Origin of the sequence: Acinetobacter radioresistens DSM 6976 = NBRC 102413 = CIP 103788 (assembly GCF_006757745.1) — a bacterium.
GTDB classification, from domain to species: Bacteria; Pseudomonadota; Gammaproteobacteria; order Pseudomonadales; family Moraxellaceae; genus Acinetobacter; species Acinetobacter radioresistens.
In genome coordinates this window covers 1095761-1326446 of record NZ_AP019740.1, presented here as the reverse complement: position 1 = coordinate 1326446, position 230686 = coordinate 1095761, and the positions used below count along the sequence as shown (strand labels likewise).

The following is a 230686-nucleotide window of genomic DNA, read 5'->3' as shown; positions in this document are numbered from 1 at the left end:
AGCAGGACTCTTATTAACAGAACTCATAGAAGTAATATTAACTATTGAACCGTAGCCGGCTATATTCATATGCGGAACCACAAGTTGACAGAGACGCCAAGCAGCAAATACATTCAGCTGAAAGTCACGAACAAAATCATCTAGACTAATCTGATCAGGCGCTTCATGACCGCCTCCGCCTCCGCCAGCATTATTGACCAGTATATGGATATGCCCAAATGCTTCTAATGTACTTTCAACAGCTCCTACTAGCTCACTATCCTTGAGAATATTACATGCGATACTGCGTATATCACCTCCTGTCTGTTCTTTAATGTACTCAGCAGTCTGTTGAGCAGCCTCTAAATTCAGATCAGCTATCATCACATTAGCTCCTGCTTTAGCTAATAATGAAGCACAGGCCCGGCCTATGCCTGCGGCTCCGCCTGTAACTAATGCCATTTTGCCGGATAAATCTAATAGGGACTGATACATTTTCTTGTTCTTCTCCTGTAGATAAAAATATATGAAAGATTTAAAGTCTTAGCTTAAGGTTATTTTTTTTCAAGATATCTCCTGAATTTATTTAAAATTATTAATACTTACAATAAACAAATTAATCCTATAAATTTAAAAGTAAATTAAAAATTACTAAAAGTATCAAAAATTATAATCTTAATATCTTTATAAAAATTTAAATTTTATTTAACTTCAACCACCTATAAATTAAATAACAATTTAATAATATAGATATTTTAAATTTAAGCTAAATTTTTTATAAATTTATTTTAATAATGAAAGGAATAATTCATGATAAAAATTGGCAAAATTATAGTAACTGGTTTAATTTTCGTATTATCTACTCAAATATTTGCAGATACTAATGATCAAAAACTTATAAATGCAGCTATTAAAAATAAGGTAACCGTGGCTCAGGCAATTAACGCAAAAGATGAAACAGCTATTACATTGACTGGAAAAATAACTCGCCATATTAAGAGTGATCATTATGAGTTTAAAGATTTAACCGGTACCATAAATGTTGAAATTGATGATGATCTGGCGACTCCTTCCCAACTTAAACCAGGCACAAAAATACGGATAATGGGTGAAGTAGACACCCACCGCTATAAACCTACTGATATCGACGTAGCAAAAATAGAGATACTTCGTTGATTAACCCTATTTTTTGGGAATTTCTTATTTTTCAGCCATAATTAAGCTTAATTGAGGCTTAAATCTCTAGAGGGCTGGCATTTGAATAAACTGATATATTTTGCTATGCCCATCTAGATAATTTTTAGGGTGCTGGTAGACCTTTCATATACATAGAATGCCGTATAATGTATTTAAAATTAGCAGTATCAATATTTTCTCCTTAGAAATTTTGAGCAAAGACTTCAAATCTTCCTTTTATATTTTTCCAGTCTACCTTTTAGTAAAAATTTTTAAATTTTATTAATTACTTTTAAGTAAAATTAATTATTTCACTAAATCTTAATCAGTTCTATTAGATTGATTAAGCCATATAAATTAAAAAAGCTTATTCAGTAATATATCCTTTAATGATGCCCCAAATACCTCACCGTGGCTTAATTCCGGATAAATTATTAATTTGGCACTTACTCCTTGACTATGTACATAGGAAAGTAGCTCACGATTATTCATAATCATATCTTTGTTAAAATTTGGACTAACTTTTTGATTTTTTTGAGGAGTAATATCTCCTTCCATAATAAGTATAAGCTGTTTAGACTCAGCAAAAGGTTCTTTTGTACTCCTTAATTTTTTCATTATACGTTGATCCGCCCATGATAACGAAGGACTTGCCGCAAAGTAATGACTGAAATACTGTCCAGCTACTAAACTGTCCAATACAAATAATCCGCCGTATGAATGTCCCCAGAGTATTTTTCTTTTAGGGTCTAATTTGACCTGCTGTTCTGCCCACGGTGCTATTTCTTGTATAATAATTTTTCGAAATGCCTTACTTCCACCACTCAATCGTTCAGGGTTTCGAGGGTCAGCTGCCAGCTCACCTGTTTCATCTGCAGGTGTATAGTCTAGGGAACGCGCCTTAGAGTCAAAAGGCAGATTAGTCTCATAACCAATCGCAACTAAAACTGGTGCATCCTGTCCGGCCATACTTTGAAGTAGATGTTCATTCAGGCGGGACATTACGGAATTACCATCCAGCATAAAAATAGCAGTACTTCCAGTTGATAGATTCTTTTTTTGCTTAGGAATCCCTAACCAAACCTTGTAAATTCGCTTTTGATCTTTAGAGATGAATTTTTTAATTTGAAAGTTATAAACTTGTGAACCTGTATCTGCAATGTTTTTACCTAAGGGTTTGAGATCAGGTTTAGCATGAACAGTTATTGCAACCGTACTAGCCGTGCCTAAAACAAGAAATATTTCTAAGATTTTTTTGCCCAAAAAAAAGATTTTAGCCATATTTGATAAAAAGCGGATTAAAAATTATTATCCACCCTACTTTAATTAATAATCATTATCAATAAAAACCATTAAATATTTTGTGCATTAAACCTTTATAAAATTAAACTATTAGGTTGAGAATAGATATATTCTCTCTAAGAAGGGCTAAGTTATAGAAATCGGTTCACTCCACGATATTTAAGTCCTTGTCTTGTTCGCTTAGGCAATTCCGACTCTACAGAATCAATTAATACCTCTAACAAGGAAGTAATATCCTCTTGTAAAAGCTCTAAAGGCTGAAACTTTTTTTTACCACGCTTATGAAAGAAGCGTTCTATACAAGTATTTTTTTCAACATATTTCATAGACCAACTTTTAAAATTAATCTCATCTATAATAACAGTTCTATATAACTTAATTTTATGATGCCGCTTATCATCTTGTATTTTTACAAAAAGAGCCTCTACTTGAGATTTTTCTCCCTCAAGACACTGAAAGAAAAAACCATTAGCATAATAAAGAACCCCAAAGATCTGCTGTTCCTGATTAAACAGTTTTGATTTAGTTAAAATATTACTTAAATCCTCCAAAAGATCACTATTTAAGCGTTCTATTCTTTCACTTGCATAGCAAAGTTGAATAAGCATTCTATTTCCTCTACCACAATTAGTCAGATATAAACTTGATATTAAAAAATTAATCTCCCATAACCTTCCGTAGTATTTTATTAATTTAATTAAAATATAATAAAACTATATTATGTCTTGATTTATATATTATCATACTACTTTAATATCATATTAAAAATTAAATATATAAGTTATATATTTATCAAAAATTCATTCTATTTCACTAGATTCAGAACATTAAATTTCTATATAATTTAATCTTAAGATAATAAAAATTAATCTATCGTATATAGCCCTTATCTATTATTTTCTTAAATAAAAAATAATATATTTTTAATATAAATTGCATTAATATATTACTATAGTTTTTCCATAAGGTTAAACCTAGTATATTGATTGCCAAGGCAATAAAAAATGCTCCTAACATATCCAAAGGAAAATGTACTCCAAGATATATTCTAGACCAAGCAACCAGCCAAGCTAATCCAATCAGTCCTAGACCAATAATACGTTGTTTAGAGAAAAAGTATGAAAAGGCAATTGTACTAAAAATGAGCATATGATCGCTTGGAAATGAGCCATTAGGCACATGAAAGATAATTGTTCTTCCCACTTCCATTACAAAGGGGCGCGGATGATAAAAAAGCTGAGAAATAATCTGGCTGATTGCAATGGCAATACTGGTGAAAATAAAAGCTTTAAATATTTGTTTTTTATTAGCAAAATTTCCTTTAAACCATAAAACCAGAAATATTACTAGCATAATATAGAGCAAGTCATTAGCAATAAAGATGGCCACATTAATACTCAAATCAGTTGCATTCTCAGACGCATTAATTAATTTGAATAAATTTAAGTTAAAGGTTTCCAAAGACATAAGCTGGGCATATATAAAATTATTACGGTCATGATACTGACATATTTAATAAATAAAGAAAGGAGCACTAACTAGATTTATGTATAAAAATTTAAACCTCATCAGCTTGCAAGATTTAAACTAATCTAACCAAATGTGTCTCAAAACCATACATTCTCGTGCTCTAATTTAGTTATTGTTCAATTAACTCATTATTTATTAAGATTTTTTATCATATAGGTAGGCAAAAATTAAAATGGATTTTGCAGATATCTTTATACGAGATACGTCTTGGAAATTTATTTTAGAAATCATCATTCGCTGCGTAGTGATGTATCTAATTATTATTATATTCCTGCGGTTATCAGGCAAACGTGGCATACGGCAACTCTCAATCTTTGAAGTTGCAATAATCTTGTGTTTGGGTTCGGCAGCTGGTGATCCGATGTTTATGGAGGAACTGCCGATTATACAAACGTTTACAGTAGTCGTTACTATTCTACTGCTATATCGGATTACGACTTGGAGTATGGTAAAAAATAAAAAAATAGAAGCATTGCTAGAAGGCTTACCCCTTTGTGTAGTAGAAGATGGCAAACTAGTTTTTAAGGATTTGGAAAAAGAGACTTTCTCTCATGATGAATTTTTTGCCGAAATGCGCCAGCAGAATGTAGAACATTTAGGTCAGATCAGAACTGCCCTATTAGAATCAGATGGAGCATTAAGCTTACTTTTCTTTGAGAAGAAGGATATAAAATGGGGACTTCCAATTTTTCCAAAGGCTTATCAAAAAGCTACACTTCTTAAAGAAAATACTTTTTACTCTTGCATGAAATGCGGAGAAACCAGAATGTTGACCAAGATAGATCAGAGTTGTCCACGTTGTCACCATAGTGACTGGGCGGAATCTTTAAGAACGAGTCGCACGTCAGTTTAATATTTTAAAGTAAAGTTGGTTGTATAAAAAAACCCATCAAAAGATGGGTTTTTATTATTTAAGGCAGACGAGCTATTACACTAAAGTAATGTTGCTTGCTTGAGGGCCTTTTTTACCGTCAACTACAGTAAATTGCACTTGCTGGCCTTCATATAAAGTTTTGAAACCCTGGTTAGTGATTTCGCTATAGTGAGCAAATACATCTGGACCTGATTCTTGTTGAATAAAGCCAAAACCTTTAGTCTCGTTGAACCACTTCACTGTACCTTTTACGACATTAGACATAATATAATCCTGAATTTTTAAATAAATAGAGTCTTTAACTCTTAGGATAACTTGAAAATAATATATGAGACTAAAATCTGATAAAGACGAAGGATTTAATAAAAAACTGCGAGCTGAGAGATTATTGAAACAAAACTATATTTCTAGTTATGCGGCAATTATACAGGTTTCCTTTAGATTAGCAACCCATATTTTAAAAATAAAAAAACCCAATCATAGAAGACTGGGCTATAAACCTTAAATTTTTATTGGTAGCGGGAGCTGGATTTGAACCAACGACCTTCGGGTTATGAGCCCGACGAGCTACCAGACTGCTCCATCCCGCATCAATGAGTTAGCTTTATACGCCTTAAATTGGTATAGGTCAATTTATATTTTAATTATTATAAAATATCGTAGGTTTATTTGACTTTTATACTTTTTTCCACACCTTTTCTTCTTGACTCGCTGCAAGTGTAAAAGTAAAGCCATCGTCTGTACTGACTAGATAAATATCAGAAGTACGATAGACTACTTTCAGGACAGTGCCCAGCTCTAACAGTATAGGCTCGCACCCTTCCTTTTCAAGTTTTAAAGAATCCACAAGCTGAACTAATCCACTTTCCATTTTATCATCTCTTTTCAATGAAAAATCACTTAATAAGTGTATCTATAGACACCATTTTAAGCGAATTAATTTTAAATTTCTCTGTTTGACTTCATTTTTCAGTTTGGTTCTAAATAAGGATAAGGGTTAATTGCTCCCTGCCCATTTATATAAATTCCATAATGTAAATGTGGCGGTGTTCCGCGCGCATTCCCTGTATTTCCCACATAGCCAATCACTTCACCTGCTTCGATCCAATCCCCCGCAGTGATATTTTCAGCATAATTCTCTAAATGGGCATAATAATGATGAGTTAAATCAGGACCAGTTACCCAGACTACCTGTCCACCAAGATTGTTAGTACCCACCTGCCTAACTATACCTTCAGTTGTACTAAGCACAGGTGTCCCCCGTTTAGCGAATATATCGATTCCTTCATGTTTTCTACCTTCACTTCGAGCAGCTCCCCAAGTATCTTGCAGTTGTTTCCTTGTTACCCCTTCTACAGGCACAGGAAGTTGGCCAGATAACTTTTTGTTCATGAGCTGACTATAAAGAAAAGGATAACGAAAACCAGCGGACTCTCCAGAGGCAGGTGGCTGGCATCCGGAAATCAGCCCTAAACTAGCGATTAATATAAGTATACTTAAACAGGGTATATATTTTCTCATATATCTACAAAAAGTTAGTTTGTACAAGCTTTTTTTGGATGAAAATCAATATGATTCAAGATATATTTCCTTATTTTTTTATCTGTATTTAAGAGTTCTATTAAAGCTTTTTTAAACTCAATAGGCGCCTGCTCAGTGTCAAGATCAGGAATAATCGCTTGCTGTCCTCCTACGCCATCAAAACAAAAAATATTAAGCTTAGAGAGTATTCTATGATCATATTCCAAGTCTGCTTCAAAAGTGTAAATAATCTTTAGCTTGAAGCCTGTTTTTTCAAAATGACAATAACATTCTCTTACTCCATGAGGTACCAGACTCATATCAATAATGGCTTTATCACCGATATGAATACCTAAATAGATATTTTCATATTTAAAAAATTTATTGGTTTTTTTTACGCCTATCCATCCAGTACGTTCCGGATCGATCAGCAGATCAAGTATTTCTTTAAATTTCATGATATTCCCTATAAGCAGAGAAGGGATATATATTTTTGATGTTTTTATATCAACTAAGTACTCTTGTTTGGTCTACTAATCTTTAATATGAGTATAATTTGTTCTTTTCATGTTTCAGTTACTACAAATTTAAAGATTGCAGCGATGAAAATTTATATTTACCTTCTTAAAACTATTAATAATTTTTTCAGTAATAGAAGTTAAAAGGCAACATTACTGTTGCCTTATACAATTTCAATTTAATGCAATTACTTTAACAATAATAACTTGTGATTCTTCAAAATCATCAAAAATTTGTTTACGGCTGAGCTCTTTAGACTTTACACAAAAGTCATGATTCTGATAGTTAATAATTTTTGGAATCTGGTCAAAATACTGGCTCCCCACATCTAGTTCTTCTTCAAATAACGGCGTGCCTAATTGATACTCCTTACTTTTTAACACAATGTACTTTACTATTGTTTTCATAAAAGGCCTGTCTTCTTTACACACTTTATTTTTAGTTTTAACAGGTTTTCTTCCTTTAAGAAATGCATCTTTAGTAGTTAGTGCCTGTTAAAGCAACAACTAAGCTATAAAACCCAACAGAATCCTTTAAAGGTCATTAAAAAGACTTTATGATTCAAGTTCTACGACCTAAATTACTCAATTAAAGCCAGTTTCCTTTAATGTGGAATCAGGTGGTTTTTCAGATATAGTAATTAAGAATAAATAAGAACTAGAGCTATAAGCATGGTCATAATTCAAAAATGTTGCGCATTACTTGAAACACAGGCATTAAAAATCGCATTTATTGAAAGTGCCAGCTCTGGCTATCTGGCCAGTCAGTTTTCTATTTTTAAAAATAGCGGCGCAGATATCCTGTTAGGAGGATTAGTCAGTTATGACCCAAGTATCAAGATTGAAGTTTTAAAAGTTGATTCTATGCTTATTGAACAATACACAGCTGAATCGGCAGAAGTTACAGCTGCCATGGCAATCCAAGGTCATAAATTATTTAAAGGCGCCAATATAATTATTGCTTGTACAGGACTTCTAAAACCAGGCGGTAGTGCTTCATCTGAAAAACCGGTGGGTACATTTTTTATTGCAATTTCTGATCACAATCATCTTTATGAGTTTAAATACTTTCTGGAAGGTACGCCAACAGCAAAATTGAACCAACTTACCCAGCTGGTTGCTCAAGAGATCATACAAATCATTCAACGATAAAAAAGCCCCGTAATTGGGGCTCTTTATTTAAAGTTTATGGGGCAATTGGTTTAAAGGGAGGGATCACATCTGCATTTTGTGCACGATGTCTGAGATAGTGATCCATTAGCACAATAGCTAGCATTGCTTCTGCAATTGGTGTTGCACGTACGCCCACACATGGGTCATGGCGACCCTTGGTCAGCACATCGGTATCTTCACGGTTCAGATTGATCGTTTTACCTGGCGTCGTAATACTGGCGGTAGGTTTTAGTGCGATTGCTACCCGGATATGCTGGCCGCTAGAAATCCCGCCTAAAATTCCGCCTGCATGGTTTGCCAGAAATCCTTCTGTAGTCAGTTCATCACGAGTCTCGTGCCCAAACTGTCCAGCTACGGCAAAACCATCACCAATTTCAACACCTTTTACAGCATTAATACTCATCATGGCATGGGCAATATCTGCATCTAAACGGTCAAATACTGGTTCCCCCCAGCCTACCGGAACGTTCTCAGCAATAATTTCCAATTTCGCCCCACAACTGGTTCCCTGTTCACGTAAAGAGGTTACCAGCGCCTCGAAACGTGGAACTGCTTCTATGTCACCACAAAAAAACGGATTATTAGCAACTTCATTCCAGTCCAGTTTTTCAGCTTTTTCATGCCCAATCTGGGTTACATGGCCACGGATCACAATACCAAATTTTTCTGCCAAGTATTTTTTGGCAATTGCACCGGCAGCCACACGCATTGCTGTTTCGCGTGCGCTAGAACGCCCACCGCCCCGATAATCTCGAAAACCATACTTATGAGTATAAGTATAATCGGCATGACCAGGACGAAAAGTTTGAGCAATGTTGCCATAGTCTTTAGACTTCTGGTCAGTGTTACGGATCAGCAAACCAATCGATGTACCTGTTGTTTTACCCTCAAAGACGCCCGAAACAATTTCAACCTGATCAGGCTCTTTACGTTGGGTGGCAAACTTTGAAGTTCCTGGCTTACGGCGGTCGAGATCTTTTTGCAAATCTGCTTCACATAGCTCAATACCTGGAGGCACACCATCTATAATTGCCATGAGGCCAACTCCATGGGACTCACCACAGGTGGTTACACGAAAGAGTTGCCCAATACTATTACCCGCCATGCTTCATCTTCCTTATACTTCAACAGATTCTTGAAACAGTTGCTGATAGCGACGGCACTGCTCGGCAGTCAGTGCAAAAATACCTGAGCCGCCTTTTTTAAACTCGAGCCAGTGGAAATCTACCGTATTAAAATTCTGCTTCATTGCCCATTCTGAGTTCCCCACTTCAATCACAATCAGACCATCTTCAGTCAGATAATCTGCAGCCTGAGACAGCATCTTACGGACCAGGTCCAAGCCGTCCTGACCGGCAGCCAAGGCAAGCTCAGGTTCATGCAGAAACTCTTCAGGCAGATCAGCCATGTCCTCAGCATCAACATATGGCGGATTAGAAACAATCAGGTCATATTGATTTTCTGCTGGAATTTTTGAGAAAAGGTCAGATTCCATCAAGGCAACCTGATATTGCATATTATGGTGCTCAGTGTTAATGGCAGCCACTTCAAGTGCTTCTTTGGAAATATCGGTTGCATCAACCTCTGCTTCAGGGAACGCATAAGCCAGTGCGATGGCAATGCAACCAGAACCTGTGCACATATCTAAAATACGCCGCGGCGTTTGCGGATCTGAATTTACTGGAAGATTATTATGAGCTTCCCGTAACTGGCCGTGTTCATCAAGACAATATGGAGCAAAGCGGTTCTCAATCAATTCTGCAATCGGTGAACGTGGAATTAAGACCCGTTCATCAACATAAAAAGGTTTATTAAAAAAATAAGCCAGATTTAACAAGTATGAAGTAGGAATACGCTCATTAACACGACGCGCCAACAGATTTAAAAACTCTTCTTTTTCACTCGGTAAAAGTTTTGCATCCAGGATTTCAGGATTGGCTGCCCATTCTAGAGAGAGTGTTTGTAATACCAATGCTGAACTTTCTGCAAAATAATCCTCAGTCCCCTGTCCCAGATGTGCATCATATTGACGCAGGGCAGAGACACCAAAACGAATGAAATCACGAATTGTTGTTAAATTTTCAGCAGCTTCCTGTAAATGTTCAGGGCTAATGGTCGATCGCTCCACTCAGGGCTCTCCAAGTTCAACTTTTCAAAAATGGCCTTATGATACCGTTTTTTGCGGGCTTTTATAATGCTTGTCTCAGTAAAAGCGGTATTTTTGGGAGGCTATTTTTATCTGTTATAGAAGTATAGCTTAAGGAATATATCTGGTCCCATAGTAGTTAGCCTGCTCAATCACCTGCGCCAATATACAACGTGATTGTTGTAGACGACCAAACTGATTATCCATAGCTGTATAACATTGGCTTTGAACACGGCGCTCCCAAAGCTCATATTGCTGGATCACATTTGCCTGGTGCTGACCACTTACCTTGTAATAGTCACGATAACTTTTCTTTAATCGTTTTTTATGTTGCTTTAACTCCTGATCGACGCACTTCTGCAATACTTCAGTTTGTCCATACGCATGGTTTATACAGCGCGTATAAGTTTCAGAGTAACCTTGCTGAGCAATGGCAGCTGCCTGAGCTGAAATCAAGATAAGTCCTGACCCTAATATTAATCGCATCTTTGTTCCCCAAACTAAATACCAGTTGCAACGCTTAGTTTTGATTTTTCATAAAATTCTTTAAGTTCGATATAAAAATTTAAAAATATATCGGGAAATTCTGCTTTTGCAATTTATCACTCTCCATATTGAATCTTAAAGAACTGTCCTCATATTTTATTATACGTTCTTCTGTTATATTTCTACCATGAGTTACAAGCATAATAATTTACTGGCTATGCGTCAGTCCTACTGGAATGACGAGCAGTCGGTCAAAGTCCAACATGAAAAACTGTTCTTTCAGCAAGTTTTGGCTGAATATCATGTATTTACAGAGCCCAATTTAGAAGATGCACGTTATTTTTTCTTTACTTTACCCAGTATAATCATTGTAAAAGGTTATGCTTTAGGGTTTATGCATGAGAGTGTAAAAGCTTTGATCATACAGCATTTGATACGTAATAAAACTTTACTGAACCAGCGCCATCCCCTAAAAGTTCAATATCGATAATTGCTCTACTTTTGAAATAGAGTGCCAGATTTACTTTTTCATTGAATATCATTATATAAGTATATGCTTAGGCTATTTAGTGACTTAAGTATGTTTTGTTCCGCTATTAGCATTTTTTAACTCTCCGTTCCTTAAGTCCAACTGTTTTAATACGCGGATAACGGTTAATATTGGTTAAAATTGCTCATCAGGCCGACTCCTAAAGGATTTTACTTTCATGACACATCAAAACGATAAGCTTAAGAATTTAAAAACTTCCTCTATGGACCGACGCTTATCGATTGCGAAAGCCTCATTACTTGCTGGTACCCGCTGGGCAACAGCTAATGCCGGCTCCTTCTTTGCCAGTGATGAAGAAAAAGAAAAGAAACGTAAAAAAGCCATGACAGATCAGGCGAACTATCTGGTTTCTGAAATTGGCAAGCTAAAGGGATCAATTGTTAAAATTGGCCAAATGATGGCACTTTATGGTGAACACTTTTTGCCTGAAGAGATTACACAGGCTTTAAATACCTTAAATAACCAGACTGTTGCTTTAGCTTGGCCTGCTATTAAAGCCCATCTTCAAGACCAATTAGGCTCTAAATTGGATCAGCTTACGATTGACCATGAGCCTATAGGTACAGCCTCATTAGCTCAGGTGCATCGGGCAATAAGAAAATCTGATGGTCAAGAGCTGGTATTAAAAATTCAGTATCCCGGAGTGGCTGACGCGATTGACTCGGATATGAGCCTTTTTAAAAACATGCTTAAACTGACCCGGATGGTACCGCAAACCCGTGAATTTGATCAGTGGTTTGATGAAGTCCGGGACATGATGCATCGCGAAGTAAATTACAGTATAGAAGCGGCTACCACTCAGCGCTTTGCTGAGCGGCTTAAAGATGATCCACGTTATATTGTTCCTCAAATTGTAGATGAGTTTTGTGCTCCCCAAGTCCTTTGCATGACATTTGAACGTGGTGTACCCATTAACAGCCCAGTTATGCTGTCATTACCCCAAGAGCGTCGTAACAGACTGGGTGAAGCTTCGCTAGAAATTGCAGTACGTGAAATTTTTGAATGGGGCGAGATGCAGACTGATCCAAATTTTGGAAACTATCTGGTCCGTCTCGGCAATGGCGCAGATATTGCAGACAAGATTATTTTACTCGATTTTGGGGCAATTCGGCAGTTTGATGAGCACCTGCTAAGTGTAGCGCGCAATCTGATCCAGGCAGGTTATAACCATGACTCGACAGCTATGGTAGAGGCGATGACAGGTTATGAGTTTTTTGACTCTATTCCACAAAGTATCAAACCTGATATGGCAAAAGTTTTTCTGCTGGCTACAGAAGCCTTCAGCAGTACAGAAAATAATCCTGACTTACCACCAGATGTTATGGATGAGCAGGAACGTTATGACTGGAAGAAAAGCCAGCTTCATGCACGCGTAATGCAACAGGCATCAAGATCAATGGCATCACGCTATTTTAGCGTACCGCCAAAAGAGTTTATGTTTATCAGCCGTAAATTTATCGGGGCCTATACCTTTATGACTGTGATTAATGCTAAAACCAATGTGCGCAAAATGATTCGTGACCACCTTTAAATACAGCCGGCCGGATGACTTCATGTCAATCCGGTCAATTCTTTGCTTTTTTCACCATAAAATCTATAAAAATAAATAATAAATTTCAAATATTTAATTTTTAAATACTATAATCATTATACTCTAATAGAGCCAATCAACTTCTGTCATATCTGACATGGTGTTTTATCATAAGCTATGTCAGCATATCCCGCATAACGATAAAAAACTGCTGGAAAATATATGACAAAAATGATGAATAAAGCACAAGGGCTAGGCCTATCACTGATTACCCGAATTGCAGGTAGTGAAGTAATTGATCAGTTTAACTTGAGAAAGCTCATTGAAAAGTCACTTTACCAAGGCTCTAAAGCTGGTTTTAAAAGTTTAAGCCAATCACAAAAGTTTTTTAAAAGTCAGTCACTAAAAAAACAGCGCTTATCACCTCAAGGAAAAAACCTGTTTGATTTAAACTTGAGTGAAGAACAACAGATGCTCGTTGAAAGTATGCACCAATTTGCACAGGAGATACTTTACCCTCTGGCAGCCCGCGCTGATCATAATGAGACTTTTCCTCAAGAAATCTGGCAACACGCGAAAGACCTAGGACTTAATGAATATGCTTTGCCTGAAGCACTTGGAGGAGTAGCAGACCATTTAAATATTGTTAGCAATATTCTGATTACAGAACAGCTTGGTCGAGGAGATTTCAGTCTGGCTGCTGGGCTACTTTCTGGTTTTAGTGCAATTAATGCCTTGAGTCGCTGGGGTTCTGAACAGGTTCAGGCTAAATACCTGACCGCTTTTAACCACCTCAATGATCTTAAGGCTACTTTTGCAACTCAAGAAAACTCTTCGGCGTTTAACCCTTTTCAGCTAGATACTCAGGCTGTTTTTAAAGATCAGCAGTTTTATATTACTGGAGAAAAAACCTTGGTCCTCTTAGGTGAAACCGCTGATCTGCTCCTTGTGAGTGCTGACTATAATGGACAAGCTGATGTATTCGTAGCAATACGCGATAGTACGGTAAGTTATAAAAAATGTCCTGCCATGGGACTTAAAGCCTGTGAAACTGTCACATTAAAGTTTAATCAAACTCCTGCTGAGCGGCTGGGAGATGAAGACTTTGACTATAGCGCTTTTCTAGATTTAGGCCAGCTGATGTGGTGCGCACTGGCTATCGGCACTTGTGAGGCTGTAAAAAATTACTGTGTTCGTTATGCAAATGAGCGTATGGCATTTGGTGAGCCTATTTCGCATCGTCAGAGTATCGCTTTTATAATTGCAGATATGGCCATTGAGATTGAGGCAATGCGCATGATGCTCTGGAATGCCGCCAGCCTTGCAGAAGCAGGAGAACCCTTTCACCGGGAGGCTTATCTGGCAAAGCTTTTATGTGCAGAAAAATCCATGAAAATTGGTACTGATGGTGTACAGATTTTAGGAGGCCACGGTTTTACCAAGGAATATCCGGTAGAGCGCTGGTATCGGGACTTGCGAGCCACAGCGATTTTGTATTCTGGCTTACACGCTTAAATCAGCCCATTATTATAAAAAAGGTTAAAAAATGAATTTGCAGAATCCAAAAAAGTATAAGCTGATGGTACAGCAAGCTCGAGAGGTTGCTTTACATGTATTACGTCCTATTTCTCGTAAGTATGACAAAGCTGAACACAGCTACCCTAAAGAACTGGATATGATTGCCTCTCTCATCGATGGAATGAATGAAGGGGGCGAAGGACTGAATGCAGGTGCAGCAGTCGGAAAACGTGGCGCCGACATACAGGGTAATAAAAATGGTGTAAATATGTCCACAGCTCTGGGCATTATGGAAATGTGTTACGGCGATACAGGACTATTGCTCAGTATGCCTCGTCAGGGTTTGGGAAATTCTGCCATCGCAGCAGTGGCCAATGACTCACAGTTAGAACGCTTTAAAGGGATGTGGGCTGCAATGGCAATTACCGAACCGGACTGTGGTTCTGACTCTGCAGCAATCCGAACTACAGCAATTAAAGACGGAACAGATTATATACTGAACGGTGAAAAAATCTTTGTAACATCAGGCCAGCGTGCTGATTCAATTGTAGTTTGGGCTACGCTTGACCCTAAGCTCGGCCGTGCAGCAATCAAATCTTTTGTGGTACCGAAAGGTACAGCGGGTATGAAAGTAGAACGACTAGAGCATAAATTAGGAATAAAAGCTTCAGATACAGCGGCTTTCAGTTTTATTAATTGCCGTGTACCAGCTGAAAACTTACTTGGAAATCCGGATATTGATATAGCGAAAGGTTTTGCTGGAGTGATGGAAACTTTTGACAATACACGTCCGCTGGTGGCTGCTATGGCAGTAGGTTGTGCCCGGGCTTCTCTGGAACGTATCAAGGAAATTTTTAAAGAACAGCTTGACCAGAACTATGCTACACCTTATTTACAAACTTCATATCTCGCTGCACAGATTTATAGAATGGAGGCGGAGTGGGAAGCAGCACGTTTACTCACATTAAAAGCTGCCTGGATGGCAGACAACAAGAAACCGAATTCAAAAGAAGCATCAATTGCCAAAGCTAAAGCAGGTCGAATTGGTAATGAAATTACACTAAAATGTGTAGAGCTTGCAGGTAGCGTAGGTTATGGGGAAGACGAACTGTTAGAAAAATGGGCACGTGACTCAAAGATTCTGGATATTTTTGAAGGTACTCAGCAGATTCAACAGCTGATTATTGCCCGGCGCGAGTTAGGAAAAACTTCCAGCGAACTTAAATAGCAAAGATCCGCTTATAGAGAGACAGACTTACAACTAACTGATTTTTTGTTATAACAGTCTGTCTTCTTTTTAAGTTCTGACTAATTCCAATATGTTTAATTTAAGACTTATTCAATCTAAAGATAATCCATCTATTGCCCAAATTATCCGTACTGTCTCTCAGGAATTCGGCCTTGCCAGTGATGCAGGTTTTGCAGTCTCCGATCCCATCTTGGATGATCTATATCAGATTTATCAAGAACCCAACAGTCGCTATTGGATAGTAGAGAGCACACAGGGAAAAATAGTAGGAGGTGGCGGTATTGCACCGCTACAGGGAGATATTTCAATTCTGGAAATCCAGAAAATGTATTTTCTTCCTGAAACTCGAGGATACGGTTTGGCCAAACAGCTTTTACAACAATGTTTTGAATTTGCACAACAGCAAAACTTCCAGAAAATATATCTGGAAACAACTGCCACCTTATATCAAGCTGTCAAACTTTATGAACGACTAGGATTCGAACGTCTTGATCAGCCTTTAGGTAATACAGGACATAGTAATGCTTGTGAAATATGGATGGCGAAAAAACTGGCTTATTAATATAAAAAGCTGATCAATAAAAAAAAGCACCGAAGTGCTTTTTTTATTTTAAAGGCTATTTAATTTTAGCTTTAGATTTTAGATATTGGGTGTAATCTTCCAGCTCCTGCTGCCCACGTAACTGCTGATAGAGCTTACTTAGCTCCTGAAGCTGTTCCGGTGTTAAAGCATTAGAAGTGGTTTTATTAACATTTGCCACAGCAACCAATACCAGCTCATTAGGCAAGGCTGCTGTAGTTACAGACCACATACCTGCTTTTGGGGCTGCTACACTAAAAGCAGCACGTTCGACTTCGCGCTTTAAGCCTTGAGAACGGGTAAATGTACCAGCGCTCTGGAAAGCTACTTTATGTTTAGCTAAAACCTGTTGAGCTGGTTGAGTTTTAAATTCATCCAGCATAGTTTTAAGCTTCGCGGCAGCTAAACCAGCAGCCTTTTCGTCAATTATTTTAGTTTTAATTGCAGGAGTAGCTTGAGCTAGCGACTGAACTCCTTCAGGCTGATAGTCACGTACTTTAACCCAAACTGCTTCCCCTGTAGCAAGTTGCAGATTGCTAGTTACATTACGATCGCCATTTTTAACATCTTCATTAAAAATACGGGTTTTCACACTTGGGTCATTTAATACTGGATGACGAGTATTTAAACCAACATTTTTAACTGTTTCTATACGTGTACCTTTGATTTCTTGAGGCACCACATCAAGTGAATCGCTACTAACAACCATTTCATTTAAACTGTTTACCGTATCAGTAAACAGGTTTGCAACTTTAGACTTTTGAATTTCAGCAGCGAGATGGCTCTTTTCAGTTTCAAACGAAGGAATATTCTGCGCAAGTGTTTGTGCCTGAATAATATGATAACCATATTGGGTCTTTACGGGTTGAGATATCTGATTTGCTTTTAAACCCAGAACAGCTTTATCAAAAGCTTCAGAATAAACTCCTGTCTGGTAACTTTCAATCAGACCACCTTTCGTTTTAGAGTCCGTATCATCTGAATATTGTGCAGCTGCCTGTGCGAAATTCATCCCTCCTTGAATCTTTGCATAAACCTCGTTAGCGAGTTTCTGCGCTTGGGTTTCGTTTCGGGTATCAGAAGTTGCAATAAGAATATGCTTAACTTCACGCTGTGCATTCTTATTTTGAGCTTCGACAAAATTTGCATAAGCCTGCTGCAATTCAGCACCCGTAACAGGTGCTGCTTTAGCATTTACCTGTTCGGGTGACAAGACAATATAATCCACATCTACATGGGCGGTCTGCTTAAAACTGTTTTTATGCTTCTGATAATAGTTAGCAATGTCATGCTGGCTAACTTGAATATTCTTTTTATATTCATCTAGCGGAATGCTGGACAGGAATAATGTACGTTGCTCAGTCTGCAAGTTAGCAATCTGATTCATGTCAACTTTGCTGACCAGCGTATAATCTACAAATGTACTATTTAACATTTTTAAAGCATGGTCTTGTCGCAAGTTTGCAATCAGGCCCTGACTGGTTAGCCCGACAGAACGCAAGTAGTTTTCATATAATGTCTGAGAAAATTGTCCATTTTGCTGGAAGCTTGGCTGTTGGGCCAGCATCTGTTCAATTTGTGCATCACTTAAAGAAATACCCAGTTTTTCAGCCTGCTGTAAAATCAGATTCTGTGCAATCAGATGATCCAGTGCCGTTTGCTGAATAAAAGGCTGATTCAGCAAGGTCTCATCGCCATTTACAAAGTTTAAATATTGTTCTTTATAAGATTTAGTCAGTGACTCTAGTTCTTTTTTGGAGATCTCTTGCCCGTTTACTGTAGCAGCGACATTTTCTTTATTACCCCCGCTAAAATATCCTTCAATACCTACAAATGCTAAAGGGGTCAAAAACAAAATTAGCAGGACGATACCAAGCCAACCCTTTATGACTTTACGAAAAGATTCCATAAGTATTCCAATATTTTATTTCGAAGGGATTTTAACTGAAAAACACAAGTGAATGAATGTATAAAGCCAGGCTTTTCTTCATTTTAATAAAAAACGCGCCTTCTGGCGCGTTCTTGAGCCACAAAAGATTAAGCTACAGAATCTTTTAAGCCTTTACCTGCTTTAAAGCTAGGCACTTTGCTTGCTTTAATTTGTAATTCTTCACCAGTTTTAGGATTACGGCCAGTACGAGCCGCGCGTTCTTTCACGCCAAAAGTACCGAAACCCACTAGAGTTACAGTATCACCCTGTTTAAGCGCTTCTGTAATTGAAGCAATAGTCGCATCCAATGCCTTACCAGCATCAGTTTTAGACAATCCCCCTTTTTCTGCAATCGCATCAATTAATTCTGATTTATTCATGAAGATAACGTCCTCTTGATATCGTTTGTTTAAGAACCAAGGCTGTAGTTTAAAAGGCCATGACGCCTTTATAGCAATGCTTTAGGGGAAAACGCAATACTGAAAAATAAGATTTCGCAAAAATTAATGCTAAAAAAATGTTGAAAAATTAGGAAAGTTAAGATTCAGACTGCTTTTTCAACTCTTGTTCTTTCAATATCTGGTTTTCTTTTACTAAAACGTCAACCTTATGATGTAATTGTAATATTAACTGTTCCAGATGTTGAATATCTTTAGTAGTAGCCAGTCCGATCCTGCTTAATGAATTCTGAATACTGTGATCTATAGATTTTTCTACGCCATCCTTGATTTCATGAACCGGATTTCGAGAGGGTTCAGTTATTTTACTACCAGCTTCAGCAGAATCTGATGTCTTAGATTCCAGCTCTTCTCCAACCTTGACCAGTGAGTCAAATAATTTATTTCCTTCTTCTTCAGCACGAGAAAATGCACCCAAGCCAGCCAGCCAAATCTGTTTAGTATATTTTCTGAAATCCAGAGCAGACTTTCGGCCGCTTCTTGTACTGTTCTTGGTTCCAGGAATTTTTCTATTTAATGTTGTTTCTTCAACCAGATCCGTTTTGGTATTATCCATTTAAACAATCTCCTGAATATTTTATAAACATTATACTGCATTTAGCTACAAAAATAGCCCTATAATAACAACGCCCGGGCTTGATCGTTTGATTAAACTGTTCTACAAAGCACATTAAATCAGTAAATTATTAAGAGTATGCAGCAGTCTCAGTTCGGGTTAGAGACGGGACGCTCTATTAAATACTAAAGGATGAAGATATATGAGCGAGTCGCAACAAAGAACAAATCATCATTTGTTGCTCACCATTGTGATGATCGTACTGGAAACGGTTTTTTCTTTTGTGTTGAAGCATGATCGGGTCGTTCGCGTACACGCCAAAAAATTTGTTGAAAAGCAAATCGTACTTAAAATTAATAGTTATCTACCCTATTTTGATTTTTATGTACAGTTTAGTCCTCATGGTCTGCTTTTTGACAGCCGTGCTCCTGTAAAGCCAGTTGATTTAGAGATTAACTCTACCCTGCTAGATTTATTACGCATCATTATTTTCGGTAATCGTCGTAGTATTAAAGCCATGCGTATTGCAGGAGATCCTTTATTACGTGACGAGTTTCGTGATCTTATTTTACACTTTAGTGTACCAAAACTATTTGCTGACTGGCGTCAGTGGTTAAAAGAAGCCCCTCAAGAAGATGAAGTCATTGCGTCAAGAAAACGTATTGCCCCTCTACTTGAAAAAATTGACCAGCAGCGAGTACAAATTAACTCACTTTTGGTGGAAGTAAAATTGCATAAAAGCCGTATTCGACGTATTGAGCAAAAAAACAAATATTTAAAGCTATCTTTATTGGTTATAAGCCTGCTTTTTATTACTTTATTGATATATACTTTATGGCCAAAATAAAAATATTTTTACTTAGGTTTTAAAACATTACAATTAACCGTAAAAAAACTTGACTATTTTAGTCGGGATTCTTAAAATCTATATATCTAGTCTCAACATGTGTATCGAGTCATGCGCTTAACCACTCGCGGTCGCTACGCAGTGACTGCTCTACTTGATTTAGCTTTGCAGCCAACTGAACAAACGATCACGCTAGCAGAAATTGCTGCCCGCCAAACTATTTCAGTCGCTTACCTTGAGCAGTTATTTGCTAAATTGAAGCGTCATGGTTTAGTTTCCAGTGTTCGCGGTGCTAATGGCGGTTATCACCTTGCACGAACTGCAGATGAAATTACTGTGTTAGAAATTATTGAAGCTGTAAATGAAACTGTTGATGCAACACGCTGCGACCATAAAGGTAACTGTCAAAATGGTGCAATGTGCTTGACTCACGATTTATGGCAAGAACTCTCCCATCACATTGCCGATTATCTTGCGAAAATCACTCTGGCTGATCTTGTAGCCCGTGACAACGTACAGACCGTTGCTATTCGCCAAAACGCACCAGGTTTTGATTCAGCTCTTTTATCGGTTACAGGTATTTGACATGAAACGTCCAATTTATCTTGATTATGCAGCAACTACGCCAGTTGACCCACAGGTTGCTGAACGTATGATGGAATGCTTAACCTTTGATGGTACTTTTGGTAATGCAGCTTCTCGCTCACATGCATATGGCTGGCAGGCAGAAGAAAAAGTTGAATACGCTCGCGAGCAGGTGGCCAACCTGGTTAAAGCTGATCCACGTGAAATTGTCTGGACTTCGGGTGCAACAGAATCTGACAACCTTGCGCTCAAAGGTGTAGCTCAGTTCTATGCTTCCAAAGGCAAACACATTATTACCAGCAAAATTGAACATAAAGCTGTACTTGATACCTGCCGTGAGCTGGAAGAGCAAGGTTTTGAAGTTACTTATCTGGAACCACAGCCACAAACAGGTTTAATTACGCCTGAAATGGTTCAGGCAGCTCTTCGTCCGGATACTATTCTTGTATCTTTAATGATGGTTAACAACGAAATCGGCACCATTACTGATGTTGCTGCTATTGGTGAATTGACCCGTGCCAATAAAACCTTCTTCCATGTAGATGCTGCACAGGCAGCCGGTAAGGTTGAAATTGATCTTTCTACCATGAAAATTGATTTGATGAGTTTCTCAGCTCATAAAATCTATGGTCCTAAAGGTATGGGCGCACTTTATGTACGCCGCACTCCACGTGTACGTCTAAAGGCTCAGATGCATGGTGGTGGTCATGAGCGTGGCATGCGTTCTGGTACTCTGCCAACACATCAAATTGTTGGTATGGGCGAAGCATTCGAACTGGCAGGTAAAAACCTCCAGGCTGAACAGCAACGTCTGCGTGTATTGCGTGACAAGCTCTGGAATGGCCTGCAAGATCTTGAACAGGTTTTCTTAAATGGTCACCCGACTCAGAACGTTGCCAACTATTTAAATGTCAGCTTTAATTTCGTTGAGGGTGAATCCTTAATGATGGCACTTAAAGATGCTGCAGTTTCAAGTGGTTCGGCCTGTACTTCTGCAACCCTCGAACCATCATATGTACTGCGTGCACTAGGTTTGTCAGACGAACTTGCACATAGCTCTATCCGCTTCAGTTTCGGCAAATATACAACTGAAGAAGATATTGATCACGTATTGGAAATTACCAAAGCTGCTGTTGAGAAATTACGTGAACTTTCTCCGCTTTGGGATATGTATAAAGAAGGTATCGACCTTTCTTCAGTTGAATGGGCTGAACACTGATTTATTGAAATAAGTGTTTTTACCCTCATATTAATATTAAGGCTGACCCCGAGGTTTGGAGAAGCATCATGGCTTATAGCGAAAAAGTAATTGATCATTACGAAAATCCCCGTAATGTGGGCGTGTTAGATAAAAACGCAGAAAATGTAGGTACTGGCATGGTGGGTGCACCAGCATGTGGTGACGTTATGCGTCTTCAGATTCAAGTGAACGATAGCGGTGTAATTGAAGAAGCACGTTTTAAAACTTATGGTTGTGGTTCTGCTATTGCTTCAAGCTCCCTAGTTACCGAATGGTTAAAAGGCAAGACTCTTGATCAGGCGCAAGCGATCAAGAATATTGATATTGCGACTGAACTCGCATTACCGCCGGTTAAAGTTCACTGCTCTGTATTGGCAGAAGATGCGATTAAAGCAGCTATTGAAGATTATCGTAGCAAGAAATCTCAAGCCTGATTAGACGTATCCTAGATAAATTAATGGAGTTTTCATGATCCACTTAACTGAAACTGCTGCAACTCATATTCGAAATTACCTGCAGAACCGTGGTAAGGGTGAAGGCATTCGTATTGGTGTGAAAACTTCTGGTTGTTCCGGTTTGGCTTATGTTCTTGAATTTGTTGATGATATTAATGAACATGATCAAGTTTTTGACCAGGCCGGTGTAAAAGTCTTCGTAGATCCTAAAAGTCTGGTTTACCTGAATGGTTTAGAAATGGACTATGTAAAAAATGGCTTAAATGAAGGCTTTGAGTTCAACAACCCGAACCAGAAAGGTGAATGTGGTTGTGGTGAATCTTTCACAGTCTAAATTACCTTTCTCATGTATCGAAGTTAAAACAGTGCTTCTAGCACTGTTTTAACTGTATTTACTAGCCTGGAAATCATCTTTCATGAATCACTTTGAGTTGTTCAATCTTCCTGTAGCACTCGATATTGATTTGGCAATTTTAAAAAATCAGTTTTTAAAATTGCAGCAACAATATCATCCAGATAAAGCCACAGATAAAGACCAAGCACTGATCAAATCAAGTGAAATTAATCAGGCATACAAAATTTTATCACAGGTTGATAGCCGTGCAGCCTATTTGCTGGCCTTAAAAAAGCAGGACTATCATCTTGACCAATCTATTAATGATTTTGAATTCTTGCAGTCAGCTCTGGAAATTCGAGAACAGCTAGATGAAGTTACCGATACTGAGCAGCTTCAAACACTTAAAGAAGAAGTCAGACAATGGATAGATGGACTGGTCCGTGAATTCAAGATTGATTATCAGCAAGAAGACTGGGCTGAAGCACGTGATACCGTGCGTAAATTGCGTTTCTTTCAGAAAGTTTTGAATGACATTGATAAAGCTGAAGACCAGTTATTAGATGATGACAGCTTTGATTTAGATGATGACTATTAATTTTATTTTTATTACTTGTTTACAAGGGATTTAATACATGGCTCTCTTGCAAATTGCTGAACCGGGTCAATCAAGTGCGCCACATGAACACCGTATTGCAATCGGAATTGACTTAGGAACCACGCACTCGCTTGTCGCGACCGTATTATCAGGAAAAACCAAAGTACTGAATGACGAACAAGGTCGTGTATTACTCCCATCTATTGTGCATTACGGCTTAGATTCGACTCACTATGGCGAAGAGGCCAAGCCTTTTGTTACTAGTGACTCCAAAAACACCATTATTTCTGTTAAGCGCTTCATGGGACGCTCACAGACAGATATTAAATTTCAGCACCCATACACATTAGTGGGTGAAGCCAGTCAGATGCCTGCCTTTGAAACTGTACAAGGCCATAAAACTCCTGTTGAAATTTCTGCTGATATTTTAAAGCAATTAAAGAGCCGTGCCGAAGTAAGCTTACAAAATCCGGTAAATGGTGCAGTCATTACCGTACCGGCCTATTTCGATGAAGCTCAACGTCAGGCTACCCGTGATGCAGCTCAGCTTGCCGGACTTAATGTCTTACGTCTATTAAATGAGCCTACAGCAGCAGCTGTAGCTTATGGTTTAGATCAGGCAACCAATCTTGCAACTGATCGTAACTATGTGATTTATGACCTAGGTGGCGGCACTTTTGACGTTTCAATTTTACGTTTCAGTCAAGGTGTATTTGAAGTTCTGGCTACTGGAGGCCATACAGCCTTAGGTGGTGATGATCTGGATCGGTTAATTGTAAAGTGGGCAAAAAAAGAACTTAATATTGAAACATTCAATGATCAGGAATATGCACAGGTATTGTTTGCTGCACGTCGGGCAAAAGAAGCGTTAACAAATGCCGATTCGACCATGTTGACGATATTGGACCATACTTTACAGCTTGACCGCCCAACCTTTGAAAGCATTATTAAAGTTGCACTGGATAAAACGATTAGCGTCTGTAAACGTGTTTTGCGTGATGCTAAACTTGAATTATCGGATATTCAGAATGTTGTATTGGTTGGGGGATCTACTCGCTCTTATGCAGTCCAGCGTGCTGTTGCAGAAGTATTCAATCAGGAACCGCTTTGTACTATTAATCCAGATGAAGTTGTGGCAATTGGTGCAGCTATTACTGCGAACCAACTGATTGGTAATACTCAAGAAGGTTCATTATTGTTAGATGTTACACCATTATCGCTTGGTCTTGAAACCATGGGTGGACTGGTAGAACGTCTGATTGGGCGTAACACCCCCATTCCGGTAGCTCGCCGTCAAGAATTTACGACTTATCAAGATGGTCAGACTGCTATGCTGATTCATGTCGTGCAAGGTGAACGTGATCTAGTAGAACACTGCCGCAGTTTGGGACGTTTTGTATTACATGGTATTCCACCTATGACTGCCGGACAGGCCCGTATCGAGGTCACCTTTCAGGTGGATGCGGATGGTTTGCTAACAGTAAGTGCCAAAGAAACTACGTCTGGTGTAAATGCCAAAATTGATATTAAACCTTCTTATGGCCTTTCAGAAGCAGATACTGAACGTTTACTCCTTGAGGGTTTCAAATATGCTGAAGAAGATAAAGATTTACGGCACCTACAAGAAACCAAAGTAGAAGCACAACGTGAACTGGAAGCACTGGAGCAAGCATTAAAGGTTGATGCCGAGCTTTTATCCAAAGACCAGTTAACCGAACTTCAAGCTGCAAAAAATGCTTTAAAAGGCCAATTGGAGCAAAATGATATTCATTCAATTGAGCAGGCAGTTAAACAGCTCAAAGTCCATAGTGATACTTTCGCAGCCTTACGTATGAATCAGCATATTGATCATGCATTAAAAGGTACTAAACTTGATGATTGGTCAAACTCAAACTAGAAAACAGGTAATGACTTATGCCACGTATTAAAGTTCTTCCGCATGCGCAAATTTGCCCAGAAGGTGCCGAGTTTGAAGTTGAACACAATGCCAATCTCTGTGAAAGCCTATTGAAAAATGGCATCAAAATTGAACATGCCTGTGATATGTCCTGTGCCTGTACGACTTGCCATGTCATTGTACGGCAGGGGTTCGACAGCCTTAAAGAAATGAATGATGTAGAAGCAGATCTACTAGACCGTGCTTGGGGGCTAGAGCCTGACTCTCGACTTTCCTGTCAGGTAAAAGTGGTAGAGGAAGATCTGGAAATTGAGATACCTAAATACACTATTAACCACGCTTCTGAAAATCACTAAAAAAAGCCCCTTACGTAAGGGGCTTTTTTAATAGGAACATTAATAACAAGAGTTTAAAACTGATCAACCTTCATATCATTAAAATTTTTACGATTTGAGGTATTCACATGTTCTTGCTCGACCGGCTTGATTTCATCAGCCAGATTAAGCTTAGCTACGCCATGAGAATTCGTTAATTTTTGCTGGGTACGGATGCGCTCAATCATTTGCTCCAGTACTTCCACCAGCTCACTATATTCAAAGTTTTCTACTTCTTCCAGATTAAGAATCAGATGAAATCCTTTATATTCATAATCAAACCATTGCTGATGCTCAAGCCGATGTACCGAGAATTTTTCCATAACTTGCCAAGTACGGACAGGTTCCTGAAATCCCTTTAAATAAATAGGTGTTTTAGGAATACACAGAAATTCACTTCTGATCAGTTTATAAGTTTCATCCGCAATCAGGATCTCGTCAATCTCGGCGGCATATTGTAGACGTGCAGCCAAATTAGCATCTCGACCCACAATCGTATAAGCCATACGATGAGCAGCACCATAATTACCCACATGGCAATATCCTGTACTGATCCCCATACGGATATGTAACGCCGGATATCCCATTTTTTTCCAACGTTCACGTAATAACTTCATCTGCTGGCGCATAGCAATTGCCATTTCGATACAAGTTTTCGCGTCCTGCTCTACGCCTTGACTATCTGGATCACCAAAGAAAATCAGTATGGCATCACCCATAAATTTATCAACGGTAGCGCCATATTGCTTGGCGATATCTGTCATATGGCTCAGATATTCATTTAATAAAAATGCCAGATCATCAGGAATCAGAGTCTCAGAAAGTTCAGTAAATCCTTGGATATCTGAAAAAAAGATTGTCATTTTTTTTCGTTTGTATTCAATTTTAGCCTCTACTTCACCATTCATAATCTGCTGACAGAGCTGTAAAGGAGCATAGCGGCTTAACTGATTTGCAAACTCAATATAACGGTTCATTTGTTCAAAATAGTAAAGACGCTGCTGATCGAGCTTTTGAATATGCTGATTCTGATAATAATTACCTAAATTAATAAAAATGATGAGGCATAATAAACCGATGACTGTCAGTTCTGGTGAAGTAACTTCAAAGTACTGGAGAGTGCCAAAGACAAACAGGCTATGAAAATAAAAAATAATTATGCTCAGTAAGGCAGCAACCGAAGCCATCAAAAAAGAAATTTTATTATTGATTGATGTGTAAACCAGACCAAAGATAGCTAGAAAAGTAAGGGTCAAGCTCAGGTGTACAGCAGCCAATGTAGTGGCCACAACAATCACATCTAGTAAGAATAATATATTTCTTTTTATTTTATAGTCAAAGCGGTACTTCAACCAACGCTCTAGGCGCCGGCTTACTAGTAAAATCCCCAAAAAAGCAAATGGAAGATAAATTTGATAATTGGTCTCTGGAGCGGTGAAATAATAGATCACCACTGTCAAAGACAGCATGAGATAACCAATTAATCGATGTATAAACTCGAAATGTAAAGGATGCTGCTTTCCTGTTACACGGTTTAGCGACACTCCCGCTCTCCAGTGACTGCGTGAAGACCATACCGGTAGCATGGTCTTGAACAGGTGTCTACTACTAATCCATACGCCAATCAAACGGCATATCACCCTGACCACGCAGCGCCAGCATTAATGTCTGACGCATATGTGCCAGAACATCATTGGTATAAGGTACAGCAGGTGTACCCCATACAGGTTTAGGCCATGCAACATCATTCTGATAGCGAACAACATGATGGAAATGCAATTGTGGAACCATATTGCCCAAAGCAGCTACATTCATTTTATCTGCCCGGAACACACGGGCAAGCTGACTTGATAGCCAGCTTGATTCGCGTAAGAATTGTTCTTGGTCAGCTTGGCTAAGTTCGTATAATTCAGTAATGCCAGGTACACGTGGCACAAGGATAAGCCACGGGAATTGCATATCATTCATCAGACGACATGTTGAAAGCGGAAAATCGCCAACAAAAAAAGTATCTTGAGCAAGTTGTGGATGCAAACTAAACATATCTTTATAAATGATGCAATAACAATGATAGCTAATACTATCACATCCAATATGGTGTGAATATTCTGAGAACTGCCTTTCCTTACAAATAATTATTAATTTATCTCAAATTTTATAAGTCCAAGATAAATGAATAAAGGTACCTGTTGCTTTAAGTTTTTTTTATTACTTACTGATACTTAACCCGTCAAAAAGGTTTGCGAAGACTTGTTCAGTCCTCGCCTTATTTTAGCGATTTAAGTCTGCAGTTAACTGGTCAAGAAGTTTCAAAATAAACTCAATTCTTTGTTCATACTCTTCTAGCATGACCAGCACCTTTAAGCGTTGCCCACCCTCCATGCGAAAGTGAGTCGGCTGTTTTTGCATAAGCTGGATAATACTGATCGCCTGAACAGCTGTATCAGGTGAAAATTCGATACTTCCCCCGTGACTTCCAATATCCACCTTGGTAATTCCAAGTTGTTCCGCTTTCAGACGAATCTGATGCACACTGAATAACTGTTTGACTGGTTGCGGTGCAAGACCGAAACGGTCAACTAGCTCCATACGAATATTATCGAGCTTATCTTGTGTATCGGCATTACTGATACGCTTGTAAAACAAGAGCCGCTGGTGTACATCCCCTAAATATTCATCTGGAATGAGTGCTGGCATGTGCAGGTTAATCTCTGCAGTTAAGGAAAGCGGAGCATCAAAATTTGGGGTCTTGCCCTGCTGAATTGCTTTGGTCGCTTTTTCAAGCATTTCCATATATAGACTATAGCCAATAGCCTGCATAGAACCACTTTGCTGCTCACCTAACAGTTCACCTGCCCCACGGATTTCAAGATCTTCTGTAGCAAGCATAAAACCGGCGCCCAGATTAGAAGCACGTTGAATGGCATCTAAACGTTTCTCTGCATCACCTTTTAAAGCTTTAATCGAAGGTACCAGCAAGTAGGCATAAGCCTGATGATGGGAGCGCCCAACACGCCCACGTAATTGATGTAATTGTGCCAAACCTAATTTATCTGCCCGTTCAATAATAATAGTATTTGCATTAGGGACATCAATACCAGTTTCAATAATGGTCGAGCAAACCAGCACATTATACTGTTTGTGATAAAACTGTTGCATTACCTGCTCGAGTTCACGTTCACGCATTTGTCCATGTGCAACGGCAACTCGTGCTTCAGGAACAAGTGCACGGATATTCTCTGCAGTACGTTCAATACTGTCGACTTCATTATGAAGGAAATATACCTGACCACCGCGAAGTAATTCCCGCAAAATAGCCTCTTTGATAGAAGCATCAGTATGCTCCTGTACAAATGTCTTTACAGCCAGACGGCGTGCTGGTGGAGTGGCAATAATCGACAGGTCACGCATGCCTGAAAATGCCATATTTAATGTACGTGGAATCGGTGTTGCTGTCAGAGTAAGCATATCGACATCTGCACGCATTGCTTTAATACGCTCTTTATCACGCACCCCGAAACGGTGTTCTTCATCGACAATCATTAGTCCCAGATCTTTAAACTGTACATTTTCCTGTAAAAGTTTATGAGTCCCAATTACAATATCGACTTTACCGTCTGCAAGATCCTGAATATTTTTTACATGGGCCTTGTTTGAACCAAAACGAGATAGCACTTCAATACGAACCGGCCAGTCTGCAAAACGGTCTTTGAATGATTCATAGTGTTGCTGGGCTAACAGAGTTGTCGGTACCAGTACCGCGACCTGTTTATTATTCTGTACTGCTACAAAAGCGGCACGCATTGCCACTTCGGTTTTACCAAAGCCTACATCACCACAGACCAGCCGGTCCATAGGCTCAGCTTTTTGCATATCATATAATGTCGCTTCAATAGCATTTGCCTGATCCAGGGTTTCTTCATAAGCAAAACCACTGGCAAACTGCATATACAGACTCTGATCTATTTCAAAAGCAAATCCGGGCTTGGCATGACGGCGGGCCTGAATATGCAGGAGTTCTGCAGCCACATCATGAATTTGCTCAAGTGCTTTCCGTTTAGCCTTGTTCCAGGCATCACTACCAATCTTATGTAGCGGAGCCAAATCCGGGTCACCGCCACTATAACGGCTAATAAGATGCAAGTTAGTAACGGGCACGTATACTTTCGCACCTTCTGCATAATCCAGCTGCAGAAACTCATACTCCTGATCATCAATACTTAAGGTAACCAGCCCTGCATAACGTCCTACACCATGGTCAATATGTACAACAGGTGCACCAATGCTCAGTTCAGTCAGACTACGAATTAAAAATTCTTCAGAAACTTCCTGTTGACGCTTACGACGTCGCTGAACTACCCGGTGCTCATACAACTGATTTTCAGAAATAACGGTCAGCTGATCATTAATGATTAATCCACGCTCAAGTGGAGCAGTAGTAATTGCAATTTTATACTGATCATTCTGAAAAATATTGAAATTTGCAACAGTAGGAATATCACCCAGAGTCGAGCGTAAGGCATCACGTAAACTTTCGCGACGTCCTGCACTTTCAGTTACCAGTAAAACTGGATGCTGAGCGTTATCGATATATTCTTTAACCTGATGAAATGGTTTTTCATGTTTAGGATTAACCGGAAGCCGGGGCGGCTCTGAAACCGCCATATTTATCACACCCGCCTTTTCTTCAAATTGTTCAGATGATGCAATAATTCGGGGAAAATGATTGAGTAACTCAAGTAAAGCATTCGGTTTTAAGAATAAATCTTCTGGTGGCAGAATAGGCTGGTCTGCATTATGACGTCGATCTTCATAACGACGATTAACATCCTTCCAGAAGGTGATCAAACATTCATCTAAATCCCTATCTGTAATGACAATGGAATGCTGAGGTAAGTATGCCGATAGCATGCCTTGAGTTTGAATTGACTGTTTACTAAAGAATAATGGCAGATAGAAATCAATACCCGGTGATGCAATACCTTCCATGACATCCTGATAAATAGGATTCTTTTTTGGATTGGCAGTCGGAAAGCTCTCAGCATAACGGTCACGGAAGGTAGAACGTCCGTCCTTTAACGGAAACTCTTTTGCTGGTAGAACCTTGAATTGAGTTAAATTACTTGTTGTTCTCTGAGTTTCCGGATCAAAAAATTTAAGGCTATCAATTTCATCATCAAACAGATCTATACGGATGGGTGCCTCCTGACCCGAAGCATAGATATCCATAATACTACCGCGTACCGCGAACTCTCCATGATCGTAAACTGTATCTACTAAAAGATAACCAGCCTGTACCAGACGTAGTTTCTGCTGTTCAAGATCAAATTTTTGACCGACACGTATATCGAAATGCTCGCCTAATATCCAGGAAGTTGGAGCAACTCGCTGTGCCAATGTAGAGGCTGAAAGTAGTAATATGCCCTGCTGAGGCATATTAGAAAGTATAGCCAGGCGCTCCGAGACAATATCCTGATGGGGAGATAACCGGTCATAAGGCAGGATTTCCCAATCCGGGAAAATAATCGGTTTTATACCGTAGAACTCCAGCTCACTCTCGAGCTGGGCTACATGCTGGTTATTTTTAGCCACCAAGACTAATAATTGCCGTGATTGTTCAGCAATTTCTTTAAGCAATAGTGCGGCTGAAGAACCAAGTAAAGAGCCTACCCAGCGCTTTTCACCTGCCTTCAATTGTTTTAAATTAAGTTGAGAGATTTCTTTCTGGAACATGTAGATAGATTTAGGCCTAAATGTCATTGCCCATAATATCATGATGTTTTTCGACTTTTAGTTATTTTTAATAAAGACCTTGAAGAATAAAACTATCTATACTCTATCTCGCAGAAATTTTTTATAGTAGCTATTCAGCTTTTCAATAACTTTTTTCAGTTCTTTTAAATTTTGCTCATTATTTCCCAAGCGCTCAACATAACGGCCTGTGGCAATTTCCAGGTCTATTTTTTCATTAATCTGCAAACTGATTTCAAATAATTTTTTTAAATCTTGAAAATTTTCAAGCTTACGATTTGAAAAATATTCAAGACGATTATTTAAATCACTTAGCACAATCCCATCAACGATAGGCCCTTGATCTTGATCAAAGTGAATATTTTGTTCACGTAAATAGGATTGTTCTTCGGTCTCTTTAGCTGTAGTTTTGAAGAGTCGGACAAGTTTGTTAAACATATTTCTAAATCACAGATTAAAATATAAATTTTGAGTCTAAATATAAGCTGTCAAAATAAATAGATTGAATAAAAGATGATAGATTAAAAAAATTGGGCTACTCATATCAAAATAAAAAGCACTTTTATTCAAGTGCTTTTTACTGGTATTCAATGCAGTTTTTTGCGCTTTAGTTAGCCACCGTACTGCTCTTGAAGATAACGAACAATTTTTGCTGATTCAAACATCTTTGTATTAGTATTTGGATCTATCATATAAGGGACCTGAATATCTCGCCCCATCACCTGCATGACTTGCTCACGTTTCCCACCAGAAACAGGCACATACTTGCCTGGCTTAAGTCTTAATTTTGCTGGCCCCATATCTTGCCAGCGTTCCTTGGCAACATTATGCAAAATATATGGAATTTCCAGCTCACTCAGTACGCTACGAACTACGCGTGAATAAGGGCTGCCTTCAAAACTCCATAATTCTAGTAATTGCTCAGGCGCATCACCTGTATTGACCTTAGAAAAAGCACCTCTTAACCCATTAACAAGAGTTCCCACAATAGCAACATAAGGTATTTTCGGATAATTCTGATAGGCTTTAGGTACTCGCCCATTCCTGCCATAGTACTTGAATAAGTGAGCAATAATCTGCTCCGATTCATACAGTTTGTCGCCGGTGTTTTCATCAATCAGAAAAGGAAATTGCAGTTTACCGCCCTCTTTTTGGACTATGGGCCTGAAACGGGTACCATTACGTGGACAAGGGTAGATTTCCACATCCAGATTTAAAAGTGTCAATACTTCCCGTACACGACGGCAAAATGGTGAAGCTTCAAACTCATAAAGCTTGAGTGGTTTTTCGGGCTGATGAGGATGGGGCGTTCCCGATACACCTCTTCCACCTTCTGTAAAACTAGAAACCAGCGCCTGAATTACTTTAGTTTGATGATTCACCATATTTTTTCCTTATAATTATGCTTCTACAAGCTTTTCTTTCGATATGACAATACCATTATTATCGGCATAAATATAATCACCGGCATGAATAGTCACTCCACCAAAATACAAAGTTACATCAACTTCGCCAATGCCTTTACGGTTACTTTTTTGTGGAATGGCAGCCAATGCATGTACCCCCAGATCCAGCTCTGCAATTGCATCAACATCACGTATACAGCCATAAATAATTACGCCATTCCAGTGATTCTTTACAGCTGATTCAGCAATCATGTCACCCATAAGTGCACATCGCATGGAAGCACCGCCATCTACTACCAGTACTTTACCCGTTCCATCTGTAGCAAGAAGCTCTTTCACCCTTGAGTTGTCTTCGAAACATTTTACTGTAACCACTTGTCCACCAAAGGTTTTACGCAACCCGTAACTTTTAAAGTATTTACCATCAATTGATGGACACATTACTTGTAGTTCTTTATCAGGATTATTATCTAGCAGGTCACAGGTTACGAATTCTGTATTCATGTCTTATCTCCAATTACGGCATATTCTGTATAGCTAAATTATCATAAACTTTATATTTTTCAGTCTGATTTTGCGCTGCCTTGACCATAGTATGAGCTACTTGCCGAGCTGTCACAGGTTTGTATTTAAAATTACCAGGAATATATTTTTCAACTGTACGAAACAGGTTCTGGCTTAAATCCTCCAGAATACGGCTTTCCTGACGCTCTCCGAGCAATAGCGAAGGCCTTATAAATGATATCCGGTTCATATCCATGCTTTGGATATAATCTTCAAGCTCACCTTTAACCCGGTTATAAAAAAATATAGATTCAGATGCTGCACCCATTGCACTTACCAAGAGGAAATGTAGCACATCATCCTGAACCAGCTCAGCAAAATGCGCATTAATGCCGAAATCAGTATTATAAAATGCCTGTTTAGAACCTGCTTTTTTGATGGTAGTGCCAAGACAGCTAAATGCATGAGTATGGCCACTTACATCCTCATCATTTAACATAAAAAAGTCAGATACGACCAACTGCTCTACTTTAGACATTTGCTTATATTCGGCATCTTCTTGCCGCACTGCTACAGTAATGCGTTCACATTCAGCCAGTTGATGTAATTCTCGAACTAGCTCTCGTCCAACTAGCCCTGTTGCTCCAATTACGATGGCACTTTTGATATTTTCAGTCATTTTTTAGCCTATCTTCTTAAATTTCTTATAATCTAACGTTTTCTCTCATTTTTATCTTCAAGTAAAATGTTGTGAAAGCGTCGCGACACTTGACTTCGGCGTGCCATTTCATCAAAATATGGCACTTGTTTACGGGCTGGTTATGGTGTCTTCTGGTGAAGGTCAGTTTCAACTACAGCCCGCCCAGACCAATCTATTTCAAGGAGTGCAAGAGTGGCAAACTCTGCTCAGGCAAAAAAACGTGCGCGTCAAAATGTTACAGCGCGCAAACACAACGCGAGCTTGCGTTCTATGGTTCGTACCTACATCAAGCGTACTTTAAGTGCAATTGCTGCTGGTGATTATGCAGTAGCTACAGAAGCTTATAAAAAAGCTGTTCCTGTAATCGACCGTATGGCTGATAAAGGCATCATCCATAAAAATAAAGCAGCTCGTCATAAGAGCCGCTTAAACACTCAAGTTAAAGCTCTAGCTTCTAACTAAGTGATATATGTAAAAAAGCCCTATAATGGGCTTTTTTTCTGGCTAAAATTTCTCTAGCTCAATTTTTTTTGCTATTTAGAGTAGTAGATATTATTAAAAATAAGAATACTGATATTATTCTGTATGAAATTTAAAGGATTATTACTTATTATCCTCTGACTTACTGAATATTTTTTATCTATCAATTATTATAGAATTTTCTACGGAACCTGTCAGTTGTTATCCTCAGGAAATGTTTGCTTGCTGGGCCTGAAACTGCTGAATAGACAGTTCTTTTAACTCACCTCGCCAAATCCACTTCAGTTTACTATGGTCAAAATCTTCACCTTCAAACCATAGAAATAATCCCTCCATCATTTGTGGCCAGTCGGCTTGGCTAATTTGAGTATGTCCTGAAATTATGGCGACAATAGCAGCAATAATGGTGTCATGACTTACTGCCAGACTTAGACCTCGACAGTTCTGCGGATGAGTGCTGTAAATCAGCTCAAGTACATCCATTACGCCCATAATAGGATTCTTCATACCAGGTAATGTGTTATTGACAAAACTGTTGATAAAGCCCAGTGCACCCTGCTGTTTAAAATAAGGTGCAGCCTGCTGGATATCCAGTACAAAGCTTCCAGGTTCTACCAGTAGACCCTGCTCAACAATTTCAATCGAATGTGTATTTAAAGCCGGAGTTACCTGATCTGCCCCTTCAATCATCAAAGCAGCTGTATCAATACAGCGCTGAATAGGGCTCGAAATACAATGCTGAATCAAGCGATCCGTATTTTTAATGAGATAAGCACCCCATTCATGGGCTAAGTCACGGCCTTGTTCTGTTAACTGCAGGTCGTACCCAGCCAATCCCTGCCCTGCTACAATTTCTCTTAAAGAATGCCGTGTAAACAAGGTTACAGGCACTGAGGCTTCTGGTAACAGTTCCAAGGCTTTATGCATACTGGGCGGCAGTAACTTCAGCGACATAGAATTTCTTAATAACTCAATTTATCTATTACTATAGCATGAGAGTGAGCTGATGTTCAGGGTTAAAGCTTTACTTGCGCCAAAGCCTCAAGCGAGAGAGTCCGTGTTACCTGATTAGTAAATGCTATAAACCCGTTATTTAATACACTGCTACGCGCATTATAGGTAAAAGGTTCTTTCTGTAAACTCAACAGGCCACCACCGATACTTTCCAAAAGCCCCTGCCCGGCGCTTGTATCCCATTCAGAAGTCGGGTGAAAGCGCGGGTAAATATCGATCACGCCTTCTAGCATCATACAAAATTTATAAGCACTCCCCGCTTCACGTCGTACCACGGGGTACTGCTGCGCAATATGATCCATAAATTGCTGATAGCGTATATCTTTGCTGCCGTGGCTTAACCCTACCTGGATTTGCTTATAATCTGCTAGATTTTGCTGATACTGATACCATTGCCGCTGACTGAATTGATAGCGAAATGGTAAATCTTGAAGATAGCCCATGTACATGCGCTTTTCACAAGGTACAACAATGACTGAAAATATAGTTTTATGATGCCTAATCAAGCTGAGATTAATCGTAAACTCATCACGTTCATGAATGAATTCTTTAGTGCCGTCAAGAGGATCTAGCAGCCAGCAAAGCGGCCATTGATGACGTTTTGAATAATCACTTTCTTCTGATAAAACTGGTATTTCAGGTGTAAGATATGCCAACTGTTCCAGTATATAATGATTAATCTTTAAGTCAGCTTGAGTTACAGGTGACTGGTCTATTTTTTTATTAATATTAAAATCATTTCCTGCACAATAACCCTCATACTCTTCTAAAAGAGTTTGGCCAGCTTGCTCAAGCATAGGTAAAAGCTTAAGCATAAGTTCATCTGTAGGTGCTTGAGATTGAATAAACATAAATACAGAGTCCGGACTTGGATGTGTTAAGGCTACCACTAACTTTCATCATTTGCTTGTATACGAAAGTGAAATATATTTTTATCTTCTCTCAGTTTTAGTTATTAAAACATTATATTTTAATAATAGAGCTTCTATTATAAATCAGGAACGTGATACATATCACACTTATTAAGTAGAAAATTTTTATTTAAAATCCCATAGATCTATTTTTAAAGATTGAGTAAACTAAAAAATCCTATTAGAAATTCCTTTATTTTCCAATATAACTTGATGATTATCCTTCTGCATTTTTTCATAAACTTCATTTTTAGCTATAAACCCAAGTAAAATAATAAGACTTATAAGACTAATGATGAGTAACTTATTATTCATTTGTTTCTCCTTATTACTTAGCCCTTATAATTCTAAAGAAATCTAAAACTTTTCATATGACCAAAAATATTAAAACAAAAATAGTAATTTGAATAGAATACTATTTTACCCTTTATCTGAAAAATATTTAAATAATATCAATTTCAAAAACTTATATTTTAATATTAATAAAATAACCCAGATGTACTTTAATAATACTTATAATTTTAATTAGCATAAGCTTATTTATATTTTAACTTATCTATATTTAATATTTTTTATTAGAAGATAAATTCAAAAATTATATATTTTAAAATCTTAGCTAATTAAGTCAGCTTAAATAAAAATTATTTGTATTTAAGTTATAATTTTGAGGAAAAAATAACTTTATTCAGGACAACTATGCTTAAACCAATAATGTTTGATATGGACGGCACACCGTTGGATCTGGCTTTTGACGACTATATCTGGAATCAATGCTTGCCTGAGCACTATGCCCAGTTTCATGGCTACTCCTTAGAGAAAAGCCATCAATATCTACAGCAGCTTTATCTAGATCATAAACACACTTTGAGCTGGTATTCTTCTGCATTCTGGAGCCTACAAACTGGTATCAATACACTAAAAATGCAGCAAAACCATGAAAGTAAAATTTGTCTCAGAGCTGGGAGTTTAGAGCTTTTAGAGCAGCTAAAGGCTGCTGGTCATGTCTGCTGGCTAGTCACCAATGCTGACTGTAAAAGCCTAGAATTAAAACTTGAAAATATACCACTGCGCCCTCATTTTGATTTAATCATCAGCAGTGAACAGATTGGCTATCCTAAAGAAACTCTAGCATTCTGGAAGTACCTGCAGCAACAGCATTCTTTCAATCCGGAACAGGCCGTATTGATTGATGATACAGCTCAGGTCTTACACAGTGCCAAGAAATTTGGAATTAAAAACTTGTTCACTATTCTTCAACCTTCAAGTTTGCAAGCACCTCGCCTGCAAGAACAACTAGATTATCCTGCCATAGATAATTTGATTGAACTCTTTCCTTTTATTTCAGAAACTGCTTATAAGGAAATCAATGTTAAAACAGCATGAAGATGTTGCCGTTGAAAGCATGCGCGTAGACAAATGGCTATGGGCAGCGCGTTTTTTTAAAACCCGCTCAGTTGCGAAAGCAGCAATTGAAGGTGGTAAAGTCCACCATGAGGGTGAACGGGTAAAAGTCTCCAAGGAAATACGTGTAGGAATGGAGTTAACCATTCAGCAAGGATTTGACCGTAAAACCGTAACTATTAAAGCCCTGTCAAACACTCGTGGTCCTGCACCAGTTGCCCAGATGCTTTATGAAGAAACACCCGTAAGTATCGCTCGTCGTGAATTGATTGCATCGCAACGAAAATTGCATAATCTAGCACGACCAGATCATCGTCCGAGCAAAAAAGATCGTCGCGATATCAACAAGTTTAAACAAGGAAATGATCATCAGAATGACCACTCCTGGTCATATAATGATGGTTAAAATTACACGTCATATTGTGTCGCCCAGACCGGAAAACACATAGAAACGTCATTATAAATCTGTCACTATAATCTGGTGGAAACAAGTTTTTACTTTGATACATCCACTTGAGTGAATAGTGATATTACGAAAGTTTTGAGGTTGTGAGATGGATGAGAATAAAAGCAAAGCGCTCAATGCCGCGTTAAGCCAAATTGAGAAACAGTTTGGTAAAAATACGGTAATGCGCCTGGGTGATAATACCGTGCAGGCAGTAGAAGCTGTATCAACCGGTTCTTTAACATTAGATATTGCGCTGGGTATTGGCGGTTTGCCTAAGGGCCGTATTGTTGAAATTTACGGTCCTGAGTCCTCAGGTAAAACTACTATGACATTGCAGGCAATTGCGCAGTGTCAGAAGGCTGGTGGTACTTGTGCGTTTATTGATGCAGAGCATGCACTTGACCCGCAGTATGCACGTAAACTTGGCGTAGATATTGATAACCTGCTGGTTTCCCAGCCAGATAATGGTGAACAGGCATTAGAAATTGCAGACATGCTGGTACGCTCGGGAGCAATTGACCTGATCGTAGTCGACTCCGTTGCTGCCTTGACCCCACGTGCCGAGATTGAAGGCGAAATGGGTGATTCACATATGGGGCTGCAAGCTCGACTGATGAGCCAGGCACTGCGTAAGATTACCGGTAATGCTAAGCGTTCTAACTGTATGGTAATCTTCATTAACCAGATTCGTATGAAAATCGGTGTAATGTTTGGTAGTCCTGAGACCACAACTGGTGGTAATGCATTAAAATTCTATGCATCAGTCCGTCTGGATATTCGCCGTATCGGTCAGGTAAAAGAAGGCGATGAAATTATTGGCTCTGAAACCAAAGTTAAAGTCGTCAAGAATAAAATGGCGCCTCCATTTAAAGAAGCACTATTTCAGATTCTTTATGGCAAAGGGGTTAACCATCTTGGCGAGTTGATTGATTTAGCTGTTCAGCAAGAAATCATCCAGAAAGCTGGTGCATGGTACTCTTACCAAGGTAATAAAATTGGCCAAGGCAAGAATAATGTGATTCGTCATCTGGAAGAAAATCCGGAGCTGGCAGTAGAAGTTGAGCGTCTTATTCGTGAGCAGCTCTTAACTACTAATAATGCGCCGGTGGCAGAAGATGAAGCAGAAGAAGTCCCGGACTTCCTAGAAAGTTAATTGAACTGAAAGAAACGCCCCACGGGGCGTTTTTCCATCTAAGGAAGGATTGCATGTTTAAGCAAAGAAATCAGCAAACTCAACGAAAACCTTTAACCGGAACTCGTTTACGCTCTTATGCTTTTGCCCTACTAACTAAACGCGAATATTCAAAAGGCGAACTGATTGAAAAACTTTGTCTCTATGCAGAGAATCCAGATGAAGTAAGAACATTAGTTGAAGAACTGATTGAAAACTCTTATCAAAGTGATCAGCGGGTAGCTGAAGCGATGCTATCAAGTCAATTACGCAAAGGCAAAGGCCCGAATCGAATTAAACTGGCTCTTAAAACCAAGCAGCTGGATACTGAATTAATTCAAGATAATTTATCTGATATAGACTGGGCGGAGCAAGCTTATCGTCTGAAAGTGAAAAAATTTGGTTTTGAGGTTGAAAAGGAACCAAAACTCAAAGCAAAACAGATCCGCTTTTTACAGTATCGTGGTTTTGAAATGGAAGCAATTATGAAAGCAGTCAACCGAATGGCTGATGAAGAATAGTGGTGGCAACCCCACTAGCAAAACTTCGGCACATCATAGATCTGCTACCGTTGCTACCTTCCGGTCCTGGCGGGGTTCACAGAGTACAATTGCGAGGCTACCAGCGGGGCTACCATTGCAAAACCAAGTATAGAGTTTTTTAACCAAGTTGCAAGTCTCTGCTCATTATTTTCGCACCTTGAGCGTTCAATTGATTATTTCCTCAACGATCTTAAAGATTTAAACAATGAAACTCTTTTACAGGTATAACTATTAATATTATAGGTTAGCCGGAAAAGCTCATGCTCGCCAAATATGCCTGAACATTGTAAAGAGTTATTGCAATTCTTGAGCCAGCCGTTTTTAATGACTGCATACTGTAGAACTTCAGCTAGATATTTTTAGATCCTAGCTGGACAAGACAATAAAGTGATGACCAATCACTCGATATGATGGACCAAAATTATGCTCAATAAGCATTCCCTTCTTTTCATTGCCCTGCTTTGTACAACTCAACTGTACGCAGCCGTTCCAATTGAATCGAGAGGCCTCTCGCAATCCTCTAGCTACAACAATGCTTCTACTGCCACACCAACTGTAAACAGTAATCCGACTTGGGATTTGGTACAGAAAAACCAGAATCTGGAAAATGACATACGTACTTTACGTGGTCAGCTTGAAGAACAAGCAAATGAAATTGACCAGCTCAAAAAAGAGTTAACAAATCGTTATACAGATCTTGATCAGCGTATTGAACTATTACTTCAAAAAATTGACCCTGAAAGCGCTAATGCAAATGAAGAGGCAAGTAGTGAAGAAACACAGGCTCAACCAGCAGCTGCTACTTCTGTAAGCCCTATCGCATCTAATAGTACTTCTAGCAATTTGCCTCAAGGCAATAGTTCTACTCAAGCACCGAGCGACTTAGAAAAAGCAGCTTATACTGTCGCTCTGGATGCATACAAACAGGGCGGTGCCAAGAAAGCTATAGCCCCAATGCAGAATTTTATCAAGAACCATCCAAACAGTATTTATACGGGAAATGCTTACTTCTGGCTGGCTGAGTTTAATCTGGCAGTAGAGCCGCCAAATTATAAAGAAGCCAAGAAAAACTATGCCATAGTAGCAGATCAATACCCGACCTCAGCCAAAGCCTCACGAGCGTTGTATCAACTCTACAGCATTGCCAAGGATGTCGATAAAGATACTGCTTCTGCTAACCGATTTAAAAACAAACTCATTAGCACCTATCCAAAGTCTGAAGAAGCAGGCTATTTTAAATCATAGAAAATTATTTTAGCTAAACCAGCTTATAAAAAAAGACACCACTTGGCGTCTTTTTTTATAACAGCTCATGCTTAGCGCACAATACCACGCTTTGACTGTTCCAGTGAATCAATCAATAATTGTACTTCACTAATTTCAGGAAGAATTTCTGCACGAATTTTCTCAATAGCCTGCTCTGTCGTCAGACTGGCTTTATAGATCAGCTTAAAAGCTTCTCTAAGCCCTTGAATTACACTCTTTGACCAGCCTTTACGTCGCATACCTTCAACGTTCATACCGAATGCATGTGCAGGATTACCTGATACCATTACATATGCAGGCACATCTTTTAAAATAAGCGATGCGCCGCCAATCATGCTATAAGAATCAATTTTGCAGAACTGATGGATACCAGAGTTTCCACCAACAATTACAAAGTCACCGATATGAACGTGACCTGCTACTCCTACATTATTTGCAAAAATATTATGATCACCAATAACACAGTCGTGAGCAACATGGGTGTTCACCATCAACAGATTATGATCACCGATTTTAGTCAAACTTTTATCTTGAACAGTCCCCCGATGTAAACTGCAATGTTCACGAATCGAGTTATGATTCCCAATCTCAAGCCAAGTTTCTTCACCTGCATACTTCAGGTCCTGACATATTTCTCCGACACTGGCAAACTGAAATATTTCATTCTGCTCGCCAATTCGGGTAAAGCCCCCCACTACAACATGTGAGTGGAGTTTTGTACCAGCTCCAATAGTTACATTTGGGCCAATAATACAATAAGGTCCAATCTGTACATCTGGAGCAATTACTGCAGATGAGTCAATAATAGCGGTAGAATGAATGAAGTCGTTATTGCTCATGCCTGCTCTATACTTGCTGATGCGAAACCATAATTTCCGCTGTAGTTGCTACTATACCATCGACGCTGGCAGTACATTGATATTTATAAATGCCGCGTCTTTGCATTACCAACTCTGATTTTAATACGAGTTGGTCACCCGCAACCACCTGTTTTTTAAATCTTACTTTCTCAGCTCCTGCAAAAAGAAACAGAGAACCTTCTGATGGCTTTTGTTCATTCATGATAAAGCCAAGAATACCAGATACTTGAGCGAGTGCCTCTACAATCAGTACCCCCGGCATAAGTGGATAGTTAGGAAAATGTCCTTGGAGAAATTCTTCATTAATCGATACATTTTTATATCCGACAATTCCATTTTCTGTCACCTCAGTAATCCGGTCTACTAGCAGAAAAGGATAACGGTGTGGAAGATATTCGCGGATGGTTTGAATGTGCATTGGTAATTCAGGCACAGCAAATGCTGGGATTTTAGACTCGGTCATCATATTCTATTTACGCAATTTAAAAGTTGATTCAAGAGACTCAATTTGAGATTGCATATGATCAAGTCGTTTGGTCAGTTGGGTCAATGGCACATCTGCTAATTGTCTTAGCCGTACAACTGTACGTTTCCAGTGATTATTTTCAAAAATACCTGTACCTGAAGAATACGTTCCAGGCTCAGAAATATTTTTTGTGACCATTGACATTCCCGTCAGAGTCACATTATCAGTAATAGTCAGGTGTCCTACTACCCCACATGCTCCAGCCAGTATACAGTTTTTGCCAATTCGGGTACTTCCTGCAATACCACATTTGGCCGCAATTGCAGTATGTGCACCAATATGAACGTTATGTGCAATTTGCACAAGGTTATCAATAACTACACCTTCCTCTATAACTGTATCGTCAAGTGCGCCTCGATCGATACTGCAATTTGAACCGATCCGCACATCATTCCCTATATGAACTGAGCCTAGCTGTACAATTCGGTGCCATTTTCCCTGATAAGGTGCAAAGCCGAAACCTTCACTGCCAATAACAGTATTAGCATGAATTCTGACACGGTCAGCAATTTTAGATTCACCGGTAATGGTCACATGAGAGTCAATAAAACATTGCTTGCCAATTTCCACACCATCATCAATCTTTGCATGTGACCGTATAACTGTATGATCACCTATTACACAGTCCTCACCAATAACCACATAATGACCTATATAAGCTGTATCAGATATAATGGCGGAAGAGTGAATCTGAGCCGTATTTTCAATACCTACTGCTTTTGTTTTTCTCTCAAAAGCATGAGTTAAGATGGCAAAAGCCAGATAGGGATTAGGCACAATCAAGAAATTCTGATGCTCTGGAAGCTGTGCCTGTAACTCTGCAGTGGTAATCAGCACGCCCGCCTTGGAAGAACGCGCCTGCTCAAGATATTTATGCCCGTTTACAAAAGCAATCTGATTATTCTGGGCATTTTCCAGACTGGCAAGCCCTTGCAATTCGAATTGCGGTTGTCCGACCAGCTGTCCCTGTACCAGATGAGCCAGCTCTTCCAGACGATAACGTTGTTGTTTCATTGATTATTTAATTGCATTGACCTTTTGAATCATTTTATCAGTTAAATCCTGTTTAGGGTCATAGGCAAGTGCCGAGTTTTTATTCAAAACAAGATCAAGGTTATTTTCTTGGCGCAATTGTTCAGCAGCCTGTTTGACACGAGCCTCAAAGGTTCTATTCATAGTTTGAAGTGTATTCTGCACTTGTGTCTGTAAAGATTGCTGCAGTGTATTAAATTCGCCCATTTTAGCTTGATACTGCGCACTTAGTTTCTGTGCTTCAGTCTCGCTGATTTTATTATTATTTTGTGCTTTCTGGCGTAAAGCTTCAATCTCTTTACCAATCTGTTCCAGACGGGTGCTAGAAGGTTTGACTGACTGGCTCAAGCTGGCATTTTGCTGCTTCAGATAGGTACTGTTTTCAACAATACGCTCCAGATCAATCACCCCATATCCTGCCGCATGAGTAAGACCAGCCAGACTCAGGCCTAAACTTACCACCAGTGGTCTTATTATTTTCATGTAGAACATCCCTGTCATATTTAATGTAGTTAGTATCAAACCGTACTTAGAAAGTACGGCCAATTTCAAATTGTACAGCTTGGGTCTCGTCACCCTCTTTATCATTTAGAGGATATGCATAGCTGAGCGAAATAGGACCAATCATGGTAATCCAAGTAAAGCCTACACCCACACTATAACGCATTTCGCCCAAATCAAAGCCAAAGTTATCTTCACAGTATTTTTTGCTGTCTAAACTTTGCCCTTTATAGAAAATGGTTGAGTTTGAAACGTCACATTGTGTATCAAATACCTGTGCGCCTTCAGCAAAGATTACAGGCCGCACCTGGCGGGTCCAGTCGCCTTTAAATGGAAGTGGCAATGCCAGTTCAGTACCAAACTGTACTAAAGCATTACCCCCGACTTCTTCAGGAGACGGATCTTCTACTTTAGTTTCAGAATAGGTTACACCCGGATATTTAGGACCCAAAGTACTTACGTCATAACCACGGACCGAACCATAACCACCCGCATAGAAGTTTTTATAAAATGGTAAGTCATTACCATAGCCAAGCTTACCATAGGTACGTAAAGTAAAATCCTTACCTAACGGGAAGAATGCCTGGGCATCATAAGTCAATTTCTGATATTCCACATCACTGCCTGGAAGTGCAATTTCAGCATTAATACGATGCGACATACCATTGGTTGGGAATACAGGACGGTTCAAAGTATTATAAGACCAGCCTAAATTTAGGTTATAGGTCAGGAATTCACCCCCAAACTTATTTCCATAAGGATCTGAAAGTTGACCCTCAGGACAATTATAAGCCCCAGTGGCTTCATCTTTTACACGATCAACAAGACAATATTGGGTGGTATCTAAAGTTTTACCCCCATTGGCAAGCAGATAATCACGAACATAAGTAGAAACGTATGGTCCTGTAGTTACTTCTGTATTATCAATATTTAAAGAAGCACTCAGGTTCTGGTTTTCATCAATCGGATATCCAAAACTCAGGCTTCCACCATAACTATCAGTTACATAGTTATTGACGTTATAGTCATCATCAAGTTTGGTTTTACGATAATACAGGTTATAACCGCGGCTGACGCCATCAATGGTAAAGTATGGATCAGTTACGCTCAGATTATAGTAATCTTGAGTTTCCGAACGGGACAGGTCGATAGATACACGGTTACCCGTACCTAAAAAGTTAGTTTGGCTTAAACCGGCCTGGAACGTAATACCGCCACTTTGTGAATAGCCAACTGCTAGTGTACTAGTACCAGAGTGCTGTTCTTTTACATCGACATTTAAGTCAATCTGATCCGGTGCACCCGGTATACGTGCCGGCTTAATCGTAACATTCTCGAAGAATCCGGTACGTTCAAGGCGTACTTTAGAAAGGTCAATTTTTTCATTACTTGCTAATGCGCCTTCCATCTGACGCATCTCGCGACGCAGTACTTCATCTGCTGTTTTACTGTTACCGGAGAAGTTAATACGCCGTACAGTAACCTGCTGGCCTGGATTAATATAGTAGTTTAAATCTACGATACCAGTTTCATTATTAATTTGCGGTGCAACATTCACTTCGGCAAAGTAGTAACCAGCATTACCATACTTACGAAGTAATAGTTGTTTGACTGCATCTACTTTTTCTTGTGAATATGTATCGCCATCTTTATAGATTTTTAGTGCTTTGAGTTCATCAGGACTATAAAGCGCATCGCCCAAGAACTTGGTCTGGCCAAATTTAAACTGCTCGCCTTCATCTACAGAAACTTCAATAAAGATATGTTTTTTATCTTCACTCAAGTTCAGGTTAGAGTTATTGATTTTAAAATTGATATAACCACGATTCAGATATAGAGCGCGTAAAGCTTCCAAACTTGCAGCCATTTTCTCACGTGCATAACGGTCATTACGTGTAACAATTGAGCTCCAGCTGCTTTCACGTACTGCAAAAACCTGTTTGATCTCGTCTTCTTTAAAAACGGTATTACCAATGATATTGATATCAACCACTTTTGCTGCAGTGCCTTCAACGAACTCAAGTTTCAGGTCTACACGGTTATTTGGACGGGCAATAGTCTGTACACGTACATCTGCATCATAACGGCCTTGCTGGGTGTACTGCTGCTCAAGTTCAGTTTCAATTGTCTGAATTGCAGACTTCTTAAATACTTCTCCTTCAGCCACGCCCATTCTTTTTAAGCCATCTTCCAGTGCTTCTTTTGGAATCAGCTTATTACCCTGAAACTCTACTTTAGAAATAATTGGTCTCTCGACCACATTAAATACCAGTATATCATTTTCTTTGGAAGCTTTAATATCATCAAACAGGCCGGTAGCATAAAGTGCCCGTACAGCATTTGAAATCGCTGCATCATCTACCCGATCACCACTGTTAATGGGTAACATGGTAGAGACACTTGCAGGCGACAGACGTACAAGTCCCTGTATTTTTATATCACGAGCAATGAACTCGTCTGCTGCATATACTTGTTGTACTGCTGCCATAGCGCTAACAAGAGCTAGAGGCATAAATAGATGTGTGTGCCGCATAGTTAGTTTATTCCATCATCTACGTCATAAACGCATAAAATCATTAAATAATGCCAGGAGCATCATACTACCGAGCAGTACCATACCAATTTTCAAACCAAATATTTGTATTTGTTCAGAAACGGGCTTACCACGAATCGCTTCAATAAAATAATAGACTAAATGTCCGCCATCAAGCATTGGTATTGGAAGCAGATTTAAAATTCCCAAGCTTATACTCATTAAAGCCATAAAAGAAATAAAAGTTTGCCATCCCATCTCGGCACTTTGGCCTGCCACCTTGGCAATTGTAATTGGACCAGACAAATTATCCAGACCGATCAGCCCTCGAACCATTTTAGCCATCGAGTTCAAAATCATCCCGGAGATTTGACCAGTTTTATCTACTGCCATCATTAAAGCTTGTGCAGGATTATATTGAATTGTTTGTTTATATTCGTCAGGAATTGTAACTTTACCTGGCGTACTTTGTACTCCCAGCATGCCAATGACATTTCCCATATTGTCTCGTTGCCCTTGTGGCATCACATCAAGCTGCCTGATTTCGCCATTACGCAATACATCTATCTTTAGAAGCTTCTCTGGCGATGCTTGCACGATTTCAACTACATCGAACCAGTCCTTCATTTTTACGCCATCAATTGCAACAATCTTGTCACCTTCCTTTATTCCCTGACGTATCGCTGCACCATCTTCGCTCAGCTTGGTCACCACTGCCGGAATCTGTGGACGATAAGGAATAAAACCCAAAGTTTCCAAAGGAGATTTACTTTGATCTTTTAGGAAATTCTGTATTGGTAGACTAAACTGTTGTAATTGTCCCTGCCGTTCAACCTGAACCTGAATCACTCCAGTTTCACCAGCACGATCTACTATAGCGTAATTTAATTTTTCCCAAGTGCTCACTGGTGTGCCGTCTATAGCAGTAATTTTGTCACCGGTCTGCATTTGCACAGCTGCAGCGGGGGTACCGGGAAAAATCTTGCCTACACGTGTATTTAACTGCTCTTGTGAAGGCAGGAATAAAATCCAGAAAAGTACAATCGCAAATACCAGATTAATGAGCGGCCCCGCCGCAACAATAGCAATACGCTTCCAGGGAGACTGGCGGTTAAATGCCTGCGGCAAGTCTTCTTCAGCAACATTTCCTTCACGCTCATCCAGCATTTTGACGTAGCCACCAAAAGGCAAGGCTGAAAGCTGATACTGAATACCTGATTTTTTTGATTTCCACTTGATCAGGGTTGGCCCAAAGCCAATCGAATAAACCTGAACTTTTACACCCAGTTTACGTGCCACAAAATAGTGTCCAAACTCATGAATTGCAATCAGCGGTCCGAGTAAAAGTATGGCTGCGACAATCATAAACAAAGCATTCATCATCAGCTTCTCATTTTTCCAATAGAGTCAAATGCAGCTTCACGCGCTTGCGTATCAGCCTCAAGTATGGTCTCAAGCTGTTCTGCAGACCTATTGTGAACGGTATTTAAGGTCTGCTCAACTATTTCAGCAATATGAGTAAAACGGATTTGTTCTTTTAAAAAAGCTGCGACTGCCATTTCATTGGCTGCATTTAAAATTGCAGGGGCTACGCCTCCCGCTTTCATTGCTTCTCTTGCGAGCTTTAACGCAGGGAAACGTACGATATCCGGTTCCTGAAAATTCAATTGCTGCTGTGCAAACAAGTCAAGTGCAGGTACATGAGTCTGTATACGCTCAGGCCAAGCTAATGCATGAGCAATCGGTGTGCACATATCCGGATTCCCCATTTGTGCCAAAGTTGAACCATCTACATATTGCACCATGGAATGAATAATACTTTCTGGATGAACCACAACTGTCACAAAGTGCTCAGCAATTGAAAATAGATGACAGGCTTCAATTAATTCCAGCCCCTTATTCATTAGGGTAGCTGAATCAACTGAAATTTTTTGTCCCATTGACCAGTTTGGATGCTTACATGCCTGCTGTGGAGTGACTTCATGCAACTGTTGAAGACTATGCTGACGGAATGGGCCACCTGATGCAGTAAGCAAAATACGCGACACCCCTTTTACAGGTTTGCCATGCGCATCAGCATTCATATAGTCATGAGGCAAACATTGAAAAATGGCATTATGCTCAGAGTCTACCGGCAAAAGTAAAGCCTGATGATCTCGCGCTGCACGCATCATAATGTCACCAGACATAACGAGTGCTTCTTTATTAGCTAGCAGTACTCGCTTACCTGCTTTAACAGCGGATAAAGTCGGTAAAAGCCCGGCTGCTCCGACAATTGCTGCCATCACCACATCAACTTCCGGATGTTCAGCTACGGCTATCAGGCCTGCCTCACCACTCAAGATTTGAATATGGCTGAGCTGCAAATCCTTTAAATGCCGGCTAAGCTGATCCACACGGTCAGCGGGCACTACAGCTATTTTAGGCTGATATTGTCTGCATATCTGGGCAAGCTCATCTATACGGCTATAAGCACTTACTGCAAACACCGAATATTGATCTGGATGCTGCTCCAATATTTTTAAAGTACTCTGACCAATAGAGCCTGTAACACCCAATATACAAACAGATTGTGACATCTATAAATCTACACCAATAAGTTTTAACAGATACATACCCGCTGCAAATATAGGTGCAGCGGCCAGTAGAGAGTCAATACGATCGAGTACACCGCCATGTCCTGGAAGAACACGACCGGAATCTTTAATGCCTGCGCGGCGTTTAATCATGGACTCAAAAAGATCACCCAGTACTGAACCTAGTACCGTAACTACAGAAAGTATAATGAAGAGCAGATATTGAATCAGTGTAAGATCGAGATAGATCCATGCCACCACAACGATAATAATAGCGGCTACGCTTACTCCGCCGTATAGGCCTTCTACCGATTTATTTGGGCTAACCGAGGGGGCCAGTTTTTTTCGTCCAAACTTACGACCAACAAAGTAAGCACCACTGTCTGCACCCCAGACCAGCAGAAACAGATACATCAGCCACCAAGGTGAACTATGCCAGACTGCAAAAATTGCTGTAACAGCCGCACAAATAAGAATAATACCAATACCCTTAAGTGTAGCATTGTACCAGTTATCATATTCAGGGTATGACTTTACCCAGTAAATACTAAAAATCCAAGTTAAAATAGAGGCAGCCCACAGTAACAGGGCAATATCATTTAAATAGAGAACCAGAGCCGAGATGGCGGCACTGAGAACACCATAGCACCAAGCAATCGGTTTTATCACATATTTTGTAGTTCTGGGCATGAGCTTAAACCACTCATATCCTGCGACCCCCGCTGCCAACACCATAAGCCCTAACATTGGATAATCTGACTGGGTAGCAAACATGCAGCTCAGTACTACTGCTACCAACACCAATGCGGTAATTATCCGCTCTAACATTTATTAATTCTCAAGTTTCTTTTGTTGGATTTGCTCTGAAGTTTTGCCAAAGCGCCGTTCACGGCTATTAAAAATGTTGAGCGCGTGGTTGAACTCATTTACGGTAAATTCAGGCCATAGCGTCGGGGTGAAATATAGCTCGGCATAAGCAGCCTGCCAAAGCAGGAAATTCGAAAGCCGATAATCTCCGCCGGTACGAATCAGCAGATCAACAGGAGGTAAATCTCCAAGCGAGGCGTACTGTCCGAACAAATCAACATTAATATCTTCAATCTGGATTTTCTGGTTTACTGCATCTTGAGCAATCTGCTTTGCAGCTTCTGCAATATCCCACATACCACCATAACTGACAGCGATAACAAGCGTCATTGTGCTGAAATTAGCAGTCCTTTGTTCAGCTTGCAACATTAATTCACGCAAATGTGCAGGTAACCGTGAGCGATCTCCGATAAAACGCAGACAGATATCGAACTTTTCCATCCGTGGCATCTGGTCATGAATTGTCTCTTCAAGAAGAGACATGAGCAACTCGACCTCAAACTGCGGGCGATTCCAGTTTTCACTTGAAAACGCAAAAACAGTTAAAGCTTTTACACCCTGTTCTACACAGCACTCAACAATAGGATCGAGGACATTTTTACCTTCACGATGTCCTTCACCTTTTTGCATCTGATTCTTTTTAGCAAAGCGGTTGTTGCCATCCATAATGATGGCAACATGCTCAGGAAGATGTTTCTCTTCGGATGCGGTCATGAATTAGACCTTCATCAATTCAGCTTCTTTGGCGGCCAAACGTTTATCAACTTCAGCAACATATTTGTCAGTAATTTTCTGGATCTCTTCACCAGCACGGCGCTCATCATCTTCAGAAATTTCTTTTTCCTTCAATAATGCCTTGATATCACCTAGAACGTCACGTCGAATATTACGGATAGCAACTTTAGCATTCTCAGCTTCTGTACGGGCAACCTTCTGCATATCACGACGGGTTTCTTCAGTCAGTGCAGGCATTGGAACACGAATAGCATCTGCAGTAATCGGGTTCAGACCCAAATCACTTTCACGAATTGCCTTATCAATTGCAGAGACCATCGTACGTTCAAAAGGCTGAACCACCAGAGTACGGGAATCTTCAACACCAACGTTTGCAACCTGGTTTAATGGTACATCAGAACCATAGTAAGGAACCATAACGCCATTTAAGATAGACGGATGGGCACGGCCAGTACGGACTTTAGCAAAACCCTGTTCCAAAGACTCCAGGGACTTTTGCATACGCTGTTCGCTGTCTTTTTTAAGGTCGTTAATCATATGTGATTTTCCTTACTTTAATAGAATCAAAGGAGTATAAATAGCAATAGTATAAAGAGCTTTAGGTCACACGTACATTAGTTCGTAACGTGCGTACCTTCTTTTTCACCCATTACCACTGAAAGTAAAGCACCTGACTTATTCATATCAAATACTTGTAACGGTACATTGTGATCACGGCATAGACAGATTGCTGTTAAATCCATCACACCTAGCTTCTCATCCAATACCTGATCAAAAGTTAAATGATCATAACGGACCGCATCATCATATTTGCTTGGGTCTTTATTATAGACACCATCAACTTTAGTAGCTTTTAGAATCAGGTTAGCCTCAATTTCAATACCACGCAGGCAAGCCGCTGTATCAGTTGTAAAGAATGGGTTACCTGTACCTGCTACAAATACACATACTTCGTTCTGGCCCAGATGACGAATCGCATCACGACTAGAGTAAGACTCAACCACCGTACCAATCGGTAATGCTGACATTAACCGGGTTTTGATGTTACGGCGCACCAGAGCATCACGTAGGGCCAGGCCATTCATCACTGTAGCCAGCATGCCCATTTGGTCCCCTGTTACACGACCTACCAAACCATCTTTTTGCAGCTGACTTCCACGATAAAGATTGCCGCCACCTACCACAATACCTACCTGTACGCCCAGACCTACCAAGTGCGCAATAGATAAAGACATTTGATCAAGCACATTCGCATCGATACCCATGTCTTTATTACCTGACAGGGCTTCACCTGACAATTTAAGCAGGATGCGTGAATAACGCGGGCTATTACTATCTGCCATAATTTCACTCCAAATCGGTTTAAAATTAAATTCTTTTTTGTATATTAAGCTACGGTGTTTAAACCGACTTGATACGGATCAGCTTTGCAAACAGGTCATATTCATCTGCATCTGTAATTTCCACCTCAAGCAGATCGCCGGACTTGATCTGGCTCTTATCAATATCTTCTACAAATACATTACCATCAATTTCTGGCGCATCAGCATAAGAGCGGGCAACAGCAACTGGAAATTCTTCTTCCAGATTATCAACTAGCACCGTCATAGTTTGACCAATACGCTTTTGCAGTTTTGCAGCTGAAATTTCCTGCTGTACCTGCATAAAACGCTCATAACGCTCCTGCTTTACTTCTTCTGGCACATGATCTGGCAGATCATTTGCAGTTGCACCTTCTACAGGTGAATAGGTAAAGCAGCCTACACGGTCAAGCTGAGCTTCTTTGAGCCATTCCAGCAAAATTTGAAAATCTTCTTCAGTTTCACCGGGGAAACCTACTACAAATGTCGAACGAATCACGAGATCAGGACATTTTTCTCGCCATACTTTTAAGCGTTCTAGCGTATTTTCACTATGCGCGGGACGTTTCATCAACTTCAGAATACGCGGACTGGCATGTTGGAATGGGATATCCAGATAAGGTAAGATCTTACCTTGCGCCATTAAGTCAATAACAGCATCCACATGTGGGTAAGGGTAGACATAATGCAGACGCACCCAAATTCCCAGTTGCCCTAGTGCTTCACACATGTCGAAGAATTTGGTTTTTACCGGCTGTCCATTCCAGAAATCAAGCTTATACTTGGTATCGACACCATAGGCTGAAGTATCCTGAGAAATGACCAGAATTTCTCTTACACCGGCACGCTTAAGTGCAGCAGCTTCTTCAAGCACAGAACCAACCGGACGTGAAACCAGATCACCGCGCATACTTGGAATAATGCAGAATGTACAGCGATGATTACACCCTTCTGATATTTTTAAATATGCATAATGTTTAGGGGTCAGACGAACGCCCTGTTCAGGAACCAGATCAATAAAAGGATTATGCTTGGGTGGTGCCGGCACATACTGATGTACTGCAGACATAACATCTTCATACGCTGCTGCACCAGTCACTTTCAGGACATTCGGGTGCATTTGGCGAATCTTGTCTTCATCTTTTCCAAGACAACCGGTTACAATGACCCGGCCATTTTCACTCATGGCTTCGCCAATCGCATCCAAGGATTCTTGTACTGCCGATTCGATAAAACCACAGGTATTTACAACAACTAAATCAGCACCATCGTAATCTGATGCTACTTGATAACCTTCAGTTTTCAACTGAGTTAAGATTCGTTCAGAATCTACCAATGCCTTAGGACAACCTAAAGAAACAAAACCGACTTTGGGGGACTTCATGAATCCTGCGCTCCACTAGAATGCGCGTATTGTATGTCTTTTCTTGTTCCAAGCATAGGTTAAATCCCGACTCTTTATGCAATGCACCAATATACATCCAACATTATATATAAATGTTATAGTTGCACCAATTTGGTTCATAATATTTTTTACTTAAATAAGTAGACATTTTATAATTTAAGTATTTTTTATGTTTTTAAATTTAAAAATTTAATTATATATTTCAAATTATTAGTCCTTATAAACTAAAAAATTTTCAAATCTTTTAGAGTTGGCTTATATTTTGCTTAATCTTACTTAAATGAAGTCATGAAAGAGTTTTATGAAGAAAGCATTGCGCTATTTTAATACAGGAATGATCAAATAATGGAGCAATATACAGAAATTGACTATCGTTTACTTGTAGACCACTTGACTACAGCAATTTTACTTGTCGATAGCAATCTCGATATTTTCTACCTGAATTCTTCTTGTGAAGCACTGTTTGATATTAGCCTGTTACGTGCAAGTGGCCTTCCTGTTATTAATTTACTGCAAACACCGGATGATACTTTTAATACAGAAGAAGCACTGCTCAACACTTTTAAAACAGGCCAGCCTTATACCCGCCGTGAGGCAATTGTTAGCGTCAATTTTAAGGATATTCATGTAGATTATACCGTTTCAGAGCTAAATTCGGGTAAATCCTATCACCCCCTGCTCATAATTGAAATTAATCCGATTGACCGCATGCTCAAAATTTCCAAAGAAGAGAACTTTATTCAGCAGCATCAGGTCGCACGGCAATTGATCCGTGGTGTAGCACATGAAATTAAAAATCCGCTAGCAGGTATCAGAGGGGCCACCCAGCTACTGGCACGCAGCCTGAATGACCCGCAATATGCAGAATTTACCGATATTATTATTAATGAAGTAGACCGGCTTAGAAATCTGGCAGATATCATGCTGGGTTCGCGTCAGTTACCAAGCTATGAAAATGTCAATATTCATGAGCCATTAGAACGTGTACGCTCATTAATTGCCAATCAGACTAAAAATAAAATCAAGATTGTGCGGGATTATGATTTGTCCTTACCTGAAGTTCATGCTGACCGCGATCAATTAATCCAGGTTATGCTCAATATTGGTGCAAATGCAGTACAGGCAATATCAGAAAACAGGGAATTTTTTGTGCATCACCGGCCTGAACTTATTTTTAGAACACGTATACAGCGACTGGTGACAATTAATGGATTATTACATCGCTCTGCTATACGTATAGACATTGAAGATAATGGACCGGGTGTTCCAGAAGAAATACAGGAATCCGTTTTTTATCCACTTGTTACCGGACGTGCCAAAGGCACTGGACTAGGTTTAAGCATTGCACAGAACATTATGCACCAGCATAACGGCATGATTGAATGCCAGTCTGTTCCAGGACAAACCATATTCAGCTTATATTTACCTTGGGAGTTAAACCATGCCGCAAAATAAAATCTGGGTTATTGATGATGACCGCACCATGCGCTGGGTACTGGAAAAAACTTTCAAAGAAGAAGGTTTCGAGGTAACAAGCTTTGAAGAGGCCCAGTCTGCCCTGGATCAGCTTATGCTGGCACCACCAGATGTTATTTTAACCGACATACGCATGCCTGGTATTGACGGGCTCACCTTTCTAAGCAAAGTCAAACAGAGTAACCCCGATTTACCAGTCATTATTATGACTGCACATTCTGACCTTGAATCTGCAGTATCAAGTTACCAGACAGGTGCTTTTGAATATTTACCCAAACCTTTCGATATCGATGAAGCCTTGGCTCTGGTACAACGTGCAATTTTGCATATCAGTAAATTGCAGCAACAGGAATCCCGAGTTACTGCTCCTATCCAGTCAACCGAAATAATAGGTGAATCGCCGGCGATGCAGGAAGTATTCCGTGCAATTGGCCGTTTAACACAGTCTCATATTACTGTCTTAATCAATGGTGAATCCGGTACAGGCAAAGAGCTGGTAGCACATGCTTTACACAAGCATTCACCACGAAAAAACAAACCATTTATTGCCCTGAATATGGCGGCTATTCCAAAAGATCTGATTGAAACTGAACTGTTCGGTCATGAAAAGGGTGCTTTTACCGGCGCAAACAGTCAGCGTCAGGGACGTTTTGAACAGGCCAATGGCGGAACTCTTTTTCTTGATGAAATTGGAGATATGCCTTTTGAAACACAAACCCGCCTTTTACGTGTATTGGCCGATGGTGAATTTTATCGGGTGGGTGGACATATATCAGTAAAAGTTGATGTCCGTATTGTGACTGCAACTCATCAGGATTTGGAAAAACTGGTTCACGATGGCCGTTTCCGTGAAGACTTATTTCACCGTTTAAATGTTATCCGGATTCATATTCCTAAACTTGCGCACCGTAGTGAAGATATTCCAATGCTGGCTCAGCATTTCTTGGCGCGTGCAGGTAAAGAACTGGGAGTTAGCCCAAAAATACTGCGACAGGAAACCGTACAGTATATGCAGCAACTTCCTTGGCCGGGTAATGTACGTCAACTTGAAAATACCTGCCGCTGGCTAACGGTCATGATTACTGGCCGAGAAATTTATCCAGAAGATCTTCCTCCAGAACTTAAACAGATACCCATCCAGAGGGCTGAAGACGCCTCCATTTCATCTCCTAGCATACAGCGTGCCTCCAGCCAGCAGTGGGATGAACTGTTAGGTCAGTGGGCGATTCAGAAACTGCAAAATGGTGAAATGAAAATTCTGGATATTGCCACACCCCTGTTTGAGCGTACTTTGATTCAGGCAGCACTGCAACAAACTCGTGGACGTAAACGTCATGCTGCCGAGCTTTTAGGCTGGGGTCGTAACACGCTGACTCGTAAACTTAAAGAACTGGGTATGAGTACAGCCGACGATGAGATCGAAGAAGAAATTGAAGATTAACTTCTTCCTGTTATCAATAGCACTTTTTTAAAGTGCTATTGAAATTATTTACTTTTTATTGCTCATAACCAGCTTGGAATAATTAAAATAATAAGTAAAAATCTGTTTTATTGCTGATAGTCCCCATGTAAAAGTCTTCTTTAAAAATTTACCAGTTTATGGCATTTATAGCTTATGACTATCTGGTAGGACAAAAGCTATGTTAAAGCCTATTTTATTTACTATACCTTTATGTATAGCTATACCTATGATCAGTCATGCTACAGTTGGTGGTGGGCAGTATATTGAATTTTTAGGGTATGAACCTACCGACAAAAAAGTTTATTTGTTACGCCATTATGAAGATGGACGTGGCCGCCTGCCGCAACTTTATTACTATCAGTTTTATAAAGCTAATCAACCACCCAAGCTGTTTAAAGTAAATTCTTTATACATTAATCAACGCACCCGGAAGATTGATTATGACCAGTCAATTGATGTACTTCGGCCTGAACTCAATAAAATAAAACAACGACTTCAACCTTTACAGCTTATTACTCCCAAAATTTTTAATATTCATATTTTAAAAAAACAGCAAACGAATGTGCCAGCAATTTGGATAGATAAAACTCTCAAAGTACCTCAATACACTTATCAATATAAGGTGAGTTCTATATGGTTCAACAGTCAGCTACAGCAGGCTGTCAGCTATAAACCTTCACTTTCAGTCAAACAAGCATATTATATTCCCGCACAAAACCAAGTCTTGGTAACAGTACGTTATCTGGCATTTCCTGAAGAAACGGGCTATACCACTGAAGACCCGATTTCTTTAACAGTAAAAAGTAAAATATAACGCTAAATTTATACTTCATAAAAAAGCAGAGGCATTATGCCTCTGCTTTTTATATTTCAGTATTAAGCAGACTGCTTGCTACGCTCAGCAATAGGTATAACTTTACGCAGTTCATGACCGATATAATCAGCGCTTGGGCGAATAATACGGTTATCTGCACGCTGCTCCATTACATGAGCAGCCCAGCCAGTAACACGGCTCATTACAAAAATCGGTGTAAACAGCTTTGTTGGAATACCCATAAAATGATAAGCCGAGGCATGGAAGAAATCCGCATTACAGAATAGCTTTTTCTCGCGCCACATGACTTCTTCACAACGTACCGATACCGGATATAGAACAGTATCTCCGACATCATTCGCAAGACGCTCAGACCAGACTTTAATAATCCCATTACGCGGATCATTGTCTTTATAGATGGCATGACCAAAGCCCATGATTTTTTCTTTACGTTCCAGCATGCCCAGCATCTCACGCTCAGCTTCTTCTGGAGACTGCCAGTTTTCAATCATATCCATAGCGGCTTCATTGGCGCCACCATGTAACGGACCACGTAATGAACCAATTGCGCCAGTAATGCACGAATGCATATCAGATAAAGTAGAAGCGCAGACACGTGCAGTAAAAGTTGAAGCATTGAATTCATGCTCTGCATACAAAATGAGTGATACATTCATCACCTGTTCATGCAGTTCATTGGGTTTTTTACCGTGTAACAAATGCAGGAACTGTGCACCAATAGAATCATCATCAGTACTTTCTTCAATACGTACACCATCATGACTATAACGATACCAATAGCAGATAATTGCTGGTAAAGTCGCCAGGATACGGTCTGCGATATCCTGCTGCTGGTCAAATGATTTTTCTGTTTCCAGATTCCCCAGCATTGAAACACCAGTACGCATAACATCCATCGGATGTGAATCAGCCGGGATACGTTCCAGTACTTCTTTTAAAGCTTGGGGCAGTTGACGCAAAGACTTTAACTTCTCCTTGTAAGAAGCCAGCTGCTCAGCAGTCGGCAACTCACCAAAGAAAATCAGATAAGCCACTTCTTCAAACTGACAGTTTTCTGCCAGATCCTGTACGTCATAACCACGATAAGTCAGGCCTGCTCCACTTTTTCCTACAGTTGAAAGTGCAGTTTTACCAGCGACCTGTCCGCGCAGTCCAGCGCCTGTTAGTACTTTTCCTTCAGCCATTGTTTTAATTCTCCTGCTTGAAGAGTTTGTCTAAGGTATTTTCAAAAGAGTGATAATCTAAAAATTCGTAAAGTTCTTTTCGTGGTTGCATCTTATCTAAAACATGCACCTGTGTACCTTGTTCACGAACGGAGCGCATCACTTCAAGCGCTGCTTTTTGCATGGCGCGTGTTGCAGAAAGCGGATACAACACCATACGAATGCCCTGCTCAGCCAGCTCTTCTGTTGTATAATAAGGGGTATCACCAAACTCGGTTATATTGGCAAGCACTGGCACACCCACAGCATCGCATACAGTGCGGTACATGGTAATATCGGTCATGGCTTCGGCAAAAATTGCATCTGCACCTGCTTCAACACAAGCACAGGCACGGTCAATTACTGCCTGCAGGCCTTCTTTTTGCAGCGCATCGGTTCGTGCCATCAAGACAAAATTGGGGTCAATTTTTGCATCGGCTGCAGCTTTAATACGGTCAACCATTTCCTGCTGTGACACAATTTCTTTATTTGGACGGTGTCCACAACGTTTTTGGGCAACCTGATCCTCAATATGAACTGCCGCCGCACCTGCACGGATCATCTGTTTAATACTGCGGGCGATATTAAAAGCGCCGCCCCAGCCTGTATCGATATCAACCAGTAAAGGAGTATCTACACGTTCAGTAATACGGCGTACATCTTCTAGAACATTATCTAGACTGGTCATGCCCAGATCAGGTAAACCGTATGAATAGTTCGCCACACCTGCACCTGATAAATATATTGCTTTATAGCCTACCTGGGTTGCCAGCATGGCTGCATAGGCATTCACTGTGCCCATGATCTGTAGCGGTTTTTCTGCTTCCAATGCTTGTCTAAATCTTAAACCTGCAGACATTTGTTGTGTCATGATCTCTTCCACAGTTCTTTCTATCGTTATTGAATTTTCAGTATAAGGTTTAATCTTTTAAACCGGTATGGCCTTTTAGAATACAGACTCTAAAACTTTAGTCAAAGAAAAATGAATCCATTTTCATTTTTTTGTTTATTAAATTATGACTGACAATAAGCTTTTGAGACCACACAGCGTTACAGAAATTAGCGCATAGTTTTGCTATACTCTTTCAAACTTATTGTTATCTTCCTTTCTTACTGTTTCTTTGTAGGTATCATTCATTGGTCCATCTTGCATCTACTGATTGCGAAAAACCGCAAACCCGTCGAGGACAGGAACGCCGAATGGCTTTATTGCTTAGTGCGAATGAGCTGTTTCTTGATAAGGGTTATGATGCGGTATCGCTTGATGATATTGTCCAACATGCCGGTGGTTCAAAAGCATCAATTTATAAATATTTTGGCAATAAGGAAGGTTTGTTTACAGCAATTTGTGACTATCGCCGGGAATTATTTTTTAAAGATATTTGTATTCCTTTTGACTTTCATATTAGCGAGTTACGTCACTATCTTGCGCATACACTCATCAATTTCTATCAACACTTGATACAGCCTGAAAATATGGCATTCATGCGTCTGGCAATTGAACAGGCTCAGCGTAACCCTGAGCTGGCACTCTATTTACACACTCAAGGTCCACAACATATCCAGCAGTGTATTGCGGTCGCTTTAGATAAAGGCCATCAGCAAAGTAAACTGGTTTGTCCTAATCCTAATTATTCTGCGATGATGTTTTTTGGAATTTTGAGAAATTTTGAATGGCGGATCCTGATGGGCCTTGCACCTGCTGAAGATCATCAGGAAATGATGGAATATATTCATTACTGTGTAGATTTATTCTTAAAAGGCCATCAAAAGGCTTAGTTCTTTTGCATTTTGATTCTCTTATAGTATATTAATTCGTTTCCTTTCCACTAACAGCAAGCAACTAATTGTTGTTTTATACAGCAATTATTGTGGAGCAAACATGACTCTACGGCATTTTCTTACTTTACGCGACTTATCAAGTCTGGAACTCAACCGCATCCTGGAACGCGCCAGCGAACTCAAGCGCATGCAGCACAACAATGAAGTCTATCAACCCTTTGTTGGTAAAGTATTGGGAATGATCTTTGAAAAATCAAGCACCCGTACCCGTATCTCTTTTGAAGCCGGTATGAGCCAGTTTGGTGGCGATGCAATTTTTCTGTCTTCACGTGATACCCAGCTTGGCCGAGGTGAGCCTATTGAAGACTCGGCCCGTGTAATCTCAAGTATGCTCGATATTGTCATGATCCGTACTTTTGGTCATGACATTGTCGAACGGTTTGCCTCTTACTCTAAAGTTCCAGTAATTAATGGCTTAACCGATGATCATCATCCTTGCCAGTTACTAGCAGACCTGCAAACCTATATCGAGCATCGTGGTTCGATTGAAGGCAAAACTGTAGCCTGGATCGGTGATGGCAATAATATGTGTAACTCCTATATTGAAGCTGCACATATGATGGGCTTTAAACTCAAGATTGCATCTCCAGCAGGTTATGAACCTAAAGAAGAATTTCTTACCGAATTTGCACATTGTGTTGAAGTCTTTAACAATGCAGAAGATGCTGCCGTCAACGCCGATTTGATCGTAACAGATGTCTGGGCCAGCATGGGGCAGGAAGAAGAACAGAAACTCCGTGAACAGGCATTTGCACAGTTTCAAGTAAATGAAAAATTGATGGGACTTGCACATCCGGACTGCCTGTTTATGCACTGTTTACCTGCTCACCGTGGTGAAGAGATATCAGAGAACATGCTGGATCATAAAAATGCAGTAGTATGGGATGAAGCCGAAAATCGTCTGCATGCTCAAAAAGCATTGGTAGAGTTCCTGCTCAATGAAAATATGAAACAGTCTTAATAAGTATCTTTTTGTATTAAAAGCATCCTCGGATGCTTTTTTTAAGCCTTGATCTTTATATAATAAAAACCATAATATTTATATGTGATTTTATAATGCTGATTAAAACGACTCTTTTCCTTTCTACCCTTCTATCTAGTTTTACTCTATACGCACAGCCCACCAGCCTGGATCGGTACTTAATACAAGAGCGTATTATAAGCTCCGATTATAAGATTACTGATAAAAACCGTCTGAATGATGTGCTACAGGCTTTGAGTGAAGAAAATTCACGTGTTCTACCTTATCAGGTCGATGAAAATACTGTACTTGAACAGGTCATGAGCTCTGCAGATCATATAGAGGTACAGGGACTAATTGTTACACCTGATTTTAGGCAGTTTGCCCAGTCTGTAGGACAAAATAAAGTAGAACAATTATTTAGAAAAGGAGTCATCAACAACTGTTCGCACTTTTTTGAACATGAGTTTCAGCGCGTTAACCCATATGAATTAAACATGATACTTAATTCTGACTATGGACGATATCAGATTAAAATGAAAAATACCCAATGCAAGTTTTAATATAAAGACTCAAGGGGCAAATTACTATATGTGCTTTAACGTAGCCACCCTTGAGGCTGTAAAATGATAATACTTGCACCCAAAAGCACAATTGCCCCGCCTAACAGATCCCAGCGCGTCAATATGACCTGGTCAACCCAGCGTAACCATAAGAGCGCTGTGAATATGTAAATTCCGCCATAGGCTGCATAAATTCGTCCTGAGGCTGCCGGATGTAAAGTCAGCAACCATACAAAAATTGCCAGACTGATTATTGCAGGTAACCACAACCAGGCTGACTTACCGTCTTTTAATATCAGATAGGGAAAATAACAGCCAAGAATTTCAGCCAACGCTGTCATAAAGAATAAAAAGAAAGTTGTTAAAATCTTGGTAAATTGTAAGTCCATAAAATTTCCAAAAAATAACCCGTGTCGAAACACGGGTTATATCTTTAAATAGAGCTTAAGCAGGTTCAGCTGTCTGGTCTTCAAAGACTTCCAGTTTCAGCCCAACAGCCTGTCCATTTTCTTTTTTCACTGATACCGCAACGTTACCGCCATGTTCAGCCAGCTCACCAAACAGAATCATTTCTGCAAGCGGTTTTTTCAGATGTTCCTGAATCAAGCGCTGCATTGGACGTGCACCCATCAGACGGTCATAACCCTGTTCTGTTAACCATTCGCGCGCACTCTGATCCACTTCCAGCACAACTTTTTTCTCATCCAATTGTGCTTGCAGTTCTGTCAGGAACTTGTCTACTACAGATTCGATAATCGTAGTTGGTAATGGCTTAAATTGAATTACGCCATCCAGACGATTACGGAACTCTGGTGAGAACGCTTTCTTCATTGCTTCCTGATTATCATTACTGTTGTCCTGCTCTACGAAACCAATACTAGTACGCGAGATACTTTCTGCACCGATATTTGTAGTCATGACCAGGATCACATTGCGAAAATCTGATTTACGGCCATTATTGTCTGTCAGTGACCCATGATCCATCACTTGTAATAACAGGTTAAATACATCCGGATGAGCTTTTTCAATTTCATCCAGAAGCAATACACAGTGCGGATTTTTATGGATTGCATCAGTCAGCAGACCACCCTGATCATAACCAACATAACCAGGAGGAGCACCTATCAGACGTGAAACCGTATGACGCTCCATATATTCGGACATATCAAAGCGTACCAGCTCAAGCCCTAAAATTTTTGCCAGCTGTTTGGTCACTTCAGTTTTACCAACACCTGTTGGTCCTGCGAATACAAAACTGCCAACCGGCTTATCTGGCGACTTAAGGCCGGCCCGCGATAGCTTGATTGCTGAAGCCAGTGCAGTAATTGCTTCATCCTGTCCAAAAACAACACGTTTTAGATCACGCTCTAAATGACTCAGTACTGTTTTATCATCTTTAGAGACAGTTTTGGGTGGAATACGGGCAATTTTTGAAATAATATCTTCAATATTTTCAACTGTAATCAGGGTATTGTCTGCATCAGCTTTTAATCTCCGCTGTGCCCCCGCTTCATCAATTACGTCAATTGCCTTGTCTGGCAGAAAGCGGTCATTAATAAATTTGGATGATAGCTCTACCGCAGCAACCAAGGCACTATCTTCATACTCTACATGATGAAAGTCTTCGAATTTAGGTTTTAAGCCACGTAGAATATCTATACTTTCTGAAAGTGTCGGTTCGTTTACATCAATTTTCTGGAATCGACGTGATAAGGCATGATCTTTTTCAAATACTTGACGGTATTCTTGGAACGTGGTTGAACCAATACAACGTAAAGTACCATTTGCCAGCGCTGGCTTAATCAGGTTTGATGCATCCATCGTGCTGCCCATACTAGAGCCTGCACCAATAATCATATGAATTTCATCAATAAATAACACAGCTTCCGGTTTTTTCTTCAGGGCATTTAACAGCTGTTTTAAACGCTTTTCAAAGTCTCCACGGTATTTGGTGCCTGCGACTAGCGCACCAATATCCAGACTGTAAATTTCAGCATTCGCCAGTGGCTTAGGCGCCTTGTTATTGACGATCAGCCATGCAAGGCCTTCAGCAATTGAAGTTTTTCCCACACCTGGATCACCCACCAGAAGCGGATTATTTTTACGGCGACGACATAAAATTTGTGCGGCACGCTCGATTTCTTTTTCACGACCAATCAGTGGATCAGTTTTACCTTTTTGAGCTTCAATATTCAGATTTGTAGTATAGAGTTCCAGCGGCCCTGCATTGGCAGAACTGGTGGCCTCGCCTTCAATATCTTCAGCTTCTTCTTCCATATGTACTTCGTCTTTTCGAGTACCATGCGAAAGATATTGAGTCAGGGTCAAACGGTTAATCTGATGACGCTTGAGCAAATAGACTGCAAAGGAATCCCGCTCAGAGTACATTGCAACCAAAACATCGGCACCTTCTACAGTACGGTCACCGCCACTGGACTGTACATGAAAAATAGCACGTTGCAGAATCCGGTCAAAGCTTTCTGTCGGATGTGGTGCCTGGTCACTGTTTTCACCAAGTTTAGGGGTATGTTGTTCTACATATTCTTCTAGCTCTTTACGCAGTAAAACGATATCTGCACCGCATGCTTTTAACGCATTAACTGCAGAATCATTGTCCAGCAAAGCCAGCAATAGGTGTTCAACCGTTAGGAACTCATGTCTCTTTTGTCGAGCCATGCTTACAGCCAAACGTAAGGATACTTCGAGTTGACGACTGAGCATGCGACCCCCTTAATCTTTTGGCTCAATTTGGCAAAGTAATGGATGACCTTGCGACCGAGCATAATTGTTTACTTGGTTTGCCTTGGTCTCCGCAATATCTCGCGGATAGATGCCAGCAACCCCTTTTCCTTCATAATGTACTGTTAGCATTACTTGAGTTGCCTGGTCAAGATTTAATGCAAAGTATTGTTGTAAAATTTCAATTACAAAGTCCATTGGGGTGTAGTCATCATTTAGTAAAACAACGGCATACAGGGGTGGTTTTTTTAACTGCGGAGGTGCAGGTTTAACTGCAATTTCTCCATCAGCTTCATCATTTTGCGAATCGCTTAAGCGTGGATTAAGATGCCAATCAACTAGGCCGGTCTGACAAAAAGAGGCTTTCACTTCGTTTAAGGTTATTTTACGCTTAGTAGCTCGCATACAATCTTTATTTCACTTACTGTGCATTTGCTTCTGCTTGAGGAATTTCAGAAATAAATGCTGATGAATTTTCAACAGGTTTTCCACGTTGCCAGCTGAAACGCTTGATGACTGGCGTGCCTGCTCCAGTTAAACGGACCTCAATAAATTGAGGTGTAAAGCCTTTTGGCATAGTCCAGCGCCCGGTCAGACGCTCAAAGTCTTCGAAATTAAATTTATTGTCTTCAAGAGGTACAACCAGCACCTCTGTGCCCTGAATCAGGCGCAGCTCAACCGAACCTGAAGCACGACGTTTATTGGGGCTGACCTGTACCAGATCAAGCTGGTACTCATAAGCATTTTCAGAAAGCGGTTTAATTCCCAAATTTTGTATAGTCAGACTCAGGCCACCACGGTCACGTAGTACTTCACGATAGATCAGGCTCATACCCTCAACCTGAGACTGCTTGGCACGGGCTTCATTTAATGCAGGGCAGAGTAAAACTTGAAGTGCGACATAAACCACCTAATTAATTTAAAGGGTTTATGGAGTATATAAAATTGTCATACCATCATCTTAACTTTGAAGATCGTACTGCATTAATGCTTGAGTCAAGAAAAGAAGGCTTTTCAGCCAGAAAATTTGCTGAACTCATTAAAAGACATCCTAGTACGATCTATCGTGAGCTTAAAAGAAATAGCATCAATGACGTTTATCAAGCTCGATATGCTTCTGATAACACCTTCGCTAGACGTAGACGTGGTCACAGAAAACTCAAAATCGATTCAATCCTCTGGAAATTTATTGTTGAAGCGATCCGTTGTTTATGGTCTCCTCAGCAAATAGCAAAGCGTTTAAAGACATTTCCTGATTTGGATCAAACAATGAATGTAAGCCATACAACGATTTATTCAACGATACGAGCATTACCAAAGGGTGAGTTGAAAAAAGACTTATTATCCTGTCTGCGTCATGAAAATAAAAAGCGAAAAGCTAACGGTGAACCTAAAAAAGATTCTATATTACAGGATATTAAAACTATTCATGAGCGCCCAGCCGAAGTTCAAGAAAGAAAAATACCGGGTCATTGGGAAGCTGATTTAATTAAAGGTAAAGACAATAAAAGTTCGATAGCAACACTTATTGAACGAAATACACGGCTCTGTATCTTGGCAACATTACCTGATGCAAAGGCAGAATCAGTGCGCAAGGCTTTAACTGAAGCTCTGAAATATTTACCTGCAGAACTGCGTAAAACGTTGACCTATGACCGTGGACGCGAGATGGCAGAACATAAAATACTTGAAGAAGATTTAGGCATAGATGTATATTTCTGTGACCCACATTCACCCTGGCAAAAAGGCACATGCGAAAATATGAATGGTTTAATTAGGCAATATTTACCTAAAGGGATTGATTTAAATCAGGCAGATCAGCATTATTTAAATCAAGTTGCCATGTCACTGAATACTCGTCCTAGAAAAGCGTTAGATTGGCTTACACCATTAGAGAAATTTGCTCAGCTTGTTGATTATCATAAGACTTTTCAAACTGTCGCACCTCATGTTTGAATTCGCCCAGTATACAAATCGTTAGAATTGCTTACCGCCACATCGCGCTCCTGAATTGCTGCATTCAAGCTCTTGTTCAAGGCATTTAGAGCAGTTTTCTGCTTCTGGACCACTTCAACCAGTTGCTCGGCATCTGCATCATAACCGACCACTGACAAGCCTTGACGATGGCCAACTGAATATCCTAATGCCAGGCTTCCTAATGTCAGAAGTGCTCCTCCCATAACCAATGGCATATTGGTTTGCAAAAATGGCTTCTTCACTTTATGTGACGTGGTATTAGGTTCTGTGTTTTGCATCGTCATCTCTAAAATACAAAAATTTTTTCAAAGCACACATTTAAATCTAAAAATAAATATGTGTGAAGTTCAAAAGCGTTTTTTATGGTAATAAGCCAATACCGGTCAGACCAGCATTTTCAGCAAAACCAAACATTAGGTTCATATTTTGTACCGCTTGACCCGCTGCACCTTTAACAAGATTGTCCTGAACCACTAAAATAACCAGTTTTGTTGGCTGTGGCTTATACAGGGCAATACGTAACTGGTTGGCACCACGTACACTACGAGTTTCAGGTGAGCTACTGGATGGCATTACATCAACAAACTGTTCATCGGCATAAAAGATTTCATAAAGTGACTGTAGATCAGTATTTTGTCCCTGTTCAGTTAAATCAACATAAATAGTACTGAACATACCGCGAATCATCGGTACCAGATGTGGAATAAACAGAATCTGGTCAAATACACCGCTCTGGCCAGAAATGTTCTCTAACGCCTCTACTATCTCTGGATGATGACGGTGACCGGCAACACCATAAGCTTTAAAATTATCGGCATTTTCGCTGTAAATCATGCCAAGACTGGCTTTACGACCCGCCCCTGAAACGCCAGACTTAGCATCAATAATAATACTGGCTGGTTTAACCAGCTCTTGTTCAGATTTAAATAGTGGCGCCAGACCAAGTTGAACCGTAGTTGGATAACAGCCCGGATTTCCTACTACCTTAGCCTGCTTGATTTTTTCACGGTTAAGTTCGGTTAAACCGTAAACTGATTCAGTCAATATATCCGGACAGCTATGTTCCAGACCATACCATTTCTCGAACTGCTGTAAGTTCTGTAAACGGAAGTCAGCTGCCAGATCAATCACTTTGGTATTAGCAGCAACCAGCTCGGCAGCGTGCTTCATGGCAACACCGTGCGGTGTGGCAAAAAACACCACGTCACAATGTTTCAGGACATTCATATCCAAGTCTGAAAACTGGAGATCGGTATAGCCGCGCAGACTTAGGAACATGTCATCTACACGCTTGCCTGCTTCTGTACGTGAGGTGAGTACACTGACTTGAACATCGGGATGCCGTAATAAAAGACGTAGCAATTCAACGCCTGTATAACCTGTACCACCCACAATTCCGACAGAAATCACTCTTATTTCCTCAAGGTTTACCTAAACCCGGCTAGTATGGCAGTTCATCTCATTTTCTACAATGTGCAACTGCATCAGATCACAGTCTATATATACCACCAGCCAGGTAACTTATAACTCTTAAGCTGCTGGCGGTGCACCAGATAATCTGGATCATGCCGCGCCACTTCTGCCCAAAACAGAGGACTATGATTAAAATGCCGGGTATGTGCCAGTTCATGAATACACAAGTAGCACACCAGTTGCTCTGGCATTAATATCGCGCCTGCATGCAGCATAATATCATGTACACTGCTGCAACTCCCCCACCGGGTCTTGGGCTGGCGAATACTGCATGTTTTATACGGCAACCCAATTTCCTGACTTATGGATTCGAGATAATCAGGTAGCAGCTGCTTTGCCTGATCTATTACACAGGCTTTTAAGCTATGTTCAGGGTGATTCTGATTAATAAGAATCTGCTGCTCTATATTTAAAATAAAAGAGTTTTTTTGCGCACATTGCTTTATTGCAAGCTCAGCAGGGCAATTAAAAAATTTTATAGACTCTGGAATAGAAAACAGATCTGGTATCTGGCTCTGCTGTTTATGCCATGTCTCTAACAACCAGTTCTCTGCCTGAGATAAAAACTGTTCTATCTGTTTCTTAGTACAACGCAGAGGTACAGTGAGCCGCACCCCTTGTGGTTCGACACGCAAGCGCAAACGCTTTGCTGTTGCATGCCGAACAATTCTGATTTCAGGTAATTCAGCCTGCTGCATTAAATGGCTGTACGCTCTTCAATGCCATTATTGGTGGCCACAATTGCAATATCAGCTTTGTTGATCGCAAATATACCGTTGGTTACCACTCCAGGAATATTATTGATGGTTTTTTCAAGTTCGAGTGCGTTCAAGATATTCAGATTATAGATATCCAGAATCACATTACCATTATCTGTAATCACCCCTTCACGATATACCGGATCGCCACCCAGACTTACCAGTTTACGCGCTACTGCAGAACGTGCCATAGGAATGACTTCTACAGGCAAAGGAAAATCACGGCCCAGCTGTTCTACCCACTTCGAGTCATCTACAATACAAACAAATTTCTTGGCAATTGAAGCAACAATCTTTTCACGAGTCAGTGCTGCACCGCCCCCTTTAATCATATGCATATGACGGTCGATTTCATCTGCACCATCGACGTAGGCATCCAGACCGCCAACATGGTTCATGTCAACCACTTCAATGCCCAGTTTTTTCAGTCGCTCTGCTGTTGCATTAGAACTGGCCACTGCTGCTTCAAGTTGCAGCTCTGGCAATAACTCGATCAGGAAATTAACCGTGCTCCCTGTGCCTACGCCCAAAATACCGCCTCGAGGCAAATGTTTTAGCGCCGCTTTGGCAGCTGCCTGTTTTTTTTCATCTTGGGTGGTATACAGACTCATGACTTCACTCAACTATTTTTAGCAAATTGGCCAATTAAACGGCGCAAATGTACAGGGGTTTGTTACAATAAGCCCCTATTTTAAACTGTTAGATGGAAGATTAACATGCTGTCTCGTTTGGTTCGACAAATTTTACAAGCAACGGTTTATGATGTTGCAATCGAAACCCCACTCGAAGCAGCGCCACGAATTAGTGAAAAACTAAACAACAATATTCGCTTTAAACGTGAAGACTTACAGCCAGTTTTTTCATTTAAGCTGCGCGGTGCTTATAACCGCATTAGCCAATTACCCAAAACTCAGCTAGAACGTGGCGTAATTACAGCTTCAGCAGGTAACCATGCCCAAGGTGTTGCCCTGTCTGGAAAGAAACTGGGAATTCGTGCCATTATTGTTATGCCAAAAACCACACCAGATATTAAAATTCAGGCTGTAAAACGCCTTGGTGGTGAAGTGGTTCTGCACGGCGATTCTTTTGATATTGCCAACAAATATGCAATTCAACGTGCATCAGAAGAAGGTATGACTTTTATCCCGCCTTATGACGATGAACTGGTTATGGCCGGACAAGGGACCATCGCCAATGAAATTTTGCGCCAGTGGCGTGATGTAGAATATGTATTTGTTGCAGTAGGTGGCGGTGGCCTGATAGCAGGTATAGCTGCCTATTTAGGTGATGTTGCGCCACATGTAAAAGTGATTCCTGTCGAATATGATGAATCAGCCTGTTTAAAGGCAGCCCTAGAATCTGGTGAGCGTGTAATTTTGCCATCGGTAGGCCTGTTTGCAGATGGTACAGCCGTAGCACAGATTGGTGAAAAGCCTTTTGAAGTAATCCGCTTGCAGAAATCTGATAATTCGGGCCCGATTGTTGAGCCTGAGGTTGTTCTGGTAAATACAGACGAAATTTGTGCAGCAATTAAAGAAACATTTGATGAAAACCGCAGTATTGTCGAACCTTCGGGTGCAATGGCATTGGCAGGTATTAAAAAGTATATTGAACAGCATAAACTGACTGGTAAAAATATTGTGTCTATTGTTTGCGGTGCAAACATGAACTTTGACCGATTACGCTATATCGCTGAACGTACAGAACTGGGGGAACGTCGTGAAGCAATCTATGCTGTAACCATTCCTGAACAGAAAGGTGCCTTTTTACAATTTTGCCGAACCCTGCAAGGTCGTAATATTACTGAATTTAACTACCGCGCCAGTGAAAGTGACTCGGCACAGGTTTTTGTGGGCATCAGTTTAAAAGGTGGTGAAGCAGAACGCCATGAAATCCATAACCTGCTAAAAGAAAGTTACGAGGTGGATGACCTGTCCGATGATGAAGTTGCCAAGCTGCACATCCGCTATTTGATTGGTGGCCATGCCAATATTGAAAATGAGCGCCTGTTCCGGGTAGAGTTTCCGGAACGTCCAGGTGCCCTGCTGACGTTCCTTGAACGCCTTGGCCCGACTCATAATATTACCCTGTTCCACTACCGCAACCATGGCGCAGCTGAAGGACGGGTCCTGGTGGGTATGGAGGCGACAGATGCCAAGCAGAATCCGGACGGAATAATTGAAACCTTGAAAACAATCACTTATCCGTATGAGGAAATAACTCATAATATTGGCTATAAGCGTTTTCTTAAATAGTTTTTGGTAAATAGAAGCCGGCCTAGAGCCGGTTTTTTATTTTATATCATTTTATTTAAGCCTACCCGTTTGGGGTTTTAATACACTTTAAAATTTTCTTTTTTATTAAGGTAATACCCTGTATTTTTTGTAACACAGCAACCTCAAAACAATTAAAACTAAAGTGATATTATCACGCTGTATAATAGATTAAGCTTTGTACTCTTTACAGTGCAGACTTTAGAAGAAAGATAGCAGGTTTTCTGAATGGCTTTATTTACCGTAATTGGTCTGGGTAGCTTTGGAGCTACTGTCGCTACCGAACTTACCCGCCTCAAGCATGACGTGATTGGTATAGATCTGGTTAAACGTCACGTTGAAAATATTGGTGACCAGTTATCACATGCAGTGATTGCGGATGCGACTGATGAACATGTGCTCGAAGAGCTTAATATTCAGGATTGTGATGCTGTCGTAGTGGCAATTGGTGAGGATATTGAAGCCAGTATTTTATGTGTTCTACACCTGAAAAACATGGGGGTAAACAAGATCTGGGTGAAAGCCAAGACCAAGGCACATCATATGATTCTGAGTCATTTAGGCATCGACAAGATCATTCACCCTGAAGAAGATATGGGGGTCAGGGTCGCCCAAGCTTTAAATTATCCTATGGTCAGCCGTTACATGGCACTTGAGGATGATCATTTTATAGTTCGGATCAATATTGAAAATAAACTTGAAGGTGTGCATCTGTTTGGCCTGATTAACCAGGTCGCAAAAGTTCATCTGCTGCTTTTAAAGCGCGGCAAAGAAATTTTTTATGAGCCTGCTCCAGATTTCACTTTAAAGTATGGGGATATTTTAATCATAGAAGGCTCTCTGGAGCAGCTCCAAAGACTTTCAATGCGTTTTCTCTAACATGCATTTTCCTAATTTTAGACATCTCACACAACGAACTGTTAACCTGAGCCCTCCTACACTTCTGGCTTTAGGATTTTTAAGTTTCATTCTGGTTGGAACCCTGTTGTTGCGCCTGCCTATCTCTCACCACGGCCATTTGAGCTGGATGGATGCATTATTTACTGCTACATCGGCAGTCACGATTACTGGTTTATCCACCATCAGTGTTCATGACTCTCTAACAGGTTTTGGCCAGACAGTACTCTTGCTCCTTATTCAGAGCGGGGGCCTAGGTTTTATGACCTTTGCCATTCTGGCAGCACTGAGCCTTTCTCCTAAAGTACGTCTCAGACAGCAGATGATGGCACAAACTGCTACCGGACAAACCAATCTGTCCAAAGTCACTTTTGTAGCCAAAGGCGTTTTTTTCTATACTTTATTTTTTGAGCTCATCGGCACAGTTATATTAACGGTATTATTTACGCCTGAATACGGCTTTCCAACTAGCCTGCATTATGCAATTTTTTACAGTATTTCTTCATTTAACAATGCCGGTTTTTCTATTTTTGGCGATAGCCTGATGAGCTTTGAAGGGCAATATCTGGTTTACTTGGTTATTAGCCTGCTCTATATCATTGGGGGAATCGGTTTTATTGTACTCATGGATATAAAACGCTCCAAAAGCTGGAGCAAACTTAGCGCCAACAGCAAGTTGGTATTGAGTTCCATTGCCATTATCAATCTGTTGGCTTTTATAGTGATCTGGATGTTAGAAGCAACCAATTATCAGACGCTCGGTCAGCTAAATCTGGGTGAACAGGCTGTACATGCTTGGTTTCAGGCCACTGCGCCACGTTCCTCTGGCCTAAATACCATTGATACAGGTTCAATGACGAGTACTTCGACGTTAGTGGTGATGCTATTGATGTTTATTGGAGGTGGCTCTCTCAGCACGGCGGGTGGTATTAAAGTAGGTACATTTGTAGTCTTACTGCTCAGCGTAATTTCTTTCTTGCGCCGTAATGAGGAAGTCCGTGCTTTTAACCATTCAATCTCACAGGAAACCACAGTGAAGGCACTGGCCGTCGCCATGATTACCTGCATTTTAATCTTTGGAGGATTTTTCCTGATTCTTCTGCTGGAACCCCGGCAAAACTTTTTGGATCTGCTATTCGAAATTGTCTCTGCTGCATGTACTGTAGGTTTATCGCGCGGGATTACCAGTGAACTGAGTCCTGGCAGCTTAATGATCCTTATTTTCCTGATGTATGCCGGACGGCTTGGTCCTTTAACATTAGCATATCTGATTGCAACTCCAAAGAAGAGCCGGCTTAAGCACCCGCCAACCGATATCCAGATCGGTTAAATTAAAAAAACCACTCTTGAGAGTGGTTTTTTACAGTAGGGCTCTAGTACCAGTTCATGAGTGAAACACCCAGACCCACATAGGTAGCACGGTGATTATAATCAATCAAGCTCTCGCCATAACCATCAAACAATTGAAAATGTCCACGCAATTTGCCGCTAATCGGGAATGCCCAGTCAAATTGGGCAGCACCATGTGAGTCATCGCCTCCTTTTAAAGAGTGCCGCAACATCAAAGAGAAATCGTGATCTTTCCAGCGATAGAAGGCCGTTAAATCTCCACGGCCGATGTAGTCATCAATATCTGCATTGTTGTCATCACTTGCATTTTCCTCAATACGGTACCAAGGTCGCAGCATAAGAGCAAAATTTTCACGCTCAAGCCCGACATTCATAATGATACGGTTCCAGCTACGCGATAAAGGATCTGCACGGCCGTTAGACTGGTGATTAAAAGTCAAACCCAGTAACCGGCCGTTTAAACCTAGCAAATTATAATTCGTGCGGAACATCAGGCTGACTTCAGGTTCATAATTAGTTTCCCGAAACGGACGGGATTCATCTTCGTTATATACCTGCCAGCGTGACGACTGGGTATAACCTAACCATAGGTCGCCATTATCACCAAATATATTTTCTGCCGCTTTGGTTTTAAAGGAAATCTGGAACTTGGCTTCAATTGACTTAAGGTCCTGTGCATCTTCTGCAGAGACTGTATTTTCAGGATTTGGACTCGAAGGTGTTTCATTTTTATCGCTGGTCCAATAAGCTGGCAGCAAATAGACTGGCTGGTGCGCACGAATATTCCATGTACCGAGCTTGCTTTCTGGAGAAAGCTCCCAACGGCGGTCCAGCAATGAAACATTCGGATCAATTTTTGGATCTTCTACTGCTTTGCGTTGAGCCACCACTAAAGGTTTTTCTGCTTCGGGTACCACAAACAATGCATCATAACAGGCCAGACGATCTGCATTGGAAGCAAGTCCTACACATGCTTGTGCACTCGCAGGTTTAGCCGCCGCAGGATCTTCCGCATGGCTTGTAGACACCACCACCACGCCAAGTATCGCAAGGATACCCAGCTGAAGTGAGGGCCGTTCAAAGGCTTTGAACGACATTTTATTCTCCAGTTTTCAGTTTTATTTATTTGACTTGTTTAATTTCAAAACCGAGTTGTACTAATTCATCACGCTTTGCAAATGGTGCAACCACCGCTCTAACCGGTTTCTGACCGGTCAGATAAATATTTACAACCCGTTTCAGATCATCAAAAGTAGTCTGTAATATACGCTGACGCAAGATTTTTCTAAAGGCTGGCGTACGTTCATGCAGTAATGCATAACATGCTGTAATAGCTTCACCCGCTGGAGAACCCGGCTTATCCATACTGGCAACCAAACCAAGAATAGCCTCTTCTAACTGGTGTGGTTTTTGTTCAGCATTAAATAACCAGTTCAAGCTTGAATCAAAGTCGTTGAAAGTTTCTGCGAGACGTGGATCGCGATAACTATAGAAACGGAAACTGCAAGCATTACCATCATAGCTGGCTCCTCCACCATAAGCCCCACCTTTTTCACGAATAGCGCTATGCAAAAAGCCGTTACGCAAGTATGCAGCCAATACCATTAGCGGTGCAGCATCTGGGTGGGAGACTTCAACAGCCTGATAAGCTGAGGCACAGAACTGAACATTAGACTGGATTAACCAGGCTTCATCCGCGTTATTATCTTCGAATTTAACCTGAGTCAGCTCAGCTTGAGTTTGATCTACAGCCAGTTTATTCCATACGTCCTGGATTTCTTCCAACAAGCGTTCAGTCTGGTGTTCTTCACACACCAGCAAAAACTGTTTAGGAGCCTGTAACAGTTTGCGATGAATTAACTTCAACTCATCAATAAGGCGATGATACTCTGCCTCATCTTTTTCAATCTTGCTGACCAGATCTGTCATCCAGTTGAGCGCACCCAGTCCTGTCGTATGGTAATCACGACGAGCCAGTGCACTCATGTTACGTGACGCTGTTTGCATCGCATAACTATGTCCTGAGCCGGAAATCCGTGAATGCCAACGGGTTTTACGCTGTTGCAGAAGTTCTATGATACGGCTTTTTTCATCAAAACGAAGCTGCTCAAAAGCTAGCTTAAGTAGATGGATCGCATCAAATTTATTAACCAGTGACTTAGTGGTTAATGTCAGCCAGGCACTTATACGACCTTTATCATTAACTTTGCTGCGTAATGAAGCACCCATGCCTAACCCACCACTCACTGCAGTTTGCAGCTGTTGCAGTTCAAGATAGCCATACTCTCCTGCACCCACCTCACCCATCAGGACTGACAGCAAGTTAAAGTAAGGTGAATTTATTATCTCGTCAGGAATCTGGATCAGCACCTGCTGATAATAAATACCATTTGTTCCAGCATGGTAAAGATTTAAAGGGGTATCCAGATTATTACAGATAATTTCACGCAGCTGACCCTGTACAATGTGCAGCTCTTCAGGCACATCCTCCAAACCTACTTTAGGTAACAGGTCCAGATCATCTTCCATATTCTGACGTTGCTTCAATGCTTCTGTATTTTCCAGAATCTGTTTACGGTCTGCTTCAGACAATGTCTCAGCGAGTTTAGCCAGACGAGCTTTTTCAGCCTGCTCATCCTTTAGAGACTTTTCAGCATCAGGAACCAGCGTCAGTTGAACACGATGCGGGTTATCAAGCAGATAAGTCTGGATCAGGCTAGACAGCCACATTGGATCTTTTAGTTCTTCTCTTACCTGTTCAATCGCGCTGTCGACATCCCATACATGAATTGGGTCATTGTGATGAATAGCACTACTCAAACCATTCAAGATTAGACTGAGGCCATAAGGTGTACCATCACCACCAATTTCACGCTGATGCAGTTCGATCTGATGCAAAATTGCTTCAATCAGTTTTGACTCTACAGGTTTTGATGCCACTTCCTGCAAGATATTAAGTACGCCTTCTTTAAATGTCTGTGCATGCTCCGGATTAGAACCTTGCACTGCACAATAAAAAGTCATCTCAAAGTTGCTGTCATCTACTCCCATAAACGGGCCTGTAGACTGTGCATATCCACAGGTTTCCAGATAATGCCGTAAGGGTGAAGCCGAGTCTTCCAGTAATATGCCTTCAACCAGACGCATACCTAAACGCAATTTGATGTCACTAGCCTGAGGTAACAACCAGCCCAATACGTGATAAGTTTTATCTGTTAGCTCATCGCCATCTACTGCATAAGTTTCAGTAACCTCTATAGGGGCTGACAGGCGTTTTTCCGGAGTAGAATAGAGTGTTTTTCCAGGTTTAAACTTGTTTAAAGCCAGTGTTTCAAACTGTTCCTGCAACTCATACGCCGAAAGATTACCAAAAGTCATAAAGACTGCATTACTTGGATGATAATGCGACTTATAAAAATCGACTAGCTGCTCATAAGTCAGATCAGGAATGTCTTTAGGATCACCACCTGAATTATAATGATAAGTGGTTTGTGGGAATAAATGTTCTGCCAGCTGATGATACAACTGATCTGAAGGTGAACTCATCGCCCCCTTCATTTCATTAAAAACCACGCCTTTATAGACAGGCTGGTCATCTTCGAGCTCTACCCGAATACCTTCCTGAGCAAAATCCAGAGGATTTAGGTTTGCAGTAAAGGCTGCATCGAGATAAACAGATAACAGGTTCTGAAAATCTTTCTTGTTTTGGGTCGCAAACGGATAGGCTGTCCAGTCTGCCGCTGTAAAAGCATTCATGAAAGTATTTAATGAACGGCGGATCATTAAAAAGAATGGATCACGGACCGGAAATTTTTCTGAGCCACATAAAGCAGTATGCTCCAAAATATGAGCAGTACCTTTTGAATCCATGGGCTGGGTACGAAAAGCTACCAAGAATACGTTTTCATCATAGTCAGTGGCTAGATGGTAATGCACCGCCCCTGTAATCTTGTGTTTGTATTCAGACACTAAAATGTCTAGGGCCTCGACATGGTGTTGACGTACCAACTGAAACGCAGGATGAACAGTTTGATTAATGGTTTCAGTGACATCGACAGTCATGTGATCTCCTCATACTTTTAAAATATTCAATAAATTGCATTATACCTATAGTTTTAGTCACAATTCACGTTTTAAACCTGACTAAAACAATAGATTTTTAATGATGGCATGATCGGTTTTTTCAACCTTGTCTCAAATAAACAGTAGGTTTCAAGATGGCTAGATTCAGTATGGTCCTAATTCCGGTTCAGCTAAAGTAAAATAGTTGCTAACCCTCTATTTCAATAGGGAGGAATTAAAAACGTACCCCCTCTTTCAATAAACATATTGAATTTTATTCATTAATCTATAAGAAACATAAGCATTAAGGTAAACTTGTTTTTTTATATGATAAATGGCGAGAAACATGGCGACTGTTGACCTTTTTGCAATTGGCAATGCATTAATTGACCAAGAATTTAGAGTTACTGATGAATTCCTCACTCAGCAGAATCTGCAAAAAGGTACCATGCAACTGGCCGAAGGTGATGTTCAGTCAGCCTTATATGAGAATCTGAAAGCAACCCAAGTTTATAAAGGTCAGGCAAGCGGTGGCTCAGCAGCCAATACAACGGTGGCATTTAGCGCCCTAGGCGGTAAAGCATTTTATGCCTGTCGTGTAGGTAATGATGAGCTTGGCCTAGTTTATCTTAACGGTTTAAATGCAGCCGATGTAAAAACCAGTGCCAAGTCAATTAGTGATGGTGTAACTGGTACCTGCATGGTACTCATCAGTGAAGATTCTGAACGTACCATGCAAACCTATCTTGGGATTACTGCTGAACTCTCGGAAACCCAGATTGATTTCTCGCCTCTTCAAACTGCAAAGTGGTTATATATTGAGGGTTATCTGTCAACCAGCCCCACTGCACGTGCCGCTGTACGTGAAGCACGTCGTATTGCTCGTACACATGGGGTAAAAATTGCGCTGACTTTATCTGATCCGGCTATGGTGCAGTATGCACGTGAAGGACTGGACGAAATGATTGATGACGGTGTAGACCTGCTATTCTGTAATGAACATGAAGCCATGATGTATACCGGCGCCTCAACTGCAGAGCAGGCCTTAGAAAAATTGAAATTTAAAAGTCGGTATGTTGTTATTACCCGCAGCGCACAGGGTGCAATACTTGCTACAGCCGAACAGCATTTGCAGGTACCAGGTCGTAGCGTAATCGCTGTAGATGCCAATGGCGCAGGTGATGCATTTGCTGGGGCTCTACTTTATGCTATGAATGCAGGTATGGATATAAAAACTGCGGCAGAACTGGCTATTTTAATTTCTAGTGAAGTGGTTGCAAATTTTGGCCCCCGGTTAACTCTGGAGCAATACCGTCAGCTCTTGCAAAAATTTAAAAAGGAAACTGCATAATATGGAAAGAATATGCTTGACTGAAGATATACCAGAACGTGAAGCCCGCAGCTATGAAACGGCTAATGGTGATAATATTTTTATCACCCAGCGCGACGGATGTTTTTATGCTTACCAGAATCTTTGTCCGCATCTGCAAACCGAGCTTGAATTTTTAGAGAACCAGTTTCTCGACCGTGATCAGGAATTCATAGAATGCTCGACTCATGGTGCCTTGTTCCTGGTCGAGACAGGAGAGTGTATTTCTGGTCCTTGTCAGGGTCAGTCGCTTGAGAAAGTTGCCATTAAGGTCCATTCTGACGGCGGCATTTATCTAGAAAATTAATTAAAGGTTCTGTCATGGCTGCGCTGCTGCTTAATTATTATTTGATGCCATTTAATGTCAGTTTATTGGCTTTAGTGTTGCTCAGCATGGCAGAAACTATCGGCATGCAGTTCGGTTTTCGGCCCAGCGATTTACTCAAACGCTTTATACCGGTCTGGATCTCGAACTCCCCCCTCTTCGATGTAAAGTTTTCCAAGGTTCTGATCTTTGTATTTTTGCTTATGAACTTTAGCTTTGCAGGGTATTTTTTGCAGTTCGTTTACTTCGCCAATCAACAGCAGCTGATTTCACCTTTTTATATTATTTTACCTGCTCTGATTATTGCAATTTTCTTTACCATGTTCATGATCCATTGCCTGGATCAGGTGATTAAACCCAAGCTGAACCAAAAAAATACCAGCCTGCTGGGGCGACTGGCAACGATCTCTAGTGGTAGCGCAAGACCAGGCTTCTCAGCCCAGGCCAGAGTCAGAGATGAGTTTGGACAGCTACATTATGTACAGGTTGAGCCAGAATTTGGTGAATTGGAATTTCAGTCACAGGTAATCTTGATTCGGTTTAAAAAATCACATTATATGGCCAAGAAAATTTCCGAATCAAACCGCCTGTTCAATCCGGAATTATAGAGTCTTGATAAACCATTTAAAAAGTAAAATATATATAATTTTTCTACCATTGCATGGTAATAAAATTACAAGTCCAGTCCATCAATGACCTTATTCTCACGCAAAAGCTGTAATTGCTCTTCGGTTTTAAACTCTCGGAGAATCTGGCCAGTATGCTCACCCAGTCGTGGTGGTGCTTGCCAGTATTCTACTGGCGTATCTGATAATTTGATTGGCGAGCCTATAACTCTGAATGCAGGATTAAGCACATGGGGCAGCTTGACCAGCATCTGTCTTGCCTGTACTTGCGGCTCTGCAAATGCCTCTTCTATCGAATTTATCATACCGACTGGTACTTTCACTGCATGGATTCGCTCTACCCAATACTGGGCATTTTCTTGCAGAAAATAATCTGACAGTATACCCACCAGTTCATGCCGGTGTTTTACCCGGCTCTGGTTGGTTAAAAATTCAGAACGCCCTAATAAATCCTTCCGGTAAATAGCGATACATAGTTCCCTGAATTGTCTATCATTTCCACAGGCTACAATAAACTCTTTATCTTTCGCCCTGAAAGTCTGATAGGGAACAATATTTGGATGTGTATTTCCCATACGCTGGGGCGCTTTACCTGAACTCAGGTAATTCATCCCCTGATTCGCCAGACCGGCAATCTGCACATCCAGTAAAGACATATCAATGTATTGTCCCCGTCCAGTGTGCTGACGCGCCAGTAATGCAGCCTGAATCGCAATTGTGGCATATAACCCGGTTTGAAGATCTACCACTGCAACGCCTACCTTCTGTGCACCACCACCTGGTATACTGTCTGGTTCCCCAGTAATACTCATCAGGCCGGCCATACCCTGTATAATAAAATCATAGCCAGGTTCAGCAGCTCGTGGTCCATCCTGACCAAAACCAGTGATTGAACAATATACAAGTTGAGGATTTAAAACCTTAAGGCTGTCATAATCCAGTCCATAACGTACCAGTGAACCTGCCTTATAATTTTCAATTACTACATCGGCTGTTTTAGCCATCTCCCGGATCAGCTCCTGGCCTTCATGAGTGGCCATATCAATAGCGACTGAGTGTTTATTACGGTTTGTACACTGGAAATATCCCGATTCACGAGTTTGTTCTCCGTTTTGATCAAGCATCCAGGGTGGCCCCCACATACGAGTATCATCACCTGTACCTGGTCGTTCAACCTTAATTACTTCTGCTCCCAGATCTGCCAAAATCTGTCCACACCATGGTCCGGCCAGTACACGGCTCAGGTCCAGAACCCTTATTCCCTGCAATGCACCCATGTTTGTCTCCTTATATCAAAGAATTTATGCTTGCCTTTTACTGTTGTTGTGGATCATATTGCCGGTCACGAATAAACAGTCCTGGTAATACGCCTGCAATAAAATAAGCTGCTCCCATGACAATAAATGCCATCGTAAAAGTACCGCCCGAGGCTAAGAAACCGATCGTTGCAGGTGCAATTGCTGCCCCAACACGTCCAATGTTATAGGCACCACCAATGGCTGTACCACGTACATCCGTTGAGAACGACTCCGCCATATAGGTTGCATTGACTCCATACGGAATGCCATAAAGAAAGCCAAAGGTAATAAGCAGGTATAAAATATTATCTGGGGTATTAAAGAAAATAATGACCGGCAGGAAGATTGCACTGGCAATAGTACCGAATACGAAAACTGCCCGACGGTTAAACTTGTCAGCCAAGAAGCCCGCCAGAATTTTCCCAAGAATCATTGCAGTGTAAGAACCCACCATATAGCTGGTCAGGTTTTTAAAATTCATATGAACTTCAGTTTCCAGATAGCTAGGCATCCAGTTATTAATACCGTAATAGCCAAATTGCAGAAAAAATGCTGTCGTCATCCACAGTAAAAACATTTTTCGATGTTTAAAATTTCTAAAAATCTGTTTATAGATACTGCCGCCTTTTGGTGCTGCTTCTTGATCCTGAACTTGAGCAGTTCCCTGTAGCACCGCAATTTTATTGAGTTGCCATGATTTAGGTTCAGGCACGAAACGCTGCAAGAAAATATTGATAAATGCCGGAATAACGGTAATAAAAAATAAAACCCGCCAGCCATGTTCAGGAATAATAGAGCCGGCCAATAAAGTGGCTACGATATAGCCCACGGTTTGCCCGGTCTGTAATGTTCCGAGTACGGTGGTACGGTAAGTTGTTGGCACATACTCAGCCATCAGGGTATTGCAGGCCATATATAATGCGCCTATCCCGAGAGCACCGATAAAACGCAATGCCATAAACTGTTCAAAGGTCTGAGTAAATCCGAGCAAACAGGTAGCAACTGAAAAGAAGGTCACTGAATGAGCAATGGTACGTACCCGACCAAATTTATCACAGGCCCATCCACCTAACACACCACCAACCCCCATACCGGCGAGTGATGCACTACCTAAGGCCCCTGCCTGAAAAGCACTCAGACCAAAATCAGCTCTCAGACTGGTCAAACTGTAAGAGAGCAACATAATATCGATACCATCGACCACCATGGCAAAATAAGTAAATAACAGTGCAAATTTCCAGGTATGCGGTCCTATTTTTTCATAAGTCCCCAGATTAGACGGTAGATTTCCTTTTATAGGCTTGATCGCCACTTGTACTTCATTATTCATTTAATATTCCTCATTTTCTCAAATGAGTCATCGATGTCTTATCTTGTGTTCCATTAAAGACTTTTATTATTTTTCTTTAAGTACTATCCGTGTATGGAATCCTTGCCAAGAGAAGCTCATGATGAATCCTTAAGTCCGTGTCAGGTTCATTTTCAGGCAAAGCTTCGCCATGAAGATGCACTCAGGCATCTTCAGCAAATTTCTTGGAATGGTTTAGTTTGAAAAAGCAGCTATACCAGTTTGGGCACGACCCAAAATCAAGGCATGTACATCATGAGTACCTTCATAGGTGTTTACAACTTCCAGGTTAACCAGATGACGCGCTACCCCAAACTCATCACTGATACCGTTACCACCCAGCATGTCACGTGCCAAACGGGCAATATCAAGCGCCTTACCGCAGTTATTACGCTTAATCAATGAAGTGCCTTCAACTGAAGCAATACCCTCATCTTTCATACGACCAAAACGTAAAGCTACCTGTAAACCAAGGGCAATCTCAGTTTGCATATCTGCCAGTTTTTTCTGGATCAGCTGGTTAGCCGCAAGCGGGCGGCCAAATTGTTTACGGTCCATCGTATACTGATGCGCCGTATGCCAGCAAAATTCAGCAGCTCCCATGGCGCCCCAGGCAATGCCGTAACGGGCACTATTCAGGCAGGTGAATGGTCCACGTAATCCCTGGACTTCTGGAAATGCATTTCCTTCTGGTACGAACACATTATCCATAACAATTTCACCAGTAATCGATGCACGCAAACCTACCTTGCCATGTATCGCCGGTGCAGATAACCCTTCCCAACCTTTTTCCAGAATAAAACCGCGAATTGGGCCAACATTTCCTTCATTAGAAACTTCTTTTGCCCACACAACAAATACATCAGCAATCGGGCTATTGGTAATCCACATTTTTGCGCCTGAGAGTCGATATCCACCTTCTACCTTTTTAGCGCGAGTTGACATGCTGCCCGGGTCAGAACCATGGTCCGGTTCAGTCAGACCAAAACAGCCAATGAATTCACCTGTAGCCAGTTTTGGTAAGTACTTCTGTTTTTGTTCTTCACTGCCAAATTCATTAATTGGCACCATAACCAATGAACTTTGTACACTGGCCATAGAACGGTAGCCTGAATCCACTCGCTCAATCTCACGTGCAATCAGACCGTAACTGACATAATTTAAACCGGCACCACCGTACTGTTCAGGAATAGTTGGCCCGAGTAGTCCTAGCTCACCCATTTCACGAAAAATAGCAGGATCGGTTTTTTCATGACGAAACTGTTCCAGAACACGTGGCATAAGCTTATCTTGGCAATATGCAGCAGCTGTATCGCGAACCATACGTTCTTCTTCATTCAGTTGCTGTTCCAATAAAAACGGATCTTGCCAGTTAAAATGAACTTTAGCTTTTTTTTCAGTGTTGATCATCTGATTCATTGCGTCCTTTGCCTTGCTGAATGTCTTGTATTGATTTCATGCTATTCCTGTTCAGAACAGGCTTCAAACGATAATTTTTCATTCAGATATTCCTTTTATGCATATCTTGTATCATATTATAAGTTTTTTTACATATAAGAAGAGTAATTCCCCTGATAGCTCAAGTCTTGGCAAAAATTACAGACTGGCTAGAAACTTTTATTCTATCTCGCTCTTCGGGAGAATTTTATGCGCAGAATGATTCCTTCATTACAGACACTCATCTGCTTTGAAGCAGCAGCCAAGCATCGTAGTTATACTCATGCTGCACAAGAACTTTCTGTCACGCAGAGTGCAGTTTCACGTCAGATCCAGCAACTTGAAGAATATCTGGATCTTCCATTATTTAACCGGACAAGACATGGGGTTGAGTTAACGCATGCAGGTGAACAGTACTATAAAGATATTCGCACTCATCTACTCAGTCTGGAACAAAGTACTCTGGACCTGATGTCGCATAAAGGCTTAGGCGGAACACTCAAACTAGGGGTTGTACCAACGTTTGCTACACGCTGGCTGGTACCTCGCCTACATCGCTTTAATACTCTTTATCCTGAAATTAATGTACATCTGGAAACCAGCACCAAACCATTTTTATTTAGTGACCATATTTTTGATGCTGCTATTTATGCAGGAACCGAAACACAGGTACAAAACTGGCCAGGTACACAAGCGCATTACCTGATGCATGAAGATGTAGTTGCAGTATGTTCACCAGACCTGATTTACCGGAATTTCCCAGAACTCAAACCTGTATCCGGCCCATTTCAAGGCACACTTTCCGTCAAGCAAATCGCCAGCCTGCCCCTGTTGCAACAGACAACCCGGCCATACATCTGGAAAGAATGGTTTGAAGTTGCCGGAGCAGATTATCCTTATGCTATGGAAGGTCAGCGGCATGAACTGTTTTCAATGCTGGCTGTAGCGGCGTCTCATCATATGGGCGTTGCGTTAATTCCACAGATGCTACTAGAAAAAGAATTCGGTTCGGGTGAGCTGGTTATTGCTTCTGATATTAAACTCAAAGGTGCCCGATCCTATTATTTTGTATATTCCCAGCAGCAGCCTAACCCATTAATTCATAAATTTATTCAATGGCTTAAACAGGAAACCCTATCAGGTTAAACCTTTAGCTTTATTTAAACCACTTGAGATAAACCAATATAACGATAAAGCCCTTCTACACCAAGATCAGCTTTATAAACGATTAAATCAGGCCAGTCCGTAGCAGTAATTTCCTGAAAGATATTCATTTCTGGGTCCTCATGAATTATATCTACTGTTCGAGACATTTTGGCTTCAAAATAATCAGCAATAAACTCAAAGCCCAAATCCATCGCTATAAATAAAGTGTGTTGACAAGGCTGTATATATTGTTCCTGCTGCCAGTCAATAATATGCTGCTGGCAATAAGGGCAGCTAACATTCTGCATCGGGTCATCAAGTTGAATTAATTGATAGGTCATTGCGTTCATCAGGTGTGTGTTTTAACTATTGTAAAAGATTTTAAAGAACAATATATAGAGGGCATCAAGAGGATAGCGATACAAATAGTAGAATTTTATTATGTGTTTAAAATAAAGAAATTTAATTTGATAACAGATAGCTTAATAAGCTCCTTTAAATTAACTATTTAGATATAACTTAAAATGGCAGTGAACCTGCAATTTAAAATAGAACTCTTGAAGTAAATCCGCTATAAAATACAGCTGGCTACAACGATATCTTTTCATAATCTTTAACGGAAATCTGCATGCTGACTGATCTGGATGATTTTTACTGCTTTGCCTTAGTTGTTGAGCATGGAGGTTTTAGTGCAGCTGAGCGTGCAACTGATATTCCCAAATCCAAACTCAGCCGGCGAGTATATAATCTGGAAGAACGTCTTGGCGTGCGCCTTATTCAACGAAGCTCGCGACATTTTGCTGTCACTGATATTGGTATGGATATCTATCAGCATGCACAGGACATGATGAATGCAGCACAGGCTGCCCATGATCTGATAGATCATTTAAGCAGTAAACCGCGTGGAGTAATTAAAGTCAGTTTACCGGTCAGTATAGCCCAAAATGAAATTGCGAAGATTCTACCCGACTTTCTAAAACAGTATCCAGAGATCAAGGTTCAGCTTAGTGTCACCAATCGCCGCATTGATGTGATTAATGAAGGGATTGATGTTGCTCTAAGGGTACGTTTTAATCTGGACAATGACCCTAATCTAATTATTCGCCAGTTTCAACGAATTGAACAGCATTTGGTTGCCAGTCAGGCTTACCTCAACGAATATGGCAATTTAACTCATCCTGACCAGTTAGCAGAACATAGAATACTGAGCATGATTGATGATCACCTGGACCAGCAGCTCACCCTGCATGACCGGGAAAATAAATCGCGAAAATTTAAAATTAATCCTGTCGTCATGGGTTCAGACCTGATGATGCTGGCACAACTGGCACGTCAGGGCTGCGGTATCGCTTTACTCCCCGACAGTGTAACTGCTGATCTGGTTAGACACGGAGAACTTGTTCGCGTTCTTCCTGACTGGAACACACCCCATGGAGTTTTCCATGCTGTTTACCCATCACGTCGTGGTCAGCTTCCTTCAGTCAGGGTTTTTATTGAGTATTTGGTTGAGCATTTATACAAAGCCCATTAACTAACTATTCGTGAGCTCAATAAACTCAAAAGACAAAATTTCTGTTATGCGTCGTCCAGCTGAATATTGAAATAAATTTTATGGATAAAAAAAAGCTTACCCTGTAGAAAGGTAAGCTTATAAAAACGAACAACTAAAAAGAAACTACAGCGATAGAATCTAAAAACAATAATATACAAATAACCAATTAAAAACAAATACATAAAACATCTTAAAAGTTACTTATTTTCTATCAATTGTTATATTTATGTTGTTGTATATATAATATATTTTTAAAAAATTACAAATAGATACAATACTAATTCAAATAAATAGATAAAAATTTATGGAAATTTTTATCTAAATTTCCATAAAATTAAACTGTTTGATTACTTTTTAAACAAAATTAAATTTTGGGATATGAACCTGTCCCTTCTGGCCATGGTGTTAAGAGTTCAAATCCATTATCAGTTACCGCCACCATATGTTCCCACTGCGCAGAAAGCGACCTATCACTTGTAATCACAGTCCAGCCATCATTCAATTCTTTGACACGTGCCTTACCTGCATTCACCATAGGCTCAATGGTAAACACCATACCTTTACGCAGTATCAACCCTTGTCCAGGTTGACCATAGTGCAGTACATTAGGTTGCTCATGATAAGTTTTTCCAATTCCATGACCGCAATACTCACGTACGATGGTATAGCCCTCGCGCTGGGCAACTTTTTGAATCGCATAGCCAATATCACCCAATGTGGCACCGGGTCTGACTGTATGAATTCCTGCTACCATTGCTTCATAGGTTGTTTCTACCAAATGTTTAGCTTGAGGGCTGACTTGCCCTACATAATACATTCGGCTGGTATCTCCATAGTAGCCATCTTTAATTACTGCTACATCAATATTGATAATATCGCCATCTTTTAAAATAGTCCGCGCTGAAGGAATACCATGACAGACCACTTCATTTGGTGAAATACAGGTGGTCTTAGTAAAACCATGATAGCCCACATTTGCAGGAATGACTTTTAGAGTATTTACGATATAGTCATAGCAAATATCATCAAGATATTCGGTAGAAACGCCTGGCTTGACATACTGCTCTATCATTTCCAAAACTTGTGCAGCCAAACGCCCGGATATACGTAATTTTTCAATATCCTGTTCTGTCTTGATAGTTACAGCTGAAGCTCTCATTGACCTATCCTCTCTGGTTAGTGACTCAAGTATAACGTTTTTTATATAAAATTTCCTGATTAAGACTGGCACTTCAAGTCATCAGAAACGATAACAATTGATTATTCTGTTTATAAAATTTTTAGACCGGCTGTTTTTTAGCCATAAAAATTACTCTTTTAATTATTTTTTTCTGATATAAAAAATTTGTACCCTTAGAAATTTTTATCTGGTTATTTTATATAAGACAATTGTTTTCAAATAATTAATTATAACATTGGAAATAAACTATATTTTTGAAAAATTTTTATCATCAGCTTTCTTCATAATTTATATTAGAGAAATTAGACAAAATTTATTTTTTAAATTAGAATAGCTGCTTCTTTTACAGTCCCTCTCCCTTTATATGATATGAATAATCTTCGTACTCGGGATATTATTGATCTAGGTTTTATGACCTTCGCGTTTTTTATTGGCGCCGGTAATATCATTTTTCCACCCATTGTTGCACAGCAGGCAGGTGAACATGTCTGGTGGGCAGCCCTGGGGTTTCTCATTACAGCGGTCGGTTTGCCTGTAATTACCATTATTGCACTATCGCGTGTGCAAGGGTCAATTGAAATATTGAGTTCACCGCTTGGCCGTATAGCCAGTTTAGTTTTAACTGTGGTGTGCTATTTGTCAGTAGGGCCTCTGTTTGCAACACCGCGTACAGCCACAGTGTCTTATGAAATTGGCTTTTCATCTTATTTCGGCACTTCAAGTAGCAGTTTACTGATCTACAGTCTAATTTATTTTGCGATAGTAGGACTGGTCTCGCTATATCCAAATAAATTACTCGATACGATAGGTCATGTTCTTGCTCCTATGAAAATTGCTGCGTTAGCAGTTCTTGGAATTGCTGCGTTCTGTATACCGGCAGGTTTTATTCCCGCTCCTATTAACCATTATATCAATAGCCCAGTGTCTGAAGGCTTTGTTAATGGCTATCTGACCATGGATACGCTGGGTGCTTTAGTTTTTGGTATTGTGATTATTCAGGCGATCCACTCACGTGGTGTAACCGATAGTAAACTCGTGACCAAATATGCAGTGATTGCAAGTCTGATCTCTGGTGTAGGTCTGACCCTAGTTTATCTCAGCCTGTTCAAATTGGGGCTAGGAAGTCATGAAGCAGCACCTAACGCAGCCAATGGGGCACAGATTCTACACGCTTATGTACAGCATGCTTTTGGTGATTTAGGTTCACTCTTTCTAAGTCTGCTCATTTTTCTAGCTTGTATAGTTACGGCGATTGGTTTGACCTGTGCCTGTGCAGAATACTTTACTCAACTTACCAAGATTCCTTATAAGATTCTGGTGCTTATTTTAGTTCTATTTTCGGTTTTAATTTCAAACCTTGGACTAACTAAGCTGATTGCTGTTTCTGTTCCTGTTTTGAGTGCTATTTATCCACCTGCAATTGTAGTGATCATGCTGAGCTTTTTCTGGAAATTCTGGAAAAAACCGGGCTATGTAATTACGCCTGTAGCAGCAATGGCTTTCATTTTTGGAATAATCGATGGAATCAAGGTAGCTGGATTCTCTGATCTGTTACCAGATGCGGTTCAACATTTACCACTCAATGAACAAAATCTTGCATGGCTTATCCCGTCATTAATTGTTCTAGTCATTTCTATTATTGTCGACCGGGTTAAACATTCAAACAGTTAACTTATGAGTCGTTAAAATCAATTCTTACCCAGAGCTGATTTTACTGGTGATCAGAAATGCCGAGTTTACCCAACTGGCATTTTTTGTTTACGCCTCTTATTAGAATTGAATGCTTATAGTTTTATTTTTATATACAGAAACTTGGCTTATGCTATTTTAACCTTTAAGAATTATCATAAAGTCTGTTATTTTTTTATTTCTACCTTTCTTTATCTATTTAATTTTAATAGAAATTTTCTCTATCTCTGATCTATCACCTGTCTCATAAACTCTGAGTATTCTGCAATTTTAAAAATATAAAAAAGCCAGACAGTGCTGGCTTTTGCATAGCAAAAAAATTTTAGTTACGGGCATCTGCTTCCACACGTGAAGCTGTCTTTTCTACAGAGTCAGCAGCATCTGCTGTGGCTTTACGGGCATCTGCTTCCACCTCTGAAGCTTTCTGTTCCGCTCGGTCTGCAGCTTCTGCGGTTGCTTCACGAGCATCTGCGGTTGCCTCACGAGCTTCAACTTCAGCTTTTTCTGCCGCCGCATCCATCTTGACTGCTGCATCGTCAGCAGCTTCTTTTGCTTCAGCGCCTGCTGCTAAAGTTGCATCTTTAATATCTGAACCCGCCTGCTCGGCCGCTTTACCTAAATGTTCTCCAGCAGTCGCACCTGTTTCACGGTTATCACATCCTGTGATTCCAAATACGGCAATTAAGCCCATAGCTACCATTAACTTATTCATATTATTTATCCTTTTCTCTTGTCTTCAGATACTTTTGATCTAAGCATATTTTTTTCAGGAAAAAAATTATTAATTGTTAAAAACTTGTAATAAAATCAGCTATTAAGAACGCTATATAATAGTCTCTAAATAACGCAGCCAATTGTAGTAGCTACAATAGAAATTAAAATTTTATCTCATGACTTGAAATATTTTATTACTTAAAGTATATAAAATATACAATCTTAAGAATTTTTTAAATATTTTAAATTAAAAAGTCAGATTTATATTCAGATTTTACTTAAGATCAGTTGAGCTAAATTAATTTTCAAAATGCCAATTTAAAATTATTTTTCTTATAGTACATTAGAAATTCAATTTATTATAACTTTTTGTTTTATCAAAATTTTAATTAAAAAAATGAGATTTATCATATAAAATTAGTTAATAATGTGATCAAAAAAATTTACACAAAAACTATTCTTATATTTATTTATTAAATACATTAATTACCTTATACGTTATAAAGAAAAATAATGATAAAAAAATAATGCTATCACCTATTGAAATACTCGGAAATAAGCAGTAAAACATTAAAAACTAGATTTCTGATTAAAACAATTAGGTTTTGTCGCGCACGACAGGAGGACCGAAGATGCACTCTTTACCCCTAAACAAGCGTTCTTTCGCCAAAGTTTTTAAGAACGATAAAAATTTTGTCAATTATGTTGTTACTACAGTAGCCCTCATGTTAACTCTGCTTTTTCATGGGGTGATTAATGGCAATTTGAAGCTAGAACACTTTCTCTATGCTTTAATAGTTTCTGCCCTGTTCTCGATCTGGGCGCTTATTGACCACAAGTGTCGTAAATATTTTAAGTATAAAAACAACTAAGAGATGGATGAGCAATCATCCATCTTTATATAATAAAAAATTATTTTTTAGCCTCTAGGCTTGTTTAGATAAATCCAAAATAATACGCAGTCCCTATTATTAGAAAACCACTTGCTACTAATTCTCCAATTACCAGTAAAAACATAAATATTGTCATCAAAATTTTGGGTAAATACCATTTACCAAGTTGATGCGGCACCTGAAACTGATTAACAGTATCTTTTAAAACTCCATGTAAAATATAACTTAATATAGAAAGGCTGAAAAATAATATATTGATCCCAATACAGGTGAGAACTGCATAGTCAGACCAGATGGTAAAATGCCCCAGTGTAGCCAGAATGAGTGTTGCTGGAGCATAGAGCAAACTACTTCGGTGAGCTATATCCACATATGGATGAGCACGTGAATGCGCAGATTTTCTGATCTGATAATATTTCCAGAGTCCTGTTAGCATACCAATCCATAAATAGATACCGCTAAACAGAATGGCAAGTTTAGTTGCGAAAGTAAGTTGATCCATGTTCATTGAATGTTCTAATAATTTGTTTTTCTAGAGCTTCTCTTTATAGACATAAAATTCAATGAAGTCACTCATTTTGTTAAGAATCACATCACTGGTAATTCTCAAACCCAATACAAAATTTTATTTTAAAGTAAAACTGATCAATGAGGCAGAAAATACAAAATAGCTGAGCTACTTTATTTGCTATTTAAATCTTAATAAAAAATCTCAAAGAATACATATGAGTCAAAATCATTCCTTACAGCTTTTAAAGCAGTTTTGCCATTTTTCTTATAAATCTCATCAAAATACTGCTCAAATGACACACTTTGTCGTTCTAACGATAGTCAATCTAAAAATATCAAACTCAGTGAAGGGCTCATAAAAGTTTTTATACTAAAATAAACTTAGCCACTCTCTTGTATAAAACAATTGTTTTACAATAAACTTACTTTGTAAAAATAATTAAAATTAGGGTTATTCTCGTATGAATAAAAAATATGCTCGGTTTTTGCCTTCAAACACTGGGGATTTTAATCTTGAAGACTTCCCATTCTATTGGATTACTCAAGTACATGCACAATATGTGCAGAATATGGACAATGTCTTAAAGCGTTATGGATTAGATAACTCACGGCGACGTATTCTACTGGCACTTGAGTCTAAACCACATGCCAGTGTTTCTGATCTTTCAGAGATGATCATTTCAAAAATGTCGACTACAACCAAAATTGTTTACCGCCTGAAAGCTGAAGGCTATGTCAATACCTATTCATGTGAAGAGGATGGCCGTATTACACGGGTAAATCTCACTGAGTATGGCAAAGAAATGACCACTAAAATTAATGATCTTACTGGAGTAGTACTCGAACAGTCTTTTGAAGGGCTTACTCCATTACAGATTGAAAAACTAATTGAAAGCCTTAAACACTTATTTAAAAATCTTTCAAATTAACTTTCATCAGTCAAAAAAGTTTAACTGGGGCGTTTCCACTTTAGGCTTGGGTACATGAGAACACTCAAACTCTTCAACAGGAAAACCTTCAATAAATGAGTTGAAGTTAGCAGGCCCTACACTCAGCCATTCATCCAGACGTTCATGTGGAATTATAATCACTGAACGTTTGATATTTCCTGGCTCATGAAACTCCTTCATCATCGGATGGTCTATTGCATCCATCGTGATCATGCTGGCTGAGCGAATCACTTCATCATTGATTTTACAGATTTCATAAATGGCAGCAATGAAAAAGCCTTGGCCATCTTTGCGTCGTACTCCCCAACGCTGAGCCTTACCATCAATATATTTTGCTTCATAAAATTCGGTCACCGGAATAACTCCAAACTTACCTTTAAATGCAGCCTCCTGGAAACTTGGCTTTTCAAATAAAGTTTCATTTCGGGCATTATAGGTCCGTTTAGCCGAACTTTTATCCTGAGCCCACTTTGGCACCAGTCCGAACATTACGCTACGCCATTCCAAGCCATATTCTGACTTGAATAGTAAAGGCAAATCATAGGCTGGATACACTTCTTCGAGATAATCGAAAGGAATATCCGGTAACTGAAGTTTATCCACCTGAACACGCGTAACAGGTTTAAAATTGGCACACATAGGCGAAAATTTAAAAAACTATAGGTCATATATAGTGATAACTTTTAGTATTTCAATGGACTAGTGGCTGGATAATATTATGTATAAACAGCAGAATTTGACAAAAACATCTTAAAAAACTTAAGGAAATACAGGCCTGAGTACAAATAAGATAGTGTTATATTCTATGTACTCAGGCCTTTTATTATTTAATGTGTTTAAGTAGAAGCCTGATTATGTTCATACATTTTTAAAAATTAGACAGTGTATATTGTACTAGCGGTAGATCATGCCTCCATCTGTTAAAATTGCCTGCCCGGTAATATAATCGGCATCTTCACTCGATAAAAAAGCAACCAGCGCAGCCACGTCTTCAGGTGTTTGTGCACGCCCTAGTGCAATACCACTCACATATTTTTTGTATGTTTCACCAATTGGGGTATGGGTAATTTTAGAGAATCTTTTATCAATTTCTACCCACATATCTGTGCCCACTACTCCCGGACAATATGCATTTACCGTAATGCCATGTGAAGCATATTCCTTGGCTGCGGCCTGAGTTAAAGCACGGACTGCGAATTTTGTTGCCGAATATACTCCTAACATGGCAAAACCTTCATGCCCTGCAATAGAAGCTGCATTAATAATTTTACCTTTTTGCTGGCGCGCTTTAAATTTTCGAGCTGCGGCCTGAATACCCCACAGAACTCCACCAATATTAATACCGCTAATTTTTTGCAGTCCTTCAGGTGTCACTGCATCAAGAGGCTGAACCTGAGCAATTCCAGCATTATTGATCATAATATCAAAACCACCTAAAGACTGCTCGGCATGTTCAATACTGGCATACACCTGATCACGCTGACTGATATCAGCAACAAAAATACTGGCTTTTACCTTTAAATTTTCAATTTCCTGTTTTACTTGATTAAGTCGTTGTTCATTCAGATCTACCAAGGCTACATGTACACCTTCCTGAGCCAGTCTTAGAGCAATACCACGCCCTATACCTTGCGCTGCGCCTGTTACAACGGCGATTTTATTCATTAATCCCTTATTCATTATTTTTCCTTATATATTATTGTTAAATTATTGATAAGCAATTAAAACGTCTGCTTGTTTTTTCTGAGTATTTAGGGATGGACAATAATTTTAACAGCTGACTCATTGTTATGGATCAGAGTTTCAAAACCCTGCGAAACCAAGTCATCGAGTTGAATGCGCTGTGTAATAAAAGGTTGCAAATTAATTTTACCGTCTTCCACCAATTTGATTGTTGCCTGATGGTCGTTGACATAAGCAATGGTGCCACGAATATCAAGTTCTTTCATAACAACACTGTGAACATTTACTGTGGCTGGATGACTCCAAATTGATACAATGACCAGTACACCAGCCGGCTTCATCGCAGCTACGAGAGTATCTAGTACTTTATTTACACTACTACATTCAAAAGCAACATCTGCACCTTGGCCTTGAGTAATTTTCATGACTTCCGTAACCACATCAACTTCTGAAGGGTCCAGAATATAATCTGCAACACCAGCCTCTCTTGCTTTTTCTTTACGTTTAGCACTTAACTCACTAATAATAACAGTGAGTCCTTTAACCTTTAAAATAGCTGATAACAACAAACCTATAGGCCCTGCACCCCCAACCAGTGCAATGTCTCCGGCTTGTGCGCCACTACGGATATAAGCATGATGACCTACCGACAAAGGCTCAATCAGTGCAGCTTGATCCAATGGTATTTTATTGGAAATTGGGTGTACCCAACGACGCTGCACGGCTATTTTTTCCGATAGACCACCGCCTCGCCCTCCTAAACCAATAAAATTCATATTCTTCGACAGATGATAAGCATCATTAGGCCCAGTCGGCACATCGTCAGCGATGATATAAGGTTCAACCACCACATGCTGACCAATCTGAATATCATTAACCCCTTCACCCACAGCGTATACAACTCCGGAAAACTCATGTCCCATCGTTACCGGAGCAGATTCGCCCGAGATTGGATGCGGATGGCCACAAGGCGGAATAAAAATTGGACCATCCATAAACTCATGCAGATCGGTTCCACAAATGCCACACCAGGCAACCTGAATACCGACTGTACCTGGTGTAACTTGTGGCTCCGGAATATCTTCAATGCGAATATCGCCTTTATCATAAAAACGAGCTGCTTTCATTACTGCTCCTGATTAATCAGTTTTCTGTAAGAAGAATGAGCTTATCAAGCTAAACCAGATAAGCTCTTCCATGTTTTCAAATATGTATTGCCCGCTGTAGGGAAGCTAATACCGATTCATGCATTGCTTCTGATAACGTAGGATGAGGAAAAATGACCTGTGCCAAGCTTTCGTCGGTAGCTTCCAGATATTTGGCAATTGCGAAACCCTGAATATGTTCAGTAACTTCATGACCGACCATATGTGCTCCGAGCAGCTCGCCAGTCTCTTTATCAAATACAGTTTTTACAAAACCGGCAGTTTGTTTTAAGGCCAGTGCCTTGCCATTTGCCTGAAAAGGAAATTTCCCAGTCTGGATATGATGGCCTTGCGCTTTGGCCTGCGCTTCAGTCAAACCAATACTGGCAACCTGAGGATGAGTAAAAATACAGCCAGGAATTTGAGTACGGTCTAGAGAGTGAAGATTTGTGAGTCCTGCAATTTTTTCTACACAAAGAATAGCTTCATGACTGGCTTTATGAGCCAGACATGGTGCACCCGCCACATCACCAATTGCATAGAGCCCCACGACATTTGTGCGGCAGTATTCATCCACCTGAATAAAGCCCTGCTTAAACTCTACTTCTAACTGTTCCAGTCCCAGTTTTTCTACATTCGGTTGTACACCTATTGCAGACAGAACCCGATCAAACACTTGCTCTTGTTTGCCCTGTGAGCTATGAAGTTCACACTGTACCTGACCTCCGGTAACCTGGACATTTTGTAATGAACAGCCAGTAATCACTTTCATACCGCGCTGCTCAAACTGCTTACGCATATATTCTGCAACTTCTGCATCTTCAGTAGGCAAAATCTGCTGAGCAACGTCAATAAGAGTAACCTCACAGCCTAGATCATGATATAAACTGGCAAATTCACTGCCTATAGCGCCAGAACCGACTACCAGTAAAGATTCAGGCAATTGTTCCGGGACTAGCGCTTCCCGGTAACTCCAGATCTCGGTGCCATTGACAGGCAGACCAGGCAAAGTTCGAGCTCTGGCACCTGTTGCTAAAATGATATGAGGTGCTTTTAAAATGCGTGCTTTACCGCTCTCATCGATTATCTCAAGCGTTTCTTTCGCCTGCAGCTTGGCCCGTCCAAATATAACCTCTACACCATTTTTCTTGAGAAGGTGCTCGATTCCCTGTACCAGTTGCTGCGAGACTTGGCGGCTATGTTTAACCAGTTGACTCAGATCAAAATCAATTTGTGGAAGAGTGAAACCAAAGTTTCCAGCATGCTTAAGCTGATAGGCCAAGTCAGCTCCACTCAATAAAGCCTTGGTCGGGATACAGCCCCAGTTCAGGCAGATCCCCCCCAGATGTTTTTCTTCGATAATTGCTGTATTAAGGCCAAGCTGAGCTGCACGTATTGCAGCCACATATCCACCCGGACCTGCACCCACAACAATTAAATCATACTGATTTCCTGTCATGTCCAGCTCCTATACCAGTATTAATGCTGGATTCTCGACAAACTTTTTAAAGCTGGCCAAGAATTTCGCCCCAACTGCTCCATCAATCACCCGGTGGTCACAGGATAAAGTTGCTGTCACCATCTGCCGAATAACAATCTGATCATGCTCTACCACTGCTCGAGCCTCTGAAGCACCCAAAGCCAAAATAGCACCTTGAGGCGGATTGATAATGGCGTCAAAGTGTTTGATACCCAGCATTCCCAGGTTAGAAATACTGAAACTTCCCCCCTGAAATTCATCCGGAGTTAACTTTCCAGTTTTTGCCCGCGTGGCCAAGTCCCGCATATTTCCAGAAATCTCAGCAAGCGATTTCTGATTTGCAGCTTTGATAATTGGAGTAATAAGGCCATTAGGAATAGCCACAGCCACAGAAATATCGGCCTGATCAAACTGTAAAATTGATTGTGACTCTTCATCAAACTGTACATTTACTTCAGGTACTTTAATCAACGCCGCAGCTGCTGCCTTGATGAGCATATCATTGATAGACAGTTTGACCTGAGGCACGGACTCATTAATCTGTGCACGTAATGTCTGTATCGCCTCAACATTCAAGTCAACAGTTAAACGAAAATGTGGCGCATTACGTTTTGCTGCCTGTAAACGTGAAGCAATGGCTTTACGCATGGCATTCATTGGAATACTGGTTACTTTTGCCTGTTCGGGCTGAGTTGCATTCAATGAAGTTTCTGTATGAGCAGACTTGTGTTCACGGTTATACACTGCTTCAACATCTTCTTTGCAGACCCGGCCTCTTGTTCCCGAGGCGCGACAGTCATGCAGATTAATGCCCCATTGCTTGGCCAGACGCCGAGCTACAGGTGTAGCAGCAACCTGACTGTCATCAGCGTTAGATTTTGCAGCTTTTGTACTGGCCTGATGCTTAACATCTGGCCATTGTCCACCTGCGCCCTGCACTGCTGCCTGAAGATCAGCGATACTAATACGCCCTTCGCGTCCCGAACCTGTAACCTTGGTTAAATCCAAATTATATTTTTCTGCCAGTTTCTGGGCATGTGGTGTAATAAACAGGTCATCTGGTGGCTGATAGCCTTGTAAAGACGCAGGAATAATATAGTCACCGGCACTATGAGAAGTTTTCCGGGTAGCAGATGATGTTTCAGCTTTCACAGTTGATGAACTCAGCTGCTCTACTGGTGCAGTCTGTTCGGTTTTGTCTTCAGCCGGAGTACTGTCCGGTGCAGAGCTTGCCGAAGCTGCTGTCCCTTGATCAAGTGACTGTACAAATGCCTGTATATCATCATCTGTGACATCATCATTGGCACAAACTGCAATCAACCCACCGACTGGCAGGGTTTCACCATCTTTTGCCAGTATTTTTCTCAATGTTCCGTCAAAAGGTGCCTCCAGGACGTTTACAATTTTTGTAGTTTCAATTTCACAAATTTCTTGTCCTTTACTGAACTGGCTTCCTTCTTGAATTAACCATTGGGCAATAGTTCCTTCTTCCATAGATAATCCCCATTTTGGGATTTCTAGTGTTTTAATTTCGCTCATCCTAAGCCTCCAAAGTTTTTCGTACAGCCTGTTCAATACGCTCTACACTCGGAATCCATTCTTTTTCCAATACAGGTGAGAACGGTACAGGTGTATGAGGAGGAGTCACCAGTTCAATTGGGGCTTTCAGATAATGAAATCCTTTCTGGGCAATCAGGGCAGCAATATCATGACCAAAACCACAACGTGCCGCAGACTCATCAACAATTACTACACGGCCAGTCGAGGCTACAGATTCAAGGATACCTTCTTCATCTAGAGGCGAAATAGTTCTTGGATCTACCACTTCTACCGAAATTCCCTCTTTTGCCAGTTTATCTGCAACCTCATTGGCACGGTGTACCATTAAACTTAAAGCAATAATGGTGACATCTGTTCCTTCACGGGTGTAATTGGCTACGCCAAAAGGAATGGTATAGGCATCATCCGGAACCTCGCCTTTAATGTCATACAGCAGTTTGTGTTCACAAAATACTACCGGGTCATCATCACGAATTGCCTGAATCAACAGACCTTTTACATCATAAGGACTAGAAGGTACGACCACCTTCAAACCGGGTACTGCAGCAAAGACATTATATGGTGACTGTGAATGCTGGGCTGCGGCTGAGAAACCGGCGCCGATCATGCCACGTACTACCATAGGTGCTTTGGCTTTACCTCCAAACATATAGCGGAACTTCGCAGCCTGGTTATAAAGCATGTCATGGCATACCCCATAGAAATCCATAAACATCAGGTCAGCTACAGGCCGTAAACCGGTTGCTGCTGCACCTGCAGCCATACCGATAATCGCAGATTCTGTAATTGGGGTATCGATCACACGTTCAGAGCCGAACTCAGACCATAAACCCTTGGTCACACCCAGTACGCCACCAAAGCCTTCAAGGGCATTATCTTCAGTATTTTTACCACCATGACCACCACGTACGTCTTCACCGACTACAAATACAGTCGGGTCACGGCGCATTTCTAATTCAATCGCTTCTTTAATCGCGTTACGGTAACTTTTATTTGGCATTTGCTTTACTATTCCTTTAGTAAGAGACATAAACATCGGTCAGAAGCTGGGAAACTTCTGGGTATTTGGCAGCACGGGCTTTTGCTACAGCGTCGTCTACATTAGCTTTAGACTCAGCATCAATTGCATCGAGCTTTGCCAGATCAATCTGGTCTTTAACTTTTTTACGGAAAATTTTTAATGGATCGCGATGTTCTTTTACATAATCCACTTCATCTTTAGAACGGATTAACCCAGGGTCACCTTCGAAATGACCATAGAAGCGGTTGGTAATTGTTTCAATTACACTTGGTCCACCACCATTTCTGGCTCGCTCAATTGCCTGCTGGGCAGCTTCATAGACTGCAAAGAAATCTGTACCGTCAACCTTGACTGCAGGTAAACCAAAACCTGCTGCCCGACCAGCAATATCTTTACTTCCTACTGCATAGTCATGACCGGTACCTTCACCAAAGCCATTGTTTTCAAATACAAATATGACTGGAAGTTGCAATACTACAGCCATATTCATCGCTTCAAAAGTGAGACCCTGATTTGACCCCCCATCACCCGTAAATGACAGACCTATACCACCGGTTTTCAAAGTTTTAGCAGTCAAAGCTGCTCCAATTGCTAAAGGAGGTCCACCTCCTACAATACCGTTTGCACCCAGCATGCCCTTGTCGAGGTCTGCAATATGCATTGAACCACCTTTACCACGACACAGGCCGGCATCTTTACCGAAAATCTCAAGCATCATGGCATGGATATCACATCCTTTAGCAATACAGTGCCCATGGCCCCGGTGGGTGGAGGTAATGTAATCCTTATCGGTTAGATTTTCACAAATACCGACTGCAACTGCTTCCTCACCACTATAAAGGTGAATAAATCCAGGAATATCACCCATGGTATTTTCTTCGTGAAGCCGGTCCTCAAACTCACGAATATCGCGCATACTCTTATATGCAGCCAGTAATTTTTCTTCCGTTAATTGCATATCCTTTTCCTTTTTATCTTGATCAAAATCAAGGGAACAGTGAATAACTCACACCTCCAATTAAATATATTTATTCTAAAATTAATATTAGACTAAAATTATTTATTAAAATAAAACTTACCTATTATTTTCAAAAACAATAATTTATTTATTAAAAAATAAATGTAATTTTTTATTATTTTAAACAACGACTTAAAAACAAACCTTTAACCAACCTCATATATTTTATAATCCTAATTTTATTTAAAAGTTAGATTTTTATTTTAAAAATATTTTTTTTAAATATTAATCTCTTTTTATTTATTTTAAGACTTATTATTAAATCAGGATATATTTAAATGGATTTACAACAGAATTTTAAGCATGAAAAAAAACTTCGGGGTGCGGATAAACTGGCACGTATACCTGTTAAGGTTATTGCAACAGACGTTATTCCGACAAAACCCGAATGGATACGGGCAAAAATCAGTCAACCTGAAGAGATTGGCCGTATTAAAGGGCTGTTGCGTCAGCAGAAACTACATACGGTATGTGAAGAAGCGGCGTGTCCAAACCTGCCAGAATGTTTTGGTAGCGGTACTGCAACTTTTATGATAATGGGTGATATCTGTACCAGACGGTGTCCTTTTTGCGATGTAGCTCACGGCCGCCCGAACAGCCTAGATCCGGCTGAGCCTCGGCATCTTGCCGAAACCGTCGCAAACCTGAATTTAAGTTATGTGGTAATTACTTCTGTAGACCGGGATGACCTGAAAGATGGAGGCGCCCAACATTTTGTAGATTGTATTCAGGAGATACGTAAATGCTGTCCGAATACCCGGATCGAAATATTGGTTCCGGACTTTAGAGGGCGGCTTGATCTTGCCTTGTCTATCCTTAGCCAGTCTCCACCAGATGTATTTAACCATAATATAGAGACAGTGTTCCGCTTGTACCGGGCCTTGCGGCCTGGATCAGATTATCAGCATTCTCTTAATCTGTTAAAAAAATTTAAAAATTTATGTCCTGAGATTCCTACCAAATGTGGCTTGATGGTAGGTATTGGAGAGATTGAGGCAGAGGTTATTGCGCTGTTAAATGATTTAAAAGATCATTATGTGGATTTGGTCACCATCGGACAGTACCTACAGCCTTCTAAAGCTCATGCTCCTATCCATCGTTTTGTGAGCTTAAAAGAATTTGAGCATTATCAGCGTCATGGCGAGTTTTTAGGATTTAAAAATATTTGGAGTGCGCCTATGGTACGTTCCAGTTATTTTGCCGATCAGCAATATTTAGGGAAACCTGTACCGCAACCTTTCAGCAGAAAGCAGTTACCCTAAATACAAACAGACAGGTTGATCTTATGCAGGAATATTCTGTAACTATTTTAAACAGATCAGTCTGAATCGGCCATTTCTTTTAAAAACAGTCTGACTATATTGGTACATATACCAGACTGATGTTTAAAGATGTGTATGCTGACGTCAGCCTTTTGTCGGATAGCAGATTAGAGCATCAAGGTTTAAGGTAGGGGAAAATAACAACAGTAACCAGCTCAGGTAGCTGCATTTTTGCCTCATCATGAAGGACCATGATATGCATATGATTAAAAAATTACCCGTGTTAAATCCTGTTTCTCATTATTCATCAGCTTTTTTAAAGAATGCTGTAGCACATCATGTGCCTCCCGTTTCAGTAGATGCGGCCCCAGTACTGAATCTGGATCATGGTTGGCGTGAAACACTCTTCGGTCGCTCATTAGATCAGTGTCATTCTGAACTCTTGAGAATTGCAGAAGATGCCAGCATGGCAATCGGAATTACAGACCAGCATGGCACTCTGCTCTGGACCTGGAGCAGTCACTCTATGCGCTCTTCTGCAGAACAGGTGCATTTTTTTGAAGGTGGCCAGTGGTCTACCCAGTCCGTAGGCACCAATGCTATTGGCCTTGCGTTAAATACCCATGCTGCCAGTTGTGTGTACTCACATGAAAACCAGATGAATAGCGTGCGTGACTGGGTATGCTACGCAGCGCCCATCATCGACCCACAAAGCGGCCAGTTCCATGGCATTATTAACCTTTCAACCAAGTATGAGAAGCATAATTCTTTAGGCGTACTCGCCGTAGAGCGCTGTGCAGATCTGGTACAACGCGCCATCCGGCTTGAACAGCAAAATGTGCTTTATCTTAAAGTGCTGGGTGGGTCAAAAGTTCAGTTTAATCATCATATTTTACAGCTGACGCACCGGCAAATTGAAATACTGTGTATTCTGGCATTGTGTCCAGATGGGATCAGTTTGGACGAATTACACTATGCCCTTTATGGAGACAGGCAGGTTAGCCAGAAAACTCTAAAAGCAGAATTATCCCAGATGCGCAGTCTGTTACTCGACTGTATCCAATCACGCCCTTACAAACTGAACTGTGAGGTTCAGGCAGATTTTCTTATGGCTGAACAGGCATTGAATCTGGGCTTTACTGTTACAGTATTGGCCTTGTACAAGGGCAATTTCCTGAGTAAGACAGAAAGTCCTTTCCTGTGTGCCTGGCGTGACTGCTTTGATGCGCGCTTAAGTCATATGATTCATAACTTGCAAGACATTGACCAGTTATTTCGCCTGATTAGTCGCGTTCCTGAACGTACTGATGCAATTGAGCGTCTGCTTGAACTTTTACCAGAAGACAGTCCTCATGCAGTCAAATTAAAACAACTTCTAGAATAGTCCATGAAATAGCAAATCCTGTTTGCTATTTAAGCTGACATATGGATTCCATCTAGTTCGTTATCGTTAACCCGGAATTATTCTGCTCATTAATATTATTTTTCAGCTTTTCGAGAAAAGATTCCAGAATCATATTATGTCGCCTGCCCTTTCTGGTAATCATGCAGATCGGTGTACTATAATGCATGCGCTGCTCGAGCACAGGTTTCATCTGACCGCTTTCTACCCATTTTCTTGCATAATGATCAGGTAAAAATCCCATAAAATTTCCGGTTAAAATTAAAAAAGCAATTCCCTCCCGGTCACTTGCAGTTGCAGAACAATGCAGCAGCTGGTAGAGCTGTAATGCTTGTGAATTAATACTGTAGTTAGGCATTACCGCATTCCACTGACTTAAATCTTGTTCTTTTAATCGTTCGGTAGAAAAAAATAAGGGATGCCGATCTCCACAATAAAGATAGGAACTTTCTTCATAAAGATTTAAATAGTCCAGCCCCGATAATGGAGTAACCATCGGGACTGCCCCTACATGTAAGCGGCCATCCATCACCTTGCATTCAATATCTGCTAGTGTACTCATACTGATGTTAATCTGCACATCAGGGCTTTCACTGGTAAGTTGCTCAAGCGTATTAGTGATATAAGGCTTTGGCAAATTAATTAAATTGTTAATAATTCCAATATTAAACTCGCCTTTTAACTTTTTATGAATCTGGTTAACCTTAAGCTTAAACTCCTCAATAGAAGCGATTAGCGTTTCACTATAGTTCAAGATTTCCTTACCTTCATCGGTAAGAGAAAATCCGGCACGGCCACGCTGGCATAACCTGAGCCCCAGACGATTTTCCAAATCACTCATATGCAGACTAATGGCTGAGCGGCTAATTCCAAGAACACTCTCTGCTGAAGTAAAGCTCCCACATTCGCATACTGTCTTGAAAATTCTCAATAACTTGATATCAAAATCAGTAATCTGGTTCAGATTTTTAATTTTCATTTACGTAAGTAATTTTATATCTAAAGATAAGTTTATTTGAATTTATCAGAACTAAACCCCAGATGTAAACTGAGAGCATAACTGGAAAAAGGGATTTTTTTAGTGACCCTTTCACATTTTAAATGTTTACCCTGAAACTCAGTTATACCGTTACTACCCACGGACTGCTTGCTTTAAAAATCAGTCATATATACCGCGTTTGGTAGAGCTCCATGTACAGGCCAGATTCAGGCTGCAATGAGTAGAGAAGATCATGAAAGTCGTCGTTTTAGGAAGTGGTGTAATTGGTGTCACAACTGCATGGTATCTAGCCCAAGCAGGGCATGAAGTGACCGTAATTGACCGACAGCCTGGAGCAGCGCTGGAGACCAGTGCTGCAAATGCCGGACAGGTCTCTCCTGGCTATGCTACACCTTGGGCAGCGCCAGGGGTGCCACTTAAAGCCATTAAATGGATGTTTCAAAAACATGCTCCTCTGTCTATTCGTCCAGATGGAACCAGTTTCCAGATTGCCTGGATGTGGCAAATGCTAAAGAACTGCAATATTCAGCATTATCAGGAAAATAAGAGCCGTATGGTTCGTATTGCTGAATATAGTCGTGACTGTCTGAAAGAATTACGGAAGACTACAGGTATTGCTTATGAAAGTCGTCAGCAAGGAACCTTACAGCTTTTCCGTAGTGAACAGCAATATGCCAATGCTGCCAAAGATATTGAAGTATTAAAAGAAGCTGGTGTGCCATTTGAGTTGCTCGAAGCGAAAGATTTAATGAAAGTTGAACCTGCTTTAAAATATTCCAGTCATAAACTGACAGGCGGGTTACGCTTGCCAAATGATGAAACTGGTGACTGCCAGTTATTTACACAGCATCTTGCAGAAATGGCAAAAGCTGCTGGCGTAATTTTTAAATTTGGTGTTTCTATTGAAAAACTGGTGGTTGAAGCAGATAAAGTCACAGCAGTCCAAACCAGTGAAGGTCTGGTTAAAGCAGACCAATATGTAATTGCAATGGGATCTTTCTCTACTCCACTATTACGTGGGTTAATTCATATTCCAGTCTATCCATTAAAAGGCTACTCACTGACCATTCCAATTCAAGATGCTACGCGTGCACCAGTTTCTACAGTACTGGACGAGACCTACAAAGTCGCTGTAACACGCTTTGATGATCGTATTCGTGTAGGGGGTATGGCAGAAATTGTAGGCTTTAATTATAAATTGCTTCCAGAACGCAGAAAAACTCTGGAAATGGTGGTGAATGATCTTTATCCGTCTGCCGGACGTTTAAAAGAAGCAACTTTCTGGACAGGGCTTCGTCCCATGACACCAGATGGTACGCCTATTGTAGGTAAAACTGCCCTGAGTAACCTGTTCTTAAATACTGGGCATGGTACATTAGGCTGGACCATGGCATGTGGTTCAGGTAAATTGCTTTCAGACCTCATGAGCCATAAACGACCAGCGATTTATGCAGATGACTTATCGGTTGCTCGCTATGCTGAGCGTCCAGGTTTTCAGGTCGCTACTGCCTGAATATAAGAAAAATATTTATTTAAAAACTAAATAAAAAAGCCTCCGAAGAGGCTTTTTTTAATGGCTCAGATTAGTCACCTGTATAGCCTTTAAGTTTTAAGCGCGCAGCGTGTAGTAAAGGTTCAGTATAACCAGATGGTTGCTCACCGCCTTTAAAGATCAGGTCAGATGCAGCTTTAAAAGCAATACTATTTTCGAAGTCAGCAGACATTGCAGTATAAAGCGGATCATTGGCATTTTGTTCGTCTACAATTTTAGCCATGCGCTTTAATACTTCTTCAACCTGTTCACGACTCACAATACCATGACGTAACCAGTTCGCAACGTGCTGTGAAGAAATACGTAATGTTGCGCGGTCTTCCATCAGGCCTACATCATTAATATCTGGAACCTTTGAACAGCCTACACCCAAGTCAACCCAGCGCACAACATAACCCAGAATACCCTGACAGTTATTTTCAAGTTCGTTCTTTTTCTCTTCTTCAGTCCAGTCTGTATTTGCTGCTAGCGGAGGAGTCAACAGATCATCCAGAGCTAAAGGCTCAGTCTGTAATAGTTCTTGCTGACGCTCGGATACATTGCACTGATGATAATGAATTGCATGAATTACTGCTCCTGTTGGAGAAGGAACCCATGCACAGCTTGCACCTGCTTCCGGATGCTCGATCTTAGTACGATACATGTCAAGCAACATATCTGGTTTTGGCCACATACCTTTACCGATCTGTGCCTTACCGCGTAATCCTGCTTTCAGGCCGATCATTACATTACGGTTTTCATAAGCAGGGAACCATTTTTGTCCTTTGATTTCGCCTTTACGAACAAATGGACCTGCTTCCATAAAGGTATGAATCTCATCACCTGTACGGTCCATAAAACCAGTATTAATAAAGATGGTACGGTCTTTGGCCTGAGCAATACAGTTCTTCAGGTTTACAGAAGTACGGCGTTCTTCATCCATAATCCCGATTTTAAGAGTTTTTGCCGGCAGCCCCAAAGCCTGCTCAGCACGTTCAAAAAGTTCTACCGCAAATGCGACCTCTTCCGGACCATGCATTTTTGGTTTTACGATATACATTGAACCCTGACGTGAGTTCTTGATTTCATTTTCGCCACGAATATCAGCAATACTTAGTAATGGCGTTACCAGTGCATCCATGATGCCTTCATAGATTTCTGCACCATCTACCAAAATAGCAGGGTTCGTCATCAGGTGGCCAACATTACGCAGTAACATCAATGATCGGCCATGAATTTTACCCGTATTCCCTTCAAGGTCTGTATAAGTACGGTCTTTGTTCATAGCACGGGTAACAGTTTTGTCACCTTTTTGGAAAGATTCCTGAAGTGTACCCTTCATAAGCCCAAGCCAGTTACGGTAGCCTTCTACTTTTTCCTCTGCATCTACTGCAGCAATCGAGTCTTCCAGATCCTGAATTGTCGTTACAGCTGCTTCAAGTACTAAGTCTTTTACACCAGCTGCATCAGTCTGGCCAATCGGACTAGTCGCATCAATCTGGATAATGACATGCAATCCATTATTTTTTAGAATAATTTCATTCGGATTACTTTTCTCGCCATTATAACCTACAAACTGAACCGGTTCAGCCAAGGTAGTTTTAGTATCATCTTTTAAAGTAATAACCAGCTGATTATCTTCAACTTCATAGCGTGTAGCATCTTGATGCGAGCCTGCCTCAAGCGGGAAAGTATCATTCAGAAAGCTTTTAGCAAATTCGATAACTTTGGCGCCACGGGCCGGATTATACCCCTTACCCTTTTCTGCGCCATTCTCTTCAGAAATCACATCAAAGCCATAAAGTGCATCATATAAAGAACCCCAGCGGGCATTTGCAGCATTAAGGCAGTAACGGGCATTTCGTACAGGTACAACCAACTGTGGGCCTGCCAATACTGCAATTTCTTCATCCACATTTTCAGTGGTAATCTGGAAATCTTCTACTTCTGGTAATAAGTAGCCAATCTCTTTCAGGAAAGCTTTGTAAGCTTCAAGTTCAAATTCGTTATTGCGATGCCATTCGTCAATTTTAGCCTGAATTTCATCACGCTTTGCAAGAAGCGCTTTATTTTTCGGACTAAGATCAACAACGACTTGCTCAAAATTTTTCCAGTATGTTTCACTGTCCAGACCGGAACCCGGTAAAGCTTCATTTTCGATGAAATCATAGAGTTCTTTAGCAATCGCTAACTTGCCTTTTTGAATACGTGCAGTCATTGTCTTTCCTGATATTGCTACTTTTTATCACAAGAGATTCTAGTATACTGATTTATATTTAGCTGAATACCACTATCACGTTCCTAAATAGTAAGCATTTTCTGTTTAAAAAATATTGACATCAATAGTTTTTATATATGCCAGTTTAAAATACGTTTATATTCAGCCGCTTTAAATTTACTTATAGTGGATAAAGAGAGAGGTTTCGAAAATTAGACTTAAGTACCAGCTTTTCTACCTATCTTTTATAACTTTTACAATAACTGATCACACGTATTAAAGCAAAACCATGCCGATACTGCGCGGTTTTATTTAATATAAATAATAAAAAAGCGTTCCGTAGAACGCTTGATTAAAATTTTACTGGGCGCCGTGAATTTGCTTGTGCTCTGAATGCAGATACTCATCTGACTGCATTTCTAGCAATCTTGAACGGGTACGCTCAATTTCAAACGCCAACTTCTCTCCCTGGTAGATATTAATAATATCATCTTGAGAGGTAAGTAAAAGTTTTACTCCCCGATCATAGAACTCATCAACCAGATAAATAAAACGTCGGGTTGCATCATTAATCTGATCAGTTAAATGCGGAACATTACTGACCAGTACCGTATTATAAATATTGGCTATTTCAATGAAATCTGACGGGCTGCGAGGCTTAAGGCAAAGTTCTGAAAATTCACACCACAACACATCTTCAGTATGACCGATAGTCTCTACAATACGGTTATTGATAATAATTGATTCTTGAGACTGCACCTGAGTCTGGGTCAATGCAGAAAACCTTTGGGCAATCCACTGCTGTGCTTCGTGGCTGAGCGGTGCCTTGAAAAGCTGCGCCTGTTTTAACACTCGTAACCGATAATCTACTCCAGCATCTACATTTAACACGACACAGTTTTTTTTGACCATTTCAATGGTAGGTAAAAAACGGTCACGATGAATACCATTTTTATATAAACCATCTGGTGCAATATTTGAGGTCGCTACCAGCGTAATACCGCGCTGGAATAATTTTTGAAACAGATCGCTCAAAATCATGGCATCAGTGACATTTGATACAAAAAATTCGTCGAAGCAAATAATAACTGCATCTTTGTAAATCTGGTCAGCCACCAGATCTAGGGGATTACGCTGGCCAGACAGCTTATTTAACTCACGGTGTACATGTTGCATAAAGTGATGAAAATGCATACGTAACTTGCGGCGAAATGGAATAGACTCAAAGAATTGATCCATTAGCCATGTTTTTCCACGGCCAACCCCACCCCACATGTATACACCACGCGGTGCAGTTTGCCGGCGAAAACAGCGAAATGCTTTCTTAGAAGCCTTATATCGATGAATCAATTCATGCCAGACCCGGTCCAGCTCCTGCACAGCTTGTGCCTGTGCTTCATCAGGTAAAAATTGTCCAGAAGATAAAGCTTGAGAATAACGCTCGGCTGGAGAGACGGGTGAAAAAGCTGTACTGTGTGATGATTTAAGCTCTAGCATATAATTCTGATACGTTTTATGGGCTAATGGGAAGTATAACGAAGAATATAGTGAAACATATAAAACTTTGGCATAACCCGACTTAGGCTATTTACCATATTGTCTTGGGCTTTGTCCGAACCAGCGCTTAAAGGCATGATTAAATGCGGCTGGTTCTGAATAGCCCAGTAACTCAGCAATAACCTCAATTGAGTACTCTTTATATTCAATCAGTTTTAATGCTTTGTTTTTAATCAACTGTTCTCTAATTTCTTTATAACTGGTATTGAACTGTTGTAGCTGATGGCGCAAGGTACGTTCTGGAATACCAAGTGCTTGTGCAGTCTCTGCCATAGTAGGAATTACCCCCTTTTGCAGCTCTAAATAGTCATGTACACGCTGAATAAGTGAAGGTATTGCATCATCATGATTTAAACGTTGTAGCTCACTAATACATTTAGCTTCATAAACCCGATGGGTAATTGGATCTGCAGAAGGAATTTTGATTTCAAGTACTTGCGAATTTAATCCAAATTTCGCCTGCTTAAAACCGAAGTGCAGATCTGCACCATAATAATTCTGATACAGCTGTAATTGCTCTTTATCTTCAGGTGCTTTAAAAGGTAACTCAACTCTTAAAGTAGGTGCAACCAGTCCCATCATTTTATAAATATCTTGAATAAATTTATAAGTTCCCGAAATTTCGCACTGAGCACGTAGCAATCCCATATCTGAGTTCAGGTCTACTGGCAAATATGTCAATGCAACCTGATGAGCCATGACTTCAAGTCCTAAAGTGCCAAATAGGTGAGTAAGACCCTGGTATTGGATGCCCTTTTCAAGAGCAGTCTGGATATTATTACTGGTTACAAGGAGCATCAGCAAAGGGCCATAACCGGCAAGCGCGTAATGCTGCCCAATAAATAGTCCTGTTTCAGGTTTTACCCCTTCACCGACAACTTTTTGTATATCCCATTCCAAGCTGGGATGAATAATAGAAGTTGGATCCAAAGCATCCGGCTTGATACCAATTGTTGCGAGCCGTGAATCAACATCAATTCCAGCGTTACGCATGCCTTGTATTAAATACATCAAACCGAGAATAGAACGCTTCATGAATAATTCAATTTACCCTGACCTGTCTGTTTTACTATAAAAATCTCATCTTTTTAATTGCCGAATCTATCAATATTTATGTCGCTGCTATCATGGGCCAATATAAGCAAAGCTGTATAATCTGTATAAAAATAGAACGGACTTAGCAGAGAATGCAGAAAAATAATATAGAACCTGCAACTGGACGCAGAGTAAAAGTTGCAATTATTGGTGCGGGATTTGGTGGTTTAGCCGCCGCAATTCGGTTATTACAGCAAAACATTGATGACTTTATTATTATTGAAAAAACAGGAGATGTAGGGGGCACATGGCGCGAAAACCGCTATCCGGGAGCTGCCTGTGATGTACAGTCACACATGTATTCTCTGTCTTTTGCGCCAAAAACAGACTGGTCAAAGCGTTACGCCGAGGCACCAGAAATTTTTGAATATATACAGAATCTTACTGAAAACTATCAACTGCGCCAATATATTCAATTCAATACAGAAGTCACTGGAACTTTTTATAATGAACAGTTAAATATATGGCATATTGAAATTGATAGGCAGGAGAATATAGAAGCCCAATTTGTCATTTTTGCTTCCGGGCCGCTTCATATACCGCAGATTCCTAAAATAAAAGGTATCGAAAAATTTAATGGGAAAATTTTCCATTCATCACAATGGGATCATCAATATGATCTGACAGGTAAAACAGTTGCATCGATTGGTACAGGTGGCAGTGCCATTCAATATATTCCAGAAATAGCTTCACAGGTCAAACAACTCTATGTAATGCAGCGTAGTGCAGCTTGGGTCATTCCACGTGACGAACGCAAATATGGCCAGTTGGAGAAAAACCTTTTTGCTCAGCAGGAATGGTTCAGGAAATTACATCGGATCCGGCTGTACTGGTCAAATGAATCACGGGTTATTCCAATTGTACAGCCATTTGCTATGCGCTATGTAGAAAAACTAGGCCGCGCTTTTATACGATTCCAGGTTAAAGATAAAACTATCGCCAAGAAACTTACACCTGATTATATTATGGGCTGTAAACGCATCTTGGTATCAAATAAATATTATTCAACCTTCAACCGGAGCAATGTTGAACTTGTAACTGATAAGATTCGGGAGATTACTGAAGACAGCATTATTACTCAGGATGGTCAGACCCGAAGAATTGACTGCCTGATCTATGGTACAGGTTTTATCACTGATCCCCGTGTTTACCTAAAGAATTTTCCATGCATTGGCCAGCATAATCAATCATTAGCAAAGGCTTGGGAAGATGGCGCCGAAAGCTACTATGGGGTAAGTACCAAAGGTTTCCCGAATCTGTTTCAGTTACTAGGTCCAAATACTGTTTTAGCGCATAATTCCGTTTTATTTATGATTGAATCTCAAATCGAGCATATCTTGCAATTGATTCAGCTGGTTGAAAAAACTCATACCCAGGCAGTCGTCGTTAAAGCCGAAGTACAGGATCAATTTAATCATCGAGTCCAAGACATGCTTAGAGGTACAGTCTGGCAGTCTGGCTGCACCAGCTGGTATCAGCAAAATAGCGGCAAAAACTTTTCCCTATGGCCTACTTACACCTGGCGATACTGGCTAGAAACCCGAAAGGTAAATCCGGCGGATTATCATTTTTTGGGAAATAGTACCATAAGCCGTGCAGCCTGAATTTTTCCCTGACATAATAAGCAGGTGTTGATTGCATCTGCTTATTCATGACTTCTCTTATTCTGGCTTTACAAATTTTTTTAGCCTTGATTTTAGGCTTTTTATCTGCAAAAAAATTACCTGTTCCTGTACAAAAATTTATTTTCAAAATTTTGCCGTATTTTTCTTATCTGCTATTAATAAGTGTATCGCTTGAACTTTTTCAAGCTCTACAACAGTTACAGCATCCTTTATATATTTTAAAACCTGCCTTATTAATTGCTCTACTGACCTCATTAGGATCTTTCTTTGTCTGTTTATTTGCTTATCAATGGCTAGACCGTAGCAGTGTCAAAGGTTCAATTTCCTTACACCTGTTTTTAAAGGCAATTAAGAATATCAGTTATGCTCTGCTGGCTCTAATGGCGGGTGCAGGCATTGGCTGGCTGATTAAATTATCTGGAAACGAATATTCTTTTAACAGCTGGTATCTATTACTGGTTTTTATTTTACTAATTGGTGTGGAGCTGGCTCATACCCATTTTGACCGTGCCTGGTTAAGCTGGAAAATTTTGGTTGTTCCATTAGCGGCTTTTATTGGTTCTGGCTTGGCTGCATTATTATGTATTCCTTTATTACAGAGTTACACAGCGAATGAAATTCTGGCCTTAGCTCAAGGTTATGGCTGGTACTCAATGTCTGGCATCCTGCTGAGTCAGATTCACTCTCCACAGCTTGGCAGTATTGCTCTGCTCACTGATCTGTTCCGGGAAGTTTTTGCAATTTTACTGATGTATTGTATCGGTTGGCGTTTTCCGCGTTCGGCAATTTCTAGTGCAGGAGCAACTTCCATGGATGTAACACTTGCCATGGTCAAACAGTCTTGCGGGACTCATTATGTTCCTCATGCCATGATGAGTGGCCTAATCTTAACTTTACTGGCACCTCTACTAATAAGCTTTTTTATATTTTTATAAAACAAAAATATAAGTTTGAATTTATTTGTACTTGATCTAAATCCTCAGAAGGTTATGCCAAAAAACAAAGCTGATAAACTAGTGATCAGCTTTGTCTGCAGTAGTTAAACTTACGATTACCCAATTATAAGCTGGCTAGAATTTCTTTTAAGGCTCCGGCAGGATCAGTCGATTGTGTAATTGGACGTCCAATTACTAAATGGGTTGAACCATCAAGCACAGCCTGTTTTGGAGTCACGATACGTTTTTGGTCATCCGCACTTGAACCGGCAGGACGGATACCGGGAGTAACCAGTGCAAAATCTTGTCCTAGTTCCTTACGTAATAGTGGAGCTTCCTGGGCAGAACAGACGACACCATCCAGACCACTTTCCTGAGTAAGCTTTGCCAAGCGTTTAACCTGCTCAAAAGGCTCAACATCTAAACCAATATCACGCAAATCATCGCGTGTTTGTGAGGTTAGTACTGTTACTGCAATCAGTTGGGTAGGATACTGTCCTGCTCTTAATCGCTCTACACAGGTTTCCATCATTTTACGGCCACCTGAAGCATGGACATTTACCATCCAGACCCCAAGATCAGCGGCGGCACACACTGCTTGAGCTGTAGTATTCGGGATATCATGAAATTTTAAATCAAGAAAAACTTCAAAACCTTTATTTTGTAAGGTTTTAACAATTGATGGACCTTCATGAGTAAAAAGCTCTTTGCCTACCTTGACACGACATAGTGATGGATCAAGTTGATCTGCAACTTTCAGGGCGTCATATTGGCTTTTTGCATCTAAGGCAACAATAATACTCACAAGTTTAATTCCATCTTATAAAAATCGGCCAATTATAAAGTGATTCATGCCATGCTCAAAGCAGGAATATATTGATAATGCAAAAAAGCCTGGTTATCTTTTCTAAAACATATTTATCTCTGTTCAGAGATCAGAATAGCTCTCGTATCATGTTCTAAGGCCTCAAAAATATGAGCCTGATCGGCAGGATAACAAATGTAATCCCCTTCATTAAGCACAATCGGTTCTGAAACTAAGCCTACTTTAGCCTTACCTTTCATAATAATAATATGTTCTATACTTCCGATTGAATGTGGCTGACTGCAACGCGGTTCGCCTGGATGTGTAGTAAGGATATAAACGTCTCGTCTGGCACCTGTGGGACAGTTTGCCAGTAATATTGCCTGATAATGAGCAATTTCAGAACTAACGGATGGGCCTTCGCCAAAACGAATAACCTGTGTTTGTGCAGTATTAGCCTCCATTAATTTTGAAAATGGAATATCTAGAGCCACACATAAAGCCCATAATGTTTCCAAGCTTGGATTTCCTTGCGCAGCTTCCAGTTGAGACAAGGTTGATTTAGCAATACCTGCGCGGCGGGCTACCTCTGTCAATGACAATCCCGCTTTTTGTCTTTCTCTTTGTAATCCTTTAGCCACAATCTCAATAGGCAATGTCATAATTCACCATAAAAAACTAATGTTCGTTTTGACGAACGATATAAAATTAAACTATTATATCGTACGATCGTTTGATATAGAAAACAAAAGATGTGCAATGAAGAGCGAAAAAAATTAATTAAAGCCATTACACTCATCTCGGTGGCAACCAGTATTGTAGGCATTTCTTTAGGATCGATTGCAGCCAGTTTCCATATACCTTTATGGATTCCTCTAGCTTTATCTATATTTGTATTGGCAGGCGCTGCAGAGTTTACTTTCATTGGTCTGATTGCATCAGGTGCCAATCCAATCTTTGCTGCATTGACCGGTATATTAATTAATTTAAGGCATTTCCCTTTTGGCCTATCAGTTGCTACTTTTATTGAAAAAAAATACTTATCAATTTTTTGCTTGCCATATTATGAATGATGAGAGTGTCATGTTCGGCCTCAGCCAAGAAAATACTCATTCAAAAAAGTGGGCCTACTGGATGTGTGGCTTAGGCATCAGCATACTTTGGCCGCTTGGTGTATTTATCGGTTATCTGCTTAGCAAAAATATTCCAGATATCTATATTTTTGGTATTGATGCAGCATTCCCAGCCATTCTTTTTGCCTTAATCCTGCCAATGCTCAAGAATAAAACCACACGAAATCGAGTATTTCTGGGTACATCACTTTCCTTAGCCTCTATTCCCTTACTTCCAACAGGTCTTCCTGTTTTGGTGTCTATGTTTGGTTTAATAATAGGACGAAAAACAAAATGAAATATAGTGAAAGTTATATATTTATAGCGATTATAATTCTTGCATTAGGCACCTATCTGATTCGTTATTCTGGGTTCTATTTAGCCAGTCGCATTACATTTAAAGAATCTCATCAACAGCTTTTTGCAGACTCTGCTTGTGTGCTTCTGTTTAGCTTAGCGTTATTCAATACACTATTTACTGAAGATCATTTTAGTGGCATGAGTAAATTAGTCGGAGTTTTAGTTGCAGTCGTATTTGCATGGAAAAAGTATTCTTTTATCATAGTCATTATGATTGCAATGACCGTTACAGGTATGTTGAGGTATATAGGCTTTGCATAAACAAAAAAAGCTCTTTATTCCAATAAAGAGCTTTTAAGGGTCTTATAAAATCAGCTGGATTTTATAAGAGTTAAACTAGAAAAATTATAATGGTGTACGATTCTGGCTTTCCGGATTAATATCTAAAACTGTTTTTTCATGTCGGGCACTTGCTGCGGCTTCGGCAGCTGCTAGCTGAGCAGTATGAATCTGTTCTTTACGTAAATGCTCAATGTCTTGGCGAAGGCGTTTAATCTCCCAATTGCGTTGAAATACGCGGAATACTTGCACACCAAGAAGCAAACCTGCAATGATTCCCAAGCATAGGGTCAATAATAGCAAAAGTCCCAAACGCATAGCCGGTACTTGTGTAAATAACAAGTCAACTGAAAGTTCGGTTCCATTTTGCAGTACGAGTGCAAGTGCATAACCAAATACAATAATTAATAAGGCGACTAAGAGATAACGCATAAACACCCCACATGATTAAGTTTATTTATTGGCAGATTCGTTTACTGCGTCACGGAGTGCTTTACCCGGTTTAAAATGTGGTACGGCTTTCGCTGCAACTTCTACCGCTTTACCAGTTTTAGGATTACGGCCAACACGTGGTTCACGATGGTGCAATGCGAAACTACCAAATCCGCGTATTTCAATACGATTGTCTGTAGACAGCGCTTCAATCATCTGATCAATCATGATTTTTACGGCCTCTTCAACAAGAGGTTCAGCCAAATGCGGGTTTTTCAGTGCAATTCGCTCTATTAAATCGGATTTATTAAGTGCTTCAGTAGTCATCTATGACCTCTTAAGTTATCAAGCTACTCTAACTCTTGCAGATAATAACCTGTTTAAATACAAAACGGTAGCGCAGTACACTAATACTACGCTACCGTTTACAGTATTTGTATAAAAAGTACTAAGTAGTTACACTACTATGTCCTTTTTTACATATTACTTCATTTGAGCCTTGATCAAGTCACCAATCGTCTTAGGACCATTGTCTTGATTAGTTGAAGTCTGACGCAGGTTAGCTACAGCTTCTTTCTCTTCAGCTTCATCTTTCGCTTTGATAGACAGGTTGATAGAGCGAGATTTACGATCAACATTGATGATCTTCGCTTCAACTTCCTGACCAACTTCAAGGAATTTAGTTGCATCTTCAACGCGATCACGGTTGATTTCAGAAGCTTTCAGAGTAGCTTCAACTTCGTCAGCCAACTTCACAGTTGCGCCACGAGCATCAACAGCAGTTACAGTACCTTTAACCAAAGCACCACGTTCGTTAGCAGCAAGGAAATCATTGAACGGATCGCTGTTTAATTGCTTGATACCTAGGCTGATACGATTGCCTTCAGCATCTACAGACAGGATAACGGCTTCAACAGTATCACCTTTCTTGTAACGACGGATTGCTTCTTCGCCCTGTTCGTTCCAAGAGATGTCAGACAGGTGAACCAGACCATCAATACCACCTGGCAAACCAATAAAGATACCAAAGTCAGTAATTGACTTGATTGTACCTGAAACCTTTTCACCTTTGTCGTGGTTCTTAGCAAACTCTTCCCATGGGTTAGCACGAGTTTGTTTAATACCCAGAGAGATACGACGACGTTCTTCGTCCACTTCAAGAACCATAACGTCAACTTCGTCACCGATCTGAACAACTTTAGATGGGTGGATGTTCTTGTTAGTATGGTCCATTTCTGAAACGTGTACCAAACCTTCAACGCCTTCAGCAATCTCAGCGAAACAGCCGTAGTCAGTCAGGTTAGTTACACGAGCTTTAACGATAGAACCTTTAGGATAACGGTTCATGATCGCCATCCATGGATCTTCACCAAGCTGTTTAAGGCCTAGAGATACACGGTTACGCTCACGGTCAAACTTAAGCACTTTAACAGTAACTTCTTGCCCTACTTCAACCACTTCTGATGGGTGCTTGATGCGTTTCCAAGCCATATCAGTGATGTGTAGAAGACCATCAATACCGCCCAGGTCAACGAATGCACCGTAGTCAGTAAGATTTTTGATCGTACCAGTAACTGTTTGACCTTCTTCAAGCTGAGCAAGAAGAGCTTCACGGTCAGCTGAAGATTCAGCTTCCATTACTGCACGACGAGATACCACAACATTATTGCGTTTAGCATCAAGTTTGATTACTTTAAATTCTAACTCTTTACCTTCAAGGTGAGTTGTATCACGGATCGGACGAGTGTCTACCAGAGAACCCGGCAGGAACGCACGAACTGGACCGATGTCAACTGTGAAACCGCCTTTAACTTTACCAGAGATAACACCAGTAACGATTTCGCCGTCTTCAAAGATTTTTTCAAGTTTAGTCCAAGTTTCAGCACGTTTTGCTTTTTCACGTGATAAAACTGTTTGGCCCATACCGTTGTCAAGAGCTTCAACAACAACGTCTACAGTATCACCAACTTGAACTTCAAGTTCACGCTGGTCATTTAAAAATTCAGCACGGTCAACAACGCCTTCAGATTTAAGGCCAGTGTCAACAGTAATCCAGTCAGCATCGATGCTTACTACAACACCTTGGATGACTGCACCCTTTTCAACGTTAAGGTTTAATTCGCTTTCTTCAAAGAGGGCTGCAAAAGATTCGGTCATGATATACCTGATAAAGTCAACGGTCTTGGATCAGACAAGGCCGGTTTAGTTAAACATCCACATAGTCCATAAGAACTGATCAAGCTATGCTTCTGTTGATATTCTTTAGTGCGCTAATTGGGCATCGACATAGTTGACCATCAACTTAAACACTTGATCTATGCTCAAATTTGAGCTATCAATAATATAAGCATCTGGTGCAGGCTTAAGAGGAGCAACTTCACGTTCCATATCTCTTTTGTCGCGCGCCTGTATATTAGCTAAAATGTCGCTTATTTTAACATCCAGCCCCATACCCTGCAACTGTTTTACGCGGCGCTCTGCACGCGACTCGGCAGATGCAGTCAGATAGATTTTCGCCTGCGCTTCAGGAAAGATAGTTGTAGCCATATCCCTACCATCTGCAACTAGGCCCGGCTGCTGTGCAAAATCACGCTGCCGTGTAAACAGGGCTGCGCGCAGTTCTGGCACAGCAGCTACTTTTGAGGCATATTCTCCAACCCGTTCAGTACGAATAGTCTGAGTAACATCTTCATCATCTAAATAGATTTTCGTGCCCTGATCAGTGCTTTTAAAGCGTATATTCAACTGTGCAGCCATATCTGCACAGCCAGCCAGGTTGCTTTCCAATTCTTCAAACAGGTCACGTTTATGTAATGACAGCCCTAAAAGGCGATATAAGGCTCCCGAATCAAGTAAATGATAACCATAATATTCGGCGAGCTTCGCTGCTAATGTCCCCTTTCCTGAACCACTTGGACCATCGATAGTAATAATTTGAACTGTCATTAATTTTCCATTAAGAAACTGATTTTGCTAACTTTGAGAGACCTAGTGTAATCGCGCCTTTAAGCTGTGCAAGTATTAATTTACTGACAAACGGTGCCTTTGCCTGCAATTCAATCCGGTAGCGCACTAAAGTTTTATCTCCTGCCAGCTCTTCAAACTCAATTCGGCCTAAATGATGTCGGATTAAAGGATTTTTAATAATCTTATATTCAATACGCTTATTTTCTTCAAGCAGTGTAATTTCTTCTTGCAGAGGTTTGACTGGTCCATATCCCATACGGCGAACTGATCCGACCCCGTCCGGACGCTGCGGATCAGCTGAGTCTTTACTACGCACGACCTGTATAGGTGCAAATGCTGTATTATATGTTGAATGCTTGGAGAGCAATTCAAAGACTTCGGATACAGGCGCATTAAACTGTTTTTTTACTTCAATATAATTCATTTTCTTTCCTGTGTTTTTTATTGAAAATTGATAATTTAAAGAGTTCTGAAACCATGATGGTATCTATTTTATGGAGATTAGTTCAGAGTTTACTCTGCTGACGCTTCTGTTCACGCCGCATTTTAAAGAAATCACTTAGCTGTTGTGAACACTGTTCTTGTAAACAGCCTGATTCAAATTGAAATAGATGATTATAATAACCACTCTCTAATAAGCGGCGCGCACTGACGAGCGATCCGGCTTTAGGCTCAGTCGCTCCAAAAACCACTCTCTGCACCCGTGCGTGGATTAATGCTCCTACACACATTGTACAAGGCTCAAGAGTGACATATAAAGTAGTATCATCTGGCAGTCGATAATTTTGTGTCAATTGACAAGCCTCTCGAAGGGCCTGTATTTCTGCATGAGCTGTTGGGTCATGCTTGAAAATTGGCTGATTATGTCCTACACCAATAACCTGGTTATTACTTACAATTACCGCACCTACCGGAACTTCCCCTTTTGACGCTGCAAGTGCAGCCTGCTCATAGGCAAGCTGCATCCAGTAATGATCATCGAATTCATGTTGCTGCATATATCAGTCAATCACCTGATATTGTTTAAGTAGTCTGTTCCAGCTTTCATTTGTGGTTACTGGTGGTTGATCACCCAAGATACTGCGCAGACTTAAATCGGCATTTTGTTTCCACTCAGGTGACAAATCTTTATCCACCAGTCGTGCACGTACTCCTTCAACAAAATCAGGATGGCGGATTTTCCAGTTGGAAATTTGAAGTTCAAGCTCAAATACTTCGTTCCAAGAATGAACCTGACGCCCCCATTGCCATAACAGCCAAGTAAGTGCCGCTGTGGCAGGCGAGCCCTTTTGCAGATTTTCACTTGCCTGACGCAACCAGTCACTACGAGCATCACTTAAACCAATAATAGCCTGATAGTCCTGTTCAAAATTTATACCCCGGCAGACACTATGAATCACATCAAGTGAATTCTGTAATGGGCCTGGGGCCACCGGTCGGTGCAGGCTGTTTAAGGTATCATCAATCGCACGGAAACTTCCCGCAGGATAATGATTCCAATCAATACTGATGACTTTTTGTAATACTACATCACGCTGTGCATCACAGATATGGGTTGCCCAACCGATACCATAAGCGCCAGCAGAGGTCATAATTGAACCCGTCAGACCGGTAAATAAACCTATCGGACCCCGATCTGCCAAGAAACGGCTTGCACCGACATCAGGATATAAACCAATATTAATCTCAGGCATAGCTAACCGCGAATAGGGAGTGACCAGCCGGAACGGTGCTGCCATAAACAAGCCCAGCCCACCTCCCATAACATAACCTTCTCCCCAGACCAGAATTGGTTTGGCATAATTATGAATGAGTAAATCCAGTGCGTATTCCTGTTCAAAAAACCGGTTCGCTGTATCTACTTCATGATTAATGACTAATTGACGTAGTTTACGAACATCTCCACCTGCACAAAAGGCTTTCGGTGTTGTTGAATCTAACCAGATAGCCTTGACCTGATCATCATGCTGAAAATCTTCAAAAGCCTTCAGTAATGCAGAAACGATAGATTCATCCAGAGCATGCAAGGATTTCGGACGATTTAAACGTACTATACGCCAGCCATTGTCCGCGGCTTCAACGACCAAGTCAGGATGATAAGAATTTAGTAAGGGAGAATTTGTCATGCGTCCAGCTGCCAGTCTATAGGCTCAATGCCATGTTGTGTTAAATAATTATTTGTTTTGGAGAATACTTTACAACCGAAGAAACCACCACGGTTGGCTGCCAAAGGAGAAGGGTGAGCAGCTTTCAAGACCAAATGTCTGTCTTGATTAATTCGCTGTCCTTTACGCTGTGCATATGCACCCCATAAAATAAAGACAACATGTTCCCGCTGTTCATTTACCACATCAATCACATAATCGGTAAAATCTTCCCAGCCCTGCTTTTGATGAGAAGTTGGCTGACCTGCCTCAACAGTCAATACGCTATTTAGCAGTAATACACCTTGCTTTGCCCATTTGGTCAGATCACCATGGTGAGGCTCAGGCACACCCAGATCAGTATGCAGTTCATGAAAAATATTACGTAATGATGGCGGTAAACCTACACCACGATGTACAGAAAAGCTCAACCCGTTGGCCTGATTAGGCCCATGATAAGGATCCTGCCCCAAAATTACGACCTTCACCTGGTCAAGTGGAGTCATATTTAATGCCTTAAATATTTCCGGGTTTGGGGGATAAATTGTTTTTTGAGCTTTCTTTTCTTCTCGCAAGAAGTTACGCAAGTGTTCTATCTTGGCACCCAGCAAAAAATCTGCCAAGGCATATTTCCAACTTTCGTCTAACTGAACCTTACTCAATTTTTCATCTTGCTGCTCAGTTAACTGCATGCCTTTTTCCTTAAAGTCTTATCCAAAATAAAATATCCGAAGTTTTAAAGCTTGACCTGCAGCTCAACTCCAGGATTTTCAAATTTCAAACCCTGTTTCAATCTTTCATACATGGTCGGATCGGCCCATTCTTGCTGAACCTGTTCAGAAAATTCGATCTGTTCAAGCTGTAATAAACCCATTTGCCTATTTTCTATATCTTCCTGAAAACTCTGTGCATAACCTGTATCTGTTTCATGCACAATTACCGAGTAAACCTCAACATCACCTTCCCCGTTCTGGGTAACGGTTGAATTTAGAACCTGCTGGGCTAGAAAGAAGAAAATGCGCGAAAACTGTTCAGCAGAGGGTGAAACAGGCAGAGCTATCCAGCGCGCACTAAATTTTTTGCACGCTGCAATATATTCCTGGTCATCATTTTGCCAAAAACAGATGGCATGGTCAAAACTGTCGAAAAGATCTTTAATCACCCCTTTCAACAGGCCGAAGTCGTAGACCATCTGTCCATGATCCAACCGGTTAGCCTTGAGTAACAACTCAACCTTGTAGCTATGGCCATGAATTGAACGCTTACAGCGATCCGAAGTGCAATTTCGCACGATATGAGCGTTTTCAAACTTAAATAACTTACGAATTAACATGCGCCGAATAGGTAATTGACTGCAAATATTTTTAATTATAAAGCAAAAGTAAAGTAGTTCGCAGCTATTTTTATAACTGCTCACAATTCATGCAGTCTAAAATGGGGCAAGACTTCGAAAATATACATAGATCTGGTTTTCATCGCGTTTAAAGTATGTTGTGAACTGCCGTTTACGTTCTGAGAGCCGTACTTCAATTTCAGCTTTAAAAAAATCTGACTTTATATCCAGCAATGGATTTACTTGTGCTTTGTTGGTAGCACTTATCTGATCGAATGGCTCAAGTCCCCACAAATCGCCTGTGGCATTAAAGTATTCCATATTACTTTGCTTACGCTGCAAAGCATCTGTGACAGCATTCAGATCAAGCTTCTCATCCATACTGGCAAGAACCAAAGCAGGTGCTGTATTGATATTAATTTTGGTCTCTGCTGGTAATGCACTTACATAAGGCGCTATCAATTGGTATTTTTTTCCTTCGAACCCTCTTACCTGCTTCAGCTCTTCAATACTAAAAAACCGGGTATTGGGAGTAAGATGAGGTTGATTCAAACCTTGATAATAACTGCTTTCCGCGCCCATAGCACCTATAGTCAGATCGTCAGGGTCCTGCCAGTCAATCACTGCCTGGCTTAGTTCGGCAGGCAGACCAACACGGACCAGCAAGCGCTCAAACCAGGCCTGAGCATCCGGATTAACCGTACCATCTACCTTAACCAAATTATTTAAATTAAACTTTCCGCTTTCATCTTTTAAACGACCTGAAATATAACCGTCTTCTACGGGAAAGGCGGGCATAGGCTGTGCCCAAATTTCCTGTAAATGATCAATATCTCCAGCATTTTCTTTGTCTTGTTGCAGGATTTCAGAGAAAAATGCTTCAGCACTTTTTGCATAGAGTAAAGATTGGTCCTGTCGCATCAGGTAAGCGGTGTTATCTGCTGTCTGACTTTGCCGCTTGGCAATAGTGGCAGCCAGAATGGTTGCCAAGGCAACCATCATCAGAATAGTAATAAGTGCTATACCCTGTTGCTGCCGCATAGTAATCCCCAGTTTTTTACTTTTAAGATGGATTTATTGTTTTTTCTTTTAAATCATCTGTATTTAAAAGGCTGTAAATCCATTCGTATTCAGTTCCATTTATGGTCAGATTGATTTTAAAACCGCGCGGTAGAATTTTAAGCTGTTCTGATTGGGAAGCAGGATCTAATACGCCTTCAGGCCATCTGTTCAGTTCAGCCGGATTTAAGACGCTAATCCGGTATTGCTCGACCTGATCAAGAAGCACACTTGACTGGGGCTGAATAGCAGTTGAAGTATTCAGGTTTTGATATTTTAACCGGTACAGTTTCTGATCTGCACTACTGTATTGATATTCGATCCGCTCATAAGGCCCCAGCCCTTGGCCCAAAGGATCAGTTACACCAGCTTTACTAAAAATAAAATGCTGATCGTTTAATTCAAGTGCAGGACGCAACTCTCCTCCATTATTTGCAGTTAATGGAATCAGTTGCAGGCTGTCACGTAAGATTTGCTGATAAGCTTCCTGTAACCGGGCAAGATTTTGCTCATGTATACTATTTCGTTCTTTTACTTTGATCAGATAATCAAAAACCTTCCAACCCAGCGCAGAGAGTGCTGCAAAAATCGCAATTGCGACCAACAGCTCCACAAGAGTAAAACCCCATTTATATTTCATGAAGTATTTTCTTTGAGTGGATGATTAAAAAACACCAAGGTCGCAATTCCATTTTCAACCTTACCCTGCTCTGTATTAAACAGACTAATTTGTACTTCAATACGCTGTACATTTGGACTGATGGTGGAAGCTGCCTGTTTGTCAATTTGCCAGGTTTCACCTTGAGATGTTACCTGTTTAGACTCTGTTCCCTGTAACCACGCCTGATTCATTTCCATGAGAGCAATTTCATTCATACCTACAAATTGCGCTTTTGTCCTTAAAATTGCATTTGAGGTGGCTTGTGTATATTGCATGGCTACTTTTGTCAGGGCAACTGCTGCTGTCGCAAAAATTGCTAGCGCAACCATAACTTCAAGTAATGTAAAGCCTTTAGGTTTCACTAATTTTACCTAAATAATCAATTTCGATTTCATGACCTACCGGCCTTTGCTCCAGATAGAACTGGATGCGTACAGGTCGCACTTCTCCATTTCCCAGCCAGATCAGTTTAGGTGCCCGGCTTCCTAATAACTCTTCATTACTGGCATTTTGAAAATCATGATCGAGAGGCTGAATACTAAAGCTGACATTTGGGGGCAAATGTCGAGAAGGAAACTCACTATATTTCTGCCATTTTTCTGGTGCAGGAGCTAAAAACCCAGTAGTAGTTTTCATATCAGCCGTAGCTTGATATTCGAGCAAGTTATAAACAAAAGTATTTACATCAGTAGCTGAGCGCGTTTCAAGTGCGAGTATACGTGCCTGGTCATTGGCTTCGCGGTTGATTTTCTGCAGGTCCAGTAAAAAAACTTCCCTAGCCTGCATTGCTTTACGCTGATCAATACCATTCAAATTCATTACAACAAGAGATGCCATAATACCAATGATCACAATGACCACCATCAGTTCGATTAAGGTAAAACCATAATGAGCAGATGAAGATGAACGGATCATTAGATTATTCCATATCAGGCATATTGTTCATTAACCTGCTTGGGCAGTGCCAAAGCCTGATCAATATAGGCCACTCTTAAAGTATCACGCGACCCCAGATAACGCTGATAAAAACTTGAATTTAAAATTGCTGCCGCGCCATGTGTTAGTGACCAGATCGAAGCGAGATAGTCACGCACTGTCATGATACTGCCGATGGATTCCAAATAGTTTTCGGTCATGCGTATAATAATACGCATTCGCTGTTTACGGACCTGATAAAGCTCACTAAAAAGATGGTGGATTCCCTGTCCGGTAATCGAAAGCCGCTCTTCAATCTGATGAAAAAGTACGGTACGTTCCGGATGATGCAGATGATGCAACATGAAAAAAGCCAAGTGTTCAGGAAAAGATTTTTCGGTATCCTGAATCATTTCCAGCAACATCCGCTCATTGCGAATAATGAGCAGAATATACAGCTCATCCTTACTTTGAAAATGCTTGTATAGAGTACCCTTGGCTAAATCGAGTTCTGCCGCCAGTGCATCAAGTGTCATGCCTGACTCACCATTTTCTAACAGGAGTTGCTCTGCCACTTGAAATATTAATGCTTCTCTTGCCCGAAACTGGGCCTGACGATCCATCTTCACCCGATTACTCTCTTTTTGCTTTTCAATGCGTATTTACTTTGAATTAAGGAGGTTTTCAAAATTTTGTGTTGTTATGAAAGCAATCTCCTCAAGCGGTTTATCATATACATCACTTAAGGCTTTGGCTACATATGGAACATATTTTGGTTCATTAGATTTACCTCGATAAGGTACTGGTGCCAGATACGGGCTATCCGTTTCAATCAAAATACGGTCAAGGGGGACCTGTTTGGCAACATCTCGCAAGTCCTGAGCATTTTTAAAGGATACAATACCCGAGAAAGAAATATAGTAACCACAATCCAGGACTGCCTTGGCAGTTTCCCAATCTTCTGTAAAACAGTGCAGAATTCCATGTTCAGAACCTTCGGCACGAATAATATCAACCGTATCCTGCTTGGCCGAGCGAGTATGTACAACTACTGGCTTTTTTACTATTTTTGAAGCCTGAATATGACGGGCGAAACATTCTTTTTGTTCAGCAATAAAATCCGTACTGTGAAAATAGTCGAGACCGGTTTCACCAAGCGCCCACGCTTTTTCTGCCTGTGCTAGCTCAACCAGATATTCAGTCGTAGCACGCGCCATGACTGTGGCATCTTCACAAGGATGCACACCTACACTATAGCCCAACTCAGGATGACGGATGGCAATTCGCGAAAGCTCAATGTGGTCATCCAGATTTACCGAGATACTCATCATTTTTGATACCCCTACATCTTTTGCCGCCTGAATGGCCAGATCAATATCACCATCATAAGGCGACAGGTCCAGCAGGGTTAAATGACAATGAGTATCTACAAACACAATTTTTTCCTATAACAACCAGTGAGCTTAAAAATCGACAGTTTTAGACGGTATAACCCGGACGATCTGAAGTCAGGCTACCGGCAAGCAGCTTTTCAGCTTCACTTCTATAATAAATTCCTTTCTCGCCACTTAGCTGAATTCCGAAACCTTGAGGTCGAATTCCATTCTGTTTGCGGGAAATCCAGATGACTTTGCCAGTCAAGGGTACTTTCTGAGCTTGTCCAGGCAAAGTAGCTAGCACAAAAACCTCTTCACCCATTTTTACTGGCTGTTGTGATGGAATAAACAGACCACCACCCTGAACAAAACCCATATAACTGGCCTGCAAGGTTGCCCGGTCAGGTATATTCACCTGAATAATACCACCCATACGTGGTTGCATCGACTTTCCCCTTAAGTCTTAAACATTCATCAGCCTGATGAACAGTTGATCCAGAACCAAGTTAACCTGTACATTCTGCTCAGTAAGCTGCTTGGATTTTTGCAAATCTGAATAGATTTCGAATAAAACATCAAGCGAATAATGTTCAGCAACTGGCTTCAGGTTAAGATCAACATTCTTCAGGTTTTGATTTAGCTTGACACAAATCAGATCACACAACAAGTATTCAAACATAGTGATAAATTCAGGAAATGTCAGCTCTTTATGCCATTTTGATGCAAAGAATACCGGCATATTTTTTTGAGCTACCAGTTTTTCCCAATCTTCAAGAAATTCCTGGCGCTTCGGCAACCATGCAGAATCAGCCAACTCTAATGCCTGTAAAGGCATATCACTGGACAGATTCATTAAAAGCTGCAAATTTTGCTGGTTCAGGTCAGATAAGTTGGGACGGATATACTGTTCTGCCTGTTCAGTACTGATTCGATCTAGTGCATAGTGCTGCAGTCGACTGCGAATAGTTGCCGGTAACTTTAAATAATGATCAGCCAGTAAAATAATGACAATGCGCTCCCCCGGTTCTTCCAAAGTTTTAAGCAATGCATTTGCCGCAGCAATATTGAGTGCTTCAGCTGGCTCAATCATTATAACACGCCAGCCCTCACCGGTTTGCTGTACGAAAGGCTGTAAATCGCGTATTTTTTCAATGCGAATTTTAGCATTCTGTTTTTTATTTTCTTCATCGGTCGAAATATGTACATAGTTGGGATGTGTATCTGATTTTAACCACTGGCAACTACTACATTCCCCACACGGTCCTTGAGCTTGTTTATTCTGGCAAAGTATCCAGGCGAGAAAATGCCGGCTAAAAGCTTCTTTACCACAGCCGGATTTACCGTAAAACAGTAGCCCATGACCGATGTCAGGAAAACGCCGCGTCAGTGTATCCCATACAGGCTGCTGCCAAGGATAAATCTGGGATTGCTCAAGAACATTTTCCATATTACTTGTTCCAGCAGTTATTCAAAATAGGAAATATCCAATGCATTTAGCCGGTCAAGATCAGCTTGAGTATCTACACCCGGCGGCAAGTTAGCCATGGCAACAGCAATTGCAATACGATGGCCATTTTCTAGTACACGCAGTTGCTCTAGACTTTCCAGTTTTTCAAGCAATCCCATATCCCAACCTACATAAGCCTGCAGCAGGCTCACACGATACGCATAAAGCCCCAGATGACGAAAAGCCTGTGTATGTAACTGCGGTATAGTCTGCCGGGCAGCATCACGGTCATAAGGAATAGTGGCTCGACTAAAATACAAAGCCTCTCCATGAAGGCTTTTTACCACTTTAACTATACTGTCACGCTGAAACTCATCAAGCTCATGAATCGGCTCACATAAAGTCGACATTGAACATTGGGGCTGATCTATTAATAGCTGTGCAACCTGTTGTACCAGTTGAGCTGGCAATAAAGGTTCATCACCCTGAATATTAACAATAATATCATCACTTCCCCAACCCTTAATCCGTGCAACTTCACTCAAGCGGTCCGTACCTGATGGATGATCTGCACGGGTTAACACCACATCCACATTTTCGTCCCGACACACCTCTGCAATACGCTCATCATCAGTTGCCACACACAAATCATCGAACCCCTGAACTTTACGGGCCTGATCTACCACACGTAAAATCATTGGACGTCCATGAATTTCCAGAAGCGGTTTACCTGGCAGACGTGAACTTGCATAACGTGCAGGGATGACGATGTGTTTCATAAAAAGACCTTAAGAAATCTGTATATCATATTGACCAAGCTGTTGTTCCAGCAGTGCATAACAAGCAGAAGATAATATCGCATCGACCGGCACGACCCAAATCTGCCTTTTAAATTCTGGAACACTCTTTAGAAGTTGGCGGATTTTTACTGCATCTTTTTCAGTAGTAATCAGCGGTTTCAAGTCACCAAATTCCAGATCTTTAAGCTGGTAATCATGATGATCTGCGTAGGCATGATGATAAATCCGATTAATGCCCAGTGAAGCGAGCGTCTGATAAAAGCGCTCAGGAAAACCGATACCTACAACTGCATGAAATTCCAGAGTGGCATCAAATCTCTGCTCTTTTCCTGCATCAGGATTAAGCAAATAAGGCTGCCCAGGCTCAAGATGCATATTAAATACAGACTGAGGATGCTGAGCATGTTCAATTACAGTAGCTTTCTGCAGACGACTCTTCGGTTCGCGTAAGTAGCCTTCTGGCAGGAGTTTTTCATTGCCCAGGCCACGGTTATTATCCAGTACAATCCACTCAATTTGCCGGCCCAATGCCCAATGCTGCAGCCCGTCATCACTAATGATCAGATCAAGCGAATGATGTTGCAATAACAGTTCAATATTAGCTTGCCGGTTGCTGCCTACTGCCATTGGTATACCGGTCGACTGTACAATCAGGCAAGGTTCATCACCAACCTGCTCAGGTGTGGAGTGAACAGAAACCTGTGCTGGAAATGGTCCTTTGCCTCCATATCCGCGGCTGATCACCCCCACTCGCACCTGCTTACTCTGCAAATATTTAACCAGATGAATCAGCAGTGGTGTCTTTCCACTACCGCCCACGGTAATATTGCCAATAACCATAACCGGCACAGGTGAGTGATAGACTTTCTTTAAACCTGCCTGATAGAACCAGCGGTTTATCAAAAATCCTCCACGATACAAGCATGCCAATGGTCTTAAAATAATCAGCCAAGCAGCCTGCTTATTCCACGCATCTTGAATCAACCGGGCCATTGACATGGATCAGTTTTCCTCAAAATTACGCTGATGCAACTGATAATACGCGCCATGCTTTTGCATCAGTTCCTGATGGTTACCCTGCTCGACAATACGGCCTTTATCCATAACCACAATCCGGTCTGCATTCTCAATAGTAGATAAACGGTGTGCAATAACAATAGTGGTCCGTTCCTGCATAGCCTTATCAAAGGCTTTTTGAATGAAATGCTCAGACTCATTGTCGAGTGCACTGGTAGCCTCATCCAGAATCAGAATTGGGGCATTTTTCAAAATAGCACGGGCAATTGCAATACGTTGACGCTGACCACCTGAAAGATTAAGTCCCTGTGCACCTAGAATGGTGTCATAACCTTGCGGCAAACTCATAATAAAATCATGGGCATAGGCTGCTTTTGCAGCTGCAATGATCTCAGCCTCACTTGCCCCTTGTAGCTGACCGTAAGCGATGTTGTCTCGCACGCTACGATTAAATAGTACGACCTGCTGGTTTACCATTGCGATTTGAGAACGCAAGGCTGTCAGTTCGATTTTTTGAATATCGAAGCCATCTAGTAAAATTTTTCCGGAACTGATTTCCTGAAAACGTACCAGCAAATTCACCAGAGAACTTTTACCTGCACCAGAACGTCCAACCAATGCTACTGTCTCACCAGCTTTTACATTAAGACTAAAATCATAAATAGCCTGTGAGCCATCACTATAAGTCAGGTTTACCTGATTAAATTCAATATTGCCTTTTAGTACAGGTTTTAAATCACCTGTATTTTTTTCTTCAGGCATATCCAGTAATTCAAATACTGAATAGGCAGCAGCCATCCCCCGCTGCAACTTTTCATTAATATCTGTTAGAGACTTGATCGGCTTAGCCAGTAATCCGGCAGCTGTAATATAAGCGACAAACTCGCCTGCTGAAGTATTACCCAGAACCTGTGGGCGCAAAGCAATCCAGATGATAATACTCATTGCAATTGCCATGATCAGCTGAACAATTGGGCTATTCATCTGCTGTACAATGACCATTTTCAGGCCACGTTTCAGGTTTTCATTAGAATGATGATAAAAACGCTCCTGCTCAAAGGTCTCTCCACCAAACCCTTTTACGACTGCATTGCCATTTACACTTTCCTGTACAACATGGTTAATATCACCCATAGTATTTTGCACCTGCACGGAAAGCTTGCGCATCCGTTTAGCCGCTTTGCGGATCAATAGTCCAATCAGCGGTGCGAAAATCAAGATACAGATAGTTAAACGCCAGTTGGTATATAATAGATAACCAATTAGGCCTAATGTAATAAAACCGTACTGAACCAGTGTTTTTAAAGATTCAGAAGAAGCAGCTGTAAGTTGCTCCACGTTATACATGATTTTGGCAGTAATCTGGCCACTGTTATTGTCCAGATAATACTGGGCAGGTAAACGCAATAGTTTGGCAAACACCTCTTGCCGGATCTGAAAAATCAGACTACGTGAGATGACGGCTGTATAGTAGCCGCCAATAAATAGCCCCAATCCACGGAAAAAAATCAAGATAATAACCAGAAATGGAAACCAGTTTAAATTCTGCTGGTTTTGGTGCTGAATGGCATTAATGATATATTCAAGCAGCTTGGCAACTGATACCTCTGTAGAAGCATTAATACCAAAACCGACGAGTACAAGTAAAGCTGCCCCCCAGTAAGGCTTTAAATAAGACAGGAGACGCGCATAAACTTTAAAATCTTGCTTCACTAATAACCTCGGGTAGGGAGCTTGGTACTAATATTGACATTTACAAAGCCCAGCTGTCCGGCCGTATCCATCACACGGATTACATCCTGATGGGTGGCCTTGGCATCAGCCGCAATAATAAACATCAAATCACGCCGGTCTTCAGCAACCTGCTTGATTGCTGCGCTTAAATCAGCCACTTCTTTACTGGACAAAGCTTGTCCATTGACTGCGTAATGGCCGGAAGAGTCTACCATAACCTCGATTTTTTGATCGTATTGTTTTGGTGGAACACCCTGTGCATCTGGCAGGGTCAGGTTAAGACGGCTTTGCTGATTAAATGTCGTAGACAAAAGCAGAAATACCAGAATAAATAGTAGGCAGTCGATCATGGGAGTCAGGTTAATCTGGATATCTTCCACTTGAGAGCGCTTGAATTTCATGACATTTGACCTGTTTAGCCGACTTTTCGCAGCTCTGAACCAGCCGTACTACTATAGAACAATGCTGCATGAAATAATGTTGACTGCTGCTCAAGCTCAGCCACATATTCCTGTACCAGTCTTTGAAAGAAACGATAAGCAAATAATGCAGGAATAGCAATCAGCATACCCGCAGCAGTGGTAATCAGGGCTTTAGAAATACCCGGTATCATAAGACCCGGGTTACTGGTCGTACCTAGGTCAATCACCAGAAAAGATTCAATAATACCCAGCACCGTACCCAGCAGCCCAAGTAATGGGGCTACTGCGCTCAAGGTACCCAAAAAATTAATATTCTTTTCCAAATACCCAATTTCCTGAGAGGCTTTCGCTTCCATCTGGGCACGTGCAAACTGCTCACTTTCTTGCCGACTCGCATAGCCTGCCAGCAGAATCTGCCCCAAAGTGCTAGCCTGCAGGTTTGGGGCATGGCTTAACCTGTCGATTACTGGAGCAATATCTTGGGGATGACGTAAAATCAGCTCTACAGGAATCACTTGAGAGCGCTTTAAACGGATAAAGCGCTCCAATGTAATAGCTATGGTAAAAATAGAACATACGACGAGCGGCAGCATTAGCCAGCCGCCAGCTTTAACAAGTTCCCACATGCTGTATACCCCAAATCAAACTATCTTTTTATATTTTTAAACTGTTAATCAGCCAGACAGATATTCAAGATACCATCAAGCTCATCAAGCGAATGATAATGGATCACCAGTTTTCCTTTACCTTGCTTGTTGTAATCAATTTTGACATCTGCACTGAAACGTTCAGAAAGCCGCTGGGTGAGCTGCTCAAGATCAGCTGACATTGACGTTTTATTTTTTTCCTGTTTTGGTGTGTTCCACTCACGCACCAGTTGCTCGGTCTGACGGACTGAAAGACTTTTTTCAATAACGGTATCAGCAGCTTTTAGCTGATCTTTAGATTTTAAGGTCAGGATTGCACGCGCATGTCCCATATCCAGCAAACCTTGTTGCATAAAGTCTTTTACTGGCTCAGCCAGGCTCAGCAAACGCAACAGGTTACTTACGGTAGTACGGGCCTTGCCTACTGTTTCGGCTATTTCCTGATGGCTTAAACCGAATTCATCATGAAAACGCTGTAATGCTATTGCTTGGTCAATTGGATTCAGATCCTGGCGCTGAATATTTTCAATCAAGGCAAGCGCAATTGCTACCTGGTCATTTAAGTCACGAACAATTGCCGGTACTTCAGTCAGCCCCGCCAGCTGCGCTGCACGCCAGCGGCGTTCTCCTGCAATAATTTCATAGGGACGCTTTTCATCATCAACTGGGCGTATAACAATCGGCTGCATCACCCCATGCTTCTCAATTGAAGCGGCCAGCTCCTGCAGATCTTTTTCCTCAATAAAACGGCGCGGCTGGTATTCACCCCGCTTAAGCAGATGCACATCAATCTGTTTAAGCTGTCCGTGATCCAGTGATTGAGCTTCTAGCTGCAACTTCTCTTTTTGAATCGAACCCAGTAAGGCATCTAAACCACGGCCTTTGGCCAATCCGCGCTTTTTGGTGGTCATGCATTACTTCCTTTTTTTAGCTTGGTCTTTTTAAGAATTTCGGCTGCAAGATTCAAATAAGCTACTGCACCTTTAGAACTTTTCTCAAAATAAATGATAGGCAAACCATGCGCTGGTGCTTCAGCCAGTCGAACATTACGTGGAATAACCGTCTCGTAGAGTTTTTTGCCAAAATACTGTTCCAGTTCAGCCGAAACATCACGGGTCAGGGCATTTCGGGCATCATACATGGTACGCAATACACCCACAATTTGCAGGTCAGGATTAAGCGCCTGCTGAATACGGTCAATTGTCTGCGTGAGATCTGCCAGTCCCTCAAGCGCGTAATACTCACACTGCATCGGAATGACTACACCCTGCACTGCAGCAAGCGCATTAACGGTGATCAAGCTCAGACTAGGTGCACAATCAACAATGATATAATCATAAGACTTTTCAATATCTTTTAAAGCTTCCCGCAAAATATATTCACGGCCTGGCTGTTCAGCGATCGCCAGCTCTACCCCAGCAAGGTCACGATTGGCCCCAAGAACTTTATAACCTACTTCTGCTTTGGTAATTGCCGTTTCAATGGGTACTTCACCCAGCAGTACATCTGTAACTGAATAAAGCAGATCATTTTTCTGCACGCCAGAACCCATCGTCGCATTGCCCTGTGAATCCATGTCTATCAGCAATACACGTTTTTTTAATACTGCAAGAGAAGCTGCCAGGTTGACGGCAGTTGTGGTTTTTCCTACGCCACCTTTCTGGTTTGCAATCGCAATAATCTGAGCCATGCTAACCCCAATCCTAAAAATCTTTTAAATACGTTTTAATAAAAGCAGATGCCGCTGTTCATCCAGACGTGGAACTTGCAGTTCAATAATCTGGCAAGAAAAGTTTTCTGCAAGAGTAGCGACTTCCTCATGTGGAACTAACCCTTTCATAGAGGCAATCACACTTCCGCCATGCATATAAGGTTCTGAAGCCAACACAAAATCTGTCAGTGACGCAAATGCACGGCTGGTGATCACATCAAACTGGCCAAGCTCATGAATACTTTCTTCATTTTCTACACGGGTTTGTACTGCAATCACATTTTTTAGTTTCAGGTCAGCAATAAACTGTTTGAGAAAACGGATTTTTTTGCCATTTGAATCCAGCAATACACATTCACGTTCTGGCTGACACAAGGCAATAATCATGCCTGGCATGCCACCTCCGGTACCAATATCCAGCAGACGTCCAGACGGCAGATCTTTCAAGATGCTTAAACTGTCCAGTAAATGTTTTACCAGCATTTCTTTCGGGTCACGGATTGCTGTCAGATTATAGGCTTTATTCCAGAGTACCAGTGCATCCTGATACTGCAACAACAGACCTAAAGTCTCATCATTCAAGCTTAGCCCCAAGGCCTGACTGCCCTGTTTTAACTCTTGGAAAAACGGATGCATAAACAAGCAACATCTCAAAAAAATTAAGTGAAGTATACCGATTTCTAGTTCATGACACAGTATCTAATGACTAGTGATTATGCATTTGGTCATACAAGCCCTGCTGAATTTGCTGATCTAGAGCATTCAAACGCTCTGGTGTACCCACATCGACCCAGACTCCCTGCATTTTTTCAGCACTCACCTGTTGCTGTTGCATAGCTTCTTTTAATAGCGGGGCAAGTGGACGCTTTCCAGGTTCCAGCCCAACAAACAGCTCTGGCGAAAGAACAGCAATACCACTATAAGTCAGTGCCTCACCAGATTTCGCCTGTGCAAAGGTATAGGCATGTCCCTGAGATAATATAAAATCACCCTGAGGATGCTGAGGCGGATTGTCAACCAGTACCAAATGTGCAAGATGTCCAGTTAACTCAGTCTGCAGCAAAGGCGCAAAATCCATCGTAGTCCAGACATCACCATTGACCAGAATAAATGGCTCACGACCCAGCAGAGGTAAAGCATTGATAATTCCACCAGCCGTTTCCAGTCCTTCATCCTCATGTGACCAGAGGATATTGACTCCAAAGGCTGAACCGTCACCTAGAGCATCAACGAGCTTTTCGCCCAGCCATGCCGTATTGATGACAATATCACGAACACCGATACGCTGTAATTTCTCAAGATGCCAGACTATAAGTGGCTTCCCACCAACTTCCAGTAAAGGCTTGGGCGTGGTCAGTGTGAGTGGCCGCATCCGGTTACCCAGTCCCGCTGCCAGAATCATTGCTTTCATCAGGCAGCCACCTCATATATTCCGTATTTTTGGGTAAAAGCAGGCATCACACGCTGACGTATAAATTCCGCAAACGCTTCAAGTTCAGTATAGCCCTGACTTTCTTCTAACAGATACCACATCACACGAGGGAGATCTTTTAAGTAACCCGCCTTACCATCACGCTCAAACAGACGCACAAAAATACCTAGTATTTTAATGTGCCGTTGAATTGCCATGAAGTCAGCATCACGCTTAAAGTCTTCAAAGGTACGGTTCAGTTTTGTGCTGGCCGGCAAAAGCTCATAAAATGTCTTGAACCATTGATATACACGCTCTGGTTGCCACTGTACATAAGCATCACGGGTAATGGAGACCAGGTCATAAGTATCTGCACCAATTACCGCATCCTGAAAGTCGATAATCCCTAGCTCTTGCCCATCTTCAAGTTTCATCAAGTTACGGCTATGAAAATCACGATGTACGATCACCTGTGGCTGACTTAAAGCAGCTTTAGATAAAAATTTAAATGTCTGATCAATAATTTTCTGTTCTTGCGGAGAGGGTACAATACTTAAGGCAGGCAGCATCCAGTCTGTCAGCAACTGCATTTCAGACAGTAATTTCTCCTGAGAATAAAGCGAAAACTGGCCTTTTCCGTCAATTGATTGCAGCTGTACCAGTTGCTTGAAACTCTGCAAATAATATTGATCTACAGTCTCTTCATTTAGCAGGGTAGAAAGCAGTACATCACCAAAATCTTCCAGCAGTAAAAATCCCTGTTCCAGATTTTTTGCCATAATCTGCGGCACCCGCACTCCATGAGCAGCAAAAAATTCATCTATATGAACAAATGGAGCACAGTCTTCTTTTTCTGGCGGCGCATCCATGAGCATATAACTTTTATTCTGATATTTTATACGTGCATAGCGGCGAAAGCTGGCATCACCTGCTAAAAAATTAAGCTCAAACTCATCCGAGTTCAGTACAGTTGTAATCCATGTTTGTATCAATTGTTCACGTTGTGTATTCATTTGCAATAAAATCTAAAACAGGCTGAGTTTTTTAAAGGATTAAGTGTAGCTAGTTCTGCACTTTTTCTCTATGATGCCACAATAATTAATTGCGAAAAGCATACTTGGTTAATGAGACAAATGAAGCATAAGTTTAAATTTAATCCTTTAGCGACTGCTATTTTGACCCTTTTATGTGGTAGCTCCATATCAAGTTATGCAGAGCAGTCAGAACCCTTTTCAACAGTAAGCAATAACCAGCTCAAAGAAAGCATTAATGAAGCTTACCCAGGGCAACAGTTTTTTGAACAATATTATGTTGACAAAAGTGCACCTGAGGCACAACTAAGAAATACTCAGGCCTTAAGTTCTGCATTTTGTCAGGGCACATGGATTACACCAGTTAGTCCGGACAATAACGCACCTGATCCAGACAAGGTCACCTCTGTGATTACTGCTGATTATGGCTATTACAATCCGCAAGGTGATTCGACACTTGAAGGTAATGTGGTAATTGATCAAGAGGGGCGCAGCATCCGTGCAGACAAAGTCACTCTTGACCAGACACGAACCTATGCGAATGCACAAGGTCGGGTACAACTGGCTCAAGGTGGGCTGCTAGCACAAAGTGACCAGATTAACTATAACCTCAAAACACAGACGGGCGACCTGAACAATAGTTTTTATATTGCAGAGCAACAGCATGCTCATGGTCATGCAGAGAAAATTGAACGAACCTCCCCTACAGTTGCAATACTCAGTAATGCCAGTTATACCACCTGCCCACCAGGTGAAGCACCAGCCTGGAGGCTGCAGGCTGACCGGATCGAGCTTAATCAGGAGACCGGGCGCGGGGTAACAACCGGAACAAAATTATATGTAAAAAATACACCTGTGCTGGCTGTGCCCTACTTCAATTTCCCAATTGATGACCGGCGTACAACTGGTATTTTAAACCCGCAGTTCGGTTTTTCAAATGACGGTGGACTAGAGCTCTCTGTCCCGGTATATCTCAATCTTGCACCAAATTATGATGCGACCATTACACCACGTTATCTTGCTGATCGTGGCCCTATGGCTGAGGGAGAGTTCCGCTATTTAACTGAAAACTTTGGTGAGGGGCGTGTTTGGGGAGGTTATCTTCCTTCTGACAAAGAATATAACGATGAAGATCGTAAAGAATTTCATTTTTTACATGACTGGGTCATTAACCCGTATTGGTCAACCAATCTTGAATATAATTATGTCTCTGATAAAGACTATTTCGCCGACCTGGATTCAAGTCCAAACAGCAAAACAGATCTGAACCAGCGCCGCGCCTGGGTAATTAACTATCGTAATCAGATTCCAGGCTTGAAAGCTCAACTTAAGGTCGAAGACTTTCAGACACTGGATAAAGACATTAAGGATGAAGATCGGCCGTACGCTCGACTTCCTCAATTCCTGCTGAATTACGTCGGGGGAAATCCTCAGGGCCTACAGTATGAATTCAACAATGATACCGGCTATTTTAAAAAATCAATTAATGATGATTCAGATGTTCTGGAAAGTAGTGGTACCCGTATCTATAATCAATTTGCGGTTCGTTACAACTACCGCAATCCATGGTCTTTTGTAATTCCGGAAGTATCTTTCCGCTCTATTAACACTTTCTATGATCGCGACTCTCGTGAAGACCGGGGTATTGAAGCAGATTCTCTGACAAAAAGTGTAGCAGTACCGCAATTTACACTTGATACCGGCCTATTGTTTGAAAAAGAAGGAACTTTCCTGCAAAGTATTTCTCCGCGCCTTTTCTATGCTTATGCGCCGTATAAAGATCAGAATGATTATCCAAACTTTGATACGACTACAGCCTCTATCAGTTATGACCAGTTGTTCAATCCTTACCGCTTTTATGGACATGACCGCTTAGAAGACAATAATTTTCTTTCTCTGGGCGTAACATACAGCCTGATGGATCAGATAGGTTTGGAAAGACTGCGTGCCAGTGTAGGACAAAGCTACTTCTTTGAAGACCGCAGAGTAACTTTATATAATGAAGATGAGCTGGACCAAGAAAAACGTACAGGTCCCGTACTCAGCCTGAGTAGCCAACTGAACCAGAATTTCACAATTAGCGCCAATTCAGCCTGGATGTCTAATGGTGAAAACTCGCAGCGAGATTTTCAGGTTTACTACACCGGTAATCAGGGCAATCTTTACAATCTTGGCTATTTTTACCGCAAAGATATTCCAAACCGCCAAGACAGCTATGACCAGGTGGTTGCATCGTTTATACAACCTGTTTATAACAATTGGCGTATTATGGGACATGTGCAATATGACATTGATCAGGATGTAGCACGCGAATATCTGCTCGGTGTAAATTATGAATCCTGCTGTTGGGGCGTGTCAGTATATGGCCGCTCTTATTATAATGATCTAGATGACATCAATGAGCCGGGCGTTAAACCGAAACGCGCTGTTATGGCCGAGTTCACCCTCAAGGGATTAGGGGGGCTAAATAATAAACTGGCCTCTTTACTTGAAAGTCGCGTTTTAGGTTTTAGTAAAATTAATCAATCTTGGACACAACGTTAATGAAGACAAAGTATTTTAAACAATTCTTTAAAGCCACTGCGCTTGCCTTAGTCATTTCTTCATCAATGCAAAGCTTTGCACAACCTGTAGATGAGGTTGTTGCGATTGTGGACAATGGTGTCATCTTAAAAAGTGATTTGATACAAGGCGTAGCTGAACTTAAACATCAGCTGGAAACCCAGAAACGTGAAGTTCCTCCACAGGCGTTTCTGGAAAAACAGGCTTTGGACCAGCTGATTTTGCGTCAGGCCCAGCTTGAACAGGTGCGACGCTATAACGTTAAACCTGATGAAAAGAGTTTAAATGAAGCAGTGATGAAGGTTGCCAGTCAGTCCGGCACAAAAACCCTAGAAGCCTTTCAGCAAAAGCTTGATGCTATGGCTCCAGGAACATATGAATCATTACGTAACCGTATTGCTGAAGATTTAGCAATTAATCGTCTTCGCCAGCAACAGGTTATGTCCCGCATCAAAATCAGCGACCAAGATGTAGAGAATTTCCTGAAATCTCCACAAGGTCAGGCGGCACTGGGTAGTCAGGTCCATGTCATTCATGCCCGGATTACTCCCAAAGACAAACAGACTGCTAATGTTGAAAGTATTGCGCAGCAAGTAAAAAATGCATTAAACACAAGCAATGATATTCAGGCTATCAGTAAGCAATATTCAGATGCTAAGGTTCAGGTAGAAGGTGTAGACATGGGCTTTCGCAGCCTAGCAGACATACCTGCCGAACTTGCAGCTCGCGTAAGTGCCTTACCTGTCGGCCAAACTACCGAGCTGATTCCGGCACGTGATGGTGTGCATGTTCTAAAAGTATTAGAACGTAAGACAAGTGAACAAAAAGCATTAGTCCCTCAGTATCAGACCCGTCATATTTTGATTCAGCCATCTGAAGTGGTCAGTCCAGAAAATGCTAAACACATGATTGATAATATTTATAATCGTCTTAAAGCTGGTGAGGATTTCACAGTATTAGCTTCTACTTTTTCAACAGATACTGGATCAGCACGTGACGGTGGTAGTTTGGGCTGGGTAAGCCCTGGTGTAATGGTGCCTGAGTTTGAAGAAAAAATGAAAAGCACTCCTGTCGGCCAGGTTAGTGCTCCTTTCCAGACCCAGTTTGGATGGCATATTTTACAGGTGACAGATACTCGTCAGCAGGATATGACAGAAGAATACCAAGAACGTATGGCTCGCCAAATTCTGGGTGAGCGGCAGTTTGAAACCGAGCTTGATAGCTGGCTACGTGAACTGCGTGCCAATGCTTATGTTGAAATCAAACAACCTAATCTGGACAGTAACTCCTAGTTAAGCTGAAAAAAAGACACTGGTAACAGTGTCTTTTTTAATAACTAAACTTAAAAGTTTTAAGTCAATGTTTGATTAATAAAAAAAGCTCCTTTTTTAAGGAGCTTTTTTTATTACTTATAAATTAACGATTATTGGTATCGTCATCTTGGCTATCTTCAAATTTCGAGTCATTATCGAAGCCTGAAGTCGATTGACCGCCGCCAAAACCGCCTTGACCGCCACCAAAGCCACCTTGAGCGCCGCCAAAGCTACCTTGATGGCCTCCACCAAAGCCGCCTTGTCCACCAAAGCCACCGCCTTGACCGCCAAAGCCACCTTGTCCACCAAAGCCGCCGCCTTGACCGCCGCCAAAGCCACCGCCCTGACCGCCACCAAAGCCACCACCTTGACCGCCACCAAAGCCACTGCCTTGACCGCCACCAAAGCCGCCAGCTCCTTGAGCCCCTGCAGGTGCACCTGCAGGACGAGGATTACGCGCTGGAACTACTGTAGAAATCGCATGCTTATAAACCATCTGGCTTACAGTATTCTTCAATAAAACAACATACTGGTCAAAAGATTCAATATGACCTTGTAGCTTAATACCGTTAACAAGGAAGATAGAAACAGGAATACGTTCTTTACGGAGAGAATTCAAGAACGGATCTTGTAAAGTTTGACCTTTAGACATTTTATAACTCCAAAAAAATTAAAATCAGCGCAAAAAACTATCTTTATTTTTCAATTAAAAATTATAAAAAAGACAGTAGTTAAATTTTGCTTTATCTATAACAGTTTCGCAAGTCTTGTTGAGCCTGCTTAAGCGTCTCGTAAGTTTTAAATTGGTGTAATTCTTGCAAAGAGCGTAACCAAGTGTATTGACGTTTTGCCAGTTGTCGTGTTGCAAATAAGGTTTTATCCTCCATTTCATGTTTACTTTTAATAGTTTTATCACTTTTTAATAGAAAATCGATTACTTGGCGGTATCCTACACTACGCATTGAGGGCAAGTTTTCATTTAAATCGTATTTTTTAATCAATATCTCTACTTCATTTAAAAATCCGATTTCCCACATTTTTTTTAATCTTTTCTCAATGCGCTCATGCAATTCTAATCGATTAGGTAGTAGGGCATGATTATGAAATGTGTAACGATATGGTAAATTTTTTGGCTGTTCGGCCTGTAGTTTTGTAATAGGCTGGCCAGTGATATAAAAAACTTCCAGTGCACGAGTTATACGCTGTCTATCACTTACTCTAAATTTTTGTCCCGCTAAAGGATCTACTTCACATAGTTCAGCATAGACTGCTTCCCAGCCTTCGTATTCAGCCTTTTGCTCAATAGTTTTACGGATAGCCTGATCTGCATTTGGTAGATTAGTTGAAAGACCTTCAAGTAAAGCTTTAAAGTAGAGCATAGTTCCACCTACCAGTATAGGTGTTTTTTCTCTGGCGTGTATATCATCAATGAGCGGACAGACGTCTTCCACAAACTGTGCAGCTGAATATACTTCTAGTGGGCTAATAATATCGATCAGATGATGCGGATAAAGAACCTGCTCTTCCTTGGTAGGTTTGGCTGTACCAATATCCATATCTTTATAAATTAGTGCCGAGTCAACAGATATCAGTTCAAATCCGCCCTGTTCATACAGCTCACATGCCAGCGCCGTCTTACCGCTTGCCGTTGGGCCCATTAAATTGATGACGGGTAGTACGCTAGACATGTACAACTACTCTCCTCGAGCAAATAATTTATCTAATTGAGTTAAAGGAAACGCACGCCAAGTTGGACGGCCATGATTACACTGGCTGGCAAATTCAGTTTGTTCCATTTGACGAAGTAATGCATTCATTTCAGAGAGACTAAGTTGCCGATGTGCACGTACTGCTCCATGGCACGCCATACCAGCCAGAATCTGGTCACGTTTTTGCGTAAGACCGCGCGCTTCATCACTTGGGTCAAGATCATTTAAAAGTTCAGGTATTAGTGTAGTGAAGTCGGCTTTTTGTAAAATAGCAGGAACACCTCTTACTATCACCTGCTCATCTCCATACTGGTCTATATCCAGCCCCAAACGTTCCAGTTGTGGTTTCAACTCTTCAATACGTGCTGCCTGCATACGCGTAATTGAAACAACTTTAGGAATGAGTAATTGCTGTGCTATCCAGAACTCAGATTTATCCCAGGCAGACTTCATTTGCTGTAGCAAAATCCGCTCATGGGCTGCATGCATATCAACAATAATCAAACCTTCAGTATTTTGCGCCAAAATATAAATACCATGCAGTTGAGCAATTGCAATTCCTAATGGAAACTCATCTACATGAGTCGATACTACCGATGCAGCCGGAATAACAGGCGCTTGAGTACTCTCTTCCCTTAATGGTGACAGATAACTCCTTAAGGCGTTATTTAACTGCTGAGAGCCGGCATAAGGCCGCTGGGGTGCATATTGTACAGTACGCGGTGCACTCGCCTTAAATTCGGTCAGTAATTCGGTAGATACTTCAGTTTGGGGAGTTGCTATGCCCAGAGCTGAAGCCTTGGGCTGTGTCGGACGATGTAACTGAAACTGTTCCTGGTGACGCGGCTGCGGGTTAAAAGAACCAGTCGTGGTATGTATAACTGATTCAGCTTTCATTGCCTGGGCAAGGTCAGCAGTTGCAGTTTGGAACTGTGATAAGGTTTCTTTTGCATAGTGCCGCACAAATTCGTGAACTTCACGTTGATTTAGAAAACGGATTTCATGTTTTGTAGGATGAACATTCACGTCGACATTTTCTGGGTCGACTTCCAGAAACAATAAGTATCCTGCATGCTGATGGCCATGCAAAATACCATCATACGCCATACGTAATGCATGTGAGATGGTTTTATCTTTTACAATTCTTCCGTTTACATAGACATACTGCAAGTCTGCCTGAGGACGCGCATCAGATGGATGACCAAGCCAACCCGAAAGATGCATGTTAATACTTTGCGCATCAATCCAATAAGCATTTTCAGTAAATGAGCGACCCAGCAACTGCTGGACACGTTGAGAGCGCAGCTCTCCACTATCAGCAATTGGCAGGTTTAAACGGATACTGTCATTATGTTCAAGAACGAAACGCACATCAAAATGCGTAAGCGCCATGCGACGGACGATTTCCTCAATATGCCCGAACTCGGTGGTCGGTTTTTTCAAAAACTTCCGACGGGCAGGCACATTAAAAAACAAGTCCTGTACACGAATGTGCGTCCCTTTTTGTGCTGCGACTGCCTGAATCTCCTGGTGATCAAAAGCAGTACCATTAACTTCAACCTGATAGCCAATACCTGAGTCATCTTGACTACTGCATAAACTCAAGCGTGATACCGCAGCAATTGAAGCCAAGGCTTCACCCCGAAACCCCAAGCTGGCTATTGCATATAAGTCTTCAGCAGACTGGATTTTACTGGTTGCATGTCGCATCACTGCCAGTGCAAGATCTTCAGGATGTATTCCACGTCCGTTGTCAATAATTTCAATTAGAGTACTGCCACCTTGGGCGACCCGGATAATCAGCTCGGTAGCACCAGCATCAATCGAGTTTTCTAGTAACTCCTTAACCACAGAAGCAGGCCGCTCAATTACCTCACCTGCAGCAATCTGGTTTGCAAGAGCAGCATCAAGCGTATGAATACGGCGCAAACCGCTTTCATCATGCGACATTCATTTTTTCCCGTAATTTATTAAACAGCTCAGCCGATTCAGTTGAAATACTTACCTGACGTTGCAGGTCATCGTCTGATTTTAAAATATCAATAATGAGGTCAGCTTGCGGAATTTCACTTCCACCTTTGGAAGGCCATTCAAATAAAAACAGCGCATCCGGAATTTCCAGATAATCACGGATCCCCATCAGTTCCAGCTCGTAAGGGTCATGCAGACGATATAAATCAAAATGAAAAACATCACGACCTTGTATCGTATAAGGCTCGACCAAAGTATAGGTAGGACTTTTTACAGCACCCTGATGGCCCAATGCTGTCAAAAAATAACGGCTGAGTGTTGTCTTGCCGGCACCCAAATCTCCGACCAGATATACAACACCTGAATTAAAATGCTGAGCCAGTACCTGAGCCAGCTTTTGTGTATCATCTTCACTATTTAAAGTCAGGCTAAAAGTATACTGCATAAGGCTCACATCATGTTCCAATCTTGCAATTATGATAGCATTGCCCCGCCTTAAAGCCTATGCTGCCCTATACTATATTCATTAATTTTAATCTTGACCGGTCTTTATAAAGATCAGTTCTTATTGTCTATATATTATTGCTCTCATGAATAAACCTTTTAGTACAGTTTTTATACCTCCTATGATCGATGGTGTTAGCGCCAGTAAAGTATTTCTGCCACTAAAATCTCAGGCAAATACCATCTATGAACATTTAACCCAGCAGTTTCCGCATATTAATGCGAATGAATGGATGCAGCGTTTCGAGGACGGGCTGGTTTATACGACACATGGGCAGAAATTAAGGATTGATAGTATTTATGAGGGAAATCAGCATATTTATTACTATCGTTTTCTTTCCAAGGAAACACCTGTGCCATTTGAGCATCACATCTTGCATGAAACAGATGAATTTTTGGTGGTCGATAAACCGCATTTCCTTACGATGAGCCCAACCGGGCAGTATGTACAAGAAACATTATTGGTTCGTTTGAAAAAACAAACCGGAATAGAGACTCTCACCCCTATTCATCGACTCGACCGTGAAACTGCAGGTGTAGTACTTTTTTCAAAACGTCCTGAAACACGTGGTTTATATCAGAAGCTCTTTGCTGAACGTAAGGTAGAAAAGACTTACCATGCCGTGGCGCCTTTTAAGCCCGAGCTTAATTTCCCGATAAACCTAACACTACGTCTCGACAAAGGTGAACCTTTTTATACTATGCAGATAGTGGAGGGAGAGTCTAATACAGAAACATTGATTGATCTTTTAGATGTTCGAGCTCACTGGGCAAAATATCAGTTGAAGCCACGCACAGGCAAACAACATCAGTTACGGGTTCATCTAAATCATCTGGGAATACCTATTCAAAATGACAGTTTTTATCCTATCGTTCAGCACAAATCAGATAACGATTTTACAGCGCCCTTGCAGCTACTAGCTAAAGAAATAACATTTATTGATCCTGTAGATTTAGTTAAAAAAACCTATCAGTCAGGATTTGACCTGCTATTGTAATTTACCTGTAATGACAAAAAAATTATTTACTTGATATAAAGCGTTGAAAATACATTTTGTAGCGTTAAAATACAGCTAAAATTCTTTCTCCTAACTTGGTTATTATTCATGCGGAAAACGGAAGTTTATCAAGTCCGACTTGACTCACAAGAAAAAAAACAGGCTTTTGCAGTTTTTAAGCAATTGGGAATTACACCAGCACAGGCAGTCCGCCTTTTTTTCAAGCAAGTCGTACTGACCAAATCTATTCCTTTCGCAATTGAAAATCCCAGTATTAATATGGAACAGCTGACCAAATTGCGTAAGATGAAAAGTGAGCACGCAACTGCTCCCCTTTCTCCAGCCTATCAACCAGATGATGAGAATGATGCTGACTTATTTGAAGAGCTCAATGCTCTTTTAGGGGAAAGTGACAAAGTCTGATTGTTTTTTCATGCCAAACCTATATACATAAAACCTAGATTCAGCTTTTGGATAGACTTTACTATGGCACCATACGCGACTTTGCCAGTTCAATCTGTGTCTGGTCCAGATAAGTCCATTCTCCTTCGGCAAGCATAGGTAATTCAAGTTCTCCGATTTTACTACGGTGCAATTTTTCGACTTTATTACCTACCGCAGCTAGCATACGTTTTACCTGATGGTAGACACCTTGATGAATCGCCAGACTCAACTGATTAGAACTGGTTTGCTTTATATTGCTTGCTTTAAATATACCATCATTACGAAGCTCTACGCCCTGTTCCAGCAATCGAATCTGTTCTGGCGTAATAGGGTTGGCCGTTATCAACTCATATACTTTTGCCACATGTTTACGTGGATGTGTCAGAGCCTGTAGAAATTGACCATCATCTGTCAACAACAGCAACCCGGTTGTATCCTGATCGAGCCGGCCTACACACTGGATTCCACGATTAAGGAGAGTGGGATCAAATAAATCAAATACACTAAAATGGTATTGGGCCTGATGAGAACATTCATAACCTTGTGGCTTATTTAATGCGATATATACTTTTTCCCGATATTCAAACTCTTCACCATGTACCTTAAAAGTAAAATTTTTCAGGTCAAATTTTGCTTTAGTATCTACACAAATTTCGTGATTTATACTAATTGCTCCACTTTTAATCAGTTGCTGGCAATATTTTCGTGAACCAAAACCTTGAGATTGCAATATTTTTTCCAGCAACATGAGATATTCTCCAAAATAATCGGTTTATTTTAGCTAAGTTCCACCAAGAATGCGCTGATGATTGTTATCTGCTCTCTTGTGGTAAATAAAATAAATAACTTATTATTTTCTTTTTTGATACCTCAAACAATATGAAAAGTAGCAGATCGTAACTATTGGAGAGTGAAGCATATAAGTTAAAATTTTTTATTGAAAATATTGAAATTTAGGCAGAGCTTCCTCTATTTTTAAAATATTTATAGCCTTTTAAACCCGAATCCTGCTTAAGCCGATGATTCCTTAATTTGAATTGTTGGCTTATTTTGATGAGTGAGTTGATATGCACATAGTGAGGCGTAAATTCCACTCAGAAATCCATGAAGACTACGTGCTTTACTCGTCACTAAATTGTATTGCCCCTTCAATAAACTGAATAATGTTTCTATCTTATTGCGTTGTCTTAGGTGATATTCATCTGATGCACAAAGTTGAATAGCCTGCATATTCTTTCGATGATAATTAATTAAATCAATACCTTGATATTTCAATCTAATTTTTAATTCTTGGCTGATGTAACCTCGATCCCCGTAAAGTTTTGCTTCTATACCAGCAACCAATTGCTCAACCATTTTTATGTCAGCAACATGTCCATTCGATAAAGCAGAACAGGCAATTTCACCAAATTGATTCATCGCAATATGTAATTTACAGCCATAAAACCAGCCCATTGAGCTTCTACCACGTGATGCAATTTGGACTAATGATTTATGATGCTGAATACGTTGAGTTTTACAAACTGGCAGAGTTGTTGAATCAATCCATAAATATTGTGTACCTTGGCCTTTCATCAGTGCCACATGTAAAGCGTGTAGGGCTAATTCATGCATATTGATCAGATGAATCATCCTTTGATAGCAAGGCAAGTACTTAAATAAATGGCTTTTATCTTCTTTTAACCAGGTGAAAAAGGCTTTGAAATTATTGAAATGAGAGCATTTGTACCAAATGGCAATAAAGCAGATTTCTGAAATTGTAAGTTGAGCAGTTCTGATTCTTAAGGAACCACGGTTTTGTTTGAGAAACTCCCAATAAGTTGCTTCAAATTTAAGAAAAAAATCATCAATTATGCAGAATAATTCGGTACTATCGAACATCAGGACTAGAGTTGTGAGTTTGGTGTGGTAACTTAACTGATGGCTCTAGTCCTCTTATTTTTCAAGTCAATTTCTTATCCGCGATTCGGGTTTTTAAAGTATTTAGTTAAATACAGCATAGTTGATATTAGCGATCTGTCTTAGTTACTTGCGTTTCTCAAGCATTAACCTGCCCTAGCGCCTTTAAGGAAAGAGAGTACAATGGCAGTCCGTTTCTCCCAACGTTTGACTTGCTTATGATGTCCCAACTTGATGTAAACCTGATGGTTCTTTTGGTTTTGTTGGCTTGTGGTATTTTTAGTCATAATACTGCTGTCACTATTGCAGCCGGGATACTGATTGTTTTCAAAATGACGCCACTAGAGCAGTTTTTCCCCTATCTTCAGCAACATGGTTTAAATATTGGTATTATTATTTTAACTATTGGTGTGCTTACGCCGATCGCTAGCGGTAAAATTCCAGGCGAAAGTATTTTAAAATCTTTTCTAAGTTTGAAATCATTACTGGCAATTGGAATCGGGTTACTGGTAGCGTGGCTCGGTGGACGCGGTGTAAAACTGATGTCTAACCAGCCAGATGTCGTGGCTGGTCTGTTAATTGGAACAGTTGCCGGTGTAGCGGTATTACGTGGCGTACCGGTCGGCCCACTAATTGCAGCAGGCCTGTTATCTATTATTATTGGTACATCTTAAACATGAAGTTAACTTACATATAATAATGTGTACGCTGATGAGAGAATTTCTGCAACTGTTTTAAAAAGCCTGCAAAATAGTCCTTTTCCTTCTCTTCAGTACGATAACCCGCATATAAAGTCCGTCTCAGGCCTTTCTCTCCCGCACATTCCAGACGACGGCTGATGACCCAGCCTTTCTGTTCATATTCATTGACCACCCAGTCTGGTAAAGCTGCTATACCGCGTCCGCTGGCAACCAGCTGAATCAGCATCTGGGTCAGATCGGTAGTACGGATGTGTTTGGGCTGAATATTGGCAGGAATAAACAGTTTTGCCATAATATCCAGCCGATGTTTATCAACCGGATAAGTAATCAAGGTTTCCTCAGCCAGCTGCTGTATCGTAATTTGCTCAACACGGACCAGTGGATGGGTACTGGCAAGCACAAGACGAGATTCATACTCAAAAATTGGAAAATACTCCACCCCTTTTAGAGCAATCGGATCAGCTGTAATTAACAGATCAAACTCGGCAGTTTGCAAAAGTTCATGAGGGTTAGCTTCAAAGCCGGAAGCAAAATCCAGATCTACATCTGGGTACTGATGACGATACTGGTTGAGAAGTGGCATTAGCCAGTCGAAACAGCTATGACATTCTGAAGAAAATATAATACGCCCAGTTTGTCCATGAACAATACGAGTTATATCACTTTGTGCAAGTTGTATCTGTGGCAGAACATCATCTGCCAGTCGTAACAGGCGTTGCCCAACATTAGAAAAAGTTACAGGGCGGCTTCGGCGATTTACTACTTCAGTTCCATACCAGTGATCCAGTTCCTTTAACTGATGAGAAATTGCTGACGGCGTAAGGCATAAATCATTAGCAGCAGCCACCAGCGAACCATGTTCACGTAAAGCCAGTAAAGTTTTTAAGTGACGGATCTCAAGCATAAATTAAACTTAAAATGTTCAAATGAATTAAATTCAATATACCATGAATTTAATTAGTTTTACTCAATTATAACTTTTCTTTATTATTCTTAAATAAGTTAATTTTACCCATAAAAATTAGGATGAATATTTTATTAAGCCAATATTCTTGACTACTCGGGTACCAAGGCAAAATATGAATATTAATTTGCAGAAAAAGACTATGGACAAGGAAAAACTGACCAGAATAGATTTCTGGAAAAAACTCAGCCGGTTGAAGATAACAAGCAGAAAAATCAGATTGATGCCAGCTTTAGCCTGTTTACAATTGGCTATTTTATTTTTTATGAAGGTTTTTTAATTCAGACAGTATTACACTTATTTTTTTTATATTTTCAAGCTGTTAAGAAATTAAATAAGATAGAATATTTAACTTTCTCTCGCCCTTCCCATTATATTGAAATCTACTAATTTACCTAAGTTAATAGCTTATTTTATAAAGGTAAATAATCATTCCTATCTTTAAAGCAAGCCGATCATAATAGTTTAATGCTAACCCTATAATCTTTATATACCAGTTAAATGCCTATAAAAACCTATAAATTATTAAAAGAGATTTGATATCAACTGGCCTGTCAGTTGCTATATGCTTTTGGGTTTGAATTTATAGTCTGCGTATACTGAATATAAAAAATAGACCTTTAAATTAGGTCTATTTTTTAAATGAAAATTAGAAAAAAGATAATATGCCCTGAATTACCACTGCATTAATAATATCAACAAAAAATGCTCCACATAATGGTACTACTAGAAAAGCCTTGTGTGATGGGCCATAAGTATTGGTGACTGCCTGAATATTGGCAATGGCTGTAGGTGTAGCCCCCATACCGAAACCACAATGCCCTGCACTTAAAACCGCAGCATCATAATTTTTACCCATAAAGCGGTAAGTCACAAAAATAGTAAATAAGGCAAGCCCTGCTGTTTGCGCAATGAGTATTACAACCAGGGCGCCTGCCAGATCTGCCAGTAACCAGAGTTGAAGTGATAGCAAAGCAATTGCCAGAAAAACAGATAATGAAGCATTGCCAAATACATCAATAGCCCGATCAAAAATATTTACTTTAAAAACATTTTCCAGAATATTACGCAGCAATACTCCTGTGGCCAGCGCCCAAACAAAAGTAGGCAGTTCAAACCATTGTCCTGCACTGATATCAGTCATCCAGTTAGCAGCATAAATACAGAAGGCAAACATACCAAGCGTAGTCACTGCATTACTGGCAGTAATCAATCGGGTTTTACGTGGATACTCGAACGGCGCAACATCTGTTTCAAGCCCAGGAGGTGTTTCATCATCACGCTGGTTATAGGGAATTTCTTCTGCCAGTTGATGACGCCGGATTAGAAATTTAGCGACCGGACCACCCATCACTCCCCCAATAATAAGACCAAATGTCGCACTGGCCATACCGAGCACAATCGCTCCCTGAATGCCATATTCGGTTTCCAGAATCTCTCCCCAGGCACCTGCTGTTCCATGACCACCTGTTAAAGTAATTGATCCGGCAATCAAGCCGATGAGCGGGTCAAGTCCTAATAAAGTTGCCAGACTCATGCCAATTGCATTTTGTACAAGTACATAGAAAGCTACACAAACCAGAAATACCAGCAAGGCCCCGCCGCCCTTCTTCAGTTTGACTAAACTCGCGCTCAAACCGATTGACGAGAAAAACATGAGCATAAAAATATTCTGTACATTACTGTCAAAATTTACACTCATATTAAGAAAATTATGGAGCAGGTAAGCAATAAGCGCAGCAATCAAGCCGCCTACTACTGGTTCAGGAATATTATACTGTCTCAAGAAATTAATTCTTTGAATCAAAAACCGGCCCAATAACAGGACCAGTACAGCTAATACCAAGGTTCCAAAAGCATCGATTTGATAATTCATCTGGTTTCCTGATTTTCTTTATCATTTATTTCGTAAGTTCTAGCCTCAGTATGCGACTAGTTGAAAGTTCTTTATGTATCAGCTTGTTTAGTTTAAGTTTTTATAGAGTTTTATTTTGACTAATTAAAAATCAAATTTGGTTTAGCATGTTTCTCCAACTCGAACTAATTTGCTTATATTTCTGTTAGATACGTTAAATACTTAATAGTTCCCTACTCACTTGATCAAACTCATTAATAAACTCTCATATATAGATAAAATAGTACCTAAATATGAAGTGATTTTTTATTTTTTTATATTTTTTACCTATTTTTCCTTATAATTCGCGTTCTTGTTATTTTTTTAAGTAGTTATGCCTCTAATAGAAGACTCTCCTGTCGAAAAAAAATCTTATTCGCTCTTTCTTGCCATTTTCGCTTTAGCACTTGGCGGATTTTGTATTGGTAAGACTGAGTTTGTTGCTATGGGCCTGATTCAGGAAATTGCAGCAGATCTCAACATTTCTGTTCCAGCTGCCGGGCATTTTATTAGTGCTTATGCGCTAGGCGTAACCATTGGTGCGCCGGTAATCGCGATTTTAGGCGCCCGAATACCACGTAAAATATTATTAATAGGTTTAATGCTATTTTATGGGATAGCGAATGGATTAACTGCTTTAGCGCATAGTACTGAAACTGTCATGCTGTCACGTTTTATTGCCGGATTACCGCATGGGGCTTATTTTGGTGTAGGTGCTCTGGTCGCAGCAGAGCTGGCCGGTCCTTCGCGTCGTGCTTCGGCAGTTGCACAAATGATGTTAGGGCTTACTCTGGCAACAGTGGTTGGCGTACCCTTGGCCACCTGGCTAGGTCAGCAGTTTGGCTGGCGAACCGGTTTTGAATTCTCTGCCTTGATTGCTTTTTTAACTGTAGCAGTGGTCATACTCTATATTCCAAAAATTCAGGTTCAGGCTACAGCGAGTATCAAGACAGAACTGGCCGGACTTAAAAATGTTCAGATGTGGTTAACACTAGGCGTCGGTGCAATCGGTTTCGGGGGGATGTTCTCGGTTTATAGTTATGTTTCACCCATTCTGACTGAATATACTGGCGCAAATATTGAAGTGGTGCCTGTAGCATTAGCAATATGGGGAGCAGGAATGGTCATTAGCGGTCTGGTTGCAGGCTGGCTGGCAGACCGGTATTTAAATAAAACTATTGTTGGTATTCTGGTTAGTTCAGCTTTAGCTTTCGTGTTAGCCAGTTTTATGCTTTCTGATCTATATACTGCGTTTCTAGCTCTATTTCTCATCGGCCTGACTGTTATGGGCTTAGGTGGAACTTTACAAACCCGTCTAATGGACGTTGCTGGTGAAGCACAAGCCGTTGCGGCATCCCTGAACCATTCTGCTTTTAATCTGGCAAATGCTTTGGGCGCCTTTTTAGGAGGTTGGGTACTGAGTCATGGTATGGGCTGGCTAGCACCTGTCTGGGTTGGATTCGTGCTCAGTCTTGGCGGTTTAATTATTTTATTATTTGCTTTCGCTGTTGAAAAGAAACAAAAGCTCTTACAGACCAGTTAAAAATGACTTGCTTAAATATCGGTCAATTTTTCGCCTCTATAAGATAGAGCTTGTATGCAGCTGTTCCTTTTAATTCAAAAGTCATTTTGCAACGATTTCAAAATAATTTTTAGCTGAAAATTCTCGCTAGCCAACTTAAATTATGTTTTAATGCAGGCAGTTTGAGATGAGCCTCATACAGTATATAGCACGATCTATATACGACTAAGCCCCGCACTGCGGGGCTTTTTTATCACTTAACTTTTTAAAAATAACTTGTGAAGATGACTTGACTGGCACTCTTGCTTTAAATTTAGACAGCTTAGTTTAAGGCAGTTTCGACCTCTTTCAGCATATCTTTCATACCGCCCAGTCCACCATTCATTAAATACCAGTTGCTTGAATCCAGATATACAATGTGACCATTTTTAGCAGCTTTGGTCTGGTTCACAATATTATTGTACAGAATATGTTTTGCACCATCCTTCTTGTCGGTAATAGCTGCGCCGCGGTCAATCACGAATAGATAATCCGGATTTTTCTGTGCAATGAATTCATGTGAAATTGCCATGCCATGTAACCCTACTTTAATAGATGGATCAGCTGGAGTGAAACCGTACAGATCATGGATATTACCAAAACGTGAACCCGGGCCATAGGCAGCAATTTTATTATTATTAACCAGCACGATCAGAGCAGTCTTGCCTTTAGTCTTTTGCTTAATTTCAGCAATATCCTGTTCTAGCTCGGCCAGTTCCTTTTCAGCCTCCGCTGTTTTACCTACCATTTGAGCAATATTCAGTGTTTGCTGTTTAAAAGAGTTAAATTGGTCTTTATAGTCAATATCAATAAAATAGGTAGGTGCAATCTGTTTGATCTGATCAACCAGATTTTCCATTCGGCCACTCATCAGGATCAGTTGTGGCTGGCTGGCTGCAATTCGTTCCAGGTTCGGTTCTTTTACTGTACCGACATCTGCATATTTTTGGTCATTAAACTTGTTTAATACTGCTGGTAAAGGTGTACCTTTAGGTAAAGCTACCACCTTCTCATCTGCTCCTAGTTCATGAATGGTATTTAATGCATTGGTATCTAATACTGCAATTCTTGAAAGATTAGCCGGTACATCAATATTACCTGCCTTGCTACTAAAGCTTAAGGTATCTGCACTCTGCGCTTGTGTTGTACCTTCAGAAGGTATATTAGAATTGCTGCATGCAGTAACCACAGCGGCCAAGGCAATGGCGAGTACCTTCTTGTTAAAAAACATATCTATCTCCTAGCTAATAAAGTACAGACCAAGTTTGTGTTGCTGAACTTGCTGAATTGGAATCGCAAAATCAAAAATATGCTGCAGTACATTTTCCTGCATAATCTGTTCGGGTGTGCCCTGATAAAGTAACTGTCCATCTTTCATGGCAATAATCTGGTCGGCATAGACCGAGGCAAAATTAATATCGTGTATTACCACAATAATTGACTTGCCATGATTCACCGCCAAGTCTTTCAGTACCCGCATAATTTGTGCAGAGTGCTTCATGTCCAGATTGTTTAAAGGTTCATCCAGCAGGATATAATCTGTATCCTGTGCCAGAACCATAGAAATATAAGCTCGCTGGCGCTGGCCACCTGAAAGTTCACTCAGCTGTTTATGCCGTAACGGTTCTAGTTCCATGTAGGCGATTGCCTGATCAATAATCTTTTGGTCTTCAGCTTTTAAGCGGCCCTGTGAATAGGGAAAACGTCCAAAAGCCACTAAATCTTCAATACTTAAACGTAATTCCGTATGATTGGACTGTTTAAGAATTGCCAGCTTTTTAGCAATCTCGGTACTTCTCATCTGCTGTATATTCTGGCTATCGAGCAGAACGTCGCCGGTATCAACCTGAGTCAAACGGCTAATCATTGACAGCAAAGTACTTTTGCCTGCCCCATTTGGCCCGATAAAAGCAGTAAACTGTCCTTTGGCAATAGTAAGCGACACATCATTTACCACCTTCTGCCCGTGATAGCTTTTGCTTAAATTTTTCAGCTCAATTGCCATTTTTTATTTTCCTTCAACAAAATCCAGAAGAAATAAATTCCACCGACAAAATTAATAATGACACTCAGCGTCGTTTTAAAATTCAGCACATGCAGGACAATAAACTGCCCAATGACCAGAGACAGGACACTGACCAGAATGATGCCAGGCAGCAGAATATAATGCTGATGGGTTTTAAAAAGTTCTAAGGTAATATTGAGTACCAACAGACCCAGAAACATCATAGGTCCAGCCAGCGCAGTTGCTGAGGCCAGCGCCAGAACTACCAAAATCAGCAAAATACGGCTGGTTTTATCGTAATCCAGCCCCAGATTAAGAGCATGGTCACGGCCCAGTGCCATAACGTTCAGACGGTGATGGTGTTTAAAGCTATAAAGTAAAATTGGTAAAATAGTGAGTAAAGCTAACCCTACGGTTTCCATTTTCACTATGTTAAAACTGGCAAAACCGGCATAAGCAGCTATCTGGAACTCATCCGGATCGAGCAATACCTGAAAAAAGGTGGTCATATTGTCAAACAATGTTGAACAGATCAGGCCAACCAAAAGTAGAAAGTAGATATTCTGTTGCGCGACTTTCTGAAAAATAAAACGGTAAAGCAAGAGCGCAAAACTGACCATTAATAGCAGGCTAATCAGGTAATCAGTCACAAAATTTATTGACAGTAAGGTACTTGCACCAAAGAAATAAATGATCATGGTTTTAGACAGCTCATATAGCTTGTCTAAACCTAATGCCTGAGGAGTCACTACGCGGTTATTTACAATAGTATGAAACACTAAAGTAGATACCCCAACCGCTATGCCAGCAACAATAATTGCCATGATAGTCTTTAAACGGAGCTTCACAGCAAACTGCCAGCCTGTGCCCAGATTCCAGCCGAGATACAAGGTAACCATAATGATTACAGCAAAGCCCAAAACCATCAGTTTGGTACGGTTATGCATAACGGTACCTCCGTAGCAAGAGCCACAAGAAAAGCACACTGCCCAGTACACCCATAATCAGACTTACTGAAACTTCGTACGGATAAATCACTATACGTCCAAACAGATCACAGACCAGTACCAATAAAGCCCCTAAAATTGCAGTATGCGATAAAGTCTTGCGGATATTATCTCCGAGATACAGACTTACAATATTGGGAACAATCAAACCTAAGAATGGGATAGCTCCAACTGTGACGATGACTACACCAGTAATGACAGATACCAGAACTAGTCCTAAAAATAAGATCTGTTTATAATTGAGGCCTAAATTAGTTGCAAAGTCTTCTCCGATACCTGCCAGCACAAAGCGATTGGCCAGAAAATAACTCACTATTAAAATGGGTACACTTAAATAGATCAGCTCATATTGACCATTTAGAACGGTTGAAAAGTCTCCCTGTAACCATCCCGCCAGATTTTGTAACAAGTCCATTTGCAAAGCGATAAAAGTCGTAAATGCAGAAATAATACTGCCAAAGATCATACCAACCAGAGGAACAAAAACGGTATCCCGATGCTTGAGTGTGGCTAGAATACTCATAAAAACCAATGCACCGGCCAATGTAACTAAAATTGCAAAACCGGTTTTAATAAAAATAGAAGCGGCTGGCAACAGGATAATCGAGATGAGAACACCTAACCGGGCACAATCATAAAGACCGGCTGTAGTTGGGGAAACAAAACGGTTCCGGCTGAGTGACTGCATAATCAGCCCACAAACACTCAGCCCTGCACCTGCAACTAAAATGGCCATTAAGCGTGGTAAACGGCTGGTCCAGAATAATTGCCATTCATGAATATTGCCTGTCAGTAATCCGGTAATATTCATTTCGCCCACACCTGTAAATAACGAAATAACAGCAAGAGGAACAAGCAAAAGAAACAGGTAACGGCGTTTAATCATGGCAGGGAAATAACATGCGAAGTTAAAGCAAAAAGAGCGAAGTAATTAAGAAAATATCACAAATGAGAATAATTATCTTTAATATTAATATTTTAAATTTTAAGAATGACTACTTATATTAAAAAATTTTATTTTTATCAAAAACTTAAATTAAATTAAACTCGAAGACAGTTTTGTTTAAGTTTGTAATTATTAATTTTATTAAATTATATTTTAAGTTTTTAATTTTATAAAATCAGTTAGAGAAACTCATAGCCCTTTTAAATCACCCTTATTTAAAAGAGCTATAAGTTTAATCAAAGCCTTTACCCAATTGACTCTGATTTTATGACAATAGTGTATCGTTAAATTTTACAAAATATCTCCCGAATTTCCTGTTAATTTTGCTTATATACAGTACAAAAATGAAGTATATTAAGTATTAACAGAATAATTTTCTATAGTTTGAATTTTGAACAGCACAGATTACACACTAGATAAAATAGACCGAAAAATTTTATCGGCTTTAAGACAGGACGGCCGTTTAACTATCGCTCAGCTAGCTGAACAAGTTGGACTTTCTTCTTCACCTTGCTGGACTCGGCTTAAACGCCTTGAATCTTTAAAAATTATTGAAGGCTATACTGCCAATATTAATCCTAAAGCCATTGGTATTAATGAGCTGTTCTTTATCGAAATTACACTTGAACGGCATGATGATGAAATTCTGGACCAGTTTAGTGAGGCCTTAGCGAATATGCCTGAAGTCGTTGAAGCACATCTGGTAACTGGCGATTATGATTATCTGGTCAAAGTAGCAGTTAAAAACTCAGAACACTATGAGCGTTTCTTACGTAAAAATTTATATTCTATGAAGGGGGTTCGTCATACCCGTTCAATTTTTGCTTTACGTCCTCTAAAACTGGCGAATAATGCAGATTTACTCATGATTGAATAAGTTAAAGGCTAAAAAGCTATCCCGTATATTTAAGCTATGTATATTTTGCTATTTTTAATAACAAAGAAGTACCTTGTATAAGCAGCTTCTCATTATAGGGCTTTTTAATCTCTAAAATTTCAGCTCAGCTTTCAATGTCGTAGACCCAGTTTCTGGCCTTTTGGTTTGTAGTAGCTTCACAGATGTAATAGTCATAATTCCAAGCGTCTTGATGGAAAATTTCCTTCTTATGATAAGTCACTTGTCTGCCATTTTCGACACAGATAAAGCTGTCACCTTGGTCTTTAACTTGGGTTCCATTGAGGAACCCACCAATACAGAGGAAGCGGGATTGTTTAGACATTCTCTTTTAAACTAGCATATTTAAGGAAATTTAATAACTTATTGCCTATATTTTAAAGATTATTTAAATATAGAAAATATTAATTAACTTTAAATTTTATAGTGTGAACCCTTTTTTAAAAAATATGCTTAAAATTTAACTCTAAAAAATCAGTAAATTTCCGAGTGGCTCTCTTTTTTAAGCCTAATATCTATATAGTCATATAGTTTATTCACTTGATTGTTATAAATTATTCACCTGCGAGGAATTTCATCATATTTAAACTTATGAAGTTTCTATCTTAAGGTCCGCTGAATATTCCACATATATATGTATAAGTATTATCAATTAGATTAATACTTGACATATATATGGAATACTAATAATTTGATTTTGATAATACTAAAAAATTCTTATTTTTATAGCTTTAAAATAATATCCATTTCCTGCAACCTATCCTTAATGAAATTATCTAGAAAATTATTATCTTTAACAGCCAATAATTTAAATGCATCACCAGAAAAATTTCTTAGATTTTCTATACCTTTGCTAATTAGACCCTCAGGGATTTTTTTCCATTGTTTAGCTTGTCCCCATGTTGGTAGTAGATGTTCTAGATCATTCAAATTAAGATGACACTCTTCTGATAATGTGATCCCATAATGTAAATTATCTTTAGCTGCTACAAACAAAAAAGTAACATGAAGATTTTTTTTGCTTCTTAATACACAACCAATAACATTCCTTTTACTTTCTGGATTAATATTACTAAGCTGCTTAAACCATTGTTGGCAATTTTTAAATGTGTAATGTATATCTTGGAATTCAGGAGATATTTCATAATTTCCTGTTTCAATAAATTTATGTTCAAAATATGCAAATAATTTAAAAAGTAAGTCTCCTCTATAATTACTACTGTTAAATTGATTAGAGATTTGCTTAATCGCCTGAAGTTCGTTCGGTGTCATTTCTAATAACATATTTTTTAATTCTTTATTTACAGTTACCAGCTCATTAGTCAACATTCTGAGTAATTTAATATACTGATTAAGAGCTGACTGAAGATTTGTTAGATGATTAAATTGAGACTTAATATCCTCAAGCCATGAAATAATATCTATCTTATAGCTTAAACATCTTAAATTTATATTAATTAACTCATTATTAGTTTGAATTAAATACTTATTATCAACTTTTTTAATATTACCTAATGAAGAAAAACTTGGCTCATTTCCAAATAGCGTTAAATAAATCAATAATGGTTGCTTTTTAGCATAATTTTTACAAAAGTTAAAATATCTTTGTAATTGTTTAGATTGATCGACAGCATAAATTTTATTTTCCAGAATAATTATCTGCTCTTCATTTTCAATCATTAAATCAATCTGGCCATAATCATTAAACCTTTGCTCCTTTTTTGTTTTAATATTACCTCTAATCTTAAAATCTAATTTAAAAAACTCTACAAAACTTTTTAAGAATAAATCTTTTTGCCCATGTGTTCCCTCAGGATCTAATAACTCTTTCAAAATTGGAGTATGGGTGAATACTTCACTATTTGATACTCCACAGATTTTCAATAGATTGAAGTTATTACCATGACTATTGTTTTCTTCTAGAATATTTAGAGTGGACTGAATGATCTGACTAATTTTACTGTTCATTTATCTACTCGAAAAATAAGGGCTGATTACTCAGCCCTTATTTTTAACTCATCTTATCTTAATTTTCAAAGAAAATCAGAGCATTGCTTTTACACTTGGGAAACGCCTTTCGGCTTTTTCCCTCTCGCTTATTAAGTTAATTGAGCAGCAGAGATCTTTTTAGTGTCAACCTTGCTTGCTTCAGATGTATAGTCAGACATCTGGTCAAAGTTCAGATACTTATAAATATCTGCTGCCATGCTATCAATTTGAGAAGCATACTGCTGATATTCTTCCGGTGTAGGAAGTTTACCCAGTACAGCAGCCACAGACGCCAGCTCAGCAGAAGCCAAGTAAACATTTGCACCCTGACCCAGTCGGTTCGGGAAGTTACGGGTAGATGTTGAAACAACAGTAGTATTTGGTGCTACACGTGCCTGGTTACCCATACACAGTGAACAGCCTGGCATTTCAGTACGTGCGCCAGCTTTACCATAAGTGTTGTAGAACCCTTCTTCCATTAACTGACGTTCATCCATACGAGTTGGAGGAGCCAGCCACAGACGAGTAGATAAAGAACCACCAGGTACTTTGTCTAGAAGTTTACCCGCTGCACGGAAGTGACCGATATTGGTCATACAAGAACCGATGAATACTTCATCAATCTTGTCACCTTGTACCTGAGAAAGCAGTTTTGCATCATCTGGATCGTTCGGACAGCAAAGAATAGGTTCTTTGATATCAGCCAGGTCAATTTCATATACTTTAGTATATTCAGCATCAGCATCAGCTTTAAGCAAGCTTGGGTTAGCAAGCCATTTTTCCATGTTTTCAACACGGCGTGCCATAGTACGAGCATCGCCATAACCTTCAGAAATCATCCATTTTAACATGGTGATATTTGAACGAAGGTATTCAGCAACTTTCTCTTCAGAAAGCGTGATCGCACAGCCAGCAGCAGAACGCTCAGCAGAAGCATCGGAAAGTTCAAATGCCTGTTCAACAGTCAGGTCATTTTCCATTTCTGACAGGTCGATCTCAAGAATACGACCAGAAAAAATATTTTTCTTACCTTTCTTCTCGACAGTCAGGTCACCTGCCTGAATTGCATAGTAAGGAATTGCATGTACCAGATCACGCAGGGTGATACCAGGCTGCATTTTGCCTTTAAATTTCACCAGTACAGACTCTGGCATGTCAAGAGGCATTACACCAGTTGCAGCAGCAAATGCTACCAGACCTGAACCCGCCGGGAATGAAATACCGATTGGAAAACGGGTATGTGAGTCACCGCCAGTACCTACAGTATCTGGAAGAAGCATACGGTTTAGCCAAGAGTGGATAATACCGTCACCTGGACGCAGAGAAACACCGCCACGGTTCATGATGAAGTCCGGAAGCGTATGCTGCATCTGTACGTCTACTGGTTTTGGATACGCAGCTGTGTGACAGAAAGACTGCATGACCAGGTCCGCAGAGAAACCTAAACAAGCCAAGTCTTTTAACTCGTCACGAGTCATAGGGCCAGTTGTATCCTGAGAACCTACAGTCGTCATTTTCGGTTCACAGTAAGTACCCGGACGAACACCTTCACCTTCTGGAAGACCACAAGCGCGACCTACCATCTTCTGGGCCAGTGTAAAGCCTTTACCAGTATCTGCTGGCTGTACAGGTGTACGGAACAGTGTAGAAGGACCAAGGCCCAATGCTTCACGTGCTTTCGCTGTCAGGCCACGGCCAATAATCAGGTTGATACGGCCGCCTGCACGTACTTCATCTAGAAGTACTGGAGTTTTCAGTTCAGATTCAGCGATTTGTTCGCCGTTTTTGAACGCAGTAACTTTAGCTTCGTCTTTATTGACTTTAAGAACGATTTCATCGCCCATGTTCATTTCAGAAACATCGATCTCAACTGGTAATGCACCAGCATCTTCCATCGTGTTAAAGAAAATAGGAGCAATTTTACCACCTAAGCACACGCCACCATCTTTTTTGTTTGGAATGTGCGGAATTTCTTCACCAAAGAACCAAAGCACAGAGTTGGTTGCAGACTTACGGCTTGAACCTGTACCAACTACGTCACCTACATACGCAACCTGGTTGCCTTTAGCGATCAGGTCTTTAATCTGGCTTAATGGACCAACTTCACCCTGTTTTTCAGGATTGATACCGTCACGTTCATTCTTCAGCATTGCATTTGCATGTAATGGAATGTCTGGACGGCTCCAGGCATCCTGTGCTGGAGACAGGTCATCAGTGTTGGTTTCACCTGTTACTTTAAATACAGTAATTTTGATTTCTTCAGGAACATCTTTACGGCTAGTAAACCATTCAGCATCTGCCCAAGATTGTAAAACTGCTTTTGCATTTGCATTTCCAGCTTTAGCTTTATCTGCCACGTCATGGAATGCATCAAATACAAGAAGAGTTTTTTTCAGTGCTTCGGCAGCCAGTTCAGCCAGTTCAGCATCATCAAGTAATTCAACTAAAGGGGCTACGTTATAACCGCCGAGCATTGTACCTAACAGGTAAACTGCACGCTCTTTAGAAATTAATGGAGAGGTCGCTTCACCTTTTGCCACGGCAGCCAAGAAAGCAGCTTTTACATAAGCTGCTTGATCAACACCTGCGGGAACTCGGTTTTCAATCAAGTCAACCAGGTATGCTTCTTCACCAGCAGGTGGATTTTTTAACAATTCAACCAGCTCAGCTGTTTGAGTATCGTCAAGTGGCTTCGGTGGGATTCCGAGTGCGGCACGTTCTTCAACGTGTTGGCGGTAAGCTTCTAGCACGGTGTAATTCCTCTTTTTTAAAAAATTACTTGTGAATTCCAGCTTCTTCAAAGCTTCACAAATAATATGGACTGTAAAATTTTACTAAAATTCCCGATAAAAGTTAATGCAAGTAAAGTGTTTCTTTGTGATGCCCATTATTTTATAACTAAATGTTATTCATATAATCTCTCAAGTGTCTTGGATCTTGAGCCTCTGTCTCTACTAAAATTTTGACCGTCGTCAGATGACAGTATAGAAGGTTAAAGTGAAGAAAAATTCTTTTCTCCAATTATCTTTAGTCGGGTTGGCAATTTCTGAAAATTAACTGTGCATTTTGCTTTCAATAAATACATTTAAAGCTAGTTTTATTTTCAAGATTTAATCTAAGCACTACCAAGGAGCCCAAGCATCTTACTTAAAATACTTAGGCTATTTTATAAAGTTAGATATAAGTTATAGTTTTTTATATTGTGGCATCCGGTCATGTGGTGTACTCAGGCACTGTTCATAGGCCTGCTGTTTAAATTTTTCTTGTACATCAAGTTTTGCCTGCTTACCCTCAACTCTTGGCTGAAGATAAGCCTGATCCAGAATTTTAAGAATCATTTCTTTGATTAGTGGATCTTCCACACGGTTAGCATGCTCCAGTGCCCGAGCTTTATCAATCCCAGACTGGCGGTCTAGCATGATTGAACGTGCAGCATTACCTAGACTGGTACAAAAGCCTTGCCACTGCTGCTCAGGCGTTAAAGGGGGTTTCTCGCTACAGGCAGCCAAAAGTAAAGCAGTACCTATTACAATAATTTTCTTCATCTGCACTCTCCTCTTGGCCCGTATCATACCCAACTTCAATGCTATATAGCGAGCATTTAGCCCTCAAAAGCCGAAGCCCTGATCATTTAGAGTTAATCACCATAACTTAAGTACCGGGCATTATAAGGTTGCCAGTACTGTGCTTTCGTTTTGATTAATATATAGATACCAATAGCCGTACCGATGGGAAAACTAAAAAGTAAAATAATACCAAGTAAGCGAGACAGGCGCCGACCATAATCTGTGCCATATTTGACTTCAATTGCGGCTCGGACATGAGCCAGTGCCAGCATAACCAGCAACACTATAAAAGCCAGATTAATATATTTCTTTTCAGGCACCTGCGGAAAATACAGTACAAAAAATAGTAGGATGAAAATAGCTGCGACATACAAAATGGCTACAGCACGATGCATGCGATACACCCCGGGATTTCGTATCACGAGCATACTCATTCTCCTGATTATTCTATTATGGTTTCATTATTGTTCTCATATTAAGTATATAACTTATTTAATGAGTTATTGTACGAAATAGTGGATAAAAATATTTGAAATTTCATTTACTTTTACCGTTTAGAATTTGCAAAAAAACAGGACATTTTCGAAAGAATGTCCTGTTTGTCTATATTTGAAAACAGATTAAAAACGCCAGTTATAAAATAGATCTATAGCACGTTCTAGCGACTGGCTCGCCTCCAGATATAAGCGACGGTTCACCTGGTAACGAACGGTAAGTGTATTAACCGGTGTAAATACCCCAACTCCATAACGGATATAAAGGTCAGGCGTAATATAACCGGTCAGGCTCACTTGAGTATCATCTCCGGTGCCCTGTGCATCTAGCGCCAGACCACTTAAACCAAAAGTACGCCCAATCTGATTGGTAAAGGCACGTGTACCACCCAGCCCCAGACTGATACCCGCTGCTGCAATTGTATTATTTACATCGGATCTAAAGCCTTCTGCATTATTCAGACCAGTTGTACCTTCATTAATTCGCCCGGTAAGTATCGCATTTAATGCTTCCTGCTCAGAAAGTCCAGCATCATTATAAATCTGGATATTTGGACTGGATGCTGTACCCGTCACACGTACCCCGACAGTACTGCCCTGAACATTTTTACTGGCTTCAACATCAAGTGACGGGTTAGATAGAGGACCATTAAAACGTGCAATTGCCCGATTCAAGTCCAGACGCTGGCCATACGCTTCAATTTTTACTTGACGACTCACCCCGATGGCACCATTAGCATTCATTGCAGTCTCCAGACCGCGCTGGGTCAGATAAACCCGGCCCAACAGTGGAATACGACTGTCAAAGCCTTGAAAGATCACCTGATCACCCAGATTGACCTGCACATCGGCACGGATATCCCACGGTCGGGCTGAACGCAGGATTGAAAGCTGATCCTGGCCTTCCTGTACTACACGAACATCTGAAGATACATTTACTACTGGCGCACTGGATTCCGGCATAGAAATAAGCGCGCGTGGCACATCAATCTTACCTTTAAGTGTCAAACGCTTACTCATTGGCAATACGTCTAAAGATACTTCCGGAGTCACTACAGCAGTTACCAGAGGAGCCTGACGGATGAGCAGATTCTCACCCTTCAAACTGAGTTGAATTCTCGGATCATTACGCCAGTCCACACTACCCGTTAAAGAGCCTACTCCACGGCCACTGTTGAAAGCACCATTAATGGTGGCCTGATCTTGACGGATAGCTGAATAAACTTGGATATTGGTCAGATTTACTGGCAGTGAAATCATGCTGATAGCGCCGTCTTTTAAGCGTAGATCTCCATTAAATTCTGGCTGGGTTAAGTAACCACCAATTTTTCCGGCAAGTGATAAAGTACCACTAAGTGAACGCACATCCTGAATAAATGGCTTAAGTACACTGAGCTGAATCCGGTCAAAAGCGACTTCACCACGCATTGGCATCGGGGTCTGATAAGGATTAATAACCACGTTTGCATAACCTGTACCAATTGCTGGGGTGGTTACATCAAGACGTAATTGCAATCCTTCACTGATACTCTTGGCAATTACACTCAGTTCATCATAACGTACAGCCGTCGATACTTCCTGCGGATCTTCCGCAGCCATACCGATTTCACCATTTCGGGTAACCAGCCGCGCATCAATTTTCGGTTTACTTCCTTGCGCCCATGATGCTCTTGCATACCCATTCAGTTTCCCGGTAACTGCCAGACCTTCCGGCATAAATGCAGCAAAATCATTCAAATCAAGATTAGTTGTTACCAGTGAGGCACTGCCTCTGGTTTTACTCACACGCAAAGGTTGATCCAGACATAATCGACTTTGCTGACTGGCCCAGCAATGCTGCCCAACATAAAGTTCAGTACGCGCAGCCGAATAAATTACCGGAGCATTTTGCTGCTGAACCAGATGTGTACGTGTCGAGTTGAAATCCCCTTGCTGTATCTGGCCTAACCAGTCATTTTGTGTATTAAAACCACCTGCCAAACGTACAAAAAAACGAGTATGGCGGTTATTTGCCTCAGCTGTCATCACATGGGCTTTACGGGTACCCGCAATCCGAATCACTCCTTCACGAATTTCTCGGTCACCACGGCGCAGGTTTTCAAGACGTCCAGTCAAAACTGTAGGTGCTGTATCTGAAGATGGCAACTCACCTCGAACCGAGAGCTTGCGTATACTGAACAGATTGTTCAGTGCCAGATTATCCACTACCAGATTTGTAGTCAGTCTTAAGCGGGGTTGAGCCTGTAAATTAACATAGCCATAAGCACGACCACGTAAGCCGCTGTATAGCTCATATAATGCAGGCGCATTAATTTTGATTCTCAGGTTCTGGGCATTACCTGTTGCCTGTACCTGATTTTTACCATATGCCAGAAACAAGTTATTAGCTTCAAACTGCTGAGGCAAAAGACCTTGCTCTCTGGAGTCAATGACTACCGCCAGATTGCCCCGTCCTCGTACAGGCCGGTTATTAATAAATCCTGCAAGATTTAGTTTCTGAAGGTTAATACGTTTTAAAGTATCTGACCAAACCCCTTGTGTCTTGATATTTCCAGACAACTCACCCTTAACGCTAGAAACAAAATAGTGCGGTTTAAACCGGATTAATGAAGCATTCAGGTCCCAGCTTATTCCATTTTTCAAATTAAGCAGACCATTAGCCTGTATTTGTCCGGCTATTCCCTTGTGTTGCAGCTCTTTAATTCGTATAAGTTCTGGTGTACCTGACATGCGTAATTTCAACAAGCCCTTACCTTGGTTAAAGGCATTAAGCGAACCATCGTAATTTACACCAAAACCGCGTAGCCCTCCGCCAGACTTCTCATCCCGGAATAGCAAGGCAATATTACTGTTACCACTGAGCTGCACAGTTTCCTGCTGATTTTGGGCCAGTCGACCAGACAGATTGATATTCTTAAGTTGAATAATCTGCTGGTTTGGCCGTGCATAGCCGCTACCGCTGACTGAACCATTTAATAAATTGACAGGTGCACTGGCAACAACAGTTTGCGGATTAAAGTTCTGGGCTTTTATAAAAGCATTCCAGCTTAACCGACGCTTCTCATGCGGAAGTAAAACTTTGGCATGCCCACTCAGACCACCTTGAGCTGCCTTATAGCTGAACGCAGGTACATTGAGAATATTATTTTTCAGATTGAGTTGAGCATTATATTGACCCGGTGGCAACATACCTTCTTCATTACGGCGGACTACTGTTGCCACATGGATATTCTGCTGACCTTCGACCAAGGCTAGATTAACGCGGCCGGATTCACTGCTTAACCAGCCCACATAAGGTACGGCACGATCAATATTATTCCAGCGCACATCCAGCAACATAGGTTGTGGACGCCCTGTCTCCCCAGCCTTTTGGTCCAGTTTCAAATTCCAGGTTTCATAACGGTCAAAGTCTATAAGACCAGTAGCATGCAACCCGTTTTCCAGTGTACCGCTAGAAGCAAGATTTGCATCTAAAGAGGGTGGCAAGAAATCTCGTACGGCTTGAGGCAAAATTTTATTATCTGGATTAAGGCGGTCTGCACGGCCTTTTAAATCCCAAGTTACCTGTTCGTCCCAACCGACTCTGCCTGCCAGATTAATTGAACCGCCCATTAGCTGGCCATTTAAATTGGTAATATTAAGCTGATTGACTAAGTCAGTATTCATCAAGGCATTATATTGACCTTTAGGAATATCTTTACCGCTCAGATCGGTATTTATATCTAGATCAAGCTGTTTAATATCTCCATTAAACTTTGCTACGCCTTTTTCACTGAACAGTTTCTGCTCGGTCATTAAAGGCCAGTGATAATTATTCAACTGTAGCTCACCAAACATAGGCACATGTTCACGTACCGGATGCAAGACTACCCAGCCAGTAAGCAAATCTGGAGTATTAGTGGCCACACCCGCCTGAATACTATCCAGACTGCCCTTAGCTACTATTTTAATATCATGAATATTAAGGTTATTTCTTAAAGCGGGAATATTCAAATCGCCAATGGCATTTAATGGATAATTACCTGAAAAGATAATCCGGCCTGTTGCATTGCGCAGACTTAAATAGCCCATATCCATACGTGAACGCTCGAAGTTCAGCTCAGTACCTGACCAAAGAGCATCATTTAATTCAATATTATAAAAATCCACTGCAGAGGTGGTGGTTTTAATCAGTAAATGGTCAACTGTTCCATTATCTACCCGAAGTACAAAAGGAAGTTTAATATCTTTAAATTCAAATGGTTTACCATCAGAAGGTTTATTATTAATCACCTGTAAATTACGCACGTCGGCATAATTCAAATGCAGTTCTTTTTGCAGTATTGCCCGCCATCCCAAAGTAATCTCGGCGCGGTCAATTTTTACATCGACCTGTTTCACCTTAACCAGAATATTACGCAGTGTAATGCCGCGCAGTAAGTTCCCACCTTCATATTCATATACAATAAAGGTCTGTCGCTCCAGCACCCGGTCCAGTAAAAATTTACTGCCGCGGTCTGTAGAAAACATAATCCCCAATGCGGATGCCAAAAGCAGTATCACAATCAATAAAGCAAAAAGTGCACTACGAATTACACGTTTACGATGATTTTTTTTAGGTGCTGGAGCGGGTGAATTTACCCGCTGTTCTGCATCAGCCATAATATTCCCGAGAAAATTTTATATATTTATTAAAGTTGTGGGCCAATAAAAAAATGTAACCGGATAGGTATATTATCATCTGAAAGCCCTGCGGCGACATCCAGACGTATCGGTCCTACCGGTGAACTCCAGCGGATACCCAAACCGGCGCTATAAGCGGTCGGTGTATTAAAATCTTTATCATAAGCATTGCCAGCATCAGCAAATACTGCTGCTCTCCAGCCATCTTTAAATTGATAATTATATTCTAGCGATGTCGTTGCTAAAGCCTGGCCACCTACTTTATAACCAAACACTTCTGGTGACAGGCTCTTGTAATCAAAGCCCCGAATGCTCTGGTCACCGCCGGTAAAGTACCGAATATTATAGGGAACCTGATCAAAATCTTCTGTAAAAATATAACCAACATCAGCACGCCCCACGAACTGATGATCATTATTTTCACCTAGCGAATAAATAAAGCGCCAGCCAGCATTAACCAGTGCCATATCAGCATCAGAAAGTAAGGTTTTACTACCCAGTTCCACTTTATAGGTTTGTCTAAAACCACGAGTTGGATTTACCCGTGCATCGCTGTCAAGACGTGAGGTTTCATAGCCAAATAGTAAAGACTGCTGTTCAGGATTTGAACCGGGGATCTGGAATGCATCTGGTATGCTGTCTGATACGATATTTCCACGCTGGTTCAGCCGGTCTAAACGGTAACGGGCCCCAAAAGTATGTTGCCACTGGCCTCGCGGATTTTTGATAATCCGGTCTATGCCTGCAACTGCTGACTCAATATCCAGATTAAGGCCTTTACCGACATCTTCCCGCTCTTCACGCTCATATCCACCAACCAGGTTAATATAATCGTCAGTTGGATGGTTATATGGAATCGTATAACGGCCATCAAGCGCCTGACGGATTTTAGATACTTCCAGATTACTGTCAAAAGCATGACCACGCCGATTCACGATGGCACGACGATACTGGGTACGCAGGCGCGCGCCTGTGTCACTACCATAACCAATACCAGTTTCAACACTATTTAAACTATCGGCATTTAAAGTAATGAGAACCGGAATGCTTCTTTCTGCACGGGCCTGCTCACGTAACTGTTCCTGCTGTGCTTCCCGCTCATCCTGGACCTGCTGTTGCTCGCGGGCCAGTGAGACTTGTTGTATATCTGGCTGTGTGCCGGCAAACTGTTTTTCATCGACTACGTTCTGGGTAACTTCCTGCGCAGAAGTACTTTTATTACGTTGCTGATCCTGTGTTAATGTCTGTTCAGAAATTTGCTGCTGGTCAAGCAGGGTCTGTATATCTGGCGGAAGTTCGAGCGGTTTTTCTATCGGATCCGGCTTTACTGCATCGACCAAGGTATAGTTAAAATAGCGCGCATTGGTGAGGTTGTTTGCCAGCGTGTTAATACGCCAAGAAGTATAGTCATCACCTTCTTTCCAGGGAACCATACTCTGTAAGATATCATCATCCAGCGGAAAGGGTTTGGAAGGATCACTCATCTGGAATACAGGTTTCTTCAGGCTATATCGGTCACCAGTTTCATAACGCAAATTGATTTCTGCCGTATTCTGCGGCTGACTGATTTTGACATCATGCAGGCGCCAGTAAGCATCGAAATAACCGTTATTGCTAGCTGCATCAGTGATACGGCGTTTGGTCTCTTCATAAAGTCCATGATGAAAAATATCACCAACGTCCTGATCGGGAATAAGCTCGATAACCTGAAATTGTGGCTGTTCACTACCTTCCCCAGAAATTTCAATATCCTGCTCGGTAATACGTACCGGCTCATTCGGCTGGACATATACCCGTACCCGGCTATCACTTACTTTTTCAAAGCGAAAGGTCGAGTTATAGTAACCCACCGCCTGCGCAGCCTGATTTGAGAGACTGCGTAATTGTGGTAAAGCACTATTAAAGTCCTCAAATGACTCTTGGGTAAAACTGGAAAGTTTTCCTCGTATATTGGCAGCCAGCTCTGGAGGAGCACCCTCAACAGTCGCGGTAATCCGTGGCACTGTTTCTGCTGTACTCATATCTCGTGGCGGACGAATCCGGTACAAGGCTCGTTTGAAGATATTCGGTTTTTCAGCATCTTTAGGCGTAGTTTTTCCGGTATCCAGTGCAGATAATGTACGACCTGATTCGTTGATTTCTGCTACAATTGCACGATCTGACTGAATTTGCTGCATTAACTGGTCAACATTTACAGGTGCCTGGTTAATGGCCGTCAGCTCCTGCTGGCTTGCCTCAGGAATAGCCGTTTCCGGAGCACGGTTTAAACCTGCACGAAATGCTTGAGCCTCTGATTTTGCCTCTTCTGCGACACGGTAAATTTCATTGGCCATACTCTGGTCAATCTGCTCGACCGGATACTCTTCAAGATCTTCAAACTCTATGGGTTTAAAGGCTGATTTAGTATCCTGATCTGTCTGCTGCTCCAGCAATCTTAAGCTGTCCTGATTTACGCTCCGATCCTGCGTTATTTCTTCTTTCTTTTCTTCAACTACTTTTTGTAATTCTTGTTCTGTCATGGAAGGTGCAGCGGCTATCTCATCCTGATCATCTTCAGGCTGGCCTTTTGCCTCACTACGACTGGTTAATACTGGCTTGGATTCTGGCCGGTAAGTCGGGATAGGTTCCTCTTGTGCATAGACAGAGGCAGTAAATATACTTAAAAATACATTTGTATAGACCAGTTTATTGATATGATTTATTTTCAGTATACGGTGTATTGACCGGGTCAGAGCTGACTGTTTAAAGTTAATTTTTGCAGGCATGTAAAACTCTAAATTTATTTTAGTGGAAAAATTTCCTAATAAATAAACCGGAAATCAGGCAAAACAGTTCGTTTTTCATGGCTCAACGGTTAAAAATATCATACATGAAATTACTTAGAGTTTTACTATTTACACACATTTCTTAATAAAACTAATGAAGTTTATTGCCCATGGAAAAACCAGAACATCTTCTTCACTCGCGCCGCTTTCTGCCGATGTTTTTAACTCAATTTTTCGGGGCCCTTAATGATAATATTTATAAACAGGGATTATTATTAGTTATTACTTATGGGTGGATTCACCAGCAAGGTGTGCCGGTCAGTACCCTAAATAATTTAGCTGCCCTGTTATTTATTTTGCCTTACTTTATTTTTTCAGCAACTGCCGGACAAATTGCAGATCGTTATGAACGCTCACGCCTGGTTCGTATGATTAAAATTCTCGAGATTATGATCATGCTAATTGGCAGTGCAGGCTTTCTGATGGGTAACCTATGGTTATTGTTGCTTGCACTATTTATGATGGGCACTCACTCGACCTTTTTTGGTCCAATTAAGTACGCGATTCTGCCTGAAATCTTAAAACCACAAGAGTTAATGTCTGGTAATGCCCTGTTTCAATCCGGTACCTCTATCGCGATTTTAATGGGCATGATTTTAGGCGGCGCCGTAATCTCAATTTCTCAAGGCAATCTATTTTGGATCAGCCTGACAGTAGTAGTTATTGCTTGCTTAGGCTATTTAACCAGCCGTTTTATTTTACCTCAAAAAGTATCTGCCCCTGATCTCCAGATTGACTGGAATTTTTTTAGAACCAGTTTCCAAACAATTCAATATGCTAAAAGTCTGCCATTAATTTTTACTATTTTGCTTGGCAACTCATGGTACTGGTTTTATGGTGCTACTTACCTGACCCAAATTCCTCAGCTTACCCAGCAAAATCTGCACGCTTCTGAAAATGTGGTCAGCCTGTTATTAACCTTTTTCTCTGTAGGCATTGGAGTCGGTTCGTTACTGTGCCGCAAGATTGGTGGTGGTGAGGTCAATATCAAAATGGTGCCTGTGGGCGCAGTAGGTCTGACTATATTTGCACTTTATCTTGCTGGCAGCTTGATGTTTGTACCCGAACGTACTGGTGAAATGCTGAGTTTGAGTGATTTTTTCCATCAGGGCTGGGTTTATTATCATGTCATGCTGGCAGTCACTTTACTGGGTATCAGTGGCGGTTTTTATATTGTTCCACTGTATGCCATGATGCAGGCTTATTCACCTCGCTCACACCGGGCACGGGTGGTCGCAGCAAATAACATATTAAATGCTGTTTTTATGGTAAGTTCCGCCATCTTTTCTATTTTAATCTTAAGCATACTTAAAATTGATATTAAAATACTTTTTGTCATCACTGCGGTACTGAGTGCTATTTTTACCATTTGGCTGTTGATCAGGCTAAAACCGATGCTTGAAAATACTCAAAACTCCCTGGAGGATTAACCATGCGTCATTACACCGGTATGGACCGTCTTATTCAATCTTTTGATCAGGCCCTAAGAAGTCTGGTTCCGGGCGCAACTACAGCCCAACGTGATAATCCCGCCCATAGTTCTGATACCCATCTGACTGTAAGTGATGCCCGCCATGTAGCTGGTCTAATGCGTGTGAATCACAGTGGTGAGGTATGTGCCCAAGCGCTTTATCATGGTCAGGCACTGACTGCCAAGCTGCCAAATGTGCGCCGGGAAATGGAACAGGCGGCCATTGAGGAACAGGATCATCTTGCTTGGTGTGAAGACCGTTTAAAGGAACTTGATAGCCACACCAGCCTGCTTAATCCGGTCTGGTACAGCCTTTCATTTGGTATGGGCGCACTTGCCGGTATTGCAGGTGATAAATATAGTCTGGGCTTTGTTGCCGAAACTGAACGTCAGGTCAGTCTACATCTGGAAGATCATCTTCGCCAGTTACCGGCCCAAGATGACCGTTCACGAAAAATTCTGGAACAGATGAACGAAGATGAATTGCATCACCGGGATACTGCATTGAATGCCGGAGGGGTTGATCTGCCTTATCCAGTCCGGATGACCATGACAGCAATTTCTAAACTGATGACTAAAACCAGTTACTACATTTAATGCTTTGTCCTTTAGTTTTAAATCACAGGAATATTTAGTCTTCTGATATATAAAACTACTTTAATCCAGCATATCGATATTCCAGCAGGGATACGGATGCTGGATTTTTTGTGGCTGTAATTTTACCCCGACATCCTGCAGTGGAATTCTGACATCCAGCGGCAGAGGCATCTTTCTAGAATTAAAGTTTAACTGTTGCAAGTTATTCCCCCATGCAATTACATCCACATCGAGAGTAATACAATGAGAAGGCCGGATACGCCCAGCCTGCTGTTCCAGTTCTTTGCTCCATTGCTGCATCTGCTTTGCACTTAACTGACTTTCAAGCAGACAGGCAGCATTCCAGTAATCTGCACCAATACTATCCCGACAGGGAATCAGATAAACTTTAGACCAGTGAACCCGTCCTAACTGTGCCAGTGCGGAACGTGCAAACTGGAAATATTGATGAGGCTGTTGATTACTGGCCAGAGCCAGTAGATAGCATGTTACGGTGGCGTTCAAGACGAATTCCTACAGAATTTGCTTGCGCGATAATGGCAGGCTTGCGGACCGTAATAATAATAGATTCAATACTAAAAAAGGTAGTAAAAAGTTTTTCAATTACTAACTGCGCCGCATGTTCAATCAGTTTTGGTTGTGCCTGCTTGATGACCTGTGTAGTCAGCTCACAGATTTCAGCATAATTAAGTGTATCTTGCAGCTCATCACTGGCTGCTGAACGGCTCAGGTCATTGTGGATCGTGAGATCCACCAGTAAAGGCTGGGTAATCTGGCGCTCCCAGTTAAAGCAACCGATGACGCTTTCGACCTTTAATCCCTCAATGATAATTGCATCCATAATGACCTGACTTATTTAATTAATGTTTAAGCAATAAATTCGGATCCATATTCTGCACCATTTGCAGACGTTGGTCCGCATAAATATCAGTATATGGCGCCAGAACACGCATAAAACGGTCGAAATATAGCATCTGCTTGAATAGTAGTGCAAAATCACGCGGGAACCGAATACCGTGCCGCTCACCAACAGCCACCATATCCATCATGATGTCATTTAAGTCTGCCGGGTTAGAAGACAGTATTTCTTGTGGGTCTGCCAGTAAGACCCCGCTAAATAAACGCTCTAGATCCGCTGCTAAAACCTGTACATCAATTTGCTGGTCAGTCATGCCCATATTTAGCATATTCTCTGCCATTGCCTGATAATTGGTATGCTGCAACGCATCCATAAAAGCAATACAGGCTGTCCAGACTTCAGGTTTTAACTGTCCGACTATACCAAAATCAATAAAACCTACCCGGCCATCTTCTAGCAGCATCAGATTACCTGCATGCAAGTCAGCATGGAAACTCTTACAGAGCATCAAACTGCCAAACCAGGTATTCATAGCTGTAATCAGCACTTGTGACGGGTCTTTAGCATACTTTTTCACCACCTCAAAATCAGTCAGAGGTACGCCATACAGACGCTGCATAGTCAATACACGGCGGGTAGAATACTGATGATAAACCTTTGGTGCTGTAGCAGCCTGATTTTGGCTGATTTTCAAATACTCAATAAAATCATCGAGGTTTTGTGCTTCTTCAATAAAGTCAACTTCACGTACCATACGTGTCTTGATCTCATCAACAATATCAGCCAGTGAAGCAAACTTGACCTTGGGTACGACTTTTTCCAAAAGTTTGGTGGCCCAGTGTAAAACATTCAGATCAGTATACAAAATGGTTTCCACACCGGGCTTTTGTACTTTGATCACCACATCTTCACCACTTTTAAGTTTGGCGGCATGAACCTGTGCTATAGACGCAGATGCCAGTGGTGTCTCATCAATTGAAGCAAAAATTTCAGACAAGTCACGATCTGCAAATTCTGAAGCCAGAACCTGTTGAATATAAGAAAAAGGCAAAGTAGGGGTCTGATCCAGACAACCCTGAAATTCTTCAACAAATTCACGTGGAAAAAGTGAAGGTGTACTGGCAATAAACTGGCCAAGTTTAATATAGGTAGAACCCAAGGATTCAAAAGTTTCACGCATCATTTTAGCATTATTGGGCTTTTCAGCCGCGGTGGCATATTTAATGCCTGTCTTGGCTGCGATTACTGCAGTTTCACCTATACGGGCTACAGACCGCATGCTTTCAAACCATATATTTTTTTTCATAGCTTATAAATACAAGAATAATGAGAGAGATTTTAACAAATACACCCTAGTTTAAAGGGCTTTTTGCTCGACAGGCTGAACAATTTGTATCGTTTTCAAATTTAAGTATACGTTGTTTCATACTCAAACCATCCCAGAGTAAAAGTTTTTCTCGTAATGGTAAAAGATTTAAACCTAAATATAATAAAGCATGATGCGCTTGTAATGACGCCATCATTACCGGTGTAGTGGCCAAGACTCCCGAATCAGCACAGCGCAAACTTTCATCCGTATGCTGGCCTTTAGGAAAAATACATTCATAACAGGCAGAGTTACCTTCTACCATAAAAAGCTGGCCTTGAAAGCCAATGGCTGAAGCACTCAATAAAGGAACCTGTTGTATATAACACACTTGGTTTACCAGATAGCGAGTAGAGAAATTATCGCATCCGTCCAGAACCAAGTCCTGTCTGGCAATTAAATCAACTATATTTTCTGCATCAAGCCGTTGATTAACATGTTCTACCAGAATATAGGGATTGATCTCTTTTAAACGTTTCGCCAGTATTTCAGCCTTATAAAAACCGACATCTTGTGGCAAAAAAGCAGTCTGTCGCTGCAAATTACTGATTTCCACGGTGTCAGCATCAATTACGGTAATTTTACCTACGCCTGCCCGTGCCAGCAACTCGGCAGAGGTGCAACCGATCCCGCCTGCCCCAACAATCAGGACATTTGCCAGCTTGAGTTTTTCCTGCGCGTCAATATCCCAGCCATCGAGTAAAATCTGGCGGCTGTACAAGTGCATTTCATTATCACTCAGTTCCTGACAGTTATCTTGTTTTATCACCTTACATTTCCCTGACTGCTCTGCGGCGTGTGTAATTCTATCCTGAATCTTTCATAGTTTTAACTGCTGATTTTATAGTAAAGCTATAACAGCTCCCAGAATATAGATCGTTATGTTAACCATAATTTCCCCATCTAAAAGCTTCTCAGACTCTAGTTATGTACTTTCTGTTTATTGATGAGTTCTTTCATTGTTGAAATGTATAAGTTAAGTGAGACAACGACTTATTTTCCTAAAAATCGTTTTAATCTGAACAGGTTCTCAAGATTAAATCATTTAAATTAAAGAAAACCTTAACATTAGGAGAATCGTTATGACAGAACATGAAAATCGTGAAAAATTATGGGAACTTATTAAAGATGTACGTTTTGCAATGATCAGTCATCAGACTGAAACTCATGAAATTCATGCTCAGCCAATGACTATGCTGAACTCAGAACGTATGGATGAAGACCAGAATGTGTATTTTATTTTAAAAGATACCAATGATATTGTGCAGGCGGTTGAGGCAGGCCGTAATCAACTTGGATTGGCTTTTTCCAAACCCTCTGACGATATTTATGTATCCATCAGTGCACATGGAGAAATCAGTACAGATCGCGCTTTAATTGATAAGTTATGGAACCCATGGGCAGAAAACTGGTTTGATGGCAAGGATGACCCAAGTGTGCGTGTACTTGTTGCCAAGGCAGTTAGTGCAGAATACTGGAATGTCACTGACAATAAGGTTACACATCTTTTAAAAGTCTTAAAAGGTAACATTACCGGTAAGACAGAGGAGCCTGACTCTGAGCATAAGCGTCTTGACCTGTAACTATGTAGAGTATTGAGGATACAAAATTTAATCAGCCTCAATGTATAAAAAGCACCTGAATAGGTGCTTTTTTAATATCTTATGCCTTAACCCACTTTTCTCTTTTCCATTTGAGAAATTTCTTGTTGTTTTAACAGGTTGCGCTGTATTTTACCACTCGATGTTTTTGGTAGCTGACTTACAAATTCGATTTCTTTAGGATAAGCGTGTTTAGATAAACGCGAACGCACATAGGTTTGTAATTTATCTTTAAGTAGCTCAGAAGCCATATACTGATCTTTAAGTACCACGAACGCTTTGACAATTTCAGTGCGTTCAGGATCAGGTTTACCCACGACCGCAGATTCGAGTACCTCTTCGCACTCAAGCAGGGTACTTTCTACATCAAACGGACCTACCCGATAACCTGATGTAGTAATTACATCGTCAGCACGTCCAATAAAATCGATTCCACCCAATTCATTTAGCTTGACTGTATCGCCTGTCAAATAATATTTTCCGGCAAAGGCTTTACGGTTATGCCCGTCATACCCCTTAAACCAGAATAAGGGAGACTGCTCGCAGTCAAGTCCCAAAATTCCAATACCGCCCTCACCCAGTTCCTGATGTTGCGAGTCCAATACTACAAAACGGTGCCCGGGTATGGCATAACCAGCAGAACCCACCTTTTTAGGATGCTCCAGGGCATGATGATTGGCAATTACCATGCCCAGTTCAGTTTGGCCGTATTGATCGTAAATATTGACCCCCAAACTATCTTTAAACCAGTGAATGACTTCTGGTGTTAAAGGCTCACCAGCACTGCTAACTACACGTAGATGCTCACTGATTTTCTCGTCAAATTTGTGTTTGAATCCAAAAAACATGCGAAATGCAGTAGGCGATCCAGTCAGGTTACTGACCCGATACTTGCGAATGACTTCCAATGCATGATCTACCGTAAAACCTCGCTCATCCATAATAATACTATGACCTAGGCTTAATGGACCTGTAACACCATAATACAGTCCATAGGCCCAGCCCGGATCAGCAAGATTCCAGAATGAATCCTGTTCTTGCAAATCGACGGCATGCTGCATATAACCTTTGAACGCTACCATTGCTTTTAGCGGAACCGGCACAGACTTGGCCAGACCGGTCGTACCTGAGGTAAACATCATCAGGAAATCATCTTCAAAGCTGCGCATAGTCGCTGGACAGTTTTCAGGATACTGCTTGAGTATTTGCCAAAAATCTCTTTCATTCTCCAGATGAGGCACAGAGTATTCTTCAAGATTGACTGTAAGAATTGATGGAATACTAATTCCATTTAGTTTGGTTCGCTGTTCGTGATGAGTCACTACCAGACGGGTATTGGCTGTGGTTAATCTGTGCTCAATTGCTTTAGATTCAAATGCAGTAAATAGTGGCTGATAGACTGCCCCAATACGCCATGTGGCTAAAATTGTAATCAGTAATTCCACTGTTCTTGGCATTAGCCCTGCAACACAGTCTCCCGGCTGAATATTTAATGATTTGAAATAATTTGCCAATTGGCCTGACGCCTGAGCCAGCTGATCAAAACTGTACTCGGCCTGTTGGCCGTCTTTACCTTGCCAGTACAAGGCAATACGGTTAGAACCCGTATGACGCTCACAACACTCTATATAGGCGTTGACAGCTTCAGGCGTACCCAGAAGTTGTTGCTGAATTACCTGTTGCAGATCAAAATCCTGATATGCCTGTTCTAGTGTCTTCATCCCGATGACCTCTTGTTCCTGTAAGGCCACAGATCACTTGTGATCCGCCATAGCCCTATTTTTATTGTTATGTCACTGCTTCAGTTTTTGAGACTTCAGCTTCTATATAAATTTGATTTACTTAAAATAAAGCTTGTAGGTTTTGGTGACAATTTCCAAAACTGTCAAATAAGCTGCCATATTCAGCCTATGACTCAAATTATCCAGGCTGATCATGATAGTTTTCAATCTAAAAAGAGGTGGAGTTTCAGATTTTCGTGACTTCGCGTGCAATCACCAGTCTCTGAATATCTGATGCACCTTCATAAATCTGGCTAACCCGAACATCCCGATAGATACGCTCGACCGGAAAATCAGTTACATAGCCATAGCCCCCATGAATTTGTATAGAATCTGAACAGACCCGCTCTGCCATGGTAGAAGCAAACAGTTTTGCCATTGAGGCTTCTTTCAAACAAGGCAGACCAGCATCTTTCAGACTAGCTGCATGAAAAACCAGCTGCCGGGCTGCTTCAATTTGTGTAGCCATATCTGCTAGACGAAAAGCCACTGCCTGATGCTGCACAATTTCTACACCAAAAGCCTTACGTTCATTCGCATACTGTACAGCAGCGTCTAAAGCAGCACGCGCCATTCCTACAGATTGCGCTGCAATTCCTATACGGCCTGCTTCCAGATTTGAAAGTGCAATCTTGTAACCTTCTCCTTCCTTACCCAGCAAATTTTCCGCAGGAATCCTGCAGTTTTCAAAAATAATTGTGGCCGTATCTGAGGCATGCTGTCCCATTTTATCTTCAATATTTGCGACCACATAACCAGGTGTATGAGTCGGTACTAAAAAGCACGAGATACCTTTTTTGCCTGCGGTTTTATCTGTAACTGCAAAAACCAGCGCAACCTGTGCATGTTTACCTGAGGTAATAAACTGCTTGGTGCCATTAATGACCCATTCATCACCGTCACGTTCAGCACGGCAACTGATAGCACTTGCATCTGAACCAACATGCGGTTCAGTCAGACAAAAGCAGCCCAGCCATTCACCTGAGGCAAAGCGGGTCAGATACTCCTGCTTTTGTGCCTCAGTGCTATATGCATAGGTAATACCACAAGGCAATGAATTCTGTACGCTAATGATGGTTGAAATTGCACCATCACCTGCCGCTATTTCCTCTAGAGCAAGCACCAGTGAAATATAGTCAAGTCCAGCTCCACCCCATTCAACTGGTATCGCCATACCAAAAGCACCCAGCTCAGCCAGCTCTTTAAGTTCCTGAGCAGGAAATTCATGCGTTTTATCACGGTGGGCAGCAGTGGGTTTCAGTTTTTGCTGTGAATAATCACGAAGCATGTCCTGAACCATACGTTGCTCGGCAGTTAAAATCATCAGCTTACTTCCTTGTATTATTTGGCAGCCATACGGATTGCACCGTCCAGACGAATTACTTCCCCATTCAAATAGGTATTTTCAACAATATGAGCAACCAGTTTGGCAAACTCTGCGGGTTTAGCTAATCGTGGTGGAAACGGTACCATTTGTCCTAATGCTTCCTGCACTTTCTCTGGCAGGCCTTGTAGCATTGGAGTCTCCATGATACCTGGCGCAATAGTCATGACCCGAATAGCGTGTTGTGCCAATTCACGGGCCAGCGGCAAGGTCATAGCCACCACAGCACCTTTAGAGGCCGAATATGCAGCCTGCCCGATCTGTCCTTCAAATGCCGCTACAGATGCCGTATTAATGATAATACCGCGCTCTTCCTCCCCTTCTTCAATAGAGTTTCTGGACATTAACTCAGCTGCAAAGCGCAGCATGTTAAAACTACCAGTTACATTGATGTCCAGAGCACGTTGAAATAGAGCGAGCTCATGTAGCCCATTTTTCCCCAGTATTTTGGCTGAAGGTGCAATCCCGGCACAGTTGATTAAGCCGTGCAATGCACCAAACTGTTGTGAGATATTGATAAAAAGCTGCTGGACAGCGATTTCATCTGTAACATCAAGTTTTACAAACTGGGCTTTTGGTCCCAGCTCCTGAACCATCTGCTCACCAGCATCCTGATTCATGTCGACCAGAATTACTTGCGCACCCTGTCCGGTCAATTGTCGTGCTGAGGCAGCGCCCAAGCCTGAAGCACCACCCGTAATAACAAATACTTTTCCCTGAGTTTTCATATTTTTCGATCCGGCTGTCGATATTTTTCAAATAAAACGTTTAGTTAAATGCAGGGTAATGGCTCTCTATTTACAGTACAATTTCCAAATTGTGCAATTGCGATGCCAGTTTTGGGCAATCTGGCCAACTGCTCTACAAACAATTATTCATGATGGGATCAAGTGAAAATATAATGGACCGGACAGATTTAGAAGAAAGCAAAGGAACAATATCCGTCAGTCTGGTTCATGAAGCCTTGATGGTGGCCTATAGCCGTGGACTTGATACCCGGCTCATTCTGCAAAAAGCAGAAATAGCACCTGAAATTCTGCACTCAGCCAAAGCACGTATTCCGGTTTCAGCATATGCCTGTCTCTGGACTGAACTGGCTGATCACATGAATGATGAGTTCTTCGGGATGGATAGCCATCCCATGCGTCGTGGTAGTTACCAGTTACTCAGTAAAATGCTGCTACAGGCAGAGACACTTGAAAAAGCAGTTCAGGATATGCTGAAGTTTCTGAACTTTATACTGGATGATTTACAGGCTGAGCTTCAGCTTGAACAAGATAAAGCTTTTCTGGTGCTGCATGATCAAGGTCCAGTCAAACGGATGTTCAGTTACGCGACTTATCTGATGCTGGTACATGGCTTAATATGCTGGTTGAGTGGCCAGCGTGTGATATTGGATAAAATTGAACTGCGGTGCATGCAGCCTCTAGATGATCAGGATTATCGGGTTCGGTTCTGTGAAAAAATCTACTATGGCGCTTCTCAAAACCGGATTGAGTTTAGCCGGCATTATCTTGAAATAAAAATTAAGAAAGATAAAAATGCCTGGTACGATTTTTTAAAGCATACTCCCCAGAATCTTCTGGTTCGTTATAAAAATCCTGATTCCTTAAGCTTTAGTATTCGTAAATACTTAAGTAAGCTTATACCAGCAGAGTGGCCGGAACTTACCGACATTGCTGCTCGCTTTAATCTGTCAGAAACCACTATGCATCGACGTTTAAAATATGAAGGTGTAAGCTATCAGCAGCTAAAAAATGATATCCGTCGTGATATAGCCATTGAATATCTGACCCATACTGATCTTTCATTACAAGATATTAGTGAACAACTCGACTTTCATGATGCCAGTGCTTTTCACCGTGCCTTCAAGAAGTGGACAGGGGTCAGTCCGGGTACTTATCGGCAGAATCGGAGCAAGCTCTAACTTGCACTTTAAAGAGAATGACCATAAAAACAGTCTGTGGTCAGCGAAGAAATTTCTTTTATAGCTAGCGGGATAACTTTAATTATCTATTAATTATATAAATCTCTTTTAGTTTCTGTCATCTACTTAAAACAGCTTTAAATAGTTAAAATAGAATGGCAATACTTTTTATCGGCTGAGAGATGGCGTTAAATATTGTTTCCCGCTACTGTAATTTTCGTAATTATCCTGCTCAGGATACCGGAAAAACAACAGGCCACTTGATGAAATTTATAGAAAGCTAAGGCTTAGGTTAGCAAAATTATGACCAGTAAATAAAAGGCTCCTAATGAAGCCCCGATATAAATAAGTTTCGATCAGATTAGCTGACCCAATGTAACTCGATCATTGCCACTATAGTCTTTTACAGTACGAACCGACTCAAACCCTTTATTCTCAAAGAAAGAGCGTACGGCTTTTGCTTGTTCATACCCATGCTCCAGTACAATCCAGCCTTCTGGTCTTAACCAGCTTTTACCCTGCTCAATAATCGTCTCCAAATCAGCCAGACCTTGCTTAAGCGCAACGAGAGCCCGTACCGGCTCTGTGGCCAGATCTTTCATATGCCGATCTTCTGCATCGATATAGGGTGGGTTGGATACGATTAAATCAAATATAGGCTCAGGTAACTGGTTCAATGCTGCAAACCAGGCTCCACAAGCAAACTCTACCTGCTGTAAACCATGTTTGTCTGCATTTTCACGGGCAACTGTAAGGGTGGGCATATAAACATCAGTAGCCAGAACCGACCAGTGAGGTTTTTCTGAGGCTAGCGCCAGAGCGATGGCACCTGTACCTGTGCCTAAATCCACCATCTTGGTTTCTTCAGGCAAGTCCAGCGTCAAAACAGTTTCGACCAGTACTTCAGTATCTGGCCGTGGTACCAGTGTATCTCGGGTCACTTTCAGATCAAGTGTCCAGAATGGCTGTGAACCAAGAATATATGCGAGAGGTTCGCCGGCTTCCAGTCGAGCCAATGCAGCCAGATAAGCATGCTGCTGCTCGGCCGTCAGCTCTTTATCCTGACGGAACCTGAACTCAAACATTTTTATATTTAGAATATGTTCAAGTAGCCAGATATTTTCCTGACGTTCATAGCTGTCTGGTATGCCCCGAATTGTCAAGGCCTCACTAAGTTTCATTAGCCGCCATTTTCCTGTGCCAGCATTGCCAGCTGATCAGCCTGATATTCACGATGCAAGCTATCTAAAAGCTCATTTAGATCACCTTCCATAATGGCATCTAGCTTATACAATGTGAGATTAATACGATGATCAGTCATCCGTCCCTGCGGATAGTTATAGGTACGAATACGTTCAGAGCGGTCGCCCGAACCCACCAGATCACGGCGCATTTCAGAAGTGGCAGATTCTTGTGCAGCACGTTTAGCATTCTCTAAACGTGAAACCAGAAGTGACATCGCTTTGGCTTTATTCTTGTGCTGCGAACGCTCTTCCTGACATTCAACTACTGTGCCGGTAGGAATATGGGTAATACGTACAGCTGAGTCCGTTTTATTAATGTGCTGACCGCCGGCACCTGATGCACGATAAGTATCAATACGTAAATCAGCCGGATTGATGTCTACTGTGGTATCCACATCTACTTCAGGAAGTATCGCTACAGTACATGCTGAAGTGTGTACCCGCCCCTGGGATTCTGTGGCTGGTACACGCTGTACTCGATGTGCACCGCTTTCAAATTTCATGCGGCCATAAACACCATCACCATCGACACGACAGATTATTTCTTTATAACCGCCATGTTCGCCTTCATTCTCAGAGAGAATTTCGAGCCGCCATCCACATGATTCCGCATATTTACTATACATACGGAACAGATCACCAGAGAAAATTGCCGCCTCATCACCGCCTGTTCCAGCACGAATTTCCAGATATGCGGCATTGGCATCATTTGGGTCTTTTGGAATCATCAGAATATTAAGCTGACTTTCAAGTGACTCTATCAGGGCCCGGTTCTCTCTAATTTCTTCCTGAGCCATTTCTTTAAAGTCAGGGTCAGAAAGCATGGCTTCAGCTGTTTCAATATCTGCTTCAGCTTGACGATATTTGGCCCAAACTTCGGTAATTTCAGTTAGATCACTATGTTCCCGGGACAGCTTGCGAAAGCGTTTATTATCAGAAATAACTTCAGCATCTGCCAGCAGTGCGGTCAGCTCTTCATAACGGTCAGATAACTGATCAAGGCGTAAACGTAGCGATTCTTTCATCTTTTAATATGTCTCAAGTCAAACAGCATTCGACTGTTAAAAGCGATCAAACAGTCTGCCATATCAGAAAATTGCGCATAGTGTACCGATTCTGACTTTTAAAAGACATCATTATTGGCAGGTAACACTTTGCCTCTATAAATTTTTTAGAGATATGGAGGCTAATCTTCAGAATTCATCCATATTTGCTTTAAAAATCTAGTTATTTGCCGTGATTTTAGACGTTTTTAATAGAAAGCATACAAAGCTGAAACCAAACACTATAAATACAGAGACAGCTCTCCATATTTAGTACGAATCGTTTTGTTACATTTCTCACAACGAAAGCATAAGCCTCAAAAGTTCTGAGCACATGGAGAACAAAATGAAATTAAATACAGTTTTATTAAGTGCAGCCTTAGCAACTACATCAATGATGACTGTAAATGCATATGCAGACAACACCACTCGTGTTGCAGCAGCAAGTGCGCTCGGAAGTGTAGCAGGCACAGCATTAGGTAGAAATATGGGTGGTAACACTGGTGCAATGATTGGTTCGGCACTAGGTGGTGCAGGTGGTGCAGCTGTAGCGAGTAATAAACGTAACCGTACTGAATCTGCGATTGGTGGTGGTGTAGGTGGTGTAGGTGGTTATGCCCTGGGTAAACAGATGGGTGGTTCAACTGGTGGCCTGATCGGTTCCGCACTGGGAGCAGCCGGAGGCGCAGCTTTAGGCAATAAAATCGCTAAAGATAAAGACGATGACCGCCGTTATTATAACTCTCGTCAATGGAATAAAAAATACCGTCGTCACCGTTAATAATAGCAGTCAAGATTCAAGCACCTTCGGGTGCTTTTTTAATGCATAAGACGGGTATGCACAATTACGGATAAATTAAGGATAAGCAAAATACAATTTCATAACGTTATCTTCATGCTGAGTCAGGTTTGCACTATTAATTTTGATCTATAGAAATCAGATTCAGATATATTTACAGGTGTACTCATGAACTATAAAATTCTAATGATCGCTGTTGTAGCAACCTCAGCCATGGGTATGACAGCAGGTAATGCAGGTAATGCAACCAATACTGCAATTACATCCGCTTTAGGCGGTGTAGTAGGTGCCGCAATTGGGCAGCACATGGGTGGACAAACAGGAGCAATGATTGGCTCAGCTGTAGGTGGCGGTGCAGGTGCTGCGGTTTCCAGCAATAAGCGCGACCGTAATGGCGCAATTATTGGAGGTGCCCTAGGTGCCGGAGCAGGTTATAGCGTTGGGAAGAATATGGGCGGTACAAATGGTGGTTATATTGGTGCGGCGCTAGGTTCTGCCGGCGGCTCAGTATTAGGCCAGCGTGTAAGTGAAGACCGTCGTTATGATGACCGGGATGAGCGTCGTTATAGCTCAAATCGTTATCGTTACAATGATTACCGCTACAACAACAACCGCTATACTGATAATGGCCGCCATTTAGGTCATTATAAAAATGGTAAACGTTATTAATTAATTTCCCAGTTATCTCTTTAAGCATCTTCGGATGCTTTTTTTATTTTTGTATTTATATCGTTTTTTATCGATATACAAAACCTGTTTAAAGTCGTATGCTTTTCAGTAATTGTCTTAATCTGGAATCATAATGCCTAATCTTGCCAACACTCGATTTTCTATTCTGGAATTGGTTCCTGTCCGTGATGACAAGACCGTTCGCTTCTCCCTCGAACATTCTCTTGAATTAGCCCAACATGCTGAAAAGCTAGGCTATGAGCGTTTATGGTTGGCTGAACATCATAATATGGACGGGATTGCCAGTTCGGCAACTGCTGTTCTGCTCGGATATCTCTTGGCCAATACAGAGCATTTACGCGTCGGTTCAGGTGGAATTATGTTGCCTAACCATGCACCACTGGTCGTTGCTGAACAGTTTGGTACTCTAGCGACCTTATATCCGGATCGGGTTGAATTGGGTCTGGGCCGTGCTCCAGGCACAGATCAGGTAACTATGCGTGCTCTACGTCGTGGTCGGCAGGAAACTGAAGACCAGTTTCCACAGGATGTACAGGAAATCCTGCACTACTTTAAAGAACCTCAACCCGGACAAAGAATTGTAGCAACACCAGGACAGGGAACGCATGTACCTGTGTGGCTATTAGGTTCTAGCCTGTTCAGTGCACAGCTGGCAGCAAGGCTCGGGCTCCCCTACTCTTTTGCTTCTCATTTTGCACCGCGTATGCTTGGTCAGGCCATTCAGCTTTATAGAGAAAATTTTGAACCCTCCGAGTATCTTGAAAAACCTTATGTTTCTATGGGCGTACCGGTCGTCGTTGCACCTACAGATGAAGAAGCAAACTATCTGGCTACCAGTGCCTATCAGCGTGTTCTAGGGCTTATTCGTGGTCAGAGCCTAAAACTTAAACCACCTGTAGAAAGTATGGATGGCTTGTGGACACCAGCTGAACAGCTCTCTGTACGTAACTTTTATGCAATGGGCCAGATTGGCTCCCCTGCTACTGTTAAAGCCGGCTTAGAACAGTTGCTGCATGATTATGAAGTTGATGAGTTTATTTTTACCTGTGATATTTATGACACTCAAAAACGACTTGAAACGTTTAGCTTACTGATGGATCTTAAGCATTCTGCCTAATGAGATTCTATTTAAAGATAAGGCTTGTCCTAAAATGACAAGCCTTTCTTTTATTATCAATAATTTAGCTAAAAAATTATTCAACAATCAATACTTTACTTCATTGACTTTTTTGTCCATCAAGTTTAAGCATTTCTGCCTATTCTTTTAGTGCTACAGCTTCCTACACTATTAAAAAATAGAAAATACAGGAAGACAGCTATGGCAACTATCGATCTGGAAAAAATGCTGCAAAAGGTCAAAAGTACTCAGTGGTGTTTATCCGATATTGACTGGAATGCGCCAGGTCGGGAAAAAATTACCGCAGAATAATGGCCAAAACTAAAAGACTTTATGGCTGATCTGATGTGGATCGAACATGTGGGTGCACGGGCATTTTCAGCCATGTCAAAAAAAGCACCTAATGCAACCCTACGCGAAATGTATGCCATTTTCCATGCTGAAGAACAACGCCATGCGAATGCAGAAATGGCACTGATGAAACGCTGGGGAATGCTTGAGAGCGATATCCCCAAACCCAACAAGAATTTGCGCCTGATTATTGAATGGCTCGATACCTATGCCGATGATATGCCCTTTTATATTCTTGGTGCAGTTATCCCAATGCTTGAAGTCGCTCTGGATGGTGCATTGTGTAAATTTTTACTTGATACGGTAGATGACCCGGTCTGTCATCAGGCATTTGAGCTGATCAATGCGGATGAAGCACGGCATCTAGGTGTAGGTTTCAGTGTCATGGAGCAGCAGGGAATGCATAAAAATCTGATTCAGCTAGGCCAGATGGCAGCTCGCATTGTTGATCCGCGTTTAGTACTGGGTATTTTAGCCTACTTACCCCTGATCAATAAAATGCGCGACAATATTGTTAAACTGGGCTTACCTGAAGATAACCTGTATCAAGCAATGAATAAATTCACTCGAATCGGCGGACGTACACAACAAGGACGACGTAATCCATGGTTCCAAATTATTAACTGGCATGCTAAAAATGTCATTAACCGAGACAGGAAATTTTTTCATATTCCCGTTGATGCAATGGTGAGTATGACTGACAAGCTTCCAGAAAAGGCTTTACCTCGGATTCCTTCTTGGATATATGAATTAACTTCAGAATCAAAAGCTGCATCCTAACAATAAAAATTGAGGCATAAAATGAATACTAAATCCAAAGACCCGCATAAACCGGTTATTTTTCAGAATATTGCCCGGGACTTTGAGAGTTTCCGTGGCCAGCTTATTTCATCAGAGCATATTGACCAGTATGATTTAAGCGATTTGAAAGTTGCAATTATTGGTGCCGATCAGGCTACTGTTAGTAAGCTGGAAAGTATCTGTCAAAAAGCACAGTTTGTTAAAGTTTTCCAGATTACTCCCCATTTTATCTTGCCTAAGACCCAGAGTCATATTCACAAACTGATTTCTCATCCGTTAATTATCAAAAATCGCCGCTTATTTAATAATCGTATTAAAAGTCTGCTGGCTATCCGCCATCTTGAGGCCCAAGTTAAAGAAACGTGGTTAAGACGCCAATTGACACCAAATACAGGTGCAGAAAATAAAAAGTTTTTTAAATCGGATAATTACTACATAGCCCTGCAACGCGATAACTGTAAACTGATCACCTGGCCTGTGGTCAGAATTAATGCCGATTCCATACAGAGTATGGAAGGTGTCGAACATCTAATAGACGTAATTATTACCACTTATGTTTAAAATTAAAATAAATAAAAAAGAGGCAATTAAGGCCTCTTTTTTTACCCAAAAGATTTTTACTGCACCGTACCCTGATAATGGTAAGCCGTTGCGGCCTTAACATAGCGCAAATATTGTGAAGTCAATTTCCCGGATGCCTGAATGACACGGATATCAATATACTTCAGGTCTTTTGATACCCGAATAAATTGCTGCGGTAGCTGTTGGTAATCTTCAAATGCTGGCTGATTTTCAGGGAAATTCGCACGATCATACTCGACGGCAATCTCACTTAACTTTTTAGTTTTTGTCTCAAAGATCTGTACAGGACGAAGTTTTTGCCGAGAAAGTTGCAACGCCTGAATACTATAAGCACCTTCACGACTGCTTCCAATGACGATGTCGCGCACTAAATAGACAGTCATATTTTTAAAGTTTGTTTGATAGACATTCTGAACCAGGCTGGCAGTTGGTACTTGCTGGGTCATAATACGCTTTCCTGAATTGATCTGTACCCAAGTCTCAAATTCACGCATGGTGCCACCCGATGAAATATCAAAACTATAAAATTTTAATTTTTTGTCAGGACTATAATTAATAGACAATTTACCTGCATCAACCAGCTGTTTGAACGAATAATTAAAGCTTGCAGGATTGCTGAGCAACTGTTTTTGTATAGCCTCAGCTATTTGCTGATTATACTGATCTGCATCTATACGGCTATTTATCTCAGTTTGCTGATACTGCTTGAGCAATCCACTTTCAAATTGACTCAGAGTTTGTGCGTAACTTGAAAAAGAAAAGCTCAGTAAACTTGCGAGTAAAATTTTCTTTAACATTGCTGCTCACTTTAATGATTTACATTTTAACAAGCTAAAAGTCTTTATACAAAATAGCAGTATGAGTTCTGTCATACTGCTGTGTAACACATTTATCCAATACGGCGTTTAAGTCCAGTCATCTGTAAAATACGGGTAGAAATTTCTTCAATCGACATTTCTGAGACATTCAGGTATTTAATTCCTTCAGAAATATAAATTCCCTCTACCGCACGTAATTCCATCTGGCACTGGCTAAAACTTGCATAGCGGCTATTGGCCTTACGTTCAGTACGAATGGCAACCAGCCGCTCTGCATCAATCATCAATCCAAATAATTTATGCTTATGTGCTTTAAGTACTGCTGGTAAGCGGTTATCGTCCAGATCCTCTTCAGTCAATGGATAGTTTGCTACCCTGATACCAAACTGGAGCGACAGGTAAATTGAAGTAGGTGTTTTCCCTGAACGGGAAACTCCAATTAAAATAAGATCAGCTTTATCATAATGACGGGTACGTGCTCCATCATCATTATCTAAGGCAAAATGTACTGCATCAATACGCGCTTTATAAGATTCAGAATCTGTTACAGCGTGCGTTTGCCCGACCAAAGTCGTTGGAGGTGTGCCAAGTACATCGGAAAGCTTACTGATAAGGCCCTCAAATACGTCCAGATTTACTGCATTAGCCGTATTGATAATATCACGCACGTTAGGGTCAACCAGCGTATCAAATACCAAAGGCTGCTCGCCTTCTTGATCTGCACGGGTATTAATTTCTTCGACGACTTTGGTTGCAGCTTCTTCAGTAGTGATATAAGGGATGATGTGTATATCAAAATCAACATGAGGAAACTGGGCTAATAAGGAGTGACCTAAGGTTTCAGCGGTGATCGCAGTGCCATCAGAAATAAAAAACACACTCCGCTTAATTTGTTTACCTTCTGTCATTAAAATTCTCCTCAAACATTTGTCTTAGTACTATATAATCTTTATAGTAAACCGATCTTACATGACTGTCGCTTAGTAAAATCAAAAACCTAAGCGCTTTAAGATAATTTCATGCCAAGATAGTGATTAATACAGCAAAAGTGGAGTAACAACTTTGGAAGCGCGCGTAATCGGTCTGGAAAAACTAGGGAAACACGACGTTGAACTCGTGGGTGGGAAAAACTCATCTTTGGGTGAAATGATCAGCCATTTATCCAATGCTGGTGTATCGGTACCTGGTGGTTTTGCTACAACTGCTGCTGCCTATCGTGAATTTCTCGAACAGAGCGGCCTGAACGCTAAGATTCAAGCTGAACTTGCTCAATTAAATGTTGATGATGTTAATGCGCTGGCCGAAACCGGAGCTAAAATTCGTCAATGGATTGTTGACACTCCACTTACTGCAGAATTAGAAAAAGAAGTTCGTGAAGCTTTTGCAGCTCTCTCAAACGGCAACCCTGATATCGCGGTTGCCGTTCGTTCTTCTGCGACTGCTGAAGATTTACCAGATGCATCATTTGCAGGCCAGCAGGAAACCTTCCTGAATATTCGTGGTATTGACAATGTGCTGATTGCTATCAAGGAAGTTTTCGCTTCTCTCTTTAATGATCGCGCCATTGCTTATCGTGTGCACCAAGGTTTTGAACACAGCTTAGTTGCGCTCTCTGCTGGTATTCAACGTATGGTTCGCTCAGAGACAGGTGCTGCAGGTGTAATGTTTACACTTGATACCGAATCTGGTTTCCGTGATATTGTATTTATCACTGCTTCTTATGGATTAGGCGAAATGGTTGTTCAGGGTGCAGTAAACCCTGATGAATTTTATCTGTCTAAACCTTTATTGACAGGCGGCAAGCATGCAGTCTTACGTCGTAACCTTGGCTCCAAGCACCAGAAAATGATTTATGGTGATGAAGGTTCTGCTGGTAAGTCAGTGGTTGTGGTTGATGTTGAAAAACAGGAACGCCAGCAGTTTGCACTGAATGATCATGAATTACATGAACTGGCTAAACAGGCCCTTATCATTGAAGAGCATTATGGCTCACCAATGGATATTGAATGGGCAAAAGATGGCGATGATGGCCAGCTTTATATTGTTCAGGCACGTCCTGAAACCGTAAAAAGTCGTCAAGATGTGGGCACAATGGAACGTTATCTGCTAAAACAGCGTGGTAGCGTGATCTGTGAAGGCCGCTCTATTGGCCAGCGTATCGGTTCAGGTAAAGTTCGTATTGTAACTTCCATAAAAGAAATGGACAAAGTGCAAGAAGGCGATGTTCTGGTATCAGATATGACCGATCCTGACTGGGAACCAGTCATGAAACGTGCTGCTGCCATTATTACCAACCGTGGTGGGCGTACCTGTCACGCAGCAATTATTGCACGTGAACTTGGTGTTCCTGCCATTGTAGGTTGCGGTAATGCGACTGAAGTACTGGCAGATGGTCAGGAAGTTACCGTCTCATGTGCTGAAGGTGATACTGGCTTCATCTATGAAGGTGCACTCGACTTTGAAGTCCAGCGTAACTCAATCGAATCTATGCCGAAGCTTCCATTCAAGATTATGATGAATGTGGGTAACCCAGACCGTGCCTTTGATTTTGCACAAATGCCAAATGAAGGAATTGGTCTTGCTCGCCTAGAGTTTATCATTAACCGCATGATTGGTGTGCACCCTAAAGCCCTGCTTAATATCGACAGCCTGCCACGTGAAACCCGCGCAGCAGTTATGGCACGCACAGCAGGCTATTCTTCTCCAGTTGAATTCTATATAGAAAAACTGGTCGAAGGAATTGCAACACTTGCAGCTGCATTTGCAGACAAGCCTGTTATTGTCCGTATGTCCGACTTCAAGTCAAATGAATATGCCAACCTGATTGGTGGCAAATTATATGAACCGGAAGAAGAAAACCCGATGCTGGGCTTCCGTGGTGCAAGCCGCTATGTTTCTGACAACTTCCGTGACTGTTTTGAGCTGGAATGCCGTGCACTTAAAAAAGCACGTAATGAAATGGGTCTGACTAACATCCAGATCATGATTCCATTCGTACGCACTGTTACTGAAGCAAAACGTGTTATTGAACTACTAGCTCAGAATGGACTTAAACGTGGCGAGAATGGCCTTAAAGTAATCATGATGTGTGAATTACCAACCAATGCACTTTTGGCTGAGCAGTTCCTTGAACATTTTGATGGCTTCTCTATCGGTTCTAATGATTTAACACAGCTTACTCTTGGTCTAGACCGTGACTCTGGTATTGTTTCCCACCTGTTTGATGAACGTGACCCAGCAGTTAAAGCCCTATTGTCTATGGCTATTCATGCTTGTCGTAAAGCAGGCAAATATGTAGGGATTTGTGGTCAGGGCCCTTCCGACCATCCAGATCTGGCGAAATGGTTAATGGAACAGGGTATCGAGTCGGTTTCACTTAATCCGGACTCTGTTTTGGATACCTGGTTCTTTCTTGCTGAAGAAAAAATTAAACAGTCTTAATTAAATATATGTAATAAAAAAGGCCCAACAGGGCCTTTTTTATTACAATTAACACCAGTTTAAGCAGTCTTATTAAAAGTAAATAAATAATTTAGATAGGTAGAAATTGCTTACTTTTTCTGGACGCAACTTTATAGAGACAGACAATCAAACTGTGATGATATTTTAAAATTACTTTAATGAAAGTTATGAATTTCTACAATTATTTATAATTTTTAATCTAATAGCTTAACGTCACAAGAAGCCCGATGATGATGAAAAAAGCCCGAGACTGTAAATAAAACTGTGTAAACGCTTAAACTATCCCTCAACGCTGTTGGGGGCAACACAGGTGTTTACCATGAAAGATGAAGCAATGCTGGCATTGGCAAAAGAATTTGCTAAGAACTTAAAAACAGAAGCTGACCTGAATAATTTCAGTAAAGCTTTAAAGAAACTCACCGTTGAAACTGCACTCAATGCTGAACTGACTGAACATTTAGGCTATGAGAAGAATAGCCCTCGTATAGGCAAAAATACACGTAATGGCTATACAACTAAACGGCTATTTACTGATGATGGTGAATTTGAACTAGACACGCCTAGAGATCGTGATGGCACTTTTGAGCCCCAGTTGATCAAGAAGAGTCAAACCCGTATCACACAAATGGATAGCCAAATCCTATCCCTATACGCCAAAGGCATGACGACACGAGATATTGTTGCCACATTCAAGGAAATGTACGATGCGGACGTCTCCCCAACGCTTATTTCCAAAGTGACGGATGCAGTTAAAGAACAAGTAATAGAATGGCAAAATAGACCATTGGATGCCCTTTATCCTATTGTCTATATGGATTGTATCGTCGTGAAAGTGCGTCAAGATAGTACGATTATTAACAAAGCGGTATATCTGGCATTAGGTGTCAATACAGACGGACAGAAAGACCTATTAGGTATGTGGATGTCAGAAAACGAGGGTTCTAAATTTTGGCTCTCAGTGCTTACAGAACTGAAAAATCGTGGTTTAAAGGATATTCTGATTGCCTGCGTAGATGGATTGAAAGGGTTTCCTGATGCGATTAATACAATTTACCCTGATACGCATATTCAGTTGTGTATCATTCACATGGTACGCAACAATCTTAAATATGTGAGTTGGAAAGACTACAAAGCTGTCACAGCCGATTTAAAAAAGATATATCAAGCTGTTACAGAAGACGCAGCCTTACAGGCTTTAGATGAATTTGGACAAAAATGGGATGAGAAGTATCCTCAAATCAGCAAGTCATGGCTTGCCAACTGGTCGAATCTAAACACGTTTTTCGCTTACTCTATGGATATTCGCAAAGCGATTTACACGACCAATGCGATTGAATCATTGAACAGCGTTATCCGCCATGCAACCAAGAAAAGAAAAATCTTCCCAACTGATGATTCCGTGAAAAAGGTGGTATATTTAGCAATTATGGCAGCAAGCAAAAAATGGACGATGCCTATTCAGAATTGGAAAGCTGCCATGAATCGCTTTAGTATCATGTTTGAAGAGCGTGTAACCAAGTATTTTTAAAACTGTATTTACACAGAATTATTTACACCCTCAAAAGCCCAGATTAAAATGATCATTTTCTTTTGGAACTTTACTACTTCATTCTCTTCAGCTTTAAGTTCGTCCTCGAATTTTTTAGATTTTTCATACAGTTCATTGAGCGAAAAACCTTCTTGGCTACCCGGCAGGATGTTCAAATTAGTCTTAGTTACGCCCTTATAAGACTCTGTCAGGTAAAGGCTTAGTGACTGTTCTGTATGAATTCTTTCCATAATTTTCACTATATTAAAAGTTTAGATCAAATAAAAATGACTACTTAATCATGTTCTTTCTTTAAAAATTAAAATTTAAACCCACTCATTCAACTTTCAAAAAAAATACCCATACATTGAGTATGGGCAATAAACTTAAAAGTTCTTTAACTGTGACGAAGTTTACATTTACACCTCTAAAACAACAAGTAATTTATATAACAACTCATCACAAAAGCTCACATTTTAACCAAAAATTTTATTTATATCCGGAAAATAGTCATTCTTACAAGATTCAATAGGATACTAGAAAGTTAATTTTCAATCTAATTTACATCAAGATTTCTAGTTTGGCTTCTTCCCTTTAAAAATAGAAAACTTTGATTAACTGTAATGTAATAATATTTCAAAATATTACATTCGTGTTATTTATAAGATAATTGTGTTATTTATACTGCCGTCTTAAGTTATCTTATGTTCTAAATGCTTTACGATTATTCTCTTTCTGATACGTCTTATTTACATTCTACGCCTCAGCCACAGGTTATTGTAGAGTCTTCTACTCCCCACTCAGGTCCATTCGGTGGTGTCCGAGGTATGGTTTCAGATTATTTTGACCTTGATACTTTCACCAATAAATTAAAGAGTATTACTCGTCAATCCAGTACCAGTAAATGCGCTAAAAGTATTCGAGTTGCATTGCAATCTGCTGGTGCCAAAATACAGTCTCATCCTGTTGCAGCTTCAGACTGGGGAAATACTTTGCTTTCTCTGGGTTATCGTGAAATTAAACCCTCTTTTGACCATCCTAAAGAAGGTGATATTTATATAATTCATCGTACCCAAAAACATCAATATGGTCATATAGCTGGCTATAGCGGTAACAGTTGGGTTTCTGACTTTAAACAAAAAAGTTATGATGTCTATAAAGATAAAAATGTCAGCTATTCTTATTTCAGACTAGCAAACTAGGCTGCATAATTAATCACAATCAGATTAAATCGGGATTATTAGATAATTATAATCCCGGTTTATTTTGCAATTAGACTTTTTGGTTTCTAAGCTGCCGTTGGTGTTCACATACGGAAATTAAAATATTTTTATCGTTTACTGCCAGAAACACTAGCCTGCCTTGTTATAGACTCCATCCTCTTTAACTTATCCATTTGATAAAATATGGCTTTTTAAAATATTTTGTATAAGCTTTAAGATGTTTAGCTGCACTTATATAAAATACTAATATATTCTTAAAAGTCATTATTCCTGATCCATCAGGCTTAATTTTTTTAGTTATAATCTGTTTTGCCTCACTCTACTTTAAGCTGCTTCCGCTTAGTCAAATTTAAGCTTTCAGCTATCTCATATTTAAGATTTCCAAGTTCCTCCAATGTGGTTTAATATAAAAAGATTACAGCTACTTCACTTTTAAAATCTGCGTATTCCCCTGTTTACAGACAAATTTGACTAGTTATTTAGAGCAATATGTTATAAAGCAGATGAATTAAAGATATTTAATGATGTCTTTAAATATATGCAGAAAAGTTTGAGTGTATATTTTTCTTTTTTGTTTCATTTATTTCAGGTATTCGAGATTCAAAATTTATGCAGATTTATTTGGCTAGAAATAATCAACAGGCAGGCCCGTATACTCTAGAACAAGTCAATCAGATGCTTGCCAGTCAGCAGGTTTTGTTGACTGACTTAGCTTGGCATGAAGGTATGACCGAATGGAAAGCATTAGGTGAACTTACACAGGGAAAACTGAGTTATGAGCCGGCAGGCTACCAGTCTTCTCCAGCCCAGCCTGTTTTTAATAATCCTGTGATCCAGAAAACTCATGTACAAAATAAACCTAAGGTCGCAGAGAAGCAGGCTTCAATCGGCTCAAGAATACTGGCAAAAGTAATTGATCTCATGTTATGGCTACCTATAGCAGCCATACCTTCTTTTTTCCTTACCCCTACCCAGATGTCTGAGCTCACACGCATTCAGACACAAATGCAGTCTGCAGATAGCACAACGAAGGCTATAGACCTTCAAAACCAGTTTCTTGCACTTATTCCAGCTGAAGCATGGCAGGCAATGCTGGTGTATATGTTTATTATGCTTGTGATCCAGGCTGTGTTACTGGCCCGGACAGGCCAAAGTATTGGTAAAAAGTTGGCTAATATCCAGATTGTAGACGCTAATACTTCTGGTAAAGTAAATTTAACCCGTGTTTTTTTATTGAGAAGTGTCCTGGTAATCTTGCTTACACTGACAGTAGTGCCCTTTATTGCAATTATTGATGCTTTATTTGCTTTAGGACAAAAAAGACAAACCTTACATGATATGATCGCCAAAACCAAGGTTATTAAACGTACTAAGTAGTCATTCACAGGGGTAAATGGATTTACCCTTTTAATTTTTCACCACTTTGAAAATATTGATTTTTTAATACGAAAAAACCAATCCCGACCAAAAAAATCAGTTTTCTTTACAGTAATTTAAAGCCACTTTATGTGTAGCTTAGTTTGTTGATATAAGGCATAATGCCCTACAACGTAGCGGTGCCCGGTAAAAAATGATTTCTTCAATCCAGAAGCTGTTGTTTAACTGATGCGGCACTTTAATCGCTATCCCATATTTATTTAGTAATGGGACTCTTCACCGAGGTTGTAAAATGAGACAAACAATTTTAGCTGTATTGTCTTTATCAACGCTTGCCGTACTCCTAACCGGGTGTGGTGGTGATCTAGTACTTCTAAACTCTAAAGGTCCAGTTGCTGCAGGTCAAAGTAACCTGATGATGACAGCAATCTATCTGATGTTGCTTGTGGTGATTCCATCAATCATCATGGCTTTATGGTTTGGTTGGAAATATCACGCGTCAAATAAAGATGCAGACTATAAACCTACATGGGCGCACTCTACTACGATTGAAGTTGTAGTTTGGGGTATCCCTGTTATTATTATTGGTATTCTAGCTTGGTTGACTTGGGTGGGTTCACACAAGTATGACCCATACCGTCCTATAGAATCTGAGCAAGCGCCATTGAACGTGCAAGTGATTGCAGAACAGTTCAAATGGGTGTTCATTTATCCAGAGCAGAATATTGCAACAGTAAATGAATTACGCTTTCCAGTAGATACACCAGTAAGCTTCCGCCTGACGTCTAACTTTACAATGAACTCATTCTTCATTCCGCAGTTAGCAGGTCAGATCTATGCAATGGCGGGAATGCAGACTCATCTGAATGTATTAGCTGAAGAAACTGGTGTATACCGCGGTTTCTCTGCCAACTACTCAGGTTACGGTTTCTCGCAAATGCGTTTCTTGGCATACAGTGTCACTCGACCAGAGTTTGATCAGTGGGTTGCCGCGGTTAAAGCAGGTAATGGTACTTCTGTAAATCCAGAAGCAATTCAAAAAGGTATTCTAGACCAAGCTGAATTTGCAACCTTACGTGATGGTAATCGGGCAAAACATCAAATTGAATCGATTGTTGCACGTGCTGTAACTCCAGAAGAGAAAGCGGAAGCGGCAAAACTTGAAGCTGAGGGTACTTACCCGACTAAGCCACATCCTGTGACTTACTATTCTTCAGTTGAGCCTAAATTGTTCGAATCAGTGATTAACAAATACATGAGCAACTACCACGGTGCAGACCACTCAGCGCAAGCGGGTGCCGAGCATACTGGTGCATCTCATGCAAATGTTGAACATGCGACTGCTTCTGTAGAGGAATAAGACATGTTTGGTAAGCTTGGTTTTGATGCAATTCCGCACGATCCAATCGTGTTGGTTACAGTTGCATTGATGGTACTAGGTGGTCTGGCGCTTGTCGTAGGACTAACCTATTTCAAAAAATGGGGCTACCTGTGGAACGAATGGTTCACATCAGTAGACCATAAAAAAATTGGTATCATGTATATCATCGTGTCTGTTGTCATGCTGCTGCGTGGCTTTGCCGATGCAATCATGATGCGTCTTCAGCAGTTCCTCGCTAGAGGTGGTGGTGAAGGTTATTTGCATCCGGAGCACTACGACCAGATTTTCACCGCGCATGGCGTGATCATGATCTTCTTCGTAGCGATGGGTCTAGTTGTAGGCTTGATGAATATCTCCGTACCTCTACAAATTGGTGCACGAGACGTTGCTTTCCCACTGCTTAACTCTTTAAGCTTCTGGCTCTTCGCGGGCGCAGCTGGCTTGATGATGGCTTCGCTGGCAATTGGTGAATTCGCCGCTACAGGCTGGATGGCTTATCCTCCGCTGTCAGGTATCGAATACTCGCCTGGCGTAGGTGTAGATTACTATATCTGGGCACTCCAGATTTCTGGTTTAGGTACGCTTCTTACTGGTGTTAACTTCTTTGTTACTATTATTAAGATGCGTGCACCTGGCATGAAACTGATGGATATGCCGATCTTTACCTGGACTGCACTATGTACTTCTGTACTGATTATTGCTGCTTTCCCTGTACTGACTGCAACCATTGCAATGCTGTCTCTGGACCGTTACTTCGGTTTCCATTTCTTCACTAATGACATGGGTGGTAGCCCAATGTTATATGTGAACCTGATCTGGACTTGGGGTCACCCAGAAGTATACATCTTGGTACTGCCAGCATTTGGTATTTACTCGGAAGTTGTTGCAACATTCTGCCGCAAAGCACTATTCGGCTATAAATCGATGGTGTATGCAACTGTAGCAATTACCGTACTGTCTTTTGTTGTATGGGTTCACCACTTCTTTACCATGGGTGCAGGTGCCAACGTTAACGCGTTCTTCGGTATCATGACCATGATTATTGCGATCCCGACTGGTGTGAAAATCTTCTCTTGGTTGTTCACCATGTACAAGGGCCGCATTACCTATACAACGCCAATGCTATGGACTCTAGGCTTCCTGGTTACCTTTGGTATTGGTGGTATGACAGGTGTACTGATGGCAGTTCCACCAGCAGACTTCCTGGTTCACAATTCACTGTTCTTGATCGCTCACTTCCATAACGTAATTATTGGTGGTGTTGTATTTGCAATGTTCGCAGGTATCATTTATTACTGGCCAAAAATGTTTGGCTGGAAACTTAATGAAACTTGGGGTAAAGCTGCATTCTGGTTCTGGTTCTTTGGTTTCTACTTTGCGTTCATGCCACTTTATATCCTAGGTTTCATGGGTATGACTCGTCGTCTGAACACATATGACAATCCAGACTGGGATCCGTATGTAACTATTGCAATGTTCGGTGCTGTCATGATTGCTATCGGTATCGCTTGCTTCCTGATGCAAATTATCGTTGGTTTCTTACAGCGTAATGACAATCTGGACTTGACTGGCGACCCTTGGGATGCCCGTACACTTGAATGGTCTACATCTTCTCCTGCTCCATTTTATAACTTTGCTCACCTGCCAGAAGGTAACGGTATTGACCGTTTCTGGACAGACAAAGAGAATGGTGTGGCATATGCTCGTCCAACGAGTTATGAAGATGTCCATATGCCAACTAACCGTGCTGCCGGCTTTGTAATTGCAATGTTTATTACAGTTATGGGCTTTGCATTGATCTGGCATATCTGGTGGTTAGTATTCATTACCTTCGCTGCTGCTATTATTAGCTTCATCGTGAGTTCATTTACTAAGAAAGTGGACTACTATGTACCTGCAGCTGAAGTTAAGCGTATCGAAGATGAACGTTATGCTTTACTTGAAAAACACTTGAAGAAGGACTAAGGATATGGCTGAAGTACTTCATCACGACAACCATGGACATGATGAACATCATCATCACGATGATACTGATATCACTGTCTTTGGTTTCTGGACCTACTTGATGAGTGACTTGATTTTATTCGGTACACTCTTCATCGCGTTCGCTGTATTAAGCAGTCATGTTCCACCGGGTACTCCAAGTGCAGGAGATCTGTTTGGCGATTCTCTTGGTTTTGTTTTAACTGAAACCTTCGCCCTTCTGATCTCTTCAGTAACCTTTGGTTTTGCTGTACTTGCTTCATACAAGAAAAATGTGGGTCAGGTTATTGCCTGGCTTGCAGTTACATGGCTTTTTGGTGCGTCGTTCATCGGTATGGAACTATATGAATTCAATCATCTAGTTCATGAAGGTTACGGCCCAACCACCAGTGCTTTCCTTTCCTCGTTCTTTACGCTGGTCGGTACGCACGGTATCCACGTAACTTCAGGTCTGGTATGGATGATCATTTTGATGATTCAAATCAAGAAAAATGGTTTGACTCTTCCAAATATGCGTCGTCTGGCTTGCCTAAGCTTGTTCTGGCACTTCCTTGACATCGTTTGGATCTGTGTATTCAGCGTAGTTTACTTAATGGGAGTTCTCTAATGAGTCACGATCATAACTCTGCTGGTGCAGCGCACGGTAATTTCAAGCAATACACGATCGGCTTTATCCTATCCGTAATTCTGACCATCATCCCATTCGGGATGGTGATGAGTGGTGGATTTGAACGTGGCTTACTGGTTACTGTAATTGCCATTACTGCTGCTGCACAGGTGCTTGTTCAGCTGGTATTCTTCTTACATATGAATGCCTCTTCAGAACAGCGCTGGAACGTAATTGCTTTTATCTATACTGTCTTATGTATTGCAATTTTACTTGTAGGCTCGGTATGGATTATGAATTACCTTCACTTCAACATGATGATCTAAACTGGTCGTCATGCTGAAAAAGTATCTATTCCTGACCAAACCAGGAATTCTCTTCGGTAATTTCATTACCACCTTGGGCGGCTTTTTATTAGCCGCCCAAGGCTCTGTAGATTTCCTTTTGCTTTTTTTAACCCTTATCGGTACAACGCTTGTTGTTGCCTCAGGTTGTGTCGTCAATAATATCATTGACCAAGACATCGACCAGAAAATGCAACGCACTCAAAATCGTGCTCTTGTAAAAAAAACTGTTTCTGTACCTGTTGCCATGTTATATGCACTGGTTTTGGGAGTAATCGGTTTTAGCATACTATGGTTTTGGGTGAACACTTATGCCTTTGCATTTGCTGTGGTTGGTTTCGTGGTGTATGTAGGCTTCTATAGTCTCTGGACCAAACGTACCAGTATCCATCAGACACTGATTGGCAGTATCTCTGGAGCAAGTCCTCCGGTAATTGGTTATACAGCAGTAACCAATGAATTTGACTTGGCCGCCCTACTCATCTTCGCGGGTTATGCATTCTGGCAAATGCCTCATTCCTGGGGAATTGCAATCTACCGTTTTGATGATTATAAAAATGCAGGTATTCCTATTTTACCTGTAGCACGTTCTATTCTACGCACCAAGATTGAATCCCTGATTTATATCGTCCTATTCAGTATTGCCATGAATGCCCTATTCATCTATGGCTATACCAACTGGCTGTATTTGGTTATCTTAAACCTTCTGTGCATTTACTGGTTTTACATTGGTCTGATTGGCCTGAAGGCTGAAAATGACCAGCTCTGGGCAAAGCGTTTCTTCTTATTTTCAGTTACTCTGATTACGATTGTCAGCCTGAGCTTCAGTTTTACTTCAGTGTCCTCTGCTCCTCATTTCCCTATCTTTTAGTCAATACAGAGTGGTTGTCTGTAAGCCACTCTCGTAGATGATATGTACTTGGTTTCCCACTTTCTGGCGCTATTCTTGAAAAGCATTTGTCTTTGGTTTGGTTTTTCCCTATAATTGCCGCTTCGCAATTTATGCGGCTCGACTAGAAATCGAGACTCCTTGCTTCTGATACCATAATTCAGGGGCTGTTTAAACCGTAAGGAGCTGACAATGCGTCACTACGAAATCGTACTTCTGGTACACCCAGACCAAAGCGATCAAGTTGTGGGTATGGTAGAACGTTACCTGACTCACATCAAAGAAGCTGATGGTCAAATTCACCGTTTAGAAGATTGGGGCCGCCGCCAACTGGCTTACCCGATTAACAAGATTCACAAAGCGCACTACATTTTAATGAATGTTGAATGTGGTCAAACGACTCTTGATGAATTAGAAGAATTATTCCGTTATAACGACGCAATTATTCGTAATGTTATCATCCGTCGTGAAAACGCAATCACTGAAGAGTCTTTATTGGCTAAAAGTGCTGAAGAAAAACGTGCGCGTAAAGCTCAACGTGAAGAAGCACAACACAATCAAGATTCTGTTGAAGCTTAAGGAGAACATCAATGGCACGTTTTTACCGTCGTCGCAAGTTCTGCCGCTTTACAGCTGAGAACGTTGCGTACATCGACTACAAAGATATCGATACTTTAAAACAGTACATCACTGAAAACGGCAAGATTGTTCCTAGCCGTATCACTGGTACTAAGGCTCGTTATCAACGTCAATTAGCGCTTGCTATTAAACAAGCTCGTTATTTGGCTTTGATCCCTTACACTGACAACCATAAGTGAGGTGATCTGTGGACGTTATCTTATTACAACGCATTAAAAACCTAGGTAAGCTAGGCGATAAAGTTTCTGTAAAAGCAGGTTATGGCCGTAACTTCCTTATCCCTCAGGGTAAAGCTGTTGCTGCAACTGAAGCTAACACTTCTGCTTTTGAAGCTCGTCGTGCTGAACTTGAGAAACAAGAAGCTGATATTTTAGCTGCTGCTCAAGCACGCGCTGACCAACTGAATGAAGTTAATATTGTAATTACTGCGAAAGCTGGTGATGAAGGTAAACTGTTCGGTTCTATTGGTACTCGTGATATCGCTGATGCACTGACTAATGCTGGTCTTGAAGTTGACCGTGCTGAAGTTCGCCTTCCAAACGGCGCACTTCGCAACACTGGTGAATTCAACATCGCTATTCAGTTGCACCATGACGTAACTGCTGAAGTTCTGGTTACTATCGTATCCGAGTAATTCTCTGCAGTAAAAAGAGCATGCTTTGGCATGCTTTTTTTATTCTTAAATTTTTTATTGATTCTACAGTTTTATTTTTTTAATTGAATTTTCGATTTGAGCGTTTTTTTCTGCTGTTTTGCATTAAGATAAGTAACCTGAATTGAAAGTCATCTCTTCATTTTTTGTTTTATAAAAATCAGGACTTTATATGTCACAGGCAAGTGCCAAGGCCATCCTTAATCCCACACTACTGGAAAATAAAGCCACTGAAACAGCTCAGCTTAAAGAATTTCGTACGCCTCCGCATAATTTAGCGATTGAACAGGCTGTACTTGCGGCGCTGATGACTGTTGCTGAATCTTTTGAACAGGTTGGTGATGTTTTAAAAGAAAATGATTTTTATGCTACTCGCCATAAATATATTTTTAGGGCTATTGAAAAGCTTGCTCAGGAAAATTCGCCTTATGATGCAGTACTGGTCAATGACTGGCTGCTAAAACAAAATCTGATTGATGCTGTAGGCGGTGAAGAGTATTTAATGCAATTAATGGCAGATTCGCCATCTAGTTTTTATAACCTAGAAACTTACGCTGCTAAAATCAAAGAATTTGCGACTCTACGCAACATGATTAAAATCAGCACTGAAATTCTGCAAAATGCCTATGACACTAAAGGTCGCAGTGTCAGTGAGATTCTGGATCTAGCAGAAACCAATATATTTTCTATTGCCGAGCAGCATAACAACAATAAAAAAGACTCTGGACCTAAGTCGATTAGTACGGTTACGGCTGAAGTAATTACCAAGCTTGATGAACTTTCTAAACTTGAAGGAAGCCTGACAGGTTTATCTACCGGGTTCATTGAGCTTGATAATAAGACTTACGGCATGCAGTCTGGTGACCTGATTATTGTTGCAGCTCGTCCTTCAATGGGTAAAACTACTTTTGCCATGAATCTGGTCGAAAGTGTCTTGTTTAACTGTAATTTGCCTGCACTGGTTTTTTCTATGGAAATGCCCGCAGACTCAATTGCTATGCGTCTGATTTCATCATACGGCAAGGTGCATCAGGGTCATTTACGTTCGGGTAAGCTCGATGGGGATGAATGGTCTAAAGTCACCGGTACTATTTTACAGTTACAAGAAAAGCATTTGTATATAGATGACTCCTCTGCCCTGCCTCCAACGGAATTACGGGCACGAGCACGCCGAATTGCTAAACAGCATGGTGGTAAACTTGGCTGTATCATGGTCGATTATTTACAACTGATGAAAGTTCCAGGCATGGGAGATAACCGTGTCGGCGAGATTTCCGAAATTTCGCGAAGCTTAAAAGCTTTAGCTAAAGAAATGCAGTGCCCGGTTATTGCCCTGTCACAGCTTAACCGTTCTTTGGAAAACCGACCTAATAAACGTCCGGTAATGTCAGACTTACGCGAATCCGGTGCAATTGAACAAGATGCCGATTTGATTATGTTTATTTATCGCGATGAAGTATATAACAAAGAATCCAAAGAAGCGGGCACGGCTGAAATTATTATTGGCAAGCAACGTAACGGTCCAATTGGCAGTGTACGTCTAGCTTTTGAAGGCCAATATACCCGTTTTAGTAATCTTTCTCCTGAATATTATAATCAGTTTGATGATGAGGAATAGATACTTAAAAATCCTTAATTTCTGTATAAGTTAAGGATTCAGCTTCACTTGTTATGCTAAACCCTAGTCCTAGTGCAGCTTTCAATTTTTGTGCAATTTTAATGAGTTTAGGCATTTTCTGTTTGATAAACCTATTTAATTCTTCTTATAAATTCACAACCTATTCAAATATTTGCTGAGCTTATTATAATTAACTGTAAAATTTTTTAGACGCTGCTCTATAGGCTACTATTTACTTATACTCACCTAGCCAATCTTTCTGACTTAAAATCATTATCAGGCTTACCACAATCAGCTTTTACTTTAACTCAGCATTTAATCATTTCCCCTACTGTGCACATAATAGATTAACCTGTTATTTTATAAAATAAATCCATACTCACTATAAACTAATATCTTTATTACACATTATATTATGACTATAAGCTGATGTGAGTAGATTTTTACCCAAGTAATCTCTTAATATTATGTAAATTAGCACTAAATAAGTAACACTTCTGTGATTAGCCTTTAATAAATTAATTAGTATTTATGTCTATTTTTAAATGATAGGAATACAATAATAACCAATACGATCAGCTATTGATTATCTTTAAACAGATGTCTTTAAGTATATCTATAACTCACTAATACAGCACTCACTGTATTAGCTCAGCATTTGTAATCCCTCAAGGAGTAACCAGGGTGCGTCAAGCAACAGTTTATATTGACAGTCAGGCTCTGCAATATAATTTAAACCGTGTTAAACAACTTGCCCCAACTGCTAAAATCGTTAGTATGGTTAAAGCCAATGCTTACGGACATGGAATCAAAGACTGTCTTGCAGCCTTAAATTCAACGGATAACTTTGGTGTTGCTTGTCTAGAAGAGGCGCTGGAAATACGTAAATTAGGTTATCAGCAACCAATTACCTTAATTGAAGGGATATTTTCTGAAGAGGAAATGGATAGCGTTATTCAGTACGGTCTTGAATGCGTTATACATCAATCAGCACAACTAGATTGGTTAAAAGCCCGTAAAGAAGAGTATATTACAAAAAATCTGAAAGTCTGGGTAAAACTGAATAGTGGTATGAACCGCTTAGGTTTTAAAGTTCCTGAGATTATCGAGATTATTAACTCCTTAAAGGCTGAAGGCTTTAGCTGTGTGCTAGCCATGCATTTTGCAAATGCTGATGCTGATCATCCCCTGAATGAACAACAAAAAACTCAATTCTTGCAGGTTAAAGAGGCTTGTGATCCTGTACTTGCCTCCTGTTGTAATTCTGCTGCGATTTTCAAATGGCCAGAGCTAAATTTTGATTATGTGCGTCCCGGTATTATGCTTTATGGTGCTTCACCTTTTGCTGATAAGTCTGCTCATGAGCTTGACTTGAAGCCGGTGATGACATTTGATGCAGCAATCATTGCATTAAATCATATCCAAACAGGTGAGGCGGTAGGTTATGGCTCTACTTTTGTGGCCTCTCAAGATATGCAAATTGCTATCGTATCTATTGGTTATGGTGACGGTTATCCACGTGCTTTTATAAAACCAAATTATGTCATGATTAACAATAAGCCAGCGCCAGTCATCGGAAGAGTTTCTATGGACATGATTGCGGTGGATGTAAGCGGTTTGACTGTGACTTTAGGCACACAGGTAGAGCTCTGGGGCAAACAGCGTCTGGTCGATGAAGTAGCCGAAGCTAATGGGACTATTGGCTATGAACTGCTTTGCCGGCTAAGTAACAGACCAAAGCGCATACTTAAGTAAACTAAAAACCCAAGCTCAGGCTTGGGTTTCTTGTCTTGCTTTAGTCAATATATGCAGAAAATCATTTAAATTCTGCTGGTTAAGTTTAGTCGGACTAAAATGTAAATGGCCGAGTTTTTGAAAAAACTCGCTTACTTCACTATTACGACGTACAAATTTCATTGCCCATCCATCAAAATTCTGCTCGCTGATTGGATGTACACCAAACTCTATAATTTCCTGATGGCGCTGATCTTCTTTAATTCTTTCAAACAGATCAAGCACCTGCTCACGCTCGCCTTCCAAGCACTGGAAAAAGTACTGATCTGCATAGAAAAGCACACCGTTAATACTATTAAGAGCATTAAATGATTGGGCTTCTGAAAGAATTTCTCTTAAATCCATAAGTAAATAATCAGAAGGCGAAGTGGTCTTGCTGGCATAACATAACTGTATCACTTTGTAGTCTTTATATTTATGAATTGAAATATATTATGCCACTATTTTTAAATTTTATAACCAGTAGTCATCTGTCGGTTTAGGTAAGTTTTGTAAACCTCGGCGTAAAGCATCTGACCATTGCTTGCTGATATGTTCGAAATACGGATCTTCACTATAAATACGTTTACCTAATGGTATATGTAAGCTGTCTTTACGGTAAACGAGTGAGTCTAGTGGCATTCCCACAGAGACATTTGAACGTAAGGTAGAATCAAAAGAAATCAGACTGCAACGAAATGCTTCATCCAGCGGCATATCATAAGATAATGCGCGGTCCAGAATTGGTTTACCATATTTACTTTCCCCTATCTGAAAGTAAGGAGTATCGCTTGTAGCGCAAATGAAATTTCCCTGAGGATAAATATGGTAAAGCTGCATTGCCGAACCTTTAATCTGTCCACCGACCAGTAGATTACAATAGTAGTTGCTCTCTTCATCAGGGTCAGTAGTCACATCTGCAATTACCCGTTTTAAGGTGTGTCCTATTAGCTCTGCCACTTCGAACATAGTATTGACACTATAAAGATGGGGTTTCTGGTCCAGAGCCAGATGATTTTTTAAGTGACCAATCACTGCTTGAGTAGTAGCCAGATTTCCAGAAGTCTGTATCACAATGAAACGTTCACCTTCTACACCGAAGCTGAATAATTTTTTGAATACAGAAATATGATCTACTCCTGCATTGGTTCGCGTGTCACTTATAAACACCAGCCCATCTTTTAATCGAAGTCCACAACAATAGGTCATTTCAAAAAATCCTTTCTGCTTTCAACATGAAATAGCTGATTATGAAAACAATGATTTGATCGTTATCCATTACAGTTAAGCTGATATATTTTTGCCTGTATCATTTAATACACGACACCTTTACTGTATAAAAGCTTCTTCCAAAACGATAGCATTTATTGATTAAAAAAACCTATTGTCATGTATAGCTCTCTATTTGAATTGTATAGTGAAACATTCAATACATTAAATAAAGTAACCAAATCGGACATTCTTATTTTTTTCAGATAGATTTTCTCAGACTAATTAATTGACCTCTTTAATTTATTAACTCAATTCAAACATATATTGCAATTGGTCATTGAATGCATAAAAAGCAATCAGTGTCGGATGTTCTTTTAATTCTTGCCAAGCCAGCTCTACCGCTTCCCAGCCCAAACTATGTAGCATCATTACGATGGTATCAAGATCATTAAGAGTACCTTGAATACTCTGCTTGAAACGCAGTTGTGTATCAAGGATTTCAATTTTTTGTCCTAACATAAAGAATAGGAATACATCCTGTTCTTCAGATTCAAAAATTTCGGTACAGTCTGTCACAACATCACATAAATAACTGGCATTTGAACTTGCCTGACGAATCAGCTGATTTAATTCAGCATATGCCTTGGCACTCAACAAGCCTCTTAATTCCTGAATATTATCTTTAGCAGTTTTAAATTGCTGGCTAAATGAATAGGGTTGTTCAGGGTCAAAAACCAATTCATTAAGTGAACAAGCATCATAGGCAGGTAAACAAAAAGCATGAGCAAACTCAACGGCTTCTTGATCATTTTTAAATGGTACACGACCACATAGATATTGAGTTCGTGCCAGATAGCGACCTAACCAGTAAATATTATAAGCATTCGAACTTAACAGTATCATTTAACTTTTCCTCTATCGATTCGATTGTTCAGGAGTGCAATGTGTCTACCACCCAAGTATCTTTAATACCTCCACCCTGTGAGGAATTTACTACTAAAGACCCTTTTTGCATTGCTACTCGAGTTAGCCCACCCGGTACAATTTCAGTACGTTGCGGTGAACTAAGAATAAATGGCCGAAGATCAATATGACGTTCCGCAAGCCCTTCTTCCACCAAGGTTGGTGAAACAGAAAGATCTAAAGTAGGCTGGGCAATATATAAATGAGGCTGTATACGGACTTTCTCTCGAAACTCCCTAAGTTCCTTGGCTGAAGCTTGGGGACCTATCAGCATTCCATACCCGCCTGAACCTTGAGCTTCCTTAATAACCAGTTTTGACATATTATCCATGACATATTCAAAATCCTGTAAATAACGGCACTGATAGGTAGGCACATTATTTAATATAGCTTTTTCACCCAAATAGTATTCAATCATTTGAGTAACGTATGGGTAGACAGATTTATCATCTGCTACTCCTGTACCTGGAGCATTAGCCAGTACAACGTTTTGGCTTAAATATGCAGACATCAGGCCCGACACCCCCAAAGCGCTGTCAGGACGGAACGTCGTCGGATCCAGAAAGGCATCATCAAGCCGCCGGTAGATCACATCAATTCTCTTACGACCCCGAATAGTTTTCATATAGACTTTATTATTTTCAACATATAGATCCCTGTTTGTAACCAGCGGTACACCCATCTCTCGCGCCAGAAATGCATGTTCATAGTAGGCGCTATTGAAACGGCCAGGTGTCATAATCACAATTTGCGGATTATCTACATCAGCGCTTTCTTCTAAAATGCTTTTAAGTAAAAGTGGATAGTGACTGATCTCATAAAGCTGTTTACTGCGACATAGATCAGGCATCAGTTTTTTACTGATTTTTCGGCTTTCCAGCATATAGGATACGCCCGAAGGTGTACGCAGATTATCTTCAAGCACAAAAAAGCTTCCACTGCTATCACGTACGATATCAATACCGCTGACCTGCGAATAGACTTGGCCTTTTAAGGAGCAGTTCATCATCTGTGGTAAGAAAGCTTCATGCTGCAAGATCTGCTCTGCAGGTATCAAACCCTCTTTTAAAATATGCTGATGATGGTAAATATCATCTAAAAATAAATTAAGAGCCTTTGCACGCTGTACACAGCCTTGAGCAATTTTATCCCATTGCTGTCTGGCAATAACCCGAGGAATCAAATCAAAAGGAATTGTCCGTTCTGTCCCTTCTGCATCTCCATAAACGGTAAAGGTAATTCCCTCGTAGAGAAAATATTCTTTTGCCTGTTGTTGTAGACTTAGAAGTTCAGGCAGACTGCGCATGCATAACCATTCTTCAATTTTTTTAGATGCTTCACCGCTAATATTTTGGTCATCCAGCATTTCATTAAAAAATTTTGATTTGAGCTGGTCAAATAAATAAGCTGTTGGAGGCATGTTATGACTACATTGTTGTTTGAATTTGTCTTCGCTATTAGCTACTACAATCTTTTTATTTTTATTAAAATGTTCGATACATGTGTCGTTATAACTTTCGATCATTAAACTCGTTTCACATTCATCTTTTAACATTGGATGATCCCTTTAAGTTATATCTAGCAAATTGGATGCCAGTTTTTGTCATCTTGGAGCTTATTTATTGCTGAAACCTTGTTATTTCTCAATGGTATTAATGCAGCAACTTGTTTCGAGATATGTGTACGTATTTTTTCTGTTAAGCTATTGCTAATACTTGCAACTTTTTTTATTGTGATACTGCCAAGTATTCTTTAATTCTTTTAACTCATTCAACTTTTCCAGCTTTATAGTGATTATGACCTCACAAGAAAAAGAAACCTCTAATAGTCTGTATCGTCAGTGGCAAATCCTTTCCCGCCTGTCTACGGGCAAATGGATGGGCACGCGAGAACTTCAAGAGATTCTTGAGCGTGAAGGTATTGATATCAGCTTGAGAACGATCCAGCGGGACTTGAACCAGATTTCGCAACGCTTCCCGATTGAAAGTAATAAAACCGTGCCTCAGGGCTGGCGTTGGCGCTCAGATGCGCCTATTCAGAGCTTGCCGCATATGACCAGCTCTCAGGCTGTAACTTTTATGATGGTAGAAGAACACCTTAAACATCTGTTGCCACCCAGTTTAATTGAAGAAATGAACCCATGGTTTGATCTGGCCCGGCGCAGCCTTTCTACCCAAAACAATGTGCGGCAATGGATTAACCGGGTCCGGATTGTTCCTGCGACCCAGCCGCTTATTCCACCTGTAGTAGACCGGCAGGCACAACAGGCAATTTATGAAGGGTTATTGCAAGATAAACAGATAGAATGTGTTTATCGAGCACGTGGGCATCATTCGGAAGAAAAAACCTATATTTTAAATCCATTAGGGCTGGTACAAAAAGGTGCCATCATTTATCTGATCTGTACCCGTCATGATAAAAATGAAGTACAGACCTTTGCTCTTCATCGTTTTAAATCTGCCATAGTACTCAACTCAAGATCATTACATCCCGTAGATTTTGATATTGATGTCTATATCGAGTCAGGCGCTTTAGGCTTTCGTGTAGATTATAACAAGCCCACTGAAACAGTTGAGCTGAAACTGGTAATGTCAGAAAGTACCGCTCAAAGTTTTTACGAAAGTCAGCTCAGTAAAGATCAGACCATTAGTATACTTGAGGAGCATGTGGTTGAAATTAGTGCTCATGTGCCCTTTACATCACAATTGGTTTGGTGGTTAAGAAGTTTTGGTAAAAAGCTATTACGTATAGAACCTGCACAGGTCGCTGCTGCGGTGTATGAAACCGAAGAATAAAAAAAGAGAGCTATTTGTAGCTCTCTGAGACTTTTTATTATCATTTTAAATAACAGAAAAAATATTATTCTTTTAAACCAGATTAAGGCCAGTTTTACATACGCTATAGCCATATAAACTTGAAAACCCGTTTTTTATACTATCTAAATCAGCTATTAACATCGGCAAGCCAGCATGTCAGTATTAAAGCGTATACGGCGTATTGTCATAAAATAACTCTCCTCTATTTGGGTGTAAGAGTACTTTAACAATTCAATATAGGAACTGTGAAATAAATAGATTAGCTAAGTTTTCTAAATTTTTATCTTAATATTTATTTTGAAAATATTTACGGAAATACATATATAAAGAAGCCTGCATTAAGCAGGCTTTTTTTCAGTTAAGCTGTCTTTTTTATCTGGGCATTTTTACGGATCGTAATCATAATCAGTTGTACTGCTGCCGGTGTTACACCAGGAATACGGCTGGCTTGTGCCAAGGTTTCAGGCAATACAGTTTTTAATTTCTGGGTAATTTCACGCGAAAGACCAGACACTACATCATAATTAAAATCAGCCGGAATCCGGGTTTCTTCCAGACGTTTCATCTGTGCAACATCTTCATGCTGGCGATTGATATAGCCCGCGTATTTTACAGCAATCTCAATCTGATCACCCACCTGCTGAGTAACCTCAGAGTCTGTAAGTTCAGCAATTTGCTCAAAAGTTACATTCGGACGTTTTAACAGGTCAATTGCACTAGATTCCTTACTTAAATCCTGCCCTGTCATCTCAACGAATTTTTTACCCATCGGATTATTAGGCGCCGCCCACAAGTGCTGCAAACGGGACGTTTCACGCTCAACAGCTTCCATTTTTTCACAGTATGCCGCCCAACGCACGTCATCGACGAGACCCATTTCACGACCTACTGGGGTCAGACGCTGGTCAGCATTATCTTCACGCAACATCAGACGATATTCCGCCCGTGAGGTAAACATACGGTATGGCTCTTTAGTTCCTAAAGTAATGAGATCATCCACCAAGACTCCCATATACGCCTGATCACGTTTAGGCGTCCACTCTTCCTGCTCCCAGGCACGACGTGCAGCATTCAGACCTGCAAGCAAACCTTGTGCACCTGCTTCTTCATAGCCAGTCGTACCATTAATCTGTCCGGCAAAATACAGGTTACTAATAGCTTTGGTTTCTAAAGTAAATTTTAAGGCTTGCGGATTAAAATAATCATATTCAATGGCGTAGCCCGGACGCAGAATGTGGGCATTTTCCATACCGCGAATTGAACGGACCAGCTCAAATTGCACATCAAATGGTAAAGAGGTTGAAATTCCATTAGGATACAGCTCATGAGTATCCAAGCCCTCTGGCTCCAGAAACACCTGATGCGAATCTTTATCGGCAAAACGGTGTATCTTGTCTTCAATAGACGGACAATAACGCGGTCCTACCCCTTCAATCACACCAGTATACATTGGTGAACGGTCAAGTCCGCCACGAATGATCTCATGAGTCTTCTCGTTAGTATGGGTAATATAACAGTTTACCTGTTCAGGATGCATGGATGCATCACCCATGAAAGACATGGTTGGAGAAGGAAAATCACCCGGCTGTGGTGTCATGACAGAAAAATCAACCGAACGCGCATCAATACGTGGCGGTGTACCTGTTTTCAGACGACCTACTGGCAATTTTAATTCACGTAAACGATGTGCTAGAGAAATTGACGGTGGATCACCTGCCCGACCACCACTTGATTTTTCCAGACCAACATGAATGACACCACCCAAAAAAGTACCTGTTGTTAACACGACTGTCTTGGTATCAAAGCGGATACCCATTTGCGTTACGACACCTTTAACAGTATCGCCTTCTACAATCAGGTCATCAGCAGCCTGTTGGAAGATATCCAGATTTGCCTGATTCTCTAGAACATTACGGATAGCTGCTTTATAAAGAATCCGGTCTGCCTGTGCACGGGTTGCTCGTACTGCAGCACCTTTACGCGAATTCAGAATACGGAACTGTATACCACCTTTATCCGCTGCCAGTGCCATTGCACCGCCCAAGGCATCAATCTCACGCACTAGATGTGACTTACCGATACCACCAATGGCTGGATTACAGCTCATTTGCCCCAAAGTCTCAATGTTATGAGTCAAGAGCAAGGTCTGTCGACCCATACGTGCAGCAGCAAGCGCCGCTTCCGTACCCGCGTGACCGCCACCGATAACAATGACATCGTATACTTTAGGATAATGCATAGTGGTAAATATAAGTCTAAAAAAGGAGACAGAATATTATAGCAGAAATTTTATTTTGACGTAGTGAGTAGAAGATTTTTCCTTAGTTCCTCTATTTCTATTCTACGTTCCTTATTTTTTTAAAAAATGTAATTAAGATTTGCATATTTACCTCAAAAGTACACAAGAATTTATGAAAACTTACCAGATCAAAATTGTTTTATTCTGATTATTTTTTATCCTTAAGTTTGATTATACTAAGAAGGAAACATGCCATGAAAACCAAAATATTGTTATCTAGTATCCTGTGCGGTTTATGTGTCAGCTCTTTTGCAAACGCAAATGATAAAGTTGACCGAGTCTATAATCCTCAAAAATATCAGCAAGTCTGTAAGGGCAAAAGCCAAGGCACTTGGGTAAGTTTTGCTTATCGTGGCATTATCTGGAATGGTACCTGTGAACCACGGTTCTTCCCTACAGGCAATCCTAGTTCCCTCATAGGTGACGAACCAGAACTTTATAATGCTTGTACAACTGCAAGTGGTACAGCTACAGCAACTATTAATGGCAAACAAATGAGTGGTAAATGTGCTCTAGGCTTTACTCCGCCACATCCACGTTAATTTGGTCTATAAATTCAGCCTTTAGCATATTAAATGTAAAGGCTGTTTTTAGTTAAACGGTCAAAAGCTTTTGCTCATTGACCGTTTTTCATTTGTATTTCTCGTAAACTTCGCTAAACTGAATAAAAATTAGATTTATAACATTAACAATAAAAAAGGAATAACAATGGATTCAGGATTGATTACCATATTTTTGCCTATTGCTCTGGCAATTATCATGGCCGGGCTTGGTCTCGAACTCACCCCTAAAGATTTTGCCCGTATTAAAAAACACCCGAAAGCTGTAGTTTTAGCATTATTCTGTCAACTTTTCATTCTAGTAGGTATTGCATTTTTTATTTGCAAAATATTGGCATTATCGCCTGCATTGGCGGTAGGCTTGATGTTACTTGCGGCTTCCCCTGGCGGGCCAACAGCAAACTTGTTCAGCTACCTTTATAAGGGAGATATTGCCCTAAATATTACCTTGACTGCGATTAACTCAGTCGTTGCAGCATTTAGCTTACCCTTTATTGTAAATCTGGCTATTCAGCATTTTATGACTGATGGCCAACAAGTGGGTTTACAGTTTTCCAAAGTGGCTCAAGTTTTTTTAATTATTATTGTTCCGGTCTGTTTAGGCATGTTATTGAGACATTTTTCTCCTCGCATTGCCGAGAAACTTAATCGTCCAGTACGTATATTTGCAGTTATATTTCTTGTTCTGATTATTATTGTGGCCGTGTTTAAAGAGCGAAATAACATTCTTGACTATCTCATGCAAATTGGTGCAGCAACTGCCCTGTTCTGTTTTGCAAGTCTGTTAATTGGTTATTTTATACCGCGCTTCTTTGGGATTAACAGTGCGCAAGCTCGAGCCTGTGCTTTTGAAATTGGCATTCATAACAGTACGCTTGCCATGACCATCGCCTTAACAATTATGTCAAGTACAACTATTGCCATGCCAGCGGTTGTTTATTCACTGATTATGTATATTTTCGCTGCAATCTTTGGCACCTTACTTAATCGTTATTCACCTCAACCTCAATTACAAGAGGAGTTAGCCTGATCAGGTTACTATACATCCCAGACGCAGCTCAGCTTTTTTAACTTTTACCAGAGTTTAACTAGGCTTTAGTCATGAATCGGCTACAATAGTCTTTTAATAAACATAGATTGGGTTATTTCTTGTGAAGTGGTTACAAATTCATATTACTGTTAATCAGGACCAGGTTGATTTGACTGAAACATTGCTGATGTCATTAGGGGCAGTCAGCGTGACCTTAGATGATGCAGAAAACCAGGACCTGCTTGAGCCGCTTCCAGGCGAAACCCCGCTATGGAATAAAGTTATTGTCACAGGTATCTATCAGGATGATGAAAATGATCCGATTGATACAGAAAAGCTTGAAGCCTTTATTCATGGCCAGTTACCTGAAGCACCTATTCGTAGTGAAGAGCTTGAAGACCAAGTCTGGGAACGCTCATGGATGGATTATTATGAACCCATTCAGATTGGTGAAAAATTCTGGATCGTGCCTGAATGGTTAGAGCCGCCAGAAGCCGGTGCAGTCAATATTAAGCTTGATCCAGGCTTGGCTTTTGGTACAGGGAATCATGCAAGTACTTTCTTGTGTCTGCAATGGCTCGGTAAGACAGATCTTAAAGATAAAGTTGTGATCGACTATGGCTGTGGCTCCGGAATTTTAGGTGTCGCTGCCTTACTGTTAGGGGCGAAACAGGTTTACGCTACTGATATTGATCCACAAGCTGTACTGGCTACCCAGCAGAATGCCGAGCTAAATGGCGTACTAGAACGATTATATGTGGGATTACCCGAGGAATTTAATACTGTTTTTAAAGGTCAGCAAGCCGATATACTCGTTGCAAACATTCTTGCCGGTCCTCTTATGGCATTAGCTTCTGAGTTCTCAACATTGATCAAGTCCGAAGGTGAGTTTGCACTGGCAGGCGTGATTGAAGAACAGGTAAATGATGTATCTGGCGTTTATTCAGAATACTTCGATATTCTGGACGTAGAGAAACGTGAAGAAAACTGGTGCCGTATTTCAGGAAAACGTCACCAGTACTAATAATAGAGAGCACTTAATGATGAGTGACAAACAGACCCGCTGCCCCAAATGTACTACTATTTATAAGGTAACATTAACCCAGCTTACAATTGCTCAGGGTATGGTCTGTTGTCCTAAATGTTCTATCAATTTTAATGCGCTAACTCATCTGGTTCAGCCTGCTGTTTCTTCTGAAACACGGGGCTCTGCAACAAAGAAAAGTACTTTACCTACCCATATTGGAGAACGTAAAAAAATTGGTTTAGAGCCCAGTGCCAATATTCTTGATATTTTTGAACGCAAGATTGAGAACTCAAATATTGACCTGCTGACTTATCTGAACAATCTGAATTACTTTCATAATGAAAGCACGTTATCACTTCCAGCCCTGCATCTTTCAGGGGGCAATGCACTTAAAGAAGCTCCCCACCCTAGAAGTACAAGATTTTATTATCTGCTCTGGGGCAGTATCAATGTATTGTTGGCTATGGTGCTTATATTACAGGTACTCTGGTTTAACCCTAAAATAATCAATGATAGTCCATTCTTTAACCTGTTATTTAAACAGGTGTGTACCGTACTGACTTGTGAAAAACTGGAAGATTATTACTCTCAGGTTAAAATTGATAAAGTTAAAGTTAATCGTGCCGGTAAAGGACAAACAGTTTTTTCTGGTGTAATAATGAATGAATATGAAAATAGTCTTCAAATACCAAGTATCAAGCTTAGCCTTAATAAGCATAATGCAGAGATTTTTAATACAGTAATACTCCCTGAACAGTATCTCACGAATGATTTATATAAAGTTCGCCGTATACCAACGCATAGTCCATTTAAGTTCAAATTTACAGTTCCAGTGGACCGCAAAGACTTTGATGACTACCATTTAGAAATAATCCGTCCATAATTGTAAAAAAATTAAAAAAAATTGCAGTTAATTTGCTCACTTTTTCTTAGACAATGGTATCATACGCGCCACGAAAGCTTAGCCTTACATACTTCTCGCTTTTATTCACAACAAATACAGTTAAGCAATATGTGCTTTATATAAATTTAGCGCATGGAGCCGATTTTTTGTTTTGAAAAATAACTGTAACAAAACTTCAACTATTGTTACGCTTATTTTTTGCTCAATTTTGAGAAGTTGTGGCAAGCTAGTTGTTTCCAGTTTTAGAGCTCCGTTTTTAGGATCTAAGACGGAGCTTCATTTTTCTAGACCATATTTATCGCTTTACCCAAGTGATATTTGATTTTCGGATTAACTCGCATGAATAGCAAATCTCCTATTTTTACTGCACAATCTGATGTTGCACTTCGCATCCATGTAGATCGCGCGGTTCGCCATTACTTTGCGTCTTTGCAAGGTGAGCAACCATCTCAGGTATATGACATGGTGCTGGCAGAAATGGAGAAACCTCTTTTATCTGTAGTTCTAGAATATACTCGCGGTAACCAGACACGGGCCGCCGAGATTCTTGGACTGAACCGTGGTACTTTACGTAAAAAGTTGAAAGCTCACGGTTTGATGAGTGAATAAATGATAAAATGCTCACGCTTCGTGGGCATTTTTTATGCCTATTTGTTTTAATCTGTAGACTTAAAAATCATGACTATTAAACGCGCTTTAATCTCTGTTTCTGATAAGACGGGCATCGTAGATTTTGCTCAAAACCTTGTTGCATTAGGAGTGGAGATCCTTTCAACTGGTGGTACTTACAAACTACTTAAAGACAATAATATTGCTGTGGTTGAAGTATCAGAGCATACCGGTTTTCCAGAAATGATGGATGGCCGTGTTAAAACCCTGCATCCAAAAATTCATGGGGGTATTCTTGCACGTCGTGGTCTAGACGAAGCTGTTATGCAAGAACACAATATTGCTCCGATTGATCTGGTCGTTGTTAACCTGTACCCATTTGCTGCTACTGTTGCAAAACCTGACTGTTCACTGGCAGATGCAATTGAGAATATCGACATCGGTGGCCCTACCATGGTTCGTGCTGCGGCAAAAAATCATGCCTCTGTAGGTATTGTGGTAAATGCTTCTGATTATGCAGCCGTGGTTGCTGAGCTTAAAGCTGAAGGGTCCTTATCTTACGCAACCCGTTTTGACCTGGCAGTGAAAGCATTTGAACATACTGCGCAATATGATGGGATGATTGCATCTTACTTAGGCGCTCGTGTCGGTAAAGAAGAAGGCCAAGCAGATAAATTCCCACGTACGTTCAATACTCAGTTAAATAAAGCTCAAGATTTACGTTACGGTGAAAACCCGCATCAATCTGCTGCATTCTATATAGATCCAGCAGCAACCGAAGCTTCTGTTGCCACTGCAAAACAGTTACAAGGCAAAGAATTATCTTATAATAATATTGCTGATACTGATGCAGCACTTGAATGCGTGAAATCATTTGCTAAACCTGCTTGCGTGATCGTAAAACACGCGAATCCATGTGGCGTTGCAGTTTCTCTAGACGGTATCAAAGCAGCGTATGACCTTGCATACGCAACGGATCCAGAATCTGCATTCGGTGGCATCATTGCATTCAACCGTCAATTAGACGTCGAAACTGCACAGGCGATTGTTGACCGTCAATTCGTTGAAGTGATCATTGCACCAAGTATTGCTGAAGGCGTGCTTGAAGTCACTGGTGCGAAGAAAAATGTACGTGTACTGGTTTGTGGCGAGCTTCCTGCGATTGATGAACGTGCTCCACAGCTTGACTATAAACGTGTAAATGGCGGTTTGCTGGTTCAAGATCAAGACTTGGGCATGATCACTAAAGATGATCTTAAAGTTGTGACGAAACGTGCACCAACTGAACAGGAAATCGATGATCTGATTTTTGCCTGGAAAGTGGCGAAATACGTAAAATCTAACGCGATTGTGTATGCTAAAAACCGCCAAACGATTGGTGTGGGCGCAGGTCAAATGAGCCGTGTTAACTCAGCTCGTATTGCTGCAATCAAAGCGGAACATGCAGGACTTATAGTTGAAGGTGCAGTCATGGCATCAGATGCATTTTTCCCGTTCCGCGATGGTATCGACAATGCTGCCAAAGCAGGTATCAAATGCATTATTCAGCCAGGCGGTTCAATGCGTGATGAAGAAACGATTGCTGCTGCGGATGAACATGGAATTGCCATGGTCTTTACTGGCATGCGTCATTTCCGCCACTAATTTTTAAGTATAAATTCCAGACCCTTCTTTTCACAAGGAGGGTTTGCTACATCAGTAGATTATTTAATATCTTGCTATAAGATATTAAATAATTTTGAACCTCATTGGGTTTGTGGAATTTCATTTTCGAGGGAATTTTCTAAAGATGAACATTTTAGTTTTGGGTAGTGGCGGCCGTGAACATGCATTGGCGTGGAAAATCGCACAAGATGATCAAGTTGCAAAAGTTTTTGTAGCGCCAGGTAATGCAGGTACTGCAACTGAAAATAAATGTGAAAATGTCGCTTTAGACATTCTCGACAACCCTACCATTATTGATTTTGCCAAAAACAATGCGGTTGAATTGATTGTTGTCGGTCCTGAAGCACCACTTGTAAACGGCGTAGTCGATGCTTGCCGCGCTGCAGGTATCAAAATTTGGGGTCCAACGAAATTTGCAGCACAACTAGAAGGCTCTAAAGCATTCGCAAAACACTTCCTTAAACGCCACAACATCCCTACTGCTTTCTATGACGTGTTCACTGAAGTAGATGCTGCCAAAGCATTTGTTGAGAAAAATGGCGCGCCAATTGTGATCAAGGCTGACGGCCTTGCTGCAGGTAAAGGCGTAATCGTTGCGATGACCAATGAAGAAGCATTTGCTGCGATTGACGACATGCTTGCTGGTAACAAATTTGGTGATGCGGGTTCTCGTGTTGTGATCGAAGAATTCCTTTCGGGTGAAGAAGCATCTTTCATTTGTATGATCGATGGTGACAACATCTTGCCAATGGCCACTTCACAGGATCACAAACGCATTTTTGAAGGAGACCAAGGTCCTAACACTGGTGGTATGGGTGCTTACTCTCCTGCGCCTGTGGTGACTGCTGACGTATTTGAAAAAACTATGAATGAAGTGATGCGTCCTACCGTTGAAGGTATGAAAAAAGACGGTCATGTTTATACAGGTTTCTTATATGCAGGCTTAATGATTGATGAACAAGGTCAACCGAAAGTAATCGAGTTTAACTGTCGTTTTGGCGACCCTGAAACGCAACCAATTATGATGCGTTTAAAATCATCTTTGGTAGATTTAGTTCAAGCAGGTATTGAAGGTAATTTGCCTTCAGAAGCTGAATGGGATGAGCGTAAAACGGTTGGTATCGTTTTAGCGTCTAAAGGCTACCCAGAGACCTCAAGCAGTGGTGATGTGATTTCTGGTCTAAACACTGAAATGACGGATGCCAAAGTATTCCATGCAGGAACCAAAGCCAATGAAAATGGCGAGATTGTGACGGCGGGTGGTCGTGTACTCTGTGTGACTGCCCTTGGCAATACTATTGGTGAAGCGCAAGCGAAAGCATTAGAGTTTTGTGAAAAAGTAACGTTTGATGGCGTTCAATACCGTAAAGATATTGGGTATCGTGCAATTGCACGCGAACAGAGCTAATTTTTTATCAATAAATTAAGCTCGCTAATGGCGGGCTTTTTTCTTTCTGGTCGAAAAATATAAGCACATAATTCTTTCTGGAGATTGGTTATACTAATAAAAAGATCTGAGTGTTTAGGAAAAACATGACATATAAAGTGCATTGCATTGATGTTAAAAACCAGCTTCAGAATTATATCTGGATACTTGAAGATAGTTCAACTAAGGAAGCAGTTGTAATTGATCCTACTGAGGCTCAACTCGTACAAGACTTCTGTCAAACCCATAACCTCATATTATCACAGATTTGGCTCACTCATTGGCACAAGGATCACATTGGTGGTGTGCCTGAACTGATTACTGAGCGGAATATTCCAGTCTATGGGCCACGAGAAGAACTTAGCCATATTCCCTTTATTTCTCATCCCTTACAGCATGAGAATCACTTTAAATTTAACCATTTAAAAGTAGATATTTTAGCTGTACCGGGACACACCTTGGGCCATATTGTTTATTTTATTGATGAGCTAGACATTGTATTTTGTGGTGATACTTTATTTGCCATGGGGTGTGGGCGAGTATTTGAAGGGACATATGCACAGATGTATCACTCACTTAACCGGTTAGCCGCTTTACCTCCAAGGACACAAGTATATTGTACCCATGAATATACACTCTCCAATGCTGAATTTGCGCTGACAGTTGAACCAGATAATCTGGCACTACATAGCCGTGTGGAGCAGGTGAGAAAAATGCGTGACTCCCATCAGTGCACGCTTCCAACTACGATTGCACTGGAACTTGAAACCAATCCTTTTTTAAGGGCGGAGAGCGAAGAAGAGTTTTCGCGTATTCGCATACTAAAAGATAATTTCTAAGTGGTTCATAATTTTGAACTGGGTTTATCCTTGCTAAGGATAAGCCTTTCATCAAGCTGTCTTGAGGTTGATTTATACATAGCTTTTAATAGGCTAGATAATTAATTTTTCTTAAATTAGACATTATTTTTTACAATTACCTGATTAAAGCTTTTTCTACAGGCCTATTTAATTTAAAATTAATCTATTCAATAAGTTAAATAAAATATTTTCTGTGAAATTTAATTATTTTTTTAACTCTATATTAATTAAAATAATATTATCTCACCAAAAGATATATATCTGCCCTTTAAATTATAAAGAAATAGCCTTATTAATTTACTTATATGTCAAGCAGGAGATCTCTGATGAAAAGAGTTGTCAAAGCAAAAAATTTAATAGCTTTCAAAATTTGGTTAGAAAAATTGGGATACTCAGTTAAAAGTCTGGCCGATGGCCGTGGGTTTACATTCAGTTTTAAAAAACAATATGGCTTAGTCACTTGTGAACTTTCAGGTAATTCTCTGGCTGTGCAACTTGGGGAAGAATTCGAAGATCATCTAAAAGCTTAAGTGAATCATTTTATTTATATTTTTTGCATTAATATTTAAAAGGCCAGCTTATATAATTTTAAATAGCTGGTACTTTTTCAAGTTTTCAATAATTTCTCCCATAAGAAAAAGACCAGTATTAAATATACTGGTCTTTTTGAATCTGGTGGGGATGAGGAGACTCGAACTCCTACACCTCGCGGCGCTAGCACCTGAAGCTAGTGCGTCTACCAATTTCGCCACATCCCCGTTATCTATCATCATTGGTGGGGGCGAAGAGACTCGAACTCTTACACCTCGCGGCGCTGGAACCTAAATCCAGTGCGTCTACCAATTTCGCCACGCCCCCGATGATATAAAATTATCTCAAAAGATAATTGGCAGAGGATCAAGGATTCGAACCTTGACGAACGGTTTTGGAGACCGTCATGCTACCATTACACCAATCCTCTATTTGAAGCGTATTCAGGATTTTCACCTAAATAAATTTTAAAGAAAATAATTCTCTTTAAAATGGTGGGGGCGAAGAGACTCGAACTCTTACACCTCGCGGCGCTGGAACCTAAATCCAGTGCGTCTACCAATTTCGCCACGCCCCCGATGGCTGTGTATATTATAGAGAAGACAGAATCATGACAAGCCTTTTTTATGAAAAAACCTAGCGTTTGCTTAAATAAAAAACAAATCAAAAACTTATGTTTATTTTTGAAACATTTCTAATATTTCAAATGATAGAGCGCTTCATTTACCTGTTGAAAACGCTGATCTTTATATTTGCTTAGCAAGCCATTTAATAGCGGAAAAAATGGCATAAATGCGTCTGGTAATCTTATTTTTAACGTCTGACAGTGTAGCACTGCCCAATCCTGATAATTTCTGGCACTTAGACGTTGGCCAGTTAACCACTCATATAAAATAACTCCAAGTGCATATAAATCAGTTCTAACCGTTTTTATTTCTCCATGAAACAGCTCTGGCGCCATATAGCGTGGTGTAGCATTCAATGCGGTGACCTTATGAACTTGTGTAACCGACTGACTCTGCTCAAAATCAATTAAAGTGAGCTGATTATGGCAATATAAAAAATGCTGTGGCTTTAAGTCACCATGAACCCAGCCAGTTTGATGTAAAATTTGCAAACAGCCTATCATTGCAAAAATTTTCTGCTGTACTTGTTCAAAAGATAGTTGCTGTGCAGGCTGACCCAACCAGTAATCACCGTGAGGCAGAATTAATCCCTCCCCTTTTAAGTGGCTAAATTCCGCTATCTGATTTAACTCAATGATACGTGCAGGCAGAAGAATACTTGGCTCTAATTTTCCCAGCCTTCGATAAATTTGCAATTCATGTAAAAATCCTTTTTCATATTCGAGCTGCACTTTGGGCAGTTGAAACTTAAGCCAATAGGGTGTTCCATTTTGGCTCAAATGATACAGACGGCGGCCAAACCTCTGGCTTGACAGGCTATTTCGCAGAATCAGGTTTTCAAATGAATTCTCAAGATCAGGCATCTGCATGATCTTGACTTTTCTCTTGCTGAGTTTCTTGATAATGTAGAAGCTCCAGACAATGCTGAATTGTTTTTCCGATACGGGCATGAATTTCAATCATGGAGATTTTAGGCCAGGTTGCCTGCTCTCCTTCACGCTGTAATAGCTTAAACAGATGTGGTCGCGGATTTTTCAGCATATAGCTATAATGACGTAAATTATATTTGGCGATAATATTTACATCGCCGTAATAACGTTGTCCAATAATGCCATAGCCGTGATCAAGCAAACGGCGTACAGGCTGGATTGCACCTAAGCGTTCACGAGTAAAATCCATCATTCCCATAGCGATCACTTTACCTTGACGTCGTACAATCCGTTCGGGCCAGCTCAGAACATCTTTACGATAGCGGTTTTCATCACTTTGCATAAATGGCACAACATGCGGATTCACCTGACTGGCGATACTATAATTCAGGTTATACAGACGGGCCATTTTTTCTTGTGGGAAATCACTGCGTACACTGCCATCTACCCATTTAGTATTGCCCATATACTGGGTATATTGACCATCATAGCGTTTGCTGGTCAGGCGTACCGGTGGGAACAGAACTGGAACCGCACAGGAAGCCAATACAGCGCTCCAGACCAGCAAATTAGGTGCAGTATAGGCATTCATAATCCGGGCATTTTGTGTTGCATCATATGGCGCCACAGCAACGTTAATGTGTAGTCCGGATTTTTCATAGGCTTCAGCAAAAGTCAGGTCTCCAAGATTTTCCATCAGAAACTGCTTGAGATAGCGCACATCGGCCAGACCGCCATTACCTTTGAGTACATCAGTCAGTTTACGAAAATGGAAAGCTTCGGTAAAAAAACTCTCTCCACTCATAATACTTTCCAGTTCATTAGGCGAAGAAACCCCTAGCATGGCAGTCATAATGGCGCCTGCACTCGAACCTGACAGCACTTTGGGCATCAAATCTTGTTCAATCAGGGTTTTACAGACCCCTGTATGAAATAACCCTAAAGTAGCGCCGCCTGAAAACATGAGTACGGGCTGTCCATAAGCAATCTGGCAGTTTTCAAAAAAGTCTATTTTTTCTTTCAGGCTAAAGCTATGACATTCATTAGAGGCAATATAAGCCAAGCTTGCACTCATTTCCTCAATGTAATCTTCAATTATTTTTTTAGTACCAATATACGTTGCGGTAAACAACATTGGATGGCCAATGTTTGCAATATCATAACTTAAGCCTTCACGTAAAATAGCGACCAGGTCTAAAGTACGCTGCTGCAGGCGATATTTTTTAAGCAGGTTCAAACGATGTGAAATAATCTCTGCATCAAAATAAGGAGAGCTATTGTCGAGTTTCCATTCTTGAGCACCGGTTTCTTCATCAAGTTTTAATGCAACAGATTTCCACTCTTCATAGGATTCGGCCCCTTCCAGCTGATGTTTTAATTTCTTAACCCGATATGCCTGATGCGGATTAATAGTTTGAGTTAATTCTTTTAACATTATGTGCCTATCCTTTGATATTTGTGCTCAAAGTTTTTATTGAGAAAATCTGATCTTTTTCGCCACTAATCAATTGCAAAAAACTATAATTCATTGGCCTTTTTGATATTGTAGTACTATTTACGGTATTGCTAGTGCTACTATTTAGCTATTTCGATAACACCTGAAAAATTATGACAAACCTCACTCTACCAGAGAATATACTTCAAACTCTCTCTACCGTATTACAGCAGGTCCAGCAATTTTTACCTGAGCTTAAACAGCAGACAGACTTCTCTGCTCCGGCTTACAAATGGCAGGATAAACAACTTAAACCCATTTTCGAACCGAAACAAATCTATTTAGATGACCTGAAAGGAATCGAAAGACAAAAAGAAAAAATTATTCAAAATACACGACAATTTTTGCAGAATCTGCCCGCCAATGATGTTCTCCTTACCGGTTCACGCGGGACAGGAAAATCTTCAATTGTCCGTGCCCTTTTAACCGAGTATAAAGATCAAGGATTACGTTTAATTGAAATTGAACGTGATGATCTGTCTGATCTTCCTGAAATCCAGAAGCTCATCCAGAAGCGTCCGGAAAAGTTCATTGTCTACTGCGATGATCTAGCCTTTAATGCTGAAGATGAAAACTATCGCAGCTTAAAAAGTGTACTTGATGGCTCATTACAGTCAGGTTCAAGTAATTTTATTATTTATGCAACCAGCAACCGTCGACATCTGTTACCAGAGTTTATGCATGAGAATACGCCAGTGACTCGTGTAGATGTACCGCAATATACCGAGTTGCATCCACAAGAAGCCATTGAGGAAAAAATTTCACTCTCGGATCGTTTTGGAATGTGGCTTTCATTCTATCCAATGGATCAAAACCTGTATTTAACCATTGTGGAACACTATCTTGCTAAAGCAGATATGCCAATGAATGACGAAGCCCGTGCTGAAGCCCTACGCTGGTGTCAGGCACGTGGTCAACGGTCAGGACGTGCCGCCTATCAGTTCTCTAAACACTGGATTGGATCACAACAACTAAAAGCACTGTAAAATTTTAAACTAGAAAAATTAACAGGTTTCATTTTTAGACAGATTATAAAAGGCCCATTTATCTCAAGTGGGCTTTTTATAAAATTAGAGTTTCTGTCAAGCTCTTAAATAATATTCAGCTGTTTTAATGATTTCATCAATAATTCATTACGTATAGATGCAGGCATTTCTGACCGCATTTCCATATTTAATGCAAAAGCGACAATTTTTCCATCTGGCTGCTCAACCCAGCCGGTCAACCAGCCCACTTGTGGTTTTATATCCATTGCCCAACCAGTCTTTCCAAAAATCTTGTAGCCATTACTCTCTTCTAGAAGTAGCATATTTTTTACATTAGCCTGCACTTTTTCACTAAATGGAAGCTGTGTATGTGCCAATTGAGAAACAAACTCTACCTCTTGAATAGGCGTGACCTTTAATGGGCCTATCAACCAGAAATTGTCAACCTGCTGTCCAATTTCAGCATTACCGAAATCAATACGTTCTACTTCTTTTTGCATGAGATCAAGACCGATACGTCTTGCAAGTTCCTGATAGACTGGGACTGCAGAAAGCTTCATGGCTTCTCCTAGTGTCATGTCTTTTTCCCAAGCGGTAAATGACCTTTTCTCGCCCTTCCATTTAAATATTTCATTAATATCCGTTTTCTGGTTCTCCAATCCGATCAGGGCATTCAACATTTTAAATGTAGAGGCTGGCACATATTCTGTATTTGCGCGGCTTAGAGCATTACCATATAGATTAATTTTTTTATCTGTTTGAATAACCAGCACACCTGAGGTGTTTTTTTCATCAAAGTATTGATGAATCACCTGATTATGTCCTTGAACAATCTGACTCGGGGTTTCATTTATTAAATTATGCTGAACCGTACAACCAGAAAGAAAAAGAGAAGCAACCACATAGCAAGTAAAATATTTATTCATTTTAAACACCAGATCAATAGAAAATAAAAAAGAGGCAAAAGCCTCTTCCTTAATTAAACCAAATTATATTTCTGCCGGACGAGTCAGCTCTGTCATTGGCCAGCGCGGTGTAGTGGTTACAGATAAGTCATCCTGTTGTCCTGCTTTCAGACGCTGGTAACCAGCAAATGCAATCATGGCACCATTATCTGTACAGAGTGCAGGCTCAGCATAATAAACTGAAGCTTTAATTCTATTTAAGCTGCTTTCCAGCTGTTCACGTAAACGCTGGTTTGCACTTACACCACCTGCTATTACCAAACGGTTTAACCCGGTCTGTTTTAATGCCTTGACTGATTTTTTTACTAAAGTATCGACAATAGCTTCTTGAAAACTGGCAGCAATATCGGCTTCACGATTTTGGCCTTCAACTTTTTTAAGCTGGACCGAAACAGCAGTTTTTAAGCCACTAAATGAAAAGGTCAGACCCTGGTGTAACATCGGACGTGGAAAATCAAATGCAGTCGGATTACCCTGCTGGGCAAGCCTGGCAATATTGGGTCCTCCCGGATACGGCAGATTCATCATTTTCGCGACTTTATCAAAAGCCTCACCGGCGGCATCATCAATAGACTCACCCAGTAATTCATATTGTCCGATACCATAAGCTGCCATTAACTGGGAATGCCCACCTGAAACCAGAAGCGCGACAAATGGGAATTCAGGTGGAGTATCTGAAAGTAAAGGCGCCAGCATATGGCCTTCCATATGATGAACCCCAATTGCCGGTTTGTTCAAGGCAAATGCCAGAGTACGTCCGAAAAGTGCTCCGGTCATTAGCGCGCCCATTAAACCTGGCCCACGGGTATAGGCAACTGCATCAATTTCAGTCTTTTTAACACCGCTTTGTATCAGCAGCTCATCTAAAAGCGGAATCAGCTTGCGTACATGATCCCGTGAAGCCAGCTCCGGCACTACTCCACCATACTCTGCATGCAGCTTGATCTGGCTATAAAGTACTTGCCCACGCAAACCCTGCTCGCTGTCATAAAGAGCCAATCCGGTTTCATCACAAGAAGTTTCCAAGCCTAAAACAATCATTAAACTGCCTTTATCCAATGCGAAAAAATAATGCAGAAACTATTATAGACTTGTGGTATGAGAAGTAAATGAGTAAAATAATGGCCTTCACTTGTGTATGCGGGCAATCCTGCCTGTGTACTTATCCATAAACTTAGAGGATTCTTCATGCCACAAGTTAAGTTGAAAGAAGGCGAACCAGTAGACGTAGCTATCCGTCGTTTCAAACGTTCATGCGAAAAAGCAGGTGTTCTTGCTGACGTTCGTAAGCGTGAATTCTACGAAAAACCAACTCAAGAACGTAAGCGTAAAAAAGCTGCTGCAGTTAAGCGTTACCAGAAAAAACTGGCTCGTGAATCTGTACGTACTACTCGCCTTTACTAATTAATTTGTGACTGATTACTGCCTGGAAAATATTATGACTACTTTAAAAGAACAGATTACTGATGCATTGAAAACTGCAATGCGTGCCAAAGCTATGGCAACAGTGACTGTTTTTCGTGGTCTGCAGGCAGCCATCAAGCAAATCGAAATTGATGAACGCAAAGAGCTTGATGATTCTCAGGTTCTTGCGGTCATTGAGAAACAGATCAAGCAACGTAAAGAGTCAGTAAAAGCCTATCAGGGCGCTGGCCGCGAAGATTTAGCTAGTAAAGAACAAGCCGAGATTGAGATTATTTCCCAATTTCTACCAGCAGCTATGACTGAGGAAGAACTTGATTCTCTCATTGAGCAAACAATTGCTGCTCAAGGAGCGACTAGCATGAAAGATATGGGTAAGGTGATGAATTCTCTACGTCCGATCATAGCCGGACGTGCCGACCCTTCTGCTGTTTCAGGCAAAATCAAGGCCAAGCTTTCTTAACACCCTGGTTTCTATCATTTAGATTTTTAATTGGCGCTCCTGTTGCATCTGATTTAATCGCGCATCAATTCTGGCAGACATCGCATTATTATTTTTTGCCAGTCGCTGTGCATGCAACATCGACTTAATTGCCGCTTCTTCTTCTCCACTCCAGTATTCCACCTCAGCACGATAACGTAATACATTCACAGCTTTTAAGGCTGAAGCCGGCTCAAGTGCAGCTGCCTGTTGCATTAAATGCCATCCATATACATCTCTTGGATTATTATTAGTAAAGCGCTGTACCAGTTTAATTACTTGTTTTGGCTGCTGTTGCCGGATTAGTACTTCAGCCAGTTTATAAGCTAATGACCGATTTTCTGGCATGATGCGCTGTAACGGGCTAATTGTATTTAAAGCCAGATCTATCTTGTTTTGTCCAAGATAAATATCAATCTGTATAAGAGAAATCAGCGGATGTGGACGGTTTGCCATTTTTGCCTGATTTAATGCTGTTTGTGCCTGACCATAATCGCCCTGCTGTTCATAAAATGCAGCTAACGCCAACTGGCCTGCAAAGCTGCCCTGTTTTGCCAAAATAGAC

The 230686-nt window shown here is 40.7% G+C and carries 223 protein-coding genes, 5 tRNA genes, 1 other RNA gene and 3 pseudogenes (2 of these 232 cut by a window edge); 89 read left to right on the top strand and 143 right to left on the bottom strand.

Annotated features, from left to right (window positions below; all coding sequences use genetic code 11):
- On the bottom strand, positions 1-474 hold the 5' portion of the coding sequence (locus ACRAD_RS06170; protein ID WP_005025726.1) for a glucose 1-dehydrogenase. Its footprint begins 300 nt before the window's first position; the window shows 474 of its 774 coding nt (coding positions 1-474); it begins with the start codon at positions 472-474; its stop codon lies beyond the left edge, outside the window.
- Between the two features lie 315 nt (positions 475-789).
- Here ACRAD_RS06170 and ACRAD_RS06165 point away from each other — a divergent pair, with 315 nt between their 5' ends.
- Positions 790-1155: a NirD/YgiW/YdeI family stress tolerance protein gene (locus ACRAD_RS06165; RefSeq protein WP_005025724.1), complete on the top strand. Its 366-nt coding sequence runs from the start codon at positions 790-792 to the stop codon at positions 1153-1155.
- 357 nt (positions 1156-1512) lie between these two features.
- On the opposite strand, the gene ACRAD_RS06160 is transcribed toward ACRAD_RS06165, so the two are convergent.
- The 3 genes from ACRAD_RS06160 to ACRAD_RS06150 form a co-directional block, all read right to left on the bottom strand.
- The gene (locus ACRAD_RS06160; protein WP_005025722.1) at positions 1513-2436 is read right to left on the bottom strand and encodes an alpha/beta hydrolase; all 924 of its coding nucleotides are present in this window, start codon (positions 2434-2436) and stop codon (positions 1513-1515) included.
- A 152-nt stretch (positions 2437-2588) separates the two neighbouring features.
- A complete protein-coding gene (locus tag ACRAD_RS06155) occupies positions 2589-3065 on the bottom strand; it encodes a BLUF domain-containing protein (protein WP_005025720.1) in 477 nt (158 codons plus the stop codon).
- Positions 3066-3327: 262 nt separating this feature from the next.
- Positions 3328-3924 (bottom strand): phosphatase PAP2 family protein, encoded by a 597-nt coding sequence (locus ACRAD_RS06150; RefSeq protein ID WP_005025717.1) that lies wholly within the window; start codon positions 3922-3924, stop codon positions 3328-3330.
- A gap of 235 nt (positions 3925-4159) precedes the next feature.
- On the opposite strand from ACRAD_RS06150, the gene ACRAD_RS06145 reads away from it, so the two are divergent.
- Positions 4160-4840: a DUF421 domain-containing protein gene (locus tag ACRAD_RS06145; protein ID WP_005025716.1), complete on the top strand. Its 681-nt coding sequence runs from the start codon at positions 4160-4162 to the stop codon at positions 4838-4840.
- Positions 4841-4915: 75 nt separating this feature from the next.
- On the opposite strand, the gene ACRAD_RS06140 is transcribed toward ACRAD_RS06145, so the two are convergent.
- The 6 genes from ACRAD_RS06140 to ACRAD_RS06115 all read right to left on the bottom strand — a co-directional run bounded on the left by ACRAD_RS06140 (position 4916) and on the right by ACRAD_RS06115 (position 7308).
- Positions 4916-5125: a cold-shock protein gene (locus ACRAD_RS06140; protein ID WP_005014527.1), complete on the bottom strand. Its 210-nt coding sequence runs from the start codon at positions 5123-5125 to the stop codon at positions 4916-4918.
- Positions 5126-5374: 249 nt separating this feature from the next.
- A tRNA-Met gene (locus ACRAD_RS06135) sits at positions 5375-5451 on the bottom strand.
- 86 nt (positions 5452-5537) lie between these two features.
- A complete protein-coding gene (locus tag ACRAD_RS06130) occupies positions 5538-5732 on the bottom strand; it encodes a hypothetical protein (RefSeq protein ID WP_005025714.1) in 195 nt (64 codons plus the stop codon).
- A 98-nt stretch (positions 5733-5830) separates the two neighbouring features.
- A complete protein-coding gene (locus ACRAD_RS06125; RefSeq protein WP_005014531.1) occupies positions 5831-6382 on the bottom strand; it encodes a M23 family metallopeptidase in 552 nt (183 codons plus the stop codon).
- A 14-nt stretch (positions 6383-6396) separates the two neighbouring features.
- Positions 6397-6840, bottom strand: coding sequence for a hypothetical protein (locus ACRAD_RS06120; RefSeq protein WP_005025711.1), 444 nt, complete (start codon positions 6838-6840; stop codon positions 6397-6399).
- Between the two features lie 234 nt (positions 6841-7074).
- Positions 7075-7308, bottom strand: a complete 234-nt coding sequence (locus ACRAD_RS06115) for a hypothetical protein (protein WP_005014533.1) — start codon at positions 7306-7308, stop codon at positions 7075-7077.
- Between the two features lie 264 nt (positions 7309-7572).
- On the opposite strand from ACRAD_RS06115, the gene ACRAD_RS06110 reads away from it, so the two are divergent.
- Positions 7573-8052: a CinA family protein gene (locus ACRAD_RS06110; protein ID WP_005025709.1), complete on the top strand. Its 480-nt coding sequence runs from the start codon at positions 7573-7575 to the stop codon at positions 8050-8052.
- A 34-nt stretch (positions 8053-8086) separates the two neighbouring features.
- Here the strand turns inward: ACRAD_RS06110 and aroC are convergent, their stop codons facing one another.
- The 3 genes from aroC to ACRAD_RS06095 all read right to left on the bottom strand — a co-directional run bounded on the left by aroC (position 8087) and on the right by ACRAD_RS06095 (position 10705).
- A complete protein-coding gene (aroC, locus tag ACRAD_RS06105) occupies positions 8087-9178 on the bottom strand; it encodes a chorismate synthase (protein WP_005025706.1) in 1092 nt (363 codons plus the stop codon).
- 12 nt (positions 9179-9190) lie between these two features.
- Positions 9191-10201, bottom strand: a complete 1011-nt coding sequence (prmB, locus tag ACRAD_RS06100; RefSeq protein ID WP_005025705.1) for a 50S ribosomal protein L3 N(5)-glutamine methyltransferase — start codon at positions 10199-10201, stop codon at positions 9191-9193.
- A 129-nt stretch (positions 10202-10330) separates the two neighbouring features.
- Positions 10331-10705, bottom strand: a complete 375-nt coding sequence (locus tag ACRAD_RS06095; RefSeq protein ID WP_016801264.1) for a hypothetical protein — start codon at positions 10703-10705, stop codon at positions 10331-10333.
- A gap of 187 nt (positions 10706-10892) precedes the next feature.
- On the opposite strand from ACRAD_RS06095, the gene ACRAD_RS06090 reads away from it, so the two are divergent.
- The 5 genes from ACRAD_RS06090 to ACRAD_RS06070 all read left to right on the top strand — a co-directional run bounded on the left by ACRAD_RS06090 (position 10893) and on the right by ACRAD_RS06070 (position 16115).
- Entirely contained in the window at positions 10893-11195 is a 303-nt protein-coding gene (locus ACRAD_RS06090) for a hypothetical protein (protein ID WP_005025703.1), read from the top strand.
- 217 nt (positions 11196-11412) lie between these two features.
- A complete protein-coding gene (locus ACRAD_RS06085) occupies positions 11413-12786 on the top strand; it encodes an ABC1 kinase family protein (protein WP_005025702.1) in 1374 nt (457 codons plus the stop codon).
- Positions 12787-13008: 222 nt separating this feature from the next.
- On the top strand, positions 13009-14301 hold the full coding sequence (locus ACRAD_RS06080) for an acyl-CoA dehydrogenase family protein (RefSeq protein ID WP_005025701.1): 1293 nt from the start codon (positions 13009-13011) through the stop codon (positions 14299-14301).
- Between the two features lie 31 nt (positions 14302-14332).
- Positions 14333-15532 carry an acyl-CoA dehydrogenase family protein gene (locus tag ACRAD_RS06075; RefSeq protein ID WP_005025699.1) on the top strand — a complete coding sequence of 400 codons (1200 nt, stop codon included), beginning with the start codon at positions 14333-14335 and terminating at the stop codon, positions 15530-15532.
- A 91-nt stretch (positions 15533-15623) separates the two neighbouring features.
- Positions 15624-16115, top strand: a complete 492-nt coding sequence (locus ACRAD_RS06070) for a GNAT family N-acetyltransferase (protein WP_005025698.1) — start codon at positions 15624-15626, stop codon at positions 16113-16115.
- A 55-nt stretch (positions 16116-16170) separates the two neighbouring features.
- On the opposite strand, the gene ACRAD_RS06065 is transcribed toward ACRAD_RS06070, so the two are convergent.
- The 3 genes from ACRAD_RS06065 to ACRAD_RS06055 form a co-directional block, all read right to left on the bottom strand.
- A complete protein-coding gene (locus ACRAD_RS06065; protein ID WP_005025697.1) occupies positions 16171-18042 on the bottom strand; it encodes a SurA N-terminal domain-containing protein in 1872 nt (623 codons plus the stop codon).
- A gap of 128 nt (positions 18043-18170) precedes the next feature.
- Positions 18171-18443, bottom strand: coding sequence for an HU family DNA-binding protein (locus ACRAD_RS06060; RefSeq protein WP_005014561.1), 273 nt, complete (start codon positions 18441-18443; stop codon positions 18171-18173).
- Between the two features lie 157 nt (positions 18444-18600).
- Complete coding sequence (locus ACRAD_RS06055) at positions 18601-19077, bottom strand: phasin family protein (protein ID WP_005014562.1); 477 nt, start codon at positions 19075-19077, stop codon at positions 18601-18603.
- A 202-nt stretch (positions 19078-19279) separates the two neighbouring features.
- Here ACRAD_RS06055 and ACRAD_RS06050 point away from each other — a divergent pair, with 202 nt between their 5' ends.
- The 8 genes from ACRAD_RS06050 (at position 19280) to fdx (ending at position 25389) form a co-directional block, all read left to right on the top strand.
- Positions 19280-19924, top strand: coding sequence for a hypothetical protein (locus ACRAD_RS06050; protein WP_005025696.1), 645 nt, complete (start codon positions 19280-19282; stop codon positions 19922-19924).
- A 111-nt stretch (positions 19925-20035) separates the two neighbouring features.
- The gene (locus ACRAD_RS06045; protein ID WP_005014565.1) at positions 20036-20509 is read left to right on the top strand and encodes an Rrf2 family transcriptional regulator; all 474 of its coding nucleotides are present in this window, start codon (positions 20036-20038) and stop codon (positions 20507-20509) included.
- A 1-nt stretch (position 20510) separates the two neighbouring features.
- On the top strand, positions 20511-21728 hold the full coding sequence (locus ACRAD_RS06040; protein ID WP_005014567.1) for an IscS subfamily cysteine desulfurase: 1218 nt from the start codon (positions 20511-20513) through the stop codon (positions 21726-21728).
- Positions 21729-21796: 68 nt separating this feature from the next.
- Positions 21797-22183, top strand: coding sequence for a Fe-S cluster assembly scaffold IscU (gene iscU / locus ACRAD_RS06035; protein ID WP_005014568.1), 387 nt, complete (start codon positions 21797-21799; stop codon positions 22181-22183).
- 34 nt (positions 22184-22217) lie between these two features.
- The gene (iscA, locus tag ACRAD_RS06030; protein ID WP_005014569.1) at positions 22218-22538 is read left to right on the top strand and encodes an iron-sulfur cluster assembly protein IscA; all 321 of its coding nucleotides are present in this window, start codon (positions 22218-22220) and stop codon (positions 22536-22538) included.
- 82 nt (positions 22539-22620) lie between these two features.
- The gene (gene hscB / locus ACRAD_RS06025; RefSeq protein WP_005025694.1) at positions 22621-23136 is read left to right on the top strand and encodes a Fe-S protein assembly co-chaperone HscB; all 516 of its coding nucleotides are present in this window, start codon (positions 22621-22623) and stop codon (positions 23134-23136) included.
- A 37-nt stretch (positions 23137-23173) separates the two neighbouring features.
- On the top strand, positions 23174-25033 hold the full coding sequence (gene hscA, locus ACRAD_RS06020; RefSeq protein ID WP_005025693.1) for a Fe-S protein assembly chaperone HscA: 1860 nt from the start codon (positions 23174-23176) through the stop codon (positions 25031-25033).
- A 17-nt stretch (positions 25034-25050) separates the two neighbouring features.
- Positions 25051-25389 (top strand): ISC system 2Fe-2S type ferredoxin, encoded by a 339-nt coding sequence (fdx, locus tag ACRAD_RS06015; RefSeq protein WP_005014575.1) that lies wholly within the window; start codon positions 25051-25053, stop codon positions 25387-25389.
- 53 nt (positions 25390-25442) lie between these two features.
- Here fdx and ACRAD_RS06010 read toward each other — a convergent pair whose 3' ends face one another.
- The 7 genes from ACRAD_RS06010 to ACRAD_RS05980 all read right to left on the bottom strand — a co-directional run bounded on the left by ACRAD_RS06010 (position 25443) and on the right by ACRAD_RS05980 (position 33747).
- Positions 25443-26951 carry an adenylate/guanylate cyclase domain-containing protein gene (locus ACRAD_RS06010; RefSeq protein WP_005025692.1) on the bottom strand — a complete coding sequence of 503 codons (1509 nt, stop codon included), beginning with the start codon at positions 26949-26951 and terminating at the stop codon, positions 25443-25445.
- Between the two features lie 64 nt (positions 26952-27015).
- A complete protein-coding gene (locus ACRAD_RS06005) occupies positions 27016-27450 on the bottom strand; it encodes an HIT domain-containing protein (protein WP_005014577.1) in 435 nt (144 codons plus the stop codon).
- A 228-nt stretch (positions 27451-27678) separates the two neighbouring features.
- Positions 27679-31140 carry a transcription-repair coupling factor gene (gene mfd / locus ACRAD_RS06000; protein WP_005404176.1) on the bottom strand — a complete coding sequence of 1154 codons (3462 nt, stop codon included), beginning with the start codon at positions 31138-31140 and terminating at the stop codon, positions 27679-27681.
- 96 nt (positions 31141-31236) lie between these two features.
- Positions 31237-31596: a hypothetical protein gene (locus ACRAD_RS05995; RefSeq protein WP_005025691.1), complete on the bottom strand. Its 360-nt coding sequence runs from the start codon at positions 31594-31596 to the stop codon at positions 31237-31239.
- Positions 31597-31769: 173 nt separating this feature from the next.
- On the bottom strand, positions 31770-32543 hold the full coding sequence (locus ACRAD_RS05990; protein WP_005025690.1) for a glutathione S-transferase N-terminal domain-containing protein: 774 nt from the start codon (positions 32541-32543) through the stop codon (positions 31770-31772).
- Between the two features lie 15 nt (positions 32544-32558).
- Entirely contained in the window at positions 32559-33068 is a 510-nt protein-coding gene (rraA, locus tag ACRAD_RS05985) for a ribonuclease E activity regulator RraA (protein ID WP_005025689.1), read from the bottom strand.
- A 13-nt stretch (positions 33069-33081) separates the two neighbouring features.
- Positions 33082-33747, bottom strand: coding sequence for an NAD(P)H-binding protein (locus ACRAD_RS05980; protein WP_005025688.1), 666 nt, complete (start codon positions 33745-33747; stop codon positions 33082-33084).
- A gap of 213 nt (positions 33748-33960) precedes the next feature.
- On the opposite strand from ACRAD_RS05980, the gene rpsT reads away from it, so the two are divergent.
- Positions 33961-34230, top strand: coding sequence for a 30S ribosomal protein S20 (gene rpsT / locus ACRAD_RS05975; RefSeq protein ID WP_005014584.1), 270 nt, complete (start codon positions 33961-33963; stop codon positions 34228-34230).
- A 225-nt stretch (positions 34231-34455) separates the two neighbouring features.
- Here rpsT and ACRAD_RS05970 read toward each other — a convergent pair whose 3' ends face one another.
- From ACRAD_RS05970 to ACRAD_RS16430, 3 genes are all read right to left on the bottom strand, one after another.
- Positions 34456-35202 (bottom strand): phosphoglycerate mutase family protein, encoded by a 747-nt coding sequence (locus ACRAD_RS05970; protein ID WP_005025687.1) that lies wholly within the window; start codon positions 35200-35202, stop codon positions 34456-34458.
- Between the two features lie 62 nt (positions 35203-35264).
- Positions 35265-36113: a 3'(2'),5'-bisphosphate nucleotidase CysQ family protein gene (locus ACRAD_RS05965; RefSeq protein ID WP_005025686.1), complete on the bottom strand. Its 849-nt coding sequence runs from the start codon at positions 36111-36113 to the stop codon at positions 35265-35267.
- A 228-nt stretch (positions 36114-36341) separates the two neighbouring features.
- A complete protein-coding gene (locus ACRAD_RS16430) occupies positions 36342-36488 on the bottom strand; it encodes a hypothetical protein (RefSeq protein ID WP_005014591.1) in 147 nt (48 codons plus the stop codon).
- A 381-nt stretch (positions 36489-36869) separates the two neighbouring features.
- Between ACRAD_RS16430 and ACRAD_RS05960 the strand changes: the two genes are divergently transcribed.
- From ACRAD_RS05960 to ACRAD_RS05945, 4 genes are all read left to right on the top strand, one after another.
- Positions 36870-37556 (top strand): HAD-IA family hydrolase, encoded by a 687-nt coding sequence (locus tag ACRAD_RS05960; protein WP_005025685.1) that lies wholly within the window; start codon positions 36870-36872, stop codon positions 37554-37556.
- A complete protein-coding gene (locus ACRAD_RS05955; protein ID WP_005025683.1) occupies positions 37540-37980 on the top strand; it encodes an RNA-binding S4 domain-containing protein in 441 nt (146 codons plus the stop codon). The genes ACRAD_RS05960 and ACRAD_RS05955 overlap by 17 nt, the downstream gene beginning before the upstream one ends.
- A gap of 148 nt (positions 37981-38128) precedes the next feature.
- On the top strand, positions 38129-39175 hold the full coding sequence (gene recA / locus ACRAD_RS05950; RefSeq protein WP_005025682.1) for a recombinase RecA: 1047 nt from the start codon (positions 38129-38131) through the stop codon (positions 39173-39175).
- A 53-nt stretch (positions 39176-39228) separates the two neighbouring features.
- A complete protein-coding gene (locus ACRAD_RS05945) occupies positions 39229-39714 on the top strand; it encodes a regulatory protein RecX (protein ID WP_005025680.1) in 486 nt (161 codons plus the stop codon).
- Positions 39715-39723: 9 nt separating this feature from the next.
- Here ACRAD_RS05945 and ffs read toward each other — a convergent pair.
- Positions 39724-39820, bottom strand: an RNA gene (ffs, locus tag ACRAD_RS05940) — signal recognition particle sRNA small type.
- Between the two features lie 335 nt (positions 39821-40155).
- Here ffs and ACRAD_RS05935 point away from each other — a divergent pair.
- On the top strand, positions 40156-40980 hold the full coding sequence (locus tag ACRAD_RS05935) for a YbgF trimerization domain-containing protein (RefSeq protein ID WP_026055470.1): 825 nt from the start codon (positions 40156-40158) through the stop codon (positions 40978-40980).
- A gap of 71 nt (positions 40981-41051) precedes the next feature.
- On the opposite strand, the gene lpxA is transcribed toward ACRAD_RS05935, so the two are convergent.
- From lpxA to rimO, 12 genes are all read right to left on the bottom strand, one after another.
- The gene (lpxA, locus tag ACRAD_RS05930; RefSeq protein WP_005025678.1) at positions 41052-41840 is read right to left on the bottom strand and encodes an acyl-ACP--UDP-N-acetylglucosamine O-acyltransferase; all 789 of its coding nucleotides are present in this window, start codon (positions 41838-41840) and stop codon (positions 41052-41054) included.
- Positions 41841-41847: 7 nt separating this feature from the next.
- On the bottom strand, positions 41848-42324 hold the full coding sequence (fabZ, locus tag ACRAD_RS05925) for a 3-hydroxyacyl-ACP dehydratase FabZ (RefSeq protein WP_005405310.1): 477 nt from the start codon (positions 42322-42324) through the stop codon (positions 41848-41850).
- A 6-nt stretch (positions 42325-42330) separates the two neighbouring features.
- Positions 42331-43401, bottom strand: a complete 1071-nt coding sequence (gene lpxD, locus ACRAD_RS05920) for a UDP-3-O-(3-hydroxymyristoyl)glucosamine N-acyltransferase (RefSeq protein WP_005025677.1) — start codon at positions 43399-43401, stop codon at positions 42331-42333.
- 3 nt (positions 43402-43404) lie between these two features.
- On the bottom strand, positions 43405-43902 hold the full coding sequence (locus ACRAD_RS05915) for an OmpH family outer membrane protein (RefSeq protein ID WP_005025675.1): 498 nt from the start codon (positions 43900-43902) through the stop codon (positions 43405-43407).
- Between the two features lie 46 nt (positions 43903-43948).
- A complete protein-coding gene (gene bamA, locus ACRAD_RS05910) occupies positions 43949-46453 on the bottom strand; it encodes an outer membrane protein assembly factor BamA (protein WP_005014612.1) in 2505 nt (834 codons plus the stop codon).
- 24 nt (positions 46454-46477) lie between these two features.
- Complete coding sequence (gene rseP / locus ACRAD_RS05905) at positions 46478-47833, bottom strand: RIP metalloprotease RseP (RefSeq protein ID WP_005404177.1); 1356 nt, start codon at positions 47831-47833, stop codon at positions 46478-46480.
- 2 nt (positions 47834-47835) lie between these two features.
- Positions 47836-49032 carry a 1-deoxy-D-xylulose-5-phosphate reductoisomerase gene (gene ispC, locus ACRAD_RS05900; protein WP_005025674.1) on the bottom strand — a complete coding sequence of 399 codons (1197 nt, stop codon included), beginning with the start codon at positions 49030-49032 and terminating at the stop codon, positions 47836-47838.
- Positions 49033-49857 carry a phosphatidate cytidylyltransferase gene (locus ACRAD_RS05895; RefSeq protein WP_005025673.1) on the bottom strand — a complete coding sequence of 275 codons (825 nt, stop codon included), beginning with the start codon at positions 49855-49857 and terminating at the stop codon, positions 49033-49035.
- Positions 49858-49860: 3 nt separating this feature from the next.
- Positions 49861-50610: a polyprenyl diphosphate synthase gene (gene uppS, locus ACRAD_RS05890; RefSeq protein WP_005014617.1), complete on the bottom strand. Its 750-nt coding sequence runs from the start codon at positions 50608-50610 to the stop codon at positions 49861-49863.
- 3 nt (positions 50611-50613) lie between these two features.
- Positions 50614-51168 carry a ribosome recycling factor gene (gene frr, locus ACRAD_RS05885; protein ID WP_005014619.1) on the bottom strand — a complete coding sequence of 185 codons (555 nt, stop codon included), beginning with the start codon at positions 51166-51168 and terminating at the stop codon, positions 50614-50616.
- A gap of 77 nt (positions 51169-51245) precedes the next feature.
- Complete coding sequence (gene pyrH / locus ACRAD_RS05880; protein WP_005014620.1) at positions 51246-51974, bottom strand: UMP kinase; 729 nt, start codon at positions 51972-51974, stop codon at positions 51246-51248.
- Positions 51975-52032: 58 nt separating this feature from the next.
- The gene (gene rimO, locus ACRAD_RS05875) at positions 52033-53376 is read right to left on the bottom strand and encodes a 30S ribosomal protein S12 methylthiotransferase RimO (protein WP_005014622.1); all 1344 of its coding nucleotides are present in this window, start codon (positions 53374-53376) and stop codon (positions 52033-52035) included.
- Positions 53377-53742: 366 nt separating this feature from the next.
- Here rimO and glnL point away from each other — a divergent pair, with 366 nt between their 5' ends.
- The 3 genes from glnL to ACRAD_RS05860 all read left to right on the top strand — a co-directional run bounded on the left by glnL (position 53743) and on the right by ACRAD_RS05860 (position 57149).
- Positions 53743-54852 carry a nitrogen regulation protein NR(II) gene (gene glnL, locus ACRAD_RS05870; protein WP_005025671.1) on the top strand — a complete coding sequence of 370 codons (1110 nt, stop codon included), beginning with the start codon at positions 53743-53745 and terminating at the stop codon, positions 54850-54852.
- Positions 54839-56314 (top strand): nitrogen regulation protein NR(I), encoded by a 1476-nt coding sequence (gene glnG / locus ACRAD_RS05865; RefSeq protein WP_005014624.1) that lies wholly within the window; start codon positions 54839-54841, stop codon positions 56312-56314. The genes glnL and glnG overlap by 14 nt, the downstream gene beginning before the upstream one ends.
- 199 nt (positions 56315-56513) lie before the next feature.
- Positions 56514-57149 carry a hypothetical protein gene (locus tag ACRAD_RS05860; protein WP_005025670.1) on the top strand — a complete coding sequence of 212 codons (636 nt, stop codon included), beginning with the start codon at positions 56514-56516 and terminating at the stop codon, positions 57147-57149.
- A gap of 62 nt (positions 57150-57211) precedes the next feature.
- On the opposite strand, the gene prpC is transcribed toward ACRAD_RS05860, so the two are convergent.
- Together prpC and prpB are read right to left on the bottom strand one after the other, a co-directional pair.
- A complete protein-coding gene (gene prpC / locus ACRAD_RS05855) occupies positions 57212-58354 on the bottom strand; it encodes a bifunctional 2-methylcitrate synthase/citrate synthase (RefSeq protein WP_005025669.1) in 1143 nt (380 codons plus the stop codon).
- A gap of 4 nt (positions 58355-58358) precedes the next feature.
- Positions 58359-59243 (bottom strand): methylisocitrate lyase, encoded by an 885-nt coding sequence (gene prpB, locus ACRAD_RS05850; protein ID WP_005025668.1) that lies wholly within the window; start codon positions 59241-59243, stop codon positions 58359-58361.
- A gap of 266 nt (positions 59244-59509) precedes the next feature.
- Between prpB and ACRAD_RS05845 the strand changes: the two genes are divergently transcribed.
- From ACRAD_RS05845 to ACRAD_RS05835, 3 genes are all read left to right on the top strand, one after another.
- Complete coding sequence (locus ACRAD_RS05845) at positions 59510-60151, top strand: TetR/AcrR family transcriptional regulator (RefSeq protein ID WP_026055494.1); 642 nt, start codon at positions 59510-59512, stop codon at positions 60149-60151.
- A 103-nt stretch (positions 60152-60254) separates the two neighbouring features.
- On the top strand, positions 60255-61175 hold the full coding sequence (argF, locus tag ACRAD_RS05840; protein ID WP_005025666.1) for an ornithine carbamoyltransferase: 921 nt from the start codon (positions 60255-60257) through the stop codon (positions 61173-61175).
- A gap of 95 nt (positions 61176-61270) precedes the next feature.
- Positions 61271-61738 carry a hypothetical protein gene (locus ACRAD_RS05835; protein ID WP_005025665.1) on the top strand — a complete coding sequence of 156 codons (468 nt, stop codon included), beginning with the start codon at positions 61271-61273 and terminating at the stop codon, positions 61736-61738.
- 35 nt (positions 61739-61773) lie between these two features.
- On the opposite strand, the gene ACRAD_RS05830 is transcribed toward ACRAD_RS05835, so the two are convergent.
- From ACRAD_RS05830 to ACRAD_RS05815, 4 genes and pseudogenes are all read right to left on the bottom strand, one after another.
- On the bottom strand, positions 61774-62127 hold the full coding sequence (locus ACRAD_RS05830; RefSeq protein WP_005014632.1) for a YnfA family protein: 354 nt from the start codon (positions 62125-62127) through the stop codon (positions 61774-61776).
- A gap of 55 nt (positions 62128-62182) precedes the next feature.
- A complete protein-coding gene (gene clpA, locus ACRAD_RS05825; RefSeq protein ID WP_005025664.1) occupies positions 62183-64459 on the bottom strand; it encodes an ATP-dependent Clp protease ATP-binding subunit ClpA in 2277 nt (758 codons plus the stop codon).
- 9 nt (positions 64460-64468) lie between these two features.
- The gene (gene clpS, locus ACRAD_RS05820) at positions 64469-64882 is read right to left on the bottom strand and encodes an ATP-dependent Clp protease adapter ClpS (RefSeq protein ID WP_005014635.1); all 414 of its coding nucleotides are present in this window, start codon (positions 64880-64882) and stop codon (positions 64469-64471) included.
- A gap of 16 nt (positions 64883-64898) precedes the next feature.
- Positions 64899-65360: pseudogene (locus tag ACRAD_RS05815) on the bottom strand (DUF6776 family protein); the annotation flags it as partial.
- 47 nt (positions 65361-65407) lie between these two features.
- Here ACRAD_RS05815 and ACRAD_RS05810 point away from each other — a divergent pair.
- The gene (locus ACRAD_RS05810) at positions 65408-66433 is read left to right on the top strand and encodes an IS30-like element ISAba125 family transposase (RefSeq protein ID WP_010326927.1); all 1026 of its coding nucleotides are present in this window, start codon (positions 65408-65410) and stop codon (positions 66431-66433) included.
- An 11-nt stretch (positions 66434-66444) separates the two neighbouring features.
- Here ACRAD_RS05810 and ACRAD_RS05805 read toward each other — a convergent pair.
- The 4 genes and pseudogenes from ACRAD_RS05805 to rpiA all read right to left on the bottom strand — a co-directional run.
- Positions 66445-66732: pseudogene (locus ACRAD_RS05805) on the bottom strand (DUF6776 family protein); the annotation flags it as partial.
- Between the two features lie 82 nt (positions 66733-66814).
- Positions 66815-67870 carry an N-acetyl-gamma-glutamyl-phosphate reductase gene (argC, locus tag ACRAD_RS05800; protein ID WP_171057111.1) on the bottom strand — a complete coding sequence of 352 codons (1056 nt, stop codon included), beginning with the start codon at positions 67868-67870 and terminating at the stop codon, positions 66815-66817.
- Positions 67871-67950: 80 nt separating this feature from the next.
- A complete protein-coding gene (locus ACRAD_RS05795; RefSeq protein ID WP_005025659.1) occupies positions 67951-68625 on the bottom strand; it encodes a YgjP family zinc-dependent metalloprotease in 675 nt (224 codons plus the stop codon).
- Positions 68625-69296, bottom strand: a complete 672-nt coding sequence (gene rpiA / locus ACRAD_RS05790; RefSeq protein ID WP_005025657.1) for a ribose-5-phosphate isomerase RpiA — start codon at positions 69294-69296, stop codon at positions 68625-68627. Before rpiA ends, ACRAD_RS05795 begins: the two co-directional genes overlap by 1 nt.
- 105 nt (positions 69297-69401) lie before the next feature.
- On the opposite strand from rpiA, the gene ilvA reads away from it, so the two are divergent.
- From ilvA to ACRAD_RS05775, 3 genes are all read left to right on the top strand, one after another.
- Entirely contained in the window at positions 69402-70940 is a 1539-nt protein-coding gene (ilvA, locus tag ACRAD_RS05785) for a threonine ammonia-lyase, biosynthetic (protein WP_005014641.1), read from the top strand.
- Between the two features lie 246 nt (positions 70941-71186).
- Complete coding sequence (locus ACRAD_RS05780) at positions 71187-71837, top strand: potassium channel family protein (protein WP_005014642.1); 651 nt, start codon at positions 71187-71189, stop codon at positions 71835-71837.
- A 1-nt stretch (position 71838) separates the two neighbouring features.
- Positions 71839-73185, top strand: a complete 1347-nt coding sequence (locus ACRAD_RS05775) for a TrkH family potassium uptake protein (RefSeq protein WP_005014643.1) — start codon at positions 71839-71841, stop codon at positions 73183-73185.
- Positions 73186-73228: 43 nt separating this feature from the next.
- Here the strand turns inward: ACRAD_RS05775 and ACRAD_RS05770 are convergent, their stop codons facing one another.
- Both ACRAD_RS05770 and ACRAD_RS05765 read right to left on the bottom strand, forming a co-directional pair.
- A complete protein-coding gene (locus ACRAD_RS05770) occupies positions 73229-74302 on the bottom strand; it encodes a phospholipase A (RefSeq protein WP_005025655.1) in 1074 nt (357 codons plus the stop codon).
- Between the two features lie 25 nt (positions 74303-74327).
- A complete protein-coding gene (locus ACRAD_RS05765; protein WP_005025653.1) occupies positions 74328-77267 on the bottom strand; it encodes an insulinase family protein in 2940 nt (979 codons plus the stop codon).
- Positions 77268-77613: 346 nt separating this feature from the next.
- On the opposite strand from ACRAD_RS05765, the gene ACRAD_RS05760 reads away from it, so the two are divergent.
- From ACRAD_RS05760 to ACRAD_RS05750, 3 genes are read left to right on the top strand one after another with little or no spacing between them, the layout of a single operon-like run.
- Positions 77614-78618: an adenosine kinase gene (locus ACRAD_RS05760; RefSeq protein ID WP_005025651.1), complete on the top strand. Its 1005-nt coding sequence runs from the start codon at positions 77614-77616 to the stop codon at positions 78616-78618.
- Positions 78619-78634: 16 nt separating this feature from the next.
- On the top strand, positions 78635-78943 hold the full coding sequence (locus tag ACRAD_RS05755; protein WP_171054425.1) for a Rieske (2Fe-2S) protein: 309 nt from the start codon (positions 78635-78637) through the stop codon (positions 78941-78943).
- A 14-nt stretch (positions 78944-78957) separates the two neighbouring features.
- Complete coding sequence (locus tag ACRAD_RS05750) at positions 78958-79569, top strand: OB-fold-containig protein (protein ID WP_005014650.1); 612 nt, start codon at positions 78958-78960, stop codon at positions 79567-79569.
- Between the two features lie 65 nt (positions 79570-79634).
- On the opposite strand, the gene ACRAD_RS05745 is transcribed toward ACRAD_RS05750, so the two are convergent.
- The 3 genes from ACRAD_RS05745 to ACRAD_RS05735 all read right to left on the bottom strand — a co-directional run bounded on the left by ACRAD_RS05745 (position 79635) and on the right by ACRAD_RS05735 (position 83652).
- The gene (locus ACRAD_RS05745) at positions 79635-80864 is read right to left on the bottom strand and encodes a CaiB/BaiF CoA transferase family protein (protein WP_005025648.1); all 1230 of its coding nucleotides are present in this window, start codon (positions 80862-80864) and stop codon (positions 79635-79637) included.
- 37 nt (positions 80865-80901) lie between these two features.
- On the bottom strand, positions 80902-82215 hold the full coding sequence (locus ACRAD_RS05740; RefSeq protein ID WP_005025647.1) for an MFS transporter: 1314 nt from the start codon (positions 82213-82215) through the stop codon (positions 80902-80904).
- Positions 82216-82428: 213 nt separating this feature from the next.
- Positions 82429-83652, bottom strand: coding sequence for an acyl-CoA dehydrogenase (locus ACRAD_RS05735; RefSeq protein WP_005025646.1), 1224 nt, complete (start codon positions 83650-83652; stop codon positions 82429-82431).
- Between the two features lie 228 nt (positions 83653-83880).
- On the opposite strand from ACRAD_RS05735, the gene ACRAD_RS05730 reads away from it, so the two are divergent.
- Complete coding sequence (locus tag ACRAD_RS05730; RefSeq protein WP_005025645.1) at positions 83881-84816, top strand: LysR substrate-binding domain-containing protein; 936 nt, start codon at positions 83881-83883, stop codon at positions 84814-84816.
- A gap of 14 nt (positions 84817-84830) precedes the next feature.
- Here the strand turns inward: ACRAD_RS05730 and ACRAD_RS05725 are convergent, their stop codons facing one another.
- Complete coding sequence (locus tag ACRAD_RS05725; protein WP_016801507.1) at positions 84831-85157, bottom strand: hypothetical protein; 327 nt, start codon at positions 85155-85157, stop codon at positions 84831-84833.
- Between the two features lie 287 nt (positions 85158-85444).
- Between ACRAD_RS05725 and ACRAD_RS05720 the strand changes: the two genes are divergently transcribed.
- Positions 85445-86347 (top strand): LysR family transcriptional regulator, encoded by a 903-nt coding sequence (locus ACRAD_RS05720; RefSeq protein WP_005014656.1) that lies wholly within the window; start codon positions 85445-85447, stop codon positions 86345-86347.
- A gap of 385 nt (positions 86348-86732) precedes the next feature.
- Here ACRAD_RS05720 and map read toward each other — a convergent pair whose 3' ends face one another.
- Positions 86733-87527 (bottom strand): type I methionyl aminopeptidase, encoded by a 795-nt coding sequence (gene map, locus ACRAD_RS05715; RefSeq protein ID WP_005014658.1) that lies wholly within the window; start codon positions 87525-87527, stop codon positions 86733-86735.
- Between the two features lie 390 nt (positions 87528-87917).
- On the opposite strand from map, the gene brnQ reads away from it, so the two are divergent.
- Positions 87918-89219, top strand: a complete 1302-nt coding sequence (gene brnQ, locus ACRAD_RS05710) for a branched-chain amino acid transport system II carrier protein (protein WP_005025641.1) — start codon at positions 87918-87920, stop codon at positions 89217-89219.
- 340 nt (positions 89220-89559) lie between these two features.
- Here brnQ and ACRAD_RS05705 read toward each other — a convergent pair whose 3' ends face one another.
- Both ACRAD_RS05705 and ACRAD_RS05695 read right to left on the bottom strand, forming a co-directional pair.
- Positions 89560-89949 (bottom strand): hypothetical protein, encoded by a 390-nt coding sequence (locus ACRAD_RS05705; RefSeq protein WP_005025639.1) that lies wholly within the window; start codon positions 89947-89949, stop codon positions 89560-89562.
- A 938-nt stretch (positions 89950-90887) separates the two neighbouring features.
- A complete protein-coding gene (locus ACRAD_RS05695; RefSeq protein ID WP_010700172.1) occupies positions 90888-91352 on the bottom strand; it encodes a hypothetical protein in 465 nt (154 codons plus the stop codon).
- 463 nt (positions 91353-91815) lie between these two features.
- On the opposite strand from ACRAD_RS05695, the gene ACRAD_RS05690 reads away from it, so the two are divergent.
- A complete protein-coding gene (locus ACRAD_RS05690; RefSeq protein ID WP_005025635.1) occupies positions 91816-92283 on the top strand; it encodes a MarR family winged helix-turn-helix transcriptional regulator in 468 nt (155 codons plus the stop codon).
- A gap of 6 nt (positions 92284-92289) precedes the next feature.
- Here ACRAD_RS05690 and ACRAD_RS05685 read toward each other — a convergent pair whose 3' ends face one another.
- The 7 genes from ACRAD_RS05685 to ACRAD_RS05655 form a co-directional block, all read right to left on the bottom strand.
- A complete protein-coding gene (locus ACRAD_RS05685; RefSeq protein ID WP_005025634.1) occupies positions 92290-92943 on the bottom strand; it encodes an SOS response-associated peptidase in 654 nt (217 codons plus the stop codon).
- A gap of 255 nt (positions 92944-93198) precedes the next feature.
- Complete coding sequence (locus tag ACRAD_RS05680; RefSeq protein WP_005025632.1) at positions 93199-93984, bottom strand: acetoin reductase; 786 nt, start codon at positions 93982-93984, stop codon at positions 93199-93201.
- A 71-nt stretch (positions 93985-94055) separates the two neighbouring features.
- On the bottom strand, positions 94056-95114 hold the full coding sequence (locus tag ACRAD_RS05675) for a 2,3-butanediol dehydrogenase (RefSeq protein ID WP_005025631.1): 1059 nt from the start codon (positions 95112-95114) through the stop codon (positions 94056-94058).
- A gap of 76 nt (positions 95115-95190) precedes the next feature.
- On the bottom strand, positions 95191-96591 hold the full coding sequence (gene lpdA / locus ACRAD_RS05670; RefSeq protein ID WP_005025629.1) for a dihydrolipoyl dehydrogenase: 1401 nt from the start codon (positions 96589-96591) through the stop codon (positions 95191-95193).
- 9 nt (positions 96592-96600) lie between these two features.
- Complete coding sequence (locus ACRAD_RS05665; protein ID WP_005025627.1) at positions 96601-98151, bottom strand: 2-oxo acid dehydrogenase subunit E2; 1551 nt, start codon at positions 98149-98151, stop codon at positions 96601-96603.
- A 1-nt stretch (position 98152) separates the two neighbouring features.
- Entirely contained in the window at positions 98153-99172 is a 1020-nt protein-coding gene (locus ACRAD_RS05660; RefSeq protein ID WP_005025624.1) for an alpha-ketoacid dehydrogenase subunit beta, read from the bottom strand.
- Positions 99173-99188: 16 nt separating this feature from the next.
- Entirely contained in the window at positions 99189-100151 is a 963-nt protein-coding gene (locus tag ACRAD_RS05655; RefSeq protein ID WP_005025622.1) for a thiamine pyrophosphate-dependent dehydrogenase E1 component subunit alpha, read from the bottom strand.
- A gap of 338 nt (positions 100152-100489) precedes the next feature.
- Here ACRAD_RS05655 and lipA point away from each other — a divergent pair, with 338 nt between their 5' ends.
- Both lipA and ACRAD_RS05645 read left to right on the top strand, forming a co-directional pair.
- Entirely contained in the window at positions 100490-101473 is a 984-nt protein-coding gene (gene lipA, locus ACRAD_RS05650; RefSeq protein WP_005025619.1) for a lipoyl synthase, read from the top strand.
- Positions 101474-101729: 256 nt separating this feature from the next.
- Positions 101730-102857, top strand: coding sequence for a sigma-54-dependent transcriptional regulator family protein (locus ACRAD_RS05645; protein WP_005025616.1), 1128 nt, complete (start codon positions 101730-101732; stop codon positions 102855-102857).
- 52 nt (positions 102858-102909) lie between these two features.
- Here ACRAD_RS05645 and ACRAD_RS05640 read toward each other — a convergent pair whose 3' ends face one another.
- Entirely contained in the window at positions 102910-103854 is a 945-nt protein-coding gene (locus ACRAD_RS05640) for a LysR family transcriptional regulator (RefSeq protein WP_005025615.1), read from the bottom strand.
- A gap of 253 nt (positions 103855-104107) precedes the next feature.
- Here ACRAD_RS05640 and ACRAD_RS05635 point away from each other — a divergent pair, with 253 nt between their 5' ends.
- A complete protein-coding gene (locus ACRAD_RS05635) occupies positions 104108-105388 on the top strand; it encodes a D-amino acid dehydrogenase (RefSeq protein ID WP_005025613.1) in 1281 nt (426 codons plus the stop codon).
- 70 nt (positions 105389-105458) lie between these two features.
- Here the strand turns inward: ACRAD_RS05635 and ACRAD_RS05630 are convergent, their stop codons facing one another.
- The 3 genes from ACRAD_RS05630 to ACRAD_RS05620 form a co-directional block, all read right to left on the bottom strand.
- The gene (locus tag ACRAD_RS05630) at positions 105459-107624 is read right to left on the bottom strand and encodes a malate synthase G (RefSeq protein WP_005025611.1); all 2166 of its coding nucleotides are present in this window, start codon (positions 107622-107624) and stop codon (positions 105459-105461) included.
- 360 nt (positions 107625-107984) lie between these two features.
- Positions 107985-109121 carry a cell division protein ZapE gene (zapE, locus tag ACRAD_RS05625; RefSeq protein WP_005025609.1) on the bottom strand — a complete coding sequence of 379 codons (1137 nt, stop codon included), beginning with the start codon at positions 109119-109121 and terminating at the stop codon, positions 107985-107987.
- A gap of 87 nt (positions 109122-109208) precedes the next feature.
- Positions 109209-110216, bottom strand: a complete 1008-nt coding sequence (locus ACRAD_RS05620; RefSeq protein WP_005025607.1) for a helix-turn-helix domain-containing protein — start codon at positions 110214-110216, stop codon at positions 109209-109211.
- A 152-nt stretch (positions 110217-110368) separates the two neighbouring features.
- On the opposite strand from ACRAD_RS05620, the gene ACRAD_RS05615 reads away from it, so the two are divergent.
- Together ACRAD_RS05615 and ACRAD_RS05610 are read left to right on the top strand one after the other, a co-directional pair.
- Positions 110369-111880: a flavin-containing monooxygenase gene (locus ACRAD_RS05615; protein WP_005025605.1), complete on the top strand. Its 1512-nt coding sequence runs from the start codon at positions 110369-110371 to the stop codon at positions 111878-111880.
- A gap of 47 nt (positions 111881-111927) precedes the next feature.
- Entirely contained in the window at positions 111928-112836 is a 909-nt protein-coding gene (locus ACRAD_RS05610; protein WP_005025603.1) for a lysine exporter LysO family protein, read from the top strand.
- A gap of 124 nt (positions 112837-112960) precedes the next feature.
- Here ACRAD_RS05610 and pyrF read toward each other — a convergent pair whose 3' ends face one another.
- Together pyrF and ACRAD_RS05600 are read right to left on the bottom strand one after the other, a co-directional pair.
- Positions 112961-113641 (bottom strand): orotidine-5'-phosphate decarboxylase, encoded by a 681-nt coding sequence (pyrF, locus tag ACRAD_RS05605; protein ID WP_005025601.1) that lies wholly within the window; start codon positions 113639-113641, stop codon positions 112961-112963.
- A 113-nt stretch (positions 113642-113754) separates the two neighbouring features.
- Entirely contained in the window at positions 113755-114303 is a 549-nt protein-coding gene (locus tag ACRAD_RS05600) for a helix-turn-helix domain-containing protein (protein WP_005025599.1), read from the bottom strand.
- Positions 114304-114393: 90 nt separating this feature from the next.
- Here ACRAD_RS05600 and ACRAD_RS05595 point away from each other — a divergent pair.
- Together ACRAD_RS05595 and ACRAD_RS05590 are read left to right on the top strand one after the other, a co-directional pair.
- Positions 114394-115051: pseudogene (locus tag ACRAD_RS05595) on the top strand (AzlC family ABC transporter permease).
- Positions 115048-115374, top strand: a complete 327-nt coding sequence (locus ACRAD_RS05590) for an AzlD domain-containing protein (protein WP_005025594.1) — start codon at positions 115048-115050, stop codon at positions 115372-115374. Before ACRAD_RS05595 ends, ACRAD_RS05590 begins: the two are co-directional and overlap by 4 nt.
- Positions 115375-115458: 84 nt before the next feature.
- On the opposite strand, the gene ACRAD_RS05585 is transcribed toward ACRAD_RS05590, so the two are convergent.
- From ACRAD_RS05585 to ACRAD_RS05455, 27 genes are all read right to left on the bottom strand, one after another.
- Complete coding sequence (locus ACRAD_RS05585) at positions 115459-115824, bottom strand: lipopolysaccharide assembly protein LapA domain-containing protein (RefSeq protein WP_005014685.1); 366 nt, start codon at positions 115822-115824, stop codon at positions 115459-115461.
- Positions 115825-115845: 21 nt separating this feature from the next.
- Positions 115846-116151 carry an integration host factor subunit beta gene (locus ACRAD_RS05580; protein WP_005014686.1) on the bottom strand — a complete coding sequence of 102 codons (306 nt, stop codon included), beginning with the start codon at positions 116149-116151 and terminating at the stop codon, positions 115846-115848.
- Between the two features lie 156 nt (positions 116152-116307).
- Positions 116308-117981 carry a 30S ribosomal protein S1 gene (rpsA, locus tag ACRAD_RS05575; RefSeq protein ID WP_005014687.1) on the bottom strand — a complete coding sequence of 558 codons (1674 nt, stop codon included), beginning with the start codon at positions 117979-117981 and terminating at the stop codon, positions 116308-116310.
- A gap of 105 nt (positions 117982-118086) precedes the next feature.
- On the bottom strand, positions 118087-118770 hold the full coding sequence (gene cmk, locus ACRAD_RS05570) for a (d)CMP kinase (protein ID WP_005025592.1): 684 nt from the start codon (positions 118768-118770) through the stop codon (positions 118087-118089).
- A gap of 10 nt (positions 118771-118780) precedes the next feature.
- Positions 118781-119215 (bottom strand): SRPBCC family protein, encoded by a 435-nt coding sequence (locus tag ACRAD_RS05565; protein ID WP_005025590.1) that lies wholly within the window; start codon positions 119213-119215, stop codon positions 118781-118783.
- Between the two features lie 82 nt (positions 119216-119297).
- On the bottom strand, positions 119298-119789 hold the full coding sequence (tadA, locus tag ACRAD_RS05560) for a tRNA adenosine(34) deaminase TadA (RefSeq protein WP_005025588.1): 492 nt from the start codon (positions 119787-119789) through the stop codon (positions 119298-119300).
- Between the two features lie 3 nt (positions 119790-119792).
- On the bottom strand, positions 119793-120917 hold the full coding sequence (locus ACRAD_RS05555) for an enoyl-CoA hydratase/isomerase family protein (protein ID WP_005025586.1): 1125 nt from the start codon (positions 120915-120917) through the stop codon (positions 119793-119795).
- Positions 120914-121627, bottom strand: coding sequence for a uracil-DNA glycosylase (gene ung / locus ACRAD_RS05550; protein ID WP_005025584.1), 714 nt, complete (start codon positions 121625-121627; stop codon positions 120914-120916). The genes ACRAD_RS05555 and ung overlap by 4 nt, the downstream gene beginning before the upstream one ends.
- A gap of 44 nt (positions 121628-121671) precedes the next feature.
- Entirely contained in the window at positions 121672-122268 is a 597-nt protein-coding gene (locus ACRAD_RS05545) for a 6-pyruvoyl trahydropterin synthase family protein (protein WP_005025581.1), read from the bottom strand.
- Between the two features lie 96 nt (positions 122269-122364).
- Positions 122365-123309, bottom strand: coding sequence for a type II secretion system minor pseudopilin GspK (gene gspK / locus ACRAD_RS05540; protein ID WP_005025579.1), 945 nt, complete (start codon positions 123307-123309; stop codon positions 122365-122367).
- A gap of 22 nt (positions 123310-123331) precedes the next feature.
- Positions 123332-123967 carry a type II secretion system minor pseudopilin GspJ gene (gene gspJ / locus ACRAD_RS05535; RefSeq protein WP_005025578.1) on the bottom strand — a complete coding sequence of 212 codons (636 nt, stop codon included), beginning with the start codon at positions 123965-123967 and terminating at the stop codon, positions 123332-123334.
- Positions 123964-124350: a type II secretion system minor pseudopilin GspI gene (gspI, locus tag ACRAD_RS05530; RefSeq protein ID WP_005025576.1), complete on the bottom strand. Its 387-nt coding sequence runs from the start codon at positions 124348-124350 to the stop codon at positions 123964-123966. The genes gspJ and gspI overlap by 4 nt, the downstream gene beginning before the upstream one ends.
- Positions 124340-124903, bottom strand: a complete 564-nt coding sequence (locus ACRAD_RS05525; protein WP_005025574.1) for a prepilin-type N-terminal cleavage/methylation domain-containing protein — start codon at positions 124901-124903, stop codon at positions 124340-124342. The genes gspI and ACRAD_RS05525 overlap by 11 nt, the downstream gene beginning before the upstream one ends.
- Before the next feature lie 14 nt (positions 124904-124917).
- Complete coding sequence (locus ACRAD_RS05520) at positions 124918-125526, bottom strand: TetR/AcrR family transcriptional regulator (RefSeq protein ID WP_005025573.1); 609 nt, start codon at positions 125524-125526, stop codon at positions 124918-124920.
- A 39-nt stretch (positions 125527-125565) separates the two neighbouring features.
- Positions 125566-126339 (bottom strand): TatD family hydrolase, encoded by a 774-nt coding sequence (locus ACRAD_RS05515; protein WP_005025571.1) that lies wholly within the window; start codon positions 126337-126339, stop codon positions 125566-125568.
- A gap of 43 nt (positions 126340-126382) precedes the next feature.
- Positions 126383-126724, bottom strand: coding sequence for a PilZ domain-containing protein (locus ACRAD_RS05510; protein ID WP_005014707.1), 342 nt, complete (start codon positions 126722-126724; stop codon positions 126383-126385).
- 18 nt (positions 126725-126742) lie between these two features.
- On the bottom strand, positions 126743-127726 hold the full coding sequence (locus tag ACRAD_RS05505; protein WP_005025569.1) for a DNA polymerase III subunit delta' C-terminal domain-containing protein: 984 nt from the start codon (positions 127724-127726) through the stop codon (positions 126743-126745).
- Positions 127727-127743: 17 nt separating this feature from the next.
- Positions 127744-128505 (bottom strand): 3-deoxy-manno-octulosonate cytidylyltransferase, encoded by a 762-nt coding sequence (gene kdsB, locus ACRAD_RS05500; protein ID WP_005025565.1) that lies wholly within the window; start codon positions 128503-128505, stop codon positions 127744-127746.
- A gap of 9 nt (positions 128506-128514) precedes the next feature.
- A complete protein-coding gene (lpxK, locus tag ACRAD_RS05495; RefSeq protein WP_005025563.1) occupies positions 128515-129525 on the bottom strand; it encodes a tetraacyldisaccharide 4'-kinase in 1011 nt (336 codons plus the stop codon).
- 3 nt (positions 129526-129528) lie between these two features.
- Positions 129529-131256 (bottom strand): lipid A export permease/ATP-binding protein MsbA, encoded by a 1728-nt coding sequence (gene msbA, locus ACRAD_RS05490; protein ID WP_005014715.1) that lies wholly within the window; start codon positions 131254-131256, stop codon positions 129529-129531.
- A complete protein-coding gene (locus ACRAD_RS05485) occupies positions 131256-131678 on the bottom strand; it encodes an ExbD/TolR family protein (protein ID WP_005014717.1) in 423 nt (140 codons plus the stop codon). The genes msbA and ACRAD_RS05485 overlap by 1 nt, the downstream gene beginning before the upstream one ends.
- Positions 131679-131692: 14 nt before the next feature.
- A complete protein-coding gene (locus ACRAD_RS05480; protein WP_005025558.1) occupies positions 131693-132325 on the bottom strand; it encodes a MotA/TolQ/ExbB proton channel family protein in 633 nt (210 codons plus the stop codon).
- A 44-nt stretch (positions 132326-132369) separates the two neighbouring features.
- Positions 132370-133257 carry a ParB/RepB/Spo0J family partition protein gene (locus ACRAD_RS05475; RefSeq protein ID WP_005014719.1) on the bottom strand — a complete coding sequence of 296 codons (888 nt, stop codon included), beginning with the start codon at positions 133255-133257 and terminating at the stop codon, positions 132370-132372.
- Positions 133254-134036: a ParA family protein gene (locus ACRAD_RS05470; RefSeq protein ID WP_005014724.1), complete on the bottom strand. Its 783-nt coding sequence runs from the start codon at positions 134034-134036 to the stop codon at positions 133254-133256. The genes ACRAD_RS05475 and ACRAD_RS05470 overlap by 4 nt, the downstream gene beginning before the upstream one ends.
- A 24-nt stretch (positions 134037-134060) precedes the next feature.
- Positions 134061-134693, bottom strand: a complete 633-nt coding sequence (rsmG, locus tag ACRAD_RS05465) for a 16S rRNA (guanine(527)-N(7))-methyltransferase RsmG (RefSeq protein WP_005014727.1) — start codon at positions 134691-134693, stop codon at positions 134061-134063.
- Between the two features lie 70 nt (positions 134694-134763).
- Positions 134764-135468, bottom strand: coding sequence for an N-acetylmuramate alpha-1-phosphate uridylyltransferase MurU (gene murU / locus ACRAD_RS05460; RefSeq protein WP_005014729.1), 705 nt, complete (start codon positions 135466-135468; stop codon positions 134764-134766).
- Positions 135468-136481, bottom strand: coding sequence for an aminoglycoside phosphotransferase family protein (locus ACRAD_RS05455; RefSeq protein WP_005025555.1), 1014 nt, complete (start codon positions 136479-136481; stop codon positions 135468-135470). Before ACRAD_RS05455 ends, murU begins: the two co-directional genes overlap by 1 nt.
- Before the next feature lie 120 nt (positions 136482-136601).
- Between ACRAD_RS05455 and ACRAD_RS05450 the strand changes: the two genes are divergently transcribed.
- Together ACRAD_RS05450 and ACRAD_RS05445 are read left to right on the top strand one after the other, a co-directional pair.
- Complete coding sequence (locus ACRAD_RS05450) at positions 136602-139043, top strand: LPS-assembly protein LptD (protein WP_010700167.1); 2442 nt, start codon at positions 136602-136604, stop codon at positions 139041-139043.
- Positions 139043-140353 (top strand): peptidylprolyl isomerase, encoded by a 1311-nt coding sequence (locus ACRAD_RS05445; protein WP_005025552.1) that lies wholly within the window; start codon positions 139043-139045, stop codon positions 140351-140353. The genes ACRAD_RS05450 and ACRAD_RS05445 overlap by 1 nt, the downstream gene beginning before the upstream one ends.
- Positions 140354-140477: 124 nt before the next feature.
- Here ACRAD_RS05445 and hfq read toward each other — a convergent pair whose 3' ends face one another.
- The 4 genes from hfq to tsaE form a co-directional block, all read right to left on the bottom strand.
- Complete coding sequence (gene hfq, locus ACRAD_RS05440) at positions 140478-141026, bottom strand: RNA chaperone Hfq (protein ID WP_005025550.1); 549 nt, start codon at positions 141024-141026, stop codon at positions 140478-140480.
- Positions 141027-141117: 91 nt separating this feature from the next.
- Positions 141118-142062 carry a tRNA (adenosine(37)-N6)-dimethylallyltransferase MiaA gene (miaA, locus tag ACRAD_RS05435; protein WP_005025548.1) on the bottom strand — a complete coding sequence of 315 codons (945 nt, stop codon included), beginning with the start codon at positions 142060-142062 and terminating at the stop codon, positions 141118-141120.
- 6 nt (positions 142063-142068) lie between these two features.
- Positions 142069-144033, bottom strand: coding sequence for a DNA mismatch repair endonuclease MutL (gene mutL / locus ACRAD_RS05430; protein WP_005025546.1), 1965 nt, complete (start codon positions 144031-144033; stop codon positions 142069-142071).
- Positions 144023-144499 (bottom strand): tRNA (adenosine(37)-N6)-threonylcarbamoyltransferase complex ATPase subunit type 1 TsaE, encoded by a 477-nt coding sequence (gene tsaE, locus ACRAD_RS05425; RefSeq protein ID WP_005025544.1) that lies wholly within the window; start codon positions 144497-144499, stop codon positions 144023-144025. Before tsaE ends, mutL begins: the two co-directional genes overlap by 11 nt.
- A gap of 145 nt (positions 144500-144644) precedes the next feature.
- Between tsaE and ACRAD_RS05420 the strand changes: the two genes are divergently transcribed.
- Both ACRAD_RS05420 and ACRAD_RS05415 read left to right on the top strand, forming a co-directional pair.
- Positions 144645-145556: a pseudouridine synthase gene (locus ACRAD_RS05420; protein WP_005025541.1), complete on the top strand. Its 912-nt coding sequence runs from the start codon at positions 144645-144647 to the stop codon at positions 145554-145556.
- 108 nt (positions 145557-145664) lie between these two features.
- Positions 145665-145979, top strand: coding sequence for a type II toxin-antitoxin system RelB/DinJ family antitoxin (locus tag ACRAD_RS05415; protein WP_005014739.1), 315 nt, complete (start codon positions 145665-145667; stop codon positions 145977-145979).
- A gap of 61 nt (positions 145980-146040) precedes the next feature.
- On the opposite strand, the gene ACRAD_RS05410 is transcribed toward ACRAD_RS05415, so the two are convergent.
- Positions 146041-146748, bottom strand: coding sequence for a pseudouridine synthase (locus ACRAD_RS05410; protein ID WP_005025539.1), 708 nt, complete (start codon positions 146746-146748; stop codon positions 146041-146043).
- 263 nt (positions 146749-147011) lie between these two features.
- On the bottom strand, positions 147012-147881 hold the full coding sequence (locus ACRAD_RS05405; RefSeq protein ID WP_005025536.1) for an IS982 family transposase: 870 nt from the start codon (positions 147879-147881) through the stop codon (positions 147012-147014).
- 236 nt (positions 147882-148117) lie between these two features.
- Here ACRAD_RS05405 and ACRAD_RS05400 point away from each other — a divergent pair, with 236 nt between their 5' ends.
- Positions 148118-148573 (top strand): DUF441 domain-containing protein, encoded by a 456-nt coding sequence (locus ACRAD_RS05400; RefSeq protein WP_005014743.1) that lies wholly within the window; start codon positions 148118-148120, stop codon positions 148571-148573.
- A 13-nt stretch (positions 148574-148586) separates the two neighbouring features.
- Here the strand turns inward: ACRAD_RS05400 and ACRAD_RS05395 are convergent, their stop codons facing one another.
- Both ACRAD_RS05395 and gltS read right to left on the bottom strand, forming a co-directional pair.
- Entirely contained in the window at positions 148587-149504 is a 918-nt protein-coding gene (locus tag ACRAD_RS05395) for a LysR family transcriptional regulator (RefSeq protein ID WP_005025533.1), read from the bottom strand.
- A gap of 709 nt (positions 149505-150213) precedes the next feature.
- The gene (gene gltS / locus ACRAD_RS05390) at positions 150214-151440 is read right to left on the bottom strand and encodes a sodium/glutamate symporter (RefSeq protein WP_005014746.1); all 1227 of its coding nucleotides are present in this window, start codon (positions 151438-151440) and stop codon (positions 150214-150216) included.
- A gap of 352 nt (positions 151441-151792) precedes the next feature.
- Here gltS and ACRAD_RS05385 point away from each other — a divergent pair, with 352 nt between their 5' ends.
- Positions 151793-153001, top strand: a complete 1209-nt coding sequence (locus tag ACRAD_RS05385; protein WP_005025530.1) for an MFS transporter — start codon at positions 151793-151795, stop codon at positions 152999-153001.
- A gap of 301 nt (positions 153002-153302) precedes the next feature.
- On the opposite strand, the gene ACRAD_RS05380 is transcribed toward ACRAD_RS05385, so the two are convergent.
- Genes ACRAD_RS05380 through ACRAD_RS05365 form a run of 4 tightly spaced genes read right to left on the bottom strand, consistent with a single transcriptional unit; the run spans position 153303 to position 156917 of the window.
- Positions 153303-154250, bottom strand: a complete 948-nt coding sequence (locus ACRAD_RS05380; protein WP_005025528.1) for a siderophore ABC transporter substrate-binding protein — start codon at positions 154248-154250, stop codon at positions 153303-153305.
- 9 nt (positions 154251-154259) lie between these two features.
- Positions 154260-155024: an iron ABC transporter ATP-binding protein gene (locus tag ACRAD_RS05375; protein WP_005025526.1), complete on the bottom strand. Its 765-nt coding sequence runs from the start codon at positions 155022-155024 to the stop codon at positions 154260-154262.
- Entirely contained in the window at positions 155009-155971 is a 963-nt protein-coding gene (locus tag ACRAD_RS05370) for an iron chelate uptake ABC transporter family permease subunit (protein WP_005025524.1), read from the bottom strand. Before ACRAD_RS05370 ends, ACRAD_RS05375 begins: the two co-directional genes overlap by 16 nt.
- Positions 155964-156917: an ABC transporter permease gene (locus ACRAD_RS05365; protein WP_005025520.1), complete on the bottom strand. Its 954-nt coding sequence runs from the start codon at positions 156915-156917 to the stop codon at positions 155964-155966. The genes ACRAD_RS05370 and ACRAD_RS05365 overlap by 8 nt, the downstream gene beginning before the upstream one ends.
- A gap of 451 nt (positions 156918-157368) precedes the next feature.
- Between ACRAD_RS05365 and ACRAD_RS05360 the strand changes: the two genes are divergently transcribed.
- Positions 157369-157854: an Lrp/AsnC family transcriptional regulator gene (locus ACRAD_RS05360; RefSeq protein WP_005025518.1), complete on the top strand. Its 486-nt coding sequence runs from the start codon at positions 157369-157371 to the stop codon at positions 157852-157854.
- Between the two features lie 124 nt (positions 157855-157978).
- On the opposite strand, the gene ACRAD_RS05355 is transcribed toward ACRAD_RS05360, so the two are convergent.
- The 7 genes from ACRAD_RS05355 to ACRAD_RS05325 form a co-directional block, all read right to left on the bottom strand.
- Complete coding sequence (locus tag ACRAD_RS05355) at positions 157979-158197, bottom strand: hypothetical protein (RefSeq protein ID WP_010700166.1); 219 nt, start codon at positions 158195-158197, stop codon at positions 157979-157981.
- 398 nt (positions 158198-158595) lie between these two features.
- Complete coding sequence (locus tag ACRAD_RS05350; protein WP_005025516.1) at positions 158596-159840, bottom strand: PDDEXK-like family protein; 1245 nt, start codon at positions 159838-159840, stop codon at positions 158596-158598.
- Between the two features lie 131 nt (positions 159841-159971).
- Positions 159972-162611, bottom strand: coding sequence for a bifunctional aconitate hydratase 2/2-methylisocitrate dehydratase (locus ACRAD_RS05345; RefSeq protein WP_005014764.1), 2640 nt, complete (start codon positions 162609-162611; stop codon positions 159972-159974).
- Positions 162612-163046: 435 nt separating this feature from the next.
- The gene (locus tag ACRAD_RS05340; protein WP_005025514.1) at positions 163047-163406 is read right to left on the bottom strand and encodes a hypothetical protein; all 360 of its coding nucleotides are present in this window, start codon (positions 163404-163406) and stop codon (positions 163047-163049) included.
- A gap of 92 nt (positions 163407-163498) precedes the next feature.
- The gene (locus ACRAD_RS05335) at positions 163499-163855 is read right to left on the bottom strand and encodes a hypothetical protein (RefSeq protein WP_005025512.1); all 357 of its coding nucleotides are present in this window, start codon (positions 163853-163855) and stop codon (positions 163499-163501) included.
- Between the two features lie 192 nt (positions 163856-164047).
- Positions 164048-168562 carry a translocation/assembly module TamB domain-containing protein gene (locus ACRAD_RS05330; protein ID WP_005025509.1) on the bottom strand — a complete coding sequence of 1505 codons (4515 nt, stop codon included), beginning with the start codon at positions 168560-168562 and terminating at the stop codon, positions 164048-164050.
- A 29-nt stretch (positions 168563-168591) separates the two neighbouring features.
- Entirely contained in the window at positions 168592-171348 is a 2757-nt protein-coding gene (locus ACRAD_RS05325; RefSeq protein ID WP_005025506.1) for an autotransporter assembly complex protein TamA, read from the bottom strand.
- 170 nt (positions 171349-171518) lie between these two features.
- Between ACRAD_RS05325 and ACRAD_RS05320 the strand changes: the two genes are divergently transcribed.
- Together ACRAD_RS05320 and coq7 are read left to right on the top strand one after the other, a co-directional pair.
- Positions 171519-172838 (top strand): MFS transporter, encoded by a 1320-nt coding sequence (locus ACRAD_RS05320; RefSeq protein ID WP_005025504.1) that lies wholly within the window; start codon positions 171519-171521, stop codon positions 172836-172838.
- A 2-nt stretch (positions 172839-172840) separates the two neighbouring features.
- Positions 172841-173476 carry a 2-polyprenyl-3-methyl-6-methoxy-1,4-benzoquinone monooxygenase gene (gene coq7, locus ACRAD_RS05315; protein WP_005025502.1) on the top strand — a complete coding sequence of 212 codons (636 nt, stop codon included), beginning with the start codon at positions 172841-172843 and terminating at the stop codon, positions 173474-173476.
- A 60-nt stretch (positions 173477-173536) separates the two neighbouring features.
- On the opposite strand, the gene ACRAD_RS05310 is transcribed toward coq7, so the two are convergent.
- Genes ACRAD_RS05310 through ACRAD_RS05295 form a run of 4 tightly spaced genes read right to left on the bottom strand, consistent with a single transcriptional unit; the run spans position 173537 to position 176428 of the window.
- Positions 173537-173980 (bottom strand): 2-amino-4-hydroxy-6-hydroxymethyldihydropteridine diphosphokinase, encoded by a 444-nt coding sequence (locus tag ACRAD_RS05310; RefSeq protein WP_005025500.1) that lies wholly within the window; start codon positions 173978-173980, stop codon positions 173537-173539.
- Complete coding sequence (folB, locus tag ACRAD_RS05305) at positions 173937-174317, bottom strand: dihydroneopterin aldolase (RefSeq protein WP_005025498.1); 381 nt, start codon at positions 174315-174317, stop codon at positions 173937-173939. The genes ACRAD_RS05310 and folB overlap by 44 nt, the downstream gene beginning before the upstream one ends.
- Positions 174318-174336: 19 nt before the next feature.
- Positions 174337-175641 carry an ABC1 kinase family protein gene (locus tag ACRAD_RS05300; protein ID WP_005014783.1) on the bottom strand — a complete coding sequence of 435 codons (1305 nt, stop codon included), beginning with the start codon at positions 175639-175641 and terminating at the stop codon, positions 174337-174339.
- A 46-nt stretch (positions 175642-175687) separates the two neighbouring features.
- Positions 175688-176428: a HesA/MoeB/ThiF family protein gene (locus ACRAD_RS05295; protein WP_005025496.1), complete on the bottom strand. Its 741-nt coding sequence runs from the start codon at positions 176426-176428 to the stop codon at positions 175688-175690.
- Positions 176429-176783: 355 nt separating this feature from the next.
- Here ACRAD_RS05295 and ACRAD_RS05290 point away from each other — a divergent pair, with 355 nt between their 5' ends.
- Positions 176784-177284, top strand: a complete 501-nt coding sequence (locus ACRAD_RS05290; RefSeq protein WP_005014787.1) for a pyridoxamine 5'-phosphate oxidase family protein — start codon at positions 176784-176786, stop codon at positions 177282-177284.
- A gap of 86 nt (positions 177285-177370) precedes the next feature.
- On the opposite strand, the gene ACRAD_RS05285 is transcribed toward ACRAD_RS05290, so the two are convergent.
- The 3 genes from ACRAD_RS05285 to ACRAD_RS05275 all read right to left on the bottom strand — a co-directional run bounded on the left by ACRAD_RS05285 (position 177371) and on the right by ACRAD_RS05275 (position 181195).
- A complete protein-coding gene (locus ACRAD_RS05285; protein WP_005025494.1) occupies positions 177371-179023 on the bottom strand; it encodes an AMP-binding protein in 1653 nt (550 codons plus the stop codon).
- Positions 179024-179270: 247 nt separating this feature from the next.
- On the bottom strand, positions 179271-180407 hold the full coding sequence (locus ACRAD_RS05280; protein ID WP_005025492.1) for an acyl-CoA dehydrogenase family protein: 1137 nt from the start codon (positions 180405-180407) through the stop codon (positions 179271-179273).
- 17 nt (positions 180408-180424) lie between these two features.
- The gene (locus ACRAD_RS05275; protein ID WP_005025489.1) at positions 180425-181195 is read right to left on the bottom strand and encodes an SDR family NAD(P)-dependent oxidoreductase; all 771 of its coding nucleotides are present in this window, start codon (positions 181193-181195) and stop codon (positions 180425-180427) included.
- A gap of 173 nt (positions 181196-181368) precedes the next feature.
- Between ACRAD_RS05275 and ACRAD_RS05270 the strand changes: the two genes are divergently transcribed.
- Positions 181369-182394: an AraC family transcriptional regulator gene (locus ACRAD_RS05270; protein WP_005025487.1), complete on the top strand. Its 1026-nt coding sequence runs from the start codon at positions 181369-181371 to the stop codon at positions 182392-182394.
- A 356-nt stretch (positions 182395-182750) separates the two neighbouring features.
- On the opposite strand, the gene prmC is transcribed toward ACRAD_RS05270, so the two are convergent.
- Entirely contained in the window at positions 182751-183575 is an 825-nt protein-coding gene (prmC, locus tag ACRAD_RS05265; protein ID WP_005025484.1) for a peptide chain release factor N(5)-glutamine methyltransferase, read from the bottom strand.
- Positions 183575-184663, bottom strand: a complete 1089-nt coding sequence (prfA, locus tag ACRAD_RS05260) for a peptide chain release factor 1 (protein ID WP_005014798.1) — start codon at positions 184661-184663, stop codon at positions 183575-183577. Before prfA ends, prmC begins: the two co-directional genes overlap by 1 nt.
- Positions 184664-185027: 364 nt before the next feature.
- On the opposite strand from prfA, the gene ACRAD_RS05255 reads away from it, so the two are divergent.
- The 5 genes from ACRAD_RS05255 to ACRAD_RS05235 all read left to right on the top strand — a co-directional run bounded on the left by ACRAD_RS05255 (position 185028) and on the right by ACRAD_RS05235 (position 189000).
- Positions 185028-185462 carry a glycine zipper domain-containing protein gene (locus tag ACRAD_RS05255; RefSeq protein ID WP_005025482.1) on the top strand — a complete coding sequence of 145 codons (435 nt, stop codon included), beginning with the start codon at positions 185028-185030 and terminating at the stop codon, positions 185460-185462.
- A gap of 186 nt (positions 185463-185648) precedes the next feature.
- Positions 185649-186149: a glycine zipper domain-containing protein gene (locus ACRAD_RS05250; protein WP_005025480.1), complete on the top strand. Its 501-nt coding sequence runs from the start codon at positions 185649-185651 to the stop codon at positions 186147-186149.
- A gap of 133 nt (positions 186150-186282) precedes the next feature.
- Positions 186283-187287, top strand: a complete 1005-nt coding sequence (locus ACRAD_RS05245; protein ID WP_005025477.1) for an LLM class flavin-dependent oxidoreductase — start codon at positions 186283-186285, stop codon at positions 187285-187287.
- A gap of 333 nt (positions 187288-187620) precedes the next feature.
- A complete protein-coding gene (locus ACRAD_RS05240; RefSeq protein ID WP_005025472.1) occupies positions 187621-188418 on the top strand; it encodes a hypothetical protein in 798 nt (265 codons plus the stop codon).
- 21 nt (positions 188419-188439) lie between these two features.
- The gene (locus ACRAD_RS05235; RefSeq protein WP_005025470.1) at positions 188440-189000 is read left to right on the top strand and encodes an NAD(P)/FAD-dependent oxidoreductase; all 561 of its coding nucleotides are present in this window, start codon (positions 188440-188442) and stop codon (positions 188998-189000) included.
- A 56-nt stretch (positions 189001-189056) separates the two neighbouring features.
- Here the strand turns inward: ACRAD_RS05235 and ACRAD_RS05230 are convergent, their stop codons facing one another.
- Together ACRAD_RS05230 and ppsR are read right to left on the bottom strand one after the other, a co-directional pair.
- Positions 189057-189818 carry a hypothetical protein gene (locus ACRAD_RS05230; RefSeq protein ID WP_005025467.1) on the bottom strand — a complete coding sequence of 254 codons (762 nt, stop codon included), beginning with the start codon at positions 189816-189818 and terminating at the stop codon, positions 189057-189059.
- A 92-nt stretch (positions 189819-189910) separates the two neighbouring features.
- Positions 189911-190747, bottom strand: coding sequence for a posphoenolpyruvate synthetase regulatory kinase/phosphorylase PpsR (ppsR, locus tag ACRAD_RS05225; protein ID WP_005025465.1), 837 nt, complete (start codon positions 190745-190747; stop codon positions 189911-189913).
- Positions 190748-190901: 154 nt separating this feature from the next.
- On the opposite strand from ppsR, the gene ppsA reads away from it, so the two are divergent.
- Positions 190902-193280: a phosphoenolpyruvate synthase gene (gene ppsA, locus ACRAD_RS05220; RefSeq protein ID WP_005025463.1), complete on the top strand. Its 2379-nt coding sequence runs from the start codon at positions 190902-190904 to the stop codon at positions 193278-193280.
- 340 nt (positions 193281-193620) lie between these two features.
- Positions 193621-194829, top strand: coding sequence for an IS256 family transposase (locus tag ACRAD_RS05215; protein ID WP_004672268.1), 1209 nt, complete (start codon positions 193621-193623; stop codon positions 194827-194829).
- Between the two features lie 8 nt (positions 194830-194837).
- On the opposite strand, the gene ACRAD_RS05210 is transcribed toward ACRAD_RS05215, so the two are convergent.
- Positions 194838-195080 carry a hypothetical protein gene (locus tag ACRAD_RS05210; RefSeq protein ID WP_005025460.1) on the bottom strand — a complete coding sequence of 81 codons (243 nt, stop codon included), beginning with the start codon at positions 195078-195080 and terminating at the stop codon, positions 194838-194840.
- A 462-nt stretch (positions 195081-195542) separates the two neighbouring features.
- Between ACRAD_RS05210 and ACRAD_RS05205 the strand changes: the two genes are divergently transcribed.
- The 12 genes from ACRAD_RS05205 to alr all read left to right on the top strand — a co-directional run bounded on the left by ACRAD_RS05205 (position 195543) and on the right by alr (position 207297).
- A complete protein-coding gene (locus tag ACRAD_RS05205; protein WP_005025458.1) occupies positions 195543-196031 on the top strand; it encodes a hypothetical protein in 489 nt (162 codons plus the stop codon).
- 630 nt (positions 196032-196661) lie between these two features.
- On the top strand, positions 196662-197429 hold the full coding sequence (locus ACRAD_RS05200; RefSeq protein WP_005025456.1) for an RDD family protein: 768 nt from the start codon (positions 196662-196664) through the stop codon (positions 197427-197429).
- Positions 197430-197721: 292 nt separating this feature from the next.
- On the top strand, positions 197722-198789 hold the full coding sequence (cyoA, locus tag ACRAD_RS05195; protein ID WP_005025454.1) for a ubiquinol oxidase subunit II: 1068 nt from the start codon (positions 197722-197724) through the stop codon (positions 198787-198789).
- 3 nt (positions 198790-198792) lie between these two features.
- Positions 198793-200775 (top strand): cytochrome o ubiquinol oxidase subunit I, encoded by a 1983-nt coding sequence (cyoB, locus tag ACRAD_RS05190; protein ID WP_005014828.1) that lies wholly within the window; start codon positions 198793-198795, stop codon positions 200773-200775.
- Between the two features lie 4 nt (positions 200776-200779).
- Positions 200780-201400: a cytochrome o ubiquinol oxidase subunit III gene (gene cyoC, locus ACRAD_RS05185; protein WP_005014829.1), complete on the top strand. Its 621-nt coding sequence runs from the start codon at positions 200780-200782 to the stop codon at positions 201398-201400.
- A complete protein-coding gene (gene cyoD, locus ACRAD_RS05180; RefSeq protein ID WP_005014830.1) occupies positions 201400-201726 on the top strand; it encodes a cytochrome o ubiquinol oxidase subunit IV in 327 nt (108 codons plus the stop codon). The genes cyoC and cyoD overlap by 1 nt, the downstream gene beginning before the upstream one ends.
- A gap of 10 nt (positions 201727-201736) precedes the next feature.
- Positions 201737-202615, top strand: a complete 879-nt coding sequence (gene cyoE, locus ACRAD_RS05175; protein WP_005025450.1) for a heme o synthase — start codon at positions 201737-201739, stop codon at positions 202613-202615.
- Positions 202616-202825: 210 nt separating this feature from the next.
- Complete coding sequence (rpsF, locus tag ACRAD_RS05170) at positions 202826-203212, top strand: 30S ribosomal protein S6 (RefSeq protein WP_005014834.1); 387 nt, start codon at positions 202826-202828, stop codon at positions 203210-203212.
- Positions 203213-203223: 11 nt separating this feature from the next.
- Positions 203224-203451: a 30S ribosomal protein S18 gene (gene rpsR / locus ACRAD_RS05165; RefSeq protein WP_004928375.1), complete on the top strand. Its 228-nt coding sequence runs from the start codon at positions 203224-203226 to the stop codon at positions 203449-203451.
- A gap of 8 nt (positions 203452-203459) precedes the next feature.
- Positions 203460-203906, top strand: a complete 447-nt coding sequence (gene rplI, locus ACRAD_RS05160; protein ID WP_005014836.1) for a 50S ribosomal protein L9 — start codon at positions 203460-203462, stop codon at positions 203904-203906.
- Positions 203907-204096: 190 nt separating this feature from the next.
- Positions 204097-205542, top strand: a complete 1446-nt coding sequence (gene dnaB / locus ACRAD_RS05155; RefSeq protein ID WP_005014838.1) for a replicative DNA helicase — start codon at positions 204097-204099, stop codon at positions 205540-205542.
- Between the two features lie 684 nt (positions 205543-206226).
- Positions 206227-207297 carry an alanine racemase gene (alr, locus tag ACRAD_RS05150; protein ID WP_005014839.1) on the top strand — a complete coding sequence of 357 codons (1071 nt, stop codon included), beginning with the start codon at positions 206227-206229 and terminating at the stop codon, positions 207295-207297.
- Positions 207298-207312: 15 nt separating this feature from the next.
- Here the strand turns inward: alr and ACRAD_RS05145 are convergent, their stop codons facing one another.
- From ACRAD_RS05145 to ACRAD_RS05130, 4 genes are all read right to left on the bottom strand, one after another.
- Entirely contained in the window at positions 207313-207735 is a 423-nt protein-coding gene (locus ACRAD_RS05145) for a BLUF domain-containing protein (RefSeq protein ID WP_005404197.1), read from the bottom strand.
- A 54-nt stretch (positions 207736-207789) separates the two neighbouring features.
- Positions 207790-208524, bottom strand: coding sequence for a proteasome-type protease (locus tag ACRAD_RS05140; protein WP_005014845.1), 735 nt, complete (start codon positions 208522-208524; stop codon positions 207790-207792).
- A 306-nt stretch (positions 208525-208830) separates the two neighbouring features.
- A complete protein-coding gene (locus ACRAD_RS05135; RefSeq protein WP_005014846.1) occupies positions 208831-209430 on the bottom strand; it encodes an alpha-E domain-containing protein in 600 nt (199 codons plus the stop codon).
- A 28-nt stretch (positions 209431-209458) separates the two neighbouring features.
- Complete coding sequence (locus tag ACRAD_RS05130; RefSeq protein WP_005025443.1) at positions 209459-211045, bottom strand: circularly permuted type 2 ATP-grasp protein; 1587 nt, start codon at positions 211043-211045, stop codon at positions 209459-209461.
- Positions 211046-211286: 241 nt separating this feature from the next.
- On the opposite strand from ACRAD_RS05130, the gene ACRAD_RS16595 reads away from it, so the two are divergent.
- Positions 211287-212285: a helix-turn-helix transcriptional regulator gene (locus ACRAD_RS16595; protein WP_005014848.1), complete on the top strand. Its 999-nt coding sequence runs from the start codon at positions 211287-211289 to the stop codon at positions 212283-212285.
- Positions 212286-212664: 379 nt separating this feature from the next.
- Here ACRAD_RS16595 and mnmG read toward each other — a convergent pair whose 3' ends face one another.
- Positions 212665-214545 (bottom strand): tRNA uridine-5-carboxymethylaminomethyl(34) synthesis enzyme MnmG, encoded by a 1881-nt coding sequence (gene mnmG / locus ACRAD_RS05120; RefSeq protein ID WP_005014852.1) that lies wholly within the window; start codon positions 214543-214545, stop codon positions 212665-212667.
- A gap of 254 nt (positions 214546-214799) precedes the next feature.
- On the opposite strand from mnmG, the gene ACRAD_RS05115 reads away from it, so the two are divergent.
- The 9 genes from ACRAD_RS05115 (at position 214800) to ACRAD_RS05075 (ending at position 223216) form a co-directional block, all read left to right on the top strand.
- Positions 214800-215147, top strand: coding sequence for a hypothetical protein (locus ACRAD_RS05115; protein ID WP_005014853.1), 348 nt, complete (start codon positions 214800-214802; stop codon positions 215145-215147).
- Positions 215148-215313: 166 nt separating this feature from the next.
- The gene (locus ACRAD_RS05110; RefSeq protein WP_005025440.1) at positions 215314-216195 is read left to right on the top strand and encodes a bile acid:sodium symporter family protein; all 882 of its coding nucleotides are present in this window, start codon (positions 215314-215316) and stop codon (positions 216193-216195) included.
- 121 nt (positions 216196-216316) lie between these two features.
- Positions 216317-217219: a 50S ribosomal protein L11 methyltransferase gene (gene prmA / locus ACRAD_RS05105; protein ID WP_005025437.1), complete on the top strand. Its 903-nt coding sequence runs from the start codon at positions 216317-216319 to the stop codon at positions 217217-217219.
- Between the two features lie 16 nt (positions 217220-217235).
- Positions 217236-218105 (top strand): DUF3426 domain-containing protein, encoded by an 870-nt coding sequence (locus ACRAD_RS05100; protein WP_005025435.1) that lies wholly within the window; start codon positions 217236-217238, stop codon positions 218103-218105.
- A 360-nt stretch (positions 218106-218465) separates the two neighbouring features.
- Positions 218466-218735 (top strand): DNA-binding transcriptional regulator Fis, encoded by a 270-nt coding sequence (gene fis / locus ACRAD_RS05095; RefSeq protein ID WP_005014868.1) that lies wholly within the window; start codon positions 218466-218468, stop codon positions 218733-218735.
- 69 nt (positions 218736-218804) lie between these two features.
- Positions 218805-220379 carry a bifunctional phosphoribosylaminoimidazolecarboxamide formyltransferase/IMP cyclohydrolase gene (gene purH, locus ACRAD_RS05090; protein ID WP_005025433.1) on the top strand — a complete coding sequence of 525 codons (1575 nt, stop codon included), beginning with the start codon at positions 218805-218807 and terminating at the stop codon, positions 220377-220379.
- A 145-nt stretch (positions 220380-220524) separates the two neighbouring features.
- A complete protein-coding gene (gene purD, locus ACRAD_RS05085; protein ID WP_005025432.1) occupies positions 220525-221808 on the top strand; it encodes a phosphoribosylamine--glycine ligase in 1284 nt (427 codons plus the stop codon).
- A 125-nt stretch (positions 221809-221933) separates the two neighbouring features.
- Positions 221934-222665, top strand: coding sequence for a hydroxyacylglutathione hydrolase (gene gloB / locus ACRAD_RS05080; protein ID WP_005025431.1), 732 nt, complete (start codon positions 221934-221936; stop codon positions 222663-222665).
- A 347-nt stretch (positions 222666-223012) separates the two neighbouring features.
- Positions 223013-223216, top strand: coding sequence for a hypothetical protein (locus ACRAD_RS05075; protein ID WP_005014876.1), 204 nt, complete (start codon positions 223013-223015; stop codon positions 223214-223216).
- A gap of 143 nt (positions 223217-223359) precedes the next feature.
- On the opposite strand, the gene ACRAD_RS05070 is transcribed toward ACRAD_RS05075, so the two are convergent.
- The 6 genes from ACRAD_RS05070 to ACRAD_RS05045 all read right to left on the bottom strand — a co-directional run bounded on the left by ACRAD_RS05070 (position 223360) and on the right by ACRAD_RS05045 (position 226207).
- Positions 223360-223444, bottom strand: a tRNA-Leu gene (locus ACRAD_RS05070).
- A 15-nt stretch (positions 223445-223459) separates the two neighbouring features.
- Positions 223460-223544: transfer RNA gene (locus tag ACRAD_RS05065), tRNA-Leu, on the bottom strand.
- Positions 223545-223573: 29 nt separating this feature from the next.
- Positions 223574-223647 (bottom strand) — tRNA-Trp (locus ACRAD_RS05060).
- Positions 223648-223709: 62 nt separating this feature from the next.
- A tRNA-Leu gene (locus tag ACRAD_RS05055) sits at positions 223710-223794 on the bottom strand.
- Between the two features lie 117 nt (positions 223795-223911).
- Positions 223912-224706 carry a protein kinase domain-containing protein gene (locus ACRAD_RS05050; protein WP_010700197.1) on the bottom strand — a complete coding sequence of 265 codons (795 nt, stop codon included), beginning with the start codon at positions 224704-224706 and terminating at the stop codon, positions 223912-223914.
- Positions 224699-226207 carry a DUF3336 domain-containing protein gene (locus tag ACRAD_RS05045; protein WP_005025427.1) on the bottom strand — a complete coding sequence of 503 codons (1509 nt, stop codon included), beginning with the start codon at positions 226205-226207 and terminating at the stop codon, positions 224699-224701. Before ACRAD_RS05045 ends, ACRAD_RS05050 begins: the two co-directional genes overlap by 8 nt.
- A gap of 173 nt (positions 226208-226380) precedes the next feature.
- Between ACRAD_RS05045 and ACRAD_RS05040 the strand changes: the two genes are divergently transcribed.
- The gene (locus ACRAD_RS05040; RefSeq protein ID WP_005025424.1) at positions 226381-227253 is read left to right on the top strand and encodes an ATP-binding protein; all 873 of its coding nucleotides are present in this window, start codon (positions 226381-226383) and stop codon (positions 227251-227253) included.
- A gap of 104 nt (positions 227254-227357) precedes the next feature.
- Here ACRAD_RS05040 and ACRAD_RS05035 read toward each other — a convergent pair whose 3' ends face one another.
- Positions 227358-228179, bottom strand: coding sequence for an OXA-23 family carbapenem-hydrolyzing class D beta-lactamase OXA-103 (locus tag ACRAD_RS05035; RefSeq protein WP_005025422.1), 822 nt, complete (start codon positions 228177-228179; stop codon positions 227358-227360).
- Positions 228180-228242: 63 nt separating this feature from the next.
- On the bottom strand, positions 228243-229259 hold the full coding sequence (gene tsaD / locus ACRAD_RS05030) for a tRNA (adenosine(37)-N6)-threonylcarbamoyltransferase complex transferase subunit TsaD (protein ID WP_005014887.1): 1017 nt from the start codon (positions 229257-229259) through the stop codon (positions 228243-228245).
- Positions 229260-229406: 147 nt separating this feature from the next.
- Between tsaD and rpsU the strand changes: the two genes are divergently transcribed.
- Positions 229407-229622 carry a 30S ribosomal protein S21 gene (rpsU, locus tag ACRAD_RS05025; RefSeq protein WP_001136722.1) on the top strand — a complete coding sequence of 72 codons (216 nt, stop codon included), beginning with the start codon at positions 229407-229409 and terminating at the stop codon, positions 229620-229622.
- A 34-nt stretch (positions 229623-229656) separates the two neighbouring features.
- Positions 229657-230103, top strand: a complete 447-nt coding sequence (locus tag ACRAD_RS05020) for a GatB/YqeY domain-containing protein (RefSeq protein WP_005014888.1) — start codon at positions 229657-229659, stop codon at positions 230101-230103.
- Positions 230104-230121: 18 nt separating this feature from the next.
- Here the strand turns inward: ACRAD_RS05020 and ACRAD_RS05015 are convergent, their stop codons facing one another.
- Positions 230122-230686, bottom strand: partial view of a M48 family metalloprotease gene (locus ACRAD_RS05015; RefSeq protein WP_005014892.1) — the 3' end only. 890 nt of this gene lie beyond the right edge of the window; 565 of the gene's 1455 nt are visible here — the last part of the coding sequence; the start codon falls outside the window, past its right edge; the stop codon is at positions 230122-230124.

Coding starts and splice junctions, on each gene's coding strand:
- ACRAD_RS06165 (WP_005025724.1), top strand. CDS start 790: ATGATAAAAATTGGCAAAATTATAGTAACTGGTTTAATTTTCGTATTA.
- ACRAD_RS06160 (WP_005025722.1), bottom strand. CDS start 2,436: ATGGCTAAAATCTTTTTTTTGGGCAAAAAAATCTTAGAAATATTTCTT.
- ACRAD_RS06155 (WP_005025720.1), bottom strand. CDS start 3,065: ATGCTTATTCAACTTTGCTATGCAAGTGAAAGAATAGAACGCTTAAAT.
- ACRAD_RS06150 (WP_005025717.1), bottom strand. CDS start 3,924: ATGTCTTTGGAAACCTTTAACTTAAATTTATTCAAATTAATTAATGCG.
- ACRAD_RS06145 (WP_005025716.1), top strand. CDS start 4,160: ATGGATTTTGCAGATATCTTTATACGAGATACGTCTTGGAAATTTATT.
- ACRAD_RS06140 (WP_005014527.1), bottom strand. CDS start 5,125: ATGTCTAATGTCGTAAAAGGTACAGTGAAGTGGTTCAACGAGACTAAA.
- ACRAD_RS06130 (WP_005025714.1), bottom strand. CDS start 5,732: ATGGAAAGTGGATTAGTTCAGCTTGTGGATTCTTTAAAACTTGAAAAG.
- ACRAD_RS06125 (WP_005014531.1), bottom strand. CDS start 6,382: ATGAGAAAATATATACCCTGTTTAAGTATACTTATATTAATCGCTAGT.
- ACRAD_RS06120 (WP_005025711.1), bottom strand. CDS start 6,840: ATGAAATTTAAAGAAATACTTGATCTGCTGATCGATCCGGAACGTACT.
- ACRAD_RS06115 (WP_005014533.1), bottom strand. CDS start 7,308: ATGAAAACAATAGTAAAGTACATTGTGTTAAAAAGTAAGGAGTATCAA.
- ACRAD_RS06110 (WP_005025709.1), top strand. CDS start 7,573: ATGGTCATAATTCAAAAATGTTGCGCATTACTTGAAACACAGGCATTA.
- aroC (WP_005025706.1), bottom strand. CDS start 9,178: ATGGCGGGTAATAGTATTGGGCAACTCTTTCGTGTAACCACCTGTGGT.
- ACRAD_RS06095 (WP_016801264.1), bottom strand. CDS start 10,705: ATGCGATTAATATTAGGGTCAGGACTTATCTTGATTTCAGCTCAGGCA.
- ACRAD_RS06090 (WP_005025703.1), top strand. CDS start 10,893: ATGAGTTACAAGCATAATAATTTACTGGCTATGCGTCAGTCCTACTGG.
- ACRAD_RS06085 (WP_005025702.1), top strand. CDS start 11,413: ATGACACATCAAAACGATAAGCTTAAGAATTTAAAAACTTCCTCTATG.
- ACRAD_RS06080 (WP_005025701.1), top strand. CDS start 13,009: ATGACAAAAATGATGAATAAAGCACAAGGGCTAGGCCTATCACTGATT.
- ACRAD_RS06075 (WP_005025699.1), top strand. CDS start 14,333: ATGAATTTGCAGAATCCAAAAAAGTATAAGCTGATGGTACAGCAAGCT.
- ACRAD_RS06070 (WP_005025698.1), top strand. CDS start 15,624: ATGTTTAATTTAAGACTTATTCAATCTAAAGATAATCCATCTATTGCC.
- ACRAD_RS06065 (WP_005025697.1), bottom strand. CDS start 18,042: ATGGAATCTTTTCGTAAAGTCATAAAGGGTTGGCTTGGTATCGTCCTG.
- ACRAD_RS06060 (WP_005014561.1), bottom strand. CDS start 18,443: ATGAATAAATCAGAATTAATTGATGCGATTGCAGAAAAAGGGGGATTG.
- ACRAD_RS06055 (WP_005014562.1), bottom strand. CDS start 19,077: ATGGATAATACCAAAACGGATCTGGTTGAAGAAACAACATTAAATAGA.
- ACRAD_RS06050 (WP_005025696.1), top strand. CDS start 19,280: ATGAGCGAGTCGCAACAAAGAACAAATCATCATTTGTTGCTCACCATT.
- ACRAD_RS06045 (WP_005014565.1), top strand. CDS start 20,036: ATGCGCTTAACCACTCGCGGTCGCTACGCAGTGACTGCTCTACTTGAT.
- ACRAD_RS06040 (WP_005014567.1), top strand. CDS start 20,511: ATGAAACGTCCAATTTATCTTGATTATGCAGCAACTACGCCAGTTGAC.
- iscU (WP_005014568.1), top strand. CDS start 21,797: ATGGCTTATAGCGAAAAAGTAATTGATCATTACGAAAATCCCCGTAAT.
- iscA (WP_005014569.1), top strand. CDS start 22,218: ATGATCCACTTAACTGAAACTGCTGCAACTCATATTCGAAATTACCTG.
- hscB (WP_005025694.1), top strand. CDS start 22,621: ATGAATCACTTTGAGTTGTTCAATCTTCCTGTAGCACTCGATATTGAT.
- hscA (WP_005025693.1), top strand. CDS start 23,174: ATGGCTCTCTTGCAAATTGCTGAACCGGGTCAATCAAGTGCGCCACAT.
- fdx (WP_005014575.1), top strand. CDS start 25,051: ATGCCACGTATTAAAGTTCTTCCGCATGCGCAAATTTGCCCAGAAGGT.
- ACRAD_RS06005 (WP_005014577.1), bottom strand. CDS start 27,450: ATGTTTAGTTTGCATCCACAACTTGCTCAAGATACTTTTTTTGTTGGC.
- mfd (WP_005404176.1), bottom strand. CDS start 31,140: ATGTTCCAGAAAGAAATCTCTCAACTTAATTTAAAACAATTGAAGGCA.
- ACRAD_RS05995 (WP_005025691.1), bottom strand. CDS start 31,596: ATGTTTAACAAACTTGTCCGACTCTTCAAAACTACAGCTAAAGAGACC.
- ACRAD_RS05990 (WP_005025690.1), bottom strand. CDS start 32,543: ATGGTGAATCATCAAACTAAAGTAATTCAGGCGCTGGTTTCTAGTTTT.
- rraA (WP_005025689.1), bottom strand. CDS start 33,068: ATGAATACAGAATTCGTAACCTGTGACCTGCTAGATAATAATCCTGAT.
- ACRAD_RS05980 (WP_005025688.1), bottom strand. CDS start 33,747: ATGACTGAAAATATCAAAAGTGCCATCGTAATTGGAGCAACAGGGCTA.
- ACRAD_RS05970 (WP_005025687.1), bottom strand. CDS start 35,202: ATGTCGCTGAAGTTACTGCCGCCCAGTATGCATAAAGCCTTGGAACTG.
- ACRAD_RS05965 (WP_005025686.1), bottom strand. CDS start 36,113: ATGTTTATTCAATCTCAAGCACCTACAGATGAACTTATGCTTAAGCTT.
- ACRAD_RS16430 (WP_005014591.1), bottom strand. CDS start 36,488: ATGAATAATAAGTTACTCATCATTAGTCTTATAAGTCTTATTATTTTA.
- ACRAD_RS05960 (WP_005025685.1), top strand. CDS start 36,870: ATGCTTAAACCAATAATGTTTGATATGGACGGCACACCGTTGGATCTG.
- ACRAD_RS05955 (WP_005025683.1), top strand. CDS start 37,540: ATGTTAAAACAGCATGAAGATGTTGCCGTTGAAAGCATGCGCGTAGAC.
- recA (WP_005025682.1), top strand. CDS start 38,129: ATGGATGAGAATAAAAGCAAAGCGCTCAATGCCGCGTTAAGCCAAATT.
- ACRAD_RS05945 (WP_005025680.1), top strand. CDS start 39,229: ATGTTTAAGCAAAGAAATCAGCAAACTCAACGAAAACCTTTAACCGGA.
- lpxA (WP_005025678.1), bottom strand. CDS start 41,840: ATGAGCAATAACGACTTCATTCATTCTACCGCTATTATTGACTCATCT.
- fabZ (WP_005405310.1), bottom strand. CDS start 42,324: ATGACCGAGTCTAAAATCCCAGCATTTGCTGTGCCTGAATTACCAATG.
- lpxD (WP_005025677.1), bottom strand. CDS start 43,401: ATGAAACAACAACGTTATCGTCTGGAAGAGCTGGCTCATCTGGTACAG.
- ACRAD_RS05915 (WP_005025675.1), bottom strand. CDS start 43,902: ATGAAAATAATAAGACCACTGGTGGTAAGTTTAGGCCTGAGTCTGGCT.
- bamA (WP_005014612.1), bottom strand. CDS start 46,453: ATGCGGCACACACATCTATTTATGCCTCTAGCTCTTGTTAGCGCTATG.
- rseP (WP_005404177.1), bottom strand. CDS start 47,833: ATGAATGCTTTGTTTATGATTGTCGCAGCCATACTTTTACTCGGACCG.
- ispC (WP_005025674.1), bottom strand. CDS start 49,032: ATGTCACAATCTGTTTGTATATTGGGTGTTACAGGCTCTATTGGTCAG.
- ACRAD_RS05895 (WP_005025673.1), bottom strand. CDS start 49,857: ATGTTAGAGCGGATAATTACCGCATTGGTGTTGGTAGCAGTAGTACTG.
- uppS (WP_005014617.1), bottom strand. CDS start 50,610: ATGACCGCATCCGAAGAGAAACATCTTCCTGAGCATGTTGCCATCATT.
- frr (WP_005014619.1), bottom strand. CDS start 51,168: ATGATTAACGACCTTAAAAAAGACAGCGAACAGCGTATGCAAAAGTCC.
- pyrH (WP_005014620.1), bottom strand. CDS start 51,974: ATGGCAGATAGTAATAGCCCGCGTTATTCACGCATCCTGCTTAAATTG.
- rimO (WP_005014622.1), bottom strand. CDS start 53,376: ATGAAGTCCCCCAAAGTCGGTTTTGTTTCTTTAGGTTGTCCTAAGGCA.
- glnL (WP_005025671.1), top strand. CDS start 53,743: ATGGAGCAATATACAGAAATTGACTATCGTTTACTTGTAGACCACTTG.
- glnG (WP_005014624.1), top strand. CDS start 54,839: ATGCCGCAAAATAAAATCTGGGTTATTGATGATGACCGCACCATGCGC.
- ACRAD_RS05860 (WP_005025670.1), top strand. CDS start 56,514: ATGTTAAAGCCTATTTTATTTACTATACCTTTATGTATAGCTATACCT.
- prpC (WP_005025669.1), bottom strand. CDS start 58,354: ATGGCTGAAGGAAAAGTACTAACAGGCGCTGGACTGCGCGGACAGGTC.
- prpB (WP_005025668.1), bottom strand. CDS start 59,243: ATGACACAACAAATGTCTGCAGGTTTAAGATTTAGACAAGCATTGGAA.
- argF (WP_005025666.1), top strand. CDS start 60,255: ATGACTCTACGGCATTTTCTTACTTTACGCGACTTATCAAGTCTGGAA.
- ACRAD_RS05835 (WP_005025665.1), top strand. CDS start 61,271: ATGCTGATTAAAACGACTCTTTTCCTTTCTACCCTTCTATCTAGTTTT.
- ACRAD_RS05830 (WP_005014632.1), bottom strand. CDS start 62,127: ATGGACTTACAATTTACCAAGATTTTAACAACTTTCTTTTTATTCTTT.
- clpA (WP_005025664.1), bottom strand. CDS start 64,459: ATGCTCAGTCGTCAACTCGAAGTATCCTTACGTTTGGCTGTAAGCATG.
- clpS (WP_005014635.1), bottom strand. CDS start 64,882: ATGCGAGCTACTAAGCGTAAAATAACCTTAAACGAAGTGAAAGCCTCT.
- ACRAD_RS05810 (WP_010326927.1), top strand. CDS start 65,408: ATGGAGTATATAAAATTGTCATACCATCATCTTAACTTTGAAGATCGT.
- ACRAD_RS05795 (WP_005025659.1), bottom strand. CDS start 68,625: ATGCAGCAGGCTGAATTACCTGAAATCAGAATTGTTCGGCATGCAACA.
- rpiA (WP_005025657.1), bottom strand. CDS start 69,296: ATGAGTCTGTATACCACCCAAGATGAAAAAAAACAGGCAGCTGCCAAA.
- ilvA (WP_005014641.1), top strand. CDS start 69,402: ATGCTGTCTCGTTTGGTTCGACAAATTTTACAAGCAACGGTTTATGAT.
- ACRAD_RS05780 (WP_005014642.1), top strand. CDS start 71,187: ATGGCTTTATTTACCGTAATTGGTCTGGGTAGCTTTGGAGCTACTGTC.
- ACRAD_RS05775 (WP_005014643.1), top strand. CDS start 71,839: ATGCATTTTCCTAATTTTAGACATCTCACACAACGAACTGTTAACCTG.
- ACRAD_RS05770 (WP_005025655.1), bottom strand. CDS start 74,302: ATGTCGTTCAAAGCCTTTGAACGGCCCTCACTTCAGCTGGGTATCCTT.
- ACRAD_RS05765 (WP_005025653.1), bottom strand. CDS start 77,267: ATGACTGTCGATGTCACTGAAACCATTAATCAAACTGTTCATCCTGCG.
- ACRAD_RS05760 (WP_005025651.1), top strand. CDS start 77,614: ATGGCGACTGTTGACCTTTTTGCAATTGGCAATGCATTAATTGACCAA.
- ACRAD_RS05750 (WP_005014650.1), top strand. CDS start 78,958: ATGGCTGCGCTGCTGCTTAATTATTATTTGATGCCATTTAATGTCAGT.
- ACRAD_RS05745 (WP_005025648.1), bottom strand. CDS start 80,864: ATGGGTGCATTGCAGGGAATAAGGGTTCTGGACCTGAGCCGTGTACTG.
- ACRAD_RS05740 (WP_005025647.1), bottom strand. CDS start 82,215: ATGAATAATGAAGTACAAGTGGCGATCAAGCCTATAAAAGGAAATCTA.
- ACRAD_RS05735 (WP_005025646.1), bottom strand. CDS start 83,652: ATGAATCAGATGATCAACACTGAAAAAAAAGCTAAAGTTCATTTTAAC.
- ACRAD_RS05730 (WP_005025645.1), top strand. CDS start 83,881: ATGCGCAGAATGATTCCTTCATTACAGACACTCATCTGCTTTGAAGCA.
- ACRAD_RS05725 (WP_016801507.1), bottom strand. CDS start 85,157: ATGACCTATCAATTAATTCAACTTGATGACCCGATGCAGAATGTTAGC.
- ACRAD_RS05720 (WP_005014656.1), top strand. CDS start 85,445: ATGCTGACTGATCTGGATGATTTTTACTGCTTTGCCTTAGTTGTTGAG.
- map (WP_005014658.1), bottom strand. CDS start 87,527: ATGAGAGCTTCAGCTGTAACTATCAAGACAGAACAGGATATTGAAAAA.
- brnQ (WP_005025641.1), top strand. CDS start 87,918: ATGAATAATCTTCGTACTCGGGATATTATTGATCTAGGTTTTATGACC.
- ACRAD_RS05705 (WP_005025639.1), bottom strand. CDS start 89,949: ATGAATAAGTTAATGGTAGCTATGGGCTTAATTGCCGTATTTGGAATC.
- ACRAD_RS05695 (WP_010700172.1), bottom strand. CDS start 91,352: ATGAACATGGATCAACTTACTTTCGCAACTAAACTTGCCATTCTGTTT.
- ACRAD_RS05690 (WP_005025635.1), top strand. CDS start 91,816: ATGAATAAAAAATATGCTCGGTTTTTGCCTTCAAACACTGGGGATTTT.
- ACRAD_RS05685 (WP_005025634.1), bottom strand. CDS start 92,943: ATGTGTGCCAATTTTAAACCTGTTACGCGTGTTCAGGTGGATAAACTT.
- ACRAD_RS05680 (WP_005025632.1), bottom strand. CDS start 93,984: ATGAATAAGGGATTAATGAATAAAATCGCCGTTGTAACAGGCGCAGCG.
- ACRAD_RS05675 (WP_005025631.1), bottom strand. CDS start 95,114: ATGAAAGCAGCTCGTTTTTATGATAAAGGCGATATTCGCATTGAAGAT.
- lpdA (WP_005025629.1), bottom strand. CDS start 96,591: ATGACAGGAAATCAGTATGATTTAATTGTTGTGGGTGCAGGTCCGGGT.
- ACRAD_RS05665 (WP_005025627.1), bottom strand. CDS start 98,151: ATGAGCGAAATTAAAACACTAGAAATCCCAAAATGGGGATTATCTATG.
- ACRAD_RS05660 (WP_005025624.1), bottom strand. CDS start 99,172: ATGCCAAATAAAAGTTACCGTAACGCGATTAAAGAAGCGATTGAATTA.
- ACRAD_RS05655 (WP_005025622.1), bottom strand. CDS start 100,151: ATGCAATTAACGGAAGAAAAATTACTGGCTGCATATAAGAGTATGCGC.
- lipA (WP_005025619.1), top strand. CDS start 100,490: ATGGATTTACAACAGAATTTTAAGCATGAAAAAAAACTTCGGGGTGCG.
- ACRAD_RS05645 (WP_005025616.1), top strand. CDS start 101,730: ATGCATATGATTAAAAAATTACCCGTGTTAAATCCTGTTTCTCATTAT.
- ACRAD_RS05640 (WP_005025615.1), bottom strand. CDS start 103,854: ATGAAAATTAAAAATCTGAACCAGATTACTGATTTTGATATCAAGTTA.
- ACRAD_RS05635 (WP_005025613.1), top strand. CDS start 104,108: ATGAAAGTCGTCGTTTTAGGAAGTGGTGTAATTGGTGTCACAACTGCA.
- ACRAD_RS05630 (WP_005025611.1), bottom strand. CDS start 107,624: ATGACTGCACGTATTCAAAAAGGCAAGTTAGCGATTGCTAAAGAACTC.
- zapE (WP_005025609.1), bottom strand. CDS start 109,121: ATGCTAGAGCTTAAATCATCACACAGTACAGCTTTTTCACCCGTCTCT.
- ACRAD_RS05620 (WP_005025607.1), bottom strand. CDS start 110,216: ATGAAGCGTTCTATTCTCGGTTTGATGTATTTAATACAAGGCATGCGT.
- ACRAD_RS05615 (WP_005025605.1), top strand. CDS start 110,369: ATGCAGAAAAATAATATAGAACCTGCAACTGGACGCAGAGTAAAAGTT.
- ACRAD_RS05610 (WP_005025603.1), top strand. CDS start 111,928: ATGACTTCTCTTATTCTGGCTTTACAAATTTTTTTAGCCTTGATTTTA.
- ACRAD_RS05600 (WP_005025599.1), bottom strand. CDS start 114,303: ATGACATTGCCTATTGAGATTGTGGCTAAAGGATTACAAAGAGAAAGA.
- ACRAD_RS05590 (WP_005025594.1), top strand. CDS start 115,048: ATGAAATATAGTGAAAGTTATATATTTATAGCGATTATAATTCTTGCA.
- ACRAD_RS05585 (WP_005014685.1), bottom strand. CDS start 115,824: ATGCGTTATCTCTTAGTCGCCTTATTAATTATTGTATTTGGTTATGCA.
- ACRAD_RS05580 (WP_005014686.1), bottom strand. CDS start 116,151: ATGACTACTGAAGCACTTAATAAATCCGATTTAATAGAGCGAATTGCA.
- rpsA (WP_005014687.1), bottom strand. CDS start 117,981: ATGACCGAATCTTTTGCAGCCCTCTTTGAAGAAAGCGAATTAAACCTT.
- cmk (WP_005025592.1), bottom strand. CDS start 118,770: ATGACAGTTCAAATTATTACTATCGATGGTCCAAGTGGTTCAGGAAAG.
- ACRAD_RS05565 (WP_005025590.1), bottom strand. CDS start 119,215: ATGAATTATATTGAAGTAAAAAAACAGTTTAATGCGCCTGTATCCGAA.
- tadA (WP_005025588.1), bottom strand. CDS start 119,789: ATGCAGCAACATGAATTCGATGATCATTACTGGATGCAGCTTGCCTAT.
- ACRAD_RS05555 (WP_005025586.1), bottom strand. CDS start 120,917: ATGACAAATTCTCCCTTACTAAATTCTTATCATCCTGACTTGGTCGTT.
- ung (WP_005025584.1), bottom strand. CDS start 121,627: ATGCAGTTAACTGAGCAGCAAGATGAAAAATTGAGTAAGGTTCAGTTA.
- ACRAD_RS05545 (WP_005025581.1), bottom strand. CDS start 122,268: ATGTTAATTCGTAAGTTATTTAAGTTTGAAAACGCTCATATCGTGCGA.
- gspK (WP_005025579.1), bottom strand. CDS start 123,309: ATGCGGCAGCAACAGGGTATAGCACTTATTACTATTCTGATGATGGTT.
- gspJ (WP_005025578.1), bottom strand. CDS start 123,967: ATGAAATATAAATGGGGTTTTACTCTTGTGGAGCTGTTGGTCGCAATT.
- ACRAD_RS05525 (WP_005025574.1), bottom strand. CDS start 124,903: ATGATCCGTTCATCTTCATCTGCTCATTATGGTTTTACCTTAATCGAA.
- ACRAD_RS05520 (WP_005025573.1), bottom strand. CDS start 125,526: ATGGATCGTCAGGCCCAGTTTCGGGCAAGAGAAGCATTAATATTTCAA.
- ACRAD_RS05510 (WP_005014707.1), bottom strand. CDS start 126,724: ATGCAACCACGTATGGGTGGTATTATTCAGGTGAATATACCTGACCGG.
- ACRAD_RS05505 (WP_005025569.1), bottom strand. CDS start 127,726: ATGGAAAATGTTCTTGAGCAATCCCAGATTTATCCTTGGCAGCAGCCT.
- kdsB (WP_005025565.1), bottom strand. CDS start 128,505: ATGAAACACATCGTCATCCCTGCACGTTATGCAAGTTCACGTCTGCCA.
- lpxK (WP_005025563.1), bottom strand. CDS start 129,525: ATGTCAATGGCCCGGTTGATTCAAGATGCGTGGAATAAGCAGGCTGCT.
- ACRAD_RS05485 (WP_005014717.1), bottom strand. CDS start 131,678: ATGAAATTCAAGCGCTCTCAAGTGGAAGATATCCAGATTAACCTGACT.
- ACRAD_RS05480 (WP_005025558.1), bottom strand. CDS start 132,325: ATGTGGGAACTTGTTAAAGCTGGCGGCTGGCTAATGCTGCCGCTCGTC.
- ACRAD_RS05475 (WP_005014719.1), bottom strand. CDS start 133,257: ATGACCACCAAAAAGCGCGGATTGGCCAAAGGCCGTGGTTTAGATGCC.
- ACRAD_RS05470 (WP_005014724.1), bottom strand. CDS start 134,036: ATGGCTCAGATTATTGCGATTGCAAACCAGAAAGGTGGCGTAGGAAAA.
- rsmG (WP_005014727.1), bottom strand. CDS start 134,693: ATGCATCCGTTTTTCCAAGAGTTAAAACAGGGCAGTCAGGCCTTGGGG.
- murU (WP_005014729.1), bottom strand. CDS start 135,468: ATGAAAGCAATGATTCTGGCAGCGGGACTGGGTAACCGGATGCGGCCA.
- ACRAD_RS05455 (WP_005025555.1), bottom strand. CDS start 136,481: ATGAATACACAACGTGAACAATTGATACAAACATGGATTACAACTGTA.
- ACRAD_RS05450 (WP_010700167.1), top strand. CDS start 136,602: ATGAAGCATAAGTTTAAATTTAATCCTTTAGCGACTGCTATTTTGACC.
- ACRAD_RS05445 (WP_005025552.1), top strand. CDS start 139,043: ATGAAGACAAAGTATTTTAAACAATTCTTTAAAGCCACTGCGCTTGCC.
- hfq (WP_005025550.1), bottom strand. CDS start 141,026: ATGTCTAAAGGTCAAACTTTACAAGATCCGTTCTTGAATTCTCTCCGT.
- miaA (WP_005025548.1), bottom strand. CDS start 142,062: ATGTCTAGCGTACTACCCGTCATCAATTTAATGGGCCCAACGGCAAGC.
- mutL (WP_005025546.1), bottom strand. CDS start 144,033: ATGTCGCATGATGAAAGCGGTTTGCGCCGTATTCATACGCTTGATGCT.
- tsaE (WP_005025544.1), bottom strand. CDS start 144,499: ATGCAGTATACTTTTAGCCTGACTTTAAATAGTGAAGATGATACACAA.
- ACRAD_RS05420 (WP_005025541.1), top strand. CDS start 144,645: ATGAATAAACCTTTTAGTACAGTTTTTATACCTCCTATGATCGATGGT.
- ACRAD_RS05415 (WP_005014739.1), top strand. CDS start 145,665: ATGCGGAAAACGGAAGTTTATCAAGTCCGACTTGACTCACAAGAAAAA.
- ACRAD_RS05410 (WP_005025539.1), bottom strand. CDS start 146,748: ATGTTGCTGGAAAAAATATTGCAATCTCAAGGTTTTGGTTCACGAAAA.
- ACRAD_RS05405 (WP_005025536.1), bottom strand. CDS start 147,881: ATGTTCGATAGTACCGAATTATTCTGCATAATTGATGATTTTTTTCTT.
- ACRAD_RS05400 (WP_005014743.1), top strand. CDS start 148,118: ATGATGTCCCAACTTGATGTAAACCTGATGGTTCTTTTGGTTTTGTTG.
- ACRAD_RS05395 (WP_005025533.1), bottom strand. CDS start 149,504: ATGCTTGAGATCCGTCACTTAAAAACTTTACTGGCTTTACGTGAACAT.
- gltS (WP_005014746.1), bottom strand. CDS start 151,440: ATGAATTATCAAATCGATGCTTTTGGAACCTTGGTATTAGCTGTACTG.
- ACRAD_RS05385 (WP_005025530.1), top strand. CDS start 151,793: ATGCCTCTAATAGAAGACTCTCCTGTCGAAAAAAAATCTTATTCGCTC.
- ACRAD_RS05380 (WP_005025528.1), bottom strand. CDS start 154,250: ATGTTTTTTAACAAGAAGGTACTCGCCATTGCCTTGGCCGCTGTGGTT.
- ACRAD_RS05375 (WP_005025526.1), bottom strand. CDS start 155,024: ATGGCAATTGAGCTGAAAAATTTAAGCAAAAGCTATCACGGGCAGAAG.
- ACRAD_RS05370 (WP_005025524.1), bottom strand. CDS start 155,971: ATGCATAACCGTACCAAACTGATGGTTTTGGGCTTTGCTGTAATCATT.
- ACRAD_RS05365 (WP_005025520.1), bottom strand. CDS start 156,917: ATGATTAAACGCCGTTACCTGTTTCTTTTGCTTGTTCCTCTTGCTGTT.
- ACRAD_RS05355 (WP_010700166.1), bottom strand. CDS start 158,197: ATGTCTAAACAATCCCGCTTCCTCTGTATTGGTGGGTTCCTCAATGGA.
- ACRAD_RS05350 (WP_005025516.1), bottom strand. CDS start 159,840: ATGAACAGTAAAATTAGTCAGATCATTCAGTCCACTCTAAATATTCTA.
- ACRAD_RS05340 (WP_005025514.1), bottom strand. CDS start 163,406: ATGAAGAAAATTATTGTAATAGGTACTGCTTTACTTTTGGCTGCCTGT.
- ACRAD_RS05335 (WP_005025512.1), bottom strand. CDS start 163,855: ATGCTCGTGATACGAAATCCCGGGGTGTATCGCATGCATCGTGCTGTA.
- ACRAD_RS05330 (WP_005025509.1), bottom strand. CDS start 168,562: ATGGCTGATGCAGAACAGCGGGTAAATTCACCCGCTCCAGCACCTAAA.
- ACRAD_RS05325 (WP_005025506.1), bottom strand. CDS start 171,348: ATGCCTGCAAAAATTAACTTTAAACAGTCAGCTCTGACCCGGTCAATA.
- ACRAD_RS05320 (WP_005025504.1), top strand. CDS start 171,519: ATGGAAAAACCAGAACATCTTCTTCACTCGCGCCGCTTTCTGCCGATG.
- coq7 (WP_005025502.1), top strand. CDS start 172,841: ATGCGTCATTACACCGGTATGGACCGTCTTATTCAATCTTTTGATCAG.
- folB (WP_005025498.1), bottom strand. CDS start 174,317: ATGGATGCAATTATCATTGAGGGATTAAAGGTCGAAAGCGTCATCGGT.
- ACRAD_RS05300 (WP_005014783.1), bottom strand. CDS start 175,641: ATGAAAAAAAATATATGGTTTGAAAGCATGCGGTCTGTAGCCCGTATA.
- ACRAD_RS05295 (WP_005025496.1), bottom strand. CDS start 176,428: ATGCACTTGTACAGCCGCCAGATTTTACTCGATGGCTGGGATATTGAC.
- ACRAD_RS05290 (WP_005014787.1), top strand. CDS start 176,784: ATGACAGAACATGAAAATCGTGAAAAATTATGGGAACTTATTAAAGAT.
- ACRAD_RS05285 (WP_005025494.1), bottom strand. CDS start 179,023: ATGAAGACACTAGAACAGGCATATCAGGATTTTGATCTGCAACAGGTA.
- ACRAD_RS05280 (WP_005025492.1), bottom strand. CDS start 180,407: ATGATTTTAACTGCCGAGCAACGTATGGTTCAGGACATGCTTCGTGAT.
- ACRAD_RS05275 (WP_005025489.1), bottom strand. CDS start 181,195: ATGAAAACTCAGGGAAAAGTATTTGTTATTACGGGTGGTGCTTCAGGC.
- ACRAD_RS05270 (WP_005025487.1), top strand. CDS start 181,369: ATGGACCGGACAGATTTAGAAGAAAGCAAAGGAACAATATCCGTCAGT.
- prmC (WP_005025484.1), bottom strand. CDS start 183,575: ATGAAACTTAGTGAGGCCTTGACAATTCGGGGCATACCAGACAGCTAT.
- prfA (WP_005014798.1), bottom strand. CDS start 184,663: ATGAAAGAATCGCTACGTTTACGCCTTGATCAGTTATCTGACCGTTAT.
- ACRAD_RS05255 (WP_005025482.1), top strand. CDS start 185,028: ATGAAATTAAATACAGTTTTATTAAGTGCAGCCTTAGCAACTACATCA.
- ACRAD_RS05250 (WP_005025480.1), top strand. CDS start 185,649: ATGAACTATAAAATTCTAATGATCGCTGTTGTAGCAACCTCAGCCATG.
- ACRAD_RS05245 (WP_005025477.1), top strand. CDS start 186,283: ATGCCTAATCTTGCCAACACTCGATTTTCTATTCTGGAATTGGTTCCT.
- ACRAD_RS05240 (WP_005025472.1), top strand. CDS start 187,621: ATGGCTGATCTGATGTGGATCGAACATGTGGGTGCACGGGCATTTTCA.
- ACRAD_RS05235 (WP_005025470.1), top strand. CDS start 188,440: ATGAATACTAAATCCAAAGACCCGCATAAACCGGTTATTTTTCAGAAT.
- ACRAD_RS05230 (WP_005025467.1), bottom strand. CDS start 189,818: ATGTTAAAGAAAATTTTACTCGCAAGTTTACTGAGCTTTTCTTTTTCA.
- ppsR (WP_005025465.1), bottom strand. CDS start 190,747: ATGACAGAAGGTAAACAAATTAAGCGGAGTGTGTTTTTTATTTCTGAT.
- ACRAD_RS05215 (WP_004672268.1), top strand. CDS start 193,621: ATGAAAGATGAAGCAATGCTGGCATTGGCAAAAGAATTTGCTAAGAAC.
- ACRAD_RS05210 (WP_005025460.1), bottom strand. CDS start 195,080: ATGGAAAGAATTCATACAGAACAGTCACTAAGCCTTTACCTGACAGAG.
- ACRAD_RS05205 (WP_005025458.1), top strand. CDS start 195,543: ATGCTTTACGATTATTCTCTTTCTGATACGTCTTATTTACATTCTACG.
- ACRAD_RS05200 (WP_005025456.1), top strand. CDS start 196,662: ATGCAGATTTATTTGGCTAGAAATAATCAACAGGCAGGCCCGTATACT.
- cyoA (WP_005025454.1), top strand. CDS start 197,722: ATGAGACAAACAATTTTAGCTGTATTGTCTTTATCAACGCTTGCCGTA.
- cyoB (WP_005014828.1), top strand. CDS start 198,793: ATGTTTGGTAAGCTTGGTTTTGATGCAATTCCGCACGATCCAATCGTG.
- cyoC (WP_005014829.1), top strand. CDS start 200,780: ATGGCTGAAGTACTTCATCACGACAACCATGGACATGATGAACATCAT.
- cyoD (WP_005014830.1), top strand. CDS start 201,400: ATGAGTCACGATCATAACTCTGCTGGTGCAGCGCACGGTAATTTCAAG.
- cyoE (WP_005025450.1), top strand. CDS start 201,737: ATGCTGAAAAAGTATCTATTCCTGACCAAACCAGGAATTCTCTTCGGT.
- rpsF (WP_005014834.1), top strand. CDS start 202,826: ATGCGTCACTACGAAATCGTACTTCTGGTACACCCAGACCAAAGCGAT.
- rpsR (WP_004928375.1), top strand. CDS start 203,224: ATGGCACGTTTTTACCGTCGTCGCAAGTTCTGCCGCTTTACAGCTGAG.
- dnaB (WP_005014838.1), top strand. CDS start 204,097: ATGTCACAGGCAAGTGCCAAGGCCATCCTTAATCCCACACTACTGGAA.
- ACRAD_RS05140 (WP_005014845.1), bottom strand. CDS start 208,524: ATGACCTATTGTTGTGGACTTCGATTAAAAGATGGGCTGGTGTTTATA.
- ACRAD_RS05135 (WP_005014846.1), bottom strand. CDS start 209,430: ATGATACTGTTAAGTTCGAATGCTTATAATATTTACTGGTTAGGTCGC.
- ACRAD_RS05130 (WP_005025443.1), bottom strand. CDS start 211,045: ATGTTAAAAGATGAATGTGAAACGAGTTTAATGATCGAAAGTTATAAC.
- ACRAD_RS16595 (WP_005014848.1), top strand. CDS start 211,287: ATGACCTCACAAGAAAAAGAAACCTCTAATAGTCTGTATCGTCAGTGG.
- mnmG (WP_005014852.1), bottom strand. CDS start 214,545: ATGCATTATCCTAAAGTATACGATGTCATTGTTATCGGTGGCGGTCAC.
- ACRAD_RS05115 (WP_005014853.1), top strand. CDS start 214,800: ATGAAAACCAAAATATTGTTATCTAGTATCCTGTGCGGTTTATGTGTC.
- ACRAD_RS05110 (WP_005025440.1), top strand. CDS start 215,314: ATGGATTCAGGATTGATTACCATATTTTTGCCTATTGCTCTGGCAATT.
- ACRAD_RS05100 (WP_005025435.1), top strand. CDS start 217,236: ATGATGAGTGACAAACAGACCCGCTGCCCCAAATGTACTACTATTTAT.
- fis (WP_005014868.1), top strand. CDS start 218,466: ATGAATAGCAAATCTCCTATTTTTACTGCACAATCTGATGTTGCACTT.
- purH (WP_005025433.1), top strand. CDS start 218,805: ATGACTATTAAACGCGCTTTAATCTCTGTTTCTGATAAGACGGGCATC.
- purD (WP_005025432.1), top strand. CDS start 220,525: ATGAACATTTTAGTTTTGGGTAGTGGCGGCCGTGAACATGCATTGGCG.
- gloB (WP_005025431.1), top strand. CDS start 221,934: ATGACATATAAAGTGCATTGCATTGATGTTAAAAACCAGCTTCAGAAT.
- ACRAD_RS05075 (WP_005014876.1), top strand. CDS start 223,013: ATGAAAAGAGTTGTCAAAGCAAAAAATTTAATAGCTTTCAAAATTTGG.
- ACRAD_RS05050 (WP_010700197.1), bottom strand. CDS start 224,706: ATGCCTGATCTTGAGAATTCATTTGAAAACCTGATTCTGCGAAATAGC.
- ACRAD_RS05045 (WP_005025427.1), bottom strand. CDS start 226,207: ATGTTAAAAGAATTAACTCAAACTATTAATCCGCATCAGGCATATCGG.
- ACRAD_RS05040 (WP_005025424.1), top strand. CDS start 226,381: ATGACAAACCTCACTCTACCAGAGAATATACTTCAAACTCTCTCTACC.
- ACRAD_RS05035 (WP_005025422.1), bottom strand. CDS start 228,179: ATGAATAAATATTTTACTTGCTATGTGGTTGCTTCTCTTTTTCTTTCT.
- tsaD (WP_005014887.1), bottom strand. CDS start 229,259: ATGATTGTTTTAGGCTTGGAAACTTCTTGTGATGAAACCGGATTGGCT.
- rpsU (WP_001136722.1), top strand. CDS start 229,407: ATGCCACAAGTTAAGTTGAAAGAAGGCGAACCAGTAGACGTAGCTATC.
- ACRAD_RS05020 (WP_005014888.1), top strand. CDS start 229,657: ATGACTACTTTAAAAGAACAGATTACTGATGCATTGAAAACTGCAATG.